We start from the raw sequence: 230686 nt of genomic DNA on the forward strand, positions 1-230686 counted from the left end.
CGGCCGGTTCGGGGGTGGGGTCGACCGTGAACGCGGGGTAGGGCCATCGGGGCGGGATCGTGGCCCGCCAGGGCACCGGCCCGTCCCACAGGCTGGCAGCCTCGGGCACGCCCTGCGGGGTGGCGCCGACGAACACGGTAGAGCCCTGCCCGGCGACCAGGACCTGTCCACCCGGTGGTGCCCCCAGGGCCTGCACCGTGTGCCAGATCTGCTGGGCCAGGAACCGGTACCCGCTGGTCGCCTCGGCGTGCGCGTGCGCGGTGATCGCCAGCCGGTCCGCCTCGACCAGGCGCGCCTCCCGCCGGCCACTCATCGCGCACCCCCATTGTTGCCGGGCGCCGGGCTGAGCTGGCTCATTCCTCGCCCGCGGCCTGGGGCACGGTCGGAGCCGATCGAGGACCGGTCGACGGTCATGACACCCTCCCTGGACTGGTGCACGCTGTGGACCTGGTCGTCGCCGCCGGTAGGCGGTGAAGGTCCGTGCTTGACGTCCAGGTGCACCGCGGGGACCGGGGCGTCGACGGGGACCGGGCGTCAGGACCGGGACTGCGGGCCGCGAGGTGAAGAGCGGCGTCCGGAAAAGCGCTGCCTGGCCGATGGTGGGCCTCTCGTCGGCCGGTCGGCGGCGCACCAGGATCACGCCAGGATTGGGTCGGTGAGTTGTCGCAGCCGGCCACGTGTGTTGCGCCCGGCCGGGAGCCGAACAGGTCCCCTGGCACCTCGCCCCGGTGATCGCCTCCCGCGCCCCCCGGGGCAGTGCCCGCCAGGGCCCGCTGGGGGTCGGGGTCGCTACAGGTGCGGGGCCTGGCCTTCTTGGGTGGATCCCGCGTCGGGCAACGGCCCTGGTCGCGGGCCGGGGCTCCGGGTGGCCGGGCGGGCGGTGAGAACGTCGATGGTGGTGCCGGCGATCTGGTCGAACGCGACCTGCAGCAGGTGGCCCAGCGGCTCGCGCCCGGGCAGGGCCGTGAACGAGCCGGGCACCGAGGGCACCAGCCGGCCGAGCACATGGTCGGGACGATCGAGCCAGTACTGGCTGAGGTGGCCGCGTTCGTTGTTGATGGTCACCTCGCGTGCCCGGGGGATGCCCGGGCCGGGCTGGCCCGGCAGGCGGTGGTGCAGGAAAAGGATGTCGGTTGGGCCCTCGGCATGGCTGTCGGGCCGCATCGCGCCGGACGGAAGCCGTACCGCGCCGACCAGGTCCGCCTGTTGGTGGACCTGCGCGCGCAGGTGCGGGTCGGGGTGGTCCAGGAACACCGGCGAGGCGATAGCGACGGTGAGCTCGCCCGGCCTGGTCCGTTCCAGTGCGCTGGCCAGCACTTCCCGGTGGTAGATCCCCAGACGGGTGCGGCGGGCCGGGTCCAGCAGGTCCGCGTCGTGGAACGGCAGGTTGGTCAGCACCAGGTCGTGCCGGCCCGGACCCCCGGTTGTGCCCAGGTCCGGGGCAGGTCGCGGGCCGGGCAGCGGCGACAGGTCGTGCCGTGGTGATAGTTCGTGGTGGGGCCACTGCTCGGTGGGCGGGATCGCTGCGTGGACGGTGAGGTGCCGGCCCGGGTCGTGCGGGTAGTGCGGGTGCGGACCGACGCCGGCCAGCAGGTCGGCGTCGACTCCGCTGACCAGCAAGGTCCCGGTCAGGTGCCCGGTGGCACGGGCGACGGTCTTCAGTGCGGGCCACAGGTGGGTCGCGATCTGCCAGTACCGGTCGGCGGCCGAGACGCCTGTGTGCGCGTCCAGCGCCAGGCGGTCCATCACCTGGGCTGCCTGCCCCGCCAGGTCCAGGCCCGGTCTGGTCCGACCCATGATCAGTTCAGCGGCGAGCGCGGCACCGCCGTCCGGCCTCTCGTCGTGCGCGTCTTCCGGCTTGTCCGTTCCGGCTTTGTCCATGATGTTCCCTCCGTGTCGGCCTCGCGGTCGTCCTCTGGGCCCTTGTCGTGCCCCCTTCGCGTGGTTGTCGTGTCGATCGGTCCCTTCGGAGAGGGCAGGGTCGGTCACAGGGCCGGGCTGGGGCGGTCCGGCTCGGCATCTGGTGGCCGGGGTAGTCGCCGTCCCGGCCGGACCGGTGCGTGGCGCCCGTGCTGCGTTCCGGGGTTGGCGGGTGTGCTGCCGGGCCCGCGCCCTGGGTCGTGCGGTGATCCGCCCGGCGGTGCGTCATCGCGCGCACCGAGGTCCGGAGCGGGACCTGGACCGGTCCCGGTGCTGCGCCCCGTGCTGTGTCCGGTGGGGTGTGTGGCGGTCAGGCCGCGGGCGGTGGCGGTGCGCACGATCTGGTCCAGGGTGGTGCGCAAGTCCCGGCGCAGGTTCTGGGAGACCCGGTCGGGCTCGACTGTCAACCGTGGTGGCCCGTGGGGCATGCGCCGCAGGACCGGGCGGCCCAACACGTCCCCGATCCGAGTGTGGAAGTACTCGTTCAGGTGGACCGGCACACCGTCCAACCGGAGGCGGACGCTCGTCTCGAAGCGGGCACCCCGTGCGGGCTGGTCACCGGGGCGGCGGCGTAGGAGCAGGAGGTCGACCGGGTTGTCGCACCCGGGAAGGTGCCGCAGCGCCCCGCCGGGCAGGCGTGCGGCGCCGAGCAGGTCGCCCAGGACGGCCATACCCCGGCGTAGGGCCGGGTCGATGGCGTCCAGGACGTCCGCGCTGACCAGGGCAGCGACCAGGCCGCCCGGGGTCGTGTAGGCCAGACAGCTGAGGATGGCCTGGTTGTGCTCGCGCCACCGTTCCAGGCGGAAACGCCCGTCGTGGTGGACGACGTCGGCGTACGGGGCGTTCAGGAGCACGACGTCGAACACCCCGGGCGTGTACCCGGGCTCGAACTCGGTCAGCACCGGTCCCCAGTGGTTGTGCCCTGGGTGGGGTACCTCGCCCTGTAGCTGCCCGTACTGGCCCGACGGCAGCGTGTGCTCGTGGTCGGGCACCCCGGCCAGGAGCTCCGGGTCGAGCCCGCGCACCAGCATCCGCCCGCCGGTCGCACCCAGGCCCCGCAGCGCGGACCAGACCTGTTCGGCCAGCATGCCGTGGGCCGCGGTGGCGGTGGTCCGGGCGTGGTCACGCAGGGCCAGGACGTCGGCCTGGACCGCAGGATGATCCAGCGAGAACGACACGTCGTCGGGGAATGCTGTACTCACCGGTGGCTCCCTTCCGCACGGGTGATGCGGTAGGACAGGTGCACGATCAGCACCACGAAGCAGGGGAAGCTGTGGGGAAGCGGCAGTGACCTTCGGCGGCGGGCGCTGCCCTACGGCCCGGTGACCGGTGGGTCGGCCCCCGGTGGGCCGTCGTCACTCTGGCCTGCCAGTTCCTGTGTCCCGGTGCCGTGCAGCCCGGTGGTGTTCGTGGTGCTGGGGCTGGTGACCGTCGGCAGGCCGCGGATGGCGGCGTCACCGGCGATGTCGTCCAGCACGTCCTGCAGGTCCCGGGTGAGGGGCCCGTGGTGCTGGGGCAGGACGGTCAGCAGCCGGTGGCCGGTCGTATGGTCCAGGGCAGGCAGACCGATCACGTGGTGCGGGTTGTCGCCGAAGTACTCGCCCGCCAGCACGGCACCGTCCTGGACGGGATGGGCGCGGGAGGTGATGAACGGTGCGGACCGGTCCGGCTCGCCCATCGGGCGGCGGCGCAGCACGAGCAGGTCTGCCGGGGCGAGCCAGGAGGGCGGCCAGGGGCCGTCGGGCAGGAAGCCGTCGGGGTGCCAGGCGGTGGCCGGCAGCCGCGCAGCCCCGAGGAAGTCGGCCCGGGCGGCCAGGGCACGCCGGTCGTGGTCGGCCGGGTCGTCCAACACCTGGTGCCCGGCCACCGCGACCAGGATCCCGCCCGGGCTGAGGTGGTCGAGCGCGTCCAGCACGGTCCGGGCATGCAGATCACCGAGCTGGCGCCGCAGCTCCGGGTCGGGAAACCGCAGATCGGCGTAGCGCAGGACGGCCAGGGCGACGTCGAACGAGACCGGGTCCCCGGGCCCGTACTCGTGCAGGGCCCCGCCGGGCGCAACCATCGATGGATCGTGGGCGTGGGGCTGCCCGGGTGGTGGGATGGGCGCCACCCAGAACGTGTCGGTATCGGGCCGGTAGTAGGCGGCCGGGTCGGTGACGCCGGTCAGGGCCACGGCTTCGGGCCACAGGGCGATCATCTGCCCGCCGTCGACGCCCAACCGGCGTAGCAGCCGCCACACGGGTCCGGCCAGCTCCTGCAGATGGCGTATGCCGTCGGTGCGTGGGTCCGGGCGACCGAACCGGCGATCGCGCATCCGGTCGTGGTAGCGCGTGGTGTTCCACAGCGCAGCGTGCGACACCCCGACCCCCGGGTCCCCAGCCCCAGGGTCCCCGACCTCGGCGGCGGTGGCGTGCAGGGCGGCGGGGGAGTCCTCTCCGGTGGCGTTTTCTGCAGTGTTCAGGATGGTGGGGTCCACGATCGCGGCCTCGAGGCGCCCCACGTCGGACGGCGTCTCGTCGATGGTGAGGTCCGGACCGGATACCAGGGAGAGCGGGGCGCTCAAGGGCGGCTCGTACGATCGCAGCAGGTGCAGGGTCGGGCCCAGGGGATTGGTGACCAGGGCGTGGTCGCCGACTGTGCTGACCTGGTCGAAAGGGCCGGTGGGCAGCGCCGGGTAGATGTGCCCGGCGCTGCGGGCCCGAGAAAGTGCTACCTCCTGGTCCAGGCTGTCCAGCAATGCCTGGACCACGGCCGCCGGTCCCTGTGCCTGCAGCGTGGCCAGGGCGTGGTCGGCCTCCGTGCCGGACAGGAAGGCGACCGTGTACCACCGGGTCGTGCCCGCGGCCAGGCCGTGCCCCGCGTGGGGTGCTCCCGTCGGGCTGGCGTTCGGGGAGTCGCTGGTGTCCACCGGGTGCTCCGTGCAGGGTCGTCGGGTGGGGTCACAGGTCGATCTCGGGCCCGCGCGCAGGCCCCGGCCGGTGGGGTCGGTGCGGTGGTTCTCGTGGGGGCCGTGGGGTTGCCGCCTGGCGCGGGCCGGGTCGAGCCGCGAGGTCTCGGGCCTGTGCGGAGCGCACGATTCGTCGCAGGGCCTGGCTCAGCTGGTCCGCGAGGGGCCGGTCGTGGGGCCTGATCGCCAGGCGCGGGAGTCCCCCGGGCGTGAGCCGGGCATCGACTTCTCCCAGGACCCGCCAGGGTTGTTCGACGTAGTGCCGGTGCAGGTGCTCGTGCTCGTGGTCGCGGGGGTTGTCGTCCGGGGGTAGCAGGTGGGCGACGTCGAGGAACGTGGCCTGGTCGGTGGGTTTCTCGTGGTCGGGGCGGCGGCGGACCAGGATCAGGTCGGTGGGGTTGTCGCAGCCGGCGACGTTGCGCAGTGCACCGCTGGGCAGCCGCACGGTGCCCAGTACGTCGCCCAGGAGGGTGATCGCCTCGCGCACACTGGGGCTGGGGTCGTCCAGGACGTCGCGGGGCATCAGCGTGGCGAAGAACCCGCCGGGCCTGGTGCGGATCAGGGCTGTCAGCAGGGACACGTGGTGGTTCTGCAGGAGATGGTCACGCAGGCCGGGGTGGTGGATCGTGACGTCCGCGAGGTGCGCGTTGTGGATCACGACGTCGTACACGCTGCCCAGCCTGTCCACCAACGCCACCGGCGCCTCCCGCGCCTCGGCGTGGTCGTCCGGGTTGCCGCGGTCGATGGGGTTGTCGAAGGCGCTGGCTGGCTCGGGTGGGATGTCAGCGACCAGGACGCCGAACCCGTCCTGGTGGACCTGGACCCGGTCGCGGGGCAGCTGGGCGAAGGCGTGGGCGTCGATGCCGGTGACCAGCATCCGCCCACCGGCCGCGCCCAGGTCCCGCAACGCCTGCCACAGCCGGTCGCCGACCATGGCGTGCACGGCGGAGGCATCACGGGTGTTGTGGTCGGCGATCGCGTACTCGTCGGCCTGGTGCCACGCCGACTCGATCTCGTCGTCGGTGTACGGGTCCTCGTCCATCACGAGTACTCCTTCGCGTCGGTCTGCGGGTGGTCCTGTCCGTACGGGGGTTCTCCCGGGGCGCCGGGATCGACCGGTCCGGCCGGTGACGGGTCAGGGCCCGCGGCCGCGAGGTGGTTGGCGGGCTGGTCGACCGGTGCCGGCCGGGCGGCCGGGTCCTTCGGGTCGCCGCCACCTGCGCTGTCGCGGTCCGGGAGGTGCCTGGTGCGGGCGGTGGCCTGCAGCAGGGTCTCGACCTGGGTGCGGTCTTGGGTGAGCTGGTCGGCGTCGGGGCGGGTGGTCCAGGTGCGCAAGTTCGCGATGATCGGCGGCGCCGCGCGCAGCAGGATGAGGCTGATGCCGAACGGGAGCATGCGGATGGCCTGGGGTGGCATGATCGGCACCCTGCGCACGGACCGTTGGATGGAGCGGGAGCCGTGGTCGCCGCGGGTGTGGGTGTCGGTGAACTCGTCGCGTTCCCCGATCAGGGTGGAGAAGTCCTGCAGATCCTTCGGCGAGGAGGACCCGCCCAGGACGACTTTGACGATCGCGGCGTCCCAGATCGCGTTGGCCGCGTTCTCACCCCACCGGTCCCGCGCCTGCGACAAGGACTGCAGGACCGGCATGGTGGTCAGGCCGGTGCCGCCGCCCTCGGCCATCAGGGTGGGCAGCGAGGGCAGAGGGGCGAGGTTGCCGATCTCGTCCAACGCGAGCAGCAGGGGCGGGTCCAGCCGGGCACCGGGGGAGGCGGCCGCGAGGTGGCGGGCGGTCTCGACGAGGTCCTCGATGAACGCAGCCACCAGCGGGCCCGACGTCACCGACCCGGCACCCGTGGCCAGGAGGTACAGGGTGCCGTTGTTGCGCAGGAACGCTTCAGGGTCGAACGACTCGTCCGGGCCGGGCGAGACGGCGTCCAGGACCCTCGGGTCGGCCAGGCACGACAGCGCCTGTTTGACGCCCATCCAGGCGGAGTCGCGGGTGCGGGGGTCGGCCTGGATGATCGACTCCAGCGACTGCCCCCACCCGGTCGCCGCCTGAGGGTGGGAGGCCAGGATCGCGGCGGCGTCCTCGGCCGCCGACGGGGAGTTGGACCAGGCGAACAGGTCCCGGGCGGTCCTCCTGTCGAGGGCTGCGGCGTGCAGCATGGCCTGCAGGGCGGTGCGGGTCATGCCCTCCCAGAACCCGCCGTTCTCCGTCCCGCCCCCACCCAGCCCCGTCGCCGAGGCCAGGCCGGTGGCCCGGATCATCGCGGTCAGGGGGTCCTGGCAGCCGCGCACGATCGACCAGCGCAGCCCGGCGGGCACCCCTTTGGCCAGGTGCTGCGGGTCGAACACGGCCACCGGCCCCACCCGCTCGCGTGCCTTCAGCGTCACGGTCAGGGCATCGTTGCGGGTCGAGGTGGTGACCACGGGGCCGGGGGCGTCGAGGATGGCGTTGACCACCAAGTGCAAACCCTTACCGGATCGGGGTGGTCCCAGCACGAGGAGGGAGTCTTCGACCGAGGCCCAGACCCCGTGCCCGTGCGCGGTCCCCAGCTGGTACCCGACCTGGGCCGGCGACGGCCGGCGCACCGACGGGCGCAGCGTCCTGGAGCGTTTGAGGAGGGTGCGGGCGGAGGCCGCGTGCGTGACGTCGCGACGCGTGGCGGTGCCCGGGGTGTGGTGCGGGGTGCGGGCCTGCCGGTGCGCCGTCCCGGCCACAGCCCGGGCCACCAGCCAGGCCAGCACGCTGACCACGGTCAGCAGCAGGGTCGTGGCGGCCCAGTACGCGACCGGGTGCAGACCCTCGGCCCCCAACACAGTGGCTGGCTCGGTGGGACGGGCCAGGACCCCGAGGCCGGTCAGGGCGCCCGCGGTCGGCAGGCTGGTCCCGGTGGCCCAGGCCGCGAGGCTGCCCGCAGCGCGCAGCACCGCCGACAGCCCGACCAGGACCCCCAGCCCGGTCAGGGCCAGATCGGTCAGGTCGTCACCCATCACCCGCGCCGGGGCTCTCATAGCGCCCCCCACCCGGCATCCGGACCACCCGGGGTCGTGGGCGTGGACCGGTCCGGTCCGGGCGCGGGGAGGGGACCCGGCCCGTGGTGGTCGTCGTGCGTGCGGCCCGGCAGCGGTGCCCGCGCATGGTCGGGGACGGGCGCGCTGCGGGGCGTCCGGGCGGTGTCGAGGGGACCGGGGTGCTGGTCGGGCTGGGGTAGCTGGTCGAACCGGATCGTGGTGCCGGAGGTCTGCCCGTGGACCAGGAGCTCCCGGTTGCTCAGGACGGCGGCGGGCAGCCGGTAGCGCAACCGCCCGTGCTCGTCGGCCCGGGTGCGGTCCACGACCGCGGTGATCACCACCGGCTCACCCGGCGCATACGGGCCCTGACCAGCCTGCGTGCGGGACCGGGTGCCGAGCTCGGGACCGGGCGCGGTCTGGGCGGCCGCGGAGGCGCCCGGGTCGCCCGGGTCGGGGTGCTGGTAGCTGTCGGGGACGACGAAGTAGGGCTGGTAGGCCTGCCCGTCATCCACCAGCTCGACGAGGATCGGGGTGTTCAGCTGGTTGGCGATCTGGTGCTGGACCGGCAGCACATCGCCGCGCCCCAACGACACCGTGCGCGACTGGTCGCCAGCGATCGGGTCGGCAGCGGCTGGATGCCAGGGCTGGTCGTCGACCGTGATCGTCAGGTGTCCGTCGGGGTCGACGACGAAGTGGGCGCGCGGCAGAGTCACCGGCACCGGACGCCGGTTCACAGCCTCGGCCCTTCCATCGGGAACGGGCTCGGCCCGGCTCGGCCGGTCAGCTTTGTCTGGAGGGCGTCGAGCTTGGCGTTGCGGTCGGCGATCTTCTCGTCGAGGGTGCGGCTGTCGGCGCGCATCTGCGTCTCCCATCGGTCTGGGAGACAGGTGCGCGAAGACCCCCGCGGCCGTTGGAGATCACTTCGACTCTTTAGTCATGTGACAGATGCCCGGCCTGGGCGGCGCGGTGGAGCGTGGTGGTGGCGCACATCGCGCCGAATGACCGAGAGTTCGGAGAGAACGATGAATCACACGCCCCGTCGTTCACCGTGGCGCAGGGCCGCGTTGGCGGCACTGACTGTGGTGACCCTGCTCATCGGCGGTAGCACCCTCGCCAGTGCCGAGCCGCAGACCCTGCGTGGCGGGTCCGCGAAGCCGACCGTGGTGCTGGTGCACGGTGCGTGGGCCGATGCGAGCGGTTTCGCTGGTGTCGCGACGGCCCTGCACACGGCGGGCTACCCGGTGCTGGAGTTCGCCAACCCGCTGCGCTCACTCACCTCGGACTCCGCAGCCCTGGGCGCCTACCTCAGGCAGCGCACCGAGGGCCCGGTGATCCTGGTCGGCCACTCCTACGGCGGCGCCGTGATCACCGACGCGGCATTGTCCGGCCCGGATGTCAGGGCACTGGTCTACATCGACGCGTTCGTTCCCGACGAGGGTGAGAGCCTCAATGATCTGCTGGGCCGGCAGGATCCGATCGACCCGGCCCAGGTGTTCGACGTGGTGGCCAACCCGGGCGCACCGGAGGGTGTCGTGGACCTGTATCTGAAGGACGCCGTGTTCCCGGTGGTGTTCGCGAACGGGCTGCCTCGTGTGAAGCAGGCGCAGCTCCTGGCCTCGCAGCGGCCTCTGGCGACACCTGCCCTCGGCGAGCCGGCCGGTGAGCCCGGATGGAAGACGTTGCCGTCCTGGTACGTGCTGGGCACGGAGGACCACATCATCTCCCCGGAGCTGCAGCAGTTCATGGCGCAGCGTGCCGGCGCCAGGATCACGTCCGTCAGTGCCGGTCACCTCGCGATGATCGCCCGGCCCGACGTCGTGACGGCGACGATCCTGCGGGCGGACCGCGCTACCCGATGACGCAGGTCTGGGGCGGCTCCGCGATGCGGGGCCGCCCCAGATGGGGATGCGGGATCAGCCTTCGCGCAGGAGGTTGAGGGTGGGCAGCGGACCGCCGGGGAACTGTTGCAGCCGTCCGCCCTGGGTGAGGGGTCCCAGGTCGATGGGTGCCCATCCGGCACGCTGGGCCAGGCGTGCGATCTCGGTGTTGGCGGTGTGGTGGTCGCCGGAGAGGAACACCACGCGGCGCTTGCCGTCGGGTCGGGGGTCGGCGCCCAGGACGGGCGGGGTGAGCGTGTTGAACGCCTTGACCAGTCGTGCGCCCGGGACCAGGTCGGCGACGACCTCGCTGGAGGTGCGGCCGCCGAGGTCGGCGACCTTGAAGTCGGGCGGGCCGAGCGGGTTGGTCGTGTCGATGACGATGCGTCCCGCCCAGTCGGTGATGCCGGTGGAGGCGACAGCTTCCTTCAGCCGGTGCCACGGGACGGCGAGGATCACGACGTCCGCGGCGGCGGACTCCTGGACGGTGGCGGGCATGAGGCCTTGGCCGAGCCGTGTGGCGGTCGCGTGGAGGGTCTCTGGGTCGCGACTGTTGCTGAGTAGTACGGTCTGGCCGCTCGCGGTAAAACGTCGGGCGAGCGCTGTACCGATCGCGCCCGCGCCGATGATGCCGATGGTCACGTTCTTTCTCCTTGCTCGGTTCGTGGTGAGTCGTGCTGTGGTTCGGGGTGTGGTGGGGGTCAGACGGCGAAGCCGCCGTCGACGTCCCAGGTGGCGCCGGTGACGAACCGGGCCTCGGGCCGGGCGAGGTAGGCGACGGCACTGGCGATGTCGGCGGGCTGCCCGTAGTGGCCCAGGGCCATGAGCTGCTTCATGGAGTCGGCGAACGGGCCGGCGTCGGGGTTCATGTCGGTGGCCGTCGGGCCGGGCTGCACCGTGTTGACGGTGATCCCGCGAGGGCCGAGCTCCCGTGCCAGTCCGCGGGTCAGGCCCGCGACGGCGGCCTTGGTCAGGGAGTAGGCGCCGGTGCCGGGTGCGGGGACGCGGTCGGCGTTGATGGAGCCGATGGTGATGATCCGCCCGCCGGTGCCCAGGTGGGGTGCGGTGGCCTGGACGGCGGTGAACACGCCGCGGACGTTGACGGCGAGCATGCGGTCGAACTCCGCCAGGGGGAAGTCCTCGAGCGCGGCGACGTGCGCGACGCCGGCGTTGTTGACCAGGATGTCCAGCCCGCCGAGCTGGGAGACGGTCGTGGCCACGGCCTGCTGGACCGCGTCGGCGTCGCCGCTGTCGGCCCGGACCGCGACCGCCGTGCCGCCATGGGTGGTGATCTCCTCCACGAGGGCGTCGGCGGGCTCCTTGGCGCTGGTCCAGGTGAAGGCGACGCTCGCCCCGTCGGCGGCGAGGCGGCGCACGATCGCCGCGCCGATGCCGCGTGATCCGCCGGTCACCAGGGCCCGCTTGCCGGCGAGCGGGCGGTCCCGGACATGTGCCGTGGCGCCGCTGGGTGTCGTCGCGGTGGTGGTGGTCGACTGCTGGGTCATCTGGGTTCTCCGTTCGTTTCAGCCATAGTTCCGAACCGCTCGGTTACTATGTTGGTGTCGACAACCGGACCTGCTGCGGATTAATTCCGAACTGTTTGGTTCAAAACTGGAGGGTGTGATGACGAAGACAGGTAGGCCGCTCTCGTTCGACGCGGACGAGGCGCTGGAGGCCGCGATGCGCGTGTTCTGGGCCGAGGGGTTCGAGGGCGCCTCTCTGAACGAGCTGACCGAGGCGATGGGCATCAACCGGCGCAGCATCTACGCGACCTACGGCAACAAGGACGCGCTGTTCCGGAAGGCGGTCGACCGTTACCTGCACGGGCCGGGGGCGTTCGTGGCGCTGGCCCTGGAGCAGCCGACCGCCCGGCAGGTCGCCGAGACGATGCTGCACGGCGCGGCCGACGCCTACACGACACCGGGCAGCCCGCGTGGGTGCCTGTTGGTGCAGGGGGCGCTGGCCTGCGGCCCGGACGGCGAGGCGGCGTGCAAGGAACTCGCCACCCGCCGCGAGGACGGCGTCACCGCCCTGACGGAACGCCTCCAGCGTGCGGTGACCGAGAAGGACCTGCCTCCCGGTGCTGATCCGGAGGGCCTGGCCCGCTATCTCACAGCCGTGGGCCAGGGCATCTCGGTCCAGGCCGCGGGCGGTGCCCGCCGTGAGGATCTCCACCTGATCGCGCAGCAGGCCCTGGCGGGCTGGCCCGCCTGAGCCCGCCGCGCGGCCGGGTCACATGCCCCGCTCCTTGATCCAGGACAGGGCCGTGTCGGCGACCTCGGCCCAGCCGTGGTCGATCGTCAGGGAGTGTCCCCGGTCGGGGAACTCGACGAGGTCCGTCACCACGTCCTCGTTGCGCGAGTACAGCTTGTGCGCGGTGCGGGTCAGCGACGCCGGGGACGTGTGGTCCATCCCGCCGGCGATCAGCAGCAGCGGTCCGCGGGCGGCGTCGAAGTCGATCGCGGCGGGCGAGCCGGGCAGGAGGTTGGCCGCGGCGTCCTCGAACAGGGGCCGGCCCGGTGACGGGATGGTCCACCGCTCGTACAGCTCGGCGCACTCCTGCTGCGACAGCTCGTTGCCGAACCCGTAGCCGAACTCTTCCGGCGTCAGCGTGACGGAGCCACGGAAGTTGGCCGGGTTGCGCAGCGCGACCGAGGCCACCCGGAGGGTGGATGGGGGTAGCAGGATGTTGCCGCGGATCGGCGCGGAGTCGATCGCCACCGCGGCCGCCACGTGACCGGCGGCGAGCAGCCGCTGCACGACCAGCCCACCGAAGGAGTGGCCGACGGCGATCACGGGGCCGTCGAGCCGGGCGACTAGGTCCGCGTAGTGGCGCACCACGTCGTTGATGCCGAACCCGCCCGCCCGGTCGGGGTTGGCGCGCGCTTCGGCCACCGTGGGGGAGTCGCCGGGCCAGCCCGGCGATTGGGCGGTGTAGCCGGCGAAGGTGAAGTGTTCTACCCAGGGGTCCCAGGATGTGGCGTGCAGCCACAGCCCGTGGACGAAGACGACTGTGCTCATGGTTCCTCCGAAGTCGTTGTGCTCGTGCACATCAGCCTCGGCCCGGAGGCGACAGGAGGGCTTCTGTCAGGTGACTACACCTGGCCGTCACGGCTCGTGACGGGCTGGCGGGTCGACGATGTCCCGCAGCTGCGTGCGGCTGGTCACGCCCAGCTGCGGGAACACTCGGTACAGGTGCATCCCGACCGTTCGCGGCGACAGGAACAGCCGCTCGCCGATCTCCCGGTTGGTCAGCCCCTGCGCGGCCAGCAGCACGATCTGACGTTGTTGCGGCGTAAGCGCGGCAAGTGTCGGCACGTCCTGGCGGGATCCAGGCACGGGAGCCGGCGTGTCGGGGCGGACTCCAGCGGCTCGCAGCTCTGTGGCCGCGCGCTGCGCGAAGGGCGCGGCGCCGAGGCGCTCGAACGTGCTCTGGGCGTCCACCAGGTGCGGGCGTGCCTCGATCACGCGGCGCTGCCGCCGAAGCCAGGCCCCGAAGTCCAGCTGGATGCGGGCACGCTCGAACGGCCACGTCGCGCCCTCGGGGTCGGACAACGCGGCCGTGAAATGGCTGCCGGCCCGTTCCTGGCTCTCAGGCGTGTCGCCGGCGGCGGCCACCAGCGCTGCCGCGTGCTCCACCAGCGCCCGTAGGCGCGCGGAGCCGTGCCCGGCCGCCTGGCGGAACACGACCGCGGCCTCCTGCCCTTCGGCGTAACGCCCCGTGCGCACGCGGGCGGTCACCAGATCGACCATCCCGTACAACGAGAGGTGGGGATGGACCGGGTGCCCGGCGTCGTCCACGATCAGCCGCAGCACATCATGCGCGCGCTCGTGGTCGCCGTCAGCCAGAGCGGCAAGGCCCAGCGCCCGCCGGGTGGCCACCGCTACCGCACGGGTCGCGTCCGGGTCGAGCCCCGCCAGGGCTTGGGCGGCCAGAGTCCGCGCCTGGTCCGGGTCGCCACGCATCGCCGCCAGCAGCGCCAGGTCCGCCTCGGTCGTGCGCCGGATCATCTCCATGCCGGTGTCCGCCGCCACCCGCAAGGCGTCGCGGTACGTGGTGGCCGCCGTGTCCCATGCACCGCTGTCGCGCAGCACGGTGCCCAGCGTGTTCGAGACTAGGGCGTTCACGCCGCCGAGCGCCGTGTGCTCCTGACGCTCCAGGAAGGTCCGCAGGGCTGTCACGGCGTACGCGGTCTGGTCGACGGCCCACGCCGCCCCGCCGAGCTGGTTGAGCGTCACCTGATCCAGACCGGACGGGTGCCCCCGGGCGGCCAGCACCGCCTCCACCTGCTTCACAGATCCCACCGGATCCAGAGCCGCGATCAGCCACGTGGCGTGCGGCGGGCCGAACTGCTCATCCAGAAGGGTCAGACCGTGCTCGGGCGCGAACACCCGGGGTGCAGTCATCGCAGGCGCCAGAACCGGCACGTCCGTGTCACCCGCGCCGGACTGCGGCGGACTGCTGGCGAGCTGCCGATCGATCACCTCCAGGGCCGCGACTATCTGGTCGCGGTGTTCCGGGTGGCCGGAGTAGAACGCGGCCACGGCGGCAGGCGCCAGAGCCGACCACGCCAGATCCGTGCTACCGGCATCGGCCGCACGTACCGCCACCGTGGTCAGCATCGTGATGGCCTCGGCGTGCCGGTCGGTGCGGGCCAGTGCCCAGCCCGCGGCCAGCGCGGCTTCCAGGGCATGGGCGGGATCGTCGGTCAGGTCACCCGCCTTGGCGCCGAGCCGCCCCACCCAGGGGCCGTCACCCGCGTAGATCGCGGCCCGCATCGCCAAGAGGTAGCGCCGCGCCGCGACACCCGGATCGGCCGTCAGCTCCGCGGCGCGCTCCAGCATCCGCCCTGCGGCCGCCCACCCCGAATGCGTGCGCGCGGCATCGGCCCCTTCCTCGAGCGCGGCGGCAACCTGCTCGTCCGGCCCGAGCGTGGCAGCCGCGAGATGCCACGCACGCCGATCCGCGCGCGCCGTGAGCACGTCCGCGAGACGCAGGTGGGCGCGCTGACGATCCACAAACCGCGCAGCCTCATACAGAGCCTGCGGCATGGCGGGGTCGGACCACAGCAACGGCTCAGGGCCGGCGCCGTCCAGCCGAACTAGCCCCGCATCCTCGGCCGGACCCCACCCGGCCAACGCCTCCCGCGGAATCGAGCCAAGGAACAACGGCACGTCCTCGGGCGCCGCGGCAGCGGCGGCGAGAAGCAAGTGCTGTGTCACCTCAGGCAGACCAGCCATGACGACACGCGGATCGAACGACACCACAAGGCCATCCCACCGCCCACGGACCAGGACTGTCATTCCGCAGCCCGTAGTTCACCCGCCCGGTGCGGTGGTCACTGCTCACCCGGATGCTGTTGTGGTGTCGACCTGCCAGTCAGCCTGGCAGCCCTGTCAGTACGGCGAGCTCTCGGCTCAGGCCGGTCGGCCAGCCCGGTTTGGTCAGAGTTGGCGGGCCAGGACCGCTCGTTCCATGACATCGACGATGTCGTCGGGCCCGTCAGCGGTGGTAGCGGCGGCGTGCAAGCGGGTGAACAGGACCACCGCGGCACCCGGGTCCGTGGTCACCTGCGCGGCCAGCAACGCCCGTGTGACCACCTCGTCCGCCACCGCTGCATCCACTGCTGCTCGGTCGACCGCCGCCTGGTCGACTGCAGCGTGGTTGACGGCCTCGTCAGGGACGGCCTGCCGGGGAATCTGGGAGGCGATCACGTCGATGCCCTGTCCCTGGATCACGCGCGCGTCCAGGAGCAGCCGGTCGACCAGGGCACGCACACGGTCCATGTCCACTCCCTGACCGTAGACGTCTCGACATCAGACCGCCCCCGGTGAACAGGCGCTGGCTGCGGCAGCAGCGGAGCCTTGGGCGGGCTCACGAGGAAGGAGCCGGGAGCAGCTCCAGCGGTCGCCGCACACTGCCCCACCAGGGCAACGTGGGGCGGCCGGGGTCGGGTGGCTCACAGGTCGATCTGAGGCTCGGTGCCGAGACCGGCGTCGGGTGGGCGAGGCGCGGGCGCGCTGCCCGTGGTGGCGGGTGCCGACTGTCTGACGACCGCGCCCACCCCGGTGGTGGGCGGACCGGACCGTGCGCGAGCGGGTGCGGAGGTCACCCTCAGGCCTCTGTTGTCCGCCTCGTGCGTGATCCCGTCCAGCACGGTCCCGAGACGGTCGTGCAGGGGCTCGCCCTGGAAGGTGACCTGCAACTCGGCGCCCCCGGAGGGTGCGGGGTGTGCGGTGGGGTGTCCGATGATGTGGTCGGGGTGGCTGGTCCAGTACTCGTTGCCCAGCAGGGTGTGACCGTCCAGCTTGGTCGGGACGGCGGCGTGGAACGGGGTCGACCGGTCCGTGGTCTGCCCACGGGTGCGGCGGCGCAACAGCAGCAGGTCGGCGACCTGGTCGGTGTGGTCGGTGTCGCGCAGGCTGGCCGACGGCAGGCGCACCGCCCCGACCAGGTCGGCATCCTGGGCGATGCGGTCACGGGCATCGGCCGCTTCGTTGTCCAGGACGTCGTGGGTGGTCACGACGGCGGTGATCCCGCCCGGAAGGGTCGCGGCCACCGAGGACAGGATGAGGGTCTCGTGCAGGCGTAGGACGCGGGCACGGTTGCCCGGGTCGGTGAACCGGACGTCGCTGTAGGGCAGGTTGCCGATCACGACGTCGTACTGGCCCATGTACCGCCCGGAATAGGGGCGGACCACCAGGCCCTGGTGCGGCCAGCTGGGCGTGGAGGGGATCTGGGCGATCAGCTCAGTCACGTCCTGGGTGCGGGAGCCGGGATCGGCCAGCGGGGCGCCGGTGAACGCGTCGGCGTCCAAGCCGTGCACCAGCATCTGCCCGCTACTGACGCCGAGACGACGCAGCGTGGCCCAGATCTGTTCGGCCAGGCTTGCGTGCGCGTCGATGGCACTGACCTGGTAGTGCGCCCGAACCGCCGTCCCATCGGGGCCGTCGAGGTCCTCCAGTGCGTCCATCACGGCCTCCTGACCGTCGCCGGCGGCCCTGGTCGACCGCCTTCGGTGGACAGGTGCACGCGTGTCACCCGTTGGCATCGACGGGGGTGACCCGCCGTGGGGGGAGGATCAACGCTCAGGAAGCCGATTGGTGATCGGATTCGGCCTGGCTGGGGTCGCCGCGGCGGGCTCCACGGTCACCGGCCCACGCCGTCTCTGGTGTCGGCGCCCGGTACGGCGGGCCGGTCGCCGGGCGTCCATGGCCTCGGCCCGGTATCCGGTGCGAAGGGGGCCCGGTGCGCCGTCGTGCGGTGTGGTGGATGGTTGGCCTGGTTGTAGATCCGCAGGGACTCGGTCAGCCCGGTCTTCAGGAGGGTGAGCGCCCGGTCAGCGCTGGCCAGCGGCACGTGCAGCAGGTCGGCGACACCGCTGGCCGTCAACTGTCGCCGGTCGCGGTCCCGCACCTCGTACGTGGTGCCTCGGACAGCGAACTTCACCGTGAACCGCGCGCTCGCGATGGGCTGGTAGGCATAGATCGTCGCCGAATCCATCGGACCGTGCAGGCCCACACCAGGTAAGCGGAACTGGTCGAACTCGACGAGGTCGGGATCCAGCCCGGGCAGGAACTCGATCGCGTCCAAGGCCCGCACCACGGGCAGGTCCCACGGCTCGGGCGGCGTCAGCTCGTCGGTCATCGCAGACGCCACATCGACAGTTCAGCGAGGGCTTCGGGATGCTCTGCGGTCAGAGCGGGATCAAGGCCGGTGGGGTCGGCGGACCGTCCTTCCCCAGTCGTGACGCCGAGGACTCATACCCGCGGGTGCGGCCCCCCGCTGACTTGGGCGGGGGCGCGGTGATCAGGTTCATCGCGTCGGCCGCGTCGGTGACCACACGCGCCACCTGCTGACGCAGCAACTCGTTGGACCCGCTGCTGGCACCGCCGGTGACCGGTCCTGGAACGGCCCCGACGGGGGTACCCGTTCGCTTGGCCTGCCCCGCGATCCGGATCGCGGGGTCCCGGTCGGCGGATTCGGTGACCACGACGGCATCGGCCAGGGTGGCCAGGAGCCGGTCGCTCACCCGGGAGCGGTTCAGGCCCGCGGTCTGTCCGGGCGGGGACGCGCTGACCAGGACGCCGCCGGTGGCGGCGATCGCCCGATACAGGTCGGCGTTGCTGGTGGGGTGGAGGCGGTCCATTCCGCCGGGCAGGACCGCGATGGCCCGACCGCCGGCGGCCAGCGCACCCCTGGCGGCTTCGGCGCCCACGCCGAGCGAGCCCGCCACCAGGACGGTGGCTTGGTGGTCGGCCAGCCCGGTGGCGATGGTGCGGGTGATGCGCATGCCGTACTCGGTCGGCATGCGCGACCCGACCACCGCGACCCGCACCGGGCGACCGGCCAATGGTGACACGTCCCCACGCGTCCACAGCACCAGAGGATGGGCCGCAGTGTCTCCGGCCAAAGCAGGCCAGCCGGGGTCGCCAGGGATCAAGGTGCCCATCCCGCGCCGCTGCGTCTGCAGCAGGACCCGGCTGACCTCCGCCAGGTCCAGGCGGTCGGCGACCCCCAACCGCCACTGCGCTAGTTCCGGAGTCTCGTTCTGCAGGGCGCCGTCGGCGATCTGCCGCACCAGGCCGGGCGCCCCGTGCTCGGCGACCAGCCGGGTCACGACCGTGTCGCCCGGCTGGCAGCCCAGGGCCAGGACCATCCGTGCGGTGCGCTCGTCGGTGGCCAGGTCCGCGACCTCGGACAGGTCGCGCCTCACCTTCCCCGGCACGCCGCGAGGGCCGTGGGTGTCCTGGTCTGTGTCGTCGTGCGTCGAGCCCTCGTCCAAGCTGTCCATGTCGCGCTCCCCGGGATGTGGTCCTGTGGTGACGACCAGGTGCACCCGCGTCGCCACGCCCGCCGACGACGAGGGCGGGCCTGGACCCAGGGGGTCGAGGGACCAGAGTTCGACCGGCGGCGGACCGGTGTCACAGGCCGGGCAGGTCGGGCTCGGGTCCCTGCGCCGCGGGGCTAGGCGGTGCGGGCGGGGTCGGCGCCCGGTGCGGGTACGGGGCGCCGGGCGCGGGGAGTGCTCTGTACGCAGCCGGCACCTGCGGCCTGTCGGTCGGTGTGGCAGCCGATCGCAGCACCGCAGCGAGCTCGCCGCGCAGGCTCTCCACGTCGGCGAGGGTGGCCTGCAGTTCCTCGGCGTCGGCCAGGGCCTCGTGCGCGGCCTCGAGCCGGTAGCTGATCCGGCGTCGTTCACGAGCGGTGTCCAGATCCCGGGCCAGTTCCCTGCTGAACCGGAGATACGTGACCACGCCGTGCACGAACCGGGGCGCCATGGCCAGCAGCCGCACCAAGCTGCCGGAGGGTGGGGTGGCGCTGTTGGACGGTGGCGTGACCAGCTTGAGCCAGCCGGCGAACCCGCCGGCGGCGAGCTCGTCGCGCTGCTCGGTCAGCATCGCGACGTCCAGGTCCAGGCCGTAGGTGTCATCCAGCCCTGATGCGGTCACCCCGCTGAGGCCGTGCTGGGCCGCGAACCGGTCCCGTTGCGCCTCCAGCTCGCGGATGCGTGCCTGCTGGGCCTGCGGATCCTTCAACCACGTGGGGTCGTGACCGTGGGTCCTGGCGGAGCGATCCAGTTCCCGTTGCCGGAACTGAGCTGATCCGATGGCGTGGTGCAGCTCGTCCGTCACGCGGTAGGCGTCGCGTGCGTAGGACAGGGCCTCGACTGTGACGTGGAGCACCGCGCGGACCTCGGGGGCCAGCAGCCGCAGCGCGCGTGACGCCGCGGCCAGGTCGAGTGTCTCCCCGGTCGCCGGGTCCGACAGCCGGACCTGCTCACCGTGCCAGACGACGTCCACTACTGACTCTCCTGGGGCGTCGTGGCGGGACAGCCCGATCGACACCACGCCGGCGGTCGCATGTGGGTCACACAGCTGGATGGTGTCCCGTCCGGCGATGTCCCACCGGGCGTGAAAGGCGTTCTGGGCCTCTATGAACGGTGATCCGACGCTGTCGGCTGGTTCGGTTCTGCTGGGGGTGTCCATGACCGACAGGTGTCCGGGCCCCCACCCGCCGTGCGGGCCTGGCTATGAACGTGAGAACGAGGCGTGAATGTACGGATGTTCGACGAGTGGTTGGGGCAGTAGACGGCTGGATGTACGTGAGTTTCACGAGTGGTTTGCAGGGTCCGGGATTCCGCTGTGGTGGGTCGATGATGGTTCCGTCCCGGACGGCGTCAAGGCCCTTCGGCCTCTACGGGCGGTCGGCGGCCAGCACCGGGCGTAGGTGAGTTTCAGCGGCGACTCAGGGAGGGCCTGGCTTACGATCGGGCGATGGCTGTGCACTGGACGATTGGGGCGGATGCCGGCGACCCACAACGGCTTGCCCGGTTCTGGGCGCTGGCGCTGGGGTATGTCCCAGAGCCCGGCTATGACGATCCCGACGGCGCCTCGCTGATCGATCCGGATGGAGTTGGCCCGGCGATCGGCTTCTTGCGAGTTCCGGAGCCGAAGACGTCCAAGAACCGTTTTCACATCGATATCCGTGTTGCAGGCGAACCGCCGTGGGACTGGCTTCAGCGGGCTGACCTTATCCGTGCGAAGGTCGCCGAGCTCGAGGGCGCGGGAGCGACCACGGTGCGCGAGGAGGAGTACACCGACGAACAGGGTTCAGTTCTGGGCCACGTCGTCATGCTTGACCCGGAGGGCAACGAGTTCTGCGTCGCCTGAGCAGGTACGGCCTTTCCCGAGATCCACGATGGGGAGCGTTTGGAGCCCTGTGTGCGGAACGGTGAGCGGTCCTGGCGGCCGATCGTGGAGCCGAGTTCCAGGGGCGGTCTTGGGGTCCGGGATTCCGCCGTGGTGGGTCGATGATGGTTCCGCCCCGTACGGCGTCAAGGCCCTCCGGCCCTGCGGGTGGCCTGGACTCCGCCCGTGCCGTCACGGTCGGGCAGGGAGCGGCGCAATCCCTCGCCGTGAGGTGTCCTATGGTTCGCGTGGAGGGGAACCCGCGGATCAAGCAGCGTGAGTGCGAGTGCGTCACATCGTGCGGGCGGCGGCGAGCTCCTTGCGGTACTTCCAACGCATCGACCACGGGAGTCGAGTCTTCAGGAGGAGGCCAGCCGCCCGTCGCCGGATGGCGGTGTCTTCATCGTCCAGCAGGGCGATACATGTCGCCACGAACTTGAACGACGGCTTGCTCTCACTGAGCGGTTCGAGGAGATCAAGTATGTAGATCCTGATGTCAGCCGGGTGTGTGTGCTGCACCGTTTCCAGCAGGTATCCGGCGCCGTCGTCCGATTGTGCGAGCTGTGCGAGCCGCTTGGCGATCTTCTGAGCGGGCGCATCGTCGCCGCGCTGGGAGATGCGAAGAACGGTTGAGAACACCTCGGGAGACAGGGAAACCCGGTCAGTCTCGAAGCGATCCCACTGTCCGAACGCACAGATCTCGTGGAGCGCTTCGACGGCCCGCCATGTGACCCCGTTCCTCATGAACCTGGCGCCCAGGTCGTCGTCGAGTGCGAGAAATGCCAGCGCATCGATCCATGTTTGCGGCGGTTCTCCGCCCGACCGCCGCCACACCGAGACGATCCCCTTGATCGCAGCCCACTTGATCTGCTTGTCCGTGTCGCCTGCAGCCTCAAGGAACACCTCGACCGGCGCGTCCGGGTGCCTGGCGATCGCCCCCAGCAGGTTTCGTCGGCCGACCGCGGTCGGCTCGTGCCGGTACCGGCCCATCAACTTGTTGACTGGGGGCGAATACACCAGCAGAGACGTGATCATGTCGTCGACGAAGGTGCCGTTCGGCTCAGTTCGTGAGATGAGGTCCAACAGCGGCTTGACCGCCCGGGCGCTATGCACGTCAGCAAGGCCCCGGGCTGCGGCAACAGAGATCGAGCCGTCATATCCGAGGGGCACGGACTAGGACGTCACCAGCGCGGTCGTCCCCGATCTCACCCAGCACCTCGACCAGGCCCCAGGCGCGGCCCGCCGCAGAGTCCCATGCGTGGCTGCGAAGAGGCAGCCTGTCCAGATCGTCAAGGTGCCGTCGGAGGTTCTCGACAAGCTCGACGACGACCGTGCTCCCACGGCGCACCAGTTTGTCCACCGCACGCGTGTGTGGCGACTCCTCGTACATGCCGTCGGAAGTGCTTTGGTTTCCGAGGTCTGAGATGAGACGTGCCACATCGGAGGACATGTCCCCATCCAAGCAGGCTGGCCCGGGAGCGGTCCCGGGCAGGCCATTGAGACTGAACGCTGTCGACGCTGTCATCGTGTCGAAGCTGGCGGACTTCTCTGCGCACCGAGCGCATACTGACCGAGATCCATGCCGCCGGCGGTGACGTCCGCCAGCTCTGCGACTTGTTCGGCATCAGCATCGAGGCCGCGATGCGCTACGCGGCCACACCTTCCGTTCGCGAGGAGACGCCAGTTCCGCGAACCCGCACCCTCGACTAGCCTGAGAGCGGACGTCAGCACTCAGGTTCCCGAGATTTCCGGACGAGAAGCGCGGAACTCGTTACCTTCCTTGGTCAGCTTGGCACTGGTCTCGAAGAGGCGGGCCTCGTTGGGGTGGAGCTGGGACTGGACCAGGAAGGACCGGGTGCGGATGCGCCACAGGCCCTGGCCCAGGCCCAAGGTGGGCAGAAGGCTCGTCTCGGTGCCGGTCAGACCGAGAGTTTGTGCGGTGGCGCCGAGCTGGTCGGTCTCTTGTCGCATGATGACGCGGGTTTCGGCGTTGGCCAACAGGGCGGCGGCCAGCGAGCGTTGCGCGGTGCCGGCGTCGCCGACGGTGTCCAGGTCGGACAGGCGGTGGAAGACGAGCATGTTCGCGATCCCGTAGTAGCGGGCCAGCCGCCAGTAACTGTCCATGCGGCGCAGCAGCGCCGGGTGGGACATCAATCGCCATGCCTCGTCGTAGACCACCCAGCGTTGCCCGCCGTCGGGGTCGGCCAGGACGCCTTCCATCCAGGCCGAGGCGCAGGTCATCAGCACGCTCAGGGCCGAGTTGTTCTCCGCGACCCGGGACAGGTCCAGGGACAGCATCGGCAACGTCGGGTCGAATGCGATGGTGGAGGGGCCGTCGAACATGCCGGCGAGGTCGCCGCGGACCAGGCGGCGCAGGGCGTGGGCGACGTGCCGCCCGTCCTCAGCCAGCCGCCCGTCGGTGTCGTCGTCCGAGTCTGGGGTCAGGAGGTGGTCGACGAGGGTGGGCAGCACCGGGACCGTGCTGGTGCGGACGGTCGCGGTCAGGGCGATGTCGATCGCGGTGTGCTCCACCGGGTGCAGGGGCCGGCCGAGCATTGTCTCGGCCAGTGCACCGACCAGGGTCCGCCGCCGGGTGGCGACCTGCTCGGACCATGCCGTGTCGTCGGTGCCGGTCGGGCGGTGCCCCTCGTCGAGCGGGTTCAGCCGCGCGGCCATCCCCGGCCCGAGAGTGATCGCTCGGCCGCCGACGGCGCGGGCGATGGGGGTGTGTTCGCCTTTGGGGTCGCAGGGGATGTAGACCTTGCGGCCGAACGGGATCGAGCGCAGGTACAGGGCTTTGGCCAGGGCGCTCTTGCCGGCGCCGACGATCCCGGCCACGACCATGTTGGGTGCGGTGACCAGTCCCCGCTGGTACAGCACCCACGGGTCGTACACGAAGCTGCTTCCGGAGTGCAGGTCACGCCCGACGAACACGCCGTTGGCCCCGAGGCCGCCCTCGGCCAGGAACGGGTAGGCCCCGGCCCAGACCGCGGACGTGTCCTGGTGGGCGGGTATCCGGAACCGGATCGGGGTGCGCAAGGTCGCGGGCCCGTGCTCGCCGGCACGGGGCAGGTACCGCACGGTTCGGGCCTGGGCGCGTTCGGCTGCCTGGCGGTCGTGGGTCGCGTTGAGGCGGTCCAGGCGTGCCCTGGCCAGGACCTGTCCGGCCGCGCGCCGGCGGGCGCGGCGCACGCTGGCCGGTTCACGGCCGGTGGTCAAGGTGGCTGTGTGCACCCGGTCGGCGGGGTTCATAGTCCGGCCTCCGGACCGGTCCTGGCCGGTGGGCTCGGTGGCACCGGAGCGCACGGCGGCGGGGTGAGTCGTGGGTCCCGGGTCATCGCGGCCGCTGCCCGTTCTGGACGGCCGGTCTCGGCCCGGGGGCGTCAGGGGGAGTGTCGTCAGGGGCGGGGGTGCTGGTGTCGGGGGTGCTGGGGGTGGTCGGGTACCAGGCGATCTCGCCGGCGTGGGTGGTGGCCAGGTCCAGGGCGAGGTGTGCCTGGCCGAGCAGGGTCGCGGTCTGGCGCAGGTGTGCGGCCACGGTGTTCGCTTCGGTGTGCCCGTGCGCGGACCGGCCGTGGTGGTCGTGCGCCAGGTGGACCAGCTCGCGGTGGGTGGTAGCGATCTGGGTCGCGACCTGCTGCAGGCGGGGCATGGCCGCGGCCAGGTCGTTCAGCACCCAGTACAGGTCGGACGGCTCGGTCACCTGGTGGGTCGAGCGGGCCAGGCGCCGCGCGGCTTCGGCGACGTCCTCGGCGTCGTGCTGCGGGCTGGTCGCGGGCGGCTGGGTCAGCATGGTGTTCTCCGAACGCAGGGCGGGGACCGGGACGCCCCACAGGTGCGCGCCGGTCACCGCGCCGCGTGCCGGCCCAGCACCGGGCAGCCGTCGGACAGGGCGGGGCCCGGGTGGGTCACAGGGCCGGGCCGTCGTCGAACCCGGCCCGCGGCGGTGTCGGGAGCCGGGCCGGCCGGTCCGCGTGCGCGGTCCGCGGCGGTGGTGCCGGGGGCTCGGTGGTGGGTGTGGGGATGCCGGTGTACCGGTGGGGCCACCCGGGCGGAGCCTGCAGGTCGGTGGACAGCTCGCGTAGCAGGTGCACGTTCCCGCTGTCCGGGTGGTAGGTCAGGACGTACGGGCCGTACCCGGCTACCAGGCTGCCGGGCCGGGTCGGTACCTGGTCGTAGACCTCGTCGTTGAACAGGGCGGCGTCCAAGGTCGCGGCTCCGCGGTCACCCCGGGCCAGGCGCTCGATCGCCGCGCCGGTGCCGTACCGGTCGACGAGGCTGGCCACGGCGTGGCCGGCCTGGCCGGGCAGCGTGGTTACGGTGTAGTACCGGCCCGGCGGCCAGCCAAGCCCGTCCGGAACCTGCCCCGTGGTGGCGGCCGACCGCGTTCCCGTGGTCGGCGTTGTGGGCGGCTCGGTACGGTCGGTGTGCACACCGTGCGGGGGCCGTTCGAGCTCCAGGGCCAGCAGCCTCAGCTCGCCGGACCACTGGCCGGCCGCCTCGGTGACCCACGCCGGGAACAGGTCCCGGTTCTCCGGATCGCTACCGGGATGGTTAGTGTGGTACTGGTGGGCGTCGGCCGCCGCCGTCAGGAACGAGACCAGGTCCCCCATCCCCGCCGTGGTGTCGACGGGGTCGCCGACGCCGGAGTGGATGTCACGCCCGATGTGCGGCGAGGTGCGCGGGCGTGTGGCGTCGGCGATCCGGTAGGCGTACCGGTGCCGGAACCCGCCGTGCTCGTCGGGCACGACGCCGTCGTGCCACAGGGCCAGATCCAGCGAACCGGCCCGGACGGTGACCCGCGTCCGGGTGCCGCGTGTCTCGTGCGTGCTGGGAGAGGCGCCGGTGTCCATGCCCGGCAGGTGCGACCCCGACCACAGCGCGGCTCAAGCTGCTCTCCGCGGTGGTGCGCCACCGGCCCGGTCCGCGCGCGTGGTCGTCCCACGGTGTCAGACACCCCAGCTAGCGTGCGCGAGTCGGCGACCGTCGTCGAGCATCGAGGTGGGGGAGTCGAGCGGGTATGCGCACAGCGCGAGTCAGCCCAGGGCGGCAGCGCCGCGACGTCAGACAGCTGCGCAAGCTCGGGTTCACCGAGGCCGACCTCGCCGGCCTCCTTGTTTCCGAGCAGCGGCGGCTGGCGGCGTGGACCGTGCACACCTATGAGCTCGGCTTCGCGGTGTTCGGGCTCATCTACGGGGTGCTGCTCGGAACCTGGGTGTTCCTGATCCGATGGTCCACGACCGCCGAGCTACCCGAAGCGATCCTGGCGTTCCTGCTGTGCGTGGGACTGGCGGTCGGCGTGGGTGGGTTCGGCGGTGCCCGGGCGGTCTACTGGGTGATGTGCTTGCTCGACCGTTACCAGTCCTTCGGGGACGCTGGGGCACGGATCCTGCGCTGGGTCCGTCCCCTGGTCATCGCGCGGCTGGCCGTCAAGGAGCGGTGCCTGCGGCTGACCCGCCGCTGGTCGGCTCAGGGGCGCCGCAACGGCCTGGATCTGGCGGGGCGGGAGCAGCGGATCGTGGACATCCTCGCCGGGGAGCTCACACCGGCCGCGATCGAGGAGATCCACGACATCGTTCGGGGTTCGCTGCTCGAGCCGGCTCGCGGCGACTTCGACCCGAACACGTACGAGACCGGGCAACCTCGAACCCTGGGGCGCACCCTGCAGCTCCTGGGCGAGACTGCTGGTGTCATCGTCGTCGTCTCGACACTGGTCGGGCCACTCGTGGTCGCCTTCATTCAGCTCCTGCGCGGAGGTAGCTGATCAGCCCGCGAGCCGCGCGCGAAGGCCAGGCTCTGTCGGGAGGTCCTTCGATCCATACCTCGTGGACACCGCGGTGAGTGTCATGCCTGTGCCGATGGCCTGGGAACGGCTGGACCGTCTGGGATCCGAGGTCGCGGGCCAGGCCTGTGACGGCCCAGCCACGCGCGGAGCAGTGAACGGCTCGGTGCCCGTCTCGCCCGACGCGGGATCGCCATCCGGGCCATCACCGCTTCTCGTGCGAGGACGGCCTACCAGTTCGCCGCATTTGACCGAACCGGCCACGGGGCAAGGTCCCTCATCGCGCGGTGCGGGCAGTCAGAGGGCCGGTTGGTGGGTGGCCTCGTCCTGGGACGGGCCAGCAGGTCGTGGCCCGGTTCGCCCGGCGTGGGCGGTGCCGTGGCCGGGTTGGCCCGGCGGCGGCTGAGCGGGCCCGGGTGCTTGCTGGTCGACCAGCCTGGCGACGGCGTCACTGGCGCGCGCCAGGTGCTTGCGGGCTTCGTGGACCTCGCGCGAGGCCACGTCGAAACCGTCGACCGCCTGGGCCCGGGTCCGCATGTCCCCGGCGTCTGGGCCGCTGCCGGTGGGCGGGGCGGCGGTGTTGTGGTGGAAGGCCAGGCGGGACAGCTCGGTGGTGACGTTGGCGATCTCGTTCAGTGCGTCCAGGAGCTCGGTTGCGATCTGCGGTGCCTGGTCCAGGCCGGTCAGCGTGCTGGTCTCGGCCGTCAGGCGGTGCATCGTGGCAGCCACGGCCGCTGCGGTCTCGACCGGATCCGGGTCCAGGACCAGCGGTGAGCGCGGGCGCGAGGCGGTGATCCAGGGAATCTCGTGGGGCGTGTTCATGGGTGGCTCCATCTCCTGTGAGGTCCGGGTACGGGTGAGGTGGCGTGGTGCCTAGGTGTGGGGGTCGTCGAAGTCGAAGGTGAGGTCGGTGGGCCCGGCCTGGAGCTCTTCGTGCGCCTCCAGGCATTGCCTGAGGTCCTCGAGGTGGCCGGTGGTGGTCTGGGGGAGCCATGCGGGCAGGTGGTTCATCGAGCTGTCGCCGGGGTCGGTGTGGTAGTCGCGCACGGTCCGCCCGATCGCGTGCAGGTAGCCGATCAGCGCGCACATCGCGGCGTTCGTGTTCACGGCGCCCCGGTTGTGCAGGTCGGTGGCCTGGTATCGCTGGCTGGTGGACTGCTGGTTGGTCACCGTGTACTCGTACCGGTGCCGGGTGGTGCCGTCGGGGTCCTGGTCGTCACCGGTGTGGTGCAGGGACAGGTGCAACGGCCCGGCCTGGCAGGCCACCGGCCCGGTGCCCGTCCGGGGTGTGCTGGATGTGCTCATGCCCACCAGGTGCACCGCCCCCACCAGGCCCGCCGACCACGCCTGTTGACCGCGCCCCGCGAGCACGCCCGTCGACGACGCGCAGCGACGCCCTGGGGGAGAGCTGGGGGTGGGTGTGGGTGGTTCAGGTGGGCAGGATGGTGCGGGCGAAGGCTTGGGCTTGTTGTCCCCACAGGCGGCGGGTTTCCAGGCCGGCTTGGATCGCGGCTTGTTCGACGGCGGCGATGTCGTGGGCAAGCTGGTCGGGGTCGGGGGCGCTGATGGTGATCAGCCCGGTGGCGGTCAGCAGGCTGTGCCCGGCGGCGAGGTCGGCTTCCTGCTGCAGCACGTCGGACAGTTCGGCCTGGTCGGTCGCGTCGGTGGTCTGCCCGATCCGGGCCCGCTGGGCGGCGTCGGACAGGTGCCCCGTCCGGCGCCGGCGCAGCTCCCGCAGAGCGACGTCGGTCCGGATGGGCCGGTAGGTGACCGCCAGCGTGCGCTGCACCCCCGAGGACAGGAGCACTGGGGCCAGGAAGCCGGGGTAGGTGGGTGACTGGGGCCATTGGGAGATCCATAGGACGCAGTGGTAGGTGCCGTCGGCGCGCAGGTCGCCCCAGGTCTCGGTCACGGCGATCGGGCCGGCGGCGGCCAGCTCCCGTCCCAGGGTGGGGTGGCGTTCCAGCGCCGGCCCCAACGATGGGTCGTACGCGGTGCGCAGGTGCACCGCGAGCTGCCCCGGGTCGTAGGGGGTCCCGGGGGTGAGGTCGGCGGCGCGCAGCGCGGTGGTCAGCGTCTCGACCTCCTGCGCCAGTACGACGGCGGCGCCACGCAGCCCACCACCGGCCGCCCGGATCGAGCGTGCCGCGATGGTCATGTCCAGGGTGAGGGCGATGGTGGTGGCGTGCTGTTCTCCGGCGGGGCCGGCGCGGTCGATCAGGTCGGCGTAGGTCCGGGCCGCGAAGGAGTCGTCGTGGATCCCGTGGGCTTGCCACCAGTCGGCCAGGCTCGCGCCGGAGCCGGGCAGGGTGCGTTCGGCCAGGTGCAGGGCTGTGATGTGCCCGGACCGGGACACGGTGGCCAGCACCCGCCCCCACGCGGTGACGCGGCGTTGCTGCTCGGCGGGGTCCAGCAGCACGAACGCCGGATGCGTCACCGGCAGGACCGCGGTCAGCGTGGCCGTGTGCGGGTCGTGCACCAGGACGGTGCCGGTGACAGGGTCGGTGTACTGGCGCAGCCTGGCGGTGTAGCCGGGCAGGGCCAGGGTCCCGGCCGGCCGGGGCCGGGCCGGGCCGGTGATGCGGGCGCGGTACTCGAGCTGTCCGGTGGCGGTGCGCCAGGCCCAGGACGCCGCGATCGGGACCCAGCCGACCACGTGCCGCCCACCCACCGGCACCAGCGCGGCCGCCGTCGCGGCGACCAGGACCGGAACCGCGTACACGGCACCCCTACCGGCGTACAGGGCGATGACCAGGGGCAGGGCACCCAGGCCGATGGTGACCAGCTGGGTCGCGGTCAGGCCCAGTATCAGGGCCCGCTTGGACAGCCGGGAAAACTTCACCGCCCCCAGCCGCCCGGCCGCCGGGGCGGTCATGACTCGGTCCCATCACGAAACAGGATCCCCGGCTGCTCCCGCACGGGGCCGGGCGGCGGTCCCGCGTCGACCTCGGGGTCGGGCTCTGGCGAGCCCGCCGCCGGCACACCAGCTGACGTCCCTGCCGCCCCACGGCCCGCGGCGCCGGACCCAGTGCCGGGTTGGGCCGCGCCGGGTTGGGTCGTGCCCTCGGCGTTCTGGGCGGCGTAGCCGCCGACCGTCTGGCCGGTCCTGCCCCCGGCGTCGAAGGCGCCCTTGGCCACCACGGCCCCGGCCAGCGCGGGCGCCGCCGCACCAGCAGCACCGCTGGCGACACCCGTGGCACCGCTGCCCACGCTGGTACTCGCCGAGCTCGTGGCTCCTGCCCGAGCGCCGCTGGCACCCGCACCACTGGCACTGTCGGTGGCCGGGCCGCCGACGCTCGTGCCGACCGATGGGCTTGCGGTGCGGGTCGTACCCGAGCCCCCGGGTTCGGGTCCACCGTCGTCGCCGCCACCTCGCGGGCTGTCGTTGCCGAGGATCTTGGCGGGGTTGGGGCGGGGCCATCCGCCGGGCAGGTAGGGGATGGGCCGGCTGAGGGATTCCTTGGCGTCGGACTCGGTGGTCATCGTGGCCCACAGGTCCAGGCCGATGAACCCGACGAGCTTGTAGGTCAGGTAGGGGGCGAACGCGGCCACCACGAGCAGCACGATCCCGGTCAAGGGCTCGGACACCGAGGCGATGTCGGCCTGGACGGGTGCGGACAGCTGGGCGGTCGCGATCAGGAAGATCACCACCAGGACCAGCTTCGAGACGATGAGCGCGACCACGAAGGTGGCCCACCTGCTCACCCACCCGCGGGTGGCGTCCCAGGTTGCCCCGGCCAACGCCAGGGGGGCGAGCGCGATCGTGACCAGGATCAGCGCGGAGCGCACCAGCAGGCTGATCCACACAGCGAACGCCGCGGTGAACGCCATCCCGGCCAGGAACAGGCCCAGCAGCGGGCCCACACCGATCACGCTGACCGAGATGCTGATGCCGGTGACCATCGCGACCAGCCGGTGCCCGACCTGTTCCATCGTGGTCCCGGCCGCCTGGACCAGGCCGAGACAGAGCTGGTCGGTGATCTCCAGCAGCAGCGCGGTCAGCGTGACGACCAGGAAGCTGCCCAGGATGGACTTGCCCAGCCCCAGGACGCCGCGGCCGAGGGCGGCGGGGTCGCGGTGGATCATGCCGGTGATGACCTGCAGCAGGAAGAACAGCAGCATCACCGTGGCGCCGATCCCGAACACCAGCGCGTACACCCGGGTGTAGGAGCCGGCGGTGAGGTCGACCATGGTGGTGGTCGTCATCAACGCCCACATGCCCTCCAGCGCCCACGCGGCCGCCTGCCCGGCCCAGTCGGCCAGGCCCTGGATCGGGGACGCGGGTGTGCCTGCGGCGACGTCGCCGGATCCGGCGCAGACCTGCGCGATGACCGGCAGGGAGCATGTAGGAAGCGCCTCGAGTTGTCCCTTGGGCGGTGTAGTTGTCACCCAGGAGTTGACCGAAAGGCCACTGGTGGCCCAGCCGTGGTAGGCCTGCTGCAGCAGAGCGTGCATCGAAGTTGTCCGTTCCCTCGATCATGGCCGGTTCGTCTCACGTGGTCGGGAGGATCCTTGAGATCCCGAGGTGTTCCTGAGCTTGGTGGCGCAGGTCCTGTCCGAGAGGTGTGGGCGGTCCGACGGGGCGGGCTCCGGCGTGCCTGCGGATGGGCGGAGCCTCGACGGCGTGTTCGAGGGTGGTCAGGCTGGGCGTGCAGGTTTCCTGGGTTGCAGCCGAGGGTGTGAGCGGCCTGGTTGATGCTGGGGCTGCCGTTATGGGCGCGGTTTGGGAGCCGCTCAGCGTGAGGCAGGTCCGTGCTGGTCGTCGCGGTGCATGGCTGCTGGCGCGTTGTCGGTGCTTGCGCTGGCCGCCCAGCTCAGGAGGAGGGCGAGCTTCTCTGCTGAGGGTGATCCGCGGTCGGGGGTGTAGGCGCACAGGATTTGGCCGCCGGAGTTGGGGATGTCGAGGGTGTCGTAGTTGAGGGTGAACTCGCCGACGGTTTCATGGAAGAACTTCTTGGTGCCGTGCGTGTGTTTGAAGAGGCGATAGTCGGCCCAGTAGGTCGCGAACTCGGGGGAGGCGACCGAGAGTTCGCCGACGAGGCGTTCCAGGGCCTCGTCCGGGGTCCGCGGGTCGTGGCTTGCGCGTAGCGCAGCGACTGTCGTAGCGGCGACCGCCTCCCACTCGACATACCGCGTGCGTGCCTCTGGAGCGAGGAACAACCAGCGGGCGATGTTGCGCTCGTTGCGGGGCATGGCGTCCCAGTCGGTCAAGACCGTGCGCATGGCCTGGTTGCTGGCGAGGATCTCCATGCGAGGGCCCTGGACCATCGCAGGACTCGGGATGGTGTCGACGAGCGCGTGCAGGCTCGGGCGCGCCAGCAGACGCCTCGGTCGGGACGACGCCGTAGGGCGCCGGGATGTCGGCGTGAGGAGGGCGCGCAGGTGCTGGCGTTCGAGCTCGTCGAGCCGTAGGGCGTCGGAGATCGCGTCGAGGACCTGGTCGGAGACATTGCCGATGCGGCCCTGCTCGAGCTTGGCGACGTAATCCACGCTGACCCCGGCGAGGGCCGCGACCTCTTCACGTCGTAGCCCGGGCGTGCGGCGTGGCGCCGCCGAGGGCGGCAGCCCGACTGACGCGGGGTCGATCGCGGCGCGGCGCGAGGTGAGGAACTCGCGCAACCCGGTCGGCATCGTCATACATCCAGTGTGCGCCGTTCCGGCCGCAGTAGCGGAACGCCGACAGGTACTCCGGGTACCAGGGACAGCGGTACGCGCTAAACCCTGCTGTCCGCCAGCGTTTCGGGCTGAAGTGGAGACGCGACCGAATCGTTGTCGCTCAGACCTGTGAACCGAAAGGACGCCATTCTCATGGCTCTCACCCTCGATCTCTCCGGCCGTGTCGCGGTCGTCACGGGCGCATCCTCCGGGATGGGCGAGGCGACCGCCCGCCTGCTCGCGGCGCGCGGAGCACCCGTTGCGCTCCTGGCGCGCCGGGCAGACCGGCTCGAATCCCTCGCCGCCGATATCCGCGCCGCTGGCGGTACCGCAGTCGCGATCCCAGTCGATGTCACCGACTCCGATGCGGTGAAGGCCGCGGCCGCCCGGGTGAAGGACGAGCTCGGCGTAGCGAGCATCGTGTTCAACAACGCCGGGATCATGCTGCCCAACCCGATCCTCGAGCACCGCGAGGACGAGTGGGCGACGCAGATCGACGTGAACGTCCGCGGTGCCGTGGCGACCATCGGCGCGTTCGTGGACCAGCTCGTCGCGACCGCTCAGGCAGGTCCGCCGGCCGACCTGGTCAACACCTCCTCGATCGCCGCGCAGAACCTGTTCCCGGAGTTCGCCGTGTACTCCGCCTCGAAGGCGTTCGTCGCCCATCTGAGCCGGCACCTCCGGATGGAACTGGGCGCGAAGGGCGTGCGGGTCGCCGACGTCGCACCCGGCGGCGTGGACACCGAGCTGATCGACCACGTCACTCATGACGGCGTCCGTGCCCACATGGCCGCGTCGAACGAGGCCCGCACCGTACTGACGGGGGAGGACATCGCCGAGGTGGTCGCCTTCCTGGTCGCTCGCCCGGCGCACGTGAACCTGCAGGAGGTCGTCGTGATGCCGACTACTCAGGCCAGTTGAACGGCCAGGTGAGCGGCCGGTTCACGCCGGCATGATCGCCAGTGTCGCCTCGCGCACGCGGGGGCCCGCCGCGAAGGACGCGAGTGATCCGTACTTGGTGCGATAGGCCGCGTCGATCCGGTCCGCCAGCGACGTGCCAGCGGGCGCGATCCGAACCTCGATCTCGGCGTCCGCGGCCCGGATGGCGCCGCGTCCGCCCTGCACGGCGGCGCGATACCACTGGGAGGCGGTACCGCGCTGGGCGCGTACGAAGCACACCTCGTCCACGACCACCATGCCGATCTCGACGTTCGGCCCGTCGAACCCGTCCGCGCCCACCGCCAGACGCAGCGAGAACTCCGCCGCGAGGGCCTGCAGCTGTGCGCTGCCCCATCCGCTCATGCGGATGCCTCGGAGCCGGCGGCGGGCACGGAGTCGGAACCGTCCGGAGAGCCGGAGTCGGGTGCGGTCCAGGACGACAGGATCCGCAGCGCGTGGTCCGAGGGGCTGCCTGGCTCGGCGGTGAGGACCATCAGTCGCTGACCGGACCCGTCCGGGCTCGTCCAGGTGTCGCAGTCGAGGGTGAGGTCGCCGACGACCGCATGGTGGTAGTGCTTGGTGCCGTAGCTGGCGCTGTTGACGCGGCGCTCGGCCCACCAAGTGCGGAAGTCCTCGTCCTGCACGGCGAGCTCCCCGACGAGGCGGGCGAGCTCGGGATCGTCGGGGTCTCCCGCCGCCTCCATGCGCAGCGCCGCCACGGCATCGCGGGCGTCGTGTTCCCACTCCCGATGCAGCGCGCGCAGTACCGGGTTTGTGAAGACGAGGCGCACGTAGTTGCGCTGCGCCGAGGGCACCTGACCGAAGTCGAGGTAGAGCGCGGCGGCTGCGGCGTTCCAGGCGATCACGTCCATGCGTCTGCCGAGCACGATCGCGGGCGTGCCCGTGAGCTGGGCGAGCAGGCGCCGCATGGCCGGCCGAGGCTGCTGCGCCCGACGCCGGCGTCGAGGCCGCGCGTCGCTCTTGCCGGCGATCGCGTAGAGATAGGCCTGCTGGTCGTCGTCCAGGCGCAGCGCGCGGGCGAGCGTGGAGAGCACCGCCGCGGATGCCTGGACGCGTCCCTGCTCGAGCCGGACGTAGTAGTCGACGCTGATCGCCGCGAGCCGCGCGACCTCTTCCCGGCGCAGCCCGGGGACCTTGCGCCGCGACCCGTCGTCGAAGCCGAACTCGTGCGGGTCGAGGTCCGCGCGCCGGGCCCGGAGGAACGCGCCCAGCTCGCCGGGGTCACGGGATGTTGCCATGCCCACCATTCTGCGCATGGGCCGTCACCGTGTGGGAGGGCAGGTTCCTTCCCAGGCAGGAACCCGCCGCTGTTGGGCGAGCACCGCAGCGCGGAACCTGGAGGCATGACCAGAACAGACGTCACGTTCGACAGCGCCGGCATCACGATCGCCGGCCACCTCTACCTCCCCGACTCGCTCGTCGATATGGATGCCACCGGGCCGCTGCCGGCCGTCGTGGTCGGCCACCCCGCCAGCGGCGTCAAGGAGCAGGCCGCCGGTCTGTACGCGCAGAAGCTCGCCGACCGCGGCTTCGCGGCCCTCGCCTTCGACGCCGCCTACCAGGGCGAGAGCGGCGGGACGCCGCGCGGCCTGGAGGACCCGGCGCAGCGCGTCGAGGACCTCAAGTCCGCGGTGTCGTTCCTTACCACCCGCACCGAGGTCGACGCGGACCGCATCGGCATCCTCGGCATCTGTGCCTCGGGCGGTTACGCGGTCCCCGCCGTCGCCGGTGACCACCGTGTCAAGGCCCTGGCGACCGTCAGCGGCGCCGACATCAGCCGACAGTTCCGCGAGGGCGCCGACGGCACGCAGGCCCCGTCCGTCATCCAGGCCATGCTCGACGCCGCCGGCGCGGCCCGCACCGCGGAGGCACATGGTGAGGGCGTCGGGACCTTCCCGATCTTCCCCGACACGGCCGAGGAAGCCCGGGCGATGGGCGGCCAGCACGGCTTCGAGGGCTTCGAGTACTACTGCACCGACCGTGCGCAGCACCCGCGCTCGGCCAAGGAGTTCACCTGGTCAAGCATCGACCGCATCGCGACCTTCGACCCGTTCCGCTTCATCCACCTGATCGCCCCGCGGCCGCTCCTGATCATCCTCGGCACCGAGGCAGTCACCAAGCACATGGGAACCGAGGCCTTCGCGGGCGCGCGAGAGCCCAAGGAGTTGCACTGGATTGAGGGTGCCAGCCACGTCTCCCTCTACGACAAGCCGGAACACGTCGGCCCAGCCATAGACAAGCTGACCGGCTTCTTCGAAGCTCACCTCGCCCCGGCGGCACCGGTCTCGGCCTGACCGGACGGGGCCTTCGTCGCCGCGACGCTGCCCAGCAGCGCGAGCGCGTCCGCGGACGCCGTCCCCGGCTCGGCGTGGTAGAGCACCAGCACCTGCCCGTCAGTGCCGGCGACGGCGAGCTTCTCGCGATGCAGGGCCAGCTCACCGACCTCGGGATGGCGCAGCCGTGCCAGGCCACCGGCGGGACGCACGACCTCCTGGCGCGCCCACATCCGCCGGAACAGCTCACTCTTCATCGACAGCTCACCGACGAGCTCGACCATGCGAGGGTCGTCGGACTCCGCCCCCATCGTCGCCCGCAGCTGACCGATGGCCGCGGCAGTGGCGTTCTCCCAGTCCACGTGCAGATCCGCCTCGCTCGGGTCGAGAAGCGCAGCACGAAGACGATTCACGCCAGGACGCATGCCGGGCGAGAGCGCCCGCGCCATCGCATTCGCGGCGAGCACATCGAGATAGCGGCTCTGCACGAACGCAGGCATGGGCAGGCCGTCGAGGAGCAGCAGGGCTCCGGTCGGCACCTTCTCGGCACGAGCCGACCGGGGGCGCCGCCGCGGCTTGGGGCGAGTGAGAGCAAGGAGGTAGGCGGTCTGATCCTCGTCGAGCTGCAGGACACGTGCGAGAGACTCGAGCACCTGGACCGACGGGGTGCGGTCACGCCCCTGCTCCAGGCGCAGGTAGTAGTCGGTGCTGATCCCCGCCAGCATCGCGACCTCTTCGCGCCGAAGGCCCGGCGTGCGGCGGTGACCGACGCTGGTGATCCCGACATCCTCGGGCCGCAACCGATCACGGTGAGCCCGCAGAAACTCGCCCAAGGCGTTGGGGCGACGCGGAGTCTCGGAAGGCATGTCTCCACGGTAGACCGCGCACGGAGGCCGGTGGCTGTCCCTGATTCTCCTAGGAAGATCTCGGCACTGCCTGCCCGGTTCCGCGCGGGGCATCGTCGTAGTCGTCGTCATCACGACGTCGAATGAACGGGAACGAGAGGAACAGCATCATGAAGCAGGTACGGCTGGGTGACCTGACCGTCTCCGCGGAGGGCCTGGGCTGCATGGGCATGAGCTCCGTGTACGGCGCGGCGGACTGGGACGAGTCGGTGGCCACCGTCCAGCGGGCGATCGAGCTGGGCGTGACCCACATCGACACTGCCAACGCCTATGGCAGCGGGCACAACGAGGTCCTCGTCGGGCGTGCCGTCGCCGGCAGCAGCACCGGGCGCGACGGCGTCACGATCGCCACCAAGGCCGGCATGGACTTCACGACCGGCCGGGGCAAGGTCGTGGTCAGGAACGACCCGGACTACATCAAGGCCGCCGCGGACGCCTCGCTGCTGCGGCTCGGCACCGATGTCATCGACCTGTACTACCTGCACCGGGTGAGCCCCGAGGTGCCGCTGGAGGACTCGGTCGGCGCGATGGCCGAGCTCGTGACCGAGGGCAAGATCCGCGCGATCGGCCTCTCCGAGGTCACCGGCGAGCAGCTCCGGGCCGCATACGCGATCCACCCGATCGCGGCGGTGCAGAGCGAGTACTCGTTGTGGACCCGCGACCCGGAGTCCACCGTCGCCGAAGCGGCAAGGGAACTCGGCGTCGGACTGGTCGCCTACAGCCCGCTCGGCCGCGGCTTCCTGACCGGAACCGTCGACACCGCCGCACTGGCGGCCAATGACGGTCGGCGCCGACTGGCCCGGTTCAGCGACGACAACGCCGCCGCCAACCAGGCGATCGCCGACGCGGTCACGCGGATCGCAGAGGCCAAGGGGGCCACCGCCGGCCAGGTCGCCATCGCCTGGGTCGCCGCACAGGGCGCCAGGCTCGGCACCCCGGTCGTCCCGATCCCCGGCACCAAGCGAGTGAAGTGGATCGAGCAGAACGCGGCTGCCCTCGACCTCGAGCTCACCCCGGACGACCTCGCCGCACTCGACGGTCTCGCCGCTCAGGTCTCCGGCGCCCGGTACTGACCGCTCCCGCGTCGCGACGTTCCGGACCGAGCGGCGGCGGGGCTCAGCTCTCGGTCGTCAGCGGGACGTCTCGGGTGCTGTGATGCCGTCGAAGACCATCGCCGTCAGCCGGCGTCCCTGAGCCACGCCGCCGTCGTCGGGCGCGACGCGCCACAGGAAGCCCATCAGGAGCAGGACGTCGCCGGGGTCGAGGCCCGGTCGGACCGTGCCCTCGGCGACACAGGCCTCGAGCAGCTTGCCGACGGCGGCGGTGACCGGGGCGTAGGTCTCGTTGATCGCGTCCTGGATCGCGGCATTGTGCAGCGCCTCGCCTAGGCCGTGCTTGACGCGGATGTAGGCGGCGAGGGTCTCGAACCACTCGACAAAGGCGTCCCTGGCGGAGCGTTCCGCCAGCAGGCCGTCCACCGCCGCGACCAGCTTCTCGACGTCGTGCCGGTACACCGCGAGGATCAGCGCCTCCCGCGTGGGGAAGTGGCGGTAGAGCGTGCCCGCGCCGACGCCGGCCCGCTTGGCCACCTCGTTCATCGACGTCGCCGGGTTCTCGGCGAACAGTTCGTGGGCGACCTCGAGGATCTGCGCGCGGTTGTGCGCGGCGGCCTTGCGCTGGGTCCCGTACGTCGCGGCCGACTTGTCAGGCACGGACGATCTCCTCCCGTTGACTCCCGGAGAGTTCTCCGCTAGTTTCGATCTAGCCGCGGAGAACTCTCCGCGAGTTCCACCCTAGCAGGAGGCAAGTACCGTGCGTTACACAAAGCTGGGCACCACCGGCCTGGACGTGTCCCCGGTCGCGATCGGAGCCATGACCTACGGCGAACCCGACCGGGGACACCCCGTCTGGTCGCTCGGTGAGGAGCGGGCGCGCCCGCTGATCAAGCACGCGCTCGAGGCCGGCATCAACTTCTTCGACACCGCCAACATGTACTCCAACGGTTCGAGCGAGGAGATCCTCGGCAGGGCGCTGGCCGACTTCGCGGACCGCGACGACGTCGTCATCGCGACCAAGCTGCGCCACCCCATGCGGCCCGGACCGAACGGCAGGGGACTGTCGCGCAAGGCGATCATGACCGAGGTCGACCACTCGCTACGGCGCCTGGGTACCGACTACATCGACCTGTACCAGGTCCACCGCAACGACCCCGCCACCCCGCTGGAGGAGACGCTCGAAGCGCTGAGCGACCTCGTCAAGGCCGGCAAGGTGCGCTACCTGGGTGCCTCCTCGATGCACGCCTGGGAGCTGGCCAAGGCGCTGCACCTGCAGAAGGCCAACGGCTGGGCCAGCTTCGTCTCGATGCAGGACCACTACAACCTCCTGGCCCGCGAGGAGGAGCGCGAGATGATCCCGCTGTGCTTCGACGAGGGTGTCGGCACCGTCGTCTGGAGCCCCCTGGCTCGCGGTCGTCTCGCACGCCCGTGGGACCAGGCCAACGCCACCTACCGCGCCGAGACAGACGGCGCGTTCGCCGACCAGCTCTACACGCCCGCACAGGAGGCCTCCAACCGCGCGATCATCGACGCGGTGGGATCCGTCGCCCAGGCCCGCGGGGTGAGCCGCGCACAGGTTGCCCTGGCCTGGCTGCATCGCCAGCCCGTCGTCACCGCACCCCTGGTGGGCGCCGGCACGGTGGGGCAAATCGACGACGCCGTGGCATCTCTCGACCTCGACCTCACCGACGACGAGGTCCGCGCACTCGAAGGGCCGTACACGCCCCGGTACGACTTCCAGGGCATCTCCGACGAGGCCGAGCTGGACGCCATCCGCGCCCGCATTCCCGGCATGGCACTGAAAGCGTGAGCACCATGACCATCGTGCGTACCGGGCCTGTGGCCGCTCGAATCGGCGCCCTTCTGCTGCTGCTCGGCCCGCTGGTGAGCTGGGCCGCCGAGCTCGTCACCGCCGCCGCGTGGACCAACCCCCGCTACGCGCCCCTGTACAACTGGGTCAGCCACCTCGGCCTTCCCGAACGCGAGACCGCGTTCGGGCAGACCGCCGACTCCCCGCTGGCCTGGGTCATGAACACCGGGTGGGTGGTCTACGGCGTCGTCCTGATCGCTGGCACCGCCCTCCTGTTCGATCAGCGCAAGGGCTGGCACCCCCTGGCGTTGACGCTGCTCGCGGTGCTCTCCGGTGTCGGGGTGGCACTCGTGGGCCTGGTCCACGGCTCCAACGAGAACGCCGCCAACGGGCTCGCCGTGTTCCACTTCCTCGGCGCGCAGACCGTCATCGTCAGTGGCAACGTCTTCGCGCTGCTCGTCGGCCTGTCTGCTCGGCACCTCGGGCTCGACCGCACTCGCGGCAGGGCTCTGACGACTCTCGGCATCATCGGCCTGATCGGCTTCGTCCTGTTCATGGTGGACGTCCGCGCCGGCATCGAATGGAACATCGGACTGTTCGAACGCTGGGCGATCTACCCCATCATGGCTGGCCACACCGTACTCGGCGCCTCCATGCTGCTGCGGCAATCAGCACGACTGCTCGGCAAGCGGGAAGGTGCGGCCGTCGCACGCTGAAATGAGGGTCGGCAGGTCCACGACGTGCGGGCCGTGGCCGGTGCAGCAGCGAGCTGGCCCGACCGCTGACCTGGGTGGTTCCCGCCGTCATCCACGTCGCGTCTCAAACGTAACTTCCCCCGGACCCCGCGGTCGCGCAATCACCACCGACTTCACGCGCAGGGAGCAGGCGTCCCCCGCATCCAGTACCAGGGGTCGTCCCGAAGGCTGCCTGCTCCCTGCGGCTGAGCGCCGGGCGCCGGGCGCCGGGCGCCGGGCCGCATTGTTCTACGGTCGGCCGAACCTGACCGGGCCGAGTGTCAGACGGTCGCGAAGGAATCCACGTTCCGCGGAGCCAGGGCTCGCCGGTCGACGCACTGTGCTCCTGCACCCCGCGGACGGTGCCTGCCCGACGGCATCCAAGCGACAAAGCTCGACTCAACCCGGCACGCCGCCCCACGTGACGAACTGGCTGGCGAGGACGCCGAGGATCGCCAGCCCACCAAGTGCCCACACCGCCACGAAGAGCCGGCGTCGGCCGGCAGTCAGCAGGAGGAACGTCACTACGCTATAGCCCAGCGAGACGACGACCGCGGAAACGAACGCTGGTGTGAAGCGGCCCTGTGGCCAGCACCCAGGCGGCGCTGGGTAGATCAGTGGGCAGACCGTCCCTTGACCGGACGGGTGGGCGAGCCTCCAGATGTCCACGAGCGTCCAGGCCGCGATTGCTCCAGCAAGAACGAGCCCGATTACGAGCACGACCGCACGAAGGGTGCCCCCGGTGTCCTGGCCGTTCGCGTCAGACTCTCCCACGACCTGGGAGCATATCGATCGTGTACGCGAACTTTAAGGCCTGGTTGCGGCCGTCTTGAATCTCGCGTACAGCATTCGCGGAACTGCGCCCGCTCGCCGATCTCGCGTACATTCGCGTGTTGATCAGACGTTCATAACCATGACAAGTGCAGCGCTCGAGGGACAACTAGGTGACAAGTACACCGCGCTGAGTGACACCTTCGATGGATCCCTACAGAGCAGACGTCCATCAGATCTGCTGCCCCAGGCCCCAGCCCCACTCGACCAGGGCGACCGCGGCCCCGCACACCACCCCGGCACCGGCCGCGACCAGGATCCCGGTCTTGCCCCGGGAGGCCAGGTGCGGGTTGGAGCTGTTGGCACCAAAAGCCCAGATCACCGCCGCGATGATCAGGGCCACCACGGCCAGGACCAGGCCGATGGTCATCACCGCGCCGACGATGCGCTCCAGCTGCGGGATGCCCGGGAGGCCTCTGCGGTTCGGGCTGATGTCGATATCGGCACCCAACCCGCTGGTGAGCGAGGTCGTGAGCGAGGTGGTGAGGCTGGTGGCCAGGACGGCGGCGTACTCGACCGCGGCGTGCGTGATGTGAGTTGCGGTGTGCAGGCCGTTGGACAGGTGGTGCAACATGGCGGTTCTCCCTGTGCGCGGTGGGCTTGAGCGCGCGACAGGTGCACCACCAACCCCATGGCCCGAACCCGAAGACCCGAAAGCCCGAAGACGTGGTGCCGCCGTGGGGGTCACACGGGGGTGAGCCCGTGGGGCTCGAAGGTGCGGGGCTAGAGCGTGCGGGGTTAGAGGGTGTGGCCGAGGTCGATGAGCCAGTTCATCCAGGCCACCCCGGCACCGGCCAGCACGGCGCCGGCCAGCCCGGCCAGGACTCCGATGCGGGCCTTGGCGGTGACCTGCCAGCTGCCCACGGCCGAGCCGAGCGCCCACACGAACCCGCAGATCACGACCATCGCCACCGCGACCACCAGCACGATCGTCAGGAAGGCGCCCAGGACCGGGAACAGGCCAGAGCCGGCCACCGCCCCGAAGTCCGGCCCCACCCCACCCACCACCCCCGTGCGGGCGGCGGCTGCCAGGGGTGCCGTGCCCGGGGTCATGAGCCCGCCCCCGCGGGGCCGGTCGGGCAGTCACCGGTGGCGGGCACAATGGAGGCGCCGTCGAGCGTGGTGGGGGAGTGGCGGTCCAGCCAGGGTTCTGGGTTTTCCGGGGTGCCCTCGGGGCCGCCGGCCCGGATCTCCAGGTGCAAGTGCGGCCCGGTCGAGCGCCCGGTGGAGCCGACCTGGGCGATCTGGGTCCCGGCGACTACGGTGTCGCCGAGGGTGACGGCGATGGTGCCGTCGGCCAGGTGCAGGTACGCCGACCCCACCCGGTGCACACCATCGGGGCCGGTGATGGTGTGGTCCAGGACGATCATGTTGCCCCCGGACAGGCTGGTCTGGACGGAAGCGACCACGCCGTCGGCCAGAGCGAGCACCGGGGTACCGGCCGGGGCCGCGTAGTCGACCCCCGCATGCAAGGTCCGTAGGCCGGTGACCGGGTTGGTGCGCATGCCGAAGCCGGAGGTGCGGGTCCAGGTGCCGGCCGGGAGCGGGAACACCACCCGCGACGACACCACCGGCACCCGCCCCCCACCCGCGTTCCCACCCGGCGTCGACCCGGCACCCGTGCCCGTGCGTGTGGTAGTGAGCCGTTCGAGGATGGTGCGGGCGACGGGCTCGTACGTGGCGTACCGGTCGGGGAAGGCCGAGACCTCCACCGCCTGCGCCGCGGCCCCTGGGGGCAGGTGCTGCCAGTCGGGGATGTCGAGCAGCCCGGCCGGTGAGCCCTGGTTGGGTCCGGTCGGCCCGCCGTAGAACGCGGCGGCTTGGTAGGCCGGGTCCATGAGCTGGGCGACGGTGCCCCACCCGGCCGCCGGGCGCATCTGGAACAACCCGAGTGAGTCGTGGTCCGACCCGGTCCCGTCGTGCGGGTAGCCGGTCGAGTCGGGGTAGGCGCCCGGGTTGGCCAGCATCCGCAGCCCTGACTCGGTCAGCGCCGCCATCAGTGCGACCAGGATCCCGTCCCGCCCCACACCCGCCGTGCGGGTCCCGGTGGTGATGATCGTGGCGGCGTGCCCCAGCTGGACCCGGTCCAGCCGCACCACCACCCCGTCGCTCGTCCTGGTCACGAGCTCGTCCGGCACCGGCCCGACCGGCCCCACACCCGTACCTGCACTCTCTGGCCCGCACCCGGTGGTGGGGGTGAGCAGGGCGTAGGCGGTCAGGGCGGTGGCCGGTCCGAACAGCACCACCAGCACGACGGCGATCATCAGCACGCGCATCACGGCACCCGGCCTCTCACCGCTCGGCTCTCATCGCTGGGCTCACAGCAGGGCCAGCCCTGGTGTGGACAGCCGCAGCAGCCGGCAGGTCTGGTGGGTGGGGGCGCAGACCAGGAACACCGTGAACCGCACCGGCGAGGCCGCGGTGACCTCCTGGCCGTCCCAGGTCCCGGCGCGGTGCCGCACCCCGGTCACCGTGCGCGCCGTCGTCCCCGCCGCGACCGACCCGGGTGGCGCCTGCGCGAGCGCGTCCTCCCACGCGGCCGGCTGGCGCAGGTCGGTGATCTGGATCCACTGCCGAGTCTGGTACTGGCCCAGGTGCGACCAGGCGTCCGTGGTGGGCAGGTAGGTGCGCAGGTCGGCCAGCAGCCCCGGCGTCTGCTCCCCCGTGGGGTCAGCCACCTGAAGGAGCTGCTCGGTCAGGTCGGGCAGGCTGGTCCGGGTGGTGTCCCAGGTGAACACCGCCAGGGCCACCGACCGGGTGAACGCGTCCGGGTCCGACGACTCCACGACCCCGCCACCCGAGGGCGCCATGGTCGGGTCCGGTGTGGCCCCTGGCCCGACCGACGGTGCGAGCGTGCCGGCCGCGGGCGGGCTCGACGGCGACGGTTCGGTGCCGGTAGGACCGGCACCAGTACCCCCAGACACGAGCCGGAGGGTCGTGGCCAGGACGACGGCGACCAGGAGCACGATCGCCCCGGTCCAGATCCGGTGCCGGGCGACCCAGAACAGCACCCGCGGCACCACCCCCCGCAAGGAGAGTTGCAGTGGTGTCGGGCCCGTTGGCCTCTGGCTGGTCGGTGTGGGCATGTCAGGCCTCCGTCCGGTCGCGGCGTGCCGCCTGGGCCTGGTCCCGTGCGGCCCGTGCGGCCGCGGCGAACCGTGAGGTCTGGTCCAGGACGTTCTCGAAGACGACCCAGTCGGCCTCGTCGGCACCGGCACCGACGTCCAGGGGGTCGTAGTGCTCCCACCACCGGTCCAGGCCCTGCCACAGCAGCGCCCACGCCCGCAACGAATGCCGCCGCTTCAGCACCGCCCCGCCGCTCCCACGGGCCTCGGGTCCGCCGTCGCCGCCGGTGCCGGTGGCGGGGCTGGCATCGGGGCCGGCCTGGGCGGGCTGGGTGACGCGTTGGACGGCGGCGGCCACGACCTGGTCGACCTCGTCCTGCCCGACCGGCTCCACCGCCTGCGCCGTCGGGTCGATCGCGGCGAGCTCGGCCTTGACCCGGTCGTACAGCGGGAACACCGACGCCCCGCCCCGGACCTGCTCCAGGGCATCGGCAGCCATGGCCCGGATCCGGTCGGGGCGCGTGGGGTCGTTGGCGATGTCCGACAGGGCCGCGATGCGGTCCAGGCGCTTGTAGGACGCCTTCCCGGTCACCATGCGCGCTGCCTGGGCCCTGGAGCGTTCTCGCAGGTCGTGCGGTGGTGGCAATTTGCCACCACCGTCGATGTCCACTTTGTCCCCGCCGTTGTGAACCGTCGCGACTCTGTTCGTCGCTACGCTGTCCCCGGGTGCGGTGGCCTGGTCGGCGCCGAACCGGGCGGCGGCCTGCCGGCGGGCGGCGTCCTCGGCCAGGAGCTGCTTGATCTCCCGGTACAGGCGCGCCGCCTCCACATCATCGAGTGGCTTGCGTAGTTGTTCCTCGTCGCGTTCGGCCAGCAGTTCCTGCAGCCGGTCGGAGATCCCGCGCCGCACCCACGGGCGGGTGGTGGCCCAGCCCAGGCGCTGGATCGCGACCAGGCGCCGGTACCCGCACACCAGGACCATGTCCGGGGTCACGGTGATCGGCTGCAGCAGCCCGAGCTGGTCGATCGATGCGGCCAGCGCGTCGATGTCGCCGAGGTCTTGGCGGTGCCGGTCCCCGACGACGATCGAGTCGACGGCCACATCCAGGCGCAGCAGTCCCTCGGCCGCATCCTGCTGAGGCGACTCAGGCATCGCGCACCACCCGCAGCACAGGCCGACCCAGACCGGCCGAAGTAGGCGACCGGTCAGGGCCCGCCCGGTGGGTGGGGCTGGCGGCCAGCAGCGCGCGCACCAGGCGGTCGTCGGCCAGGAGCTCGGTGGTGCGCTGCCCGCGCATCAACCGGGCCAGCAGCCCGTCCCGGACGGCCAGAGCGGGATGGTGCGGGTGGCCGAGCACGACCGCGCACAGCGCGGTCCACTGCCGCAGCTGCAGATCGAACCGGCCCAACGGGGTCTTGTCCCGCCGCAGGTACTCGAACGCCCGGGCCGTGTCCCCGGAGATGGCCAGCCGTTCGGTGATGTACTCCAGGCACGCGCGCGCCTCGCCCGGGTCCCAGCCGAAACCGGCCAGGACCTTGGCCGCGATGTCCAGGGCGGTGGCTGCCTCGACCGGCGCGACCTGCGACGGCCGCGACGTGGTGACCTCGGTGGCCTCCAGGTGGTCCAGCACGGCCGGGTCGACCGTGACCGTCTCGACGGCGTCGGCGACGGGCAGTGTGTCGATGGAGCGGGCGCCGTCCAGCTCGTAGTCGCTGAACCGGGTCGCGTCGTGCTGGTCGGAGGTCAGCAGCCGGCGGGCACGGGACTGGTCACACAGCAGCCCGTTGGCCCGGTCCTCGGCCATCAGCGACAGCTGCACCGCCCGCGTCACCACACCCCACGGATCCTCGGCCTCCACAGCGGCCGCGGTGCGCAGCACCTCGAACGCCGCGTAGGCGGCGTCCTGCGGCGTCTGCCGGTACTTGACCGCCATCCCCGCGTACTTGCTCATGCAGTACTCGAGCAACCGGGTCGCCTCCGGGTCGGTGGACCAGGCGGCCTTGCCGTTCTTGCCGTCGATGTGCAGGCGGATCAGCAGAACCCGCAACCCCTCACCCGTGGCGAACCACGGCTCCCCGGACTCGTCGACATCGCCCACCCCCACCACCGGGTCGGCGGAGGACGACGTCGTGGGGCCGGTTGGGCTCTGGGTCGGTAGCGTGGTGGTGCTCATCAGAAGCCCATCCCTTCGGTGCCGTGCTGTGGCCTTCTACCTCGCTCCCGTCCCGGGTCCCGGGTCCCAGACCGGGCCTGGGGGTGCTGGGCAGAGTCTGGGGTGGCTGGCCGCGGTGCGCGGGTGGGGGTGACCAGTCGCCTGGCGGTGCCGACCGCCTTCCTGGTCGCGGTCGCTGCGGCTTTCTTGGCTGCGGCGGTGGGGCGGTCCAGGACCCGGCGCACCAGCGCGGCGTGCAGATCCACCCCGCGCACCAGCAGCCGACCGGTCAACAGGGAAGGCAGGTCCCCGGCCCGGACCCACACGACCTGCCGGTCCTGCGGCTTGGCGGCCGGTGCCTTGCGCTGTGCGGCCTTGGCGCGGGACTGGTCGGAGTACGCGCCCGGGCTCGTGGTCGGCGACGGAGCCGGGGCCTTGTGCGGAGCCGGCCCGGAACGCGGCCCAGGACCACGGTGCGGACCACGGTGCCCGTCGCGCTGTGGGTAAGGCGATTGCGGGTTCACAGGCTCACCACCTCAGAAGGCCGACGGTCCACGCCGCCGGGGTCGGGACGAGACATGGGCCGCGCACCGCCAGGGCTGGTGGCAGCGGAGTGCGAGACCGCGGTGCGGCCAGAGTCGACGGCCGCGCCAGACGCGCGTGCTGGCTCCGGCGTGCCGGCGGGTGCTGGTGCACGGGCCGCGAGGCGCACGCGGGACGTGGCCGGGTCCAGGAAGCGGTGAAGGGCGGCGATGTCGACCGGGGCCGGTGCGGCCGGACTGGGTCCGATCGGGCGGTACCGCGCCACTGCCCCGTCGGGTCGCTGCACGAGCGAGGGCGGCAGCACGACGTACCCACCGTCGCCGTGAAACCCGATCCCGGACCCCGGCGCACTCCAGGACCTGTGGGCTGTGTCGGACGGGTGGGGGAAGAACAGGTGCAGCCCGCCGGACGGTGTGGCGACCATCAGACCAGGCGCGGGCACCAGCCCCGCGCGCATGGCCCGCCGGAGCGCACCGAAGCCCGACCTGGGGCCAGGACCAGGGTGGAGCTCGAGCACGTCCAGCCCGGAGGCCGAGCCGGTCGGGACCGCGAGGTTGGTCGACGGATAGCGCGACCACCACCACGCCACCCGGTCCGGGTCCACCGAGGCGGCACCCGGCCCGCGCTGGTTTAGCGGCCGGGTGCTGCCCTGGACGCAGGGCAGGACCGGCACGCCCGCACCCGCGAGCTCTCGTGCCGCCTCGGCGGTGCCGCCCGCGCCGACGGCGCGACGCAGGGCCGCCAGTAGCGCCAGGTCGGGTCCATGCGTGGTGTCCATGGCTCGACCATGACGATCGAACGCACCCTTTCAGGCACACCCACCGGCCTGCACACCCCGGGTGTGCAGGGCGTCTGCGCAGGTCAGGATGTGCTCACCAGCTCGTCGGCCAGCTCGTGGCCCGGGCCGCCCCGATTCGTGCTCTCCAGGCGGGAAGCGACGGGCCGCACCAGGGTGTGCGGCGGTGCGAGGCCGGTGCCCGAGGAAGTGTGCGGGTGAGAAACTTTACGATGACAAATGGTGGATGTAAGGTTTGTGTCGGTGGACCGAACCTCACAGGGAGCCACGATGGACGCTGTCACCACGGCCGCGCGCCGGATCGCTCGTACGCTCAACAGCACGCCGCCCGAGGTCACGCGGGCGTTCGACAGCGCCGGGAACGCGGTCGAGTCTTGGTCGACCGGTATGACGCACGTCGACGGCTTCGACCACACCGGCGTCGCGCTGATAGCGGCCGGTCGGAGCCGGGATCTTGTCGCCCAGCGCCAGGTGCAGGACCTGCTCGATTCCTGGGCGGCAGCGGACGCACAAGGGGAGCGCGGCTCGGCCGACTGGGCGGTTGCGCAGGGCCTGTACCTGGCGGACCTGGACGTCGTCGATGACTGATCGTCGCGTCGGACTACCACCCAGCTGTCGGAGAGCCGTGCCGGCCACTGGATCTGCTGGGGCGACGGCATGAGCGCTGACGTCCCCGACATGTACCTTGATCCGCTACGGTCGCTGGCCGGGGTCGTGCATACCAAGACCGTAGTGACCCTGCCCGACCCTCTACGGGATGTCGCTGCACGCCTGGTCGACCTCGACGACGCCGGCCAGACCGTACGGCACGCCGGGGTGTTCGGCGCGCATCTGCTGCGCCTGTGGGGCACCGACCTCCTGGACCAGGACCAGGTCCACGACGGGCAGGCCCCGGCCTGGGCCCCGGTGTTGGTCGAGGCTTCCGCGGAGCTCCCTCCGCGTAGCACCGCCACGCGATACACCCTCGCCGGGCAGCTGCGGCACATGGGAGGCGGGTCCCGTCCTCAGGACGAATACGGACCGCTGTTGGCAAAGTGGCTGGTCGCCGACCCTCACACTCGAGAAGAGGCCGCAACCGCTGCTGCGTATGCCAGGCGCCTGTTGCAGCACCCCAGGCTCCTGGACATGTACGCCGCAGGCGCGTGGTGGTCGGTGTTCGCGTGGGACCTGACCGATGCTGTCGATCTGGACAAGCCTTCACCCACCGGGGGACGACCCCGCAGCAATGACACCACCCAGCACACCCGCCGCGCTCTGGCGCTCGGCGCCTACTCGGCCCGCCGATGGACCAAGACCGCGATTGCTCGAGAGGCGGGCATCTCGCGGCCGACCCTCGACACCTGGCTTGACATGGCACCGGCGACGGTGGCGAGCCGCCACCCCGCGCACGACTGACCGGCTCGGGCGCCGTCCGACGGCGACCACGCCAAATAGCTGTCTCCTTGCCGGTGCTCCTCAGACGCGCCCTCGCCCGCCGGCGTTCGTGAGTCACCGGCGCGGGACGAACGGTTCATGCCTTCGGGCGCGGGCGGCGCGATGGGCCGGGGGTCATGCCGTGCCGGGTGGTGATCTGGCGGGTGCGGTCGGGTGGGCCGGGGGGTGGCCATTCGTCGTCGGTGCGGTCGTAGATCTCCTCGGCGAGGCGTTTGCGGGCCAGCTCGGCGTGCCCGGTCAGGTACTGGATGGTGATGTCGTCCAGGCGTGAGGTCTCGTCCTCAGGGTTGGCTTGGATGCCGACCTGGGCGGCCCACCGGGCCTGGTCGTGGTCGTCCTCGGCCAGGGCACGGGTGCAGACCAGGTGGGCGACGTCGCCGATCGCGGCGGCCATGGTGTGGTCCAGCCGGTTGCCTTCGAACAGCCAGGTCCAGCCGCGGGCGCGGGTCTTGTCGAACGGGCGGCCCTGCACGAGCCTCAGGGCGGTGACCAGGTCCTCGAATCCGTCGGCGCCGCGGGCCTTGGCGCGGGCGTGCAGGCGCTGGAACAGGTCGACGTCGACCAGCAGCCCGTCGACCTGGTAGGCGGGCTTGCCCGTGGCGGTGAATGCGGCGGTCTGTTTCGCGTCGGGCACGTACGGCCTGCCGGTGACCGGGTCGGTCCCGAGCCAGGCCCGGACCCCGGCGACCAGGCTGCGGGCGCGGCCGGGTTTGACGGCGAAGTCCTCGGCCAGCTGCGCGCCGGTGGTGCCGCCGGGGTGCAGCGCGAGGTAGGCGAGGGCTTCGACGTGCAGGGCCTTGAGCCGGGCGACCGCGGTGAACTCGCCGTACGCGGTCGCCGTGACCGGGCCCAGCAGCATCAGGCGCGCCCGGCGATGGGTCTCCGGGTCGAGCCACGCCGCCACGTCCCGGTCCAGGTCCGGGTCGACCTCGTAAGCAGCCCGGGCGGCCTCGGCAGAGGCGACGGGTGCCAGGGCCGCGACGTCCTCGGCCGTCGTGGCGGCAGCCTCGACGTAGGCGGTGGTCGGGGCGGGCAGAAGCGACCACGGGCCGGCCGGTGCCCCCGGGTCAGCGGGTCGCGGTTCGACCGGTTGCACGGCTGTCGGGTGCGGGTCGGCGGGTACCGGCTCTCCGGGCGCGGCCACGATGGAGGTGGCCTCGGTCGGGCTGGCGTCCGCCGCGTCCGACTCGTTGATGTGCGAGCTGTCCGTGTGGGGTTTCTCAGCGGCGACCTGTTCGGCTGGATCCAGCGTCGCGGCCGAGGGGGTGGTGGCGCGGGTTACCTCGACGATGGCGACCGAGGCGGCCAGCTCCTGTTCGGTGAGGCCGACGGCGGCCAGGTCCCAGCCGAGCTCGGGCGCGCGCAGCCGCCCACCATCGATCTCCAGGACGAGCCCGGCGGGCACGGGCTGTGCGGCGACCTCGGGTGCGCCGTCGGTGACGGGGACCAGGGTGATGACCGCGGCCCCGGCGCGTCCCGGTTCGGCTAGCAGGGCGGTGACCAGGCCGTGCAGGGCGGACCGGGTGGTCGGTCCGATGCCGGTGGTGGCGATGACGGCGTGGTACCAGTCCCGGCCCTGCACGGGCGTCCGGCGGGCTTCGCCGACGGCGTCGTCGACCTCGGTCACGCACGCGAGGGTGTCGTAGTCGTCGGCGCGGTCGTGGTGGTGGCGGACGTCAGACAGCCCGGCAACCTGCCACCCGGTCGCCAGGGCGTGCAGCGTGGTGTTCTCGGCCCAGGAGTGCAGCAGGAGTTCGGCGGTGACGTACCGGCCGAACGACGCGACCGCTTCGGGGTCACCGGTTACGGTCACGGCCCGGGCCTGCTCGAGGTCCAGCAGCCAGGTATGCCCGTACTGGTCCATGCCGACGCTGACCAGCAGCGGGTACGGTGCCAACCGGTCCTCGACCTCCGAGGGCGCGGCGGACAACGGGGCGGACCAGGTCGTACCGGTGCCGACCCAGGGCAGCGGCAGGTCCACCGGCGCCGCGAGGTATGCGATGGCGTGCGTGTCGGTGAGCTCGACGGCGACCAGCTGCGGCCGGGCGCCGGGCGAGTCGTCCGGGTCGTCCAGGCGTGGCCCGGCCAGGGCACGCAGCAGCCGATCGAGTGCCTCGATGTCGCCTACCCGGAACGGGCCGGTGACATGGATGGTCCGCTCGACAGGGACGGTGTCCTGGGGTGCGGGGGTGATGGGATGGCCGGGTGGCCGGTAGCGCCACTGGGTGGCGCGGTGCCGGCGCAGGGCGACCAACAGGCCCGCAGCCAGCATGGCGCCGGCCCCGGCCAGCCCAGGCAGGAGCCAGGCCGGTCCCGTGACACCGACAGCGTCCTCCTGCTCTTCTCGTGCGTCGTCGGGAGCGACGTTCTGCTGCCCGGTGGTGTGCGGCGTGGGCGCGGCGGTGGAGCTCGGGGCCCAGGGGTTGGTGTGCGGTGTGCCGGGCGAGGTGTGCGGTGGGGCGTCGGTCGCCCTGGGGCTGGGGGTGTCGTGCACACCCTGGTGTGCGGTCGGGGTGGGGTCGGCCGGTGTCGGTGCGTCGTGGCCAGGGGCAGTGGTCGGCTCGGCCTGTTCGGGTTCGGAAGGCTCGCGCGTGGGGCTCGTCGTCGGCTCGTCGCCCGTGTCGGTGCTCGGCGCGGCCGGACCGGCGTCGGCTGGGCCAGAGGCGGGTGGGCGGGTCTGCTCGGTGTCGCGGTCGTGTGGCTGGTTGGCGGTGTGCGCGGGTGTGCGCGAGCTGTCCGGCCCTGGCTCGGCGTCGGTCCCGGTCTCGGGTCGCGGCGGAGGCGGGGTGTCGCTGGGGGTTGTCGTGGCCGGGGCGGGGATGGTCAGGTGCCAGCCGGGTCGGATGTGGTCGGGATCGTCCAGCCGGTCACCGTCCGGCTGGACGGTGTCGGCCGAGGCGCGGGCGATGTCGGGGTACCGGTCGGCGTCTCCGAGCTCGTCCAGTGCGATCTGGGACAGCGTGTCACCGTCGCGGACCACGTAAACCGTGGCTTCAGGTTCGTCTCCTGGGCTCGTCTGGTGTGCGGCCGGTTCGGCGTCGGACACGGGCGCGGCGGCGCCGGGGTCGGTGGGCGCGGGCAGGCGCAGGACCGTGCCCGGGAGGAGGAGGTGGGGCCGGCCGGAAAGGACATCCTGGTTGAGGTTCCGGATCTCGGTGAACCGCAGGGGGTCACCGAGCTGTTCCTGCGCGATGGACCAGAGGCTGTCATCCTCAACCACCGTGTACTCCACCGTGTTCGCCCGGGCCGGGGAGGACGTGGTGAGAGGGTGTTCGCCCGCCCCAGCCGACTCCGGGTGTGGTGCGCCTCCACCGGGTGCGCGGGGCGCGGGCGCACTGTCGTGACTGGTCAGGGGCGTCGCCGCGGGAGCGTCGGTGTCTGGTGCGGTGGTGTGCGGTGTGGTGGTGTGCGAGGAGACGGTGACGCCGGTGGCGGGCACGTCGGCCAGTGCCGGCGGGACGGAGACGGCGAACAGGAGGGACGCGGTGGTCACCAGCCGTCGCGCCAGGCCGCGCGGGAGCCGGGACGCCCGGGGCGGGTGGATGCGGCCGGTCGCGGCGGCCAGTTCCAGGGCGACGGTGAGGGTGAGGTAGGCCCACGCGGCCCAGACCACCGCCCCGACCAGGACCCAGACCAGGGTGCCGGAGGCTGGGCTGGTCAGGACCAGCCCCAGGTCGTCCCACCCCAGGCCGACAAGCAGCTGGTGGCGGGCCAGCTCCAGGAAGACCGGGGTCCCGGCCACGAGTAGCAGGAGCAGGATCGTGGCGGCCAGGCCCCGCAGCCGGTCGCCGGCCGTGGGCCGCACACCGGGGTGTGCCCGCTGGTGTGTGCGCCGGGTGTCGGCGGGTGGGTTCGTCATGGGTGTGCTCCCTCCTGCTCGGGGCCGTGGTTACGGGGTGGGTTGTTCGGTGCCGGCCAGGGTGCGTATCAGGCGTGCGGTGGCGGTACCGGACACCTGCGTGGGCGCCCCGGAGATGGGGGACTGGTAGGTGTGGGTCACCGTGACGGTGATCTGGGCGTCGGCGACGGTGACCGTCCCGGTGACCCCGGCGGTGTCCAGGTAGGCCTGCGCGGCGGCGCGCGCGGCATAGGGGTCGACCTGCAGGGTCCGGGTCCCTGGCTGGGTGGCGGCGACCTGTTGTCCTGCGGTCCGGGCGGCTTGTGCGGCCAGGTCGTTGGCGCGCTGCTGGGCGTGCAGCGTCCCGCCGAACTCGACGACGAACGCCGCGCACGTCAGCAGCACGCCGACCAGGACGACGAGGAACGGCAGCGCGGACCCGGCCTCCGGGTCGTGCCCGGCAGTACGCGAACGGGGTCCGGCGCCCCGTTCAGGGCGGCGGGCGGCGGATGGTGGGTGGGAGCTCATTGGGACCTCCACATGTCGACGGGGGAGGACATGGACGAACTGATCGCCAGCCGGGCGGCCACGGGCAGCCCCAGGCGGATGGCGTCGAGGTGGCAGACCACGGTCGCGGTGACCGTGGCCGGTTGCCCCGCCGGGGCCTGCAGGCCGGTAGCGTCGACGGTGACGTCGGTGGCCGCGCAGCGCAGGCCCTGGTTGGCCAGGGACATGCCCGCCGCCGTCGACGCGTCGGCCTGCGCTACCCAGGCGGTGCGGGCCAGGGAGGCGGTGCGGGCGGCGTCGGATGCCGCCGACTGCACGGACAGCTGCGCCAGTACGAACAGGGCGCCGAAGATCACCGCCCAGCCCACCAGCAGGATCCCACCGATCGTGACCGCGACCTCGATCGCCACGACCCCGGCCTCCCAACCGGCGCCCGTGGACGGTCCGGCCACAGGGCGCGGGCGGGGGCCAGGCCAGTGGTGCGCTCGTCGAGCGGTTGCCTGTGACCGTTGGGCCGCCGCCGCGGCCGGTGGGGTGGTCATGGCCCCTCCAGGCCGGTGGGGGCGGTGAGGCGCTCGACGGGCATGGACGCGCTCTGCGTGACCGGCAGGCTCCCTCCCAGCAGGGAGTGGGCGCTGCCGGTGAGGGTGACCGTCGCGGTGGTGTCGGTGAGGGTGACCGTCGCACTGGGGGTGAACAGCAGGCCGCGCCCGGCGGTGTTCGCGAACTCGACGGCGGCGGCCTGCCCGGCCTGGGTGGTGCCGCCCTCGGCGGCGGCCACCCGGGCGCCCTCGCTGGCGGCGGAGATCGCGATCTCCCGGCCGACGAGCCACAACATCGCCTGGATGATGGCGATGATCAGGAGGAGCACCAGTGGGAACAGGATTGCGGTCTGGATCGCGGCCTGCCCGGTCTCCCGCCCACCGGCCCGACTATGCGCCCACGCTACCGCCCTGGGCCGGGCCTGGGTCGGGCGCCGTACCGGCGCGAGGGCGCGATCATCCCCGACCACGGCGGTGGCCGGGGCTGGTCGCGGTGCGGTGGTCGGGGTGGGCACCGGGGTCCTTTCTGGTCGGCAGGCGGGTCCTGGGTCGGTGGAGAGCCCTCGGCGGCGGGGCATTCTGGTTGGTAGGTGTGCGGGGTCAGACCGGGGTGAGCATGCGCATCACGGCGGGCGCCATGAGCAGGAGGACGAACGTGAGTGCCATGAACGCGCCCGCGACGGCCATGCGGACCGCGATCGCGTTGGCGGCGGCCAGGTCGTGGTTGCGCAGGGCGTTGCGCTGGGCGTCGGCGCTCTTGCGGAGGCTGTCGTAGATCGCGGTGTTCTCGGTGCCCGCCTGGTCCAGGGTCTCGGCCAGATCGCGCAGCTCGGGCACGGCGATCTGGTCGGCCAGGTCTTTCAGGGTCTCCCAGGGCCGCACCCCGGACCGGCGTGTCCTGGCCAGGGCCACCTCGATGCGGTTCAGGACCCATGACGGGCTGTCCTGGGCGGCGTCCTCCATGGCCTGGGCGACGCCGGTGCCGGTGATCAGCCGCTGGGCGAGCTGCGCGGTGTACAGGGACAGACCACGCCGGAATTCGGTGCGGGTCTTGGTCGCCCGGGTAGCCACGGTGTAGTGCGGGATCTGGAACATCGTGGCGGCCAGCAGCACGGTCGCGGCGACCGGCACGGTGAACGACAGGCCGGGGCTGAGCAGGCCGAGGGCGGTGACCAGCAAGGGGGCGGTGACCAGGCCGGCCAGGGCGCACAGGACCTGTTCCCCGTAGAACCGGGTGGTCGGGATGCCCAGCAGGGCCAGGTCCTTGGTGGGTGTGCGCAGCCAGAGCCGCCCGGGCAGCGTGTTTTGCGCCCACCGTCCCAACCGGTCCGTGCTGCCTTGTGTCGAGCTGTGGGTTTGTGGGGTGCGCGAGGGGTGGGTTGCCGGTGCCAGGCGGGTCAGGGCGTCGGCCAGATCGACCTGCCGGGGCCAGAACCGGGCTACCAGCATCACCAGGGCCAGCGCGAGCGACCCTCCGCCCAGGCCCGCCCAGCCCAGCGTGGTCATGGTGTGCTCCCCGGGCCGGTCGGTGCGCCGCGCAGCGCCGGGCCCGCAGGGAGCTGTGGCGCTGCGGGCGGGGTGGGTGCGCCCGCCCGGGTTGGGCGGGTGGGGGTGAACAGGCGGGCGGGGCCGGGGCCGTTGGACATCCGGTTGAACCAGACCAGGTTCAGGGCGAACAGGCTGGCCAGGATGAGGAACACCAGCTGGCCCAGCGGGGTGCGGTAGGGCTCGATGTAGATCCCGTTCAACAGCATCACGACGACCGTCCCGACCACCAGGACCGTGATCCAGGTCGCGGTAGTGCGATAGGTGGCCCGGTTGGCCTGGACCTCACGCTCGCCGCGGACCTGGGTGGCGACGTCGTCGGCCAGGTCCTGCAGCACCGTGGCCACGGGGCCGCGCAGCTCGATCGCGGTGGCCAGGGACTGCGCCACCATGTCCGCGGTCGGATCGCCCAGCTCGTCGGCGAACGCGAGCAACGCGCCACGAGCGTCCCCGCGCGATTCCAGCCGTGCCGCCAGACGGCGCACCTGGGGCGCGATCGGCGCGGGAGCGGACTTCGCGGACGAGGTCAGGGCCTCCTCCAGGCCCTTGCCGGTCACGAGCGACGCGGCCAGGGACCGGGTCCAGTCCTGGATCGCTTCCAGGCGCGCGATCCGCTCGACCTGGACCCGGTTGGACAGCAGCGCCGGGACCCCGAGCGTGGTGACCGGTCCGACAACCGCCAGCAGCGGCCACCCGGTGGTCAGCCAGCCGATCAGCCCCGCCGTGACGCCGACCGCGAGCAGGACCCGGGTCCGGCGCGGCACCCGCACCAGCGCTGCCCGCGCCCGGCGGACCAGGCCCACCCGGGGCGGCCGCGGGACCTGGGGTGCGGGTTCGGGCGCGGGCAGCAGCACGTAGACCAGGCCCACCAGGCCCCCGACGATCATCGCCCCCGCCACGGCTGCGGTGATGATCATGACCGCACCTGCGTACTCGGATGGGCGGAGGCGGGGTGGTTCAGCTGGTCGGCGAAGCCCGCCAGGTCGAACCCGTAGGCCTCCAGCCGCTGGTACTCCGGGCCGGGCATGGTCCTGGCCACGGCGGCACCGGTGGCCCCGGGGGCGAAGATCTGCGTGGCGGCGTACCCGGTCTCGCGTTCGCCCGGCGCGACCGAGATGATCTCGGCGACCTGGCGGCGCGGCGTCCGACCACCCTGCTCGTCGGAACCATCGCCCTGGTCGGAGCCGCCGTGCGTGTCGGATCCGTGGTGCTCGTAGGACAGGTCGATGTACACGATCAGGTCGATCGCGCGGGCCAGCTTGAAGGTCGCCAGCTCGGGGGTGACCTGCGGCCCGCTCTCCATCATGCAGGTGACCAGCTTCCCGATCGTGTCGATCGCGCTGGTGGCGTGCGTGGTGGACAGGCTCCCGGTGCCGGACTGCATGGCCTTGACCATGGGCTCGGCCTCCGCGCCCCGCACCTCGCCGACGATCAGCCGGGACCGGTTGTACCGGAAGGAGCGCCACAGGGCCTCGTCGATGGTCGACTCCCCGGCCGGCCGCCCGTCCAGGCCGACCTCTCCGGACCCGGGGCGGGCCTCCCACGCGATCACGTTCGGTCGCAGGTCCTGCAGCCCGAGCTCGTACTCGGTCTCGAACGTCGCGATCCGCTCGCTGTCCGGGATCTGGTCGCACAACGCGCGCATCAGGGTCGTCTTGCCCGCACTGGGCGCGCCGGAGACCACGATCGACTTGCGGGCCCGGACCGCCGCGGCCAGGAACGAGGCCGCCACCGGTGACAGCATGTCCAGGCTCACCAGGTCGTCCAGGGTGACCTGGACCAGGCGGTGCCGGCGGATCACGACCACGGGCCGGTCGGTCACCCACGCGGACGCGGCCAGGCGTGCCCCGCTGTGCGGTAGGCGCATGTCTACGTACGGGCTGCGTTCCGAGAACGGCCGGGCACCCGACTGCGACCGTGACGCGATGTCCTGCACCAGGCTGATCAGCTCCTGGTCGGACTCGGCGACCGGGTCACCGGCCACCCAGGTGCCGTCCGCGAGCTGCAGCTGGACGTCGCGGTGGCCATAGATCTCGATGTTCTCGACCTGGTCGTCGTCCAGCAGCGGCTGCAGCCGCCCCATCCGGAACTGGGCGTTGAACACCGCCTCCGTCAGCGCCTCACGCTCGGCCAGCGTGAACGGCTCCTGGTTGCTGTTGCGCCGGTCGGCCGAGGCCCGGTTCACCAGCCGGGTGATCGTGTCCAGACCCTGCTCCTCCCGCACCAAAGGGTCCGTGCCGGCGGGAAACTTCTCGGCCTGCGCGGCGGAGACCTGCTTGCGCAGGACGTCCACCAGGGACCAGTCCACCGGCACAGGCACCACGCGATCTCGCGCCCCGCCCGCCGCAGGACCGCCCGCGGGTTGCCCGAGCCTGGCCGGGGGCTGTGCCACGGCGGCCTCGTCCGGGCTGCCGCCGGCTCGGGGAGCTCCGGTGCCGACCCAGGGGTTGGCCGGGCGGCGCCGGTTGGGCGGCAGGTCGCGGGGCACCGGACGGGTGAAGTAGGGCAGGCCCGCCGGGCCGGAGGCCGGCGAGGTGTCGCTACGAGGTTCGGCTGTCATGCCCGCTCCCTTCGCTGATCAGCAGCAGCGGCGGTCCACGCCGCCGCCCGGTCCGGCACCCGACCAGACGCCTCCCCCGGCACCTCGGCCGAAGGTGGCTCCGACGTGGACGGTGGTGCGCCGGTCGTGACGCTCGCGTACAGGGCCTGGGCAGCGGCGTGCACCGACCGCGCGAACGCCCGCCTGGCGAACGGCCGCCGGAAGAACCCCGTCCGGGGCGTGGCCCCCCTGTGGTACACCGCCGCGTCGTGCGGGTCGAACGCGATCGACGCCACCAGCGGCAGGCCCAGGAGCTTGGCCGCCTCGCGCGCCGGGTACGGGCTGCGGGATCCGACCGCCAGCAGCCCCGCCTGCCGCCACGGGCGCGTGCGGGCGACCAGGTCGGCATGCGACCTGGTCGCGGCCAGCGCCGGCAGATCCGTCCGGGTCACCAGCAGCGTCGAGGCCGCCCGCTCGAGCACCAGATGCGGCGACGCGGCCATCTCCAACCGCCCCGCGTCCACGATCGCGTCCTGCCCGGACGCGTCCAGGCCGGTCAAGGCGTCCATCAGCGCGGGCCACAGGCCGTGCAGCTCACGCGCCTCGATGTGGGACCGGGCGCCGGGCACGAACCGGACCGTGTCGCTCAACCCGACCGCGACCCGTGACAGGGCCTGGTCGACCGGTTCGGCGGCGAACGCGACATCCAGCAGCCCGGCATCGTGGTCCCGGGCACCCTGGAACCACCCGGCCAGGATCGCCGACCCGCCCACCGGGTCGGCCTCCACCAGCATCACCGGGCGCGGCCACGCCAGGGCCAGACCCAGCGCCGTGGTGGTGACCCCCGGGGACCCGGACGCCGAGCACAACGCGATGACAGCCATCAGCCCTCCCCGCCTCCCGGTGTGCCCGTCGGCTCACCGGTATCGGTACCGTCGTCGAGACTGCCCGTCTCCTCCGGTGCAGTGGACTCGTCAGGGGCACTGGTCTCCTCCGACGCCGGTGTGCCGAGCTCGCGGGAGTCCAGGACGAGCGTGACCCTCCCGGCGGCCGCCTCGGCGGCCAGGGTGATCGCCTCCTCGTGGGTGACCAGGACGTCGACCACGGTCTGCCCGTCCGGTGCGGGCGGGTTGACCGACACCACCTCGGCCTCGTGGAACGTCGGCGCCTGCTCACTGGCCGGGTCGGTCGACGTCACCACCGCCCGGACCTGGTCCCCGGGCAGCAGCGCGAGCCCCGGGGAGGCCGGCGGCGGCAGCACGATCCCGAGCACCGACATGCCCGACGGCGGCACCAGCTGTTCGGCCACGACCTCCGGCGTCAGTGCCGACCCGGCCGCGACATCCCATGCGGCACGTTGCCCGACCACCTCGGCCCGCGCCCCGGCCTCGACCAGATTCAGCGCGACGTCGGCGCCGACCTGCGCCTCGGTCAGGTCCTCGGCACCGATCACCGAGCCGCGCACGATCGTGTCCCGGGCCACCAGCACCGTGCGGGTATCGGTCAGGCTGGTCACCACCATCACCCCGCTCAGCGCGCCGATCCCGAGCGCAGCGACCACCACCACCCACAGCACGGGACGGCGACGCAACCTCGGCGGCCCGGTCCTGGGTCCCGTCGGCGGGGCGCCGGGCGCCGCCGGTCCCTGCGTTGTCGTGCTCGTCATACCTGCCCCCTCGACCGCTCGTCAGTTCACAAGCACCTGTGCCTCACCGACCGAGACCTGGACACTGCGCGAGAGCCCGTCCAGATCCAGGGAGCCGGACTGCCCAGCCCCGCTCCAGTCCACGACCCACTCACTCGTCGCCGTGACCGTGTACCGCTGCCCGGGCTCATACCCGGACTCCCGGGTATAGGTGTGCCCGCAGTCCGGCGACGGCGCCCGCCCGAACCGGGCCTCGTACGGGGTGCCCGTTCCCGTGCACACCACCTGGGTCCCGTCGCCCATGTCCCACACGATCCGCTCGACCCGCGCCGTAGCGGTCACCGTCACCGACCCCGCCGTCGCCGTACGAGTGATCGGACCGAACGTCCGCTCACTCGGATCCTGGACCCACAACCACGTCGGCAACCCCACAATCCCCGCACCATCCGGCGTCGGCGACATCCCGATCTCGATCGCACGCAGATTCATCCGCTCCACCGCGATCTGCGCCACCTCACCCGGCGTCGGACCAACTTCCGCTCCGGCAGGCGGGTCCGCCAACCAGACCGGGTACGTCGGGCTGCCGGCCACGTTGTAGCAGGCGTAGATGGCTCCCTCACCGGGCGGGTGTCCCTCCCATTCAGGCGCGGTTGCCGGCGGCTGAGGGTCCAAAGGCGTGCGGCTCACATAGCAGTTCGAACCGTTCCTCCAAATGCCCTGTTCGGTAGCGCACGGCACGGGAAACGAGTTGCCTCCACCGGACAGAGACGTGCTGATCCATGTGCATGCCGAATCCCGCCCGGCGCCTTTCGTGGGTTCCGGATCGGAGGCTGGGAGCGCCGCATCGTCAGAGGGCCGCTCAGGCACCGATGGCGCGCCAGGGTCCGTCGCGGTGATCCGACACCAGCCCGTGTCGCGACCGACCTGGCAGTCCGGCTCGTCTCCAAATGCGGGAGTCGCCCAGGGCACCAGCAGAACGACCGCGAGAGCGACGATCACGAGCCGGCGCACGGCGCCTTCTCCAACGTCTCCAGGGCCGCGACTCGCCACCCGTCAACCGGATCGTCGTCATAGTCATAGTTGGCGACCTGAAGACGTTCCCACGCCCGGTCGGCCCGCTCGGGGCTGACTACGGAAGCTCCGGCCGAATCGAGGATGTCGACGTTACTCACGTCGTAGCAGACGTCCACCTGCACGGTCGGGACGAGTCCCGCCTCCGGGTCAGTGTTGTCCAGGCTCACCGACTGCACCACGACGTCAACCACCCGGGTACGCCCGGTCTTGTGCCACCCGTTTGCGCGCCACTGCTCCAGGTCTGCCCGGAGTACTTCGAGCTCGACGCTCGTGGCGACACGCTTGAGGCGGGACAGCGGTGCGTCCTGGTCGGCTCCGACCTGGTCGACGAGCGCGTAGTACTCGTGGACGAGGTCCTCGGCGTGTGTTCGCGCGAGTGCCGTTGGATCGGACGGGCTGAGCGATGGAGAGGCGGAGACCGGCGGCGACGGCGTCGTTGACCCGGTCGGCGGCGGAGTTTGTGAGGCGCTGGGGCTCGGCGTGCACCCGGCGGCCAGGGCGAGCAGCAGAGCGGCCGTGAACAGGGGGCGACGTGCAGTACGCATGCTGGGGAGCCTGCCTCCCTCCGCGCGCCGTTGGGACGACGCACGGTGGTCTCCGTCGAGGTCGAGAGTGCCACGCGGGTGAAAACTGCGGGCAACCATTACCTCCGATCGGGCAGGAATGTGCAAGGTAATTGACCGGTCTGTTACGTGCACGAAACACGGCGCCCGGCGCGCGGATGCGGATCTCGTCAATGTCGTCACGTCGCGAACACTGGCAGGCGAACGCACCATTTTCCGCACACCGCTCGGACCGCACACTATGGTGTGCGGCGGTGTTTGCGCAGGTCAGACGGCGCACACCAGTTCGTCCAGAGACCGGCTCGCGGCTCCAGGATCCGGGTTGGCGAGGCGTTGAAAGGCTCTATTGGACAATTGTCCAAGTCGCCGCACACCACGGGTGTGCGGCTGCAGGGGCACACAAGGCGGAGAATTCATAATGCGAAATCATGGGCTGTCGTGAGGGACGAAGGCAGGCCGTCCGGGTGTGCGGTCGGTGTGCGAGGCGCCCTCGGTCGGGGCGGCCGTCGTCGAGGCGATAGATGGTCCGGGGAGCAAGGGTCTCGCCCGCGCCGGTCGCCCGGACTTCGTCGGTGATCGGGCTCGGTGCTGTCCCAAGGAGGCGTCGCCGTCGCGACGCTCACCCGTAGGCCGGACATGGCGTCCGTGGTGCCCCGATAGGGCCGGGGCGGCCGCGCCTCGGTGCCGTGCCTGTGCCCGCGTTCGGGTGGGAGTGATTGCACGTGCCCGGTCTGAGTGTCGTCCGAACCGGGTAACGCCGCGCCCCTGGGCCGGATGCGGAGGCCTGCGATGGATCTACGATCGATTCTGCGACCGCCGGGCGGCCGGTCTGTGCGAGTACACCAGGAGCGAGGTTTCGATGGCGCGAATGACAGGTGGGGAGTTGTGGATCGCGCGCGACGATCTAGGCCTGGGTCGGGCTGAGCTCGCCAGCATTCTGAATGTGACCCCGGCGGCCGTGTCTGCCTGGGAGCAGGGCAAGTCGCGTGTCCCCCACCGGGTCACCGACACGATCCACGACCTCCAGAAGGTCAGAGAGGCGGCTGTCGCAGACCTGGTCGCCGAGTTGCGCGCGATGGCTGATCCCCAGGTTGCGCTTTACTGGACGCCGGATGCCGTCCCACCAGGGCGCGATGGCGCCGTGCGATACGGCTTCGATTGGTGGCGCCAGGTCGTCCGCGAGGCCAGGAGGCAGGTCCCGGAAACACGTGCCGGAAGCCCGGAAGAGATCGCGGATATTCGGCGTGAAGAACTGGACATCGAACGACAAGAGCGCGGCGAAAGAATGCCGGAAAAATAGGCTCGATATCGCTCGATTCGACGCGCTAAATGCCGCCGCTCGGGATAGAATAAAGGCAACGGCCACAGAAATCGTCTGGGCCAGGACGGCAGAAGGAGCCGACCATGTCTGTGAAGACCGAGAACAAGAACGTGCCGAAGGCGGCGGGTAACACCGTCGAGCGGGCCGAGTTGCGGTACGTCGACCCGCGTACCGTGAATCTGGGGACCAACGTCCGCAGCAACGTCGAAGAGACCATTGACCCCGACTTCGTAGACAGCATCCGCGAGCTGGGGATCCTGGAGCCGCCCAGCGTCCAGGTGGAGCCGGACGGGACGCTGTGCCTGTTCGACGGCGGCGCTCGGCGCACCCTCGGGGCGATCGCGGCGGACCTGGCAGTCTACCCGGTGGTCGTGGTGGCCAAGAGCAGCGCCAGTGCAGCAGACCGGCTGGAGAGGCAGTTCCACGAGAACGACCAGCGGCGCCCGATCACGAACGCCGACCGCACGGCCGGGTACAAGCAGATGGCGCTGTTCGGCCAGACGGCGGCGCAGATCGCCAAGCGCACCAAGACCACCACGGCCACGGTCAAGGCCGCGCTGAGGGTCGCTGACTCCCAGACGGCGCGGGCCGCCCAGGTCAAGCACAACCTAACGATCGAGCAGGCCCTGGCGATCGATGAGTTCAAGGACGACGACAAGGTCGTCGCGAAGCTGACCGAGGTCGCCACTACCGACCCTGGCCAGTTCGAGCACGAGGTCGAGCGACGGCGCGACGAGCGCCAGCACGCCCAGGAGCTGCAGTGGGCTCGCAAGGCGTTGAGCGAGGCTGGTGTGCGGGAGGTCCCGAACCCTGGCTACGGGAACACGAAGGTCACGCGGCTGGGTGACCTGGCTGACGCTCAGGGCAACCGCTTGACCGAGGAGACGCACCGGAACTGCCCCGGCCACGCCGCCTACTTGGAGGGCGGGTACGGCGGTCCCTTCGTCCCGAAGTACGTGTGCACCGACCCGAGGGCGAACAAGCACGCGAAGGACGGCCGCGTCCTGGGGACGCCGCTGAGCCCGAAGGAGAAGGCCGAGCGCGCCGCAGTGCGCAAGTACAGGGACCGGTGGGCGACGCCCACCAAGGTTCGCCGCAGGTGGCTGGCCGACTTCGCCACGAAGCACACCGCGCCGCCGGGTGCCGACGAGTTCATCGCGATGTCGGTGCTGGAGGACGGGGACGGCCTGGCCAAGGCGGGTAACACCGGTCACGCTCTGGCCGCCGAGTGGCTGGGCATCAAGAACGTCCAGTACGGCGGAGCTCACAAGGCCATCGCCGAGATGATCCAGAAGGCGGCCAAGGCGGGCAGGCGCGGCCGGGTGCGGCAGATCGCCTTGGTTCTGGCACTGGCGACCGTCGAGGCTCGCACGAGCAAGGACACTTGGCGCAGCACCCGCGAGGCCCGGTACTTCCTGGCCCTGCAGGCGTTCGGGTACAACCTGGACGAGGTCGAGGAGATCGCGGCAGGCCTCCGGACGGCCGTGCCGGACGACCCGACCCTGCAGGCGGCAGAAGCGAGCACCGCACCCGCGCCGCTCGTGCCGGTCAAGGACACCGCCTCGACCGGCGGTACGACCAACACCACCGGCCAGGGCACGCGAAACGGCCCGGCCAAGGACACCAACGCCGACCCGACCCCGGGCAAGGCCGCGAAGGCAGACAAGGCTCAGCCCGCGCGCAACCCGCGCAAGGCCACGACCCGGACCACGACCCAGACGGCCAGCACCACGAAGGACGGCAAGCCGGAGTCCGCGACGCGGCAGCCGTTGAAGCCGCAGACCAACGCGACGCCCGCGCCAGAACCTGCCACGGCCGGATCCCGGTAGCAGCAGCCGGGTAGCGCCTGGAGCCGAAGAGGCCGTCACCCCGCCCCGGGGGTGACGGCCTCTTCGCATGCCCGGCGAGGGAGGTGTGGGAGTGGGCGCGCCGAGCGTGGGGGTCCCATCTCCGCCCCTCCTCCCGCCGCCAGGCCACCGAGCCCGCGCGCCGCACAGCACCGCCCGAGCACGCGACGCCGACGACGCGTCCGAGCCACGAGCACGCCACGCATCCGCGTTGTGCTCGCCGTGCTGTCGTGCGCGCCCATGGCCTTGGCGTCGGGGCTCTCTGCCGGGCCGGCCCCTGTCGTGGGTCACACACCTCTTGCACAGCCGTGAGCGGAGTCCCGAATGTCAACTCTAAGTTGACACGCTCCGGCCCTGACCGGGAGGGGTGGGGGACGTGATGACGGTCCACGTGCTGAGCGCGGGCAGCGGGTACACGTACCTGACCCAGCAGGTCGCCTCCGGGGACGTCCCGCGGGAGCGGGGGTTGTCGTTGACGGCGTACTACATGCAGCACGGCAACCCGCCCGGCCAGTGGGTCGGCACGGGGCTGGACCAGCTCGGGGTGTCCGGGCACGTGTCGGAGAAGCAGATGAAGTCGTTGTTCGGGGTGGGCCGTCACCCGGACGCGGGCCGGCTGGAGATCGAGGCGCTGGCCCGTGGCGCGTCGAAGCATGACGCGGAGCGGGCGGGGTGGATCGGGCGGGCGTTCCCGAGGTTCGAGGCCCGCCCTGATGACGGGTTCCGGGCCGGGTTGGAGGCCGCGTTCGAGCGGTTCGCGACCGAGCATGACCGGCCGCCGGAGCCGGGGGTGGAGCGGGACCTGATCCGGTGGAACGTCGCCCACGCTCTGGCGCAGCAGGAAAAGAGCGACAAGGGCGGTGGCAAGGTCACCGACGCGGAGGTCGCTACCTGGTTGGCCAAGCGGGGGCAGCAGCCCCGCCGTGCGGTAGCGGGGTATGACCTGGTCTTCACACCCTCGAAGAGCATCAGCGTCCTATGGGGCCTTGCCGACCCGGCGACGAGAGAGGCCATCACCCAGGCGCACACCGACGCCTGGCAGGACACCTTGGCGTGGATCGAGGCGGAGGGGGCGTTGACCCGGGAGGGTGCGGGTGGTGTGCGGCAGATCGACACCCACGGCCTGGTCGCGGTCGCGTTCGACCATTTGGATTCTCGGGCGGGGGACCCGAACCTGCATACCCATGTCGCGGTCTCGAACAAGGTCCGTGGCGTCGACGGCGGGTGGCGGGCGTTGGACGGGCGGGTCCTGCACCACCTGGCTGTGACGGCCAGCGAGCGGTACAACACCCGGATCGAGCAGCTGCTGGTCGACCGGCTCGGGGTCGTATTCCACACCGAGACGAGGGGTCGGGGCAAGCAGGGTGTGCGGGAGATTGCCGGCATCCCGAAGCAACTGCGGGATGTGTTCTCGCGGCGGCGGGCGGCGATCGAGGAGTCCTACGAGACCCTCCGCGCGGCCTACCGGGCCAAGCACGGGCATGAGCCGGGGACGAAGACGGCGTTCGGGCTGACGCAGCAGGCCAACCTCGACACCCGCGAGGCCAAGGGCACCCCGGTGGGCTTGCGGGACCGCCTCCCGCAATGGCACGCAGTGGCTGCCCGCGTCCTGGGCGGTGCGGACGGGGTCGCACGGATGCTGAGCACCGCGCTGCACCCCCGCCCCGGGGCCGGCCGGGTCGTGGTCGACGAGCCGGAAGATCTGTGGCGTGCGGTCGCCCAGGACCTCGCCGGGCGGGGGGTCGCCCGGTGGGCTGCGCAGGACGTCACCGACGCGGTCGAGCGGCTCGCGCACCGCTGGCCCCGCGCGCGGGTGTTCCGGCCACTGCGGTGGCGCACACCGACCGCCCGCCAGGCCCTGCTCACCCATCTCGCGGGCGGGGTCCTGGCCGGTGGTGACCTGGTCGACGCATGCCTGCGGAACGTGGCCGACCGGCACGCGACCTGGACGGCGTACACCCTGCAGGCCGAAGCCACCCGCCTGGCGCGCGAGCATGCCCCCACCGGCACCGACCTGCTCGCCCTCGCTGCGACGATCACCGGGCACGCCGTCGCGGGCAGCCTGCAAGTCACTGCGCCGGAGGTGAACGAGCCGCCAGATGTGATGCGCCGCAAGGACGGCGAGAGCGTGTACTTCGTGCACGGCTCGAACCGGTACACGTCGCTGGCGGTCCTGGAAGCCGAGGATCAGCTCCTGACCGCCGCCCGCACCCCCGGCGGCCTGATCATCGACCCGGCGGTGGTGGACCACGCGATCGAACGGGTGCGGGTAGAGACCGGCCGGGTCCTGAACCCGGGGCAGCGGGACCTGGTCGCGTCGTTCGCGGCCAGCATGAGCCTGGTGGCGGGGATCGGCCCGGCCGGCACCGGCAAGACCACCGCCATGCGCGCCCTCGCGACCGCCGTCCAGGAATCGGGTGGCAAGCTCATCGCCCTGGCGCCGTCCGCGGCGGCTGCGGAGGTCCTCGGCGCCGACCTCGGGGAGGACATCACCGCCGAGACCCTGGACATGTTCCTCCTCGCCGCTCAGGGCGCCGGCGGGGAGCGGCTGCGTGAACGGCTGCGTGTGGAGGAGGGGACGGTGGTGCTTGTGGACGAGGCCAGCCTGGCCGGCACCCTCGCCCTCGCCCAGGTCCTGACCATCACCCAGGCCGCTGGCGGGAGTGTGCGGCTGCTCGGGGACCCGGCCCAACTCGGCGCCGTCGCCGCCGGGGGCGCCCTGCGGCTGATCGCGCAGCAGGCCGGGGCGGTCGAGCTCACCCAGATCCACCGGTTCCACACCCCGGGTGAGGCCGAGGCCTCCCTGCAGATCCGCGAGGGGGATCACCGGGGCCTGGACTTCTACATCACCGGCCACCGCACGCAGGGTGGGTCGGCGGCGCAGATGGCGGAGGAGATGTTCGCGAACTGGCAGACCGACTCCGACCACGGGCTATCCACGATCATGATCGCCGCGACCAACGACCTGGTCACCAGCCTGTCCGCTCGTGCCCGGCTGCACCGGGTTGCCCGGGGTGAGGTCGAACAAGATGGCGTGACCCTGCATGACGACACCCGCGCCGGTGTTGGGGACGTGATCGTGACCCGGCTGAACAACCGGCACCTGCACGCCGAGCAGGACGACGGGCACATCGACTGGGGGCGGGGCTGGGTCCGTAACGGTGACCTGTGGCGCGTGATCGCCCGCGGTCGCGACGGTGCGTTGCAGGCCCGGCACCTGGACACCGGCGCCACCGTCGCACTCCCGGCGGACTACGTCGCCGAACATGTGGAGCTCGGGTACGCGGCCACGATCCACCGGGTGCAGGGCATGACCGTGGACACCAGCCACGCGATGGTCGGGGTCGGCATGACCCGCAACGAGCTCTACACCGCCATCACCCGCGGACGGGACTCCAACCGGGTCTACGTCGAGGTCGAGGACGTCCTGGACCTGGACCCGCACCGCCAACCCGACACCGAGCGGGCGGTCCTGAACGCGCTCAAAGGCGTCTTGGACCGCGACGGCGAGGAGAAGCCCGCCCACCGGGTCATCGAGGACGACTGGGACTACGCGCACTCCCTGGCCCGCCTGGTGCCGGAGTACGAGGACGCCTACATGGCGTTCCTGGAACCCGACCGCACCGGCCGCCTGGCAGAGGCGGTCCGCGCCGTGCTGCCCGAGCGGATGGCGACCGTCGTGTTGGCGGACGAGGCGTGGCCGGCCCTGGCCAAGCGCCTGTCCCAGCACGACGCCGCCGGCACCGACCCCGAAACCGTCCTCCGGCGTGCCTCAGGGGAGGGCTTCAGGGGCGCGAAGTCGATCGCGAAGGTCCTGCACCACCGCATCGGTTTGCCCCAACCCCACACCCGGGACGCGCGCGGGTTGCCGGTCTGGATCACCACCGCCCCCGACACGACCCAGAACCTCCTCTGGGAACGCGCCACCGCCGCGAGTATCCGCGAGCCCGGCACGACCCGGACGCAGGGACGGGAGCACACCGGCCTGGCCACGACCGCGGTGGACGGTCCGGCGGCCCGCGCGACGCCCGTGGATGTGGGGGAGCGGGCGCTGGTGGTGGAGATCACCGCGCACGCGTGGGCCTGGTGGACCGGGCAGAATCCCAGTAAGGCGTGGGCCACCCGGTACATGACCAGCCGCGGACTGGCCGACGCCGAGTGGGGTGTCGCCCCGGCATCCTGGACCGGCCTGACCGAGCACCTGCAGACCCTGGGGTACACGCCCGACCAGCTCGTGACCGCCGGGGTCGCCACCCGCACCCGGGGCGGGCGGCTGGTCGACAAGTTCCGGGACCGGATCGTGTTCCCCTACCGCGACCACACCGGGGCCGTCGTCGGCGTCACCGCCCGCATCAACCCCAACCACGACGACACGGGTGCGGGTGGTGGACGTACTCCGAAGTACCTGAACAGTCCCGAGACGGCCGCCTACCGCAAGGGTGAGCTCCTGTACGGGCTGGACCCCCACGCGGCAGCCCGCCTGGCGGCCGGGGCGCGGCCGGTGCTGGTGGAGGGACCCACCGACCACGCCGCCCTCCACCTGGCCGCCACCCGGCTCGCCCAGCAGACGGGGATCGAGATCGTGCCGGTCGCGGCCGGCGGCACCGGCATCACCCCACACCACCTCCAAGCCCTACGCGAAGCGACGGGGCGGGACCTGACCGACCTGATCGTCGCCCTGGACCCGGACACCGCCGGGCGGACCGCCGCCGCTCGCCTCTGGCAAGCCCTCACCCCGACCGAAGCCGCTCACGCCCAAGCACTGGACCTGCCCGCGGACCCGGCGCAGGTCGCCGTCGACGACCCCGACGTCCTCGCCGCGTCCCTGGCCGAGCCCTTGCCGCTGGCCTGGTTCGCGATGGAACCCAACCTCCAGCGCATCCGATCCTTCGACCACTTCGACCGGCAGATCATCGTCCTGCGGGCCCTGGTCGACCACCTCTACGACCGCGTCGAACCACTGCAGTGGCCGACCCTGGTCGACCACATCGCGCGTACCGTCGGCGACACCCCCGGCGCCACCACGCACGCACAGCTGGACGTCGGCTCGGTGCGGCAGGTCCTGACCGACCACCTCTCCGACAAGATCCTCGCCGGCGCGCTCGCCGACCTCGGCCACGACATCAACCCCACCCATGACGTAGCGGGGGCTGGGCGGCCACCCCTGGTGACCGACCCGCTCGTGCAGGCCTGGTTGGCCCGGCACGCCGACCTGGTCGCCACCCGCCTGAACACCCTGGTCAACCGGGCACTCACCGACCCGGAACTGTGGATGGAGTCGATCACCCCACCACCCCCACCCGGGCCCGCCCGCGACGCCTGGACCGCGGCGATGCGACAGGTGCTGGCCTACCGTGACCGGTACCAGATCACCGACCCGGTCGACCCGCTCGGGCCGCGCGTCGGGGAGGGCGAACGCGGCGACGCGTACGCCATCGCGGCCCGCGCCCTGGGGGCCATCACCACCACCGGCGACACCGAACTGCGACCTGTAGCCAGGTCCGGGCCGCGGCCGATGGAACGCGCCCCGGCAGTCCTGGCCGACGCCCGAGCCCGCACCGAGCGGATGCGGCGCGAGGCCGACGAACGCGCCCGCCGCGACCATGCCGAGCGGGAACGCGAGCGCGAAACCAGTCGGACTTGGTAGTCAGGAGCGCCCACGTGTCGCATCGCTGGCGGCCCCGTGACCACCAGTAGCGGTCTACCAGTGCGGCGGCGACCTGGTGCGGGTCGCCGGTGGCGATCAGGCGCTCGGCAACCAGGACCTGGCGGCAGGATAGACCCGTAACGGTGACGGAACGCGGCGCCGCAGGCACGGCCGGCCGGATCGTGGCACGCTGGCGGCGCCGGGCGGCCACGAGGCAAAGGAGACGGGCATGACTGAGACGGGCGTGACATCGGCCTTCGAGCAGCCGAGCTCCGGTATACCGAGCCCGGAGCGGATCCGTGACCTGAGCGATGCGCAGATCGAGGCCGCGTTCTCGACTTGGCTGACCTACCACAACACCCCGGAGTACCTGACCGGCCGCGAAGCGGTGATCCGGGCGGCCGGTGGCAGCCTGGACAGACTGTCCGAACCGACCGAGGCGGACGCGACGCTGAGCGCCCTGACCGTCGCCGTGCGAGAGCGTGTCGGTACCCGCGTGAATCTCCTCTCGCCGGTGCGATGGGCCTACCTCGCCCGCACTCACCCTGATGCCGTCACACCCGAACAGGCACACGCCCTGACCGCAGGCTGGTCGGCAGCGACTGCACCCGACCCCGGACCATGGTGGGCACGGTTGTGGCGCGCACTCAGCCAGCGACGCCCCACCAGGTGACCCACGGCGGACCCGCGCACACGCGATAACGCCACTGGCGTCGCCGGGCGACCCTCACCGCACATGCATGGGCGCACCACGAGCGTGGCGACAACGGCGCAGAACAGGCCTCCCGGGGAGCACGCCGGCGGCGGTCGCCGCGCCTTGGCGCCGAATGCGAGCGTCGAACCGTGCTCGATACGTCACCGGCGCCAGGCCCCAGGCCCGCCGTGGTCTACGTGGCCTTGAGGAACTTCTCGATACCGCGCAGGTGATCGTCGGTCAGCCCAGGAGAGGACGTCGGCGTGACCAGGAGAACACGCTCCGGCTCGTACCGGTCCAGCAACGCCGACCGCGTGGTCCGGCTCAGGTCGTCATCGGTGAACACCAGCCGGTCACCCGGCGCGCTGCGGTCCTTGATCGTGCGGACCTTCCACCAGCCCTCCGACTCCGGCGACGGTTCACCCGGACTCGGGGTGGCGACGTCGAACTCGTCCAGGCCGATCCGCGGCGCCAGGACCGTGCTCGCCTGAGCTCCCCAGGTGGTCAGCCACACGATCCGTGCCAGGCCCGCCCGAGACACAGCGTTGATGGCGTCCACGACGGCCGGGCGCCACCAGACCGGAAGCTCCGTGACCACCGAACCCTCGTGGACGGTCACGGTGGTGTGCTCGAACTGGTCACGCTGGCGGCGCGATGGCTGCGGGACGGCGTTGATGACGCCGTCCACGTCCAGGTACCAGGTCGGCGTGGTCATCCGTCCTCCTCAGCGCGCATCAGCCGATCGTCCGGCTACGACCAGGAGTCTGCCCGGTTGCCGCTCCCACGGTGTGGTCGCCTGGAGTGAGTATGCCGGGTCGCATCCTCGGGCTGGGGCGTGGCCGGCGGCGGGTCACCGGTCGGTCGCCACAGCGCCGGAGAGCTCGCAGCCGTTGTGGCTCAGGTGCGATGGCTGCCGTCGGCGCGGCTCGGTAGGGCGGCGATCATCGCGTCGGCGTCGTCCACCCCCACGAGCACCGACGTGGCCTCGGCACGCTTGAAGAGCTGGACCCGTGCGGGGACCGGACGCGACAGGCCGAGCAGCACCAGAGGGGAGGCCGCTGAGCGCACCAGGGACACCCGCCCGGTGGCGGCGTCGAAGCCGGCGCCCAACTCGGCCGGCCGGGTCGCGGTCGGCAGGTACTGGCCGGCCGACTTCACGTCGTCCAGGGGGACGTCGACAGTGGTGACCCACCCGAGCCGCAGCCGGAGCACGTCCGCCGTGAGGCGGTGGCGCGACCACAGCGCAGAGGCGAACGCCAGGAGCAGCGCGAGCGTGAGCCCGCCGACGACCACGTCGACGACGAGCGCCGCCGGCCACGGAAGGAAGGCCGCGGCGATCCAATGCAGGACCGCCGCCTCGAGCACGCCGAGAACCGTGATCCCTGCGAGCAGCGCCCACCACTGACCACGACCACCTGATCCGAACGACACGGGCACAGCCCAGAGGCTACGCCCGCCCCGCTCACGGCCCGTCGGTAGGTCGATGCTCAGGGGTTTCGTCCAGGTCCAATACGCCCTGGGACAGGCGCCTGGCGGTGGTCTCGCACTGCTCCTCGCGGGCCTCGATCAGGACCGCGGACCGCCCGGTGTGCCGGGCGGCGACGCCGGTGGAGCCGGAGCCGGCGAACGGGTCCAGGATTCTGCCGCCGGGTGGGCAGGCGTAGCTGATCAGGAGCTCCAGGACGCCCACGGGTTTCTCGGTCGGGTTGATGGTCCCGGTGCGGTTCTTCGGTGCGTACAGGACGGACTCGACCAGGCGGGTACCGGTCTCCACCCAGGTGGAGGGCCCGTACCCGCTGTGAGTGGTGGGCCCGGTGTGTCGGGTGGTGGCGTGGGCCTGACGCCCGGGCCGGTGCTGCCGAACCCGGGGTGCCTGGTGGTACAGGTCGCGCCACGCGCCCTGGTAGAAGTGCAGGATGTGCTCGTGCACGCGCCGGAACCGGTCGACCGCGGGGCTGGTGGCCCGGCCCTTGTCCCAGACGACGTCGTGGGACAGGCGCCAGTCGGTGAAGTCGGCCCAGTGGTCCAGGAACATCCGCATCGACCCGAACGACCACATGCTCCTGGTGTGCCCGGCGACCAGGTGGGGCCATCCGGTGGGGTAGACGTCCCAGCCCAGGTTCGTCTCGCCGTAGGGCGGGTCGGTCACCACCAGGTCGAACGACCCGAGCTGGGGCAGGACCTCGAACGCGTCACCCAGGTACAGCGTCACGTCCTGATCACTGAAGTACGGTTCCATCCGGCTCACGACCCCGCCCCTGGTACGGCGCGACGAGGACGGGGTGCGGTCGGCGGCACGGGCCGGGCACGAGAAGCTGTCATACCCGCAAGGTGACCCGCCACCCCCACGGAGGCGTCCGCGCCGCACCCAGAGGTGCGCCGGTCACTGGGGGTCGCGATCTACGCCTTCCAGGCTGTGGCAGAGGGCTCGTCATCATCGACGGCTCAGCCCGGTGCCGCTACGCGGCGTCGCCGACACGACGACGATGGCCACGATCCTGCGAGCCGCCGGCGTCGACGAGGAGGCCGACCAGAAAGACGGCAGCGAAGCGGCAGAATGACCTCACACCTCGTACGGCGGATGAGAGAGAGTGGGCCGATGGCACGGAAGTGGATCGGGCGGCGTTTCGTCACCAGGACGAAGCACCCGCAAGAGGCTGGACGGACGATCCAGATCATCGGCCGGGCCGACGGCGTTGCCGGGATGTCGTTCCGCGTGAGGAACATCGCCCACCCGGGCAACCCCGCAGCGGTCGGACGCGAGAGCACGATCAGCGCGGTGACGCTGGAGAAGGCATGGACACCGGTCGATGCCGACACCGGACCGGACAGCGCAACCGGTCCCGGCTCGCCGGCCGGGCGGCTGCGCACCCTCAGGGCGCGCGTCGATGCGTCGCCCGACGACGTCGACCTCGCCTGGCTGTGGAGCATCGCGAACCAGCACCTGAGGTTCGTCGCCGACGTCAAAGCGTCCGTGGACGGACTCGACACTGACGCCGAACACGGCAGCCCAGAACCATGGGCCGACATATTGCTCCGTCGTCTGGACGCCGCGCTCGCACGCTTGCAGTACTGACGGCGAGGAGACGTCCACACAGGACCACCGCTCATGTCGTGAGAGAGACCTCGCGATGTGTGACGTATCGCGAGGGCTGTCTCTCGTAAGAACCGGCGATGGTCACGGGCTGCCGTGAGGTCGCGGGAGGCCGCCACCGTGGCCGAGGCACCCCGGCTGCCCGAACCGGTGCTGCTGGCCATGAGGTCCGATGCGAACGAACGGCAGTAGATCACCAAGGCCATCGGCAAGGTCTCGACCCACCCCGGGGCCTCGCACCGTCGCATCGTTGCAGCGTCCGAGACCTGGCGACCGGGTGCGCTGCGTTCGGTAGTGTCCTGTCGTGCAGGCCAGCGGCGAGTCGCGACGTGGAGCCGGCCCTGCCCACGGTGTCGTCGGTCCTGCGGAGCGTGCATGAGCAACCTTCCCGAGCCGCTGCCGGCGCAGAGCCCGTGCGGTTCCTGCCCCTACCGGCGCGATGTCCCGTCCGGGGTCTGGGACGCCTCGGAGTACGAGAAGCTGCCCCGGTACGACACGGCCACGCGAGACCAGCCGGGCCAGTTGTTCCTGTGTCACCAGGTTATGTACTGCTCTCCGCAGGGGGTCGCAGACGTAGGCACATGGGTCGGGTTTGGCTTCTGCGACAACGGTCCTCGGCGTGCCGCACACGTTGACGCTGCGAGCCTTCTACGTTCGGAACGTGGCAGGCCGCGGGGGCGCGCTGGTGTACTCGGCCCAGTTCGCCCGTGCTCTGGGCGTCGATGGCTCGGTTCTCACGCGGCGCGCTCTGGACCGGCCGCTGGAGCGTGCCGCGCCGATGGGTTCGCCGCATACGCTGCTGGTACTGGCGGATTCTCGGGCCACTAGCCGCCGGTGACGAAACGTCATCCGACTCGCAGGACGCCAGGTCTGACCAGGCGAGTCCTGCGTACGATCGCTTCTGACCAGCCTGACGAGCATCGACGAGAGGCGGTTCATGGCAAACACCGAACTGTGGGGTGTACTCGTCGAGGGCCCCGTTATCCAGACCCACGCCACCGAGCATATGATGAACCGGTGGGCCGACCAGTTGCAGTCGTTCTGGGGCTCATGGCCCCTGCGTGTCCGGCGCGACAGCCCGGACGATGACTGGCGGTTGACTGCCGACAACAGGCTCAGTGCCGACGAGCGTGCACAGGTCGACGAACTCCTATACCGCCTCAACGAGGCCCGGCGACGGCACAGTGACGGCTGAGACGCTCGTTGGAGTATGCGTGAACGATCGACCCGCGCCGCTCATGGCCAAGAATCTGTGCAAGTCGCGCCTGTATCGGCGTGAAGCGCCCCATGGGTTGTGGCGTCGCGACGAGTACGCCTCCTACCTGGCTTGCGACGCCAAGACACCAGATCGGCCGGGCTCCCTGTTCCCCACTTGGCTACGGAGGTGAGGACGGACAGTATTTGGAGCCCTGTTTGGGCCCGTTCTCGTCCCACTAGTGGGGGTTGCACACGTAGGCGAAGGGGCGCAAGGTCGGGAGTCTGCGACGAGAACCTTCGGCGTGTCGCACACGTGGGTGAGTCGCGCGTTCTACGTTCAGAATGTGGCAGGCCGTGAGGGCGCGCTGGTGTACTCGGCCCGGTTCGACCGGGCGCCGGGTGCCGACGCCTATCTTCTCGTCCGGCGTGCTCCTGATCGGCTTGAGCGCGTCCATGATCCGAGCGACTGGTTGCTGGAGCGCGCGGTGGCGACGGACTCGCCGAACACGCTGCGAGCGTTGGCGGACTCCCTGGCCTGGTGGTGGGACTGGTGCACGGTCAAGGGCGTGGACCCGTCGTCGTGCGATGCCCGTCAGCTCGCGCAGTTCGTCACCGACCTGCAGTCGGTGCCCAAGGGGCTGGGCCTGGCGAGCGTGGTGCGGGCACTCCCGGGTGACCCGCGGCGCCGTGCCGCCTCGACGATCGCGCTGCGGTGCGTGCACATCAAGCAGTACTACGGGTGGGCGCTGGCGAACGGGCGGGTGAGCCTGGCGACGGGCAGGTCGATCCTGGCCTTCAGACCGCCGCGCAGGACGCAGAAGCGGACCGCGGACCGGCTCAGCCCTGACCAGGCCCAGATCCTTCTGGCGCAGTCGTTCCACCCACGCGACCGCCTAGTGCTGGAGCTGCTGTATGGCGCGGGCTTGCGCCGCGGCGAGGCGGTCGGGCTGCGGGTCGAGGACATGTGCACCAGCCCCGAGGTAGCGGCCGTGTTCGGGTGCTCGGTGCCATCGGGCGGTCCGCATCTACATGTCCGTCAGCGCGTCAACCCGAACGGTGCGCGGACCAAGTCCCGGTACGAGCGGGTGGTGCCTCTGACCGGGCGGGTCATGACCGCGTATCGCGATTGGGCGGCGTGGTGTTACGACAACGAGCCGGGCTTCATCGAGTGCGCTTACGTGCTGGTGTCGCTCGCGGGGCCCACCCGTGGTCGCCCGCTGACGGTGAACGGCCTCGGGTCCCGCTGGACCGAGCGGATGAAGACGGTCGAGGGCTTGGGGTTCGTCACGCCGCACCTGCTGCGGCACACCTTCGCGTCCGAGCTCGCCGACGCCGGCGTGCCCACGGTGGCCATCCAGCACCTGCTGGGCCACCGGTCACCGCAGTCCACCCAGGTCTACACGCACTCGCTGATGTCCACCCTCGGGGAGGCCGTGACCCGTCTGGGACAGTGGCGCCAGCAGAAGATCGGCGGTGCCTGGTGATCCGTCGACCGATCCGGCTGGTCGAGGTGCGCGACGACGCACCGGATGTGGTCCCGCACGAGGGCTCGCTCACGCAGTGGGCTGGTGATCTGGCTGGCGAGCGCTGGTTTCGCGCGCTGGTCACCGACCGGCTCGAGGCGTTCGTGCAGGAGCGTTGGAACGCGGTCGACCAGTCGTTCACGTGGTTGGCCGAGGATCCCACCTCGTGGGGCAAGCAGATGCTCGACCGGTCGGTCGACCTGGCCGGCCTGACCTACCGGGCCCGGGTCGAGATGCTGGTCGGCATCGGCACCGACGAAAGCGCGGGTAACAGCGCGAACCCGAGTGTGGCCCGATCGATCGCCCGCCGCGCCGTGCAGCTCGCCGTCGGGTCGCTCACCGAGATCGACACGACGTCGATGCCGCGTCTTGCCGGCCCGGTGCTGCGGCGCTGGGTGAACCGGCTGGAGCTGGCGGGCGCGGATCCGGCCACCGAGTGGTTGCGGGACGAGGTCCGGTTCGCCGTCGTCAAGCCCGGCTCGTTGACTAACAGCGCAATGCGCCTGGGTGACATCACCCAGCCGTGGCTGCGGGACCTGGCCACGGAGGTGCTGCGGGTCCGGGTGGGAAGCTCGACCGAGCAGGCAGTCCAGCGATGGTGCGGCGCCGTCATCGTGCTCAGCCGCTACCTGAACACCCGAACCGACCGGGGAATGGCACCGGGCAGGCTGTCGGCAGCGACGATGATGTCCTACGCGACCACCCTGTACGGGATGCCCGCCTACTCCGACCAGCGAGTCACGCAGCTGCTGAGGGACCTGGGCAGCGTCCTGAACGGGGCACGTGAGCTCGGGCTGCTGGAACGACACCGCCTGTCCTGGCAGTTCCAGGTCCGGCCCAAGGAGCACCTGCGGACCGGGCCGGTCCGCATGGACGGGGACAGGTCCATCCCGATGGCGACGCTGCGCACGCTGCTGGGCACCGACGACGTCCTGGGCGAGCGGGCGCTGCGCCTGGCCGAGTCGGTCGCCACGAACGAGTTCCACGGAAAGCTCTTCCGGTCCTACGTCTGCCTGGCCAGCCAGTTCGGCCGACGGCCCGAAGAACTCGCCCGACTTCCCGCCGACCGGCTACGCGCAGGCGACGAAGGCTCCGCCGAGCTGCTCTACGACAACTTCAAGTCCGGACGCACGCACGTCTGGCTCCCCGTGGACGCACACGCCGCGCGGCAGACAAGGGACTGGCTGGTGGTGCTGCGCGAGCACTACCCGAACACCCCGGTGAGCGAGCTGGCGTTGTTCCCCGCGCGACAGCTCAACCGGCACGGCACCAAGCCGATCGACCCCATGACGCTGGGCGCGATGTTCCGCCGGTGGCTGACCCTGCTGGAGCAGGCGATCGTGATCGCCCACCTGCACCGCGCCACCGGGCGCAGCATCGAGGACCTGATCCTGGTCACGGCCGGCGATGTCCGAGACCGGAGCGTGCGCGTGGGCGGGGTGTCCTACCCGCTCGAGCCACAGGCGGCCGACGGCCTGGTCGACTATGTCGGCGCGTGCCGAGCCCGGGCTGTTAGCTCGAAGTACTGCCCGAGCGACCTGGACGCGGTGCTGCTGTTCCGCGACCCGGGGTCGCGCCCATTGAAGGACGAGCAGAGTGGTGACCCGTGGCGTCCGACGCTGCCATCCCGGTTCGACGCGCTGGGGCCCGGATGGCCCGAGCTCGCCGGCCGGTACCCGTGTGTCGGCATCCCCGGCACCGACCTCGGAGAGCGTCGGATCAACGCCGACCTGGTCCAGATGCGCCTGTTTCGCCACACCTACCTGCAACACCTGGTCAACCTCGGCGTGGACATCTTCATCGTCCAGGAGCTCGCCGACCACGCGAACGTCCAGACCACCATCGACTCCTATGTCCGCGTCAACGCACAACGGCTCCGCGAGGCGGTGGACCTGCTGGCACGGCACCGCATCGGCTGGTTCGGGCAGACCGGCGAGCCGCACAAGCTGCCGGTCCCCAGCCAGCCCACGCGCGACATGGGAACCAACGACTGCGACAACCCAGCGGTCCTGGACCTCGGCAACGCCGGATGCGAGTACGACCGCATGTGCTTCGACTGCGCTCACTACGTGGCTGATCCCAGCAACATGCCGGACATGAAGAGCGAGATCCACACCATCAACATGACGCTCGCTCGCCTTCGCGCGGCACCTGAGTCGGACCTGAGGCCGCATCACGAGGCGGTGCTTGTCGCGCGCCGCGAAGGCTGGCGCAGGAAGCTCCACGAGCTCCAGAGGCATCTGGACACGCTCCCCGCGGACGAGCGCGGGAAGGTCCTGGCCGCGGCTCAGATCGTCCGCGAGTTCCGCGACCGGGCTCGCAACGGTGGCATCAACCTCGGTGGGACCGAGCCGCCATGACGGGTGCCGCTGTCACGCCGGCGTGGGGCGCCATGGTCACCAGTCAGAAGGCCCGGGCTGCTGCCAATCGTCGCCGCATCGCACAAGCCCTGCTGACCATGCAGCGCGAAGGGGCGAGGATCACCCTCAGGTCACTCGCCCGGGAAGCCCGCGTCCACCCCGACACCATCCGTCGCAACCCGGACCTGCTCGAAGAGTTCCGACACGTCCGCGACGAGAACTGGCGGCCGACCGGCCACGCGGTCGCTGCTCACGCGCAGCATCGAGCCAACGAAGCGGCCCTGAAGGCGCGGCTGCTAGACACGCAGGCGCAGGTCGCCGAACTGCGTAGCCAGCTTGCCCGGGCGCTTCGCTCTGCGCACAACCACCTCGGGCAGGCTGGCGCCATGGTCAGCGCGGCCGAGGCTGAGCAGCTTCGTCAAGAGCTCACCGAACTGCGGGTCCAGCTCATGACCGCCCAGGAGCAGCTCACGCGCGAGCGCGAACTTCACGAGAGCATCGCCGGCGAGCTCACCGCCGCCAACGAGGTCAACCGCCAGCTCGTGCGCGACCTCACCGCCACGAAGGAGAACGAGGTGCTGTTGCGCCAGCAACTCTTCAACGACCGCAAGAAGTAGTCGAGCGTGCTCGTCTATCTGGTACCTATCTATCCCAAGATGGCTTCCGACCGTGCAGGATTCTCGGGTAGATCGCCAAGGCGGCGCAGGTACTGTCGGCACACGTATACGCGGGAGAACCGTGCCCGCATCTGCGCTTCGAGGGAGATGTCCGCGTGCATGAACGCGGACATCGGTGCGGACAGTCCGTCTGGCGATGTGAACTCGTCAGCGGGCTCGTCGGCGTTCTTGTAGACGTGCAGATAGCGGAAGTTCTCTGCGAACCCGGAGCGCTGGTACCAGGCATTGGCTGCCGTGTCCTCGCGAGTCCAGGCGTCGATCGATGTCGCTCCCAATTCCCATGCGTGCGGAACGGCTGCTGTGAGAAGGGCAGTCGCGATGCCGTTGCGCGTGTGGTCCGGATGCACGGCGACGGTATCGATCGTCGCCGCGTCGCCATCGACCTCTATATCCAGCAGCCCGATGATCGTCCCGTCGTCTGAAGTAGCCACAAGGCAGGCGGCGGGCAGGTCGAATCTGGTCCGACGTGGTTTGACGTCGTCGTAGTACTGGGTATCGAGGAAGGCCAGAGCGCGGCACCGCAACCAGCCGGGCTCGTCCGAATCTGCGTAGCGGCGCACCGTGAAGGTCATCAGGATTCCGATCGTCGACACGCGCGAAGGGCGTGTAAGAGGGATGCTGCTCAGTTCGGCGACATGAAGCCGAGCCTGCATGACTTCGCCGGGTTGGTCGAGTGATTTCCGGGCTCTCCAGAAGAAGTTCGCGGAACCAGGCGAGCAGAGTTCTCGAGGTGCGTCGGTGGGCGAGAGCTCGCCGTACCGCGGACCGGCTTGAGCGCGTGGATGGCCCGAGCGACGGGCTATTGGAGCGCGCCGTGGCGAGGGATACGCCGCGGGCGGAGGCGGAGCCATGGCATCGTTGCGATGTCCCAGATCACTGTCCGAGCGGAATGTCGATTTTCACGGCGGTGGTCAGTTCGCTGGGATCGGAACTGACCCAAGGATTGCTGCGAGCTTCTCGGTACGGGGTTTGCTTCGGCGCTAGGCTTGGCAGGGCGAGCCACCGCCGCGCGTCCAGATGTCGCGCCGGCCGGTCGATCTCACGAGGAGTTGTGATGGCAGCCAGTTCCGAGGACGAGACGCGCCGCAACCAGTGGACGGCGCAGTACACCTCGATCGTGCTCGATCTGCCCGACCGGTTTGCTGAGTTCCTAGAGGCGCTGCAGAGCAGTGATCCGGATGCGGCACTCATGGCTCTGTTCGATTGCGATGCCGCGATGGCGCTGCAGCTGCGCCGCACCCAGTTCGATTTCCTCACGCCGCAACGGCGGGCTCAGATGCATCGCGATCTGGAACTGCTTCGACAAGCGAACGCCTGAACCGGATACAGGGCAGTCGACTGCTCCACGACGCTCTCCACGACACCGCTGTGCCTCCTGGCGTATCAGGAGCAGGGAGACGGACTCGCAAAAGCACGGGCTTCGGGTGGCGTATACCCACCCGAAGCCCGTGCACCATGACTCGTCCTGTGGATCAGTCGGCGGCGCGCTCAGCTGGCGCGCTCAAGGCGCGTCGGGTTGTGTGCTGCGTCGTCAGGCAGGATCCAGGTGGGTCGGACCCCTGGCGGGTTCTCGATCCGGTAGGAGTGCGCCTGCAGGATCAGCCCGAACAACGGAGCACCGGTAATCTGCGGTCGCCAGTTGATCTCGTACTCCGGGTGGTATGTCTCTCCCGGTGTGCCGCCGCTCCAGTTCTCGGTCGGGACGCTCGCTGGGAAGGTGGTGTAGTAGTCCCTTTGTGCGTAGTTGCGGCAGTTGGGCCAGTCCCACACCGTGACCTCGGGGAAGGGCCAGATCTCTTCGTGAACGGTGCGGCACTCGAACACCGGGAAAGCGACGCCCGGCCCGCTGACGATGCTGATGTCACCTTGGATGGAGTACTCCAGGGCACCTTCAAGGTTGTAGTAGAGCAGGACCTGAAGCTGCCCGACGGTGACCAGCTCACCGTCGGTGTTGTAGTACCCGTAGGTGGCCGGCTCGTTGATGATGTGCAGGAAGCCCGACACCTCGCCGACTGGCGGATCCCACGGGCCCGCCGCGAGGGACGACTGGGTCGGGACCTCGGATTCGGCAGAGCTGAGGATCGACTCCAGCTGTTCTTGCTTGGCGTCGCTGACGACGCTTGCTCGCTTCTCGACGAAGGCGTGAGCGGCCTCGGCCTGTCCGCGCTCGAGAGCTTGGGTCACAGCTGCCACGTCCGCCTCCTGGGGCGTCGGGGCGACCCACAGCAGACAGTCGCCCGCCTCGACGTCGGCGGCCGTGCAGTCGGAGAAATCAGTGACGGTCGAGGCAGTCGTGTCAGGCGTCGCGGCGGCTACTGTGCTCGGCAGTCCCAGCGCCAGCACCAGCGTGGCAAGGACCGCGCTCAGATATCGATCTCTTCGCATTGAAACTCCAGACATCCATGTGATAACCGGAATTTCACACTATCCGCCGCCGTCAGGAGAAAGCCCGGAATGTCACTGCTGCTTCACCCGCTGTTTTCTTACCGGACGCACAAAAGAATGCACTCGCATATATCAGGTAGGCCGAGGGTGAAATGTCGGTGCGTTGGTGCGGGCGTGATGTGACACCAGCCCAGCTCGATCTTGACTCTGCGCCGAAGGCGCTGGCAGACCACTTCGTCGATCCGTTCGTGGTCCGATTCGCTCGCCAGCCGACATTGATCGCCAACCGACAACGTGTGCGGTCCGTCGCACACGTTCCGAGCAGCGAAGTCCTGATAGCACCGGTGATTTACCAGCGGGACGGGCGCATCTGCGCGGGCTGGGCGGCCTGCCATGACATGGGCGAGAACCTCGCCGCCCGGATCGCCGTCCTGACTGGTGAGCTGAGCTTCGACCAGCACGGGGAGCTGGTGGCGTACACGACGAACGTGCCCCTGTTCGCCACCGGGCAGGAAGCCGCCGCGCACGGCATGGCCGACGCCGGCGACCCGGGCCCGGAGGCACGACGCCTGGCCCGCAAGCTCGCCGCCCGCCAGCGCCAAGCCACCACCCCATAGCAGCGCACGACGGCGCCACCTGGCCCGAGGGCAGGGGCGCTCTCACCGACTGGACGCGGCCGCCCTTTGCGAACCGACTGTGACACGGCGCGTGCCGACTCCCGTTCCGGCGCTGCCCCTGTCCCGGGGCGGCAGCGTGTCGTGGCGACGTCGCAGACGCGGCGGGCGATGTCTCCGCCGGTGATCTCCCGGACGCCGCCTCGGGCGTGGTTTCCGGGCGGAGGAAGCGGGCCAGGCCAGTCGCCGTGTCGTGCTCGGGCATCGACCGATCCGAGCACGCGGAGTCGTTGCGTGCGACAGATGTTCGATCCGGTCGTATCGTCGAAGCGGACTCCGACGGCACAGAACCCCGACAATGCCGTCCCCACCACCAATGTGGTCGAGATCGGAGGTGAACGGGGATGGAGACACCCGACGGTGTGAAGTACCTGCTCTGGAGCCAGGACCAGGGTCCCATCGGGCGCAGCCTGGGCGTGCCGCGGCGTGAGCCGGCGCGCGAGCTGCCGGACGTCGGGCCTTCGCCCCGAAAAGTGGACACGTCATCGTGTGGTCATGCGGCGGACTGCAGCGTAGCTGCCAGGACGTTCCTTTCGTACTCGGCCGGGCTCTGGTTGCCCAGGCGGGAGTGGGGTCGTCGGGTGTTGTAGCGGGTGGCCCACCGGAACACGGCCAGCCGTGCTGCGCGGGGGCCGTCGAACGACGGCTTGCCGGCCAGCAGCTCGCGTTTGAGGGTCGCGTTGAACGACTCCGCGGCGGCGTTGTCCGCGCTCGTGCCGACCGCACCCATCGACTGCGTGACCTGCAGCGTCGCGCAGAAGTCGGCGTAGTCCCGGGAACCGTACTGGGCCCCGTGATCGGAGTGGAACACGGCTCCGGCGAGGCTGCCGCGCTCGGCCGCGGCAGCCTCCAGCGCGTCGGCGACCAGCTCGGTGCGCATGTGGTCGGCGATCGACCAGCCCGCCAGGCGGCGGGAGAACAGATCGATCACCGTGGCCAGGTACAAGAACTTGCCCCCACCGACGGGCAGGTAGGTGATGTCGCCGACATACCTGCAGTTCGGCGCTGGAGCAGTGAAGTCCCGCTTGATCAGGTCAGGAACCTTCACCCCGGACGGGTCCGGGACCGTGGTCCGCACCTTCTTGCGTAGGACGATCCCGGTAATCGAATGCTCACGCATCACCCGGGCGACCCGCTTGTGGTTGACCGGGTCGGCCTGCGGGTCGGCCTTGCGCAGCTCGGACGTCACCCGAGGAGACCCCAACGCAGGATCCTCCTGGTGCAGCACGCGGATCCGGGCGGCCAGCGCGGCGTCCTGGGCCGCCCTGGCCGCCCGGGCGGCCGCACCGGCCTGCCACTTGTAGTAGCTGGACCGGTTCAGGCCCAGGACCAGGCACAACCGCTTCACCGAGTAGGCGCTGTGGTGCTCGGCGACGAACTGGAAGCGGCTCAGGAGCCGTCAACGAACAACTGCCGGATTTGGACCGTTCTCGTAGTCGGCGATCGCGGCCTGCAGGACCTCGGTCGTGCGGGGTGGGTGGGTCCTGCGCGGCTGGGCGAGGATCGCGGCGACGTCGTCGGTCGCGAACGCCAGCAGCGGCGCGGTTCGGTGGGCGTGGTAGCTCAGCGTGTTGCGGTCTCTGCCGAGCAGCTTGGCCGCCAGGGTCAGGGTGACCGTGTTACGGCGGCTGAGCACGGCTGCCAGGACGCGGTGGCGATGGTCGAGGAAGCCGAAGCCTGGGTTGTATCCGCGCCGGTTGACGCCCTGTCGCTTCTCTCGTTCGGCCTCGGCCAGGGCCCGGCGGTACGGTTCAAGTTCGGTCACGAGGCGGTCGAACTGGTCGCGTGACATGCCCGTCAGTGCCGGATGCGTGAGCAGTCGGGTCGCCTCGGCCGGGATCGGGGGTGTCCTCGTCTGTTCTGGCTCGTCCGGCGATGCGTGCTGCGGGTCGTGAGGCGCGATGGTGTAGTTCCACTCTCCGTGGAAGTCATCCCGCTGGACTCGGCGCAGGACCGCCGTCCGTTCGTCCCTGGTGAGCGTGCGTCCGGTGGGGTAGTCATTCTCGTCCAGGACGGCCGCGACCGTCAGTCCCGCGGCGGTGCGGGTGGCGGCGATGCTCTGGAGCAGGACCTCGTAGCTGGTCAGCGGCCGTCCGCGCAGCGCGTGGGTGATCCGGGAGAACAGGCGGTGCTCGACCTTGTTCCACTTCGAGGTCCCGGGCGGGAAGTGCAGGACGGTGATCGTCAGCCCCGACTCGTCGGCGAACGCGGCCAGGTCGTTCTTGAACAGGTGGGAGTCGGCAGAGTTCGCTCCACCGGAGTCGGCCGTAATCAGCAGGCGCGTGGCCTCGGGGTACTCACAGCGGCCTTTCTGGCACCACCAGCGGCGGATCGACTCCACCGCGAACGCGGCGGTGTTGCGATCGGTGCCCACGTTCACCCAGCCGACGTCTCGACCCAGGTCGTAGATGCCATACGGGATCGCGATCGGGGTGTCGGGCCCGACGAAGTCGTGGTCGGGTGCGGTGATCGGCTGCCCCTTGGGACGGTAGGTGCGCCCCGCGCGGGCGAAGTCGCCGATGGGCTCCTTCTTCTTCGCGTCCACGCTCACCACCGGCAGACCCTGCTCCAGGAAGCGTCCGACCGTGGCATTGATGTGCCGGAACTGGGCGTCGCGGTCAGGGATCTGAGCGCCGGCGCGGACCTTCGCCATGCCCTGGAGGCTAAAACCCATCGAACGCAGCAATCTGCCCACGACCGGGGCGCTGACCGGATGGCCCGCAGCGGTCAGCTCCCGAGCCAGGTCCCGCAACGACGCCGTCGTCCACCGCAGCGGTGAGACCGGGTCACCGATCTCACGGGGCTCGATCAGCGCCTCGAGCGCCGGCAGCAGTCCGGGGTCACGCTCGACGGCTGATCTGCGCCCGCCGCCGCGACGGCGAACCCTGCCCAGCACCGGCGCACCGGCAGAGAGCTCATCGCGCCCGCGCACGACTGTCGAGGACGAGACCTGCGCGAGCCCGGCCACCGCCGTGATCCCGCCATGCCCAAGCGCGCGGGCCTCCGACGCCAGATACAGACGCCGCTGCCGCTCATCCAGGTGAGGCAGCATCGCCGCGAACTTCACACCGAGCACCGCCAGAACCGACTCCGCAATCCGCACAGCGCTGCATCTATCACGCCTGTGACCAGCGGAAATACCGCAGTTGATTCTTGACGGCTCCTCACCAGGTCGTCTCTCCCGCGAAATACTTCGCGGCCTTACGCAGGATCTCCCGCTCGGTCGTCAGGGTGCGCTTGTCGGCCTCCAGCCGCCGGTTGGCGGCCTCCAGCTCGGCCACCCGCGCCTCCAGCTGCCCCACCCTGCCGCCCGAACGCACCGGCGACTCGCCCGGCTCGGTCGTGCCCGGACCCGCCGTACCGGTGACAGCGGCCTGGCCGCGTTCCTCCGCAGCCCGGCGCACCCACAGCCGCAGCGTCTCGCGCGCCACACCCAGGTCCCGGGCGATGCCCTTGATCGTGGCCCCAGGAGTCGACTCGTACAAGGCCACAGCATCAGCCTTGAACTCCTCGGGATAGTTCTTCATTGCCATCAGTTACAGAACTCGCTTCTCTGGATCAGGCATCCAGTATCAGCGTGTCCACCAAACGGGGTGAGGTCCCGTCAGCGGTGGCACGGGGTGGGAGTTCCGGACGCCGACCACACGCGTGGTGGTATGGATGTTCCGTCGTCCCAACCGGGTCTGGGCACTGCCCATCACCCTGGTCCTGGTCCCCGGTTACCTGGTCGCGGCAGGCCTCCTGCAGAGCTACCTGGTCCCCGCGGACGGCATCTACCTGCTGTTCGTGTGGTTGTGCGTGTACAACGCGGTCAAGTTCCTGGTGACCGGGCCGATCGCGTTCCTGCTCTACCTGGTCGACTACCTCGTCGACCGCGCCCGCCGGCGACGCCGCCGGGCGAGCGACCCGGTGGCCGAGCCGTTGCCGGGCCTGGTGGCGGTCGACGGCCGGGGGCGTGTTTCCCCGGCCGGGACCAGCACGGTCGGAAAGCCGGGGATAGCGCTCAGCCCGCTGCACCAGCGGGAACGTGTGTTCTAAGATTGGGTGCATACTGGTGCCATGACCGGGCCGCACCTTGACGAGTTGCTCGCGCCCCTGCGGGCGAATCGGGAGCTGTGGCAGGCGGTCGTCAACGAACGGTTCCGCCCGGAGCGGGCGGTCGAGCAGCCGTGGCACGGCTCGGACTCGGTGACCGTGCTGGTGGTGTGGGAGGGCGACGGCCGGGAGGAGATCGAGACCGTGGCCCTGGCTCACACCGGCGATCTGGTTCTGGTGGAGCTGGACGATCCCCGCCGGTTTCCCCGGCACCTGTGGCTGCACCGCGACCATGTCAAGGAGACGTAGGTAGGTCACTCCACGCGATGGGCTGGTGCCTGGACTACTGCCGGCCGAGCCTTGCGGGCACGCTCGAGATGCGGGGCACCGTCGAGTCCTCGGCCAGCTGATTGCCACCGTGCCGCCCGTCGTCGCTGGTGGCCGGGTTGCTCCGAATGTGTTGAAGAAAGGGCGACTGGTCGGTCAGAGTTCGTACAGTTGGTCGAGGGCCTCGATCTGCCTTTTCCTCTCTTGGCGGTAGGTGCGTTCGTACCAGTCGCGGGCGGTGGCCCAGCCGTCCAGGGCGCAGGCGGCACCTACACTTGTCAACCCGCCGTCGCTCGCGCCGACGAGTTCGGCCACGGCATCGGCCCGAGAGATCGTGCCGTTCTGGACCGCGCGCCCGAGCCGCTCAAGCTCGTCGATCAACGCCATCCGCCGATCCTGCTCTCTTGCCGCCGATCCTGTCGACCTGGGTGCACCCGGCCGAGGCTGCCCGATCCTGGCGTCCTGCCTGCCTCCTCGTGCTGGGCCGCGGGGAACGAGGCGTGCCTGATGGCTCCCGTCAGGTCCGTGCGGCCCAGGACCGGCAGGAGGCCGTGGGTCGGAAGCAGAGTCAGCTGTTCCAGACGTTGACGCGGTCTTTGAGGACCAGGTCGGTGTTCTGGGGGCCTTTGATGTGGGGTGCGATCCAGGTCAGGCGTCGTTGGCTGCGGTTCTTGCCGACGGCCTGGCGTCGCCAGTGCCCGCCGACGACCCATTGGTGGGAGTAGCGGCGCTCGTGCGTCCCGGCCTCGTCGTCCGGGCGGGGTGGGGAGGCGGGCTGGCGGAGGTAGACGACGGTCACGTCTTGGGGCTGGGGTGCGCGTGGCGTGCCGTGCCCGGGCGCGGGGGCTGGGGCGGTCTCGTGGTGGCGTTCGCCGATGCCGGGCTGGAGTGCCAGGGCGTGGGTGGCGCGCAGGAGAGCGTTGACCTGCTGGACCTCGTCCGGGCGGGCTTCCTCGCTGATCTTGATCTCCACGATCCCGGTACGCGGCGCGGGCCCGCCCGAGCTGTGGGCGGCGCGGGGGTCGTCGGTCAGCGCGGCCAGCCGCAATCCCGAGCCGGCCCTGCGCCACGCCATGGCCACGACGCGCAGCCGCGGGGCGGTGGGCGGGCCGAACGCGGAGATGGTGCGGTGCTGGGCCGGGCTGTTGGCCCAGGGCAGGCTGGCACCGGTCGGGCCGTCCCAGTAGATCAGGCCGGACGGGTCGGCGTCCTCGTCCAGCAGGCCCATCTCGTCGACGGGAACGGTCTGGGCGGCGGTGGTGGCGACCTCGGTCATCTCCCGTGACACCCACCACAGTGCTCCGGTGTGCAGGGCGTCCTGCCATGCGGCGGCCTCGGTCCGCAGCTGTCGGGCCTGCTTGACGATGGTGTTCGGGAACCGGGACTGGCCGACGTCGAGGATCTGCTTGTCCCATCGGGCGACCGTGGCGGCGAACGCGCCGACCAGATCCGCGCGCAGCCGGGGCATGTCCCGCGGCCTGAGCCGCCCGTCTCGCGGTTCCTTCGTGCGGGCCACTACCCGTGCCCCCTCCGTCGTCACCGTCCAGCCTCGTTATGCCCGACGCTGCCGCGACGAGGCGACGAGGCGCGATCTCGGTGCAGCGCAGCCACTCGCGCAGACTACCGCCTGACGGCCAGGTCATAGCGGGTGGAGCCTAAGGAGCAACCATGCCGACCGCGACATTGTGATGGCCACGGTGCGGCGACACCGCGCGCCGCCCCAGGGGGCGGTACAGCCAGGGCGGGCCGAGGGCAGCACACCTGAGAGCTGGGCGCCGCGGGGTGTCGGCGTCATGTTGACACCCTGCTCATGTCATGCAATGGTGCATGACATGAGCGGGGGCTCTTCACGCGAGGGCGTGACGCCATGACGGCGGCAGCGGCGACGGTGGTCGCCCGCCGGGTCGCGCGGTCGGTGGGTGCGGACTGCTACCGCAACGACAACGACGGCGTGCTGGTCATCACTCGTGCCGATGGTGCACAGCTGGGCATCGTCGATGACGGGGCCGGCCAGGGCGAGGACCAGGATGAGGATCGTGCCGGGGGCTGGACCGCGGCGGTGTGGCACGACGGGTCCTGGGAGGCGGTCGATGGGGAGGACCGGGTGGTCGTGGACCGGGTGGAGCGGTGTGTGCGTGACTGGGCGGCGCGGGCCGACGTGGCCGGGCATGCCCTGACCGCGACCGTCACCGGCCGCGACGCGTGGGGTCAGCAGCGCCGGGTCACCGTGGCGTGGCTCCCGCGGGATGCCACCGATGAGGTCAACGACGTGACCGGGTGGCCGCGGGTCGTGGTGGGCGCCGACCCCGAACGGCCGCCGATCGGTATCGGGCGCTCGAACCTCACCGGGCAGACGTACATCGCCTCCCGGCCGGTGCCGTTGTCCGGGCAGAGCCCGTACGTCCACGAGTGGACCCACGCCCCCGAGGAGGCCGACCGCGGCCCGGGCACCTACTGGATCCTCACCGACACCGACACCGACAACACCGACGTTGAGGCGGTCGCGGATGGTGGTGGCGGGGGTGTCGATGACTGAGAACGAGCCCGTACCGGGCCGGCAGCCGGCCGGGAGCTCGCGCGGGCCGGGTGTGGCCGGGCCGGGTGTGGCCGGGCCGGGTGTGGCCGGGCCGGGTGTGGCCGGGCAGAGTGTGGCTGGGCAGAGTGTGGCTGGGCAGAGTGTGGCTGGGCAGATCGTTGAGGATCTGGACACGCATGCCCTGTGGCCGCTGCAACCACTGCTCGGTGCGGACATGCACGATCTGATGCTGGAGCGGGCGGCCGGTCGTGCCGAGTTCCTGGCTGCGCAGCTGCAGGACTCGGATGCCCGGGTGCGGGCCGAGGTCGTGGTCGATCTCATGGTCGCCCTGTGGGGCGGGCAGCACACCGACGATCCGCCTGCCCACTGGTGGACCACGCCCCTGGGCCGGGCGTGCGCCGCCGCCCTGGCACCGCAGGTCGACCTGGCCGTCACCCACCAGCAGGCGGCACGGATGCTCGGTATCACGCGCGGCTCGATCGCCCAGATGGTCGCCCGTGGAACCCTGGCCCGCCACCGTGACGGTGGTGTGGACAAGGCCGCCGTCCTGCGCCGCTTGGGTGGGCGCGGATGACCGGGACCATCCCGCAGCAGGGGCGCCTGCGGCCGCGGGACATGCCCACGCTGCGCGCCGACCTGGTCGCAGCGTTCGACCACACGGCCGCTCGGATGGACCGGGTGCTGGCCGGCGCACTGGAGCGCGGCGTGTCCGGTGCGCCCGCAGTGCGGACCCGCCGGGTCCGCGAGAACGCCGCCGCGTGGTCCCAGGCGGTTGCCGTCGGCGCGCTGTGGTGGGTGGCGCCGGAGATGACCGACGTGGCCGCCACCGCCGCCCGGACGGTCCCGGACGGAGAGATCAGCCTGCTGCACGAGCACGCCGACCCCTCCGGCGTGATCTTCTGGGCCGGGTCGACCGGCCTGACCCTGCCGTGGACAGACGCGCCCGCCGAGCACCAGACCACCACGGCGTTCGGTACCCGTGTGCTGCCGGACCTGCCCGTCGTCGCGATGGCGTGGCGCACCGTCGGCACACAGGTCTGGGTCAGCCCGCTGACCGACGACGCCCGCGCCCTGCGCGCGTCCAGCGGGCCGGTGGCCCGTACCGGGATCGTGGAGATCGAGGTCGAGCCGGAAGCGATCCAGAGCCACCATTCCCGTCAGGCCGACATGCTGCTGCGCGCGACCCACGCCCTGGCCCTACAGCCAGGTCTCGGGGAACGCCGCCTGGAAACCACCCCAGGCACCGGGCGGGGCACCACCCGCCGCCGGGAGCCGCAACAGGTCACTGTCGTGTCCCTGCGACGCCCCGCGCCACCCCCTGGCCAAGACAGTGTCATCGCGGCTTCTGCCCGCCAGTACACCCACCAGTGGGTCGTGGGCGGCCACTGGCGACGCCAGGCCGTCGGCACCAAGCACTCCGAACGACGCCTGACCTGGATCGCCCCCCACATCAAGGGCCCCGACGACAAACCCCTGATCCTCAAGGACCACGTCAAAGTCTGGAAACGCTGACCAGCAGTCGCGGGCGCTCCGGTGGGGTCAGGCTCTGACGGGGGTGAGTTCGGCCCAGTGGGTGGTGGCACGGGGCGTGAGCATGGGGCGTTTCATCTGCCAGGACGGGCCGGGTCGCAGGCCCGCGTACCCGAGGCCGATCGCGTGCCGGCCGGTCTTCTTCTGGATGCGGTCGATGAGGGTGGCGATCCCGGCGTCCTCGTGCGGCGAACGGAACATCTCGAACGGCCGCTGAACCCCCGCCGGGGTCAGATCGGTCAGCAGCAGCCCGGCTCGGGCGTACCGGGCGCCGGGGATGATCCGGGGCAGCAGCCGGTGCGCGGCCCGGGTCAGCTCGACCGGGTCAGCGGTCGGGAACGGCAACCGGACTCCCACGCTCGGGTGGTGCCTGTCCGTGGCGTAGTGGCTGGTGCCGGCGAACGCGGTCAGCGTGTGGGCGACCTGGTGGTGCTTGACCAGCCGGGTCGCGGCCTGCTGAGCGTAGATGCTCAGCGCCTGACGCATGCCCGCCGTGGTCGTGACTTTCTGCGCGAACGAACGGGACACGATCAGCTGCTGCTTCTTCCCGCTGTGGTCTTCCTCTGGCCCGATGCACGCCACGCCGCGCAGCTCCAGCGCGGTGCGCATCACCACCACGTTGAACAGCGCCCGGAGGTGGGCCGGGTTCGCGGTGGCCAGGTCCCACACGGTCAGGACGCCGTGCCCGGCCAGACGCGCCTGCAGGCGACCGGCGATGCCCCAGACCTCGCTGGTCGGCAACGCCCGCATCAGCCGTTCGCGCCAGCCCGGGTCGGTCGCCGGCCACACGCACACCCCACCGAACGCGTCGAGCTTCTTCGCCGCCCGGTTGGCCAGCTTCGCCAACGTGCGGGTCGGCGCGATGCCGACGCTGACCGGTAGGCCGAGCAGGCGGCGCATCGAGGCCCGGACCTCCCGCCCCAGCCGCACCATCGCCACCGGGTCCGCCGCGGTGCGCCGGTCGACGGCCAGGAAGGCCTCGTCGATCGAGTAGACCTCCAAGTCATGGGTGAACCGCTCCAGCACCTCCATGGCGCGGCGGGACATGTCCCCGTACAACTCGTAGTTGCTGGACACCGCCACCACACCCAACTGATGGGCCAGCGGACGCAGCTCGAACCACGGCCGCCCGAGGTCCAGACCCAGGGACTTCGCCTCGCGCGACGCGGCGACGACCATGCCGTCGTTGTTGGACAGCACGATCAGCGGCACCCCGTCCAGGCCAGGGTTGAACACGCGCTCGAAGGACGCGTAGGCGCTGTTGACGTCCACGTGCGCGATCATCGCCGGCCCGGCCGGTGCAGGTGGTGGATGCAGTAGGTGACCACGCCCCACACCTGCAGCTCGCTCAGCTCCGACACGACGATGTCCGGGTGGGCGGCGTTCTCGGCGCGCAGCACCACACCGTGCGGGCCGATCTCCAGACGCTTGGCCGTCAGCTCACCGTCCAGGACCGCCACGATCACGTCGCCGTTACGGGGCTTCATCGACCGGTCCACCAGGAGCTCGTCGCCGTCGCTGATCCCGGCATCGGTCATCGAATCCCCGGAAGCACGAACGATGAACGTCGCGGCGTGATCGGTCACCAGCATCTCGGTCAGGTCGATCTCGCCGTCGTAGTAGTCCTGTGCCGGAGACGGAAACCCGCATGCCACGGCCACGGGCGCGATCCGCAACGCTGTGCTGTCGGTGGCGTGCAGGGTGGTGACTCGGCGTGGCGGCGACAGGGCGAGCATCACGCCTCCCAGACAACACAAAGGTAGTACATGCGTTCGAGTCTATGTCGGGGAGAACATCCCGCGACAACCGGGCAGGTCAGCCGCTCGCAAGCCGAGCGCGGGTTGTGACCGGGGCGTCGGTGTCGGTGGCGGCTGCATCCTGGTCTTAGGCAGACCCGTCCGTGAAGCGAAGGCCTTTGATCATGGCGCGGGGCCGAAACATTCGACCAGGGCTGGTCCGACTCGAAGTAGGGGTGTGCTGGACATGGAAGGCGGGAGTGCGATCAGAAGCGGAGGAGGGGCGCGTCGTACAGATTCGGGTCACGCATGCGGTTGAACTGCGGTGACTTCACCTCAATGACGTGCATCTCGGTTAGGAACTGCACCGTGGCGGAGAGCAGGTGGCTGGTGTAGCCGGTGGCGCTATGCGTTTTGAGTCCGGCTGAGACGTGGATGTGTGGGGCGACCTTGCCGGCCGCCTCATCCCAGGCCAGGTCTCCGCTGCCGTGAGCCTCGGCATTTTCCAGGTGCACCTTGGACCAGACTGGCGCGTCGGGGTTCTCGAGCCTGTCGCAGGTACCGACGAGGTCGACTTCTCGGAAGCCCGCGATGAATCGGATGAAGCCTTGCCGGACTTCGTTCTGCTCGCAGAAATCGTTGAGGGCGGTGAAGAAGTCGTCGCCGTGGTCGAAGGCGACAACGAACTGTCGGCCGAGGGTTAGTTGTGCGCTGCGCATGCGCGCAATCTACCGACCTGTTGGTGCAAGCGTTCCGACAAACTGGCAGGCGCGATCGATACCGGCGGCGGACAGAAGTCGGCTGCGGGGGGAGATGAGCCCGGCAGCGCCGTAGTCGCCGAGCTGCGCGCAGCGGGTGGCGAGCCAGGTCCAGTCCAGGTCCAGGTAGCTGGCTAGTGCACGCAGGCGTCTCTCTGCGGTCGTTCCCGCGTTGACCGACCAGGCCTGTGCGAAGGCGAGCGCGTCGGAGAACTCTCGTAGTTGAGGGCGCTGGTCGGGTATGTCGACGTGCCACAGGCTCTCGGTCCCCACCCAGGTGGCGATGATCGCTCGTTGACTGTGGTCGGTCACGAAACCAGGCAGCGTCGCGTACTCGGGCTCGGTCACGACGTTGACTGTGATCGCGAAGGATTCCATCAGTGCCACGGCGAGAAGCAGCAGTATCCGCTCGGTCCGCGGCGAGATGATTGCGACACTGGGTGGGATGCAGAACGTGCGTTGTGGCGAGGCGGCGTTATTGCCGGCATAGACGCGCAGGTAGTTCAGCTTGTGCTTGAACAGGAGCCAAGCGCTGGCTTCCTCGCCGCGTTGCTCCCGAGTCCAGAAGTCCGGCTGCTCGGTCAGCCGGTGTGAGTGACGCTGGATGTGGTCGGCACAGAACTGCGAACCCAGCCACATCTGGGACACCGGCGAGAGGTCGTCGACGACGGCGCCGGTGACCGTCGAGCTTGGCGACTGTTCGTACACACTCAAGTTGCGAAGGGTCCGCTCCAACGCGGCGTCGTCGTCCAGGAGGGAGTCGTCGAAGTTGGCCGCCGCCCACATCACGCCGAGGGTGAGATCGTCGAGTTCGTACGCTCGCGGAACGGGCACATGGTTTTCTCCCGATGGGTTGGTGATCCAACGGCGGGCTTGACGTGCGTCCATCCCGTAGAAGGCCGGAGCAGCGCCGTCGGAAGACTGGACCGCAGCTACCACGAGGGCGCGTCCCCTGCTCCTGAGAGGTTCACGACCGGGCGTGGGCTTGGGAAGGGTGGCCACAATCCGGCCGTCGTCGACGGCCGCGACGGCTTGCGCTGGCAGGGTGGTGCCCGTGAAGTAGCGGCCAGCTGGCGCCTCAAAGAGGGCGTCGCCACCCGTACCGGGGACGGGAAACGTGAGCCGGGGGACCGATCCGCTGGCGGCCGTGGCGAACGCTCCCGCGGGCTCCAATTCTGGTCGGCCTCTGACCATCTCGGGTTTCGAACTCCTGGCACCGCCCGGAGTTCGAGACGACTTCGCCGCCAGGGCGGCGTAACGGCGATCAGATGCGGGCAGGTGGGCGATGTCGACGGCATCGATAAGGTCGGCGACGGTGTGTTCAGGCCCGAATGTAGTTGCTGTGTCGAGTGACGAAGACACCATGGCTAGCCAGTCCTGGTCGGCAGGGTCAAGGTTTGCGCGATCGGCATCGTCGACGAGTTGGGTGACCGCGCAGCCGAAAAGATGGGCAAGGCGATTCAAGTACTTCAGTGGCGGCTGGGTTCCGCCGATGGGCCAGACCTCATACTCCGATACCCGGGACACCGAAAGGTGAGCACCGGGGTTAAGGGTCTTGTACTGCTCGACGAGCTCCGCCTGTGACCAGCCCATGGCGCGGCGCCAGGCGAACCGGGGGCGCTCATTGAGCCGTGTGCCGATCTCCCCAGCGATGTCCTGGACGCTGTAGCCCTTCGCGAGCAGCTCAGTACGAAGACGCCGTGTCGCGTTCGTCCTGTTCACCATCTCTGCCTTTCGTCGCGTGCGGGCCGTTGGCGGGGTCCGGAGGGAGGTTTCGTCACCAGCTGAGCTGGTGGTCGTTGTGGAAAAGCCGCCCTGTCGGGCCGTCGTCGGGCAGGGTGGCGAGGTGGACGAAGTCACCAACCGCGTCGGCAGGAGACCGGTCTGTCTTGCCGTACGCGAGCCGTGTGTCGACCCGGCCGGGGGCGATGGCGTTGACGAGAATGCCGGTGTCGCGCAGCTCGTCGGCCAGGATCTGAGTCAGCGCGTTCAGGCCGGCCTTAGATGCTCGGTAGGCAGGGCTTCCCTGGGCAAGCCGGCTTGTGGTGGCCATGTGGCTGGTGACGTTGATGATTCGTCCGTGGTGATGGCGCAGCATCTCCGGTATTGCTGCCGTGCAGCAGCGCCAGGCACCGGTGAGGTTCGTGTCTAGCGTGGCGGTAACGAGCTCCATGTCCGCGTTGGCGGCCGGTCGGCGGCGGTCGATCGCGATCGCCGCGTTGTTCACCAGGACGTCGAGCCTGTTGTGCTCATGCCCGATCGTGGCGAAGGCTCTGGCGACGCTGGCCGGGTCGGTGACGTCGAGCTGGTGGGCTGAAACGGAGAGCCCGGATGCCGCGAGCTCCTGTGCCGCGTTGCCGGCGGAGTGTGCGTCCCTGGCTGTGATCACGACGTGCATCCCGCGCTCGGCGAGGGCTCTGGCTACCTCTCGGCCGAGCCCGCGGTTGGCGCCCGTGACGACGGCGACCCGGGCTGCTGGGGCCGTCATGCGGCGGCCTTCAGCAGGTCGGCGAGTCGAGTGTCCAAGTCGCGGACGGCGTTGTTGTGGGCGTGCGGGCGCAGCTGCCTGTGCAGTTTCGCCAGCCGCGTGCGGTTCCTGGGGGAGACGGCACCCTTCAGGTCTGGGATCGCGCTGGTGACGTGCGTGCATGCTCCTTCGACGTCGCCCATGTTCACGGCGCCTTCGGCCCGCCAGATGGCGTAGGTGGCTCGGTCGCGGCTGCGTTCATCCGGCTGCCGGGCCAGGGCCCTCTCGAGCAGCGCGTCGCTCGTGCGGTACTTGCCCAACAAGAGATAGCTGGCTCCCGCCTGGGCGTGGAACTCTGCTTCGTCGAAGTAGGCCGCCCAGGACGGCCCATCGCCGTTGATGCGTTCCATGTGGCTCTCCGCCTGGGCCAGCATGCGTCCGGTCTCGGAGATGTCTCCGCGCGAGGCGTGGGTTCGTGCCTGTCGCATGGTCAGCATCGCTAGGACGCGATCGTCGGTACCGCGAGCGCCTTCTCGGGCAGCCTCGGCGAGCGCGATCGCCTGAGCGTGCTGGCCGGCCTCCGCGCGCTGGAGGCTCATGGACTTGAGGATGTTGGCTCCGATGCCGCGGTCGTTGGCGAGGTGTGCGGCTCGGATGCCTGCGGTCCAGTACCGTTCGGCCGTTTCGTGCTGGCCTGCGTCGCAGGAAGCCCAGCCGGCGATCCGGCACAGCTCGGCGGCTACGGCGAACAGTCGCCGCCCGACGGGGTCGCTGTAGGTGCTGTTAGCCAGGATGTCATTGACGAGCCTGAGCTCGGCGTCGACCAATGGGCGGGCGCGCAGACCGCCGAGCGTGTGGTCGATCAGCCGCAGGTCAGGTAGGCGCTGTTCGAGGCAGGCTGCGAGCCCGCCGTCGATGCGGCCACCGTCTGCAGCTGAGGCGACCTTCGGCGCTTCGATGGTAAGCCAGTCGTGAGCGATGCCGACGGCGGCTCCTGCGCTCAGTGTGAGGAACTCGCGCCGGCCGACGTGCGCCTCTTGAGGTGCGGAGCTCAGCAGGGATATGCCTCCCGCGGCAGTCCATGGCACAGGGCGGGTCTGGATCGTTGAGCTGGTCTTGGGCTTTGGGACGGTGGGAGTCAGGTCCGCTTGGCCGCGTACCGCTGTCAGGTGGTCCTGCTCAGCCGGTGAGAAGTGGGCCAGGTCGGCATCGTCGAGCAGGTCGGCGACGGTGCAGCCCAGGGTGTGCGCGAGGCCGATGAGGTACTTGAGCGAGGGCTGTTTCCCGCCGATGGGCCAGACCTCGTACTCCGACACCCGGGACACCGAGAGGCGGGAGCCAGGGTTGAGGGTCTTGTATTGCTCGACGAGCTCGGTCTGTGACCAGCCCATGGCGAGGCGCCAGGCGGCCAGGGGGCGCTCGTTGAGCCGTTTGCCGATCTCGCCCGCGATGTCCAGGACGCTGTACCCGCTCGCGAGCAGCTCAGTACGAAGACGCCGTGCCGCGGTCGCTCTGTTCGCCATCACTACCCCTAGTCGTGTTCGGCGGGTCCTATGCCTGGTCGGTGGTGCAGGCGTGCTCGGTGGCTCTGCGTTGGAAGAGGGTGCCGCTGCCGCGGTGCGGCAGCTCGACCGTCCGTACGTGCTCGAAGCCGTGCTGCATGTAGTAGTCGTGCAGCGCTTGGTTGGTTCGCCAGGCGTCCAGACGTAGCCAGGTGCGCCCCAGCTTTCTGGTGCGGTCCAGCGCCCAGGTGATCATGCGGCCGCCGACGTCCTGGCCGCTGGCGCGGCGGGCGACGACCATCCGGTGGATGTACAGCGCGTCGTCGGGGTCGTCCTCCGGGGTCCAGAACTCCGGGTCGGCGTAGTCGTCGACGGTCAGCGTGCCGATGATCCGGATCCCGTCGCGCACGAGGTAGACCTCACCGCGGCTGATCGCGTCGGCGAGGCTGCGGCCTGTGCCGTGGCGGGCGGGGCGCAGGTTCTGCCACTGGTCGCTGCCGCGCGACCTCAGCCAGGCGATGGCCTCGTCCTGCAGGGCCCGGATCTCTATCTCGTCGACGGGCCGGGCTGCGGCGACGGTCGTCATCGCTGCTCCGAGGCGGGCAGGCCAGGACGGTCAAGGACTATGACGTGCCGGTCGCCGGGCAGCACAGTGATCGCCACGCGCAACGCGTTCCCGTCCTTGTCGTACCCGGTGGTGACCTGGTGGGCGACGGGGACACCAGGTGTGAGTGCCAGGCGCTGCTGCTCCTCGCGAGTCGGCATCCGCACGGTGATCTCGTCGCGGGCGTAGTCCTGCACGTAGCCCTTCTCGGCCAGCACCACGTTCGCACCGCGAGCGATGTCGCTGGGGGACATGATCTCAGTGCCCTCGACCATCGAATGTCGGAAGTAGCTGTCGTTGGTCAGGAACGGCTCGTCCTCGAGGTACCGGATGCGCCGGCGCACCACGACCAGTTCGCTGTCGTCCAAAGAGAGCCGCGAAGCAACCTCCGCCGACGGTTGAACGACCGCGACCTCAATCGTCTGCGTCGGACGCCGCCCGTCGATCTCCTGCTCGGTCAGGAACATGTCCTTGGCGACGTCGTCTGGACGCCGGACCAAGTCGGACTGTGGCCGATAGGTCATCCGGCGCAGCTCGCGAACGACGGTTCCACTGCGCCCGCGCGAGACCACGAGGCCCTCGTTCTTGAGGATCCCGACAGCCTCCCTGGCCGTCATGCGTGCGACCCCGTACTCCGCCATCAGGTCGGCGACCGTGGGCAGCTGGTCACCGGGTGCCAGGTCTCCGTCAGCGATCCGTCGCCGCAACACGTCGGCGATTCGGGCCTTCATCGAGGTGGCCTGCGTGCCAGGTCCGGCCACGGCCGATCACTCCCTCCCATGATTGGTCTAGCCAGACTAGCCCTATCCGTTGACGGCCCCAACCCCACCGTGCTCTACTTCACAAATAAAAGGGCTAGACCGTCTAGCCCTAATGGAATCGGAGGGTCGAATGGCTACCGCCATCCAGGTAGAGCACGCCCGACAGGGCTTCGACGACATCGCCAGCATCTACGGCCTCTCTTGCGCCATCACCGAGGCCCGCGCCGAACTCACCGACTACCACGACAGACACGGTCGCCCCCTGACCGTCGTCGTCATCGAGGCGCTCGCGGACACGTTCGCGGACGCCGAACGCCTCGCGAACAAGCTCAGGCTGCGGCGGGCGGACACCACACTGACGTCGCAGGCGGGGTTGGTGTGCTGGATGGGCTGGCTGCATCAGGCGTCCCAGTACAACCCGGTCGCGGTCTGCCTCTACGCGCCGGCCATCGACAACGGCGCAATCCCGGGTCAGGGAGGCGCGTCGTGACCGCCTTGGAGTTCCTCAGGCCGTTCGGAGTTTCCAACTGGCGGAAACTTCTGCCCACCTGGGTGTGTCTTCGCAGGTCAGGAGGCATTCCAGGCGGGCGCGAAAAGTTTCCATCCAGCACTGTTTCGCTCGCCGGTGCGGCGTCGAAGACTGTCGGGGCCCGGCCGAACGCCTCAGGAAGGGACCCAACCATGGACGCCGCGCTACCGAACACCAGGGTCAGGAAGGACCTGACCGACCTGCCATTGGCGGTGCTCGTCATGACGGACCTGTTCGAGGTGATCGGTCCCGACCACGTCGCCGGATTCGTGGTCCACTCCGGCAACATCCGCATCCAACCGTCGGAACTGCGCGACGGCGAGGAGATCGCGGCGATGCTCGGACTGCCCTTCACCCTGGACCAGCAGACCACCGCGCCTGAGACCACGGACTTCTATGGCTCGGTCAGAGGTGTCGAGGTCCACGTGCGCGGAGCGCTGCGCCGGAGAGCCGCGTGATGGTCTCCATGGGGCAGGTCGGTATCGCGTTCAACCTCATCGCGCTCGCGTGCGCGACCGTGGACGTAAACGACGTGCGGCTGACTGTCGACATCGGTCGCGGCAACGACGGAGAGCTGGGCCCGGCTGTTGAGGTCAGCGTCGTCGCCTCTGACCAGAAGGGCGCGATTGCCGTGGCCAGTCTTCTGGACCTGGACTCCACCCTGCCCGACACCTGGTCGGGGACCGTGACCCACGGCAACGCAATCCTGCCTGCCCGATGCACGGTCACCTCGTGGAGCGCCGCGCGCCCCGCGTCCTGCACCGAACACGAGCCCCCGCGTCAAGCCGGAGATCGGGTTGCGTCATGACCGGAGTTCGTCCGACAGCGGTCGCCTACGTCAGTGGACCGACGAAAAGGTCGCTCGCCCGCCAGCGTCGCCTCGTCACGGAGCACGCGGCGGCCGAAGGCCTGGCGCTGGAGCACATCCTCGACGACCAGGCCAACGTCGTCACCATCAGCCAGCTCGTCGCCGACGTCCGCACCTGCGGCGCGCGTGTCGTCCTCATCCCTGCCGGCGCACGCATGGCCGAGGCTCAAGCCCGCGTAACGCACGATCTCGAACCCCACGGCGCAACGTGCGTCGTCATCGGCCCAGGTCGTCCTGCTGCCTCCCAGCGCACCGGACGGCTCGCCACCGACCCTCCCCGCCAGCGCCAGGAGGGCGCTGGTGCGACCACGAGGCAACTCCCATGATCTCGAACCTCAATCCGAATCGTCCTCCGCGACCCAGCACGACCGGTCTGGCGGGCTTTCCCAGCATGCTGCTCTCGGCGGCGGCAGAGGCGGCCGCTCGGCTCGCCGCCGTCGAGCCGCGCCTCGCGGTCAGTGGGGTACGGCTCGCCGCCGTGCCCGCCCGCGTCCCGCTGACCCGCGTGAGTATCAGCACCAGCGACAAGCCCGCCGCGCAGCGCCTCGCCACCGTCCTGCGCCTGGATGACAACCGCGCCAGCAAGCACGGCGGGCACGACTGGACGGGCTACCCCGACAGCCACGACCCCACCGCTCGCGCCCTCCGTGTCGACTTGGCGCTCGACGGCGCGGCGTCCGGGCCGACCACCACGCTGGGCGAGGCTTCCGACCTGCTCGACCTGCTCGACGGCGCCGTCCCAACCGAGGTCACCGTCGCCCGGGTCCTCCTGCGGCCCAGCGACGACGCGGACGACGAGGCCGAGATTCAGACCATCCACGAACGGGACGCCCGGGCCCTGCGGGCAGAACTGGTCGGCCTGACCCTGCCGCTGCGCACCGTCGTGCGCGCCCTGACCCCCTGAACGCACGCTTCCAGAACACCCCCTGCTCTAAGGACTTTCGCCATGACACCGACGACAGCACCGACGCGGACCAGCCCGCCGCCACCGACCGCGCTTGCGGACCAGGTGAGCTCGCGGCCCTGCCTGGTCGCCCTCGACATCGACGGCACCCTCACCGAGGAGGGCCGGGTGGATGTTCCCGCGCTGACCACCGAGGCCGTCTCCGCCGCGCGCAGCGCCGGGCACCACATTGTGCTGTCCTCCGGCCGGTCCCTGGCCGGCGTCCTGCCCATCGCGCGAGCGCTCGGCCTGGATGGATGGCTGGTGGCCTCCAACGGTGCCGTCATCGCCCACCTTGATAGTACGGCGGAGCCGGATGGGTACACCTACACCATTGCCGACGGCGACGCCCTGTGGGTCGACGTGAGAGCCGTGACGGACGCCGTGTTCAGCCTCCATCGTCCTGGGATGACGTCGATCGCGCTGGAGAACCTCGGTGCGGGCTACTTCGTCACCGGCGAGTTCCCCGCCGGCAGGCTGCGCGGGACCCAGACATGGGCGCCGGTGACCGTGTTGGAGACACTGAACACTCCGCGCATCGCGCTGTACGGGCCCAGGGTGCACGACCTCATGGATCCGCTGCGCGCCGCTGGGCTGACCGCGACCCCGACCAGACCCGACTGGCTCGACGTCACGCCTGGTGGCGTCTCGAAGGCGACGGCGCTGGCGACGGTGCGGGAGCGCCTGGGCGTCCACCCTGCACGCACGGTCGCGGTCGGCGACGGCATCAACGATATCGAGGCGCTGACCTGGGCAGCACGCGGCGTGGCCATGGGGCAGGCCCCGGCCCAGGTGCGTGAGGCCGCCGACGAGATCACCGGGCCCCTTGGCCAGCACGGAGCGGCCATGGTGCTGCGCTCACTCCCGCACGTGAAGGGGAGCGGATCGTGATCGCTACGCACCACCGCCCGGAGCGCCTTGGTCCCAGGCCTCACGCGCTGGGCCGCCGACCTGGAGAGGCGGTGCAGTCGCTGGCTGACGGTGATATCGGCCGGTTGCTGGTGGAGGTCGAACGAGCCCTGATCGGTCGGGGTTCCTGGGACGAAGTCACCGACCTGCTCCTAAGGGTGACGGCGCAGCGGGCAGACCGGTCGGCGAGCGCTGGCTTGTTCTATGGTGCGCCGGCGCTGGCTCTTGCCCTGGACAGCACAGGGATGCCGGGTCGTGTGCGGTGGGCGCATGAGCTGGCTGGTCTCGACCAGGATCTGGTGAAGCTGACTGGCGACAGGCTGGACGCGGTGGACGCGCGGGCCGAGGCGGGTGCCCCGTTGCGGGGTAGCGAGTTCGACCTGGTGACCGGGCTGGCCGGCCTAGGAGTGGTGCTCTTGCGCCGGACCGCGCATGGCGCCGCCGAGCAGACCGAGCACCGTCACGAGCTGGCGGATGCGCTCTCTCGGGTGCTGACCTACTTGGTGGGCTGCGCCCACAACCGGAGGGTGGGGGACGTGGTGGTCCCGGGGTGGTGGAGCGCCGAGGCGCCAGGCCCGGGGACGCCCGGTGGTCAGCCGTCTGGTGGGCATGTGGACCTAGGGATGGCGCGCGGTGGTGCGGGCGTGCTCGCACTGCTGGCCGCTGCCTACCGCGCCGGGTACAGGGCGCCCGGCCACAAGGCCGCCATCGGGCAGATCACGGCCTGGTATACGGCGTGGCGGCAGCAGACCTCGGACCGGGTGGTGTGGTGGCCCGCCTGGCTGACGCTGGAGGAGGTCCGGGCCCGGCGAATGTTCCAGACGGAACCAGGGGAGCCGACCTGGGCGCATGGCACGGTCGGGATCGCCCGGGCGTTGCAGATGGCCGCCATCGCCGTGGGCGATGCGGATGCGCAGCTTGCGGCCGAGGACGCGATCTTGTCGTGCCTGACCGAGCGGCAGATGGGCCGGATGAAGCAGCCGGACCTGTATGCCGGGACCGGGGGCATGTACCTGACCGTGCTGCGCGCTGCACAGGACGCCGAGCACCTGCGACCGCGGGACAAGCCGGGAGTGTCGATGCTGTTCGACCGGCTGGGAATGCCGACCGAGGTCGTGTCCCGCACCAGCCGTGTCCTGCCCGACCCGCAGGACACGGAGTTCCTGTTCGGGCGGTTCGGCACACGCCTGGTGTTCGAGTCCCTGCAGCGCCGCGCATCCCCGGTCAGCGGGGCCGATGGCGTCCTAGGTATCGGGTGGGCCGAACCATGACCACCACGACCCGTCGCCGCGACACAAGCCAGGGACCCGGTGGCTGCCCCACCGGCAACCGACCCGACATCAGCTCCGGCAGAGTCGGCGGGCACGTCGTTGGATACGCCGCCCCCTCCGGGGCCGACGTGCCAGCACCGACCCGGCACCACCGGCCGCGTCGCGCAGGCCGGCGGCCCAGGAAGGCAGGGGGCTCGCGGCTGTGACCAAGGCTCTCAACGAGGCATTCCTGCGGCGGCGCGCAAAACTCCGGTCGCCGGCCACCGGAAAGGTGCTATCCCGGTCCGAGCTGGCCGCCGCCGTCACCGAGTACGCGGTACGCACGGGGCGGGGCACGCCGGTGGATGCCAAGACGATCGCCCGGTATGAGAACGGGGCGATCCACTGGCCTCGTGAGGCCAGGCGTGAGGCGCTGCGCGAAGTGATGCTGGCTGAGACGGATGCCGAGCTCGGGTTCTATCCGCCGTGGCCGGAAAAGTATCCGCCGCGGCCGGAGAAGTGGACTGGTACCGGGTCGTCCTCCGAGGGGTCCAACGCCGGGCAGGGTCAGCGACCGGACCCTCGGCAGGCCGCCGACGACCCAATCGCCGGGACGGCTGGCGATGTGGTCGTCGGAGACATCGTGATCGCTCTCGACCCTTGCAGCGCCGATGGAGCATCGCCTGGTCCGGAGCACCGTCCCGTGGTCCGCGCCCGTGTCGTCGAGCCCGCCGACCACGAAGCTCGCCTCTCAGCGGGCGGTGAACTGCTGACCATCCGGCTCGAAGTCATCATGCCGAACTGCGTCGGGCCCGACCAGATCGGGCCGGGCGCGCCCACCCACGTCTGACGGGTAGCAGGCGCACCACAGTCTCGGTGTCGGCGATCGGCGCGATAAGCAAGTGCGACGATGCCGCGAGCAGGGCGCGAGAGCGCGAGTGGTCGTGGGTCGTCCGCGAGCGTCAGACGGTGTTAGCGGCCTGGACCGTCGGGCGAGCGGTTCGCACCGTCCTGAGTCTGAGCGAGAGGGGTTGACTCGGGGGTGAGGAGTGCCGCTGTGGGAGCCATGCGGGCCGATGGTGAAGGGATAGCGGCCAGCACGGCGGCGTGCACCTGGGGTGAGTCGGGCAGGTGGGTGGCGAGGTGGTCGGCCAGCGTCCGGGCTGCTTCCTGCTGGGCGTCGTTGCGGGCGGGGTCCGTTGCCGCCCGGGACAGCACGCTCATCGCGTGGATGGCCTGGGTGGTGGTCAGGCCTTCCAGGAGGGCGTCGAGGAGACGATTCGCGTGCGGGCCTTGAGTCAGGACTTTGACGACGAGGTGTTCGGCGACCCGGTCCGGGGTGAGTGGTTCGACCCACCACTGTGACGTCTCGGCCGGGGTGTAGGTCTTGCGGAGCCAGTAGGCGGCCGCCACGGGATCGGGTTGTACGTCCTCGGTGAAGGTGCCCAGCACCCGCCTGGCCAGGGCGACGGTGGAGGGTTTGTCCTGGGCGCCGACCAGCGCGACGACCGCGACCAGCGCGCGCTGCATCGCGACGGTGAGCCCGTCGGCGACACCTCGGGCGGTCATGCGCCAGTACGCGGCCTCGTGCCGGAGCAGCTCATCGAACACGTCACTCGGTGCGACGTGCTCGACGTCCATGGACTGCCCGGCCGCGGGGCGCGCGGGGTCATGGGAGCTGGTGAGGACGGTGACCAGGGCGGCGGTGACCAGGTCCAGCACCCGTGTCCGTGGGGCTGCGTTGGTGGGCTGTACGCTCGGGGTGGCGATGCCGCTGGCCTGTGCGTAGGCGGTGGTGGCGGCGTCCAGGATGTCCTGGGGGTCGGCGTCGAGGTCAGGCAGGTCGGCCTCGTCGTACCCGGCGCGCAGCGCGGCACCGAGGTCTCCGGGGATGCCGGTGAGGGTGTCCCACCAGTTGCCTGCCGTGCGGGCCAGCATCAGGACCCGGATGGTGCCCCGGTCGGTGTGGGCCGCGGTGAGGAGCTCGCGCAGGCCTGGTCGATTCTCGGCGTAGTCGACCACGATCAGCACCGGCCGGTCCCTGGCGTGCTGCCGCAGGATCGTCGCGACATTCACCGCGACGTCTGCCTTCGGGTCGTGCTTGGCTGCGAGGAGGACGCACACCCACCCGGTGTCGAGTGTCTGGAGGCGGCGTTGCAGCTCGACGGCCAGCCGTGTCTTGCCCACACCGCCGGGACCGGTGATCAGTCGAAACGGCCCGGAGTCCGGGTCGTCCGCGGTGCACCAGTCCAGCAGAGTGTCCAGGGTGTCCTTGCGGCCCAGGAACGGAACGGCCTGGGCATGGTGCGGTGATAGCAGGCCGGTGTGCCAGGTCGGCACCCGGACCCGCAGATCATCCACCGCCTGGGCTATGGCCTGTCTTTCGGCGCGGTGTCGCTCGAACGTCTTCACGACCAGCAGTCCGACCGCGCCGAGTGCGACTCCGACCAGCACCGCGACCAGCAGGACCGGCAGTGACACGGTCGCCTCGGCAGCCGACACCACGGCGGCGGAGCGCTCCGCCGCGATCACCCGCCCGCCCCTCGTGGTGCTCCCAGGACGAGTGCTCCAGGGCCGTGGGTGTGGTGGATGGACATGGCTGGCTCCTGGGTCAGACCGGCGCGACCGCGCGGTCGATCGTGTGCTGGAAGCGGACGGGCAGGCGGTCGGCGTTGCTGGCCCACAGGGAAAGCCCGGCGTCCAGGTCGCCCTTCGGGACGGTGAGCCGCATCCCGGGCAGCCTGTTCACGGCCCGGTCGACGGCGGCTTCCACCACGATCCGGGAGAACCTGGTGGCCGGGCAGCGGTGCGGTCCGGCGCCGAACGCGAGGGAGGCGCGGGACGTGCTGGACCAGATCGGGTCGATGCCCTCACCCTTGTCTTCGTCGAACGGGCCGGTGTGCATGTCGAGGGTGGCGTGGGCCACCGCGGTCACGACCGCGTCGCCCTTGCGCAGCTGCCGGCCGCCCAGGACGACGTCGGCGGTGACGTACCGCGGCGGTGTGAACCGCACCGGTGACTTGCGCACCAGCACCCAGTCCAAGGTCTCGGGGATGTCCAGGCGCCCGCGGCGTACGCGCTGGGCCAGTTTGGTGTCGCTGAGCAGCTTTTCCAGGGCGGTGGTGGTGTAGGCGACGGCCATCTCGAACCCGGCGGTCAGGATCATCTGCGCGGTGTCGCGCAGTTCGTCGCGGTCCAGGTAGGTGTAGTCGTGGTCCTTGTAGGTGCCGGGTCCGCGGCCGGGGACGGGGTCTTGCCAGTGCATCAGGCCGGTGAGCATGTCCTGGTCGGCGGGGGCGTTCCGGCGGGCGTCGATGTGGAAGTCGAGCATGGCGTACACGGCCTCGAACGCCGGTCCCGCGGCCTTGGTGTAGGAGAAGACGGCCTTGGCCAGGTCGCCCAGCCGCAACGCGTCCTGGTCGTCGAACGCGTACATGTAGGCCACGGCCAGGGCCGGGACGAACGCGGTGTAGTTGGCGACCAGGTCGGTCTCGGTGCCGTGCTCGATGATGCGGTCGAGCATGCGGTCACACATTTGCCGGACGTAGGCGCCAAGCGCGGCCTCGTCGACCTGGGCGAACACGTGGTCGACCGCCGCGCGCAGCCGCTCGTGGTGCCACCCGTCGGTGTAGTAGGCGTTGGTGCGGGGGGAGCAGAACGCGGCCAACCCTGAGAGGGGCGGTACGCGCCCGTCGAAGAACGCGGGCCAGTTCGGCTCATCCGGGGTGCCGACGTCACGGGTGAACGCGGCTGGGTTGCGCAGGATGTGCATGGCGTGGTCCCAGTCCATCGCGAGCCAGGCGGGCACGCCGGGGATCAGGTCGACCGGGGCGACCGGACCCCATTCGGCGCGCAGCTGGGGGTAGATGTCCTGCTTGTTGGTGATGGCCGTGACCAGGTCGGTCAGGCCGGTCAGGTCGTCCAGACGCGCGTGCGGGTGGAGGACGGGTGTCTCGGTAGGCATCGACGGTTTCTCTCGTGACGTTCTCTCGTGGAGAAGGTGGCCGCCCCTCGGATTCCACGAGGGGCGGCTCAGGGGGTGGAGGAGAGCGGTCGGCGGTTTGGCGCGCGGTGGGCTCAGTTCTTCGGGGTGAGCGAGACCAGTACCCGCTTGTAGCCGTTGGTGATGAAGCCGTCGTTCTGCGGGATGTCCGCCCGGCTCTCCTCCAGCTCCATGCCGTACCGGTCGAACAGCATCGGCAGCACGATCTCGGCCTCGAGCATCGCCAAAGCGGCTCCGGGGCACCGGTGCGGTCCGAACCCGAACCCGAGATGCTCCTTGGCGTTGGACCGGCGCGGGTCGAACTCGCCGGGCCGGTCGAACACGGACGGGTCGCGGCCGGCTCCGGCGAACGACACCAAGATCGCCTCGCCCTGCTTGATGGGCTGGCCGGCGATCACGATGTCCTGGCTCGCGAACCGCAACGGCACGTTGGCCGCCGGGGAGGAGTGGCGCATGACCTCCTCCACCACGGCGCGCCAGGTGATCCTTCCGGCCAGGACCTCGGCCAGGACCGGGCAGTGGCTCAGCAGGAGAACGATGGCCTGGTCCAGCAGGTTCACCGTGGTCTCGAAGCCCGCCACGATCGTGATCCGTACCGTCTGGGCCACCTCGGCCGCGGTGTAGGTGTCGCCGTCGACGTTCGCGTGCACCAGGTCACTGATCAGGCGCCCGTCCGGGTTGGCCCGCTTGCGCTCGATGAGCGTATCGATCGCGACCACCAGTCCCGCGAACAACCGGCCGAGCTCGTCGGGGTCGATGGCAGTGTCGAACAGGGCATCCGCGCCGGCCTTGATCGTCGGGAACAGGTCATTGTCGACGCCGAGCAGTTCCGCGATCACGGCGATCGGGATCGGCAGGGAGAACAGCTCGTGCAGGTCCACGTTCCGAAGCCCGCGCCGCCCGAGTGCGCGCCGCAGCAGCCGCCTGAACCAGTGGCGCGAGTGCTTGTCGATGGAGCGGCCGTGCGACACATCCTCTAGGGCGTCGGCGGCGATCTTCTCGATCCCGGGTGCGAGTGCCGCGATGCGGCGTGATGTGAATCCGGGGGCCATCAGCTTGCGCAGCCGCTTGTGCTCGTCCCCGTACGCGCTGAACATCGCCGCGTCGACCACCCACGGCAGCACCGGCGAGTCCGGCGGCACGATCCCCGCGCGCAGGTCGCCCCAGTGCGCGGCGCCGTCCCGGGACACGTGCTTGTGCACGCCGACTTCCTTGATCGCGGCATGACCCGTGACCATCCAGGCCAGCGAGCCACCCGGTAACCGCACCCGGGTCACCGGGCCCCTGGCCCGCACGACCTCCAGGTCGGCATAGATGTTCGAACCCAGCTCGTCGGCCTCTGGCTCGATCGTGTCGGTCGGTGTCGCCATCTCCCAGCACCCCTCGGTCGCCCAATACACGCTCGCGAACGCGAATCTGTCGCATATGAAATCCGAAGTAACTCGACGGCGAAAGGGCATATTTGGAAATGCCCCGGGGCGTAATCGAATATGCCCCAGCGCCCTCCACGAGGCGCGTCGATGACCAGGTAGGACGGACAGTGGGTGCCGGGCTGTGAGGCTGGTCGAGGGCCGGAGCCCGAGGCCGGACAACCACTGGGAGCCATGCCATGGGGGAAGCCGAAACGGCACCACCATGCGCCTGAAGCCGCTCGCGGCGGCGGTGTCGAGAAAATGCCCCCGAAAATTCCTCTGAAATGCCCGCGAATATGCCCTGTTCAAAGGGCCTTAGATCGGGTGAGATAGAGCCCGCGTCCCTGACGTGGCCCGCGAAGGCGGTTCGCTGCAGGAGTTGGCCAGGAGCCCTGGGCGCTGGCATCTAGGCACGTGCATGGTCCGCCTCACTACCTGGAAGGCCCGAATGACGACGATTCGCCTCACCGACACCAGCCGGGCCGACGCCGCCCGCGCGGCGTCCAGCCATGACCGTGCGGGCAGCTTGCGTCAGGCTCTGGTCGATGAACTCCGCGCGAAGTACCCGCGCCACGTGTCACCGACCATCCAGCAGGCCATGTTGACGGTGCCGCGGCACGTGTTCTGCCCGCCGGGCACCACCCTGGAGGAGGCTTACGCCGACGACGTCGTACGCACCCGGTTCGATGAGGCCACCGGCCGGACGACGTCCTCGGTCAGCGCCCCCTGGTTGCAGGCCCGGATGCTGGACCAGGCTCGGATCGAGCCCGGGATGCGGGTCCTGGAGGTCGGAGCCGGTGGGTACAACGCCAGCCTGATCGCGGAGCTCGTCGGCCGCACAGGCCGTGTCGTCACCGTGGACATCGACGCCCAGGTCGTCGAGGCGACCCGGTCCGCGCTGGCGGCCACGGGCTATGACGACCGCGTCACCGTCGTGCACGCCGATGCGGCCGAAGTACTCGGCCTGGGGAACTTCGACCGGATCGTGGTCACGGCCGGAGTCTGGGACATCGCCCCGGCCTGGGTCGAACAACTCGCTGGCGACGGTGTGCTGGTCGTCCCGCTGCGGGCACGCCACAGCGCGGAGTGCTGGTCGATCGCCTTCCATCGCGACGGCGACCTGCTGGTTGGAGAGTCCTCCGTGGTCTGTGGGTTCGTCGATGTCCAGGGCGTGCTGGCCCGCACGCCTCGCCACAGGCGCATGACCGGCCCGCACGGTGGAGTGGTCACCGCTCGCTGCTGGGACGGCTCCACCGACTTGTCGGGCCTGCCACCGGCCCTGGAGGACTCCAGCGTCCTGATCCCGACAGGCGTGGTCCTGCCACCACCGGGCATGTTCGTCGGCCTGCGCACGCATCTGGCCTACAGCCTGCCGGGCCTGGTCGACCTTGTCCTGGAGGACAGTGACCGCCTGGGGCACGAGGGTGACAAGTGGCTCCCCTTCGGGCACGTGGATGGCGACTCCTTCGCCGTGGTGTGCTTCCGGCCTGACGGCGCCGGGCACCGGCTCGGCGTCGTCGGCTTCGGCTCCCACGCCGACCAGGTGGCAGACCTGCTGGCCGAGCATGTGACGGCCTGGGGCAGGAACGGGATGCCGCAACGGGCCTCCCACGTCTACCGGCCCGCCGGAGGCACCACTGCGCTGGAGGGGTCCGTCCTGCCGCTGCCGAACGGTGACCTCGCGGTCACGCTGCATCACGACGGCGCCGACGACATCTGACCCGACGCGCCACAACGAGCAGGTCTGGACGATCCCACGGGCCGTCCCCGCGTTGCGGGCCCTTCCCGTGAAACCAGCGGTCATCTCCGTCGACCGCGAACCGACACCCCCGGGACCGGCGGTCCTCAGCCCGACCCGACTCTGCCTGGGCCCGACGGAACGGCCGGGCCGCGGTGCCGCACCCGCAAGAGGTAAGACGGCGGTCCGCCGGGTGACCGGTGCGAAGACTGACGACCGGTCGTGCACCGGCCCGATCCCGACTGGTTCGATATCAAGGAGGTCAGTTCCATGACGATGCCAAGCAATCCGCGTCGCCGCGCTGGAGAGCGCAGCGTCGAGCACGTGCGTCGTGTTCGGACGCCGGTGGTCGATCAGCACGCGACCTGGATCGCGGTGAACCCGATCCAGGGATGCCCGAAGTCGTGCGCCTACTGCTTCCTGAATGAGCGCGGGCAGACCGCGGTCCGGCCGGAGCACCTTGCCGACCCGGCCGAGACGGTGCGGCTGTTCAAGGCCTCGACCTACTACGCGCCCGACCGGGCCGTGGCGCTGTACACCTGGACCGATGTGATGGCGCTGCCCGCGTCGCGCGCGCACCTTGCCGAACTGCTCGGGGTGCTGGTCGAGCAGCAGGTGCCCAACCCGGTCGTCCTGATCACCAAGTGCCGGATCCCCGATGACACGCTCGAGGCGATCACTGCAGCGCGTCGTGCCGGGCTGCGGATCATCGTGTACTTGAGCTACTCCGGTCTGGACCGGGACATCGAGCGCGGCATCCGGCACCACGAGCTGAAGGAGAACTTCCCTCGGCTCGCCGCCGCGGGCGTGCCGATCGTGCACTACTGGCGGCCCGCGTTCCCGGAGTCGGCCACGACCAGCACCATGGAGGCGGTCTTCGACTGGGCGGCCACCTACGCCCGCTGCTCGGTCGCGGCAGGGCTGAAGGTCGAGCCTGCCGCGCAGCACCGTCTGGCCGGCCTGTGGCCCGAGCTGGCCACGACCGACGGCGTCACCAGCGCCGAGGGCGTCTACCCGCAACCGTTCTGGGATTTCATCCACCAGACCGGGCAGACCCGCGACGACTACCCGCTGTTCCACACCAACTCGTGCGCCCTGGCCTACGTGCTGGACGAGGTGGACCGGTTCGGGGTCTTCGGCACGCCGGTGTGCACGTCACGCAACCACTGCCCGCCCGGGCAGCGCGCCCGGTGCGCGGCCGATATCCGGCTGCGCCCTGCCCTGACCGAGGACAAGGTCCGCACAGCTCTGGCCGTCCGTGGCTACCCCGAGGTGGCGTTCACCCTGGACCGGGCCCGCCGGGAAATAGCGATCAGCGTGAGCTTGCCGACCAACGTCACTGCCGCGCTGACGCACGACCTGTCCGCCCAGGTGCACGTGGCCCGGCAGGAGAACGATCCCTACTGGAGCAGCGGTACCGCCGGCGCGCTCCCGCTGGTCATCGGCGGTGACCGATGACCCCCACCGAGCTGCACATGACCCTGGTGCAGGTACGCCGGCTGCGGACCGGCTTCGCGCACACTGCACCCCAGCCCTGGACCGCCAGTACTGCCGCGGCCGAGCTCAGTGTCCAGATGGGGCATCTTGCGCACTGCCTGCTGCACCGTTCGGGCACCGATACCACGGACCTGGACGACCCCGACCGGCCGATCACCGACCCGGGCGACGAGCTGGCCGACGTTCTGCTCGCAGCACTGAGCGTGCCCGTCCTGGCAGGCACCGAGCCCACGGCCCTGGACCCCGTGCGCCCCACTGGCGACGAGGCCGAGTTGTTCCTGCGGCTGCTGGTCGCGGCGGGCCGCCTGGCCGAAGCCGCGATGGTGCACGACGGCCTGAGACACCACCCGACCGGGGAGCCACCCTCGATCGCCGTCGCGAGCGCGGCCGCGACCATGGCTTGCGGCGCGCTGGCCGACCAGCTCGGCCTGGACCTGATGGACGCGTTCGGTGCCATGGTCCAGGACGCCGACACGTTCCTCAATGCCCAGGGAGCCGGCTCGTGAGCGGCCCCGTGCAGCGCGTCGGGCAGGACGTGATCAAGCGGATGAGCGGGCAGCACCCGGCCGGGCCCCGGTTCATCGCGGCCGCGCAGAGCATTGGTGCCACCGGCCTGAACAGGTACATAGCCACGCTGCAGGCGGCCGATGTGACCCTGCCCCCGGGCCTTGTCGTGGTGGCCGAGGATCCGTTGACAGTCCGGCACCGGTGGGTCGAGGGTCCCGTGCTGTCCGACCGGACCGTCGTGCTCGACGTACCGAGGTTCATCGACGCGGTCCTGGAGATCGCCAGGATCGTGCGGGCCCTGGAGCCCACCGACGCCCGCCTCGATACCAACCTGGCCAACTTCTGCCTGACGGGCGACCAGGTCGTGCTCCTCGACGTGCTCCCGCCCCTGGTGGCCGGCGCACGGCTCGAACCGTCTGACCTGTTCGAGGTGCTGTTCGACGCCCTGTGCTTCGAGACATCGGTGACGCTCGACGCGCTGATCGGGTACGCCGGGCGTGCCCTGCTTGACGCGGGTGCCGTCGTCACCCCCAGCGAGCACGACCGACTCTCACGGGCACTGCCACCCCCGCCCCCAGGTGGCACAGCGGATTTCCGGTTCCCCGTTTCGTGGTTCCGCACGCGGGCAGTGCTTGCCCTGGGCGCCGTGGCCGGGCAGGTCGAGCTCGGCGTGGCCCTGGACTACTTCGCCTGGACCTCGGTCCTGCAGTTCGCGCACCTGTCGGAGGCCCAACGAGTCGGCCGGGTCACGCACGTCCAGCGCGTCATGAAGGAGCTGGACCTGCCATGAAACCCTCAGTCAGCGCCTCCACCAGGACCGGCCCCTCCACCGTGGTGGTTCATGCGGGCGACGTGCCGTTCACCATCACGGCACCACAGACATGGCTGACCGGCCAACACGAATTCCTGGCCCAGTACCTCACACCGCCGCCAGGGGACCACGACCTGCCGGGCTTCAGCCTGCGCGTGCATATCGACATGGCCTCGTTGCGGCAGGTCGTCGACCTCGTCGGACGATCGCGGCCCACCAGTACCGTGGAGCCCGTGCCGGGGCTGGTACTGAACCAGGCGCTTCTTCCCGACGGGCGCCGCTGCTACACGATCGCAACCGACCAGGTGGAGCAGCGGCCGGGCGGCTACGCCGTGGCCGTCCGGGACCGCGAGATCGACCTGTTCCTCGACAGCGACGGTCCACACGCTCACCGGTACCCGATCCGGCTGGTCCGGGAGGCCATGCTGCGCACCTATGAGGACGCCGGCGGGGTGGTCTTCCACGCCGCCGGGATCGAGGCCGCCGGGAGGGGGGTGATGATCTGCGGCCCCCGCGCCGCCGGTAAGACCACCACGACCGCTGCCCTGCTGAGCCGGCCCGGCGCCGGCCTGCTGTCCAACGACCGGCTGGTGGCCGACCACGACGGGCGCATCGTCGCGGTGCCGCTCCCGGTGCCCACCGGGCGAGGCACGATCGAGGCGTTCCCCCAGCTGCGGCGCGCCGTCGGCGCCGACCTGGCCGGGCTACCGGCCGGGTTCGCCGCGACCACCAAGTACGCCTTCACGGCCCGGCAGTTCGCCACCGCGTTCGGCGCCCCGCTGCTCGCACGCTCACACGTCGACCTGATCCTGGTCCCCCGCCTGCGCGACGGCGACCAGCCATGCCGCATCCGCGAGCTGTCCACGCAGGAAGCTCGGACCGTTCTGGCCGCCAGCTGCTTCACGCCACGCGACGAGTTCTGGGTCCAGCCCTGGGTCGTGCCCCGCTCCCGCACCGACGACACCTTGAGGCAGCAGGCGAACCAGGTCACCGACCACCTGGCCACGGTCGCGCCGTGCCTCGAGGTCAGCTTCGGCGTACGCAACCCGATCGACCAGCTCACGCAGGTCCTCGGCGACGTCGTGAACGGGAGCTGGTGATGGGCACCGACTGGACCGCGGTGGTCACCGCAGCAGGGCATGCCACCCGGTTTCGCCCGTTCAGCACGATCGTGCCCAAGGAGATGCTGCCCATCGGGCACATCCCCGCGATCGAGCACGTCATCACCGAATGCCTTCGGGCCGGGGCGACGAAAATCGTCGTCGCCACCCGACCCGACGACGTCGTCGTCCCCGCCTACCTGGACATCCTGCGCGGTGACGGGATACCGGTCCGGGCGGTACCGGAAGACCCCGACCACGGATACGGCAACGGCGCGGGCTTGCTGACCCTGCGAGACACCCTGACCGGCACCGCCGCATCGTTCGGTGTCGCCTTCGGTGACGACGTCCTGCTGGGCGGTACCGACCTGGCCGCCATGCGCGCTCTGGCCGACGACGGCGCCGACGCCGTGATCGCCGCCCAGGTCATCGACCGGGCCGACATCGCCTCGTTCGGCGTCGTGGACACCGACCCGCACCACCCCGACCAGGTCACCGGGATCCGGCAACGACCCGACCCGGCCACCGTGACCGAGCCGCTCGCGGTGATCTCCCGCCTCGTCCTGCGGCCCTCCATTTTTGATCTGCTGGTACCCAGCGACCGGGCCCGCGGTGAAGTCGACCTCGGGATCGCCGTCGGCCGACTCGCGCGGACCGCAGACGTACGGGTGCACCGCATCACCGGCCAGTGGGTCACCGTGGGCGACCCGCACCGATACTTCGAAGCGCTCCAGACCTACTGGCGCGCGCCCCAGCCTTCCCGCACGAGTGAGGACACCAGCACACCATGGCTCTGATCGACATCTTCAACGACCGCTACGAACACACCGGGGTGCTGGACAAGAAGGCCGCCCATGCGCAGGGCCACTGGCATCGCACGTTCTCCGCCCTGGCCATCACGCCGGCCACCCGGCGTGTGATCCTGCAGAAGAAGACACCCGGCCGGTACAGCTTCGACCGGCCCGACTACGCCGACATCACCACCGGCGGCCACTACCACGCCGGAGAGACCATCCCCGACGGCGTGCGCGAGATCCACGAAGAGCTCGGCCTACCCGTCACGTACGGCGACCTGCACCCCATCGGCCTGCGGCAGACCGCCGTCACCCTGGCACCCGACTACCTCGAGCGCGAGTTCCAGCACTGGCACCTGCTGCCCCTGGACCTGTCGTTCGACCAGATCCCGCTTTCCGACGCCGAAGTATCAGGCCTGGTCGACCTCACCCTGGCCGACGCGATCGCCCTGGCCGAAGGCAGCATCGACGACGCACCCGCACGGTACGCGACCCGGACCGAGGACGGCCTGGTCTACAGCGAGGGGACCCTGGCCCGCAGCGACCTGGTCCCCAACTACCTCCGGCTCGACCAGCTCTACCTGCGCCTGTTTGTCACCGCCGACCGGTACTGCGCCGGCGGGCGCACCCACCTGTTCTGGTAGGCGCTCGCATGCAGATCGCCGTCGTGGTGGGCACACGCCCCGAAGCCATCAAGCTCGCCCCGGTGACCGAACGCCTCGGCCATCAGGCCCTGGTCGTACACACCGGGCAGCACTTCAGCACCGGCATGAGCGGCCCGATCAACCCCGACATCAACCTCACCTCCACGAACGGCACCAGCCGCGGTCACCAGCTCGGCGAGATGGTCAGCGCCCTGGACAAGGTCTTCGACCAGCACCACCCCGACGCCGTCCTGGTCCAGGGCGACACCACTTCAGCCCTGGCCGGCGCCCTGGCTGCAAACTGCACCAGCACCCCACTGGTGCACCTCGAAGCCGGTCTGCGTAGCTTCGACCGCCAGATGCCCGAAGAGCACCACCGGGTCCTGATCGACCATCTCGCCGACCTGTGCTGCGCCCCGACCGAACTCGCCCTCAAGAACCTCCTGGCCGAACGCATCCCGCTCGAGCGGATCGACGTCACCGGCAACACCGTCGTCGAAGCAGCGACCGCGGCACTGCCAGCCCCCCTTGCACAAGCCGAGATCCTGGCCCGGTTCGGCCTGGTGCCCGGCCGTTTCGTCCTGGCGACCATCCACCGGCCCGAGAACACCGACAACCCCGTCCACCTCACCACGATCCTGCGACAGCTCACCGAATCGCCCATCCCCGTCGTCTTCCCACTGCACCCACGGACCCGACGACAGGTCACGAGCAACGGGCTCGGCACCCTGGCTGCGCACCTGGTCCAGACCCCTCCGCTGGACTACCCAACCCTGCTGACGCTGATCGCCAACGCCGCCGGCCTGGTCACCGACTCCGGAGGGATACAGGAAGAAGCGACCATCCTGAAACGGCCGATTCTCGTCGTGCGACGCAGCAACGAACGACCCGAAGCCGAGGCATTCGGAAGCAGGACAACCCCTGACACCGGACGAATCCCCGACGTCATCACGACCTGGATCCACGACGCGGACACCATCGCCGCCGACCTGTCGAACCGCCCCACACCCTTCGGAGACGGCACCGCCAGCGACCGCGTCATACAGATCATCCGCACCCGATTCAGCCCATGACACCCGACCGCCCAGCCCACGACCGCCCAGCATTCCCCGCACCGCGCCAGCCACACCGCCCTGGACGGCACGCCGACCTCGACGTTCGCCACGCGTCCAGGAGACGGGGCAGGCTCGTGGCCAGTGCCACGACACCGAGGTCATTACCCGTCCGACCCCGGGCGGCGCGTTGGTCTGGTGGCCGAGTCCGTCGACGGCCTGGGCGGTGTGTGGGAGCCTTGGGCCGGTCGGATCGTGTGTCGTCTCGGGCGGGGGCTGGTTCGTATGAGTGACCGGGCGGAAGCCGTGTCGGGGGATGTGGTGGAGTCGCCGCGACGGGTCGAGGAGCGGATGCGGGCCCTGGCCGGTGCGGCGCGTCGTCTGGTGGTGGATGCCCGGTCGGTGGCCGCCGGTGAGGAGTCCGCGGCGGTGGCGCGGCTGGCGGCAGCACAGCGGACCCACGACCCTGACGCCGGCTCGCCCGTCCAGCGGGAGGCGGACGCGCTGGCCGCCAGGCTGGGTCCTGGCCTGGTCGACCAGTCCAGCGTGCTCGCCCCGGGCGCGGCCGGCCTGGCCCCAGACGACGACGGTTGGCGCCACGGCGACCTGGCCGCCGGCACGCGGTGGACGGGGCTGGTGCGCGTCGGCACCGTCGCTGGCACGGAGATTCCGGTGGTGCTGCCTCTCCTAGGTACCGACGGCTGGGCCCTCCTGCCGTCCGCCGCGGTCCCGAACGACGACCCGACCGACATCCCGGACCTCGAGTCCGCGGCGGCGTCCAACAACGCACCGGCGGGATCGGTCCCGAGTGGTGGCGAGGCACCAGGGGCCGCGCCGGGAGACCTGGCCGGGGAGCTGGCGGGGGACTGGTTGGTGTGTTTGCGGGTGGTGCAGCAGGCGGTGCTGCGGGTGGTGGCAGCGTCGGAGCCGTTCGGGGTGCAGGTGGACACGTTCGACCCGCAAGTCACCGGGGTGATGGGCGTGCTGGGGGCGGTCACGGCCCGGTTCGGGCAGGTGGTGTCCCGCCCGGTGCACGACACGGCAGGGTTGCGGCCGGTGTTGGCGGGTCTGGGGGAGGTGTCCTCGATGCGGGCGCACCGGATGGCGCAGGCCGGGCTGACCTCGTTCGACGCCCTGCGGTCACGGTCGCGTTCAGCCGACGCGCACCGGGTGCTGGTGGTGCTGGACTACCCGCGCGGGATCGACACGGCCACGCAGGCGGACCTGGTCCGGTTGGCCCGGTCGGGCCGGGAGCGGGGGATCAGCCTGTTGGTCACGTTCGACCCGACCGCGCCGCCCGCTCCGGGGGTGGACCCGGACGAGCTGCTGGGCCTGTTGTCCACGGTGGTCGCCGGCGAGGACGGGTTGTGGGCCGAGGACCTGCCCGAGGTGGCGGTGGAGCCCGACGCCCAGGTGGTCGAGACGGAGGCGGTGTGCCGTGACGTCGTGGACCGCACCAGTAGGGCTGAGCTGCCCACGATCGACGTCACCGAGACCCTGCCACCACGTGAGGAGTGGTGGGTGCCGATCGAGCAGGGCGGTGGCCTGGAGGCGACGATCGGGTTCGCCGACGCTGACCCCGCGGTGGTGCGGTTGCGGTCGCAGAATCCGCCGTTGCCGCACCTGCTGGTGGCGGGTGCGGTCGGGCAGGGCAAGTCCAACCTGCTGCTCACCCTGATCCAGAACCTGGCCGTGCGGTACTCGCCCCAGGATCTGGAGATGTATCTGGTCGACATGAAGCACGGGGTCGAGTTCTCCCGGCTGGGCCCGGGACCGGGCCGTGAGGTGTTCCTGCCGCATGCGAAGGTGCTGGGGATCCACGCCGACCGTACGTTCGGGGTCGCGGTGCTGCGGCACCTGAACCAGGAGCTGGTGGCCCGCTCACAGGTCTTCAAGCAGATGGACGTCACCGACATCGCGCAGATCCCGCCGGAGGGTCTGGCCGGATTGCCCCGGCCGCCGCGGATCTTGTTCGTGCTGGACGAGTTCCAGGTCCTGCTGGACGGTGAGGATGACCTGGCCGCCGAGGCCCTGGCGCTGCTGGAGCGCCAGGCGCGGATTGCGCGCAGCTATGGCGTGCACGTGGTGTTGTCGAGCCAGACGTTGGACGGGGTGCCGAGGCTGGCTGCCAAGCGGGAGGCGATCTTCGGGCAGGTGCCGGTGCGTGTCGCGTTGAAGACCACCAGCAGCGACTCCCAGGTCGTGCTCGCCCCCGGCAACACCGCCGCGGCCGGTCTGCCGTTTCGGGGGCAGGCGATCCTGAACGACAACTACGGCACCCTGGCCGACAACCGGCAGGTCCAGGTCGCTTACGCCGACCCGGACACCCTGGCCGACCTGCGCCGCGAGCTGTGGGAGCGTGCCGGCGGCCACAGCCTGCCAGCGCCGAGGGTGTTTCATCTGGCCGAGCCGGCGAACCTACCCACGACCCTGAACGCCCTGCCACCCGGGCGTGATGGCACGGGGGCCCCGTTGGCGTGGGCGGGCCTGCCGGTCGCGGTGACCGAGCAGCCCGCGACGATCCCGGTGCGGAACGAGCCCGGTGCCGGGGTGTTCATCGTCGGCGACGGGCCCCTGGACGCCCTCGGGGTGATGACCGGCCTGACCGTCTCCACCGTCCTGGCCCACACCGCCCAAGCGACCGGGACGACCGCGAGCCCGGGCCCGGCGTCACGGGTGCTGCTGCTGGACGCCACCGCGACCGACCCGGCCACGGTGGAGGGCAAACGGGCCCTGACGGAGGTGCTGTTCGCGGCGGGCTGCTCGGTGGACCACGTGACCTCGCACGACTCCATCACTGCGCGGATCTTCGCCCTGCGGGACCAGATCCGCGACCGCCAGGTCCAGGCGGACGGCCGGGGCCCGTTGTTGGTGCTGGGGTTCGGGCTGCATGCCGTGGCCGGGATGACGCAGAACCCCGAGGGCCTGATGGAGAGCCCGGCCAGCGCGCTGGACGACGTCCTCAAGCACGGCCCCGGCCAGGGGGTGGTGACCTTCGCGTGGTGGAACCGGCTGCACGTGATCACCGAGCAGCTGGGCTTCAAACGCTCCAGCATCAGCGCGTACGTGTTCCTCAAGCATCCCCAGGACGGTGTCCGGTCCGCCCTGGGGCAGCCGCTGCTGCGCTGGGCGTCCGACCCGGCCCGGTGCCTGGTCTGGGACGGTCTCGGCGTCGAACCGGTGCTCGCCGTCCCGTTCGCACCACTGACCGCGCCGGAGGCCGAGCAACTGGTCCGCTACCTCCGCCCGGCTGGCGGGCAGACGGGAGTGTCCCGGTGACCACGAACCAGAACCCGTGGGCGACACCCGGGCGTGACCAGGACGCCGGCGGCCCGGCCAACCAGGTCCGAACTACCGCGCCCGCGGCCGGCGCTGGCCAGGGGGAGGTGTCGCGGTTGTGGGATGCCTACCGGGAGGCGGTGACCGAGCTGGCCCGCGCCCAGGCTGCCGCCCTCCAGGAGACCGCCACCGCGGCGCACGAAGCTCAGGCGGCCATGGCCCAGGCCAGGTCCGAGGTCGACCAGGCCCGGGCCGACCGTGCCCTGGTCGAGGAACGGACCGGGCCGTTCGAGGCCGAGGTCGCCCAGATCCTGTCCGACGCTCGTGTCTCGCCCGACGGCGCCGGCTCCGGCAGCGACCAACTGCCGGTGCAGACCGCCCGCGAGGCACTGACCGTGATGGACAGCCTGACCCACCAGCTGCGCGAAGCACGCCTCGAGCTCGACCAAGCCCGCCACCGCCGCGCCGCCGCCACGGCCCGATGGATCGCCACCACGGTCGTCCTGGCAGGTGCGGTGGTCGCCGCCGGGGCGCTGGCGCTGCTGGGTGCGGCCTGGTACGTCCAGGCCGCTGGCGGGGTGATCGCGTTCTGTACGGCGTGGCCGGCCCGGGCCCGCGGCTGGCCGGCCACCGCGCTGGCCGGCGGCATCACCGTCGGTGTCCTGGTCGGGATCGCGGCGCTGACCGGGCCGGTGATGTCCACGATCGTCCTACTCGCCGGTGCCCTGGTGGCCGTGATCCTGACCGCCAGGACCGGCATGGTCCGCGCCACCCGGGTCACACCGACTACGAGCGGACCCACCGGACCGCGGCAGTGAACGACCAGACCGAGCACAGCAAGATCCACGCAGGTGCGAGCAGGCCCGATCCTGTCGGGCCATGACGAGGGGGTAGGGGAATGTCGAAGGTTGAGGACCTGAAGACCGCGGTGTCGCAGGTCGTGAGCAACGCGCAGAACACCGCCAACAGCCTGACCGGGTACCAGGCCAAGCTCACCGAGCAGATCGACCAGATCCAGGAACTGATCGGCGGGACCGCGACACAGGCGGACCGCGAGGTCATCGCGTCCCTGTCCGCGGCCGTGAAGTCCACCGAGCAGACCGTCACCTCCCTGCTGGAGGCTGCCCGCACGGGCGACCAGTACGTCAACCAGATCTGACTGACCACCAACGCACGCCGCTCGAGGGGGCGGACGTCAGGGGAACAGGAGGGGTGAGGGTTCGTGGTGATGTCCCGGCTGCAACGCATCGCCACCGACCTCCTGGAGTTCTACCAGCAGACCGACACCGACCTGCAACTGCTCGCCGAGCTGGCCCAGGCCACGCAGGACGATGCGAACCTACTCGGATCCGTCGCGGCCTCCGAAGCCGCGGTCAAGGCCGAACTGCTCGAACAAGGCGGTCAGGTGATCGAGTCCTCCCTGGACCACCTGACCGCGCTCCTGCAGGGCGCCGTGGTCAGCCTGACCACCACCTACGACCAGGTGCGGGTCTCCGGCGCCTACGCCCGCGCGTGGGCCGAGCAGACCGTGACCGACACCGCCACCGGCGCGCGGATCGTCGACCCCGGGCTGCGGGACAAGATTCTGGCTGCGCACCCCGACCGGCTCCCGCCCGCACAGGTCTCCGCCCTGCTGGACGAGGTGATCCAGGAACAGATCGACCATGCCAAAGCCGAGGAGAAGGAGTCCTGGAGGCGCCTGTTCGCGACCTACCCGCGCGGCACCGACCACCTGACCAAAGCCCGCTGGTTCGCGGCCAACGCCACCCGCGACGACATCGCCGCCTACCAGCGAGCCTTCCTGCGCGGGATGTGGTTCAACCACGCCACCGCCCACCACTTCCGCACCACCGAGCTCTACATCAACAAGACCAACACCAGCGGCACCACCGAGCGCCAGTACCGGCTCGACGCGCTCGGCGACGACGACGTCGTCTCCCTCAAGCACGTCCAGCTCGCCGAGGTCACCTTCGAGACCGCGAAACGGTACATCGACGAGATCCTGACCAAGTACAACCCGAACCAGGTGAACCTCAGGATCGCCGATACGAAGGGCACCAGGTCGCGGGTCGGGGCGGGCGAGATGCGGCGGCGCGAGATCGGACGCCCGCTCGAAGGACGGATGGTCCTCGGCGTCCCGCTACAGAACAAGCCGATTCCGGACAATGTTGCCAGGTACGCTGAGGATCGGTTCGTGTTCATCCAGCCGTACGAGACACACCCAGACGCAGGAGACCTGCCATGACCCAGGACGTGCTGTACACAACCCGGTGGAACGGGATCACACGGCGCCCGGTGGCGGACCACGAGTGGCTCGACGACGCGACGGCCCGGGAGTACTACGGTGTACAAGACCTCGAAGTCGTCGACGCGGTCGAGCGTGACGATGACGGAACACCCAGGCCACGGTGGGTGATTGGTGTAGGTCAATCGGGTGTTCGCGTCCAGTTCTTCGACGAACAGATGAACGTATGGCACATGGTCGACTGGGATCAGGTCGACGGAAGGCTTTGGCGTTGGCTCACCTACGACTGGAAATACACGGATACGACTCAGCGCTGGGCACAGAAGGACGCCGCAATCCGCGCGGAAGCAATGATCCGGCCCGACGGCAGCGGCGACATCGAAATCCGGGACCGGCTCACCTCGCAGACCCTGGAGTCGGAGTTCAGCGGGAAGGCGTCGAAAGCGTACTGGCTCGACTACCCCGAGTTCGGGGACTGGGTTGCGCTGGCCGATCCAGGCCCCTCGGCATACGAGGTCGCCGGGCACCACGCCCCGGCCCACATCTCCTGACCCATAGAGGCTCCAATCTCGTACTGCCGCTCCGTGGACGAGCTGCCGGAACTGCAACGGGGGTATGTCTGGTCGGTCGCGTGGTCACCCAGCCAAGAGTGTCAGTGACCCCTGCGGTGCTGTGGGTATGACCTTTACATGGAGGTGCCGCGTCACCAGGGCGATGACTGAGCGCCGAACGCATCGATGACGGTGAGCCGGTCGCCATGCGGTCTGCGACCGGCCCACGGTTGGGAAAAAATGCGCGGGATATTAACTGATCACGTCCATCACTCGCCGAGTTTCTCCATTATCTTGGCGGCTATGCGACACAGTCCCAGAATGACATTCGGTCGTTGTTAGCATTGCCGACGTACGAATCCTTTTCGTTCTCGTGTTCGGCCCACAGCAGAGGCCCTCCCTTGGAGTCGTACGCGCGAATCGACTTGTCGATGTCGGTGGTTACCCACGAAGTGGTCTGGTTGCCGAATCTCCAGTCCTCGGCACGATCCGAGCACGTTTCGAAGAACTGAAGTCGACGCCCCCCAAAATCGCGGTCCGTATAGAAGCAGTAAGCATCCTTGATGCCCTCGCCGGACGGACAACCTTCCACATCGTTGACGCCCACCTCGGCGGCCAGCCACTCGGCACCGACGGCGCGTAGCTGGTCGTGCTGCACATTGCGACCGAGCCCGGCGGGCGCACGTTCCTCCCCAGGATCGGGGAAAACCATCACGACATCTCCCCCCTGCCACGCGATCGCGTTGTCGCTGACCTGCACGCCGCCGGGGACGAGCTCCAGCTGGGCCGCGATCTCTGCTGCGAGCGGCCCGGTGGCCGGTGAAGGCGCTGACGCGGCCTGAGCCAATCCGGCAGTCACTGGTGTGGCGATCATAGCGAGCGTCATGGCTACGACACCGGCACGCCGAGTAATTGCATGGAACATTCTGTCGAATCCCCTCTCGTGTCAATTGACATGTTGGCAGCGGCATTCAAGTTCCATGGAATTCCAGGCCGGAATTCCAAGCCAGAGCGCACGTGTTCGCAAAGGTGGCCGTTGGCCGTTGGCCGCTGCCTCTGCCGACGGTATCGGTCCGCTGTCCGGAATTCCTTGACGGAGAGTCCACAGCTTTTTGACGATCCGTCTACTGCTACGGCCGTAGATCGGGTCGGTGGCTGCGGTGCTGGTGCCTTCGCGTGTTGGTGGTGGGCTCGTTGGGCGCGGTGCTGGTTGCGTCGTCGCCACCGCGACCAGGCCAGGATCTGCTCGATCGTCCTGGAGGTCGTCGTGGTCGGGGTGGCGAACAGCCGCCTGGCTTCGCCCAGGGTGCTCGTGATCAGGCCAGCGCGTCGTGGTGCGGCTCGGTGTCGTTCATGACGATGGCAGGGCTGGAAGCCGCTGTGAGAGGCGTGTTCGCGGCGATCGTCGTGCTGTGAACGCGCCTTTCACGGCGGCCACAGCGCGATCCACGGACCAGCCCTGTAATACGAGTGGCGTTCGTCTGGGCTTCTTCCCACACAGGGCGTGCGGGGGTAGGAGTGTGCGCCTACTGCGTGACGTGTGCGTGGTCTTGTGCACGGCAGTCGCGGGGTGCGATGCCGAACGCAGTGCGGAAGGCGCGGGTGAAGGCCGCGTGCTCAGTGAAACCCCAGCGGGTGGCGATGTCGTGGATCGGCGTTGTGCGCTGCGCGGGATCGGTCAGGTCGCGGCGCGCCAGGTCCAGGCGCTGCTGGCGGATCCATGCCGAGACTGTGACACCGTCGTCGTCCTGGAAGAGACGGTGCAGATAGCTGGTGGAGATGTGATGCGCGCCGGCGATGACTGGCGGGCTGAGGTGCGGGTCGTGCAGATGCTGCCGGATGAACGCCCGAATCTGCATCCTCAGGGTGTCCTGACGCGTCTGGGTCGGCAGGGCGCGTTCGGCGTCGAGGGTGTGCGCGAACAGCGCCGCCACCAACTCGGACAGGACCACCCCGAGCCTGGGGCGGTCCGCGGGCTGGTAGGAGCCGGTGTCCGTGACCAGGCGGATGAGGAATCCACTCAACAACGCGCCAATCCCCTCCCGACCTGACACCGGCCGGCCGAGCGCCCGCGCGACGTGCCGGCGCGGCAACGGCACCAGCGCCTTGGGCACCTCGACGCCGACGGTCCTGATGGTCTCCTCGTCCGACCCCGTCCGGATCGTGCGCGGCCGTTCGGGATCGTTGGTGTGCAGGTCGTACGTGCCATACACGACCTCACGACCCCCCAGATCGACCGCCACACTCCCATTGAGCAGGAAAGACACCTGGTAGGCCGCCGGGACCGACGGGCAGTCCAGGTTCGGGACCTGCCGCAAGGTCTCGGTGGGCAGCGTCGCCTGCCACACCGAGACCTCTCCCAACAACACCGAATGCTTGAACACAAAGGCCTCCCTAGCCTCTTCTCGAGCCCGCGACAGGCGCTTGATGGTCCGCTGGTCGATAGAGTCCAGAGTCCGCCACAGCGTCGAGTCGGACCCGCACGAGCCGGACGTGTCGGCACGCCCGGCGAGCATCCGCTCGACCTGGGACAGGTTCCTGGCCCTCGCAGCGAGCAGCACACCCGCCGTCACCGCTGCGACCTTGCCACCTCGCCCCCCGGTGTGAACCGAGCTCCCAGCCATCGCCACCACACCTTCATGTCGGAAACCTGGGAGGAGCCTGGACGACAATCAGGCTAGACACGGACATTTCACCTCGTCACGCAAAGTCCTTCGACTGAAACGAATCAGGCGGACCGGCCCGCCAGACACGCTCAGCGTGACGGGCGACGCGGGATCGACTGACAGCCCGCCATGGTTCGACGCATCTTCTTCATCGGCGGGTTGGCTTCGTCGTCGGACGGCGCGGCCGACCCGCCGGCAACCTGGTCGACGACGAGGGGCGACCGGACGATGACCTGCCGTCTGCCACATGAACGAGCCGCTCCCATCGCCCAGCCCATGAGCCAGCGCACCCCAGTGTGTGGTCGTCGAGCGTCAGTCTGCTCGCAGAAGCGCATGCAGGGCCGTGGCTTCCGCCCTGAGGTCGTCCGCTGTGCCTGGCTGACCGGTGGCTTGCATGACGTCGGCCGCGGTGAACAGGATGCCCACGACGGCCCGTGCGGTGGGTAGCAGGCCCTCGGGCTCGGGTGCCGTCTCGGTGGTGCGCCAGTCGATCACCCGTATCGCTTCCTGGACGAGCCGGAGCGCGTCGTGAGGCCGGTCTTGGGAGAGGCGGAGGGCGGCCAGGCCGGTGAGGGATTCGGCCAGGGCGGTGGATCTGGCGTGGCTCGGGTGTTCGGCGTGCAGGTCGCGTTCGATGGTGATCGCTTCCTGGTAGGCCGCGGTGGCGTCGGTGGTGTTGCCGCTGTCGCGGTGGGCGTGCGCGGTCTGGCGTAGGGAGCGGGCCAGGTCGGCGGTGTGGCGTTCGGGGTTGGCCTCGGCCAGCCGGCGGCGCAGCTCGACCGACTCCTGGCCGGGTTCGATGGCCTGTTCGGGCTGGTGGTTGTTGACCAGGCAGGAGCTGAGCTCGGTCAGCGCCCGGGCCAGGAAGGCCAGGTCGCCGTCGGGGTTGTCCCGGGCCAGGACGCGGCGGATCTGGACGGCTTGCCGGATGGAGGGCAGGGCCTGGTCGGGGTGGCCGAGCATGTTCTGGGCGATGGCGAGGTTCATCAGCGAGCGGGCCAGGTGCGCGCTGGTGCGTTCGGGCTCGATCGTGACCAGGTGCTCGTTGATCTGCACCGACTCGCGCAAGGGTGCGATGGCCTGGTGGGGCAGGCCTGCTTCGTGGTAGCGGGTGCCCAGGTCGCACAGGGTGCGGGCCAGGTAGCGCAGGTGGTTCGGGCGGTCGGTGGCGGCCAGGTGCTGCTGGATCTGCACGGCTTCCAGCGTCGGCGGAAGGGCGTCGTGCGCGCGGCCAAGCTCGGACAGCACGACGCCCAAGTAGCGCAGGGACGCAGCCAGCTGAGTCTCGTGCCGCCCGGGCTCGGCCCGAGCCAAAGCGCGGCGGGCCTCGATGGCCTCGGTCAGCGGCTCGATGGCCTGGGCGAGCCGTCCCATGCGGTACAGGCGCATCGCGATGTCGTGCAGCACCCACGAGCGCGCGGCGGTGTCGGTGGGGTCGGTCAGGTCCAGGATGCGGTGCAGCACGGTCAGGTCGGACGGGGTCAGGACTTCCGAGGGGTAGGGGATGACCGCGGACACCGACCGCAGCAGGTCCAGGTCGTCGGGTAGGGCGGTGATGGCCTGGTCGAGCAACCGGAGAGCGCGGGCGCGGACGTCCTGGTCGGCGAAGTGGTCGGCCACCGCCCGGGCCAGGACCGCGACCGCGTGCCTCGCGCTGCGCCCGTCCAGGTCGCCCAGTAGCGCGGTGGCCAGAGTGGGGGAGGCGGTCAGCTCGGCCACCAGGTGGAGCTCGGCCATGCGGTCCGGTTGCAGGGTCCCGACCCACTGCTCACTGCGCGCCGGGTACAAGTCCCGCAACCACCGCAACACCTTCGTCGTGGCGGCCGTCGGGTCCACGCGGGCCAGCAGGGCGCGAGCCTCGTTTTCGTCGGCGGGTGGTGACAGGTAGACCGCGGCGACCACCTGACGCAGCAGCTCCACGGTGAGCCCGTCCGGGCCGTGCAGCAGGCCGGCGTGCTCGGCGGTGCCGATCCAGTGCCGCTGCTCATGCCGCAGCAGATCGGTCAGCACATCGATCGCATCCACCGCCACCGGCCCGCCCGACCCACTCACCGTGCCCCTGGTGGCCGTGGTGGTGCGTTGCGCGCGTAGGACCGCGACCAGGCTGGCGGCGTGCAGGTCCAGGATCCGGCCCCGGCCCCGCTCACTGAGCCGGACCTCGGGGGCGGGGATGCCGAGCTGGCGGGCGAACGCGGCCGCGGCGTCGGCCACGATCTGCTGGTCGGAGACCTCGGCGTCGACGCGTAGGGGTAGGTCGGTGCCGTCGTAGGCGGCCTGGAGGATCTCGCGGACCTGTGGGCCACCGGCCTTGAGTCGCTGCCACCACTCCCCGGCGCTGCGCGCCAGCAGCAGCACCCGCACCCCGTCCGGGTCGGCGGCCACCTGCCGGACCAGGTCGTCCAGCTCGTGCCGGGTATCGGCATAGTCCACGATCAACAACACCGGCCCCTCGGTGGCCTCGCGGGCCTTGCCCAGGACGGTGGCCTCCTGCTCCTCACCGACCGCGACGCACTCCCACCCCTGCCGGGCCATGCGGTCCTTGAGCTCGGCGGCCAGACGGCTCTTGCCGATCCCGCCTGGCCCGGTCACCAAACGCACCGGTGACCCCTCGCCGTGGCACCAGCGGATCAGGGCGTCCAGCTCGCCGGTCCGGCCCTGGAACGGGACCACCTGGCGATCCGGCGCCAGCAGGCTGGACGGCCCTCCCTCCTGGCGCAGCACGACCGAGGACTCGACCACCAGTAACCGGGCGACCCGCCGGGCTTCACGCTCCTGCCACCACCGCGCGACATACGGAAACCCCGGGGCCAGCAGGGCGGCCACCGAGCCGAGCACGACGATCCACGGGCTGCCATCCGCCACCGCGACCACCGCGGCACCGACGATGGCTACACCGCCGGCGACCAGCCACCACCACGGCCGGACTCGCAAATCCCCCATACAACATGGGTACGCCAAACCGGCACAGAAGGCAACGAAAGCGACACGACTCCGTCACGGAATCTTCTTGAAAATTCATAGACTCGCCCTGTCTTCTCGACGGCTTTGGCGGCGGAGTGGGTACCCGGGCAGAGGATCGGGCGACGGGGTGGACCAGATCCGGGCTGTCGTTTTGGACGTTGCCCACCGCGACGCCGACCTTGACCGGGGCCAGGTGGGGCTCGGGCATCGACCCGAGCAGGCCGTCGACCCGATCGCCGTCGGTCAGGTCCGGTCAAGCTAGCCACCCACATGTCCTCGGGGGGCAGGAGGGGTGACCCCAGGTCAGTTGCGGCCTGGGGGCAAGCGCACGTTCCTTGTGGCTCCCCTCAGTCTGTGTCGTCGCGCGCAGGCCCGGGATCAGCACCGCCCGCAGCTGCGCCATCGGAGAAGTAGGACGCTTGAGTTTGAGCTAGGGCGGGGTGTTCTGGGAGATCGACGCCAGCCCAAGGGCGCGGGTTCAGGAGCTGGTGGTCTGTCACCTCGTCGTCGAATCCGAGTGGCGCAATGCGCCATCCGTGTCTGATTGAGGGCTCGAGCGTGATCTTTTCACCATCTACCTGCCCGCGTTCCAGTAGTGCAAGCAGGCGGTCGGCATCGCGAACGCTTACCTCGGGCCCGTACACGATTACTGGCCCCAGGCTGATGTCGACCCCGCAGATCCTGACGCCCACAGGGTCGCGGCGGATAACCACTGTGCGTGGCTGCTCAAGCTGGTCGCGCAGCTGGCTCAGGTGCGTCGGGTCGTCTCCGGTCTCGACGGTGCCGCTGAACGTTGCTTGTGGAGGAAGCAGCGCACAGGAACCGTCGAGCACGATCCGCGCCATGCGAGCGAGCGCTCGATCGAGGGCAGGGATCTCCGCGGGCATCAACCGACGCTTTCCCATGTGGCTCAGCAGCGCGTCGAAGTCATCAGCAAATTGCTCAAGCACAAGCATCGACGGGTCTGGATGCGAGGCCGCACCAGCATCAGGTCGGGCAATGAACGAGGCGTCATTAAGCGTGACCCGGATGTCGTACGCGGCCGACAAGAGCAGCCTGTACATGCGCAGGCTGTCACGGGCATCCGCGGGGCTGAGCCTGTGGATGTCCACCGTGGCGTGCATCTTCCCGGGAGTTTGGCGATTCCGCGGCATCAGAATCTGCAAGTTGACGCCTCCAAGGAAATCGGCGGTCAGACTGGTCCCGAGTATCTGTGCGCCGAGGTGTTTGACTCGGCCCTCGAAACTTTCGACAGTTCCGCTTTCCGTGAGGAGATCGAGCGTGAGTACCGCATCCGGCGTGGGTTGATCCGCCGGCACGAGCAGGAGATCTCCGAGTTCATCTTGCGGCTTCCACCAGCTCGGCCCTCCTACCGGTTCAAGCGATGCGATGGCGCCCTGAGGGATCGATACCGTTTCACCTGATCCGTAACCGAGCGAGCGTTCGATGGCAGCAGCCTGATCGGTCGTCAGGTCGGTCCCGGACAAAGTGATATTGAGCCCGATCGAGGTTCCAGGGCGTGCGCTCGGTTTCAGACGGGGGATGGGGTGTGCCTTCCCGTTGAGAGTGAAGATGTCCATCGCCCAGTCTGAATCTAGGTCCGAGCCCTGCGAGACAATGATCTCGGTACGGGCTCTCACGTCCTCCGCATCTCGTGGCAGAACTGACTGCAAGTGCTGATACTTATCGAGCGCTTCCATCACCGCGTCGCGTTCGAGGTACCGCTCGACCTCAGGGTTTCGGGCGGTCAAGTGCTTCAGACTGTTCAGGTCCACAACCGTGATCCGGGGGACCTTCGCTCCTGCTGCTCGTGCCCGCTCAGCCAGATCTTGCACAAACTCGTAGTCGCCAGGCGTCAGTTTCGCTGGAACAACGAGCGACCAGAGGTCCGGCTCGTGCTCAAGGGCCCGATCGAACGACTCGCTCACCTTCCGACGGCGGGACTGTCGGCTGGTGCGGAACCCATCGCGGTAAAACTTGAGTTGGAAGATCCTCAAAGGTTCCGGGGCGTCGGGCGCTAACTCAACGACGAAGTCACGCCCGCCGTCGCCTCCGCGTCCGTCTGGTGCCCATGCTCGCTGTGCCCGGTCGGACCACTCAGCGGTCAGGAGCAGCTCGACGGCGGCATCGAAGTCGGACTGGTTCTCGATCCGATCCCATCTGAAACTCACGGCGATGCTCCTAGATCTCCACAAGCGTTCTATTGCCTGACCACGGGACGATGGTCTCCTCGGCCGACTGCCACGCGGTCGTGGGCATCAGTATGGCGACAGCGCTCGACTAGTGACTGCTTCTGACGGCGACCGTTTGTGACCGCTGCGAGGATGACTGGGGACGCTACCCGTGCCTGGCGCCGTGGGGCTCGCCCACGAGAAGCCGCAGATGGTGAAAGGCGCCGGCGAGTCGTCGAGGTCGAGATTCGTCGGCTTCAGGGTCACGAACCGGTCGTCGATGTCGATCTGCTCGGCGAGCGAGCTCGTCGTGCAGTTAGGTGGTGAGAGCCTTGTCGACCGCTTCGGGAAGTTTGACGGCGCCGCGGAGGAATGCGGCGATCTGGCGGCGCATCCGGGCGAACTCCTCAGGGTCACGGCTGCTGACCGCCGCGAGTGCGTCCCTCGCCACGTGGCGGCGGCGAACGAGACGCTCCGTGATGACCAGGTCGGTCTGCCGGGGGAGCTCGGCTAGGCCGGTGAACGCTTCGAGCCGCGTGACGAGTTCGATGAACCCCTCAGCCCACTCCGGTGGGGTCGGGTAGAACGCACCCATGGTTTCGACGCTCATGGTGGGTGGTGCTTTGAGTTCTCCGAGGATGTGGGCAAGGTACTTGTCGAACGCTTCGGCGAGGGCCCGTTGGTTGTTGGTCGGGATCGTGCCCTCGGCCAGATGGTCGGTGGCGAGCGTCTGCCAGCCGCGGTGGTCGGAAGCTTGGTAACGGCCGACAATTACAACAAGTTGAAGGCTCAAGATTGAGAGCGCTTCGGCGTACATCCAGCGCAGAGCGGCAGCCTGGTCATCTTCGATCTCGGGGGTCCAGTGAGGACGCAGCTCGGCCAAGGCGCCGATCAGGCGCTTGGTGGCCTGCCAGGCGTCGAGGAACCAGACCTCCGACCTGAGGAACCAGTAGATGCGCTCAAGGAGCGGTTCGTCCTTCACCGCTTTGCGGGTGCGAGCATCGGCGATGAACGCACCAAGGCCTTGGGCGCCCACATCTGCGAGCTCAGCAGCGAGATGCGCCTTCTCCCACCGGTCGAGTTCGTCCACGCTAAAGGCGGTGACACCGAGGCTGCGAACCGTGTCACGCACGCGGGCGGAAGGGCGAAGCGCTGTGACGACGATGGCGCCGTCGGCATCGACAAGTTGCTTGAGACCCGCGATCCAGATGGCTCGATCAAGGGGCTTGGGCGCGTTCCTTCCGGTGCCGCTCTTCGCCTCCCCGATGGTCTTGGACAAGGTAAGGCGCGCCGTGACGTCGAACGACAGCAGATCGAGGTCCGTGACGAGGAGCGGCTCGGGATGAAAATGCCGCTCAAGGTTAATGCCACGCCGAGTGTAGGCACCCTTGAAGAACTGCATCCGTGCAAGCCGTATCTCGAGTTCGTCACCAGGATCGACGGCGCGTTCAGCTGAGCTGGCTCTCCTGATCGTCGGCGCGCTGGGCGCGGTCGCCTCCCGAGGGCGCTGACCCGAACGGCTTGGAGTTGTCGTCTTCTTCGACACGACGGACGAGGTGTCCTCGAAGAGGACTCCGTCGTCGCTTGGATCAGGGGTTGTCGCGTCGGGCTGCACTCGCCGCCTCCTTCCGGGCTTCGCGGAGCCTCAGGATCGCGGACTCTGCAATCTCCATAGCTGCGCCGTAGTCTGGCAGATGGACTCGATCTGCCTCTGGGGACGTCCAGTGGGTCGGAGGCTTGAGCACGTTGAGGTCTGCGCCAGTGCCGTTCCCGTTGCTATAAGAGGCTTCGATCCAGCCGAGGCCGCCTTCGACGATCTCCTTCTTCACCAGGTCAAGATAGGCCCGGCCGGGCGCTTCATCGGAGTGCCGCACCGCAACGATGCCGTTGGCCTCTAGAAGGTAATAGTCCGATGAAATGTTCGAGGCCGGCCCCACGCTGCCCCTGCGCAGAAGCGCCCGCACGAGGACCCGCGGATCGAGAATGCGACCTCGGCCAAGGACGGCCTTCTCATGCCCGTAGAGAATGTGAGCGACAAACATCTTTCGGTGGTGGAGGACCTCAGTGGTCTGGAGCTTGTCGTCCTCCGATTCCAGCAGCGGTGAGAACACGTACGTCTGCTTGCCGCTGGCGACGCCACTCTTCACACTGGCGGCCTGGAGGAGTCCGACCTTGCGCGCCGACGACAACATCGCGGGCTGAAAGTCGCTATACGAGTTCAGAACCAGGCCAGGACTATTCGCGGCCTGCTCGCACAACCCGAGTAGAGAGTCTCGCTCGGCCGGTGGCAGGCCTTTGAGGAATGCGGCGATTGATATGTGGTGGGCTGACCAGACGTTTGGGTTGTAGATGACGTACTCGCCGAGGTCTGCTGACCTCACACGCTGATTGACTCCGGCGGCGATAGTGAGTGTCATCGCCTCGTCAATCACCTGGTCGATGAACCCGCGCTCGTGAAGTTGCTCCGCGTGCTGGCCCATGGTCAGCGGTGCCCAACTCGCCAGCTCGGTGCAGTGCAGGACCGCCAACTCGATGTCCGTGGGCATGTACTTCTCGGTGACCTTCATCGCTTGGTCGATGATGCGCCCCGAGAGGCCGACGAACTCTTCGACCGTGGAGATTGTGGCGGTAGCCACGTCCAGCGTGTAGGTGACGAGATCGGCCTCTTTCAGTTTGGGGAGCACCTCAGTCATGAGCCGCTGCTGACCGATGCCTGACTGGGCGGCGAACTCGAGCGCCATCGCACCAGTGAGGACCTTGTGGTCCTTGAGGGTGACGGCATAGCCCATCGCTTCGCCAGCCGCAATGAGTTGGGCGAGCTTCGCCTTTATTATCGGGTCAGCGATGACTCGTGCCTGTTGGTGGACGTGGAACAGGGCACGCCCAAGTCGTGGACTACTCGCCAGCGTCGACGCCGACGTGGCGGGGCTATTAGTCATAACTCCCCAATCCAGGGCAGCACGGAGGTTCATCCACCCGAAGGCCGGGGGCGCTAACAGAGCGGAACCCGAGTCCGACCCAGGAGAGACCTGCATCGCGGAGACAAACTCGATCCAGCGCTCGCCGCAACGAGACGTCGCTTGCCTAGTTTACGTCGGCGTCCGGTACTGGAGGATGGGTCTTCCGGTTGAGGCCGGACTCGCCGACTGGCTCGCCCAGGTGACGGCGGTCCACATGCGGGAACTGCCGATTTGGTCGGGCCGGGGTACCCGCTGGCGCAGATACTCACGACCGGTCGGTACTCGACCACACCTCCAGCTTCTTGGACAACCGTCGCACCCAGGGGGCCAGACTTGATGGGAGAGCTTCGCATGTGGCGCTGCAGACGACGATCCGGCTGCCGGCCTACCGTCTCCGAGTGCGTCGTGCTATGGCGCGGGCGACGCTATGCACGCCTATCATGGTCTCGATCGGTCCGGTCCCGGGGGCAGAACGGACCGGACTTCAGCGAGAGTGGCACGTAGATGGCACAGCGCCAGACGGTACTCCGCCGGATCCGCGGGTTCACGGGCATCGAAGGGTCGTTGGGCGAGAACTGGGACTTCTCATCGCCCACACACAGCCCATGCTGAGATACGGGAGGCGTGCGCGCCGTCGGGGCCGATTGTACCGATGTCATGAACACGTCCGTGACACGCTCGGCCGGGCGAGTTGCGTGGAAGCGGGACGGGTGCCGGGTGGGTGATGGCGCGTGGCGGTGATGGCGCGTGGCACAGTGGCCACATGCCCGCACCGCGCATCGTGATCACCTACTGCACCCAGTGCCGCTGGCAGTTGCGTGCGCAATGGTTCGCCGGGGAGCTGCTGCAGACCTTCTCCGACGAGATCGGTGAGGTAGCTCTGGTTCCATCGACTGGCGGGGTGTTCCGCATCGACGTCGACGACGAGAAGGTCTGGAACCGTAAGCGTGACGGCGGCTTCCCCGAGATCACCGAGCTCAAGCGCCGTGTGCGCGACATCATCGCCCCGGGCCGGTCGTTGGGCCACACCGAGAACGTGGACTGACCGGCAGGACTTCGAGGACAGCCGGACCGGCGAATTCCTCGGTCAGGCAGCCTTTCCTGTTTCCGGGTGCCTTACCGCAAACCGATGAGCTCCTGTTTCCATCGCCATCCGGCCATGGCCGGCCGTGAGGTGACCTTCGGTTGGATGGAGTGGTACGTCGCCGTCCACTTCGACGGCGGCTTTTCCAGGAGTGCCAGTACGTCCGCCGCGACGACGTCCGGTGTCTTGCCGGTGCTGTTCACTCGGAGGAAGACCTGGAACGTGGTGTCGGTGGTCATGAGCGACACCACGAATCTTGACGAGTCCCGGTAGTCCGCTGCAGCCCAGGAGATGCTCAGGCCGTGCGCGGCCAGCGTCTCTCGGTCCGCTTGCTCGAGGACGAGTCGCGCGGTCGTGTCTTGTGGACGCTCCCAGCTGTGGTCCGATCCGATGCGGGCGACCTCCGCGTCGTACTGGTCGGCCTTGAACGTCACGCCGTGGCGCATCGGGACATCGATGAGCCAGTCCCAGTGCACGACATCGCCGTCCCGGACGATGTTCACGTCGGTGGAGCCACACCCGTACACACCGCACTCACAGCGCGCGATCGGAACCTGCCGCGCATCTTGGGTAGCGATCAGCCGGTTGTGGGGAACCAGCACGTCGAAGGGATCCATGCCCATGCCGGCGCCCTTGGACGTCATCTCGACTTCGTCGACGAAGACGAGCAGCTGGTGACCGGTGACCGCGGCACCCGCGGATGTCACCTCGAAGCGGATCGTCTCCTTCGGCAGCCGCGAGAAGATTCGGCCGCCGCTCATGATCCGCTTCCACGGGTCCGCACCGCCCGGTCGCGGGATGTTGAGCTCGTCGAGGGTGGCGTCCAGAAGTGCTTGGATCTCGTCGGTCCGCTCCCATGGTGACGCTCCGGCGAGCTCGCGCAGTGCAGGAGAGTCGAGGTCATCCACCAGTGCCTGGACCGCACCGCCGATCAGGTCCCTCGGATCATGCCCCGAGGTAGAAGACCAGCGCGAGGCAGCATCGTAGAACCGCTGCTCAGGGGAAGCCTCCTCGTCGGTCACCCAGCCATTGTCCCGGAACGCTCCCATGCCACGAACCTCGCTTCCGACCGAGAACACTGGTCCTTGCCACGCAGCCAGAGCCGATTTCGTGCAGTGCACGCTTTGACCACGCGCTGGAGCGCCCCCGCTGCACGTCTTCTGCACGAATTGATACGCCGAGGTACGTCCAGCGACGTCTCCGAGGCAACTCCGCCTCCGGTGCTGAACAGCCAGAATGCGGTCAGCCAGGCCGGGCACGGAACACCCCGGAAGTCACACGGAGAAGTACCTGCTGGGCGTGATGCGGTGGTCCAGGCTGCAGGGGGCACGATGGACGAGCTACACGAACTGGTTCGCTCGGACGTGAAGCTGAGTGCGCTCGCCCTCGTAGGCGTCTCCCGGGGACCTGAACCTCGTGTTCCCCTCAGAGCGGGGCGGGCTGCGCGAGGTGACGACCGTTGACCGGCAGTGGCGCACTTCCGCGAGCGGCACCCTGAGTGGACGTGGATCACTCCAAAAACGTTCCGCACGAGCGTCGGCACAGCCGTCGAGCGCGGGGCCGACATCGAGGCGGCGGCAGCGCAGCTCGGGCACTCACACTCGGCGGTGACGGCAAAGCACTACATCGTGAGGCCAGCCGTTGGCCCCGATCGCCGATCGATCCTGGAGCAGTTCGGGACCTAGCGGTGAAGCACGGCGGGGTCCGATGGAACGGCCATCCTGGACCCCGCCGGCACCTCTCAGTCGAGTGCCGGTGGGTCCGACTCAGGCTCGGGCGCCGGCGAGAAGAAACTGATCTCGCCTCGTACCCAGCGATACAGAAGAGCGAGATCCCCATTTTCCGCGGCCCAAGGAACCGGATCCTTCGCTGCCTCGCTGCCGCGTCGCTCTAGCCAGGTGTGCATCTGCCGCAAATTACCCCAGCCAGCCCGCAACAATGTGCGACTATCCGGCGCTTCGGTCGCGCAGGCCAAAAGGATACCCGCACCAAGTAACTGGCGTTCTGTCAGTTTGAAGTCAGTTCCTGCCGAGCCCTCTGCTTGGTCCGACAGGAGCAGATCAGCCTTCACACCACAAAGCGAGAGGCCGTTCCGAACACGCATCCCCCCATAATCGGCAACTTCACCGAGTTCCCAGAGAACGTGATCCAGCGACCGTTCCGGCCCTTGATCTGACGCGGCACCTAGAATAGTGCTCTCGATCAGGAAATTTACATATGGAACATATTGCGCTGAAGGCCGGCACCTAATCGGTATACTCATCAGTATGGGATCCAGACCTCGATCAAAAGCGTCAAGATACTCCGAAAGGCTGAACCAGCCACGCTGAAAGCAATGTGCAGAAAGTTCTAGATCCTTTCCGAACTCGTCAACATATGCACCCTTGTAGCTGCTCGCCAGTTCCTCAAACATCGCGTGCCACCGCGCCACGTTGCCATCAGGCATGCGCCGGAATTCAAGAACAATCCCAGGTGAACTGATAAAAGAAAGCGCTACCAGTCGCCGCCCCACGTCCGCCCCGCGAACATGCTTATCCAAGGCGTCGCGCAGCTCGCTCTCTACGACATCCTCGTCGACAAAGTGAGCATTCATGAAGAGAATTGAAATCGGGTCCTGGTAGAAGAAACCTGTATTCAAATCGCTCGCCGGCAGAACAGCGAGGCAATCTCTAACCAGTTGACGAAGCACGGATGGTGACAGATGCACGAACGAGAGGCATCGAGTAAGGAACGCCAGAACGTTCACCCGCTCGTGGTGATCCTTGTCAACCGTCTCTTTCAAGAGCACATCGAAGATCCTAATCGCGCCGCGATCGCTCTGCTTATCCGCGATCTGAACCGCAAGTTGCGCAACGACGTCCCACTCTGCCTGGGCCACCTTCTCGCTGATAGTACGAGCAAGTTCCTCAGGCGTATCGATGGTTCGGTAGAGATGGTAGGCGGCGAAGTATTCCAGAAATGTCCGGTGAGTGAACTTGTATAAGGCTTCACCCTCTGCTGTTGAGCCAACATCGGAGAAGACCCATGCGCGACCACGGCAAAACTCGACGAATTCACGTGCGGCAGCCTCGGCGTCAGCTTCTAGTTCGAACGATCTCCCGTGTAGGTAGGATCTTGTCTCACGCACCAGGGCTGACTCCGTGACACCGTCGCCCTCGTCTGTGGAGAATATCCAGTACGCGAGGTGTTTCATTGCCGGATCCACAAGTGGGCCCGCCCGCAGCTCCAAACTTATGCCGCGGCTTCTATCCCACTTCTCGAAGAGCATCGTGGCACATCGCTCGTAGACAGCTGGCCTATTCCGCGGTAGCGAACGCTCTCCACGGTAGATAATGCACATTAACGCCAGCAAGAGCGGTGTGCGAGTTAGATCCGTTACGGGTTCGCTCTCTCTCATGAAGGCTCTGGTCCATGCGGCAACTTCATCGGCAGTGAGGACCTCCTGGGTGAACCATTTCGCGACGTACTCCTCGACTTGCGAACGATCGAAGCCGCTAAGTTCGAGAACGCGGAACTGATTCCTATCCATGGGCGCTTGGTAATATCCGACTTTTCTCGAAGTGACAAGAGTCCGGACCAGTGGGTACCTGTTGCAGAACAGGGCCACCGTGTCGGTGACGTCGCGTCTGTGAGAGGTGTCTAGAAGCTCATCGAGACCGTCGAAGACGACGAATGCTTGACCAGTGTCGAGGACGTGTTCGACATAACCTGCTGGGGGCGCGCATTGATAGACCTTCGATAAGCGATTTTCAAGGTATTCCACCACCGAGTTTTCAAGGCCTGCCCCCGCAAAATCGCGAAGGACAACCAGGAATGGCAGGGGTGCGTCCGAACGTTGAGCCGCTTGGTAGATTAAGACTTGGCTCGCGGTTGACTTTCCGTGCCCCGGGTCGCCGAGAAGGACGGTCCGGTCGATTTCCTGAAATAGGTCGGCGACCTGGCGACCCTCTTCGTCTGAGGACCCGTCGACCTTTATCGTCGGACTTACGTACAGCTCTTCCACCGCAACAGTCTTCCGGCTCTCGAAATCAGGCGGTGTGATGTACTTGTGGCCTTGACGGACCTGGCTTCGATACAACTTTGAGAAGCGATCGACTTCGTCAGGCGATATCGTTCGTTCTGACCGCTCTAAGCTCCGATGGATCGCTTCCAGAACGCAGCTGATTCTGCGGTGATGCGATTCTTCGCGCAGACGGAAGTAGGCGCGCGGGTAGCCATCGCGGACTATCCTGGCGGCGATCTCGTAGTGGAGGATTAGTCTTTCAAGGAGTTCGTCAGCGATCTTGGCTGCCGCAGGTTGAAGTCTGGCGATCATGTCAGCCCATCGTTCAGCGATGCGAGCCCTCGCTGGGCCGAGAGATTCAGTCAACACAAGCGCAAGAACCTCAAAGGATATTGCCTCTGCCTCAGGGGTAGATAGGGTCTTGCTGATGCTGGCATCAGTGACGTCTTTTGGCAGGTGTACGCTGAGACGAAGAGTGGATTTCTCGAAGTTCATCGAACTGAGGGCCTCGCAGGCCGCCAAGTCTTCTGCGGCGTCCGGATCTCGACGCGACTTCGCTGCGGTCTCAATCTGCCGCCCCATGCGCAGTAGAGCGGCAACGGCAAGGTCGGCGACCACAGATTCCAGCACGCTTCAGGCTCCCTCGATTGTGGTATCCGGCACGCTACTACGGCAGGACATGTCGCACCCCTGAATGTTGTGCTGTCAGCGGGTGATTTGGCTATGCGGACGCCGACAGGACACCCAGGGAGATCCGCCGCGTGCACGTGGGCACGTGCAAGTGAGTGCCCCTGGCGGGGTAAGCCTCGCGTCGCACTTGAGCTCCCCTGCACATGCGGTCGTCCTCGAACGGTCCGGTCAGTCGGCCGGATCCCGTAGACCTGGTCAGGTCCTTCAGCGTGATGGAACAGGATCGCGTCAACCGAGATTGTGGTCTGGTGGGCGCGGTCAGTGCGAGCGCCGCGGGGACGGGAGCGACCAGCCCCACCACGATTCGACCCCCGCAACAAGAAGGCAACAGATTGAACCAAGGCAGATCCATCCGACCCCAGGCAGCTCCACCGAGGGTGCGTTAGCATCGTGGCTGTCAGTTGGGACATCTCCCGAGAAACCAAGGTAGATCCCGCCGACTCCAGACCTTTCCGTAGTGGGACATCTCGGGCACGGCAAGTTCCAGAGGTCGCGGGTTCAAATCCCGCCCCCGCTACGAAATCAGGCCCGGAGATCTGCGGATCTCCGGGCCTGAAGGGTTTGTAGAACTTGAGCCCCGCAACAAGAGCGCAGGGCGCGCTGCGGCCAGGGCGTCGAACGCGACCACTGCTGTCGTGCCGGCTGGGCTTCCCGGCGGAACTGTGGTGCTTTCCATGGCAGGACCTCCGAATGGGATCGGGCCGTGGCCGCTGCGACGTCGATGGCGCCGCGGCGGCCCTACCGGGCCCGGCCGGTTTCTCTAAACCGTGGTCGCGAGAGCTGTGGTCTTCAGGTGGATGAATTCCTCGGCGCTGATCGTCCCGTCATCGCGGAGGTCTCTAGCGATGCTGATCTGTTGGGCCGCGCCTGTGCCCGCGACCGTGCGGATGTACTCCTGGGTCTGGAACTCGGTGTCTCGGACGACGGCCCGCCGCCTGTGCGCCATGCGAGGCCCGCGGGCGATGAGGTACACGAGGAGTCCGCCCAGCGGGACGAGCAGTAGGAAGAAGACCCAGAGCGCCTGGGCGAGGCCGCCGATGTGACGGTCGCGGAGCACGTCGAGGAGCACCTGGGACAGGACGAGGAGGTAGGCGACGAGGAAGAAGATCTCGAGCGTGAGCCAGTAGGCCGTGACGGGGAGCATGAGGCTTCCTTTCTTGGAGTTGTGCTGTGTCGTGTCAAACAGCGTCGTGGGCGATAGGGCTGGCCATGCAGTGCCTGCCGCCTCGACGGTGGAGGGTCGGGGTCAGTTGGTTCATCGGGGACTTCTCGCCTTCTCGGGGACTTCTCGCGGGTGGGCGTCTCGGTGGCGGGTCGCGATGCGTGCCGCCCGTCAACGCTTCAATACTCTGGGCCGCCGGTTCTTCGTTCGTCGAACTGCCGTGGTTCTCACCCCGCATCTCGCCCCCACGTCACCGGTGGACGGCGGTTCGCGGACCGGCGGACTGCCCAGGGGACAATGCTGCCCAGGGGTTCGGTCACGGGTCGGGCCCAATGCTCGGCTCATGACAGGTGTCGCCTCGGGATTCAGCCTGAAGGGCGATCTACGGGGCTAATTCCGCCCGGAGAACTGCTCGGCTGCCGTCCTGGCGATGAGGGTGGGGCTGGCCCGAAGCCGGCCGCGGGCCTGTTCTGCGCGATCACGCTCGAACGACGATCAGAGATGCCAGGTAGAAGACATATGCCGTGACGAAGAGTGTGCCCTCGCGCCGGCGAATGCGGGCGCCGGTCACGAAGATCGGGATACACGCGAGCGCGGCCAACGCCATGACTGGAAGATCGACGGCGAGTAGCTGACGGTCGACCTCGACAGCGGGCGGGCCGAAGAGCAGTGCGGAGGGTTTGCGGGCCGAGGGCGAGGGGTCGCAGCATCGCCGACAACCCGAGGATCAGCAGCAGGTTGAGCGTGTTGGTGCCGGCGATGTTGCCCAGTGCGAGCGACCCGGCGTCGTGCAGCATGGCGTCGATCCCGACTGCCAGCTCCGGGGCGCTGGTCCCGATCGAGACGATCGTCAGGCCGACAATGATCGGGGGTACACCGAGCTGTCGGGCGAGCCGGGAACCATACCGGACAACGAGCTCCGCACCTGCCGTGAGAGCGACAAGACCGAGAGCGATCCAGATCGCCGGATGCATGCAGCGAGATTACCAATGCCGCGAAGGGCAGCCCGTTGCAGTGTTATGCCACCCATTGCGCCCTTTCTGACCGGTGATTGTCTGCTCAGGCAGAGGCGATGATGACCGCTCAGCGTTAGCGTATCCAGTGGGGCCTCACGAACGTTGTGTGCAGGCCACGCTGATGACCAGCACATGCAGCTTTCCGAGCAGAACATCATCGTCGCCGAGGAATCCGTGGTGGCATTCGGCATCAGCGCGCTCGCGATCGGACTGGGAGTTCTGTACGGCCTGCTCGGTGGGGCACTGCGTGCTTTGGCTAGACCCGCTCGGAGCGACTGAGCTCGGCAGAGTCCCCGCCGTGGCGACTCGTCAGGACCGCTGCGGCGGGATCGACGGACGCCCGAAGAGGAGGTAGAGGTACGAGTCATGCCGAAGGATCTTGTCGGCGTCCCACGAGTGCCGCCCCAGATCGTTGCCCGGGAGCGGCTCGTGCGCCGGCTGGAGGAGGGCACGCCGCTGTGTGTCCTGCGCAGTGCGGGCGGTACGGGCAAGACGACACTTCTCGCCCAGTGGGTCGCCGGGAGGCAGGACACGGATGTCGCGGCCGTCTGGATCACGCTTGACGCCCAGACGCAGTCGCGCGCCGGGTTCTGGGTGCGCGTGCTGACCCATCTGCATCGTGCTGGGCTGCTCGACGACGCCAGCCTGTACCGTGAGCTGGCCACGGTCGCGGACTCCGCAGATCTCGTCCGTGGCGCACTCGAACGGGTCTTGTCGACAACGCGCCCGGTGGTGCTGGTACTCGACGACTTCGCAGCCTCCGGTGACTTCTGGGACGACGTGTGCCTCGACCTGGTGGCGCTCCTGCAGCGCGTATCGACCCTGCGCTGTATCGTCGCCGGCCGCTTCCAGACGCTCCTCGAAGGCCCGACGACGCGCGCCACCATTGGGATGCAGATCCTCGATACCGACGAAATGGCCCTGACCGACGACGAGATCCGCTCCATCGTCGAGATGAGCGGACTCTCGATCGATGCACCCACGCTCGGGTCGCTCGTGGCAGAACCGTCCTACCGTTCCGTCATGGAGCTGCGGTACGTACTCGACCTGCTCCAGCGCTCGCGCGCGAGCCGGAGACCGAGGACAGAAGAGGCGTCAGGCCACCCCGACGTCGCCTCCACACTCGCCGCCGGGATCCGGAACGACCTTGCCGCACGTGTCACCGACAGCCGTCTGCTCGACCTCCTTGGCGCGCTGGCGCTTGCCCCCTACGCCGACGTGGCACTGGCAGACGTCCTCGCGGACACCCCGGCCGGGCCTGGTGCCATCGCAGGGGCGGACCTGCTGGCAGCGCTCGAACGCGCTGGCGTCGGATACTGGTCAGAGCTCCCCGACGGATGCGCGGCGTTCCGGCTGAGCGACCACGTGCGCGCCGTAGCAGCCGCTCAGTATGCCGATGCCCACTCGTCCTACGTGCCCAACGTGCTTGCCGCCGTGGCGCGTTGGCTCGTGCGCCACCACAACGATCCCTCCCACGCGATCGAGTACGCGCTCCGGGCCGGAGACCTCGACTACGCCGACCAGCTGATGGTGCGGGCGTTCCCACTGGCGCGCGAGGACTCGGCCCGCATCGCCCGAAGGCTCGGCGCGCTCCCCGCCGTCCAGGTCCGGGACCATCCATTCCTCGCCATGTTCTATGGGCTCGCTCTGAACGCTCGAGCCACAACTCGACCGCGCGCCGTTGAGTTCCTGGCTGCAGCCGCCCTCATATCGCGTCGACGAACGGCGTCGACCCCGCGCTCTGAGAGGGTGGTGATGTACGGCCTCGAAACGGCCGCCTGGCGGTTTCTGGGCCAGCGCGTCCGAATGCTCGACACAGCACGACGGACCCTGCGCGAACTCACCGCAGTCCGGGAGGATGACGGATCAAGCGACCGAACACTCGACGGGGCGACCGCGCTCGCTGTCTCCCAAGCCGCCACCAGCCTCTTTTACGGTGATGACCTCGCCGGGGCACGTCACGCCTACAACGTGCTGTCGGCACTGGCCGCCGAACGCAATTGGGCGCACTACTCGAACGTCGCAGCCTGCGGGCGCGCCATGACTTACGTTCTGGACGGCCGCTATACGGCGGTGCGTGCGGAACTTGCCACCGTCCGCCCTGAGGCCTGGCCCGAGAGCTGGATCGACGCCTACCAGGGCGCGTTCCGCAACATCGCCCAGGCCTGGGTGCACATCGACGACGGCAGAGCGCGGGCAGCGCTGCAAGAGCTTGAGCCGCTCCTGCCGCACCTGGACACGATCGAGCACTGGGAGTTCCTGGGCGGGGCGAGCGCAATAGCGCAGGCGATGTGCGGTCATGTCGACGAAGCCGAGCGGTCACTCGATCAGCTTCGCCGCGATCGCCTGCGAGAATCGACACTATCAAGCGTCAAGGGGCGTCTGGGTGCGATGCGCAGCATGCTACGACTGGCTACCGGCGCGGCGCGTGAGGACGCTCGGCAGCGACTTCGGGGTCGTGCGCGCGCTGCCGACAGCGCCCTGCGTGCGATCATCGCCGCCGCTCGCAATGCCGACCAAGAGGCTGTCGCCCTGCTCGCGCAGGGCCAGGCCACGACCGGTACACCGCTGCAGGAGGCGCTCGTCGCTGTCGCGGGGGTCACGGTGGCGCAGCGAACTCGCTCCGGGCTGAACGTGTCGCCGTTCGGGACGACCCTTGCCGCGCTGATGGTGCACCAAGGGCTCCACTGGCCAGTCACCCTGCTGTCCGAGGAGGACCGGGCTGCGCTGCTGGAAGGACTCGAACGCGATGCTGCGGAGGAAGCACGCTCGACCGTGGCGGCGGCCTGCGCGGCTGTTCCTCCGATCATCGGTCAGCGACTGTGGAACGAGGTCCAGGTGCCTGCTTTGACGCCTCGTGAGGTTGAGGTCCTGCACATCCTGGCTACGACCGCGTCGCGCGCCGAGATCGCCAGCCGACTCTATGTGTCGATCAACACGGTCAAGGCTCAGCTACGCGCGCTGTATACCAAACTCGGCGTGCGGGCCCGTGAAGACGCTCTGGCTCGTGCCGTAAACCTCGGTCTGCTCGTGGAGGACGAGCCACGACACGAAGCGCGTCCGACACCCGAGGAGATATGACGGTGTCGAGCAATATCATGGTCTGCCCGTCGTCTACCCGTTAAGTTCCCGTCGAATCGTCCTTTCGGGCTGCGGTTATTGACAGCGCGTGCTAACCGTAGAAACACGGAGTGGCGTGATGCCGAGCGGGACGTGAACTCCCACCTCGCGGGTGCGGCGCCAGTCGGGGACGCGAGGGGCACGATGACTTCTACGACCGAAGAGACCGGCACCGCGAAACTCAGCTTTCCAGCCCTGACCGCGATGGTGGTCGGCTCGATGGTCGGGGCCGGAGTATTCCAGCTACCGGCGCGGTTCGCGAGCGAGACGGGTGTCTACGGTGCCCTGATTGCGTGGACGATAGCGGGCCTCGGCATGCTCATGCTTGCCTTCGTGTTCCAGTCCCTTGCGGTCCGTAAGCCTACCCTCGACAACGGTGTGTACGTGTACGCCCGCGAGGGGTTCGGTGTCTATCCCGGCTTCCTGTCGGCTTTCGGGTTCTGGGCCTCGGCGTGTGCTGGCAACGCCTTCTACTGGGTGCTCATCATGACCACCCTGTCGCAGCTCTTCCCGGACCTGGAACCTGTCCTCGGGGAGGGAGATACGTGGACGGCCTTTCTCATCTCGGCTGCCGCTGTGTGGGGCTTCTACCTCCTGATCCGCCGAGGTGTCGGGGAGGCGGCCGCGATCAACGCCATCGTCACGGTCGCCAAGCTCGTGCCGCTCGCGCTATTCCTTGTCCTGGTCATCGTCTTCTTCGACTGGGACGTCTTCGTCGGGAATCTCACCGGCGGCTACGACGTGCCCGGGGGCGAATCGTTGTTCCTGCAGGTGCAGGGCACCATGCTGATCACGGTCTTCGTGTTCCTGGGCATCGAGGGCGCAAGTGTCTACTCCCGCTACGCCAAGAAGCGAAAGGATGTCGGGCGTGCCACGGTGCTCGGCTTCCTCTCGGTGCTGGCGCTGTTCGCGAGCATCTCGATCCTGTCCTACGGGATCCTGCCCAAGGCTGAGATCGCCGCTCTCCAGCAACCGTCGGTAGGAGGCGTGCTCGAGGAGGCAGTCGGGCCGTGGGGCGGGGTACTCATCAGGGTCGGCCTCATCGTCTCCGTGTTGGGCGCCTATCTCGCCTGGCAGCTGCTTGCCGCCGACGTCGCCTATGCGGCCGCCAGGGACGAAGATCTTCCGCGGTACTTCGCACGGTTGAACCCACGCGAGGTACCGCAGAACGCGGTGCTGTGGACCTCGATCTTCGTCACGCTCATCCTGTTCGCCGTGCAGTTCGTCAGCAATGCCCTCGACTTCACGCTCGACCTGACCGCAGCCCTCGCCCTGGCCCCGTTCGCCCTTGCCAGTGCCTACGCTGTCAAGATCGCACTGCGCAGCGACGGGTACGAGGAGGTCCGCGCCGGCCTTCGCACCCGTGAGCTGGTGATCGCGGTCGTCTCGACGATCTACACCCTCTTCCTAATCTGGGCTGCCGGGTACGTGTTCCTCTTTCTTGCGTGCCTCCTGCTTGCCCCCGCCACAGTGCTCTACTACGTCGCACGCCGGGAACAGCGCGCGACGGTGTTCACCACACCCGGCTTGGTGACCTTCGTCGTGGTCACCGCCTTCGCCGTGGTCGGCCTCGTGCTTCTGGCCACAGGTTCCGTGCAGATCTGATTGCTGTACCCGTAGGGAGGCATCCATGCCGAACGCTTCGTACGGCGTCCACTCGGAGGTCGGCAGGCTCAACAAGGTGCTCGTGTGCCGACCGGGCTTGGGGCACGAGCGGCTCACACCGAGCAACAAGGACGCGCTTCTCTTCGACGAGTTGCTGTGGGTGCAGAACGCCAAGCGCGACCATCACGACTTCGTCGTCAAGCTACGAGATCGCGGGGTCGAGGTCGTCGAGCTGCACGATCTGCTGGCCCAGACCCTCGCGGTACCCGGAGCGAAGGAATGGTTGCTGAACCGGAAGGTCGTCGCGAACGAGGTCGGCCTGGGGCTGGTGGAGGACACCCGCACCTACCTTGAATCACTCGACGACGCGAACCTGACCGACTACCTGATCGGCGGCCTGTCCACGCGCGACCTGCCCGACGACCTCCGTCCCGGGTATACCGCCTTGGCCCGCGAGTCCACCGGCGTCAACGAGTACCTCATGCCGCCCTTGCCCAACACCATCTACACCCGTGACACGACCTGCTGGATCTATGGCGGCGTCACCTTCAACCCCCTCTTCTGGCCCGCCCGCCACGACGAGACCCTGCTCATGAAGGCGATCTACGAATTCCACCCCGACTTCACCGGCAACACGGTTTGGTGGGGTGACCCCGAGCAGCCCTGGGGACAGGCCACGCTCGAGGGCGGTGACGTCATGCCGATCGGTAACGGCGCCGTGCTCATCGGCATGAGCGAACGCACATCGCGCCAGGCCATCACCCAGGTCGCGGCGAGCCTTTTCACGGCCGGCGCCGCTACACGTGTCGTCGCCGCCGGCATGCCCAAGCTCCGCTCGGCCATGCATCTCGACACGGTGTTCACGTTCGCCGACCGCGACCTGGTCACCTACTACCCCGACATCGTTGACGGCATCCACCCGTTCTCACTCCGCCCCGCCGACGACGGTGGCGTCGAGGTCACAGAGGAGACTGTGCCGTTCGTCGAGGTCGTCGCCGACGCACTGGGTCTGGCCCGGTTGCGCACGATCGAGCCCGGCGGCGGCTGGTACGCCGGCGAGCGCCAGCAGTGGGACAGCGGTAACAACGTCGTGGCCGTCGAGCCTGGTGTCGTCTTCGCTTACGACCGCAACACCCACACCAACACCCTGCTGCGCAAGGCCGGTGTGGAGGTCGTCACGATCGTCGGCGCCGAGCTCGGCCGGGGCCGCGGCGGTGGCCACTGCATGACGTGCCCGATCTCGCGGGATCCCGTGGAGCTCTAGGAGTTCCACGGAGTCCTGGTTCCCCGCTGTCAGAGCGCGTACGAGGTCACCTTGTTCGAGCGGCCTCGTACGTGACTGCACCCGCGTCAGCCGGACCGCACTCCTCCAGCACACGCGGCGGGCCGGCCGTGACGAGCTCGGGCTCGGGCTCGCGCACCCCGCCAGGGCGCGGCACGGCGGCCGACACGGAACGACCGAGCCGCAGGACGACCGCGCCGCCGAGCACCAGGAGCAAGGCCCCGGTCGGGACCATGAACGGGCCGTGCGGTCCCTGGTCGGCCGACGCGAGCCAGAACATGCCCAGGATCGCGGCGGCATAAGCACCGGTGACCACTGGAATCGAGGACGGCACCGCGGACAGCGTCGAGGTCAGCGCGCCGCGCCGCGGCGAGCGCCCGATCGCGCCGCCGGCACCCGGTTCGGACGTCTTACGGGCCGCAGAGGTGTCCAGCTTGCGTACCAGTGTGCGCGTCTCGATCCGTCCGAACACGGCCACGAACGCGACCAGCATGACTGCCAGCGCTGCGATCCATGGCACACGCCCCAGCCACCACGCACTGGAGTAGACGGCGGACGACGGGAGCAGGCCGACGGCGTCCAGCAGCAGAGCGCCGGCGAGTGCCGCGACCATGTGCCACAGGTAGACCGTCAGTACGACGGCGTTGGTCCCGATCACCGCGGCCCACGGCCGCCGACGTCGGAGCCACCGCTCGGCCGGACCCGCGACCAGGGCGGCGAGGCCGATCTGTGCCGCGGCCAGGGCCATGAGGGCGACCGTCGGCGGCGACGGGTTCTGGATCGCGGCCCCCGGCACCGAGACCATGCTCACCGGGTACGGACCGGGACCCGTGAGCAGGACCAGTACGGCCAGCGCGCCGGCGAACAGCACCGCGGCACGACGTCGGGTCAGCCTCAGGCTGCCGTCCTGCCAGGCAAAACCGGCCTGGTGGACGGCGATCCATGCGAACACGAAGTTGCCGAACGCCCAGGCTTTGCTCCCGGTGGTCAGGCGCAGCACGTCACCGATCACGACGGCTGCGAGCAGCACGGCGGGCACGGCGAGGCCGAACCGCTCGTGGAGTCGGTGCATCGGCGGGGTCAGCACGATCACGCCGAGGTAGACGACGAGGAACCACAGCGGCAGCGTCACGAGCGCGACGGCCTGGGCGATGTCCGCGGGCGGGACACCCGCCCAGCCGGCGACGACGGCGCCGACCGCGGTCGTGAGCAGGAGTGCGGTCACCGGCGGGAACAGCCGGCCGCTGCGGTCAAGGAGCCACTGGCCCGCCGTTCCCCCGCGGTCCCGGTGCCGGGTCCAGGAGATCGCGTTCGCCACGCCCCCGACCAGGAAGAAGAGGGGCATGACCTGGAACACCCAGGTCATCGGGTGTAGTGCGGCCAGCTCCGGTAGGGCAGTGAAGCCAGTAAGGCGCCCGGACGGGTCGCGCTCGACCGTCATGATCATCCAGTGCCCCACCACAACCGCGGCCATGGCCACGGCCCGGAACAGGTCGACGTGACGCCGCCGCGTCGACGGGGTACGAGTGGCTAGCTCGTGGATCTTCGGCATGGGTCTTCCTTCCTTCGCGCACAGTGAGTGCGCGGGGTCATGTGTCGTTCTCGGTCGTCGTGCTGTTCTTGTCGCGGTGGGACCGGGCTCTGCCGACCACCGCCAGAATCCCGGCGAGCAGCAGGCCGGGGCCTATGACCCAGACCGGGCGAGTGAGCCACCAGGCCGCGGTCGCCTCGGCGGCCGGGGTGAACCCGGCCAGTCCGTAAAGCCACAGGAAGACCACCAGGGCTGTCATGTGCCAGACGAACACCGGCATGGCCACCGAGCTGGCGGCCACCACGGCGCGCCACGGCCGGCGCCGCTGCAGCCATGCCTGCAGCCGGGGACGGATCAGGAGCAGCAGGCCGAGCTGGAACGTGGCGAGGGCCGCGATGGCCACGGTGGTTGGGAACATGTTGCCCATGGCATCGCCCTGCACCGCCACCATGGAGCGCGGATAGGGGCCGATCGTGGTCAGCAGGACCAGCGCGGCCAGGCCTGCAGCCGCGACGACGGCGGCTCGGCGGCGTCCCCCGGCAAGGAGGGTCCCGTCCCGCCAGAAGTAGCCGAGCTGGTGACAAAAGAGCCACACAGCGGCGGAGCCGACCATCCAGATGGCGGGAGTGTCTTGCCCAGCGCCCAGGCGCAGCACGTCCGCGCCGAGTGCGACGCCGGCCAGGACCACGGGCACCCGCCAACCCCACCGTGCGTGCAGGCGCGCGGTGATCGGTACGGCGGCGATCACACCGGCGTAGACCCCGAGGAACCACAGCGGAACGAAGATGACCATGCCCCACTGCAGGACGCTGGGCATCCCGGCGGCCTGCATCGCCAGGTCGAACACCGCCCACAGCGCGAGCAACGGCAGGACCGGCACGAGGAGGCCGCGCAACCGCGTTCGCACGAACCCGGTGGCACCGCGGCCGTCGCGCAGGTCCGCCTGATAGCGGGCGAGGTTCGCGAAGCCGCCGACGAGGAAGAACACGGGCATCACTTGCAGTACCCACGTCGCGGCCCAGCCGCCGGGCACCTGGTGGATGGGGTTCGGCATAGTCAACGCACCGCTCGTGGTCCAGTGGGTGATGGAGAACGTCCAGTGCCACAGGACCACCACGCAGATGCTTGCCGCCCGGACGAGGTCAACCACCCGGTCCCGGGACGCGGGCGTGGCGTCGACCAGGGCGTCAAGCTTTCGGGCCTGAACGCTTCGTACCGGCGGCCCCTGATGGGCGCCCGCCGTCACCGGCACGCTCACCGTGCTGACGCCGTCGCGTGCGCGTCGCCGTAGAGACGCTCGATCTCGGCAGCGAACCCCTTGACGACCGCCGCGCGACGCACGCTCTGCTTCGGCGTGAGATAGCCGTTCTCGACGGTCAGGTCGCCGGCCAGAAGGGTGAACTTGCGGATCGACTCGGCCGCGGACACGGCCTCGTTCGCACGCGTCACTGCCTTGTCGACGGCGGCCAGGACATCCGGATCGGTCAGCGCTTGCTCAACCGTCAGATCGGGCTTGTCGTGCATGGACAGCCAGCCGGGCAGACCCTCGGAGTCGAGCGTGATCAGCGCGCCGACGAAGGGCCGGTTGTCACCGACCACAACGCATTGGCTCACCAGCGCATGCGCACGGACGCGGTCCTCGAGTACGGCCGGGGCCACGTTCTTGCCACCTGCGGTGACGATGATCTCCTTCTTGCGCCCCGTAATCGTCAGGAATCCGTCGGCGTCCAACGCGCCCAGGTCGCCGGTGCGGAACCACCCGTCATCGAACGCCTCCGCCGTGGCCTCGGGGTTCTTGTGATAGCCGCGGAAGATGTGGTGACCACGCAACAGAATTTCCCCATCGGCCGCGATCACGACAGCGCAGCCCGGGAGCTGCACGCCCACCGAGCCGATCTTGGTGCGCCCTGGGAGGTTCACGCTGGTCGGGGCGGTGGACTCGGTCAGGCCGTAGCCCTCAAGGACCTGCAGCCCCAGACCGCGGTAGAAGTGACCGAGGCGCTCGCCCAGTGGCCCCCCACCCGAGACGGCATACCTGGCTCGGCCGCCGAGCACCGCGCGCAGCTTGGCGAACACCAACCGGTCGGCGATCTTGTGCTGGAGCTTGAGCCAGAACGAGGGCCCTCGCCCGGTGTCCAGCGCGCGCGACCAGGAGATTCCGGTACGGGTGGCCCACTGGAAGATGCGAAGCTTGCCGCCCTGCGCGGCCTTCTGCTCCGCCGAGTTGTAGACCTTCTCGAACACTCGTGGCACGGCGAGCAGGAACGTGGGCCGGAACTCACCCAGGTCATCGGAAAGCGTCCGGACGTCCGGCACGTGGCCGAGGACCACACCGCCAGCTACGGCCAGCACCTGGATGAACCGGGCGAAAACGTGCGCCAGGGGCAGGAACAGCAGCGTGCGACCACCATCCTCGAACACCTCCGGCGCGTGTCGGACGGTATTCACGGCGAGCGAGGCGAAGTTGCCGTGGGTCAGCTCGACACCCTTGGGGCGGCCAGTCGTGCCCGAGGTGTAGACGATCGTCGCGAGATCGTCCAGCGACGCCAACGAGCGCCGTCGCACGATCTCCGCGTCGGGCACTTCGGCGCCGAGGGTCGTGAGCGCGTCGATCGCGCCGGCGTCGAGGATGAGCACCTCGCGCAGGGTCGGGGTTTCAGCGCGTATCTGCTCGACTGTCGCGGCGTGCTCGGTGGTCTCAACGACGAGCAGGTCGACCGCGGCGTCCGACAAGATCCACTGGACTTGCTCGGCGCTGGACGTCTCGTAGATTGGCACCGGGATCGCGCCCGCTGCCCAGATCGCGAAGTCGAGCACTGTCCACTCGTACCGGGTGCGGGACATGATCCCCACATGGTCGCCCGGCGCGATGCCCCGGGCGACGAGCCCTTTGGCCACGGCGACCACGTCGGCTTCGAACTCGCCGACCGTCACCGCTCGCCAGGGTTCGCCCTGCGCTTCCTTGACCTCGCTGAAAACGTGGTCGGCGCTGGACGCCAAGCGGCTCGCGAGCAGGTCATTGAGATTCGACGTGACGGGCAGATCCGTCAGCATGGGCGTCGCGGCTTCGTGGATTCCGGTTGGGCTGGCGAGGGGGTCGGTGGCCGTGCCGACCGGAGCGGTCGTGAGACGGTGGGCCGTCATTGTCATGGGTGGGTCCTCTCAGTGGGTTCCAAGTCGCCTGGAGCCGGTTCGCTCCGGACAACTCCAACTTCGAGGAAGGTGGGCCGCCCATCTGACGGTTGCGGGAGTCTTCACCCCGGCCTTCACCCCAGTCGCGGCAACAAGTCAGGTGTCACCCATCCGTGCAGCAGTCCCCTAGGGCGTGTCTCCCATATGGCGTGCCCAGATGGTGCAGGCGGATAGGACGACGGCGGCGCGGTAGGTGATGGCGAGCTTGTCGTAGCGGGTCGCCAGGGCGCGCCATTGCTTGGTCAGGGCGAAGGAGCGTTCCACGACGTTGCGTCGCTTGTAGGTCCGGGCGTCCAGGGCTGGTGGTCGTCCTCCGGCTGAGCCTTTGTGTTTGCGGGCAGCGATCTCGTCCTTCTTCTGCGGGATCACGGTCTGGATGTGCCGGGCCGCGAGCATCCTGCGGTTGACGCCGCTGGTGTAGGCGCGGTCGGCGATCACCGCATCAGGGGTGGTGCGCGGGCGGCCCGGTCCCTGGCGCGGGACGCGGATGTCGGCTAGGACCTCGGCCAGCATGGCCCCGTCGTTACGCTGCCCGCCCGTGACGATCGCGGCCAGCGGGCGTCCATGACCGTCCACCGCGTGATGGATCTTGCTGGTCAGGCCGCCACGTGACTTACCGATGCCATGACCTGCCGGTTCACGTTCCCCGCCGAGCGGGCTGGGGACGAACCCCTCAGGGAGTTTCGTGTGATTCGCTCTCGCCCCCTGTGTCCCGCTCGGGACGCGTGGTGTTCGTGCCGTGCTGATGAGCACGGTTGATCGTGGCGTCCACGCTCACGTTCCAGTCGATCTTCCCGTCCGCGTCCGCCGCGGCCAGCAGCCCGGCCAGGACCTTGTCCCAGGTGCCGTCGTCGGCGTAGCGGCGGTGCCGCTTCCAGACCGTCCTCCACGACCCGAAGTGCTCACGAGGCAGGTCCCGCCACGGGATCCCGGCCCGGTAGCGGTAGATGATCCCTTCCACTACCCGCCGGTTGTCCCAGAACGGATGCCCGCGCCGGCCCGCGTTCGAGGGCAGCAACGGCTCGATCCGCCCCCACTGCTCATCCGACAACACCCGATACCGCGAAGAAGTCACCCGACCAGGCTGCCGCACACCTCAGCCCACATATGGGAGACACGCCCTAGCTGTTCTCGGGTGGGGTGGGTTGGTGGCGTGCGAGTTGTTGGCGCATCGCGGCCGCGACCATCCGGTCGTGTTCGGTTTCCGGGGGCATCGCCTCGAGCAGTGCGGTGGTTCGGGTCGCGATGGCGTCGGCCATGATTCGGTCGGTGTGGAGGTAGAGCTGGTTGGCGCGGATCGCGGCGAGCACCATGTCGCCGACCTCATCCGGGTCAAGGCCGAGGTTGCCCAGTAGTGCCTCTCGGACGGCCCAGGCTTGGTCCACTGCGGCTTGCTCGTCAGCGCTGCGTTGGTGCGGGGTGTCGGGTTCGTGTGTCCGGCTGGTGGCGGCGATGTTGGTTGCCACCAGGCCGGGGCACAGGACAGTGAGCCCGATGTCGTGCGGGTCGAGTAGCCGCCGAAGCGCTTCGGACATGCCGACCACCGCGTACTTGGCTGTGTGGTACATGAACTCGGTGCCGGCCATGACGGCCAGACCGGCCCCGGACGAGGTGTTCACGACGTGGCCTGGTCCGCCGCGGTCGACCATCCGCGGCAGAAACGTCTGAATACCGTTGACGACACCGCCGAGGTTGACCCCGATGACGAGATCCCATTGGGCGTAGGTCATCTCGGCTAGGCCGAGGCCACTGCCCACGCCGGCGTTGTTGCACAGCACTGAGACCGGCCCGAGCCGGGTCTCCACCTCGTCGGCCACGCGCTCGAACGCCGTCCTGTCCCGTACGTCCAGCTCGAAGGCCGCGACCGTGGTGAGTTCGGCGAGTTCGTCCCGCGCGCGGTCGAGCGCCGCGGTGTCGAGATCGGCGAGGGCCAGGTTCGCGCCCTCGCGTGCGAAGGCACGCGCCATGCCGAGTCCGATGCCTTGTGCCCCTCCAGTGATGAACGCCGTCGTGCCGTCGAACGTCTCCATGCTTCGCCCTCCTCGTTGCATACAATGCATTGTTGCATCTGATGCAATCATGCATGGTGTGCGGCTATGCTGTCCACATGACTGGACCTGGTCTGCGCGAGCGCAAGAAGCAACGCACCCGTCAAGCGCTGGTCGACGCCGCGATGCAGCTGTTTGATCAGCAGGGGTACGACGAGACCTCGGTAGCGGAAATCGCGGCCGCCGCCGACGTGTCGATCAGGACCTTCTTCACGCACTTCCCGAACAAGGACGACGTCTTCTTCGCCGCGAGCGACGAGGGCACTGAGACTGCGCTTGCCGTGGTGGCCGGCCGCGCGGCCGGTGATGAGCCACTCGATGTGCTTGTCCGGGCCGTCGAGCGAATGTCCGTGGCCCACCCCGCCGCGCTGGCCCAAGCCACCGACCTCGGCCCGCTACGGCTGCGGCTGCTCAACTCGGTGCCCGCACTGCGCGCCCGCGCCCTGCACCGGCTCGCCGACGCGCAGCTGAGACTTGCCGACGCGCTGCACGATGCCTACCCCGACCGGATCGACCGAGTGACCGCCTCCGCCGCGGTGGGCGCGCTCCTCGGCGCACTGGTCAGCACCACCATGAGCAGCCTCGCCGCCCACGAGCAGGATCTGCCGGCCGCACTGCGCCGCGCAGTCGACGTCGCCGTCCAGGGCGTCGCCACCACGTTCGGCTGACCCAGCACGCACGGAACGTGGGCTTGCGTCACCCATCCGGTCCTGGTGGGTGGCGGGACGCCTCGGTCGTGCCCGTCCGTCCAGGTGTCACGACCGCGATCGGGTGCTGGGGGCGGTGGGTGCCTCTGCTGCCGGTGGGGTCGGTGCGGAGGTCGGTGCCGGGATCGGTGTCGCCGGCTGTTCGCGGAGTCCGAATCGGCGGAAGACGGGTGTGAGGAAGGCGGGGGCCCACCAGTTGGCGGAGCCGGCGAGGCGCATGAAGGCGGGCACCAGGACGCCGCGGATGATGGTGGCGTCGATGAGGATCGCCACGGCGACGCCGATGCCGATCATCTGGAGGTACATGACCGAGCCCGTGGCGTAGACCGCGAAGGACACCGCGAGGGTGAGGGCAGCGGCGGTGATGAGCGGGGCGCTGCGCTGTAGCCCGGCGAGCACGGCGCGGTCGTTGTCACCGGTGCGTTCGTACTCCTCGCGGATGCGGGAGACCATGAAGACCTCGTAGTCCATTGACAGTCCGTAGACGACACAGAACATGAGGATCGGGAACGCCGGGTCGAGGGTGCCGACCGGGGTGAAGCCGATCGCGTCGGCGAGAAACCCGTTCTGGAACACCACGGTCAGCACGCCGAACATGACGCCGACGCTGAGCAGGTTCAGCACGGTGGCCTTGAGCGGCATGAGGACGCTGCCGGTGAGGAGGAACAGCAGCACGAAGGTCACGAGCAGGATGAGTCCCGTGATCAGCGGCAGCCGCTCCAGGAGGGCTGCACGGAAGTCCGCGAGCTGCGCGGGGTAGCCGCCCACGAGAGTGCCGTCGAACGGGCTGTCGAGGGCGCGGATCTCAGTGACGAGTCGGTCGCCTCCGATGCCGTCGACGGCCTCACGGGTGGGAACGGCGTCGAGCCGCAGCGTGTCTCCGGAGTCGAGCCTCTCGTCGCCGTCGGCCGTCCGGGCGCCGTCGACGAAGACGCCGACGGACGAGTTGACCTGCGCGATCCCGTCGATCCGGGACATGTCCGCCGCATAGGCGGCCACGCGGGTGTTGGTGGGGGAGGCGTGACCGGTCTCGATGACCTGGAGGGCGTCGTTGGCCTCGGTCGGGAAGTCCTCGCGGAGCTGGTCGTAGGTGTCGCGCACGGAGGAGCCCTGGGCGAGCACCCGGTCGTCGGGTACCCCGATCTGCAGTCCGAGAGCGGGGGAAGCCAGGGCCAGGAGTGCCACGAGTGCGGCCCCGCCCCACAGGACCGGTCGCCGCATGACACGCTGCCCGATCCGGTACCAGCGGCCGGCCTCCACGGGCTTCGGTGCCGGGATCGTCACGGCACGCCGCGACATGCGTTCGCCGAGGACGGCGAGAGCAGCGGGCAGGACGATCAGTGCGCCGACGGCGGCCGTGACGACGGCCAGGACGCCGGCGTAGGCGAAGGAACGCAGGAACGGGAAGGGCAGGGCGAGCAGCACGGCCACCGAAGCGGCCACGGTCAGGCCGCTGAACACCACCGTGCGGCCGGCCGTGTCCAGTGTCTCGCGCAGGGCGAGGCGCACCGTGGCGCCGCGGGCCAGTGCCTCCCGGAAGCGTGAGATGACGAACAGGCTGTAGTCGACCCCGAGTCCGATCCCCATGACGAGCACGATGTTGGCGGCGAAGCTGGCGATCTCCACGACGGAGGTGAGCGCGCGGAGCCCGGCAAGGGTGGCGATGACGGAGAACAGCCCGACGCCCAGAGTCAGGAGGGCAGAGCTCACGCGCCGGTAGATGACGACCAGCAGGACGAGCATGAGCGGGATGATGATCAGCTCGGCCCGGACGAAGTCCTGGGTGGCTTGAGCGCTGATCTGTGTGGAAGCCGCCTCCGAACCGGCGACCTGCACGCTGATCGCGTCGTCCTCGCGGGTATAGGCGGGGATGTACTCGGCGATGGCGGCGCGGGCCGCGGTGGCATCGCCGGTCACGTGGGCGAGAACCATGGCCGAGGCGCCGTCCTCGCTGCGCAGCGTCGGATCGCCCTCCAGGGACCAGTAGGACCACACCTCGCCCACCGCGTCCTCCCCGGCGAGCTCGTCGGCGACGGCGCTCGCTGACGCGGCCACCGCCGGGTCGTCGACGTCGCCGCCCTCGGCGGTGACGAGCAGGATCAGGTTGGCGTTGCCGGTGGCGAACTCGTCCCGCATCACCCGCTGTGCCGCCACCGACTCGCTTCCCGCCGCTTCCCACCGGTTCAGCACGAAGGACGACAGCGCACCGGCGGCGATCGCGGCCAGTCCGGCGAGCACGACGAGCGACGTGACCAGCACCAGCCACCGCCGACGGTGGGTGGCGTCGCCGAGGCGTTCGAGAGCGGTGGACGGAGGCGGGACGTCGGTCACGGGCTTCTCCAAGGGGCTGCGGGAGGGGCGCGCCGTCCGGCACGACGCAGCGCGACCTCTGCTAACGTGATGCGAGCAGGTGCTCGTGTTCGAACAATACGAGTAAAAGCTCGCATCGTCTAGGTCCGCATCGTCTACGTCGTGGAGAAGAGGGGTCGTGGCAGGCAAGGACGAGGTCGTGGAGGCCACCCCCGCGCAGCCGCGTCGGCAGGCCCGTGGCCAGCGGCGGATCGAGGAGATCCTGCACGCCGCTGCCGCCGTCTTCGCCGAACAGGGCTACGACGCGTCCACGACCAATGCGATCGCCGCCCAGGCCGGCATCTCGCCGGGCTCGCTCTACCAGTACTTCAGGAACAAGGACGCCATCGCCCGCGCACTGGCTGACCACTACGCCGCCCAGCTCACCGTCCTGCGTGGGGAAGCGTTCGCGATCGACAGCCTCGGGAGCGTCGACGGCGCCCGCCTCGAGGATCTCGTCGACGCGCTGCTCGGCCCTCTCGTGGCCTTCAACCTGGCCCATCCCGGATTCAAGGCGCTCTTCGCCAGAACGGACATGCCCGCCGGCCTCCGCGAGGCCGTCGCGCCGGTTCACGCCGCCATCCACCAGCGCGTGGCCGAGCTCGTCGGCCTTCTCCTGGCGGACCGTTCACCCGAGGATGTCGCTCGTATCGCGACCGTTGCCATCCAGATCGTTCGCGGCATGACGCCGCTGATCACCGACGCCCGGCCGGCGGAGCGAGACGCGCTGACCGCCGAGCTCCGCGCGGTACTGGTCGGCTACCTTCGCGGCCATCAGGCCTCGTGACCGGGAGTTGAACAACCTCGATCTCGGGAGTCAGACGCGTGCCCCGGTGAGCTTCTCGCTGTCGGTCCAGAGCTGCTCGGCGCGCGCGATCTCGTACGACTCGTCCGACGAACGAGCCTGGTTGCGGCCGAAGAAGTACTGGCCCGTGGTCTCCGCCAGCTCCGGGGCGGTTGCCAGCCAGGCGAGGGAGCCGCCCGACTCGGCGGGAGTGAGGACGTGCGGCGTGATCGTCCGGCGCACCAGCCAGGTCGCGCGCGGGAGGACGTGGTCGGACAGGAACCTCACCGGGGCGGGCAGCGAGCGGCCCAGGCCGGTCCCGAGCACCATGCCGGGATCGAAGGCGTTGGCCGTGACTCCCTCGGGCAGCCGACGGGCCAGGGCGTAGGTGAAGTAGAGGTTCGCGAGCTTGGACGTGCTGTAACGCCGCTGACCCGTCACGAGCGCGTTGTCCGACTCGGCCGATGCCGCCAGCTCGCCCCGCGACAGGGCTTCCGCGCCGCTCCAGGCGGGTGAGGGCCCCGGATTGCGTGGGTCGTGGGTGCCGCTGGAGGTCACGACCACCCGCCCCGGGGCCTTGAGTACCGGCAGCAGGGCGTTGACCAGGACGAAGTGGCCCAGGTGGTTGATGCCGAAGGTGGACTCGAAACCGTCGACGGTGTGGGTGAGGGTGGTGCCCATCTGCACGCCCGCGTTGCAGACGACCGCGTGCACCGGCGGGATGGTCCCCGCGGCGAGGCGGCCGGACACCTCCGCGGCGAACGTCCGGACGGAGGCGAGCGAGGCGAGGTCCATCGCCATCGCCTCGACCGTGTTGCCGCTCGCCGCGGCGGTGGCGAGCGACTCCGTCGTCTCCTGTCCGCGGGTCACGTCACGGACGGGCAGCACCAGGTGCCAGGGTCCGTGCTCGTCGTCCTGGAGGATGGCGGTGGCCGCGCCGCGTCCGATACCGCTGGTGCCGCCGGTGAGAATGATCGTGCGGGCCCCGCCCGCGCCTTGACGTGCCATGGTCGTGCCTCTCTTCGGTCGTCGCCGCGACGACGACCGTCGCGACGACTTTCAGCCTGACCGTCGCGAGTGGCACTTTGAATACTTGTCGGTGCTGATTTCTTGTGCGTGAGTCCCAACCCTGGAAGACCAGTTGTCCGAGCGGTGCGCCACGGTCCACCTCGACGTGCCTCAGGGCTCGACCGGCTCAGGCGTCAGGGCACCGGGCCAGAGGTACTTGTCCGAGGGGATCCCCGCGCTGCGGAACCAGGCCTGGTAGAAGCCGGTGAGGTCGCCTCCACGAACCGCTCGACCAGCCGGTTCGTCGAGCCCTTCGGCCAGGCCACGACCAGCCGGCTGGGCGCCATGTCGAGCACCGGGACCCAGGCCAGTCCGTCGGGGAGCGCGCCGTCGTGTGCGGGTCCGAGGCCGATAGAGCCGCTCCAGAGCACGGCGTGCAGGCACTCCTGCACGGTTCGGACGACGGGGCCGTCCGGCCCGGCACGGCGCGCGGCCGCGCCGTCCGGCCCGGCACGGCGCGCGGCCGCGCCCGTGGAAGCTGCAGCGGCACCGGTCCAGTACTCGGCCCACGCCGCGTCGGTGCCGTCGGGAAACCGGAACCACCGCCGCCCGGCCAGGTCGCGCAGCGCGAGGTCGGATCGTGCGGCCAGCGGGTCGTCCGCCAGCAGGATCGCGCCGACGGCGTCCGCGCGGAGCTGTCGTACGGCGATGCCGTGCGTGTCGAACGGGAGCCGGGTGATCGCGACGTCGACGAGACCCGCGCGCAGCCCGGCGCTGGGGTCGTCGAGCCCGGACTCGCGGATCCGGACCTGCACGTCCGGGGACGACGCGCGGAATGTCCGCGACCCGGATCACGCCGTGGCTCGCCCCGGTCGCGGCGGGCGGGCTCGTCGTGCCGCAGGCGAGCGCCGTCGTGTTCCACGTCGTCCGGGGCGAGGCGGCGGACACGCCTTTCAACGTCGTCCTGCTGCTCCTCGCCCTGGTCCTGGTCTGGGGCGCGGCTGGAAGGTGCCGATCGCGTCGCGGAGGTGACGGCTGCTCGTCGCCCGCGGGCCTCCTTCTGCCGGGAGACATCCGGGAGGTATCGTCTTGATCGCGCCGTGAGCGATCCTGCTTGTTCTCGCCGTATTCGAGCAGGGCCAATCACGGCGTGCGACGGTCTCCGTGCGAGGATGTGTGGCGTGGACGGGAGGGTAGGGCGATGACGCAGCAGCAGCGGCTCAACCTCGTGCTCGAGCTCGTGAGCGAGCGGGGGAGCGTGTCGATCACCGAGGTCAGTGAGGCGCTCGGGGTGTCGACGGCGACGGTGCGTCGCGATCTCAACACTCTCGCCGAGCAGCGCCTGGTGACGCGGACGCACGGCGGCGCGACGGCGCTCGGGTCCGGGTACGAGCTGCCGCTGCAGTACAAGATCCCGCGCCAGGCGGAGGCCAAGATGGCCATCGCCCGCGCGGTCGCGGAGCTCATCGGCCCGGGCGAGTCGGTGGGGCTCAACGGCGGCACGACCACGAGCGAGGTCGCCCGCGAGCTGGGGCGCAGCGAGCGGCTTCGCGCCGCGGGCGCACCGGGCGTCACGATCGTGACCAACGCGCTGAACATCGCCTACGAGCTCTCCGTGCGGGAGCACGTGAAGATCGTGGTGACAGGGGGTGTGCCGCGACGCCAGTCCTACGAGCTCGTCGGACCGCTGGTCGGAGCCGCCCTGCGTGAGTTCAGCCTGGACACCGCCGTGCTCGGCGTCGACGGGCTCAGCGCCGCCTTCGGCGCCACCACGGTGCACGAGGGTGAGGCGGAGGCCAGCCGCCAGCTCGCCGAGGTCTCCCGCCGGGTCGTGGTCGCCGCCGACGCGACAAAGCTCGGCCGCTCGACCTTCGCGCGGATCTGCCCGCTCGCCGTCGTCGACGTGCTGGTGACCGACCAGCCGGTGGCTGCGGAGATCGCCGCCGAGTTCGCGACGGCCGGCGTGCAGATCGTGGTCGCCGCCTCCGCCTGAGAGGCCGTGGTGCCGCCGGGCCGGGTCCGGCGGGTGTTACGACAACGTAAAAGGTCTCGCTGCCCCTATCTGCGCGCGCCTTGAGCCTCTAGTGTCTGAACATGCTCATTTCAGAGTCAATGTTGACAACTTCGAGCACCGCCGCCGTGGCCGCTGGAAGGACCACCCGATGAAACCGCCATCGCGACCGACGTCCCGCCCCTCACCCACCACACGCCGGACGGCGCAGGCCGCCGTCGTCGTCGCCCTCACGACGGCGCTGGCAGCCTGCGGCTCCAGCCCCCAGGGCGGCGGCGCCGGCGAGTACACGGCGCCCGACGCCGACCTCGCCGCCTCCATCACCTACGGCGTCTGGGACCAGAACCAGGTCCCCGCTATCGAGGAGAACATCGCGGCGTTCAACGAGATCTACCCGAACATCGACGTGACCGTGAACGTGACGCCGTTCGCCGAGTACTGGACCAAGCTGCAGACCCAGGCCTCCAGCGACACCCTGCCCGACCTGTTCTGGATGAACGGGCCGAACATCGGCCTGTACGCGTCCAACGGCATGCTCGAACCGATCACCGGCGCGGTCGAGGCCGGCGACATCGACCCCGCGAACTACCCCGAGGCGCTCGTCGACCTCTACACGATCGACGACGTGGCCTACGGGGTGCCCAAGGACTTCGACACGATCGGCATCTGGGTCAACACCGCGCTGGTCGAGCAGGCCGGCGTCGAGCTGCCCACCGACGGCTGGACCTGGGACGAGTTCCAGGAGACCGCCGTGGAGATCTCCGACGCGCTCGCCGACGACGGCGTCTACGGCGCGGCCGGCGGTATGGACGGCCAGACCACGTACTACAACACGATCTTCCAGGCCGGCGGCACGGTCATAGAGGACGGCGCCTCCGGCTACGCGTCCCCCGAGGCGCAGGCCGGCCTCCAGTTCTGGACGGACCTCATCGCCTCCGGCGCCTCACCGTCGATCGAGCAGCTCACCGACACCACTGCCGACCAGTGGTTCACCTCGGGCAGGCTCGCGATGTACTGGGGCGGTAGCTGGTTCCGCTCCGCGCTCACCGACAGCGAGCTGGCCGAGGACATCACCGTGCTGCCCCTGCCGTCCGGGCAGGAGCAGGCGACCGTCATCCACGGGGTTGCCAACGTCGTGTCGGCGACCTCGCAGGAGAAGCAGGCGGCGCAGGCGCTCCAGGTGTTCCTCGCCGGCGAGGAGGCACAGCAGCAGCAGGGCGACGCCGGTGCGGTCGTGCCCGCCTTCGAGGGCACGCAGAGCTCCTTCACCGCGTCGATGCCCGACGCCGACCTCCAGGTCTTCCTCGACGCCGTCGACTACTCCCGTCCGCTGCCGGTGAGCCTCAACTCGGCGGAGTGGAACGCACTGGAGACCGAGTTGCTGCCCCAGGCGTTCTCCGGCCAGCGGCCGGTCGCCGACGTCGCGACGGACCTGGCCGACCAGATGGACGCGGCGCTGGCCGAGGAGTGATCCCATGACCACCTCCCAGCAGGCCCCACCCGGGCCGTCCCTCCTGGGGCAGCCCGGGCGGGGCGGCCCGCCTCCGCCGCATGGGCCGCGTCCCGAGGGCACGCTGTGGCCCTGGCTGTTCGTCGCGCCGCTCGCGGGCGGTATCGCCGTGTTCTACCTGTGGCCGATCGTCCAGACCGCGTGGTACTCGCTGACCGAGACCGGCCCCTTCGGCGGATCGACCTTCGCCGGCCTGGCCAACTACGCCGCGCTGCTCGGTGACCCCGAGCTGTACCTGTCGCTCGGCAACACCCTGCTCTACACGGTCGTGGTGCTGCTCGGTATCCCGGTCGCCGTGGGCCTGGCCAGCCTGCTCAACCTGCCCGGGCTGCGTCTCGCCGCACTCTACCGGGTGCTGTTCTTCCTGCCCTACGTGGCGATGCCGACCGCTATCGCCATGGTGTGGCGCGTCATCTTCAACGGTGACTTCGGGATCCTCAACCGGGCGCTGGCCGTGGTCGGGATCGAGGGACCGTACTGGATCTCCACCCCTGGGGCCGCGACCGTCGCCGTCGCCGTCGTCGGCCTGTGGTCGTCGCTGGGCTTCAACATGATCGTGCTGGCCGCGGGGCTCAAGAACATCCCGCCGGAGCTCTACGAGGCCGCGGAGCTCGACGGCGCCTCGCGCTGGCGCCAGTTCCGGTCGGTCACCGTTCCGCTGCTGACGCCGAGCATCTTCTTCGTCCTGATCATCACGGTCATCGCGAGCTTCCAGGTCTTCGACCTGCTCTACGCGATCCTCGGCAGCAGCAACCCGGTGCTGCCGCGCAGCATGTCGCTGGTCTACTTCTTCTACCGCGAGGGGTTCGTGGCCAACGACAAGGGCTACGCGGCCGCCATCGCGATGGTGATCTTCCTGATCATCGGCCTGCTGACCGCGCTGCAGTTCCGGCTCCAGAGGCGGTGGGTGCACAGTGGCTGACGCCGCCACCCTGCGCAGCCCGCTGCGCCGCCGTCCGCAGCGCCGCGGGGGCTCCCACTTCGTCGCGCACGTCGTGCTCGGGCTGGGCAGTGTCGTCATGGCCTTCCCGTTCGTCTGGCAGCTCGTCATGTCGCTGTCGACGAACGCAGAGGTGCAGAGCGTCACGCCCGTGTTCTGGCCGGCCGAGGTCCAGTGGGACAACTACGCGCAGGTCTTCGACCGCATGCCGTTCCTGCAGCAGCTCGGCAACTCGGTGCTCGTCACCGTGCTGCGCACGCTCGCCCAGATCCTGTTCTGCACGCTCGCGGGCTACGCGTTCGCGCGGATGCGGTTCCGCGGGCGTGGCGTGCTGCTGGCCCTGGTGCTGTCCATCCTCATGGTGCCGTCGCAGGTCTACCTGCTGTCGCAGTACCAGATCATCCAGGGCCTCGGCCTGCTCGACAGCGTCGGCGGCCTCGTGCTGCCCGGCCTGTTCAGCGCGTTCGGCACCTTCCTGATGCGGACGGCGTTCCTGGCGATGCCGAACGAGCTGGAGGAGGCGGCACGGCTGGACGGCGCCAACCCGTTCCAGATCTTCTGGAAGATCATGCTCCCGCTCGCGCGCCCGACCGTCGGCGTGCTGGCGATCACCACCGTGCTGTGGTCGTGGAACGAGCTGCTCTGGCCCCTGGTCGTCACCACCTACAGCGAGCGGATGCCGCTCTCGGCGGGGCTCGCCACCCTCATCGGCGACCGCACCACCGACTATCCGGTCGTCATGGCGGCGAGCCTGCTCGCCATGGCTCCCGTGCTCGTCCTGTTCGTGCTGCTGCAGCGCCGGGTCATCGACGGCCTGGCCTCCAGCGGCCTCAAGTGAGACCCGGCGCGCCGCCCGGCGCGCCGGCGCGACATCACGAGGAGGAACACGCACCATGCGCACTGTTCACGGCACCAGACACCGCTCCAAGAGGGGCACCCACCCGTCCGGCGTCCGTCGTGTCGCCGGCATCGTCGCCGCACTCGCGGCCCTGCTCGGGACCGCCGCCCTCCCCGCCGCGTACGCCCACAACCCCGGGCACGGACGGCACCACCCTGGACCGCACACGCCGGCCGTGAAGGTCCTGAGCACGGCGTCCTACACACCGAGCGACGAGAACATCCCCAACCCGCAGCGCGGCTTCTACCACCACACCGAGACGCACTACCGCGCCGACGGGTCCGGCTACACCCCGCTGAACGGGGCCACGCTGGCCGGCTACCGCGCGGAGGGCATCACCCAGATCCTGCGCGTCTTCTACCTGGAGAGGTTCGTGGGCACGCCGCAGCTCGACCAGGCGTTCCTCGACCTCGTGCAGGCCGACTACGACACCGCCCGGGCGGCCGGTGTCTCGGTCATCACCCGGTTCGCCTACGCGCAGGGCGGGGAGTGGCCCTACGAGCCCCCGTACGGTGACGCACCGCTGAGCATCGTCCTGGCGCACATCGAGCAGCTCGGCCCCGTGCTGCGCGCCAACGCCGACGTCATCCCCGTGGTGCAGAACGGCTTCATCGGGCTCTGGGGCGAGGCCTACTACACCGACCACTTCGTCGCGGACCCGGCCAACCCCGGCGTCGTCACCGACGCCGACTGGGCCAACCGCTCGGCCGTGACGCAGGCCCTGCTCGACGAGCTGCCCCAGGACCGCTCGGTCCAGGTGCGGACGATGCTCTCCAAGCAGCGGCTGCTCGGCGTGCCCTCGGGAGCGGGTAGCGCGGTGAGCCCGGGCCAGGCGTGGACGGGGCAGACCATCGCGCGCGTGGGCCACCACAACGACTGCCTCCTGGCCTCACCCGACGACTTCGGCACGTTCCTCTCCGACCCCATCACCCTCGACCAGGAGTACCTCGCGGCCGAGAGCCGGTACGTGCCCGTCGGCGGCGAGACCTGCGCCGTCAACCCGCCCCGGTCGGAGTGGGCCAGCGCGTCGGCCGAGCTGGCGCGCTACCACTACAGCTACCTCAACCGCGACTACAACCAGGACGTGCTCAACTCCTGGGGGGAGGCAGGGATCGCCGAGACCGCACGCCGGCTCGGCTACCGGTTCGTGCTGGAGTCGAGCTCTGTCGGCGTGCGCGGCAACGGCACCCCCACCGTGTCGGTGACCGTCCGCAACGACGGCTGGGCCGCGCCCTACACCCCACGCCAGGCCAGGCTCGTGCTGACCCGCACCGACGGCACGCAGGTCACCGTGCCCTTCGGCTCGGACGTGCGGTCGTGGCTGCCCGGCACGACGACGACCCTGACCGCGGCGCTCGCGAACGTCCCGGCCGGGACGTACACGCTCGCGCTCGGGCTGCCGTCCGCCGACGCCGGGACGAGCGGCGACCCGCGCTTCGCCGTCCGGACGGCGAACGTGGGCACCTGGGACGCGGCACGTGGGCTCAACCTGCTCGAGGGGACGGTGACCGTCGGGTAGCTCGTTCGGCCGGACCGGGGACCTATGGGCTCGGACCAGACGGGTCGCCGAAGTCGCTGCGGCGAGATCAGGCCCGGAGATCTGCGGATCTCCGGGCCTGCTCTCTCGCGCGGTCCGAACGACCGCGCCGTACGGTCAGTTCGCGGGCACGGACGCGGGCCGCGGCCGGATCCCGTCGATCGCGAGCGAGACGAGCCGGACCGCCTCGTCGGCGGCGTCGGCAGCTCCCTCCGTGGCCAGCGAGACGGCGGTGACGAGGGTGAGCAGGTCGGTCATGGACGTCCCGGACCGCACCTCGCCGGCGGCCTCGGCGCGCCGCAGGAGCTCGCCCCCGGCGTCGCGCAGCATGGTCCCGCACGCCGTGGCCGACGGCGGTTGGGGCGGCCCCATCATGAGCGACGCCGCCAGGCCGCGCGTGGTCGCGCCGTAGACCGCCACCGCGCGCAGCCACGTCACCAGCGCCGCACCCGGATCGTCGCTCGTCCCCAGCTCGTGGGCCTGGGCGCACAGTGCTTCGACGCGGTCGTGGAACACCTCTTCGAGCAGCGCTTGCCGGGACGGGAAGTGCCGGTGCAGCGTCGCGGAGCCGACGCCGGCCTGCCGGGCGATCTCCTCGAGCGACGCGTTCGCCCCGGACCGGGCCACCTCGGCCTCGGCGGCCGCGAGGATCCGGTCGTAGTTGCGCCGGGCGTCCGCCCGCAGCGGCCGTCCTGGCGCGGTCGAGGGGGCCGCGGTGTGTGCCACACGAACTCCAACCAGTGCTCGATCGGGGCGTCCCTCCACATCGTAGCCGGGGGCCCAGCCGGGCCGTCGAGGCCGCCGGCCGTGCCGCGGACGCCGCCGCCCATGCCGTGGGCCGCGACATGGACGGTGCCGCATTCCTGACCGCCGGCGTCAGGCCGCCCCGCTGAGCGCGTCGAGGTCGAGCGGTCGCGGCGGGCCGGACAGGGCGGCCTTCGCGTCCACCGCGAACCCGTGCACCACCTCGAGCTCGCCGGCCTCCAGCCCGTCCAGGCCGAGCGCGACGACGTGCGCCGGGTCGTCCAGCACGCCGTCGGGCACCTGATAGCCGTGCGCCTCGGCGAACGCGCGCATCGGCTCTGTGTCGATCATCCCGGGAACGAGGCCGGTCACGAGCGTGCCCTGGCCGGCGAGCTCCAGCCGCACGCCGTTGGTCAGGCCCCACTGCGCGGACTTCGCCGCGGCGTACGCGGTGTTGCCGTCCACCGTCTGCCAGGCCGCGCCGGACAGCACGTTGAGCACGGCGCCGCCGCCGTTGCGGGCGAGCACCGGGGCGAACGCCCGGACCATCGCGAGCGTGCCGAAGTAGCTCGACTCCATCGCGAGGCGGATCGCCGTGAGGTCTCCGGTCACGAGGTTGCCGCCCGTCATAAACGCGGCATTGTTGACCAGCACGTTCACGTCCCCGGCCGCGGTGGCGGCCGCGTCGACCGACGCCGGGTCGGTGATGTCCAGGCGGAGCACCTCCGCCCCGGGCACGTCGACCAGCTCCGGACGGCGGGCCGTGGCGTACACCTTCGCGCCGCGCCTGAGCAGCTCGACCGCGAAGTGATGTCCCAGGCCCCGGTTGCTCCCGGTGACCAGCGCTGTGGCGCCCTGCAGCTCCATGTTTCCTCCTCGTAAGATGACCGCATGGTCATGTTGGCGGTCCAGGGGACCCTATGCACAACATGACCGCCCGGTCAACTTGCTAGGATGGCAGTCATGACCCCAGCCGTCGCCCACGCTGTCTCCGAGGCCGACGCCGTCCTCACCGACGCTCCCCGCCCCCTGCGCGCCGACGCGGCGCGTAACCGCGAGGCGCTGCTGACCGCGGCAGAGGAGGAGTTCGCCGCACGGGGCCTCGACGCCTCGATCGCGGACATCGCCCGGCGGGCCGGCGTGGCGAAGGGCACGGTGTTCCGCCACTTCGCGACCAAGGAGGAGCTCGCCACGGCGATCGCCGCGCGCCACGCGGAGGAGCTGACGGCGCTCGCCCGGCGGCTGCGCGGGTCGGCGGACCCCGAGGCCGCGGTCCTGGAGTTCCTCACCGAGGCGGCAGCCCGGCTGCAGCGTCGCCGCGCGGCCGTGCTGATGACAGTCCCTGCCCCTGGCTCCGAGCTGGCGCGGCTCCAGCGCGAGGTGCACGACGAGGTCGTGCTGCTGGTCGACGAGGCGCGCGAGGCGGGAGCCATCCGGCCCGACATCACCGGCACGGACGTCTTCCTGCTGATGTGCGCCCCCGTGCACACCGTCGACTACCTCGCCGACCCGCCTCCGGACCTCTGGCGGCGCTACGTGGGCGTCGTCTTCGACGGCCTGCGGCCCGAAGGTGCCCACCCCCTGAACCACCCGGCCCCGACCTGGCAGACGCGCTGAGTCGGTGAGCTCGTCAGGACGACTTGACGCGCCCAGGCCGGCCGGCCGTGCGCGGTGGCGCGGTCGAGTCCCGGACGGTGAGGCTGGTGGCGAGCTGGACGTGGGGTGAGGCGGGCTGGACGCCGTCCGCCATGGCGAGCACCGTCTCGACAGCCATGCGCCCCATCCCGGCGAGCGGCTGGTGCACCGACGTGAGCTGTGGTGTGGTCCAGCCGGCCTGTGGCGTGTCGTCGAACCCGACCACACTGAGCTGCTCGGGCACCGCGACTTCGAACTCGCGGGCCGCGGCGATCACGCCGACGGCGATCTCGTCGTCGCCGGTGACGATCCCGGTCGGCGGATCGGGTAGCGAGAGCAGTTCGCGGCCGTGCACGAGGCCCGTCTCGATCGAGAAGGGATCGCTCCGCACCAGGGCACGGTCCAGGCTGATGCCCGCGGAGTCGAGCGCCGCCCGGTAGCCGTGAAAGCGCTCGCGGGCGGCAGCCGAGGCGGCCGGGCCGCCGATCCACCCGATGCGGCGGTGGCCGAGCTCCAGGAGGTGCTCCGTGGCGGTGCGCGCGCCGGCCCAGTTGGCCGAACCGACGCTGACGGTCCGGGGGTCATCCAGGTCGACCGGGTCGATCATGACGAACGGCATGCCGACCTCCTTCGCTGCCTGGAGCACCGCGTTGGGCTCACCGAGCGTGATGCCGACGATGCCGACGACCCCGGACTCCTTCTGCTCGGCCACCCAGGCCCGGGCGGCCGCCTTGGTGGCGCGCACCGCGCGGTCGGGCGCCAGGCGCACGAGGACGTCGGTCCGGGCGCTGGTGGCAGCGGCGAGGAGGCCCTGCAGCACGTTCGAGACGTAGGGCGAGTCCACCACGTCGGTCACTGCGGCGATGGTGCGGGTACGCGGCGGTTCCCACTGCGCGGTGGTGGGTCGGTAACCGAGCGCCGCCACGGCCGCCAGCACGCGCTCGCGGGTGTCGTCGGCGATGTCGCGGCGGCCGTTGAGCGCCTTGGAGGCGGTGCCGGCCGACACACCGGCCTGCCGTGCCACGTCGGCGAGTGTCGCGCGCTCGGTTGCTGGTCGGCCGGCCATGTAGATCCCTCCCGTCGAAACTATTTCGAAGACTAGTCAGAGCCTGGCCCGCAGTCAATTCGCGGACAGAACGAAAGAATCTCACCGTTGACGTGGCGCGTGGCTGGTCGCTAGAGTCCCAACTTGATCGATAAAGTTGCGAAACTGTTTCGCACACTCTCAATGAGGAGGGACACGAGATGAGGCTCTTGACCAAGGCGTGGACGATCGGCCTCGCGCTCGCGACGGCCGGAGCGCTTGCCGCATGCTCGGGTGCGGGAGGCACGACAGGAAGCACCGACGGCGGCGGTGGCACCGCCGACAACCCGGTGAAGCTGACGGTGTGGAGCTGGGACGGCACGGTCGAGCTCGCCGTCCCGGGTTTCGAGGAGGCCAACCCCGGCATCGAGGTCGAGGTCGTGAACGCCGGCTCGTCCTCCGACGAGTACCAGGCGCTCGACAACGCGATCCAGGCTGGGTCGGGCGTCCCGGACCTGGTGATGTTCGAGTACTTCGCCGTCCCGTACTTCGCCATCCCCGGCAAGCTGGCCGACCTCGGCCCGCTGGGCGCCACCGAGCTCGAGGACGACTACGTCCCCTCGGCCTGGAACAACGTCACGATCGACGACGGCGTCTACGCCCTGCCCTCTGACTACGGCCCCGCCGTCATGTTCTGGAACGAGGCGACCTTCGCCAAGGCCGGGATCAAGGAGGCGCCCGCCACCTGGGACGACTACTACGAGGCCGCCAAGAAGATCCGCGCCCTGGGCGACGACTACTACATCACCCAGGACACGAACGACCTCTTCTTCCTGCTGTCGCTGATCTGGCAGGCCGGCGGGCGGCCGTTCCAGGTCGACGGAACGACCGTGCACATCGACTTCACCGACGATGGCACGCAGAAGGCCGTGGCCTTCTGGCAGAAGATGATCGACGAGGGCCTGGTCAACACCAAGATCAGCGCCTGGTCCGACGACTGGAACCGTGCGCTCAACGACGGCACCCTCGCCTCGCAGAACATGGGCGGCTGGCTGACCTCGACCCTGCCCGAGCGGGCTCCGGACGCCAAGGGCGACTTCCGGGTCTCGCTCATGCCCCAGTGGGAGGAGGGCGAGAAGGTGGGCGCCGAGAACGGCGGCTCGGCGTTCGGCATCCCGGAGGCGGCGGCCAACAAGGAGGCGGCCTACAAGTTCCTCGAGTACTTCACCCACGGAGAGGGCCTGCAGCCCCGGGTCGACGCGGGGGCGTTCGTGCCGAACACGTCGGTGCTGGACAGCGCTGAGTTCCAGGACGTGAAGAACCCCTACTTCGGTGACCAGAAGACGGGCGAGGTGCTCGCGGAGGCGTCGAACATCGCCGGGGCGGACTGGCAGTACCCGCCGTTCTTCGAGTGGGCGCGCAGTGTCTACGGCGACATCGCCACGCCGTTCTACACCTCGGGCGAGGGTTCGCTCGCCGAAGTGCTGCAGGCGTGGGAGCAGCGCTCCGTCGAGTACGGCAACGAGCAGGGGTTCACCGTTGACTAGTCCACGCAGGCGGCAGGTCGGCTGGGCGTTCGTCGCGCCGTTCGGCGTCCTGTTCGCCCTGGTCTTCATCGTGCCCATCGCCTACGCCGCGTACCTCAGCCTCTTCCAGGAACGGATGGTGGGCGGCTCGTCCTTCGTGGGCCTGGCGAACTACACCAAGCTGTTCGCCGACCCCCAGTTCTGGGACGGCGTCTCCCGCGTCGTCTGGTTCACGCTGATCCAGGTGCCGATCATGCTCGTGCTGGCCCTGCTGCTGGCGCTGGCGATGGACTCGATGCGGCTGCGCGGCATGCGGTTCATGCGGGTGGCGATCTTCCTGCCCTACGCGGTGCCCGCCATCGTCTCGACGCTGATGTGGGGCTTCATGCTCGGTGTCCGCTACGGGCTCTTCGGCAGCATCAACGACTGGCTCGGCACCGACCTCGACCCGTTCCGGCCGAGCACCACGCTCATCGCCATCGGGATCATGGTGACCTGGGCCTTCACCGGGTACAACATGCTGATCTTCGACAGCGTGCTCAAGGCGGTGCCGCACGAGCTGTACGAGGCGGCGGCGATCGACGGCGCGGGGGAGTGGCGCGTGGTCCGCGCGATCAAGCTGCCCGCGCTGCGCGGTTCGCTCGTGATCACCATCATCTTCTCGATCATCGGCACGTTCCAGATCTTCAACGAGCCGCAGATCCTCCCGTCGATGGTGGCCAACAGCGGGATCACCACCTACTACACGCCCAACCTCTACGCGTTCAACCTCGCGTTCACGGGCTCGCAGCAGGGCTACGCCGCCGCCCTCGCCCTCGTGATGGCCGCGTTCACCATCGCCATCGCCTACGCGGTCCAGATCCGAGGCATGAGAAATGCCCTCGACCAGTAGCCGGAGACCTTCATGACGATCACCGAAGTCCGGCGTCCCGCACCCACGGCGCGCCGACGCCTGTACACGCTCACCAACCCCCGCAAGAGCGGCACGCTGACGTTCCTGACGGGGCTGTTCACCCTCTACTGCCTCGTGCCGCTGATCTGGCTGACCATCAACTCCACGAAGTCCCAGGCGGACTTCGTCTCGAGCTTCGGCTTCTCGTTCGGCACGCGGTTCGCCCTGTTCGACAACATCGCCCAGACCTTCACCTACGACGGCGGCATCTTCGCGCGCTGGCTGCTGAACACCCTCCTGTACGTGGTCGCGGGGGCTGTCGTCTCGACGTTCCTCGCCGCGCTCGGCGGCTACGCGCTCGCGAAGCTGGAGTTCACGGGCAAGCGGGTGTTCCTGTTCGTGGTGCTGGGCGCCATCTCGGTGCCCGGCATCGCGCTGGCCATCCCGCAGTTCCTGCTCTTCGCGCAGCTCGGCCTGACGAACACGCCGTGGGCGGTGCTGATCCCCTCGTTCCTCAACCCGTTCGGGCTGTACCTCATGTGGGTGTTCGCCGCGGAGGCCGTGCCCACCGGCCTGCTGGAGGCGGCGAAGATCGACGGCGCCGGCGAGTTCCGGACGTTCTGGCAGATCGCGCTGCCCATGCTCGTCCCGGCGACGGTGACCGTGCTGCTGTTCTCGTTCGTCTCGATCTGGAACAACTACTTCCTGCCCCTGATCATGCTCAAGGACCCGGCCTGGTACCCGCTCACCGTCGGCATCAACCAGTGGAACAAGCTGGCCTCGACGGCCGGCAACGGCGAACTGCTCCAGAACCTCGTCCTGACGTCGTCGCTGCTCACGATCATCCCGCTGATCGTGGCGTTCGTCTCGCTGCAGCGCTTCTGGCAGTCGGGCCTGAGCCTCGGCGCCGTCAAGGGCTGACCGAACCCCCGCACCACGTCGTCCGTCGAGACAGGCCGCCTTCGGCGCGCCCGTGGGTTCGACGCGCCCGTCCGACATCCGCGAGAGAGACAGAGAGACCATGGTGGACAACAAGATGACCCTGCCGGAACTCACGATCGACGGCGCGCCGCGCACCGAGACACCGCTGCGGCACATCTGGAACGAGTGCGTCGGCGCGGGCCGGGCGAACGAGGCGCTGCGGGCCGACTGGCAACGGCACTTCACCGAGGCGGTCACGGTCCTGGGAGCGCGCTACGTACGGTTCCACGGCCTGTTCCACGACGACATGTTCGTCTACCGGGCGAGCGACGGAGGCGGGTTCGGCCCGCAGACGCCGCTCGACGAGCCGGTGCTCACCTTCGCCTACGTCGACAAGGTCTTCGACTTCATCCTGGAGTCGGGCGCGCGCCCCTTCGTCGAGCTCGGGTTCATGCCGCGCGAGCTGGCGACCGAGACCGAGACGCTGTTCTGGTGGAAGGCCCACTGCAGCCCGCCCAAGGACATGGCGCGCTGGACCTGGCTGGTCACCGCGACCACGGAGCACTGGATCGAGCGCTACGGCCTGGAGGAGGTGCGGCAGTGGCGGTTCGAGGTATGGAACGAGCCGAACCTGGTGCCGTACTTCTGGACCGGGACGAGGACGCAGTACTTCGAGCTGTACGAGGCCACGGCCCACGCGATCAAGGCGGTCGACCAGGAGCTGAAGGTGGGCGGCCCGTCCACGAGCGTCTTCGTCCCCGACGAGCGCTACAAGGGGGAGTGGGAGGACCGTTCGGTCGAGCACGCGACGGCGGAGGCCGACGACGTCGACGCGCTCGACTGGCGTCCCGTGTGGATCGAGGAGTTCATCGACTGGTGCGCGCGCCGGGACGTCCCGCTGGACTTCCTGTCCACGCACCTGTACCCGACCGACGTCGCGTTCGGGGCCTCCGGGCAGGCCCGGCACATCCGGCGCCAGGTGGACGCCACGTACGACGACCTGGTCGCGCTCCGGAAGATCATCGCCGGCAGCCCGTTCCCGGACGCCGAGCTGCACATCACCGAATGGTCGAGCTCACCGTCGAGCCGCGACACGATCCACGACACCGTGTTCGCCGCCACGTACATCACCCGGGCCTACCTGCGGTCGGCGGCGCTGGCCGACTCGATCTCCTACTGGACCTTCACCGACGTGTTCGAGGAGGGCGGCGCCGGCATCGGCCCGTTCCACGGGGGGTTCGGCCTGGTCAACGAGCAGGGCCTGCACAAGCCGACGTTCCACGCCTTCGCGATGCTCTCCCGGCTCGGCGACACCGTGCTGGCGTCCACCCCGCACGGGACGATCACCCGGGACTCGGCGACGGGGGAGCTGTCCGCCGTCTTCTTCAACTACCCCGACGACATGGGTACCAGAGCGGTGGGGTCGGAGACGACCTACGAGGCCACGCGCAAGCTGTCCGCCGTCGGGCCGAACCGCAGGATCCGCCACACCGTCGCGGGCCTCGCCCCTGGCACGGTCTTCCGGGTCGATGCGCTCGACTGGGAGCACGGCAACGTCGCGGAGGCCTGGTACCGGATGGGCGAGCCGCTCAACCTGACCCCCGCCCAGACGGCCGAGCTGCGCGACGTCGCCGACGCGCTGCGCACGACGACCCTCACCGTCTCGGCGGCCGGCGTGCTCGACCTCGACCTCGACCTGCCGCCCTGGACGGTCCTGTCGCTCACCCAGGCGGCGTAGCGCCGTCCGACAGGACGCCGAGGCGCCGTGGCCCGGACCGTCTCGGTCCGGGCCACGGCGCCTCTGGGTTACCGGCCGGCCGTGGTCGGGTTGCCGGCCGCCGCCCGGTCCGACGGCGGACGACGTCGGACCGAGCGGGCGGGTCTACGACCGGGCGGGACTGCCGGGCTCGGCGGGGTCGAGGCCGCTGAACACGTTGATCGCCGCCGTGGTCGCGTCGTGCGACGTCGAGAAGATGCCGCCGTCCTGGACCGCCGCCACGCCGGGGAGCGTCACCGCGGACCCGACCTGCCGGTAGTTGACGCCGTCGTACGAGTAGGACGCCGTCACCTGGTCGCCCGTGCGGTCCAGCCTGACCCACACCGCGCGGTGCGTGTCGACCCGCGCCTGCGCCCCGGTGTCCAGGTAGCCGTCCGCGTCGGCGTCCCACTGGAAGACGACGCCGTTGCGCGGGGTCACCGCCGCGATCGCGTACCCGGCCGAGGCGCCGGGCGCGGTGAGGTCGTTGCGCACCATGACCCCGCTCTTGGCCCAGGCGTTAGTGTCGTTGACCGTGTCGACCCGGACGGACACGCTCGACCCCGAGGTGACGGAGCCCGCCCGGTAGAGCGCACCGAACGCGTCGTCCCGCTGGCCGCCCGCGCCCCACACGTCCGCGCCAGCCGCCGCGACGCCGAACGCGGTGCCCTGCTGCCCGGACTGCTGCCCGAAGTAGCTGGCGCCCGCGGAAGCCGCCGTCGTCTCGTACCAGTCGCTGACCGGTGCCTGGACCGGGCACTGCGCGAGGCCGAACAGGTTGGCGTTCAGCGTGGTGCGATACTCCGGCGCGACGCCGGCCTCGCACATGACGTCAAGGGCCCCCTGCGGCCAGCTCGTGCCCGAGACCGAGACGTTGTCGATGACCTGGTTGTTCCGCTCCTCCGCGTTCGGGATCTGCGCCCCGCCGGAGTTGTACCAGTTCTCGCGGATCATGTTGTCGCTGGTGTTGTTGCCGTCGCTGTAGGCGTTGGTGAACACCCACGGGTTGGTGCCCTGGAGCACGTTCTGCCGGTAGGTGGTGTAGCGCGTCCCCTCGTCCAGGTAGAGGCCCACGCCGGAGACGTTGAACAGGTAGTTGCGCTCCACCACGGTGCCCGGGCTGGCCGAGAGGTTGTACAGCGACCCGCCGTCCGCGAACCGCGCCTTGGTGTGGTGCACGAGGTTGCCCGCGACGAGGTTGTCCTTGAGCGTCGTCGGGGTCGTGTAGAGGGTGTGCCAGTTGTAGTAGCCGCGGCGGACGTACTCCGCGGAGCCGCCCGCGTCGTTGGTGCCCCAGCCGTAGCCGGTGTCGATCCCGTCGTAGGCGACGTTGGCGACCTCGTTGTGCACGATCTGGACGTTCGTCGCGTACGTGCTGAGGATGCCCGAGTTGTCCTTGTAGTCGACAGCTACCCGGTTGACCGTGTTGTTCTCGATACGGATGTCCTTGTTGGTCATCCGCGGATCGCTCGGGTGGTGGGCATCCTCCCGCACCCCGCCGACGGCGATCCCGTGGCCGCCGACCTCGTGGAAGACGTTCCCCAGCACCTCGATGCCGCTGGCGCCCAGGCCCACCCCGGACAGCGTCGCGTTGTCGTCGTTGCCGATGCCGAGCGCGGTCTGCCCCAGGTTCGTGAAGCGGTTGCCGGTCAGCGAGATGTCGCGGGCCGCGGAGACCTGTACCGCGGCCGGCTCCTGGTACCAGGAGTCGAAGCGGGCCCGCTCGAACATCTCGCAGCCCCGCGAGCAGCTCGTGAAGGCGTCGTCCGGCCGGTAGTCGTACTCGTCCTTGATGAACGCGCCGTTCTGCTGGATCGCGTAGCCGTAGGCGGACGGGCCGAGCCACGACGTTCCGGTGAACTCGATGCCGTCGAACGCCAGGCCGGTCACCGGCTGGTCGTACGTGCCGCTGATGCTCACCAGCGACTCCACCCGCGGCAGCTCGACGTCCAGGTCGTCCGGGTCGACGCCGGGACCCGGCTTGTAGTACACCTTCCCCGCGGACGGGTCGAGGTACCACTCGCCCACCTGGTCGAGGAAAGCGAGCGAGTTCTCCAGGTACCACGTGGGCCCGGCCAGGAACGAGTTCTGGACGGTGTCCCAGCCCCAGGTGTTGTTGTCCCAGGCGGGCTGCGCCATGGTGATCGTGGAGCCGTCGATCGACTCGACGGGGGAGTAGCGGTTGGTGAAGTCGCCGAGCGACTGGAACTCGATCCGGCCCTGGTCGGGCAGGTCGGCGAGGTAGCCGAGCTGCTGGTTGTTGATGGTGAGCCCGGTCGGGGTGGGCGTGACGTCGGAGTTGGCCAGCGGCAGGGAAGCGCGCTGCGCGATGACCCCGTTCACGTAGAGCTGGCGGCTGTCGAGCCCGCGCGGCGTGTCCGCGACGTAGATGCCGGCGTCCTCGTCGTGCACCGACCACCCGGAGACCTCGGTGGCACCGGAGATCACGGGCTCGGCGCCGGGGGCCGCCGTCCACCGCACGGTGTGACCCGAGCGGCCGCCGTCCCGCGAACCGAACTCGAGCGGCTCGGAGACCCGATAGGTCCCGTCCCCCAGCAGGACGGTGACGTCCCTGCCCTTGCGGGCCTCGTGCCGGACCACCTGCTGGGCACGCTCGAGCGAGCAGGGCAGCAGCGCCTGGCACTGACCGACGTCCAGGCCGTCCGGGGCGGCGAAGTAGGTGCGGCCCTGGCCCTGCGATGCGGCCTGGGATGCGGCCTGGGTTGCGGTGTCGGGGGCCGCGTGTGCGGCCTGGAGCGGAACCAGTGTCGAGACCAGCACGGCCGTGACGCTCAGGGCCGCCACCACGCCGGCTCTCCTCGTTCGGTCGTGAGGGGCTCGGCCTCGAGAGGCTCTGTCTCGGTACCTCGGAGCTCGTGTTCGTGACTTCGGTGTCATCGTTCCATCGCTTTCTGCTGAGGCGACTGGGCTGCCTTGCCCGCGGCGAGACTAATCACACATATGATGTGTGCGCAATGGTCGAACGAGGCCCGAGAGTTACGATGGGCGCCCGTGCGGCCCTTCGCGATCCCGCGTCGGAAGAGGAGAGACACGTGGTTCAGCAGGCACCGATCACCCAGGTGACCCGCAACAGGCCGGCGCTCGCGGAGGCGGTCATCCGGGCACTGGTGCAGGACGTCGTCACCGAGAAGTACGCACCGGGTACCGCGCTGCCCACGGCCGCCGCGCTGTGCGAGACGTTCACGGTGAGCCGCACGGTGATCCGCGAGGCGCTCACAGCGCTGGCGGAGAAAGGGCTGGTCGCCGCACGTCAGGGGTGGGGCACCGTCGTGCTGGACCGCGAGTCCTGGCGGCTGCTCGACCCCATGGTCCTCGAGGCGATCTTCCAGCGCGAGGACAGCCTGCTCTTCATGGACCAGCTCATCGGGATCCGGACCGTGCTGGAGGGCCTGATGGCGTCGTCGGCCGCCCGGCAGATCGACGACGACGCCCGCGCGGCGCTGTCCCGCCAGTTCGCGGCGCTCGAAGCCGCGCTCGACGACCCCGACAGGTACGCCGACGAGGACATCGCCTTCCACTCGCTGGTCCACCGGATCTCCGGCAACGAGTTCGCGCGGGCGATCATCTTCAGCATCCAGGGCAAGGCCCGCCTGGTGTCCCAGTACACCGGCGCGCCGCCGCAGGGGCACAACGAGCTGACGCACGAGGAGCACCGCCACATCTTCGAGGCCGTCATGAGCGGCGACACGGAGGCGTCCGCGGACCTGATGCGCGCGCACATCTCCCGGAGCTGGGCCCGCCGCCGCCCCAAGGCCTAGATGTCATTCGTATGATAAGTTACCACCCATGCGGATCACGGGGTACCGGAGCCTGCTCACCGTGCACCGGTGGGGGCGGCCGGTCGGCGACGTCAACGGCGTGGTGCACAGCGGCGTCACCGAGGTGCCGATCGTCCTGGTCGAGACCGACGGCGGTCTGACGGGCGTCGGCCTCGGGGCGCACGATGCGATCGACCGGGTGTTCCCGGCGATCGAGGGGGAGGACCCCCGCGCGGTCTCCGCGCTGTACGACCGGATGCTCTCCTGGGTCTTCAAGGCCGGGCACGCCGGCTCGACCTTCGCCACGATCGGCGCGCTGGACATGGCGCTGTGGGACCTCAAGGCGAAGCTGGCCGGGGAGCCGCTGTGGCGCCTGCTGGGCGCGCGCGACCGGTTCGTGGCCGGGTACGCGTCGGGTCTCGAGTACGGCCTGGACGAGGACGGCCTCGTCGAGCTGTACTCGCGGTTCGCCGAGCGTGGGTACACCGGCGCCAAGGTCAAGGGCGGTCTCGACCTGCGTCGTGACGTGGCCCGGCTCAGCACGGTGCGCGGGGTGATGAGCCGGAACAGCGACAACCCGGCGCTGATGTACGACGTGAACGAGAGCTGGGGCAGGCACCAGGCGCGCCGGCTGCTGGCACAGATCGAGGCGCAGGTCGACCTGACCTGGATCGAGGAGCCGGTGCGCCGCTGGGACGTCGAGGGACACCTCGCGGTGGCGCGGTCGACGTCGACCGCCCTCGCCACCGGCGAGAACCTCACCGGGCTCGAGCAGTTCCGGCCGCTCGTCGAGGCCGGTGCGGTCGACGTGGTGCAGACCGGGAGTGTCTGGGGCCCCACGCACTTCCTGCGGGTGGCGGCCTTCGCCCACGCGCACGACCTGCCGGTCAGCCCGGTCGCGTACAACTGCAACCCGCTGGCGCACGCGGCAGCGGCGGTGCCCAACCACCTCGTGAGCGAGGTGCAGGACCTGTCGTTCCCGGTGGGCCTGACGGTCGACCAGTCCTTCGAGGACGGCGGGATCGTGCTGGGCGACCAGCCGGGTCTCGGCATCGACGTGGACGAGGCGCAGATCGCGGCGAGCACCGGGACGGGGTCGTGGGCGACGCCGGCCGGCCCGCACGTCCGTCCGCGCGAGGCCGGCCTGCGGCTGGCGCCGCGCCGTGACCCGGCCGCTCCACTGAAGGTGGCGTCGGTCGGCTGACGCCGCACCGCAGGCCGCGAGGGCCGTCCGGCAATCGTCGGGCGGCCCTCGCGGCGTCTCGTCGTCGCGCGTGGTGGTTGCCGTCAGCGGGCCAGCCAGCCGCCGTCCACGGCCAGTACGTGCCCGTGGACGTAGTCGGCGGCCGCGGAGGCGAGGAACACCACCGCTCCGCCGACGTCGGCGGGCCGGCCCCACCGGCCCGCCGGGATGCGGTCCCCGATCTGGCGGGACCGGACGGGGTCGGCCAGGAGCGCGGTGTTCATGTCCGTGTCCATGTAGCCGGGCGCCACCGCGTTGACGTTCACGCCGCGCGCCGCCCACTCGTTGCACAGTGCCTTGGTGAGCTGCGCGACCGCGCCCTTGCTCGCCGCGTACGCCGGGACCGTGAGGCCGCCCTGGAAGCTGAGCAGGGACGCCAGGTTCACGATCTTGCCGTCGCGGCGCTCCAGCATGGGGCGGCCGAACGCCTGGCACAGCTGCAGCACGGCCCGCAGGTTGACCTGGAGCACCGCGTCCCACTCGTCGAGCGGGAACTCGGCCGCCGGGCGCCGGACCTGCGTGCCCGCGTTGTTCACCAGGATGTCCACGGTGCCCTGGGCGAGCACCCGTCGCGCGGCCTCGTCGATCGATCCGGGATCCGCGAGGTCCACGCGCACGCCGGAGACCGTGCGGCCGTGGTCACGTGCGTACGCGACGAGCTCGTCGGGCACCTCGCCGCGCGCCAGGACGATCACGTCGGCCCCGGCGGCGATCAAGGAGCGGCTGATCCCCAGCCCGAGCCCTCGGGCGCCGCCGGTCACGACGGCGGTCCGTCCGGTCAGGTCGAACGGGTTCACGAGCCCGCACCCTCCTCGTGGGGCGCGTCTTCCTCGTGCGACTGCGACGCGTCTTCCTCGTGGGACGCGCCCTCCTCGCGGGACGCGACCATGACCTTGAGGTACTCCGCCGCCGCACCGGCGGCCGAGACCGCCGCCGCGGCCTCGGCGAGCGGGAACACCCGGGTCGGCAGCCGGTCCAGGCCCAGGCTGCCGTCGGCGACCAGCTCGATCGCCCGCCGCACGTCGTCCGTCGTGTAGACGCGGACCCCGCGGACGACGAGCTCCTTGAAGCAGACCTCGCGCAGGTCCACCGGCGTCGGCTCCTTGTGCACGGCGACGACCACCACCGTGCCGCCGACCCGCGTGGCCGCGGTCAGGTCCGGCGCGACGGCGGGATGCCCCGCCGCGTCGAACGTGACGTCCGCGCCCTCGCCATCGGTGAGCTCACGGGCCGTGTCCGTGAGCGTTCCTTCCGCGGGGACGACGGTCAGGCCGAGCCGTTCGGCGAGCGTACGCCGCGCGGGGGAGGTCTCGCTGACGATCACGCGCTCCGCCCCGGCGTGCCGCGCGGTCAGGGCCGTCAGGATCCCGATCGGTCCGGCGCCCGCGACGGCAACCGTGTCGCCTGGCCGTAGCCCGGACAGCGACACGGCGTGCACGGCGACCGCGAGCGGTTCGACCAGGGTCGCGAGCTGCAGGTTGACGTCGGCGGGCACCTCGTGCAGCACCTCGGGCGGGAGCGCGACGTACCGGGCGAGGCTGCCGGGCACGTCGATGCCGTAGAGGCCCAGCTCGCGGCACACGTGCGTGTCGCCACGGCGGCACGCACGGCAGCGGCCGCACGAGATCAAGGGCTCCACCACGACCGGCGTCCCCGCCCGCGGCCCGGTCGGCGCCTCCCGGACGACGCGGCCGGAGATCTCGTGCCCGAGGATGAGCCCGTGGCGCGCGCGGGGATGCCTGCCGTGCACGATGGCGAGGTCCGTGCCGCAGATCCCCGTGTAGGCCACCTCGACCAGCGCCCAGCCCGGGGGCGGCTGCGGGACGTCGACGTCGCGCAGCTCCAGCGTGTCGGTGCCGGTCCAGACGACCGCGGGCATGGTCGTCACCGGACACCTCCGGCGGTGTCGTGCCGGAGGGCGTGTGTCAGGGCCGTCCGGCCGGTGCCCAGCGCCTCCGGGTTCACGATGTCGCGCGGCGGCCGCCCGGCCAGGACCTCGACGACGTTCTCGATGGTGCGGCGCTTGAGCTCGCCGTAGGACTCCTCCGTGTACCAGGCGAGGTGCGGGGTCAGGACGACGTTGTCGAACCGGGTGAGGGGGTGGTCCACCGGGAGGGGCTCGTCCTCGTGGGTGTCGATCCCGGCCCCGCCGAGGCGGCCCGCGCCCAGCGCGTCGACCAGGGCCGGCACGTCGACCACGCCGCCGCGCGCGGTGTTGACGACGATCGTCGTGTCCCGCATCAGCGCGAGCTGGTCGCCGCCGATCAGGCCGCGGGTCTCGGGTGTGAGCGGGACGTGCAGCGACACGACGTCCGCGCGGGCGCACAGCTCGTCGAGCGTGACCGCCGGCACGCCGAGGTAGGTGGTGCCCGGCTCGGCGAGGCTGTCGTGCCCGATGACCTCGTACCCGAGGCCGGCCGCCTTGCGGGCCGTGGCCGCGCCGATCCGCCCGAGGCCGATCACCCCGAACGTGCGTCCCCGGGTCTGGAAGAGGGGCCGGACGGCGGGCAGGTCCACCCGGCCTTCCCGCAGGCCCCGGTCCGTGCGCGGGATGCCGCGGGCCACGGCGAGCGTGAGCCCGATCGCGTGGTCCGAGACGGCCTCGGTGCCGTAGTCGGGGACGTTGCAGACGGCGATGCCGCGTGCGGTCGCGGCCTCGATGTCTACCGAGTCCACGCCGACGCCGTAGCGTCCGATCGCCCGGAGGCGGGGCAGAGCGTCCATGACGTCGCCGTCGATCCGCGCGTACTGCACCAGGATCCCGTCGGCGTCCCGGCAGGCGTCGACCAGCTCGTCGCGGGTGCGGCTCTGCCGGATCAGCAGGTCGACGCCGCTCTCGCGGGCCACCGCTTCCTCCTCGAGGAACGCGTCGTGGTCGCACTCGGTCACCGCGATGGTGGCCGGCGGCGTGGGGGGCAGCGTGGGTGGCATGGATGGGCTCTCCTTCGTCGGAATGCCTGTCAGGGCCTGGATGATCCGGCAGTCAGCAGACACCTCCGGAGCAACACGTAGTATATGTGATGACCAATGACACTTGGCATACATGTGATCTCTGGTAGAGTCGGCCGCGAAGCGAGGGGGCCACGGTCCAGGGCCTCCAGACACGCATTCCAGTTACGCACTGTTGCTGATGGATAGGAACAACGATGTCCTTGCGTACTCGTTCGGCCGGCCGTACGCGGTTCCGGCGGCTCACTCTTGCGGCGGCCCTCGTCGCGCCCGCGCTGGCGCTCTCGGCATGCGGCGGTGGCTCCGGCGCCGGCGCCGACTCGCCCTACGGCTTCGACGCCGAGGAGCAGGACGCCGACAGCCCGATCACGGTCTGGGTCGACGCCTCGCGCGAGCCCGCCGTGGAGGCGTTCACCAAGGCTCATCCGGACGTCCCCGTCAATGTCGAGACCTACGACGGCGGCGCGAACGGGTCGGGCAGCTTCCAGACCAAGATCACCGCGTTCGACTCGGCCGGCTCCGGCTGGCCCGACGTCGTCTTCTCGACGCAGAACAACGACGCCGCGTGGGCGGCGGTCGGGCAGACGCCGTTCGCCGCCCCGCTCGACCAGGGGTACTTCGACCAGGAGTTCCTGGACGGGTTCACCCCCGGTGCCCTCGACCCTACGACCATCGACGGCACCGTGTACGGGCTGCGCAACGACCTCGCGTCGGTCGTGACCTGGTACGACCAGAGCCTGTTCGACAAGTTCGGGTACGAGGTCCCCACCACGTGGGAGGAGTACGAGGAGCTCGGGGAACGGGTCGCCGAGGAGCACCCCGGCTACATCGTGGGCTCCGTCGGCGACGCCTGGACACCCGAGGTGTACTTCTGGGGAGCTGAGGCGCCGATCAACACGGTCACCGGGACGGACGGCTTCAGCGCCGACATGTCCGATCCCAAGACCGTGCGGATGGCCGAGATCCTCGACAACCTGATCGACGCGGGATCGGTGGTGCAGGACAGCGTCTTCGACGCCGAGTTCGTGCAGGAGTACACCGGGAAGGTGCTCATGCTGCCCGGCCCGGTCTGGTTCAGCGGTGCGCTCTTCCAGAACAAGGACTCGCTCGACGCCCCTGAGGGCACGATCGCGGCGGGGCTGCCGCTGGCCTGGGAGGGGGCGGAGCCCGTCACCGGGAACGTCGGCGGCGGCACCTGGTTCATCTCGCAGCACTCCACGAACCTCGAGGCGGCCAAGACCTTCCTGGAGTTCGTGACGAGCTCCGACGAGTACCAGGTGGACCTCGCGCCCGGCCTCCCCGCCTACGCCTCGGCGGCGGACAAGTGGCTCGAGAACCAGGCCAAGTCCGGGTACTACGCGGGAGACTTCGCCGAGAACGTCACCACGGCGTCCGGCCAGGTCTGGGACGGGTGGGGCTACCCCCGCTTCAGCCAGGAGGCCGTCTTCGCCAAGACCGTGACGCCCGAGCTCGCCGCGGGCAGGAAGCTCGTCGACCTGCTGCCCGACTGGCAGACGGCCCTGGAGAACGAGGCCCAGGTGAACGGGTACACGGTCGAGTGATGGCGACGGCACAGCAGTCCGGCGCCGCTCCCGCTCCGGGGGCGGCGCCGCCGCGGGCCCCCGGGGTCCGGACGGCGCGGCACGGGAGCATCGCCCGGAGCCGCAGCCGGATGTCGTACCTCTTCGTGTCCGGCTACACGGTGCTCCTGCTCATGTTCGGCCTGGCGCCCACGCTCTACGCGGCCTACCTGTCCGTGACCGAGGACGGGCAGTTCGTCGGTCTCGACAACTTCATCCGGGTGACCCAGGACTTCCGGTTCGGGCCGGCGGTGCTGCACGTGGCATTGTTCGTCCTGTTCTGGCTGGCCGGGCTCGTTCTCTTCGTCGTCGTGCTGGCGCTGCTGGTCCACGGGCTGGCCAGGCGTGGGCTGAGTACCGGGCTCCGGTTCGTCTACTACATCCCCGGTGCGCTGGCGGGTGCGTCCAGCGTGATGCTCTGGCTCTTCGTCCTCGACCCGACCGTCAGCCCGGTCTCCTGGGTGCTGCACGCGCTGGGCATGGAGACGTTCGTGCAGACGGTCTCGCCCGGGAACCTGCCGGTGATCTTCGCGATCATCGCGTTCTGGACGGGGGCCGGCGGCTGGATCGTGGTGCTCTACGGGGCGCTGAACAACGTGCCCGGCGAGGTCATGGAGGCGGCGAAGATCGACGGCGCGGGCCGGCTGCGGACCGCGCTCAGCATCCAGCTCCCGATGATGCGCAAGTGGATCTCGTACATGGCGGTCATGTCGCTGGCCGCCGGCACCCAGCTCTTCGTCGAGCCCCGCATCCTGTCCCAGGCCAGCAAGGGGGTGGTCCCCGTGGACTACTCGCTCAACCAGCTCGCCTACCTCTACGCGTTCAAGCAGACCGACCACAACGGGTCGGCCGCGATCGCGATCCTCCTGCTCGTGGTCTCCCTCGGCCTGAGCATGTTCTTCGTCATCAGGGGAGGCCTCTTTGAGCGCGACTGACCTGGGCGCCGCCGCGGCCTCGACAGCTGGCCCCGGCTCCCGCGGCGCGCGCCGCGCCGAGACCACCCCCGCCACGTGGCTGGGGCGTGCTTTTGTCGCGGTGGTGCTGACCTTCTTCGCCCTGTTCTTCGCCGTGCCGATCCTCTGGCTCCTGAACGCCACGGGAAAGTCGCCCCGCGATCTCCTCACCACGGGGCCTTTCGCGCCCGGCACGTTCGGCGACCTGGCCGCGAACTGGGACGCGCTCGTGGGCTTCCAGAACGGCATCGTGTTCCAGTGGCTGGGCAACGCGGGCCTGTACTCGGGCGTCGCGCTGGTCGTGACGCTCCTGACCAGCATCCCGGCCGGCTACGCGATGGCGCTCGGCACGTTCCGGGGCCGCAAGGCGCTCCTGACCACCACCCTCGTGGTCATGCTCATCCCGAACACGGCGCTGGTGCTGCCGATCTTCCTGGAGCTCTCGGCGCTGCAGCTCGTGGGCTCGGCGGCCTCGGTGATCCTGCCGTTCTCGTTCTTCCCGTTCGGCGTCTACCTGACCTACATCTACTTCTCGTCCAGCATCCCGGCGGACCTCCTGGCCGCCGCCCGGATCGACGGCTGCGGGGAGCTGGCGGTGTTCACCCGCATCGCGCTCCCGCTCGCCAAACCCGTGGTGGCGCTCGTCGGGTTCTTCAGCTTCGTGGCGAACTGGAACAACTACTTCCTGCCGTTCCTCGTGGTGCCCGGGCCGAAGGCGCCCATCCAGGTCGGTCTGGCCGAGATGCTGGCGAACGTCCCGCAGTTCAACCCGACGGCCGCCGGGGTGACGACGATCGAGCTGCCCGCGCTGGCCCTGGCTACCGTGCTGTCGGTGGCACCGGTGCTGCTGATCTTCCTCTTCTCACAACGATTCCTGGTGGCGGGCATGACCGCCGGCGGGACGAAGGAGTGAACCTGACGATGGCTGTCGAGCGACACGGGCTGGTTGTCGACGTCGTCCCGGAGAAGCGCGAGGAGTACCTGCGCCTGCACGCCGCCGTCTGGCCGCAGGTCGAGGCGACCCTTCGGGCGTGCAACGTGCACAACTACACGATCTTCGTGCTGGAGAACACGCTGTTCGCCTACTACGAGTACACGGGCGCGGACCACGAGGCCGACATGGCCCCGATCGCGCAGGACCCGGTCACCCAGGAGTGGTGGACGCACACCGACCCGTGCCAGACGCCCTTCGGCCGGGACGCGAAGCCCGGCGAGCGGTGGCGGGACATGCAGGAGGTCTGGCACCTGTCATGACGCGCCACCTCGTCGATGCCCACCTGCACCTGGTCGCCGTCCTGGCCCGGGCCCGGCGTCCCCCGGCCGGCCGGGGGGATGTCCCTACCGCGACTGACCAGCAGGCCCCGTATCAGGTGAACCGCGCCTCTTCATAACGTCGTACCCGGTGCGCACGCAACACGGCGTGGCATGGGGGAACGGTGCGATGGGAATGTTCACAGACACAGGTGGCGCCGGCGATGCGGTCCGGCTGACGTCCGTCCGCAAGGTCTACGGCAAGCGCGGCAACCAGGTGGTGGCGCTCGACGACGTGACGACGCAGTTCGGCCGGGGTACGTTCACGGCGATCATGGGTCCGTCCGGCTCCGGCAAGAGCACGCTGCTGCAGGCTGCGGCCGGGCTCGACCAGCCGACAGCGGGTTCGGTGGTTCTTGAGGACCGCGAGCTCAGCACGATGAGCGAGACCGAGCTGACGGAACTGCGGCGCGACCGGGTCGGCTTCATCTTCCAGGCGTTCAACCTGCTCCCGGTGCTGACCGTGGAGCAGAACGTGACGCTGCCGCTGCGGCTCGCCGGCCGGAGCCCGGCCAAGGGCCGGGTGACCAGCGTGCTCGCACAGGTGGGCCTGGCCGAACGGCGCAAGCACCGTCCGGCGGAGCTGTCCGGTGGGCAGCAGCAGCGGGTCGCCATCGCGCGGGCACTGATCACCGAGCCAGCGGTCATCTTCGCCGACGAGCCGACCGGCGCGCTCGACACGCGGACCGCGCGGGACGTGCTCGGCCTGCTCCAGCACTCCGTGCGGCAGGCCGGCCAGACCATCGTGATGGTGACGCACGACCCGGTCGCGGCGTCCTACGCCGACCGGGTCCTGTTCCTCGCCGACGGGCGTGTGGTGGGCGAGCTGTACTCGCCGACGGCGGACGCCGTGGCCGAGCGGATGACCCACCTGGGTGCGTACGCGGACGAGGCGCCTGCGCCGTCTGCTGCGGACTTCGGGACGGGCCTCGGGACGACCGTCGGAGGGCCGCGCCGATGATGCAGCTCGCACTCCGCACCCTGCGGTTCCGCACGGGCACGTTCGTTGCGGCCTTCCTCGCGATGTTCTTCGCCGCGGTCATCCTGATGGCCACCGGCGGCCTGATCGAGACGGGCATCCGCGCGGCCGCCCCGCCGCAGCAGCTCGCCTCGGCCGACGTCGTCGTCGCAGGCGACCAGACGCACCTCGCGCCCGGCGCCGACGAGGACGAGCCGGCGGTCCTGCCCGAGCGGGTCCGCATCGACGCCGGGCTGGAGGGCGCCATCGCGGCGCTGCCGGGCGTGGCGGACACCGAGACCTATGTCTTCGAAGGGACGCCCTCGGCAGGGACCGTCGATGCGATCGGCGTCGTCGCCGACCCCGGGACCGACGTGGCCGAGCTGCGCGAGCGGATCGATGCCGCGCTGAGCAGCGCTCACCCGGGCAGCGCTCAGGCAAGCAGCGAGACCGTGACGCTGGTCGGTGACGAGCGAGGCCGGGCCGAGCTGCGCGGGGCCACGGCGACCAGCGTGAACGTGGTGTCCCTCGCCGGCGTCTTCAGCGCCTTCGCGCTGCTGGTGTCGGTCTTCGGGGTGGCCTCGATGCTCGGGCTGTCGATCTCGCAGCGCCAGAAGGAGCTCGCGCTGCTGCGCGCCATCGGGGCGACGCCCCGCCAGGTGCGCCGGATGGTCCTCCGCGAGACGCTGGTGCTGTCCCTGGTCGCCACCGCGGCCGCGATCGCTCCGGGCCAGTTCCTGGGCAAGCTCGTGTTCGGCTTCCTCGCCGACCAGGGCATCGCCACGGCGGGTGTCGCCTTCCACCAGGGCTGGATCCCGTCGGTGGCCGCGATGGCGGTCGCGATCCTCGCGGCCGTTGGCGGCGCCATGGGTGCCGGCCGGAGGGCGGCGCGCACCAAGCCGAGCCAGGCGCTCGCCGAGGCGTCCCTCGACGGCGGCAAGCTGATCGGCGGGTGGCGCGTGCTCGGCGGGCTGCTCTTCGTCGCCGCAGGGATCGCGCTGACCATGGTGACCGTCGCGGTGCTGAGCGGTCCGCTCGCGCCGGCCACGGCCGCGCCGGCGGTCATCGTGTTCACCATCGGGCTCGCCCTGCTGGCGCCGGTCCTGGCGAAGCTCATGATCTTCCTGCTCCAGACGCCGGTGCGCGCGCTGGGCGGGCTGACAGGCGACCTCGCCGTGCTCAACGCCCGCGGCCGGACCGGTCGGCTCGCGGCCGTGCTGGGGCCGGTCATCCTGCTGACCGGGGTGTCCACCGGGATGCTCTACCTGCAGACGACCAACGACACCGCCGACCGGCAGGCCTTCGCCGACGGCGTCGTCGCCGATGCCGTGGTGACCGGGCAGGACCGGCTCGACCCGGAGCTGGTCGAGCAGATCAACCAGCTCCCGGGCGTCGCCGGCGCGTCGGAGTACGTCAGCAGCGTGGGCTTCGTCGAGAGCCCGGACGACGTGTCGCCGATGGGTGAGGGCTGGAACCTCCAGGGAGTCACGGCCGAGAGCGCGGGGACCAGCACGCCCGTCGACGTGACCGCCGGTGCGCTCACCGACCTGCACGGCGCGACGGTGGCGATCGAGGACGAGCATGCCAGCAGCCTCGGCGTCGGCCTCGGCGATACGATCACGCTCCGGATGGGGGACAACACCCTCCAGGACGTGCGGGTGGCCGCGCTGTTCTCCGCGGCGGACGACTACGACACGCTGCTGCTCCCGGCCGACACCCTGGCCGCGCACACCACCGAGGGGGTCGCGACGCGCATCCTGGTCACCGCCCAGGAGGGCACCGCGCCCGAGCAACTGGTGGTGGACCTGACCGCGCTGACAGCGGGCCGGGACGGGCTGACGGTGGACGATCGCGACGTCCTGTTCGCCGAGTACGAGGAAGGGAAGAAGACGGCCTCGTACGCGATCTACATCATGGTGCTCATGCTCGTCGGGTACGCGGCGATCACGATGATCAACACCCTGGTGTCGAGCACGGCGGCACGGCAGCGAGAGTTCGGGCTGCAGCGGCTCGTGGGCTCGACGCGCCGTCAGGTGCTGCGGATGGTCGGGATCGAGGCCGCGATCGTGGCCGTCACCGGTATCGCACTGGGCACCGTGGCGGCGATGGGAATCCTGGTCCCGGTCAGCCTCAAGCGGCTCGGCTCGCTGATTCCCGCCGGGCCCCCGCTGGTCTACGTGGGTATCGTCGGCCTGGTCGTCCTGATCACCCTCGGCGCCACGCTGCTGCCCGCCTGGCGGGCGACGCGTGGCCGGCCGGCCGAGTCGGCCGTCTCCGTCGAGTAGCCGAACCTGAGAACATGACAGCCATGGTGCACCTCCTGAACGCGCCCCTCGCACGTCGTACCTGGGGCGAGTACGGGTTCCTCTGGATCGCGCTGCTGCTCGCACCGTTCGCCCTCGCCTACGGGATCCTCACCGTCGTCTCCACGGCCACGGTCGCGGTGACCGTCGTGGGCCTGTTCGTGGCCGGCGCCGTCGTGCTCGGCGGGCGTGGCTGGGGCGCGCTCTACCGCGGCCTGATGCGCGGCCTGCTCGGCGTCGACATCGCCGCACCCGCGCCGTACGTTCGCCCCCGGGGCTTCTGGCGCACCCTCGGCGCCATGGTGGGCGATGCCGTGGGCTGGCGTGCCGTGCTCTTCATGATCGCCTCCGTGCCGGCCACGCTGGTGGGGTTCGTCGTGAGCACGACGTTCCTGCTCACCGGCCTGGCCGGGCTCACCTACTGGACCTGGTTCCGGCTCCTGCCGCTGCAGCAGGCCCCCGACGGCACGTGGAACCATGGCGGCGCGTTCGTGGACACACTCCTCGGCCAGCTCCTCGTCGCGCTCGGCGGTCTGGTCCTGCTGTTCCTGTGGCCGTGGGCCCAGCACCTGCTCGTCGCGCTGGTCCGCGTCCTCGCCGTCGCGCTGCTCGGCCCGACCCGCGCGAGCCTGCGCGTCGCGGAGCTGGAGGCCTCGCGCGCGGACACGGTGGACGACGCCGACGCGCGCCTGCGCCGCATCGAGCGCGACCTGCACGACGGCACGCAGGCCCGCCTCGTCGCCATCGCGATGCAGCTCGGCGAGGCGAGGGAGCAGCTCACCGGCCAGGACGACCCCGCGCAGACCGCCGAGCTGCTCGACACCGCGCACGCCTCGGCCAAGGAGGCGCTCGTGGAACTCCGCGAGCTCGCCCGCGGCATCCACCCGCCCGCGCTCGACGACGGTCTCGGGGTCGCGCTCGCCACGCTGGCCGGCCGCGCGCCGCTGCCGGTCACGGTCGACGTGCGCCCGGAGGTCGAGGCGGGCGGCCGGCTGGCCCCGGCCATCGAGTCGATCGCCTACTTCACGATCGCGGAGCTGGTCACCAACGCGGCCAAGCACGCCAGCGCGTCGGCCATGGACGTGCGGGTCGAGCGCCACGAGAGGGGCGGCGCGGACGTCGTCCGCGTCCGGGTGCGCGACGACGGCCGCGGCGGCGCACGCGTCGTGCCGGCGGACGGTTCCGGCCTCCGGTCCGGCCTCGCGGGCCTCGCCGAGCGCGCCCGCTCCGTCGACGGCACGTTCGAGCTGTCCAGCCCGGTCGGCGGGCCGACCGTGGTGACCGTGACGCTGCCGACGGCCGCGCCCGGCCGCGGGTGACCTACCGGTCGGCCGGTGCCTGTTCCAGCCGGACCATCGACCAGGACACCGGCGGCAGCTCGACGTGGGCGTGGTCGTCGGCCACCTTCGCCGTCGCGTTGGCCTGCGGCAGCACGGAGGTGGCGTCGTCGGCCGTCGCGGACCACGTGTGGTCGGGGTTGGACAGCGTGAGCGCCTCGGCCACCCGCAGCCCGGGGAAGCCCCGCAGGTCGACCTCGAGCGCCACGTCCTGCGTGAGCGACCGGTTCACCGCGAGCAGCACCACGCCGCCCGACTCGGGGTCGTGGGTCGCGACGGCGTCGAGCACCGGGACGGGGCCGAACTTGGCCGTCTCCTGCACGGGCGCGTCCACGGCCAGGCGCAGCACGTCGCCCGCGGCGTGCCGCGCGGTGAGCGCGAAGGGGTGGAACGTCGTCTGCCGCCAGGACCGGCCGCCCGGCTCGGTCATGATCGGCGCGATGACGTTGACGAGCTGCGCGAGCGACGCCGCGTGCACGCGGTCCGTGTGCCGCAGCAGCGAGATGAGCAGGTTGCCGACCACCACGGCGTCGGCCACGTTGTAGCGGTCCTCCAGCAGCACGGGCGCCACCGGCCAGTCGTCGCCCGACGGCGGGCGCGACTCCGCCCGCTTCTGGTACCAGACGTTCCACTCGTCGAACGAGACGTTGATCCGCTTGGTGTGCTTGCCCGCCGCGCGGACGGCGTCGGCCGTCGCGGCCACTGAGTCGACGAAGTGGTCCATGTCCACCGCGGAGGCCAGGAAGGACGCGAGGTCGCCGTCCTCCTCCCAGTAGTACGCGTGCGCCGAGACGTGGTCCACGTGCTCGTACGCCTCGGTGAGCACCGTGTGCTCCCACTCGCCGAACGTGGGCATCTGCGACCCGGACGAGCCGCACACCACGAGCTCGAGGTCCGGGTCGACCATCCGCATCGCCCGCGCGGTCTCGGCCGCAAGGCGCCCGTACTCCTGCGCGGTCTTGTGGCCGATCTGCCACGGCCCGTCCATCTCGTTGCCCAGGCACCACATCGTGATCCGGTACGGGTCCTCTGCCCCGTTGGCCCGGCGCAGGTCGCTCCAGGTGGTGCCGCCCGGCACGTTGCAGTACTCGAGCAGGTCCAGGGCCTCCTGCACGCCCCGCGTGCCGAGGTTGACCGCCATCATCGGCTCGACGCCGGTGCGGGCGCACCACCGCATGAACTCGTCGATCCCCACGAGGTTGGGTTCGGTCGAGTGCCACGCGAGGTCGAGGCGCCGCGGGCGCTGCCCGACCGGCCCGATCCCGTCCTCCCAGCGGTAGCCCGAGACGAAGTTGCCGCCGGGGTAGCGCACCGTCGTGACCCCCAGCTCGCGGGTGAGCTCGACGACGTCGCCGCGGAACCCGTCGGCGTCGGCGGTCGGGTGGCCGGGCTCGTGCAGGCCCGTGTACACGCTGCGGCCCAGGTGCTCGACGAACGAGCCGAACGTGCGGGGGCGCACCGGTCCGACGACGAACGCCGGGTCGATGGTGACGGATGCGGACAGCATGGGTGGTGTACTCCTCGGTGGTTGGTGCGTGCGGCATGCGTCGGGCGGGGCGGCTGCCGTGGTGAGCCGCCCCGCCCGCGCTCAGAGGGTCAGGGCCTTACTGCCCCAGCTGGTTCTGCAGGTCGGCCTGCGTCTGGTCCAGGGCCTCCTGGACCGGCGTGCCGTTCTCGTAGATCTCGTTGAGCGTGATCGTGCGGAACGTGTCGTCGACGGTGGGCCAGTTCGGGTCGCTGAACGACTCGAAGTGCCCGATGCCGTCCTTGACCTCGTTGAGCACGTCGAACAGGTTGGTCTGGAAGTACTTGTTGAACTTGTTCTCCGGGTCCTTGGTGACGTCCTCGTCCTCCCAGACGGCCATGTTCACCGGGTCGAAGCCCAGTACCTCCCACACGGCGACGTTGGCCTCGGGGGACAGCTTGGCGAACGCCAGCCACTCGGCGGCGAGGTCCTTGTTCGGCGAGACCACGGGCACCGCGGCCCCGGTGCCGCCGCCACCGATGGTCTGCACGACGGCGTCGTCGGGCACCGGCGCCGGCGCGATGGCCACCTTGCCGGCGAGGTCGGGCATGTAGTCGACGAACCGGGACGTGTACCACGCCGGGTAGACGATCGCGGCGTAGTCGCCGTCGTTGATGGCGCCGTACGCCTCCTCGGAGTCGGGGCTGCCGCCGGGGATCGTGGAGACGGCGCCCGCGTCCTGCATGTCCTTGATCATCGAGAGGCTCTCGACCACCTCGGGGCTGTTCACCTGCACGTTGCCCTCTGCGTCGATGTACTGCCCGCCGAGCTGCGCCGTGATGAGCGGTTCGAGGAACATGACGCTGGTGCTGGCCACGCCGAACGCCTTGCCGGTCTCCTCGTGGTACCTGACCCCGGCCTCCTTGAAGTCGTCCCAGGTCTTGATGGTCGTGTAGTCGATGCCCGCGCCCTCCAGCGCCTCCGTGTTGTAGAAGGTGGTGAAGGCACCCACGTGCGTCGGGAACCCGTAGATCGTCCCGTCCTTGCTGTACAGGTCGAGGCGGGCCTGGACGACGTCGTCCTTGTACGGCGCCGCTGCCTCGGTCAGGTCCATGAGCGGCGGGTTCTCGCCCTTGACGAAGTTGGCGAACTTGTTCACCTCGATGTCGACCACGTCCGGCAGGCCCTCACCGGAGTTCACCGCGAGCTGCAGCTTGTTGTGCATGTCGTCGTAGGGGTAGACGGTGACCTCGAGCTTGATCTCCTGGTCGGGGTTGGCCTCGTTCCACCGCTCGGCCATCTCCTCGTAGTACGTGGCGTGCACGTCGGCGAACGTCCACATGTTCAGCGTGGTCGAGCCGTCGGCGTTCTTGGTCGGTGCTTCGGGCTGGCCGCCGCCGCAGGCGGTCAGCGCCGTCACCGCGAGCGCGGCGATCAGCGTGGACACCGTCGTCCGTAGCCTGGTCATGAGTTTTCTCCGTTCGGTATGGGGAGGGGTCAGCCTTTGACCGCTCCCGCGGTGATTCCCTCGATGAAGAACCGCTGGAAGGCGAGGAAGAGGATGAGGATCGGGATCAGCGAGAAGAAGGCCCCGATGATGAGCAGCTCGTAGTTGTTGCCGTACGGCGTGAGCAGCGTGTTGAGGCCGATGGGGAGCGTGAACTTCTCGGGGCTGCGCAAGACCAGCAGCGGCCAGAGGAAGTTGTTCCAGCAGATCATTCCGTTGAGGATCGCCATGGCGGCCATGGCCGGCCTGGTGATCGGCAGCACCAGGCGGAAGAAGATCCCGAACTCACTGACTCCGTCGACCCGCCCGGCCTCGAGGATCTCCTTCGGTATCCCCAGGAAGTACTGGCGGAAGAAGAAGATCGTCACTGCCGACGCCAGGAAGGGCAGCACGATCACCGTGTAGGTGTCGGCCAGCCCCATGTCGTTCACCTGGACGTACAGGGGGAGCATGAGCATCTCGAACGGCACGGTCATGACGAGGAGCACCATGATGAACCACAGCGTCTTGGTCCTGAACTCGTACATCGCGAAGCCGTAGGCGACGAACGAGCTCACCAGCAGCGTGCCCGCCACCTGCGCGACCGTCAGCAGCAGCGTGTTGGCGAACCACCGGAAGTACGGCCCTGAGTCGGTGAACAGCAGCACGTAGTTGTCCAGGCTGAGCGTGCCGAGGTCGACGTCGAACGTCATGCCCCGCCGGATCACCTCGTTGCCGTCCTGGAACGTGCCCACGAAGATCGCCAGGATGGGGACCAGCGCGATCAGGGCCATCACGACGAGGAACGCACTCTGGATCCACGCCGCCGTGGAGGGCCCCGTGCGCCGGCGGGCAGCGGCGGGACGAGCGGTCGTCGCGTGGTCTTCCTGGCGCAGGGTGGTCATGACTCGGCCTCCTTCTTGAAGGTCCCGCTGGCGACGAGGTAGGAGATGTTGATCGTCATGATGATCACGAGCAGCACCACACCGACGGCCGAGGCGAAGCCGAGGTCGTTCTCCTCGATGCCCTTGCGGTAGAGGTAGCCGACGACCGTGAGGCCCTGGTTGTTGGGGGAGTTGTTGCCGGCGTAGAGCACGAAGCTCTCGAGGAACATCGACAGGCCGCCGTAGACGCTGATCGTGACGACGTAGACGATGGTCGGCCGCAGGTTCGGGATCGTGATGTGGATGAACTGGCGGAACTTGCTCGCCCCGTCGATCGATGCCGCCTCGTAGTACTCGGTGGGGATCGCCTGCATGCCGGCCAGGAAGTACATCATGTTCACCCCTGTCCACCGCCAGAGCGCGATGGCCAGCAGGGCCACGAGCCCGGTGAGGTCGCTGCGCAGCCAGCGGACGGGGCCGAAGCCGAGGAACTCGGCGACCTGGTTCATCATCGCGGAGTCGGACTCCGCGAAGATGAGGCGGAAGACGATCCCGGCGACCACGACGGAGGTCAGCGCGGGCACGAACAGCGAGGCCTTGAAGAACCCCTTGATCCGCGCGCTGCCGATGTTCGAGTTGACCAGCGCGGCCAGCGCCAGCGGGATCGGGATGAGGAGCACCAGGGTGAGCACCATGTAGCGGACGCTGTTGAACAGGGCCTGCCAGAAGATGCGGTCGCCCCACAGGCGCTCGTAGTTGTCGAGCCCGATGAACGTCGCCTGGCCGTAGAGCACCTCCTGGGTGCTCATCAGGAACGACCGGCCCAGCGGGATGACCCAGAAGACGGCGAGCGTGGCGAGGAACGGCAGGATGAACAGGTAGGGCGCGAGCCTCTTGGAGTACAGGAGCTGCTTCACGGCGGTCTGGTCCTCCTTGATCAGAGCCATGGGCTGACGCCGGCGCGACGGGGGCAGGCCGTCGAGCGCGGGGTGTCATGATGGTCGGCGTGGTGAAGATGAGCGACGTGGCACTCGAAGCCGGTGTCTCGACGATGACGGTCTCGAATGTCATCAACGGGCGACCGGGGGCTAGCGAGGACACCCGTGCTCGCGTGCTCGAGGCGGTGGCCCGGCTCGGCTACCGGGTGAACGCCACCGCGCGGCAGCTCCGGGCCGGCCGCAGCGGGGCGATCGGGCTGCTGGTGCCGCACCTGGACGGGCCCTACTACGCGCACCTCGCGGCTCGCCTGGACACCCTGGCCCAGTCGCAGGGGTACCACGTCATCATCGAGCGCACCGGCGCGAGCCGGGAGGGCGAGCTCGCCGCCATCTCCCCCGAGCGGGTGCGGCCCTACGACGGCCTGGTGTTCAGCCCGGTGCAGATCGACACCGCCGACGTGCGCCGCGCCGGCATCGAGGTCCCCGTCGTCCTGCTCGGCGAGCGGCGGCTGGCCGGCGAGTTCGACCACGTGATGATGGACAACGTCGGGGGCGCCGAGCTCGCGACGTCGTACATGCTCGAACGCGGTGCCCGGCGCATCGCGCTGCTCGGCGGCCGCCCGGACCAGGGTGTCGACAGCATGGCGACGCTGCGCAGCCGCGGCTACCGCAACGCGTACGCCAAGGCGGGCCTGCCGGTCGACGAGCGGCTGGTGGTCGACGCGGTGTCCTTCACCACGAAGGACGGGTACGAGGCCGTCATGCGGCTGCACCGCGACGGCGTCCCGTTCGACGGCGCCTTCGCCCTGACCGACGCGGCCGCGATGGGTGCGCTGCGCGCGCTGGCCGACGTCGGCCTGCGGGTTCCCGACGACGTCCAGGTGGTCGGCTTCGACAACGACGCGGAGGGTGAGTACCTCATCCCGCGGCTGACCACCATGGACCCCGACAACGACTCGATGGCCGAGCGCATCATGGACCTGCTCCTGCGACGCGTCGACGCCGGCGACACGGCCCCCGGCGACGTGGTGGAGTCGGTGATGTCGGCCCGGATCGTCGTGCGCGAGTCGACGCTCGCCCACGTACCCGGTCGGTAGTCGGTGGGTCACGGCTTTCTCTTCCTCGAGTGCCCATCGCGGCTGGCGATGTTTATCGATAAAGTAGGTCGCGCCGCCGTGCATGTCAACGGGCGACCCGTGCCTCGGCCTGCTTGGCCCGACACCCCCAGCGGCCGGGCTACCGTCGTCGAAAGTTTTCGGTGCCTGCCGGAAAACTGATGCGGAGAAACTGCCTGTTCTTCTGCGGAAGGCTCCGCCAAGGACGGCGATGGCGGACCGGTCGGCGCCCGGCCGACCCTTGTGATTTTCGGACGTTCGAGATACAAACGGTCGGAACGAGGAGGCAGGCTTGACGAAGAAGACCGGGCCGGCGCGCCCCAACCTCTCCGCCGTGGCCGCGCACGCGGGCGTGTCCACCGCCACGGTGTCCAAGGTCGTGCACGGGCGGCCCGACGTCGCGGAGGGCACCAGGGAGCGGGTCGAGACGGCGATCACCGAGCTCGGCTACCGGGGGCCCTCCCGGGTCCGCACTGCGCACACCGTCGAGCTCATGGTCGACGCCCTGAACACCACCTATGCGACGCAGATCCTGCGTGGTGTGGTGCTCGCCGCCGAGGAGCTGGACCTGGAGGTCGTCGTCGGGCGGGTGCGCCGCAGGTCCGCGCGCGGGGTGCCGGAGTCGAGCGCGGCGTGGGCCCAGCGGCTCGCCGCCGCCGAGCGCGTGGGTGCGATCGTGCTGACGTCCGGGCTCGGCCCGGACGTCTACGCGAGCCTGGCGCGCGCCCGTGTCCCGCTCGTGGTGATCGACCCGCTCGAGGTTACAGAGGAGGGCGTGGTGTCGGTCGGGTCCACGAACTGGCTCGGTGGGCGGAGCGCCGCGGAGCACCTGGTCGGGCTCGGGCACCGGCACATCGGGGTCGTGGCGGGACCGTCGGAGTCGCTCAGCGCCGTGGCGCGCCTCGACGGCTTCCTCACCTACTGCCGGCAGCAGGGCGTGCCGGTCGAACCCGACCTGGTCCGCCCGATCCGCTTCGACCACGACCAGGCCGTCGAGGTCGCGGAGCAGTGGTTCCGTCGTCCCGACCCGCCCACGGCGGTCTTCGCCGGCAGCGACGCCCAGGCGATGGGCGTGCTGGAGGCGGCCCGGCGCACCGGCCTGCGGGTCCCGGAGGACGTCAGCCTCGTGGCCTACGACGACACGCCGCTCGCGTCGTGGGCCAACCCGCCGCTCACCGCCGTCCGGCAGCCGCTGGAGGAGATCGGCCGGCGGGCGCTGCTCACCGTACAACAGCTGCACGAGGGCAAGCCCGTCGACTCGCACCACATCGAGATCGCCACCACGTTCGTCGTCCGGGACTCGACCGCCGCGCCCCGGGCCGAGCTGCTCCGGGACAAGCGGGGCTGAGTGACCGCCGGGCCTGGAACCGGCGGAGCAAGGACCACCCCGTCGGGCGAGCCGCCCGGCGAACGACAGAGATGCCTTGCGGCATCGCGGATCGACGGAGATCGCACATGCGCACAGCCGACACCTGGCCCATCGCGGCCAACATGCTGTCCTTCGGGTCGACGACGGCGGACGGCACCCCCAACGTCGACGCGCCGGCCGAGTCCTGGCGCGCGCAGCTCCAGCAGGTGGCCGACCTGGGTTTCGCACACGTTGACCCGACCGACGCCTGGCTGTCGATCGGCGAGCTGAGCGATGCGCGGTTCGCCGAGCTGCTCGCCGTGCTGAAGGAGACCGGCCTGTCGGTCCCGTCCGTGTCGACCACCCGACGGAGCGTCGTCGACGCCCAGCGCGGCGCGGACTACCTGCGCTTCGGCCACCGGATCATCGACCGCGCCCCCGAGCTCGGGGCGGAGGTCGTCAACTTCGGCTTCATGCAGGCCCTGACCCCCGCCCAGGAGCGCGCCCTGTGGTTCTGGCTGGCCGAGGGGCACCACGACGACCTCGACGACAAGGACACCTACGACCTCGCCGTGGCCCGCATCCGCGAGCTCGCCGACCATGCGCGCGACCTCGGCGTGCAGGTCAGCCTCGAGATGTACGAGGACACGTACGTCGGCACCCCCGACCTCGCGGTGCGGTTCGTGCAGGACGTCGACCGCGACAACGTCGGCATCAACCCCGACCTCGGCAACCTGGTGCGCCTGCACCGGCCGATCGAGGACATCCCGACGATGTTCGAGAAGGTCCTGCCCCTGACCAACTTCTGGCACATCAAGAACTACACGCGGGACGAGGACCCGGCCACGGGCTCCTACGCCACGCACCCGACGCCGCTCGTCCAGGGCGTCGTGAACTATCGCGCCGTGATCCGCAGGGCCCTCGAGCTGGGGTTCGACGGGGTCTTCGTGTGCGAGCACTACGGGTCGGACAGCCTCGGCGTCGCCGCCATCAACCGGGAGTACATCCGTGACGTGCTCCGGGGCGCCGGGCGGTAGCCACTCGCCGTCAGCAGAGTCAGCAGCAACCAGGTCCCCGAGCAAAGGTGCAGGTGAGATGACCTACGTCCACAACAGACCGGAAGACTTCGTCCCCGAGGCCCTGCGCGGCCTCGTCAAGGCCCACCCCGGCCGGCTCCGCCAGGTCCCCGGCGGCATCGCCCGCGCGGACGGCACCCGCCCCGGCAAGGTCGCCGTCGTCGTCGGCGGGGGATCCGGCCACTACCCCGCCTTCGCGGGCCTGGTCGGCGACGGCCTCGCCGACGCCGCCGTGTGCGGCGACATCTTCACCTCGCCGTCCACCCGCCAGGTGCTCGACGTGTGCCGCGCCGCCGACGCGGGCGCCGGCGTGTTCGTCACCTTCGGGAACTACGCGGGCGACGTGCTCAACTTCGGCGCGGCGGCCAGCCGCCTGCGCGCCCAGGGCACCGAGGTCACCATCCTCCTGGTGACCGACGACGTCGCATCTGCTCCCGCCGACCGTGCCGAGGAGCGCCGCGGCGTCGCCGGCGACCTCGTTGTCTTCAAGCTCGCCGGTGCCGCCGCCGAGGAGGGTGCGGACCTGGCGGAGGTGAACCGGCTCGCTGCCCGCGGCAACCAGCGCACGCAGTCCTTCGGGGTCGCCTTCGACGGCTGCACCCTGCCGGGCCACGACCACCCGCTGTTCAGCCTGGAGCCGGGGGTGGCCGGCTGGGGGCTCGGCATCCACGGCGAGCCCGGCGTCGGCGAAGAGGCCCGGCCGACGGCGGCGGGTCTCGCCGCCGAGCTCGTCGACCGCGTGCTCGCGGAGCGCCCGGCCGATGCCGACGGCCGGGCCGCCGTGCTGCTCAACGGCCTCGGCAACGTCAAGTACGAGGAGCTGTTCGTCCTGTGGGACAGCGTGCACGACCTGCTCGTGGAGCGCGGCGTACGGATCGTCGCGCCGCTGGTGGGTGAGTACGTGACGAGCCTGGACATGGCCGGCTGCTCGCTCACGGTCACCTGGCTGGACGACGAGCTCGAGCGCCTGTGGCTCGCCCCCGCCGACACGCCAGGGTTCCGCCACGGCGGGTGGCGTCCGGCGCCCGCCTCGGCGCCTGCCGCGCTGCCCACCGAACCGGAGACCGAGCTGTTGCCGGCCACCACACCGGAGGCGATCGCCGCGGCGGGTACGGTCGTGGCCATCCTGCGCCGGGCACAGGTCGCGCTGCACGACGCCGAGCAGATGCTCGGCGACCTCGACGCGGTGGCGGCGGATGGTGACCACGGCCGGGGCATGTGCCGCGGGATCGACGCCGCCGTCCGCGCGGCCGAGGCCGCCTTCGCGGCCGGGGGAGATGCCCCGTCCGTGCTGCGGCGCGCGGCCGACGCCTGGGCGGACAAGGCGGGCGGGACGTCGGGGGCGTTGTGGGGCGTCGGCCTGCTCGCGCTCGCCGGCGAGCTACCGGCGGACGCGGCCGTCACCTTCGACCGCCTCGTGGCCGGGATCGCCGCGGCCCGGGACCAGGTGGCGGCGGTGGGCGGCGCGCGCGTCGGGGACAAGACGCTGGTGGACGCGCTGCACCCGGCCGTCGACGCGCTCGTCGCGGCCGCCGGCGCGGGGGCTGCACCCGCGGACGCCTGGCGGGCCACGGTCGCGGCCGCGCGCGACGGCGCGGCCGCGACCACGAACATCGCGGCCCGCCGGGGCCGCGCGCGGGTGCTCGGGGACAAGAGCCTCGGCACCCCGGACCCCGGGGCGACCTCGCTCGCCCTCCTGCTGAGCGAGGCGGGTGCCGAGGTCGGCATCCCCACGCCCACGAGCTCGAAGGTGGAATCATGACGCTGGACGGACTGCGACTGGTGATCGGCTCCGACGACGCCGGGTACGAGTACAAGGAGATCCTGAAGCGGGACCTGGAGGCGGACGAGCGGGTCGCCTCGGTGGTCGACGTCGGCGTGGGGAGCGACGAGCACACCGCCTACCCGTACGTCGGTGCCGCCGCGGGCCGGCTGGTCGTCGCCGGAGAGGCGGACCGGGCGCTGCTCGTGTGCGGCACGGGGCTCGGCGTGGCGATCGCGGCCAACAAGGTGCCCGGCGTGCGCGCGGTGACCGCCCACGACTCCTTCTCGGTCGAGCGCGCCGTGCTCTCGAACAACGCCCAGGTCCTCTGCTTCGGGCAGCGCGTCGTCGGGATCGAGCTGGCCCGCCGGCTGACCCGCGAGTGGCTCGGCTACCGGTTCGACCCGGGTTCGCCGTCGGCGCCCAAGGTGGCCGCGATCGGGGAGATCGAGGACGGCGCCGCCGAGAGCGACCCGGCGCCGAACGCGGCGTCCTGCGGTTGAGCCTGTTCGTAAACGTTTCAGTAGCCCGTCAGGAAGGACATCATGGTCACGAGCATCAGTTCGGTCGCCGTCGTGGGGGCCGGGTACATGGGTGGGGGCATCGCGCAGTCGTTCGCGCTCGCCGGGCTCCCGGTCACCATCGCCGACGTCTCGGCGTCCGCCACGCAGGCCGCGCACGAGCGGCTGCTCGCGGAGGCCCGCGAGTTCGAGGACGAGGGTCTGTACGACGCCGGTGCCACCGAGACGATCCGCGCCAACCTGAGCACCGCTGCGTCGATCGAGGAGGCCGTCGCGCACGCCGACTTCGTCGAGGAGGCGGTGTTCGAGTCGGTCGAGGTCAAGCACGACGTGCTCGGCCGCGTCTCGGCGGCCGCACGGGCCGACGCGATCATCGGCAGCAACACCTCGACGATCCCCGCGCGGGTGCTTGCCACCGCCGTGACGCACCCCGAGCGGTTCCTCACCGTGCACTTCTCCAACCCCGCGCCGTTCATCCCCGGCGTCGAGCTGGTCCTGAGCGACCGCACGGACCCCGAGGTCGTACCGGTGGTGCGCGAGCTGCTGGCGCGGGCGGAGCGGCAGGGCGCCCTCGTGGCCGACGTGCCGGGTTTTGTCCTCAACCGCCTGCAGTACGTGCTGCTCAAGGAGGCCATGTCGATCGCGGAGGAGGGCATCGCCTCGCCGGAGGACATCGACACCGTGGTGCGCACGACGTTCGGCTTCCGGCTCGGGTTCTTCGGGCCGTTCGCCATCGCCGACCAGGCGGGGCTCGACGTCTACGCGGGCGGGTTCCGCACGTTCGAGGAGAACTTCGGCGAGCGCCTCGCGACGCCGGGTCTGATCAAGGACGCCGTGGCAGGCGACCGCAAGGGCGTGAAGAACGGCAGGGGGCTGACGCGGGACTACACGCCGGAGCAGGTCAGGGCGCTGGTCGCCTACCGGAACAAGGCCTACGGGGAGATGGGCAGGCTCGTGCGGTCCCTCGGCCCGGCACCGGCCTGACCGGGACGGCCGTCCTGGTCAGGCGTTCCGGTGCGGCCCCGGGAGCTCGCCGGACCCCCGCGGGATCAGGACGGTCGGCAGGTGCGCGCCCTCGACCGGGGTTCCCCGGTCGGCGAGCTGGGTGAGCAGGAGCTGGGCCGCGGTCCGCCCGACGGCGACGGCGTCCTGCGCGATGACCGTCAGGCCGGGGTCGATCAGGTCGGCGAGCTCGACGTCGTCGAAGCCGACCATCGCCACCCGGTGCTGCGCACCCGCGGCGTGCAGGCCGCGTGCCACCCCGACGGTGGTCCCGTCCCGGCCGGTGACCAGGGCCGTCGGCGGGTCCTCCAGCGCCAGCAGCTCGCGGACGACGGCGGTGGCGGCCTCCGGCGTCTCGATGTCGGTGCGGATCACCGCCTGGTCGGGCGCGATGCGGTGCTCCGCCAGCCCGTCGAGGAACCCGGCGTGCCGCTCGCGCATGGTGGCCGAGCGCAGGTCGGTGACGTACGCGATGCGCCGGTGCCCGTGCGCGACGAGGTGGCGGACGGCCTCGCGGGTGCCGCCCCGGCCGTCGGACAGCGCGGCCGGGGCGGCGATGCCGACCGCCGGCCGGTCCACCAGGACGATCGGGATGCCCTGGCGCTGCACGGCCGCCAGGTAGGACTGGTCGCCGGGCGGTGGGGCGACCACGAGGCCGTCGACCTGCCGGGACCGGAACTCGCGGATGAGGTCGGTCATGCGGTCGCGGTCCTCGTCGGTGCTCGCGGACAGCACCAGGGAGCCGCGCCCGCGGACGGCGTCCTCGATCTCGCGGTGCAGCCGGGCCTGGAACGGGTTGGCGACGTTCTCCAGGATGAGGCCGACCGTCCAGGTCGGCCCGCCCCGGCGGCGCAGCGCCGAGGCGGCGTGGTTCGGGGCGTACCCGAGCGCCTCGACGGCGGCCTCCACCTTGGTCCGCGACTCCGGGCGCACGTTGCCCGTCCCGTTGACCACGCGCGACGCGGTCATCGGGCTGACGCCGGCCAGCCGCGCCACGTCGTTGATCGTCACCATCCGCACTCTCCCTCGTTCAGAGGTGACGTTACCAGAACGTGACCGATAGTCGCCCCTATGCCTGCTGGACGGCCGCAAGCGACACGAGGTAGCGTTACCACCGATGGCGACCGGGTCACGGCGGGAGCCAGCGTCCGACAGTCATCGACGACGTGGGAGAAGCAATGAAGCACATCGATCGGCGCAGGGGCGCGGCAGGCGTCCTCGCGCTCGCGCTCACCGTGACCGGGCTCGCCGCCTGCTCGGGGTCCGGGTCGCAGGACGACACGTTCACGATCCTGCAGTACGAGACCACCTCGACCGCCCAGTACAAGGGCTGGCAGCGCGCGCTGGAGATCTTCCAGGAGGAGCACCCGGACGTCGAGGTGGAGTTCGCCAGCACGAGCTTCGACTCGATCCGCTCGAACGCCAAGATCCTGCTGACGGGCAACGACGTGCCCGACGTCATGCAGTTCAACACCGGCAACGCCGACGGCGGGCAGCTCGCGGCGCAGGGCCTGCTGGACCCGCTGACCGACGTGGTGGAGGAGCGCGGCTGGGACGAGAAGATCACCGGCTCGGTCCGCTCGCTCGCCGTCTACGACGAGAACGGCAACGCCGGCTCGGGGGACTGGTACGGCGTGCCGAACATCGCGTCGTTCTTCACGATCTACTACAACGCCGACCTGCTGGCCGAGCACGGCTTCACCGAGCCGCCGCAGACCATGGCCGAGCTGGAGGCCATGTTCGACGCGTTCCTCGCCGACGGGATCACGCCGGTGTCGAGCAACGCGGGCGAGCACGCGGTGCTGCAGACCTGGTGGCAGCTCATCTCCTCGGCGGCGGACCGGCAGGACGTCGACGACTTCATCTTTCTGCAGGGCGAGCCGGACGTGACGTCCGGGCCGTTCCGCGCGGGGACGGAGCGGCTCGCCGAGTGGATCGACAAGGGCTACCTCGGGTCGCAGCTCGCCGGCATCAAGGCCGACGAGATGGAGCGCGCCTTCATCGCCGGCGAGTTCCCGTTCATGGCGAACGGCACCTGGTCCTTCAGCCGCGTCCACGAGGAGGCCGACTTCGAGTGGGGCACCTTCACGTTCCCCGAGGCGCAGCTCAACGCCGGCGCGTCCGGGCACCTGTGGGGGGTACCGGCCAACGCCGAGCACAAGGACCTGGCGTACGACTGGATCGAGACCACGCTGTCGCCGGAGGTGCAGAACGAGATCGCCGCGCAGGGCGGCATCCCGGTGGCCGGTGACACCGCGTCGATCGAGGACGACCGGATGCGGGACCTGAACGAGCAGTTCGACGAGATCAAGTCGCGCGACGCCCTGTCGTTCTACCCGGACTACCCCGTGCCCGGCCTGCTCGACTTCCAGATGAGCGAGCTGCAGGCCCTGTCGAACGGCTCGACCGACACCGACGAGTTCCTGGCGGCGCTGCAGGAGTTCTACGACGCCGGCAAGCCATGACGGCGGCAGCCACGCCGTCGGCGGCGCCGCCGACCACCGTCCGGACGGCGGCGGCCGGGAAGCGCCCCCGGCCGCCGGTGACCTACTGGGTGTACCTCGCGCCGATCCTGCTCGGGTTCGCGGCCATCGTGCTCGTGCCGTTCGGCGCCAACCTGTACTACAGCTTCTTCGAGTGGCAGGGCGGCGCCGCCCCGCGCACCTGGGTGGGCCTGGCCAACTACCGCGAGCTGGCGCAGGACGACGTCTTCTGGCAGTCGTTCGGCAACACCGTCTACCTCATCGGGGCGGTCGCCGTCGTGCCGACGGTCATCGGCCTGGTGCTGGCGGCCCTGCTGTTCGACTACCTGGGCCGGGCCTTCGGCAGCCGGGTGGCGTCCGCGCTGCGGGCCAGCTACTACCTCCCGCAGATCCTGCCCATCGCCGTCGCCGGCGTGCTGTGGAGCTGGATCCTGGAGACGCGGGACGGCGCGCTCAACGCGGTGCTGCGCGGCATGGGCGTCGCCGACGTCCCGGACTGGCTCGGCGATCCGGACATCGCGCTGCGGGCCATCATGCTGATGCTCGTCTGGCTGCAGATCGGTTACCCCGTGGTGATCTTCATGTCGGCCCTGCAGCGCATCGACCCGGAGCTGCACGAGGCCGCCGAGATCGACGGAGCGGGCTGGTGGCGCAGGTTCTGGGCCATCACCGTCCCGCACATCCGGACCGACCTGTACGTCGTGGTCCTCACCGCGACCATCGGCGCGATGAAGCTGTTCGCCCCGATCCTCATCCTCACCAAGGGCGGGCCCGAGAGCTCGACGTACGTGCCGTCGTTCTTCTCCTACCGCAACTTCTTCGAGCTCTCCCGCGTCGGCTACGGCGCGGCGTCGGCCACGACGCTGGCCCTCATCACCGGCCTCGTCGCCGCCGGGCTGATCTTCTGGCAGGCGCGATCCATGGAGGACCGATGAGCGTGGCGCAGACGACCCGCCCGCGGCGGGCGACGACCACGGCGAGCCGACGGCGCCGCCGGGACCGGAACGTCGTCGTGCGGCTGACCGCGCAGCGGTGGACGCTGCTCGGCGTCGCGGTGCTGGTCGCCGCCGTCGTGCTGGTGCCCTTCTACCTGCTGGTGGTCAACGCCTTCAAGACCGGGGCCGACTACTCCCGGCGCGGCCCGCTGGCCCTGCCCGAGACCTGGACCGCCGACGCGTTCGCGCGCTACCTCGGCAGCGTCGACTACCTCCAGCTCCTGGGCAACTCGGTGCTCATCGCCGGGACGGTGGCCGTGCTCGGCGTCGCGCTGTCGATGCTCAGCGCCTACGCCATCGGGATCGGCCGGGTCCGCGGCCGCACCTGGGTGGTGTTCGTGCTGCTCATGGCCACGATCCTGCCGCAGGAGGCGCTGATATACCCCCTGTTCACGGGCGCGCAGGCCCTCGGCCTGCAGAACTCCGTGTGGGCGGTGGTGTTCATCTTCGTGGTGCTGCAGGCGGCGTTCGGCACCTACCTGCTCAGCTCGGTGCTCGGCACCTTTCCGACCGAGCTCATCGAGGCGGCCCGGGTGGACGGCGCCAACCGCTGGACCATCCTCACCCGCATCGTGGTCCCGGTGATGCGCCCGACGATGTCCGTGCTGCTCGTCTTCTTCTTCGTCTGGACCTGGAACGAGTTCTTCATCCCGATGATCATGCTGATCACGCCCGACGCCCAGACGATCCCCGTCGCGCTCGCCGCGCTCAAGGGGCAGAACACGCTCGACGTCACGCAGCTCGCCGCCGCCTCGCTGCTGTCGCTGCTGCCGACCCTGGTGTTCTTCTTCCTCTTCCAGCGCACGCTCACCCGAGGCGTGACCGCCGGAGCCGTCAAATGACCCGAACCATCTCTCCCCGAACCCCCTGGAGCTCGTCCGTGCCTCTGCCTGCCTACACCCGACTGGACGGCACGCGCAGCCGTTCCCTCAGCGCCGAGAACCCGACCGGGGCCGTGGGGGCCGGCGGTACCGCCGCCTCCCGCCTCGGCCCCGGCCGCAAGGGGCGGCCGTGCATCACGATCGGGGCCGGGCAGAGCGCGACCATCGCGGACCTCACGGGGCCCGGCGTGATCCGCCACCTCTGGTTCACCCTGCCCCGCACCACCGACGCCGGCCCGTACGTGCTGCGCGACCTCGTGCTCCGCATCACCTGGGACGGCGCGGCCCGGCCCGCCGTCGAGGTGCCGTTCGGCGACTTCTTCCTCAGCGGGTTCGCCACGGCGTCCCCCGTGCACTCCGCCGGGGTGGTCGTCGCGCCGAACGGCGGCTTCAACTGGTACCTGCCCATGCCGTTCCGCACGTCCGCCCGCATCGAGCTGGTGAACGAGCACGCCAGGGACCTGGAAGGGGTGTTCTACCAGGTCGACTACTCGCTGGACGACGATCTCGGCGACGACCTCGGCTACCTCCACGCCCGGTGGAGCCGGTCCGACCCCGCGGCCCCGCGCGGCACGGACCACGTGGTGCTGGACGACGTCCGCGGGCGCGGCGCGTACGTGGGCACCTACATCGGGGTGACGGCGCTGGAGCGCTTCTGGTGGGGCGAGGGCGAGATGAAGTTCTTCCTCGACGGCGACGACGAGCTGCCGACCATCTGCGGCACCGGCCTGGAGGACTACGTGGGGGGAGCCTGGGCGTTCCAGGACCACCTCGGCGCCGTGCCGACCCCGCGCAGCCAGACCTTCAGCTCGGCCTACCTCGGCTACCACCAGCGGCTGGTCGAGGACCGGACCGGCGCCTCGCCGTACGACGTCACGATGCCGCCGGGCCACGGCATGTACCGCTGGCACCTGCCCGACCCCATCAGGTTCGACACCGCCTTGCGCGTCACCCTGCAGCAGATCGGGGACCGCGGCGGGATGCTGTTCGAGCGCGCCGACGACGTCTGCACCACCGCCTACTGGTACCAGGACAGCCCGGCAGGCTCCGGCGCGCCGCTGCCACCAGCCCCTCGGCGCGAACCGCGCTGAGGAACGCCGGCCGTCACCGGCCGGCGGCGTGCCCGGGCCCGCCCGTGACAGGGCCCGGGCACGCCACGGCGCGGGTCACGGCGGCAGGACGTTGCGGGCCGGGCCGGTGCTCGCGAACGCCCGCTCGCGCGCGTAGGTGTGGAACCGGTCGAGCAGCGCGAGCTGCCGCTCGGCCCGACCCACGAGCTCGTCGAGCTGCGCCGGGTCGAGCCCGACCTCGTCGGCGTGCTCGCGCAGCGTCTGCCAGCCGCCGATCTTGCCCAGCACCGCCGACCGCATCAGCTCCGCCTCGAGGACCGCCGTCATGGGCGACTGGCTGGTGATCCGGCCGTTCAGCTTGAGCCGCCCCACCTTCTCGCCGAGCCACGCCGCCACCTGCCGGTGCCGACGGCGCCTTACCCCGAGCGCCGCCAGCAGGTCGCGGTACAGCTCCCGCTCGCCCCGGAGCTGCTCGGTGGCCTCGGCCAGCTCCGGGTAGAAGGGGGTGTCCCGGTAGGCGCGGGTCATGAGCTCCATGCGTTCGAGGCCCACCGTCGCGCCGGTGAAGTGGTCGGAGAGGTAGAGGCCGAAGAGGTAGGGGTCCATCGAGGCGGGGACCTGGACCTTCCCGCGGAGGCGCAGCGGCGTGACCGAGTCCCCGGCGGGCCGGGGCGTGGCGGGACGCAGGGGAGCCGAGGCCACCCCCTGCCCGACCGCCATCCCGTGGAGCAGCTCCTCGACCGCCTCCGCCGCGGTGCGGCGCGGCGCCCACCCCAGCTCGTCCCGGATCCGGGTCGTGTCGAGCACGGGCACGGACAGCCCCAGGTCGAGCCAGCCGGGATCGGCCCGGACCACGCGGCCGTCGTACGCGGCGCCGAGCGCGGCCCGGACGGCGGACGGCGGCAGCTCGACCAGCCGGCCGTGGCCCAGCAGCCGCGCGAGGGCCCGGCCGTCGAGCAGGCCGTCGGCTGCCACGTTGAAGGCGCCGCGGGCCTGCTTCACGAGCACGCGCCGGTAGGCGTCCGCGACGTCGTCGGCGTGCGCCGCCTGCAGCCGCAGCCCGGCGGGCAGCGGCAGCGCGGGAAGGCGGCCGTACCGCAGGAGCTGCACCGGCACGAGCGGGCCCAGGAAGTACCGCACTATCGACTGGGCGGCGTCGGCCTGGAAGGTCAGGGCCGGGCGCAGCCGCGCCACCGCGACGTCGGGACGGGCGGCCTCCAGCTCGTCCAGCACGCGCTCCTGCGCCGCCTTGTCCACGCTGTAGTGCGACGTCGGGATGCCCTCCGTGGGCCAGTCCTCGCGCCGCGGCGCGTCGTCGCCCGCGGGGGAGTACGCCCCCACCGACGACGCGACGACCAGGTGCGGCACCCCCGCGCGGACCACCGCATCGGCCACCCGCCGGGTGCCCTCCACGTTGGTGCGGCGCAGCAGGTCGCGCTCGCGGTTGGGCTGGACGAGCCAGGTCAGGTGGACGACGGCGTCGGCGCCGCGAAAGTGCTCGGCGAGGGCGGCGACCGTCTCGGCGGTGTCCTCTGCCGCGATGTCGACCGGCGCCCACTCGGCATGCCGGTAGGGCGCGGCGTTCCGGTCCGGCAGCCGGCGGGCGATCCCGAGCACCGACGTGACGCCCGGCTCCTCGTGCAGGGCGCGCAGCAGCGCGGTCCCGACGTTTCCCGTAGCTCCGACGACGACTGTCCGCATGCCAGCACCGTGACACCGACCCGGCGGACTCGCATGCGCGGCTGACGGGGTCTTGCGCAACGATATATCGTTGATCTATCTTTAGAGTGTCGGTCGAGTGCCCAGCGCTCCCGGCCGGCGGGAGAACTGACGAGACGCCGTAGTGCGCGACAGCGCACCGCCTCGCCCCGCCGCACACCACGAGACATCACGAGGAGACACACCATGCGTACCCACCGAAACTTCCCCCACATCCCCGAGCGCGGGGACTTCGACCCGCGCGGCTACGGTCGCGAGGACTTCGGCCGCGGCGACTTCGACCCCCGCGGCTTCGGCCGCGGCGAGGGGCGCGGCGGCCGCGGCCACCGTGGCCCGCGCGGCGACTACCGCGACGGCGGCCGCCGTGGCCCCCGCGGCCCGCGGCGCGCCGGGCGCGGCGAGATCCGCGCCGCGATCCTGCTGCTCCTGTCGGAGCGGCCCATGCACGGCTACCAGATCATCGGGGAGCTGGCCGACCGCACCGACGGCCGCTGGCGCCCGAGCGCCGGCGCGGTCTACCCCGCGCTGTCCCTGCTCGCCGACGAGGGCCTCGTGGCGCTCACCGAGGACGGCGGCCGCAAGCTCGCCACGCTCACCGACGACGGCGCCGCCTACGTCGAGGAGCACAAGGACGAGCTGGGCACCCCGTGGGAGCAGGTCGGGCGCGGCCACGGCCGCCAGCTCCGGCACGAGCTCCACGCCCTGGCCGACGCCGTCGAGCAGGTCTCGCGGACGGGGACGGCCGAGCAGGCCGCCGCCGTCACCACGATCCTCGACAAGGCGCGCCGCGAGGTCTACCTGGTCCTCGCCGGGCAGGCGCCGGCGTCGGAGGACTGAGCCGGACGGCCGGGCGCGCGGGCGCTCGGCCATCCGCGATTTCAGCCGCTCGGCGGCGCCGTTCTCAGGGTGCTCACAGGAGAACCCCGGCACAATGGACGGGTGCTCGATCTAGCGGCCCTGTCCGGCCCCTGGCTGTATCTGGGCCTCTTCTCGCTGGCCGTGCTCGACGCGTTCGTCTTCCTCACGCCCAGCGAGATCCTGGTGCTGAGCGCCGGCTCCTTCGCGGCGGCCGGGCAGGCGCACCCCGTCCTGGTCGTCCTCAGCGCGGCGGCCGGGGCCATGGTGGGCGACCACCTGTCCTACCAGATCGGCCGGACCGGTGGGTCGCGGCTGGGCCGCTTCCTGCCCAAGGCCCTGCGGTCGAACACGTTCTTCGTGGGGGCCGGCGACCTGCTGGCGCGGCGCGGCGGCGTCGTCCTGCTCGGGGCGCGCTACGTGCCAGGGGGGCGGACCGCCGTCACCTTTGCCGCGGGCGCCAACGGCTACCCGCGGCGGCGGTTCTTCCTGTTCGACCTCGCCGCGGCGGTCCTGTGGGCCACCTACTACTGCGTGCTGGGGTACGTGGGCGCCGCGGCGTTCGGCGGCAACCCGTGGCTGGGGATCGCCGTGGGACTCGCCATGGCGGCGGTCGCCGCCGGCGCGATCCGGCTGAGCAGCCTGCTGCGGCGCCGGCGCGTCTAGCCGGCCGGCTCCGGCCCCGCCGGGACCGGCTCCTCGAACACCAGCAGGGTGTGCGTGTTGAGGATGCCGTTCATGCCCTGGAGCTGGTCCAGGATCAGGTGCCGCAGGTCCGCGTTGTCGCGGGCGCGGACGAGCAGGATGAGGTCGAACTCCCCGCCCACCAGCCCGATGTGGTCCACGCCCCGCAGGGTCCTGAGCTGCTCGCGGACCGAGCGCCACTCCGCCTGCTTGAGGTTGACCGTGACGTAGGCCGACGTGCCCAGGCCGGCCAGCACCGGGTCGATGTCCGCGCGGTAGCCGCGGATCACCCCGCTGGACTCGAGCCGCTGCACGCGCGCATAGGCGTTGGCCCGCGAGATGTGCAGCTTCTCGGCCAGGGACCGCATGGACATCCGGCCGTCCTGGCGCAGCTCGTCGACGATGCGCTGGTCGACCTCGTCGAGGCCCGGTGCCACTTGTCTCGCGGCCATGCCCTCAGCCCCTTCGCCGTTGGACATTTGGATCGCATTACCTCGCGATTGCTGGACAGTCTCTCGGATCCTCGCCGTTGATGGAATCCGAATGAAAGTTTGACCAGTATATCTATATGACGAGTGACGATGATGTCATGCTGCCGTCGCGGGAGCCGGTCATGCTCCTTGATCCGGACGGCCGTCCGACGGCCGCCGGCACCGGCTCGCTGCCCGCCGCCGAGGACCTCCTGCGAGGGCTGGCGGGCATGGTCGCCGCCCGCCGGTTCAACGAGCAGGCCTACGCGCTCGTCCGGCAGGGCCGCCTGGCCGTCTACCCCTCGTCCTCCGGGCAGGAGGCCTGCCAGGTCGCGGCGGCGCAGGTGCTCGACGGCGACGACTGGCTCTTCCCGACCTACCGCGACACCGCTGCCGCCGTCACGCGCGGCGTCGACCCGGTCGACGTCCTCGGGCTGCTCAAGGGGGACTGGCACTCGGGGTACGACCCGTACGAGCACCGGGTCGCGCCGCTGGCGACCCCGCTCGCCACACAGCTCCCGCACGCCGTCGGCGTGGCGCACGCGGCGCGGCTGCGCGGCGAGCGCACCGTGGTGCTCGCCATGTGCGGCGACGGCGCCACCAGCGAGGGCGACTTCCACGAGGCGCTGAACTTCGCCGCCGTCTTCCGGGCGCCGGTCGTGTTCTTCGTGCAGAACAACCAGTATGCGATCTCGGTGCCGCTGGCCCGGCAGTCGGCCGCGCCGTCGCTCGCGCACAAGGGCGTGGGCTACGGCATCCCGGGGGAGCAGGTGGACGGCAACGACCTCGCGGCGCTCCTCGACGTGCTGTCCCGGGCGGTCGGGCGCGCGCGGGCCGGCGAGGGGCCGCAGCTCGTCGAGGGCCGCACCTACCGCATGCAGGCTCACACCAACGCCGACGACGCGACCCGCTACCGCGCCGACGCCGAGGTCACCGAGTGGGCGGCCAAGGACCCGCTGGTGCGGCTGGAGACCTACCTGCGCGCCACGGGAGCCCTGGACGACGCCCGCGCCGCTGCCTTCGCCGACGCCGCCGAGCAGGTGGCCCGCCGCACGCGCGACGGCATCAACCGGGACGTGGAGCCGAACCCCGACGACCTGTTCGGCTTCGTCTACTCCCGGCCGACGCCGCAGCTCGTGGAGCAGCTCGCGCTGGTGCACGACGAGCTGAGCCGGGACGGACTGGGCCGAGCAGGGCTGGGCCCAGACGGGCTGAACAGAGAGGCGGCGCGCCGATGACCGCCACAGCGGTGGAGCACAAGACGCTCACCCACGAGACCCTCAGCACGGCGCAGGCGATCAACCACGCCCTGCGCGACGCGATGGCCGAGGACCCCACGGTGCTCGTGCTCGGCGAGGACGTCGGGCCGCTCGGCGGCGTCTTCCGGGTCACCGACGGCCTCACCGACCAGTTCGGCGAGGACCGCTGCTTCGACACCCCGCTCGCCGAGGCGGGCATCGCCGGCTTCGCCGTCGGCCTCGCCATGAACGGCATGCGGCCCGTGATCGAGATGCAGTTCGACGCCTTCGCGTACCCCGCGTTCGAGCAGGTCGTCAGCCACATCGCCAAGATGCGGAACCGGACGCGCGGCCGCGTCGAGCTGCCCATGGTCATCCGGGTGCCGTACGCGGGCGGCATCGGCGGCGTCGAGCACCACTGCGACTCGTCGGAGTCCTACTACGCGCACACGCCCGGCCTGCACGTCGTCGCGCCGTCGAACCCCGCCGACGCCTACGCGCTGCTGCGGGAGGCCATCGCCTCGCCCGACCCGGTGGTCTTCCTCGAACCGAAGAAGCTCTACTGGGCGAAGGACGACGTCCCGCTGACGCACGGCGGCGAGCCGGGTATCGGCACGGCCGTCGTACGCCGCCAGGGCACCGATGCCACCCTCATCGCCTACGGGCCGTCCGTGCCGGTCGCGCTGGAGGCGGCGGAGGCCGCCGCGCGCGACGGCCGCAGCCTCCAGGTCGTGGACCTGCGCTCCATCGTCCCGTTCGACGACGCGACGGTCTGTGCGGCCGTGGAGTCGACGGGCCGCGCGGTGGTCATCGCCGAGGCGGCCGGCTTCGCCAGCGTCGCGTCCGAGATCGCGGCCCGGGTGGGCGAGCGCTGCTTCCACTCGCTGTCCGCGCCGGTGCGGCGGGTCACCGGCTTCGACATCCCGTTCCCGCCGCCCAAGCTCGAGCACGTGCAGCTCCCGTCGGTGGACCGGATCCTCGACGCCGTCGACGACCTCCAGTGGGAGGATGCATGACCACCACCGCGACCGAGCAGACCTTCCTCCTGCCCGACCTCGGCGAGGGGCTGACCGAGGCGGAGGTGGTGCACTGGCTGGTCGCGGAGGGCGACGTGGTCGCCGTCGACCAGCCGGTGGTGGAGGTCGAGACGGCCAAGTCGGTGGTCGAGGTGCCGTGCCCGTACGCCGGGCGGGTGGGGGCGCTGCACGCCGCGGAGGGGGAGACCGTGGAGGTGGGCAGGCCGCTGATCACCGTTGCCGCCGACGGCGTGGGGGCGGCTGGTTCGGAGCCGCAGCTGGAGCCCGCGGTTACGTCCAAGCCTGAGCCCGAGCTGGCCGGAGACCGGGCCGCCGAGGCCTACCGCGAGGAGGAGCAGGCCGGCTCCGGGAACGTGCTCATCGGGTACGGGACCTCGGCGTCGTCGGGCTCGGGGCGGGGCCGTCGGTCGCGTGAGCCTCGGCCGCGCGGTGTCCAGCCGGGGCACGTGCCGCCGGGCGGCGCTGAGAAGACGGCGTCCGTGGTCGCCGCGGCCATCAAGAACCGGCCGGTGAAGGTGATCTCGCCGATCGTCCGGCGGCTCGCTCGTGACGCGGGCCTGGACCTGCACACGATCCGGCCCACCGGGTCCGGCGGCGTCGTCACCAGGTCTGATGTGCGGGCCGCCGTCGAGCAGGCTCGGCGGGTCCCGGTTGCCGCCGCCGCTCCGGCTGCCGCAGTCGCCGGGGCCGCCTCCGCCGTCGCCTCCGCCTCCGCCTCCGGCGAGCGCCGCATCCCCCTGACCGGCTTCCAGAAGACCGCGGCCAAGATCCTGTCGCGGAGCCGCGCGGAGATCCCGGAGGCCAGCGTCTGGGTCGACGTCGACGCCACCGCGCTCTGGGAGCTGCGCGAGGCCGCCCGCACGCCCGCCGACCCGGGGCCGGGGCTGCTCGCCTACCTCGCCCGGTTCGTCGTCGCCGGGCTCAAGGAGTACCCGGTGCTGAACGCGCGGCTCGACGTCGAGCGCGACGAGATCGTCGTCCCGGAGGCCGTCAACCTGGGCATCGCCGTGCAGGGTGAGCTCGGGCTGGTCGCGCCGGCGGTGCTCGGGGCCGACGCGATGACCACGGTCCAGCTCGACGCCGCCCTCCGGGACCTCACGGCCCGCGCCCGCGTCGGGAAGGTGACGCCGGAGGAGCTCACCGCGGGGACGTTCACGCTGAACAACTACGGCAGCTTCCGGGTGGACGGCAGCGCGGCGATCATCAACCACCCGCAGGTCGCGATCCTGGGCTTCGGCCGCATCATCGACCGGCCGTGGGTGGTGGACGGCCAGATCGTGCCGCGCAAGATCACCCAGATGTCCTTCGTCTTCGACCACCGGGTCTGCGACGGCGGCACGGCGGCGGCCTTCATGCGGTCCGTCGCCGACGCCGTCGAGCACCCGATCCCGGCGATCGTGCGGCTCTGACGGCGGCTCAGGTCGTGAGGGACCACCCCGTGAGGGTCCCTGTGTCGCCGGTGGCGGTGTCCTGGACGCGCAGGTGCCAGGTGCCGTCAACGGGTTCGGCGGCCAGGTTGACGGTGAACGTCTGGTGCACGTCGTCGGCGCCACCGCCGCTCTTGTCGAGGAGGGTGTAGGCCGTGCCGTCGGGGGCGATGAGGCGGACGACGAGGTCGCCGCGGTAGCTGTGCGTGATGTCGACACGCACCTGGGCCGACGCCGAGGCGTTGCGCGGGCAGTTCGACAGCGTGATCGGGCTGTTGACCGTGCTGTTGTCCGGGATCGGGACGTCGGTGGTGTTCTCGCCGTCGCAGACCGCCGGCGGGCTGGCCGGCGGGTCGAGGCGCAGGGTCCACGAGTCGATGTACCCGGTGTCGCCGGCCTGCGTGTCGCGGACGCGCAGCCGCCAGGCGCCGTCGGCGGTCTCGCGCGAGAGGTCCACGGTGTAGGTGGTGTCGAGGTTGTCGGCGCCGCCGCCCGTGCCGCTGTGCAGCCGGTAGCTCGTGCCGTCCGGGGCGACCAGGTCGACGTAGAGGTCGCCGACGTAGCTGTGGACTATCGCGACGTCGACAAGGGCCGCCGCGCTGGGGGTGGCGGCGCAGCCACTGACGGAGACCACCGACTCGGTGGTCCCGTTGTCCTTGACGGGTACGTCGCTGCCGTTGGTCTGGGTGCAGCCCGGCGGGCCGGCCACGGTCAGGCGGTAGGTGGTGGCGTGCCACGTGGCGCCGCGGGCCCGCACCTGGAGCGCGTAGGTGCCCGGCGGCGCCGACGGCGTCGTGGTCACCGTGAGCGTGGACGTCTGGCCCGAGGTGAGGGTGGCCGGGTCGAACGCCGCCGTCACGCCGGTAGGCAGGCCGCGCACGGAGAGGGTGACCTGCTGCGGGTCGCCGAGCGTGGTACTGGTCGAGACCGTGGCCGTGGTCGACGAACCCGCCTGGACGATCCTTTCGGCCGGGTCGAGCGAGATCGCGAAGTCCCGCGTGGGCGGCGGCACGGTCCCCGTGTACAGCAGGCGGTTCGGCGAGCCCGCACCCGGGTCCGTGACGACGCCGGGGGTCGCGCCGTCGAGCAGGGCGGCCGAGACCTGGGCCGGGGTGAGCGTCGGGTCGGCGGCCAGGTGGAGCGCCGCGGCGCCGGCCACGTGGGGTGCGGCCATCGAGGTGCCGTTGATGGTGTTGGTGGCGGTGTCGCTGCTGTACCAGGCGGACGTGATCGACGAGCCGGGTGCGAACAGGTCGAGGCAGGTGCCGAGGTTCGAGTAGGGGGCCCGGGCGTCGGAGCTGGTGGTGGCTCCGACGGTGAGCGCGGCGGGGGTCGAGGCGGGGGACCGGGTGCAGGCGTCGGTGCCGTTCTCGTTGCCTGCCGCCACCACGTAGGTGACCCCGTCGGCGACCGAGGCGGACACGGCGTCGTTCAGCGCCTGGGAGAAGCCGCCGCCGAGCGACATGTTGGCCACCGCCGGCTCGCCCGGCTGGTGCTGGGCCGTGACCCACTCGATGCCCGCGATCACGTCCTGGGTGGTGCCGTCGCCGTTGCAGTCCAGCACGCGGACGCCGACCAGGGTGACGTCCTTGGCGATGCCGTGGTCCTCCCCGCCGATCGTGCCGGCCACGTGGGTGCCGTGGCCGTCGCAGTCGGCGGCGTCGGCGTCGCCGTCCACGAGGTCGGTGCCCGAGACGGCGCGGTCCTCGAAGTCCTGGTGGCTCACCCGGATGCCGGTGTCCAGGACGTAGGCGGTCACCCCGGCGCCGGTGTTCGCGTAGGTGTAGGAGGCGTCGAGGGGGACGGTGCGCTGGTCGGCCCGGTCGAGGCCCCAGCTCGGGGTGGGCGACTGGACGTCCGCGGCGCTCATCCGCTGGTTGGCCTCGACGTAGGCGACCGAGGGGTCACGGCTGAGCCGGCGGGCGTCGTCGGGGGACATGGCCACGCTGAAGCCGCGGACGGTGTGCCGGAACGTGCCGCGCAGCGTGCCGGAGAACTCCTTGGCGAGTCCCCTGGCCACGACGTCCGGCCTGGTTCGTTCGGCGTCGGCGAGCACAACGATGTACTCGCCCGGGATGGCGGCGGGGCTTCGTTCGCCGCGGACGGCGCCGCCGTCCGCGGGCGGTGTGGGCGCCGTGTCCCGCGGGGACACGGCAGCCTGCGCCGATGCAGCGGCCAGTGCCGGTGCGCCGCCAGGCCCCGCCTCCGCGGGCACCGCGACGGAGGCCAGGCAGGCGGCGACGGCGACCACCCATGCCGCCCGGCGCCGAAGCCACGCGGCCCGGCGCCGGGGCAGGACCCGCTGTGCGACCGGCTCATTCATCGTTGCCTCCCCAGACCTGGCCGGGCCGCGCAGCACCCGGCACCACGAGATGGACCGACCCCGCGCCGGCGTGCGGCTGCGGGGTCGCGGATCACCGTAGGCCGCAGGAGGCCAGGTCAGGAGGGGTGCGGCCGCGGCGGGCGCGGGTGATTCGGGCCTGGGCGAAGTGAGAGCGATGTGTTAGCCGCGCCGCGGATGCTCGCCGGTGAAGGTCTGGCTCGGGCGCCAGACGGCAACGAAGGGTGGAGCGATGCGTCCAGGTGCGGGTTCCGAGTCGGGCACGAGACGGGCAGGCCGGCCGACGGCTGCGCTGCGGCGCACCCCGGCGAGCCGGGTGCTGGCTGCGGCGGTCTCGTTGGCGGTCGCCGTGCCGCTTGGGGTCGGTGCGTTCGTCGCTCCGGCCCAGGCGGACGGGCTGGCGAACGGCACGGCAGCCGGGCTGGCGGCCGAGACGGCCGCCGCCCAGCAGCCCGCGGCCGAGGCGGCAGCCGGGCAGGCGGTGCCGGACGTCGCACAGGCGGCGCCCGACACGCCGTCGGCGCCCGACCTGGCCGGGCCGACCCGGGAGCAGCGCGCGGAGCAGAAGGCCATGGCCGCCGCGCGGGCCGCCGGACGCCGGGTTGAGGCCCTAGAGCTGCGGACCGAGACCCGGACGGTCTACGCGGAGCCCGACGGCCAGATGGTCGTGGAGTTCAACTCGTCGCCGATCCGCGCCAGGGCCGAGGACGGGACCTGGCGCACGATCGACACCGACCTGCGGGCCGGCGAGGACGGCGTGCTGCGGCCGGTCGCCTCGCCCGTCGACCTCGCGTTCTCGGCGGGCGGTCCGGACACCGAGCTCGCCCGGATGGCCCAGGGCGGCGCGGCGCTCAGCCTCGCGTCGTCCGAGGACCTGCCGGAGCCCTCGCTCGACGGCGCCACCGCCACCTACGAGGAAGTCCGGCCGGGGGTGGACCTCGAGGTCGTCGCCCACGCCGCCGGCTTCTCGACGCGGCTCGTGGTGCGGAACCGCAACGCGGCGGAGGCGCTGACCGCGGACCCGTTCCGCCTCGGCGTCACCGGCGGCGACGGCGACGCCGTCCGGCAGCGCGACGGCGGGTTCACGATCAAGGCGGGCAAGAACGAGAAGGGCGGCGACGGGGCGATCTCCGCGCCGCCGCCGCTGGCCGTCGACGCCGACGGCCGGCCCGTCGCGCTGGATGCGGCCGCGGAGCCCGGCTCGGCGGACCTGGCGCTCGCGGACGACGCCGTCGACGGCGACACCGAGTTCCCGATCACGATCATGAGCGATCACACCGCGGACAAGTACGGCTGGGCGACGGTGCTGTCGGGTCTCCCGAACTTCGACGGGTGGAACACGAGCGGCGAGCCGCCGCTCGCGCAGGTCGGCCGGTGCTGGTCCGGCTGGGGTGCCTGCGGCCTCCGCAACATCGGCGTCGCGTGGACCTACTGGCGGTTCGACACGAGCTTCCTCGCGGGCAAGGTGGTCGTCAACGCGGACCTCAACGCCGTCGTCGAGCACAGCCCCGACTGCAACGCGACCGCCCGGTACCACCACGTGCACAAGGCGACGTCGGACCCGGGGCCGGGCACGACGTGGAACACCAAGCCCGGCTGGGAGCCCTCGTACGTCGACATGCTCGTGCCGAAGGTGAACGCGAACTACGGGTGCGGCGGGGCCAAGACGGCGGCGGCCGACGTCACGTCGCGCGTGAACCGCGGCGGGCACACGTCGTTCCTGGTGTCCCCGGCGAACGACGCCGACGTCGAGCACTCGCCGTGGTGGCGCAAGTACAACAACAACGCCAAGCTGATCACCCGCTACAACACGGTGCCGAACGCGCCGTCGGGCCTGATCACGGACCCGCCGCTGAAGACGCCCTGCACCTGGTGCGCCGGCGTGCCCTACATCAGCGACTCCAGCGTGAGCATCAAGGCCACGCTGACCGACCCGGACGGCGACGCGCTCAAGGGCGTCTGGCGGTACACCAGCAACGGGCAGACCACCGACTACGTCAGCCCGAACTTCGCCGCGTCGGGGACCACGCACTCGCGGCCCATCACGACCGCCGAGAACGCCGTCAACTCCGTGACGTGGCAGGTGGGCGCGCGCGACTGGAACAACGACGGCCCGGTCGTGGCGGGGCCGAGGTTCGTGGTCGACCGCAAGGCGCCGACCGCACCCGTGCTGGACACCTACCTGTACACCGAGGACAACCGGTGGCACGGCGGCGAGGGCGTAGCAGGCCGGTTCGACGTCAAGGCGTGCACCCCGGCGCTCCAGACGGCGGGGCGGTGCACGGACATCACCGGCGACGACGACGTCGACCACTACCTGTGGGGCTGGAGCGACCCGCCCACGAACAAGATCAACGCCGACGCGCTGGGCGGGAAGGCCACCATCTGGACGACGCCGCCCGGCGACGGCCCGCGGTCGTTCTTCGTGCAGGCCGTCGACCGCGCGGGGAACAAGAGCCCGCTCGTGACCAGGCACCTGCGGGTGCGTCCGGGTAACGGCGCGTACGCCGACTGGTCGCTGGACGGCACGGGCAAGGACCGCGCCTACCTGGGCGACCGCGACGTGACGGTGCACGACGGCGCGTCGTACGCGGACGGCGCGGTCAACCAGGGCCTGCTGCTGGACGGGAGCAGGGGGCACGCAAGCGCGCCGAACGCCGTCCGGACCGACGCGAGCTTCTCGGTGTCGGCCTGGGTGCGGCTGGACGACGCGACCGGCGCCCGGGCCGCCGTGAGCCAGGACGGCACCAACTTCTCGGGCTTCGTGCTGTGGCAGCGGCCCGACGAGGACGGTGACGGCGTCGAGGAGGGCGGCCGCTGGGCGTTCGGCATGGCGTGCTCGGACGCGGAGTACAAGGGCACGTCCATCGCCGCCTCGACCGAGCCGTCCGAGACCGGCGCACTGACCCACCTCGCGGGCACCTACGACGCGCAGACGCGGAAGCTGACGCTCTACGTGGACGGCGAGAAGGCCGGCGAGGTGACCCGCGGCGCGGCATGCCCGGACTGGAACGCGCGGGGTGACGTCCAGATCGGCCGGACGATGTGGAACGGCGCCGCGGCGGTGGACCACTGGGAAGGCCTGGTGGACGAGGTCAGGCTGTACGAGCGCACGCTGACCGGCGCAGAGGTCAAGGCGGCGGTGGCCGGCTCGAACGTGCAGGTGGCGCAGTGGAAGTTCGAGGACAAGCCCGGGAGCAGCACGGCCCTGAACAGCGTGCCGGGCGGGCAGGCCGGCGTGCTGCACCCCGACGCCTACCTCTGCGGCGACTGCGACGCGGACGGCGAACAGGACCCGAGCGTCGCCGAGGGCGCCGTGGGGCAGGCGGTGCACGTGGGCGGGGCCGACGGCGAGGTGGTCTCGTCCGACGGGCCGGTCGTGACCACCAACCGCAGCTACTCGGTGGGCGGCCACGTGCGGCTGGACCCGGCGGCGGTCGCGAACCTGGCGGTGGGCGACCGGGTGGTCGCGCTGTCGCAGGATGGCACCAACCGCAGCGGGTTCACCGTCTCGTACCTGAAGACCGGCGCGGCCACGGGGCAGTGGGAGTACGCCACGTACGGCCAGGACGCCCAGGACGCGGTGGCCGACGCCGTCGTCCGCGCCGACGCCGCCGACCCCACCGCGTGGACGCACCTGTTCGCCGTGCACGACGGCGCGAACCGGGCGGTCCGGCTGTACGTGAACGGGCTCCCGGTGGGCACCCCGGCCAGCCGGGCGCCCACCGAGTTCGCGGCGAGCGGCCCGTTCGTGATCGGCCGCAGCCTGAACGGCACGCCGGCGGGGCGCTGGAACGGGGCCGTCGACGAGGTCAGGGCCTACACCAGGGCACTGAGCGCCGACGAGGTCCAGGCGATCGTGGTGCGCGACGACGTCGCCGTCGGACGCTGGCCGCTGGACGGGGACGCGACCAGCGCGACCGGTGCTGCGCTCAACGGGACCGTGCACTGCAACGGCACGACGTCGGTGACCGACTGCCTGTGGGAGCCCGGGCAGACGGACCTGCCGTCGGACGACAACGACCGGGCGCTGACCGGGAACGGGAACGACTGGATCTCCGCGCCGCACGCGGTCGACACGACCAAGAGCTTCGCGGTGACGGCCTGGGCCCGCATCAGCGACCTGAACGGCACGTCGACGATCGTGTCCCAGGACGGGCGGAGCATGAGCGCGTTCCAGCTCGTCAAGCTGTCGAACGGCCGGTGGGGCTTCCAGAAGCCGTCCGTCGACGGCGCCGGCACGGCCTACGTCGTGGAAGGTCCGCTCGCGCAGGAGGGCGCGTGGACGCACCTGGCCGGGGTCTACGACGCCACGGCCAAGACCATCGCGCTCTACGTCAACGGCGAGGCGGCGGGCACCGTCGCCGCCCCGACGGTGTGGGACCACCCGACGGGCGGGCTGCAGATCGGCGCGTCCCTGAACTCCGGCAACCGGCAGAACCGCGTGCTCGGCTCCGTCGACGACGTCACCGCGTACAGCAGGGTGCTCTTCCCGGACGAGGTGCGCGACCTGGCCGGCCGGGACCTGACCCTGCGGCACAACTGGCGCTTCGACGAGGGCCAGGGCAGCAGCGCGGCCGACGCCGTCGGCGGCAGTGCGGCGGCGGCGCCCGCCACGGCGCAGGTCGGCTGGACCGACGGCGTGGTGGGGAACGCGCTCGAGCTGGACGGCACCGACGACTACCTCACGGCCAAGGACCTCGACGTGCGGACGGACGGGTCGTTCACCGTCTCCACGGTCGTCCAGCTCGACCGCGACAAGGCGTGCACCTGGGACGACTGGGCGAACGGCGGGGAGGAGCCCGCCCTGGGCGAGTGCGTCCACACGGCGCTGAGCCTGGACGGCCCGCCGGGCACCGACAGCCGCTTCCGGCTCGGCTACCAGGTCAACCCATTGGTCGGGTCCGAGAACGGCGACTGGGTGTTCGAGATGTCCAACCAGGACGGGCGCAAGGTCGTCACGGTCGAGCTGTTCCGGTGCGACCCGTACAACCCCGCCCCCGACGCCCCGTGCGACTTCGACCGGCCGGTGCACCTGACGGGCGTCTTCCACGCTCCGACGGGCCGGATCTGGCTCTTCGTCGACGCGGTGCGCAGTGGCGGGGCGGAGGGCGTCGAGGCCTGGCACACGACGGGGGACCTCCAGATCGGCCGCGGCCGCGACGATGCGGGCAGCCCGGCGGAGTACTTCCCCGGCGTGATCGACGACGTGCGCGCCTACACGGGAGCGCTCAACGACACGCGCATCAGGGAGCTGTACGGGTTCTACGCCTCGGGCGGGCTGCTGGACCCGATCCCCCCGGCGCCCCCCGCACCCACCCACCAGTGGAAGCTCGACGAGGCGGACGGTACCGCCGTGGCGGTGGACGCCGTCGGGGAGCTGGACGCGACCATGCACAACGGGGCCGCCACGGACGTCATCGGCGGCAGGCAGGGCCGGTCGCGGACCTTCGACGGCGTGGACAACTACGCCGTCACGGACGGCCCGGCCATCAACACCGGCGGAGAGTTCGCGGTGTCGGCCTGGGTCTACCCACGGACGGCGGGCGACAGCACCAACTGGGAGGTCGTCCTGGGCAACGGGGGCAGCTTCGTGCTCACGAGGACGGGCAACCGGTGGGGCGGCGTCGCCGCGTGGGCGGACGGGTCCGGCCAGACGGTCACCCGGGGCGTCTACTCCGACGAGACCGTGCGGGTGGGCCACTGGACGCACCTCGCGCTCGTGTACGTGCCGAACCTCGAGCAGATGCGGCTGTACGTGAACGGGCGCATGTCCGAGCTCGTGTCCGGGGTCCCCGCTGTCGCAGCCCCCGACGTGCTGCGGATCGGCGCGCACCACGACCTCAGCCTGCCGTTCAACGGCCACGTCGACGACGTGCGCACCTTCGACGAGAGCCTGTCCGACGGCGAGGTGGCCGCCGTGTACAACGACGTCTGGGACCCGTCGATGGGGGTGTGGACGTTCGACGACGACACGGTCGCCGACACCTCCTGGCGCAACAACACGACCACCGCACACGGCGCCGTCGGGTACGTGGACGGCCGGTTCGGCCGCGCGCTCTCCCTGAACCGCGCGACCCCCGGGTTCGCGCAGGGCACGTACTCCGGCGCCCCGACCTACGGCAGCATCACGGTCGCCGCCCGGGTGCGGGTCGCCGACAGCGCGGGCGTACAGACGGTCGCCTCGCAGGACGGGACCCGGATGAGCGACTTCTCGCTGCAGTACGACGGCAACATCGGGCGCTGGTCGTTCGGCGGCTGGACCACGGACGCCGACAACGCGACGTTCGCCCGCGCCTACTCGGGGCCACCGGCCGCCATCGGCAAGTGGACGCACCTGGTGGGGGTCTACGACCACCCGGCCAAGCAGCTTCGGCTGTACCAGGACGGCGCGCTCGTGGGCGTGCAGGACGGCGTGACCCTGTCCGCGGCGCAGCGCCGCATGGCGATCGGCCGCGGACAGGTCCGCGCGGCGAACGCCGAGTACTTCAGCGGAGACATCGATCAGGTCGACACCTGGATGGGCGCCCTGTCGGCGCAGGAGATCGCGGACCTGGCGGCACAGGCCGGGCCCGGGGCACAGACCGAGCCCGCTGCACAGACCGAAGGAGACGAGTCATGACCTGGCGCACGAGCTCTGACCGGCGGACCGTCCGCCGCCGGTGGACGGCGACGATCCCGGTGACCGCACTGGTCGCCTCCCTCCTCGTGGTGGCACAGGTGCCGCAGGAGGCGGCGGCCGACACCCCCGGCGGCCTCGCGGGCATGCCGTCGGTGCCGGTCGTGCCGGACGGCGCGATGGACGCCCCGGTGACCGACGACACCACGAGCGACGCGCTCAGCGGGCCGCAGAACCCGGGCAGCGAGGTGTCCGACGGCGGCGGGAGGCCGACGGCTACGCCACTGTCGCCGTCGGCCACCTGGGACGTGTCCGAGCAGACCGGCGACTTCACGTGGTCCTACCCGCTGCGGGTGCCGCCGGTCCCCGGCGGCCTCGGCCCGAACCTGGCGCTGAGCTACGCGTCGTCGGCCGTGGACGGCCGCACGAGCGCGACGAACAACCAGCCGTCCTGGGTGGGCGACGGCTGGGGCCTGGGGGAGGCCTTCGTCGAGCGCACGTACGGCGGGTGCATGCAGGACAAGGAGGGCAGCCGCGGGCCCAAGAACGGGTTCGACAACGTGGGCGACCTCTGCTGGCGCAGCGACAACGCGACGTCCGTGTTCGACGGCGGTGGCGGCCTGATGATCCGGGCCGGCGGCGACCGGTGGACGCTCAAGAACGACGACTACACCCGCGTGCAGCAGCTCGGTTCCGCCGACGGCGGCCAGCAGGACGGCGAGGGGTGGAAGATCACCACCACCGACGGCACCCAGTACTTCTTCGGGTCGCGGCCGGCGTCGAACTCCGTGTGGAAGGTGCGGGTGTACGGCGACGACAGCGGTGAGCCCTGCTACAGCGCGGCGTCGTTCAAGGCGTCCCACTGCGAGCAGGCGTGGCGCTGGAACCTGGACAAGGTGGTGGACCGCAACGGCAACACGATGCTGTACGACTACACCAAGGAGACCAACCGGTACGGCGACTTCAACGACGGCGACAAGGCGATCACCTACGACCGCGGCGGGTGGCTGAACCGGATCCAGTACGGGCTGCACGAGACGGCGTCGAGCACGCCGGCGGCGACGGTGGAGTTCGGCACGGCCAACCGGTGCATCCCGGGGATCGCGGCGGCGGAGTGCGTCACGACCCCTGGCAAGCACCAGAACTGGCCGGACACGCCGCTGGACCAGCTCTGCGAGGCCGCGACCTGCGCGGAGAAGTGGTCGCCCACGTTCTGGACCGGGCAGCGCCTGGACACCGTGACCACCAAGGTCCGCAAGGGCGGCGAGCTGGTCCCGGTCGACCAGTGGCGGCTCGAACAGTCGTACCCCAGCCCGGGCGACGGGACGTCGGGAGCCGCGCTCTGGCTCAAGTCGATCGAGCACACGGGCCTGATCGGCGGTGGCACGGGCCTCAAGCTGCCCAAGGTCACGTTCGAGGGCGCCCAGATGGCCAACCGCGTGGTGACCGACAACCAGACGCCGCTCAACCGGTACCGGATCACGAGCATCGTGTCCGAGGCCGGCGGCGTGATCAGCGTGAGCTATGCCCCCGCCAACTGCGTCGACGACGCAGGCCGCCTGCCCACCCCGCACACCAACGACCGCCGGTGCTACCCAGCGCCCTGGGGCGACGAGACGCACGAGGAGCAGACCGCCTGGTTCAACAAGTACGTGGTCTCCGGCCTGGTGATCAGTGACCTGATCAGCTCCAGCATCGAGCAGCAGGTCCAGTACCGGTACGACGGCGCCGCGTGGCACTACGACACCAGCGAGTTCACGCCGCCGGACAAGAAGAACTGGAACGAGTTCCGCGGGTTCTCCCACGTCACCACGATCATGGGCGACCCGGAGGACGAGGCGGGGCCGCAGACCCGCACCGACACGTACTACTACCGGGGCATGGACCAGGACCGGCTGAACCCCCAGGGCGGCCAGCGCCTGGTCGAGTTCGAGGACTCCGAGCGTGTCAAGCACAAGGACCACGACTGGCTGCAGGGGTTCGAGCGCGAGTCGGTCACGCGCAACGGCATCGCGGACACCTCGCCGATCGTGACCAAGACGCTCACCGACCCGGTCTGGCGCGGGCCCACCGCGGCGCGCGGCGACCTCAAGGCCTACTTCGTGGCCCCGGGTACGGAGCGCACGTTCACGCCCAAGGACTCCGGCGGGCGGGTCGAGACCCGCAAGGTCACGACGTACGGACCGCACGGGCAGCCGGCCACGGTCGACGACCAGGGAGACGTGACGACCCCGAGCGACGACCTGTGCACCACCACGACGTACGGCGCCAACGAGAGCGCCTGGCTCGTGTCGTTCCCCGTACGCGTCCAGACGGTAGCGGTGAACTGCGACACGGCGCCGTCGTACCCCGAGCACGCCGTCTCGGACCTGAAGACCCGGTACGACGGGCTCGGTGACGGGGCGGCGCCGTCGAAGGGGAACGCGACCCTCGTGGAGAAGGCGGTCCGGTACCAGGGTGGCACCCCGGTCTACGAGACCCAGACGACGTCCGCGTACGACGTGCACGGGCGCGTGACGCGGACGGCGGACGCGCTGGACCGGGCCACCACCACCGCCTACACGCCGGCGACCGGCGGGCCGACGACGGCGACGGTGGTGACCGACCCGAAGGGGTTCGCCACCACGACCGACCTGGAGGTCAGCGATGGGCAGGCGGTCAAGGTGACCGACCCGAACGGCCTGGTCACCGAGAACGTCTACGACCCGCTCGGGCGCCTGGTCAAGGTGTGGAGCACCGACCGCCCGCGGAGCAGGTACCCGGACGCGCCGTCGGCCACGTTCGACTACGCGATCAGCCGGGACGCGCCGAACGTGGTGACCGCACGCCACCTGGGGCCGAACACCAGCGATGCGCGGCCCAAGTACATCGAGGCGCGCACCATCTACGACGGCAACTACCGGGTGCGGCAGGAGCAGGCCGCCGCGGCCGGCGGCGGGCGCCTGTTGACGGACCACCGGTACGACAGCCAGGGCCGCGAGTACATCGTGACCAACCCGTTCTTCAACGAGGACCCGGTGGACTCGCGCCTGTGGCGCGCGACGGACTCGGAGGCGCTGGGGCAGAACGTCACCAAGTACGACGCGGCCAACCGGCCGGTCGAGGCGGAGTTCCAGGCCAACACCGAGACCGAGTGGGAGACCCTGACCCGCTACGGCGGCGACCGGACGTACGTCACGCCGCCCGAGGGCGGTACGCCCACCATGACGGTCACCGACGCACGTGGCCGGGTCACGGAGTTGCACCAGTTCGAGGGCGCGACGCCCACCGGTGACGCCGACATCACCCGGTACGAGTACACGCCGGTGGGGAAGCTGAAGACGGTGACCGACCCGGCCGGGAACGAGTGGGACTACGACTACAACCTGGCGGGGCAGAAGGTGCGCAGCGACGACCCGTCCGCCGGCGTCACCGAGTCGGTGTTCGACGCGGCGGGCCAGCTCGTGCGGACCACCGACTCCCGCGGCCAGGTACTCACCTACGAGTACGACGCGCTGGGCCGCAAGACCTACGTGCGCGACGGCAGCAACGCCGACGCGGTGCTCGCCCGGTGGACCTACGACGCTTCGCGCATCGTGCGGCCGGACGGCACGGTGACGGTCGCCAAGGGCAAGCCGACGTCGTCCCTCCGGCTCGACGCCGCTGGCAACACGATCACCTCGAAGGTCAACTCCTACACCACGACCTACCAGACCAAGCAGACCCTGCTGACCATCCCGCAGTCGGAGGGCATCCTCGGCAGCGGCAACGGCGGCCCGCGCACGTACGCCACGGAGTACACCTACAACCCGGACGGCAGCCTCAAGAGCGAGATCCTGCCCGCCATCGGGGACCTGCAGCAGGAGCAGATCTTCCACACCTACGACGACGCCGGCCGCCCCGCGCTGACCTACGGCGGAGCCGACGGCGCCGGGGAGACCACCTACTACGCGTCCTGCTCCACGTACACGCGGCTGGGCGAGATGCAGCGCGTCCAGCTCGGCGGCGTGCCCGACCTGTACGACCAGGAGAACGACTGCGCCACCGAGTACGACGAGACCAAGCACCGCGCCTGGATCACCACCTACTACGACCAGTACACGCGTCGCGTGGACCGCACGGTGGTGGACGGCGAGGTGCCCCGCCCCGAGCAGGCCGACCTGGCCTACGAGTACGACGACGCGGGCAACGTGCTCTCGATCACCGACACCCCGGGTGACCTGGCGACCGACCGGCAGTGCTTCGAGTACGACCACCTGCGGCGGCTCACCGAGGCGTGGACCCCCAGCGGGTCCTGCGAGGACGAGCGCTCCGTGGGGGCTCTCTCCGGCCCGGCGTCGTACTGGCAGTCGTTCACCTACGACAAGTCCGGCAACCGCCTGACGAAGGTGGATCACGAGCTGAAGGGCAACGTCACCGAGCGGTACGAGTACCCGGACGCGGGGGCCGAGCAGGCCAACGTGGTCGAGTCGGCCGAGACCCTCTCGGCCGACGGGACGCAGATCGCGGCGGAGGCGTACGACTACGACGACGCCGGCAACACCATCCAGCGTGGTGACCAGCGGCTCACGTGGGACCAGCTCGGCAAGGTCAAGTCCGTCACCGAGGGCGACGAGGTCACCTCGTTCGTCTACGGCGCCGACGGCGACCGGCTGATCCGGCACGACTCCGAGGCCTCGACGCTGTACCTGCCGGGGCAGGAGCTACGGGCCGACAAGGCGACGGGGGAGCTCACGGCGACGCGGTACTACACGCACGCGGGCCAGCCGGTGGCCGTGCGCACCGACGGTGCGCTCACGTGGACGGCGAGCGACCACCACGGGACGGCGCAGGTGGCGATCAACTCGGTGACCATGCAGACGTCGGTGCGGCGGATGGACCCGTTCGGGGTGGCGCGGGGGGAGCAGCCGACGGGGTGGCCGAGCGAGAAGGGGTTCGTGGGCGGGACCATTGACGCTGCTGTCGGGCTGGTTCATCTGGGGGCCCGCGAGTATGACGCCGAACTGGGGCGGTTCATCTCGGTGGATCCGCTTCTTGATAACAAGGACGCCCAGCAGATGAACGGGTATGCCTACTCGAACAACAACCCGACCTCCGCGTCTGACCCGGACGGAATGTTCTTCGGCTGGCTCTTCAAGGCGATCCAGAATATCGTGAAGAAGATCAAGTCCTACAAGCCGAAGTCATCCTGGAAGGCGCCACGTGGCGGCCCGGGATTCGAGGGGAAAAACGGCTCGAAGGAGCGGAAGGTCCCGCACGTTGTGCGCGGGGTCGAGCCCGAGCGGCTTATTCCCGACAAATGCCCTGCCCTCAATCCAGTGATATTTGGATCCACATGCTACGCGCACCAACCAGCTCGGTCGTACACCGACGTGTCCCAAGGGGATACCCGACTGGAATACGAGAAGCTCGGGCTGGGCGTCATCCTGTGGGACGAGCAAGAGAGTAAGTGGACTGTCTCGGAAGGAATAAGCCGGTCCACCACTGTTTCCGCAGGCGTCTCGGGTGAAGTACTCGGAACCAACTTCGAGACTTCGGTCTCTGCAACCAAGGAGCTCTCGTGGAACAGCAGCGACGAGATTCCTACCCAACCATGTCCCGGGGAATGTAAAGGTCGACAGGAATACATGCACGTTGTTGAGTACAAGGTGCGGACCTATAAGCGATACTATTCGGACGGAAAGGTTGTGACGTACGACATTCGGGTGCCCAACGCCTTGGCCTATGTTCACGAGTCCACATACAAGAACAGCCCTCTTGGGGGAAAATAGGTTCCACTCACCGGCTTGATCGCCGGCAGGTCGAAGTGCGGCGCCATCCTCGACACCAACGGTTCGGGCCGGCCCAGCGACCTTGCGATTCGGAGGTTGCTGGGCCGGCTGCTGGCGGGATCCGCGAGCGTTGCACCCCGCCGTGCTCCATCAAGGGAGCGTGCTGACGGCCGACGCGTCAGGTTCGCATCGCGCAATAGGCGTTCAGCGCGGCTTCGGCGCCTGAGCCCAACCAGTCTGGACTCGTTGCCCACGTGGGTGAGCGCAGGTCGTCAGCGACCTCTTCGCTCTTGTAAGTGTTCGATGGCGAGTGTGGTCATACCTCGGTGACGTTGCCGACCCAGGTCGAGAACCGCGCCAGCGGCTCGTTCGAGTGACGATGGGCTCTGACGAGCATCCGGGTGACCTCGCGGGTTGTCGGGTGATGGCGCGTCTGCTGGGGTGCGAGGTCGCGGGCCTTCCGGAGGCTGGAGAGAGCCTTCTCGTGGAGGCCCTGCCACAGGAACGCGCGGGAGAGGTCCATGTGGTGGTGGGCCTGGCGGGACTTCGAGAAGGTGGCTGGGAGCATCAGTCCACGGGCACGGTCGAGCGCGCGGGGTCCGTCGCCGAGTTCGACAGCGGCGGCAACGTCGTGCACGGCGACGTTCGTCGGGCCGAAGGCGAGGCTGCGCCAGAAGCCGTCGGACTCGGTGCCGAGGTCGTCAGCGAGGACGCGAGCCTCGGTGATGTGGCCATTGACGTCGTCGGTCCTGCCCGCGCGGCCAGCCAGGACAGCGGAGCGCAGGTGCAGGGAGCCGAGCATCCGAGCGTCGGTTCCGGAGCTGCGGACGAGCGCAGCGGCTGAGTCCATGAGCGCGAGGCCGGGCT

Annotated in this window: 196 protein-coding genes and 1 pseudogene (2 of these 197 cut by a window edge); 93 read left to right on the forward strand and 104 right to left on the reverse strand. The window is 70.4% G+C overall.

All coding sequences use genetic code 11. The features are described 5' to 3' along the window. The 8 genes from AC0QU1_RS04960 to AC0QU1_RS04995 all read right to left on the reverse strand — a co-directional run. A protein-coding gene (locus tag AC0QU1_RS04960; protein WP_483574820.1) for a hypothetical protein crosses the window boundary here: on the reverse strand, positions 1–313 show its start. 803 nt of this gene lie to the left of the window's left edge; the window shows 313 of its 1116 coding nt (coding positions 1–313); the start codon lies at positions 311–313; the stop codon falls past the left edge of the window. A 476-nt stretch (positions 314–789) separates the two neighbouring features. After that, the gene (locus tag AC0QU1_RS04965; RefSeq protein WP_483574822.1) at positions 790–1881 is read right to left on the reverse strand and encodes a hypothetical protein; all 1092 of its coding nucleotides are present in this window, start codon (positions 1879–1881) and stop codon (positions 790–792) included. A 104-nt stretch (positions 1882–1985) separates the two neighbouring features. Continuing rightward, entirely contained in the window at positions 1986–3122 is a 1137-nt protein-coding gene (locus AC0QU1_RS04970) for a hypothetical protein (protein WP_483574824.1), read from the reverse strand. Positions 3123–3232: 110 nt separating this feature from the next. Beyond that, positions 3233–4828 (reverse strand): hypothetical protein, encoded by a 1596-nt coding sequence (locus AC0QU1_RS04975; protein ID WP_483574826.1) that lies wholly within the window; start codon positions 4826–4828, stop codon positions 3233–3235. Between the two features lie 31 nt (positions 4829–4859). Further along, positions 4860–5912: a hypothetical protein gene (locus AC0QU1_RS04980; protein ID WP_483616390.1), complete on the reverse strand. Its 1053-nt coding sequence runs from the start codon at positions 5910–5912 to the stop codon at positions 4860–4862. Next, a complete protein-coding gene (locus AC0QU1_RS04985) occupies positions 5909–7882 on the reverse strand; it encodes a type IV secretory system conjugative DNA transfer family protein (protein ID WP_483574830.1) in 1974 nt (657 codons plus the stop codon). Before AC0QU1_RS04985 ends, AC0QU1_RS04980 begins: the two co-directional genes overlap by 4 nt. After that, a complete protein-coding gene (locus tag AC0QU1_RS04990; protein WP_483574832.1) occupies positions 7879–8616 on the reverse strand; it encodes a hypothetical protein in 738 nt (245 codons plus the stop codon). The genes AC0QU1_RS04985 and AC0QU1_RS04990 overlap by 4 nt, the downstream gene beginning before the upstream one ends. Continuing rightward, complete coding sequence (locus tag AC0QU1_RS04995) at positions 8613–8741, reverse strand: hypothetical protein (RefSeq protein ID WP_483574834.1); 129 nt, start codon at positions 8739–8741, stop codon at positions 8613–8615. The genes AC0QU1_RS04990 and AC0QU1_RS04995 overlap by 4 nt, the downstream gene beginning before the upstream one ends. 223 nt (positions 8742–8964) lie before the next feature. Between AC0QU1_RS04995 and AC0QU1_RS05000 the strand changes: the two genes are divergently transcribed. Beyond that, positions 8965–9741, forward strand: a complete 777-nt coding sequence (locus AC0QU1_RS05000; RefSeq protein ID WP_483574836.1) for an alpha/beta fold hydrolase — start codon at positions 8965–8967, stop codon at positions 9739–9741. Positions 9742–9795: 54 nt separating this feature from the next. Here AC0QU1_RS05000 and AC0QU1_RS05005 read toward each other — a convergent pair whose 3' ends face one another. Next, positions 9796–10401, reverse strand: coding sequence for an NADPH-dependent F420 reductase (locus AC0QU1_RS05005; protein ID WP_483616392.1), 606 nt, complete (start codon positions 10399–10401; stop codon positions 9796–9798). 59 nt (positions 10402–10460) lie between these two features. After that, positions 10461–11264: a 3-oxoacyl-ACP reductase family protein gene (locus tag AC0QU1_RS05010; RefSeq protein ID WP_483574838.1), complete on the reverse strand. Its 804-nt coding sequence runs from the start codon at positions 11262–11264 to the stop codon at positions 10461–10463. Between the two features lie 118 nt (positions 11265–11382). Between AC0QU1_RS05010 and AC0QU1_RS05015 the strand changes: the two genes are divergently transcribed. After that, positions 11383–11973 carry a TetR/AcrR family transcriptional regulator gene (locus AC0QU1_RS05015; RefSeq protein ID WP_483574840.1) on the forward strand — a complete coding sequence of 197 codons (591 nt, stop codon included), beginning with the start codon at positions 11383–11385 and terminating at the stop codon, positions 11971–11973. 18 nt (positions 11974–11991) lie between these two features. Here AC0QU1_RS05015 and AC0QU1_RS05020 read toward each other — a convergent pair whose 3' ends face one another. The 7 genes from AC0QU1_RS05020 to AC0QU1_RS05050 all read right to left on the reverse strand — a co-directional run bounded on the left by AC0QU1_RS05020 (position 11992) and on the right by AC0QU1_RS05050 (position 19563). After that, complete coding sequence (locus tag AC0QU1_RS05020; protein ID WP_483574842.1) at positions 11992–12780, reverse strand: alpha/beta hydrolase; 789 nt, start codon at positions 12778–12780, stop codon at positions 11992–11994. An 87-nt stretch (positions 12781–12867) separates the two neighbouring features. Next, entirely contained in the window at positions 12868–15063 is a 2196-nt protein-coding gene (locus AC0QU1_RS05025; protein ID WP_483574844.1) for a LuxR C-terminal-related transcriptional regulator, read from the reverse strand. 141 nt (positions 15064–15204) lie between these two features. Beyond that, the gene (locus AC0QU1_RS05030; protein WP_483574846.1) at positions 15205–15546 is read right to left on the reverse strand and encodes a hypothetical protein; all 342 of its coding nucleotides are present in this window, start codon (positions 15544–15546) and stop codon (positions 15205–15207) included. Between the two features lie 173 nt (positions 15547–15719). Further along, entirely contained in the window at positions 15720–16733 is a 1014-nt protein-coding gene (locus AC0QU1_RS05035) for a hypothetical protein (protein WP_483574848.1), read from the reverse strand. A 176-nt stretch (positions 16734–16909) separates the two neighbouring features. Continuing rightward, the gene (locus tag AC0QU1_RS05040) at positions 16910–17407 is read right to left on the reverse strand and encodes a hypothetical protein (protein WP_483574849.1); all 498 of its coding nucleotides are present in this window, start codon (positions 17405–17407) and stop codon (positions 16910–16912) included. 49 nt (positions 17408–17456) lie between these two features. Beyond that, positions 17457–18554 carry a DNA-processing protein DprA gene (locus AC0QU1_RS05045; protein WP_483574851.1) on the reverse strand — a complete coding sequence of 366 codons (1098 nt, stop codon included), beginning with the start codon at positions 18552–18554 and terminating at the stop codon, positions 17457–17459. 130 nt (positions 18555–18684) lie between these two features. Further along, entirely contained in the window at positions 18685–19563 is an 879-nt protein-coding gene (locus AC0QU1_RS05050; RefSeq protein ID WP_483574853.1) for a hypothetical protein, read from the reverse strand. 474 nt (positions 19564–20037) lie between these two features. Between AC0QU1_RS05050 and AC0QU1_RS05055 the strand changes: the two genes are divergently transcribed. Then, a complete protein-coding gene (locus AC0QU1_RS05055) occupies positions 20038–20433 on the forward strand; it encodes a VOC family protein (RefSeq protein WP_483574855.1) in 396 nt (131 codons plus the stop codon). A gap of 309 nt (positions 20434–20742) precedes the next feature. Here AC0QU1_RS05055 and AC0QU1_RS05060 read toward each other — a convergent pair whose 3' ends face one another. The 4 genes from AC0QU1_RS05060 to AC0QU1_RS05075 form a co-directional block, all read right to left on the reverse strand. After that, entirely contained in the window at positions 20743–21621 is an 879-nt protein-coding gene (locus AC0QU1_RS05060; RefSeq protein WP_483574856.1) for a hypothetical protein, read from the reverse strand. Positions 21622–22182: 561 nt separating this feature from the next. Then, positions 22183–23703, reverse strand: coding sequence for an ATP-binding protein (locus AC0QU1_RS05065; protein WP_483574858.1), 1521 nt, complete (start codon positions 23701–23703; stop codon positions 22183–22185). A gap of 82 nt (positions 23704–23785) precedes the next feature. After that, positions 23786–24301: a hypothetical protein gene (locus AC0QU1_RS05070; protein ID WP_483574860.1), complete on the reverse strand. Its 516-nt coding sequence runs from the start codon at positions 24299–24301 to the stop codon at positions 23786–23788. Between the two features lie 58 nt (positions 24302–24359). Continuing rightward, a complete protein-coding gene (locus AC0QU1_RS05075; protein ID WP_483574861.1) occupies positions 24360–25304 on the reverse strand; it encodes a hypothetical protein in 945 nt (314 codons plus the stop codon). Between the two features lie 167 nt (positions 25305–25471). On the opposite strand from AC0QU1_RS05075, the gene AC0QU1_RS05080 reads away from it, so the two are divergent. After that, positions 25472–26215 carry a hypothetical protein gene (locus tag AC0QU1_RS05080; RefSeq protein ID WP_483574862.1) on the forward strand — a complete coding sequence of 248 codons (744 nt, stop codon included), beginning with the start codon at positions 25472–25474 and terminating at the stop codon, positions 26213–26215. Between the two features lie 315 nt (positions 26216–26530). On the opposite strand, the gene AC0QU1_RS05085 is transcribed toward AC0QU1_RS05080, so the two are convergent. The 5 genes from AC0QU1_RS05085 to AC0QU1_RS05105 all read right to left on the reverse strand — a co-directional run bounded on the left by AC0QU1_RS05085 (position 26531) and on the right by AC0QU1_RS05105 (position 31870). Beyond that, the gene (locus AC0QU1_RS05085) at positions 26531–27055 is read right to left on the reverse strand and encodes a hypothetical protein (protein ID WP_483574864.1); all 525 of its coding nucleotides are present in this window, start codon (positions 27053–27055) and stop codon (positions 26531–26533) included. Between the two features lie 51 nt (positions 27056–27106). Next, a complete protein-coding gene (locus tag AC0QU1_RS05090) occupies positions 27107–27538 on the reverse strand; it encodes a hypothetical protein (RefSeq protein WP_483574866.1) in 432 nt (143 codons plus the stop codon). A gap of 124 nt (positions 27539–27662) precedes the next feature. Continuing rightward, entirely contained in the window at positions 27663–29108 is a 1446-nt protein-coding gene (locus AC0QU1_RS05095; protein ID WP_483574867.1) for an SCO6880 family protein, read from the reverse strand. Then, positions 29105–30688, reverse strand: coding sequence for a TrbL/VirB6 family protein (locus tag AC0QU1_RS05100; protein WP_483574869.1), 1584 nt, complete (start codon positions 30686–30688; stop codon positions 29105–29107). The genes AC0QU1_RS05095 and AC0QU1_RS05100 overlap by 4 nt, the downstream gene beginning before the upstream one ends. 279 nt (positions 30689–30967) lie before the next feature. Beyond that, entirely contained in the window at positions 30968–31870 is a 903-nt protein-coding gene (locus tag AC0QU1_RS05105; protein WP_483574871.1) for a helix-turn-helix transcriptional regulator, read from the reverse strand. Between the two features lie 171 nt (positions 31871–32041). On the opposite strand from AC0QU1_RS05105, the gene AC0QU1_RS05110 reads away from it, so the two are divergent. Continuing rightward, the gene (locus AC0QU1_RS05110) at positions 32042–32809 is read left to right on the forward strand and encodes an SDR family oxidoreductase (RefSeq protein ID WP_483574872.1); all 768 of its coding nucleotides are present in this window, start codon (positions 32042–32044) and stop codon (positions 32807–32809) included. Positions 32810–32830: 21 nt separating this feature from the next. Here the strand turns inward: AC0QU1_RS05110 and AC0QU1_RS05115 are convergent, their stop codons facing one another. Then, positions 32831–33190, reverse strand: coding sequence for a DUF2255 family protein (locus AC0QU1_RS05115; protein WP_483574874.1), 360 nt, complete (start codon positions 33188–33190; stop codon positions 32831–32833). Next, positions 33187–34086 carry a helix-turn-helix domain-containing protein gene (locus tag AC0QU1_RS05120; RefSeq protein WP_483574876.1) on the reverse strand — a complete coding sequence of 300 codons (900 nt, stop codon included), beginning with the start codon at positions 34084–34086 and terminating at the stop codon, positions 33187–33189. The genes AC0QU1_RS05115 and AC0QU1_RS05120 overlap by 4 nt, the downstream gene beginning before the upstream one ends. A gap of 105 nt (positions 34087–34191) precedes the next feature. Between AC0QU1_RS05120 and AC0QU1_RS05125 the strand changes: the two genes are divergently transcribed. Then, positions 34192–35142 carry an alpha/beta hydrolase gene (locus AC0QU1_RS05125; protein ID WP_483574878.1) on the forward strand — a complete coding sequence of 317 codons (951 nt, stop codon included), beginning with the start codon at positions 34192–34194 and terminating at the stop codon, positions 35140–35142. Here AC0QU1_RS05125 and AC0QU1_RS05130 read toward each other — a convergent pair. After that, complete coding sequence (locus tag AC0QU1_RS05130; RefSeq protein ID WP_483574879.1) at positions 35109–35987, reverse strand: helix-turn-helix transcriptional regulator; 879 nt, start codon at positions 35985–35987, stop codon at positions 35109–35111. The two genes, AC0QU1_RS05125 and AC0QU1_RS05130, sit on opposite strands and share 34 nt — an antisense overlap. Before the next feature lie 149 nt (positions 35988–36136). On the opposite strand from AC0QU1_RS05130, the gene AC0QU1_RS05135 reads away from it, so the two are divergent. Then, positions 36137–37099 carry an aldo/keto reductase gene (locus tag AC0QU1_RS05135; protein ID WP_483574881.1) on the forward strand — a complete coding sequence of 321 codons (963 nt, stop codon included), beginning with the start codon at positions 36137–36139 and terminating at the stop codon, positions 37097–37099. A gap of 57 nt (positions 37100–37156) precedes the next feature. On the opposite strand, the gene AC0QU1_RS05140 is transcribed toward AC0QU1_RS05135, so the two are convergent. Beyond that, entirely contained in the window at positions 37157–37738 is a 582-nt protein-coding gene (locus AC0QU1_RS05140; RefSeq protein ID WP_483574883.1) for a TetR/AcrR family transcriptional regulator, read from the reverse strand. A 100-nt stretch (positions 37739–37838) separates the two neighbouring features. On the opposite strand from AC0QU1_RS05140, the gene AC0QU1_RS05145 reads away from it, so the two are divergent. Beyond that, entirely contained in the window at positions 37839–38891 is a 1053-nt protein-coding gene (locus AC0QU1_RS05145; protein WP_483574885.1) for an aldo/keto reductase, read from the forward strand. Between the two features lie 5 nt (positions 38892–38896). Continuing rightward, positions 38897–39607, forward strand: coding sequence for a DUF998 domain-containing protein (locus AC0QU1_RS05150; protein ID WP_483574887.1), 711 nt, complete (start codon positions 38897–38899; stop codon positions 39605–39607). 417 nt (positions 39608–40024) lie between these two features. Here AC0QU1_RS05150 and AC0QU1_RS05155 read toward each other — a convergent pair whose 3' ends face one another. From AC0QU1_RS05155 to AC0QU1_RS05190, 8 genes are all read right to left on the reverse strand, one after another. Further along, positions 40025–40399, reverse strand: coding sequence for a hypothetical protein (locus AC0QU1_RS05155; protein ID WP_483574889.1), 375 nt, complete (start codon positions 40397–40399; stop codon positions 40025–40027). 229 nt (positions 40400–40628) lie between these two features. Beyond that, entirely contained in the window at positions 40629–40955 is a 327-nt protein-coding gene (locus tag AC0QU1_RS05160) for a DUF6112 family protein (protein ID WP_483576631.1), read from the reverse strand. Between the two features lie 239 nt (positions 40956–41194). Next, positions 41195–41509: a DUF6112 family protein gene (locus AC0QU1_RS05165; RefSeq protein WP_483574891.1), complete on the reverse strand. Its 315-nt coding sequence runs from the start codon at positions 41507–41509 to the stop codon at positions 41195–41197. Then, a complete protein-coding gene (locus AC0QU1_RS05170; protein ID WP_483574893.1) occupies positions 41506–42732 on the reverse strand; it encodes a M23 family metallopeptidase in 1227 nt (408 codons plus the stop codon). Before AC0QU1_RS05170 ends, AC0QU1_RS05165 begins: the two co-directional genes overlap by 4 nt. 42 nt (positions 42733–42774) lie before the next feature. Beyond that, positions 42775–43467 (reverse strand): hypothetical protein, encoded by a 693-nt coding sequence (locus AC0QU1_RS05175; RefSeq protein WP_483574895.1) that lies wholly within the window; start codon positions 43465–43467, stop codon positions 42775–42777. Positions 43468–43543: 76 nt separating this feature from the next. Further along, positions 43544–44674 (reverse strand): ParB N-terminal domain-containing protein, encoded by a 1131-nt coding sequence (locus AC0QU1_RS05180; protein ID WP_483574897.1) that lies wholly within the window; start codon positions 44672–44674, stop codon positions 43544–43546. After that, entirely contained in the window at positions 44667–45695 is a 1029-nt protein-coding gene (locus tag AC0QU1_RS05185) for a hypothetical protein (RefSeq protein ID WP_483574898.1), read from the reverse strand. Before AC0QU1_RS05185 ends, AC0QU1_RS05180 begins: the two co-directional genes overlap by 8 nt. Before the next feature lie 499 nt (positions 45696–46194). Then, positions 46195–46995 carry a bifunctional DNA primase/polymerase gene (locus tag AC0QU1_RS05190; protein ID WP_483574900.1) on the reverse strand — a complete coding sequence of 267 codons (801 nt, stop codon included), beginning with the start codon at positions 46993–46995 and terminating at the stop codon, positions 46195–46197. A 288-nt stretch (positions 46996–47283) separates the two neighbouring features. Between AC0QU1_RS05190 and AC0QU1_RS05195 the strand changes: the two genes are divergently transcribed. Further along, positions 47284–47601, forward strand: a complete 318-nt coding sequence (locus AC0QU1_RS05195) for a hypothetical protein (RefSeq protein WP_483574902.1) — start codon at positions 47284–47286, stop codon at positions 47599–47601. A 69-nt stretch (positions 47602–47670) separates the two neighbouring features. Next, positions 47671–48408, forward strand: coding sequence for a hypothetical protein (locus tag AC0QU1_RS05200; RefSeq protein WP_483574903.1), 738 nt, complete (start codon positions 47671–47673; stop codon positions 48406–48408). A 115-nt stretch (positions 48409–48523) separates the two neighbouring features. Here AC0QU1_RS05200 and AC0QU1_RS05205 read toward each other — a convergent pair whose 3' ends face one another. The 11 genes from AC0QU1_RS05205 to AC0QU1_RS05255 form a co-directional block, all read right to left on the reverse strand. Continuing rightward, complete coding sequence (locus AC0QU1_RS05205; protein ID WP_483574905.1) at positions 48524–52306, reverse strand: LysM peptidoglycan-binding domain-containing protein; 3783 nt, start codon at positions 52304–52306, stop codon at positions 48524–48526. Between the two features lie 30 nt (positions 52307–52336). Continuing rightward, complete coding sequence (locus AC0QU1_RS05210) at positions 52337–52813, reverse strand: TadE/TadG family type IV pilus assembly protein (RefSeq protein WP_483574906.1); 477 nt, start codon at positions 52811–52813, stop codon at positions 52337–52339. Next, positions 52810–53202 carry a pilus assembly protein gene (locus tag AC0QU1_RS05215; protein WP_483574908.1) on the reverse strand — a complete coding sequence of 131 codons (393 nt, stop codon included), beginning with the start codon at positions 53200–53202 and terminating at the stop codon, positions 52810–52812. Before AC0QU1_RS05215 ends, AC0QU1_RS05210 begins: the two co-directional genes overlap by 4 nt. 128 nt (positions 53203–53330) lie before the next feature. Beyond that, positions 53331–53663, reverse strand: coding sequence for a pilus assembly protein (locus AC0QU1_RS05220; protein WP_483616394.1), 333 nt, complete (start codon positions 53661–53663; stop codon positions 53331–53333). Positions 53664–53934: 271 nt separating this feature from the next. After that, positions 53935–54840, reverse strand: a complete 906-nt coding sequence (locus tag AC0QU1_RS05225) for a type II secretion system F family protein (protein ID WP_483574912.1) — start codon at positions 54838–54840, stop codon at positions 53935–53937. Continuing rightward, positions 54837–55796 carry a type II secretion system F family protein gene (locus AC0QU1_RS05230; protein WP_483574913.1) on the reverse strand — a complete coding sequence of 320 codons (960 nt, stop codon included), beginning with the start codon at positions 55794–55796 and terminating at the stop codon, positions 54837–54839. Before AC0QU1_RS05230 ends, AC0QU1_RS05225 begins: the two co-directional genes overlap by 4 nt. Then, a complete protein-coding gene (locus AC0QU1_RS05235) occupies positions 55793–57439 on the reverse strand; it encodes a TadA family conjugal transfer-associated ATPase (RefSeq protein ID WP_483574914.1) in 1647 nt (548 codons plus the stop codon). The genes AC0QU1_RS05230 and AC0QU1_RS05235 overlap by 4 nt, the downstream gene beginning before the upstream one ends. Then, a complete protein-coding gene (locus tag AC0QU1_RS05240) occupies positions 57436–58302 on the reverse strand; it encodes a CpaE/TadZ family protein (protein ID WP_483574916.1) in 867 nt (288 codons plus the stop codon). The genes AC0QU1_RS05235 and AC0QU1_RS05240 overlap by 4 nt, the downstream gene beginning before the upstream one ends. Continuing rightward, positions 58302–59084, reverse strand: coding sequence for an SAF domain-containing protein (locus AC0QU1_RS05245; RefSeq protein ID WP_483574917.1), 783 nt, complete (start codon positions 59082–59084; stop codon positions 58302–58304). The genes AC0QU1_RS05240 and AC0QU1_RS05245 overlap by 1 nt, the downstream gene beginning before the upstream one ends. Positions 59085–59105: 21 nt before the next feature. After that, positions 59106–59411, reverse strand: a complete 306-nt coding sequence (locus AC0QU1_RS05250) for a hypothetical protein (RefSeq protein WP_483574918.1) — start codon at positions 59409–59411, stop codon at positions 59106–59108. Between the two features lie 647 nt (positions 59412–60058). Further along, a complete protein-coding gene (locus AC0QU1_RS05255; RefSeq protein WP_483574919.1) occupies positions 60059–60682 on the reverse strand; it encodes a hypothetical protein in 624 nt (207 codons plus the stop codon). An 877-nt stretch (positions 60683–61559) separates the two neighbouring features. Between AC0QU1_RS05255 and AC0QU1_RS05260 the strand changes: the two genes are divergently transcribed. The 4 genes from AC0QU1_RS05260 (at position 61560) to AC0QU1_RS05275 (ending at position 70188) form a co-directional block, all read left to right on the forward strand. After that, on the forward strand, positions 61560–62000 hold the full coding sequence (locus tag AC0QU1_RS05260; protein ID WP_483574921.1) for a hypothetical protein: 441 nt from the start codon (positions 61560–61562) through the stop codon (positions 61998–62000). 104 nt (positions 62001–62104) lie between these two features. Continuing rightward, positions 62105–63850 (forward strand): ParB/RepB/Spo0J family partition protein, encoded by a 1746-nt coding sequence (locus tag AC0QU1_RS05265; protein WP_483574922.1) that lies wholly within the window; start codon positions 62105–62107, stop codon positions 63848–63850. A gap of 397 nt (positions 63851–64247) precedes the next feature. After that, positions 64248–69515 carry a MobF family relaxase gene (mobF, locus tag AC0QU1_RS05270; protein ID WP_483576632.1) on the forward strand — a complete coding sequence of 1756 codons (5268 nt, stop codon included), beginning with the start codon at positions 64248–64250 and terminating at the stop codon, positions 69513–69515. Positions 69516–69744: 229 nt separating this feature from the next. Further along, complete coding sequence (locus AC0QU1_RS05275; RefSeq protein ID WP_483574923.1) at positions 69745–70188, forward strand: hypothetical protein; 444 nt, start codon at positions 69745–69747, stop codon at positions 70186–70188. Positions 70189–70402: 214 nt separating this feature from the next. Here AC0QU1_RS05275 and AC0QU1_RS05280 read toward each other — a convergent pair whose 3' ends face one another. The 3 genes from AC0QU1_RS05280 to AC0QU1_RS05290 all read right to left on the reverse strand — a co-directional run bounded on the left by AC0QU1_RS05280 (position 70403) and on the right by AC0QU1_RS05290 (position 72448). Further along, positions 70403–70924: an HAD domain-containing protein gene (locus AC0QU1_RS05280; protein WP_483574924.1), complete on the reverse strand. Its 522-nt coding sequence runs from the start codon at positions 70922–70924 to the stop codon at positions 70403–70405. A 182-nt stretch (positions 70925–71106) separates the two neighbouring features. Beyond that, on the reverse strand, positions 71107–71640 hold the full coding sequence (locus AC0QU1_RS05285; RefSeq protein WP_483574926.1) for a hypothetical protein: 534 nt from the start codon (positions 71638–71640) through the stop codon (positions 71107–71109). Between the two features lie 31 nt (positions 71641–71671). Further along, the gene (locus AC0QU1_RS05290) at positions 71672–72448 is read right to left on the reverse strand and encodes a DNA-methyltransferase (protein ID WP_483576633.1); all 777 of its coding nucleotides are present in this window, start codon (positions 72446–72448) and stop codon (positions 71672–71674) included. 360 nt (positions 72449–72808) lie between these two features. Between AC0QU1_RS05290 and AC0QU1_RS05295 the strand changes: the two genes are divergently transcribed. The 6 genes from AC0QU1_RS05295 to AC0QU1_RS05320 all read left to right on the forward strand — a co-directional run bounded on the left by AC0QU1_RS05295 (position 72809) and on the right by AC0QU1_RS05320 (position 79000). Continuing rightward, complete coding sequence (locus AC0QU1_RS05295) at positions 72809–73285, forward strand: hypothetical protein (RefSeq protein ID WP_483616396.1); 477 nt, start codon at positions 72809–72811, stop codon at positions 73283–73285. 393 nt (positions 73286–73678) lie between these two features. After that, positions 73679–74131: a DUF6283 family protein gene (locus tag AC0QU1_RS05300; RefSeq protein WP_483574930.1), complete on the forward strand. Its 453-nt coding sequence runs from the start codon at positions 73679–73681 to the stop codon at positions 74129–74131. A gap of 109 nt (positions 74132–74240) precedes the next feature. After that, positions 74241–74498: a hypothetical protein gene (locus AC0QU1_RS05305; protein ID WP_483574932.1), complete on the forward strand. Its 258-nt coding sequence runs from the start codon at positions 74241–74243 to the stop codon at positions 74496–74498. Positions 74499–74844: 346 nt separating this feature from the next. Beyond that, the gene (locus AC0QU1_RS05310) at positions 74845–75984 is read left to right on the forward strand and encodes a tyrosine-type recombinase/integrase (RefSeq protein WP_483574933.1); all 1140 of its coding nucleotides are present in this window, start codon (positions 74845–74847) and stop codon (positions 75982–75984) included. Continuing rightward, a complete protein-coding gene (locus AC0QU1_RS05315; protein WP_483574934.1) occupies positions 75981–78383 on the forward strand; it encodes a hypothetical protein in 2403 nt (800 codons plus the stop codon). Before AC0QU1_RS05310 ends, AC0QU1_RS05315 begins: the two co-directional genes overlap by 4 nt. Beyond that, a complete protein-coding gene (locus AC0QU1_RS05320) occupies positions 78380–79000 on the forward strand; it encodes a hypothetical protein (RefSeq protein ID WP_483574936.1) in 621 nt (206 codons plus the stop codon). The genes AC0QU1_RS05315 and AC0QU1_RS05320 overlap by 4 nt, the downstream gene beginning before the upstream one ends. Before the next feature lie 29 nt (positions 79001–79029). On the opposite strand, the gene AC0QU1_RS05325 is transcribed toward AC0QU1_RS05320, so the two are convergent. After that, complete coding sequence (locus AC0QU1_RS05325) at positions 79030–79653, reverse strand: GNAT family N-acetyltransferase (RefSeq protein WP_483574938.1); 624 nt, start codon at positions 79651–79653, stop codon at positions 79030–79032. A 461-nt stretch (positions 79654–80114) separates the two neighbouring features. Between AC0QU1_RS05325 and AC0QU1_RS05330 the strand changes: the two genes are divergently transcribed. Then, positions 80115–80378: a hypothetical protein gene (locus tag AC0QU1_RS05330; RefSeq protein WP_483574939.1), complete on the forward strand. Its 264-nt coding sequence runs from the start codon at positions 80115–80117 to the stop codon at positions 80376–80378. A gap of 170 nt (positions 80379–80548) precedes the next feature. Here the strand turns inward: AC0QU1_RS05330 and AC0QU1_RS05335 are convergent, their stop codons facing one another. Next, complete coding sequence (locus AC0QU1_RS05335) at positions 80549–81403, reverse strand: hypothetical protein (protein WP_483574940.1); 855 nt, start codon at positions 81401–81403, stop codon at positions 80549–80551. 386 nt (positions 81404–81789) lie between these two features. Between AC0QU1_RS05335 and AC0QU1_RS05340 the strand changes: the two genes are divergently transcribed. Continuing rightward, the gene (locus AC0QU1_RS05340) at positions 81790–82062 is read left to right on the forward strand and encodes a DUF6283 family protein (protein ID WP_483574941.1); all 273 of its coding nucleotides are present in this window, start codon (positions 81790–81792) and stop codon (positions 82060–82062) included. Between the two features lie 550 nt (positions 82063–82612). On the opposite strand, the pseudogene AC0QU1_RS05345 reads toward AC0QU1_RS05340, so the two are convergent. The 3 genes and pseudogenes from AC0QU1_RS05345 to AC0QU1_RS05355 form a co-directional block, all read right to left on the reverse strand. Continuing rightward, a pseudogene (locus tag AC0QU1_RS05345) lies at positions 82613–83515 on the reverse strand (IS3 family transposase); the annotation flags it as partial. 3 nt (positions 83516–83518) lie between these two features. Then, positions 83519–85171: an ISAzo13 family transposase gene (locus AC0QU1_RS05350; RefSeq protein WP_483576634.1), complete on the reverse strand. Its 1653-nt coding sequence runs from the start codon at positions 85169–85171 to the stop codon at positions 83519–83521. A 112-nt stretch (positions 85172–85283) separates the two neighbouring features. Continuing rightward, positions 85284–85652: a transposase gene (locus tag AC0QU1_RS05355; protein ID WP_483574942.1), complete on the reverse strand. Its 369-nt coding sequence runs from the start codon at positions 85650–85652 to the stop codon at positions 85284–85286. Positions 85653–85779: 127 nt separating this feature from the next. Here AC0QU1_RS05355 and AC0QU1_RS05360 point away from each other — a divergent pair, with 127 nt between their 5' ends. Together AC0QU1_RS05360 and AC0QU1_RS05365 are read left to right on the forward strand one after the other, a co-directional pair. Continuing rightward, the gene (locus AC0QU1_RS05360; protein ID WP_483574943.1) at positions 85780–86157 is read left to right on the forward strand and encodes a hypothetical protein; all 378 of its coding nucleotides are present in this window, start codon (positions 85780–85782) and stop codon (positions 86155–86157) included. A gap of 21 nt (positions 86158–86178) precedes the next feature. Next, positions 86179–86463, forward strand: coding sequence for a hypothetical protein (locus AC0QU1_RS05365; RefSeq protein WP_483574944.1), 285 nt, complete (start codon positions 86179–86181; stop codon positions 86461–86463). Positions 86464–86637: 174 nt separating this feature from the next. On the opposite strand, the gene AC0QU1_RS05370 is transcribed toward AC0QU1_RS05365, so the two are convergent. Next, positions 86638–86868, reverse strand: a complete 231-nt coding sequence (locus AC0QU1_RS05370; RefSeq protein ID WP_483574945.1) for a hypothetical protein — start codon at positions 86866–86868, stop codon at positions 86638–86640. A 181-nt stretch (positions 86869–87049) separates the two neighbouring features. Continuing rightward, positions 87050–87949, reverse strand: coding sequence for a hypothetical protein (locus tag AC0QU1_RS05375; RefSeq protein ID WP_483574946.1), 900 nt, complete (start codon positions 87947–87949; stop codon positions 87050–87052). Positions 87950–88348: 399 nt separating this feature from the next. Here AC0QU1_RS05375 and AC0QU1_RS05380 point away from each other — a divergent pair, with 399 nt between their 5' ends. The 3 genes from AC0QU1_RS05380 (at position 88349) to AC0QU1_RS05390 (ending at position 90529) form a co-directional block, all read left to right on the forward strand. Then, the gene (locus AC0QU1_RS05380) at positions 88349–89017 is read left to right on the forward strand and encodes a hypothetical protein (RefSeq protein ID WP_483574947.1); all 669 of its coding nucleotides are present in this window, start codon (positions 88349–88351) and stop codon (positions 89015–89017) included. Between the two features lie 142 nt (positions 89018–89159). Beyond that, complete coding sequence (locus AC0QU1_RS05385) at positions 89160–89591, forward strand: hypothetical protein (RefSeq protein ID WP_483616398.1); 432 nt, start codon at positions 89160–89162, stop codon at positions 89589–89591. Continuing rightward, a complete protein-coding gene (locus AC0QU1_RS05390; RefSeq protein WP_483574950.1) occupies positions 89588–90529 on the forward strand; it encodes a serine/threonine-protein kinase in 942 nt (313 codons plus the stop codon). Before AC0QU1_RS05385 ends, AC0QU1_RS05390 begins: the two co-directional genes overlap by 4 nt. Before the next feature lie 27 nt (positions 90530–90556). On the opposite strand, the gene AC0QU1_RS05395 is transcribed toward AC0QU1_RS05390, so the two are convergent. The 8 genes from AC0QU1_RS05395 to AC0QU1_RS05430 all read right to left on the reverse strand — a co-directional run bounded on the left by AC0QU1_RS05395 (position 90557) and on the right by AC0QU1_RS05430 (position 98345). Further along, positions 90557–91831 (reverse strand): Y-family DNA polymerase, encoded by a 1275-nt coding sequence (locus AC0QU1_RS05395; protein WP_483574952.1) that lies wholly within the window; start codon positions 91829–91831, stop codon positions 90557–90559. Beyond that, positions 91828–92283, reverse strand: coding sequence for a LexA family protein (locus AC0QU1_RS05400; RefSeq protein ID WP_483574953.1), 456 nt, complete (start codon positions 92281–92283; stop codon positions 91828–91830). Before AC0QU1_RS05400 ends, AC0QU1_RS05395 begins: the two co-directional genes overlap by 4 nt. Positions 92284–92549: 266 nt before the next feature. Continuing rightward, positions 92550–93002 carry a PPC domain-containing DNA-binding protein gene (locus tag AC0QU1_RS05405; RefSeq protein WP_483574954.1) on the reverse strand — a complete coding sequence of 151 codons (453 nt, stop codon included), beginning with the start codon at positions 93000–93002 and terminating at the stop codon, positions 92550–92552. 9 nt (positions 93003–93011) lie between these two features. Continuing rightward, positions 93012–94763, reverse strand: coding sequence for a helix-turn-helix domain-containing protein (locus AC0QU1_RS05410; protein WP_483574955.1), 1752 nt, complete (start codon positions 94761–94763; stop codon positions 93012–93014). A gap of 55 nt (positions 94764–94818) precedes the next feature. Beyond that, on the reverse strand, positions 94819–95529 hold the full coding sequence (locus AC0QU1_RS05415) for an SDR family NAD(P)-dependent oxidoreductase (RefSeq protein WP_483574956.1): 711 nt from the start codon (positions 95527–95529) through the stop codon (positions 94819–94821). Further along, positions 95526–97031 carry a helix-turn-helix domain-containing protein gene (locus AC0QU1_RS05420; protein ID WP_483574958.1) on the reverse strand — a complete coding sequence of 502 codons (1506 nt, stop codon included), beginning with the start codon at positions 97029–97031 and terminating at the stop codon, positions 95526–95528. The genes AC0QU1_RS05415 and AC0QU1_RS05420 overlap by 4 nt, the downstream gene beginning before the upstream one ends. A 28-nt stretch (positions 97032–97059) precedes the next feature. Next, complete coding sequence (locus AC0QU1_RS05425) at positions 97060–97596, reverse strand: GNAT family N-acetyltransferase (RefSeq protein WP_483574959.1); 537 nt, start codon at positions 97594–97596, stop codon at positions 97060–97062. Beyond that, positions 97593–98345 (reverse strand): GntR family transcriptional regulator, encoded by a 753-nt coding sequence (locus AC0QU1_RS05430; protein WP_483574961.1) that lies wholly within the window; start codon positions 98343–98345, stop codon positions 97593–97595. Before AC0QU1_RS05430 ends, AC0QU1_RS05425 begins: the two co-directional genes overlap by 4 nt. A gap of 160 nt (positions 98346–98505) precedes the next feature. Between AC0QU1_RS05430 and AC0QU1_RS05435 the strand changes: the two genes are divergently transcribed. From AC0QU1_RS05435 to AC0QU1_RS05470, 8 genes are all read left to right on the forward strand, one after another. Next, complete coding sequence (locus AC0QU1_RS05435) at positions 98506–98865, forward strand: hypothetical protein (RefSeq protein ID WP_483574962.1); 360 nt, start codon at positions 98506–98508, stop codon at positions 98863–98865. Further along, positions 98862–99362, forward strand: coding sequence for a hypothetical protein (locus AC0QU1_RS05440; RefSeq protein ID WP_483574963.1), 501 nt, complete (start codon positions 98862–98864; stop codon positions 99360–99362). Before AC0QU1_RS05435 ends, AC0QU1_RS05440 begins: the two co-directional genes overlap by 4 nt. Next, a complete protein-coding gene (locus tag AC0QU1_RS05445) occupies positions 99359–99712 on the forward strand; it encodes a hypothetical protein (protein WP_483574965.1) in 354 nt (117 codons plus the stop codon). Before AC0QU1_RS05440 ends, AC0QU1_RS05445 begins: the two co-directional genes overlap by 4 nt. After that, positions 99709–100098 (forward strand): hypothetical protein, encoded by a 390-nt coding sequence (locus tag AC0QU1_RS05450; RefSeq protein ID WP_483574967.1) that lies wholly within the window; start codon positions 99709–99711, stop codon positions 100096–100098. Before AC0QU1_RS05445 ends, AC0QU1_RS05450 begins: the two co-directional genes overlap by 4 nt. Before the next feature lie 65 nt (positions 100099–100163). Then, complete coding sequence (locus tag AC0QU1_RS05455; protein ID WP_483616400.1) at positions 100164–100676, forward strand: hypothetical protein; 513 nt, start codon at positions 100164–100166, stop codon at positions 100674–100676. Positions 100677–100718: 42 nt separating this feature from the next. Beyond that, positions 100719–101606 carry an HAD family hydrolase gene (locus AC0QU1_RS05460; protein ID WP_483574970.1) on the forward strand — a complete coding sequence of 296 codons (888 nt, stop codon included), beginning with the start codon at positions 100719–100721 and terminating at the stop codon, positions 101604–101606. A 71-nt stretch (positions 101607–101677) separates the two neighbouring features. Continuing rightward, on the forward strand, positions 101678–102895 hold the full coding sequence (locus AC0QU1_RS05465) for a lanthionine synthetase LanC family protein (protein ID WP_483574972.1): 1218 nt from the start codon (positions 101678–101680) through the stop codon (positions 102893–102895). Between the two features lie 202 nt (positions 102896–103097). Continuing rightward, positions 103098–103724, forward strand: a complete 627-nt coding sequence (locus tag AC0QU1_RS05470; RefSeq protein WP_483574973.1) for a hypothetical protein — start codon at positions 103098–103100, stop codon at positions 103722–103724. 122 nt (positions 103725–103846) lie between these two features. On the opposite strand, the gene AC0QU1_RS05475 is transcribed toward AC0QU1_RS05470, so the two are convergent. The 3 genes from AC0QU1_RS05475 to AC0QU1_RS05485 form a co-directional block, all read right to left on the reverse strand. Next, on the reverse strand, positions 103847–105406 hold the full coding sequence (locus tag AC0QU1_RS05475; protein WP_483574975.1) for an ATP-binding protein: 1560 nt from the start codon (positions 105404–105406) through the stop codon (positions 103847–103849). A 79-nt stretch (positions 105407–105485) separates the two neighbouring features. Further along, positions 105486–106838, reverse strand: coding sequence for a cytochrome P450 family protein (locus tag AC0QU1_RS05480; RefSeq protein ID WP_483574977.1), 1353 nt, complete (start codon positions 106836–106838; stop codon positions 105486–105488). A gap of 113 nt (positions 106839–106951) precedes the next feature. Beyond that, complete coding sequence (locus AC0QU1_RS05485; RefSeq protein WP_483574979.1) at positions 106952–108247, reverse strand: cytochrome P450; 1296 nt, start codon at positions 108245–108247, stop codon at positions 106952–106954. 490 nt (positions 108248–108737) lie between these two features. Between AC0QU1_RS05485 and AC0QU1_RS05490 the strand changes: the two genes are divergently transcribed. The 13 genes from AC0QU1_RS05490 to AC0QU1_RS05550 all read left to right on the forward strand — a co-directional run bounded on the left by AC0QU1_RS05490 (position 108738) and on the right by AC0QU1_RS05550 (position 122507). Beyond that, on the forward strand, positions 108738–110009 hold the full coding sequence (locus AC0QU1_RS05490) for a methyltransferase domain-containing protein (protein ID WP_483574981.1): 1272 nt from the start codon (positions 108738–108740) through the stop codon (positions 110007–110009). Between the two features lie 288 nt (positions 110010–110297). Next, positions 110298–111485, forward strand: a complete 1188-nt coding sequence (locus AC0QU1_RS05495; RefSeq protein WP_483574982.1) for a radical SAM family protein — start codon at positions 110298–110300, stop codon at positions 111483–111485. Further along, on the forward strand, positions 111482–112030 hold the full coding sequence (locus tag AC0QU1_RS05500) for a hypothetical protein (RefSeq protein WP_483574984.1): 549 nt from the start codon (positions 111482–111484) through the stop codon (positions 112028–112030). The genes AC0QU1_RS05495 and AC0QU1_RS05500 overlap by 4 nt, the downstream gene beginning before the upstream one ends. Beyond that, positions 112027–112821, forward strand: coding sequence for a hypothetical protein (locus tag AC0QU1_RS05505; protein WP_483574986.1), 795 nt, complete (start codon positions 112027–112029; stop codon positions 112819–112821). The genes AC0QU1_RS05500 and AC0QU1_RS05505 overlap by 4 nt, the downstream gene beginning before the upstream one ends. Continuing rightward, on the forward strand, positions 112818–113942 hold the full coding sequence (locus tag AC0QU1_RS05510) for a hypothetical protein (protein ID WP_483574988.1): 1125 nt from the start codon (positions 112818–112820) through the stop codon (positions 113940–113942). Before AC0QU1_RS05505 ends, AC0QU1_RS05510 begins: the two co-directional genes overlap by 4 nt. Then, positions 113942–114739 carry a sugar phosphate nucleotidyltransferase gene (locus AC0QU1_RS05515; RefSeq protein WP_483574990.1) on the forward strand — a complete coding sequence of 266 codons (798 nt, stop codon included), beginning with the start codon at positions 113942–113944 and terminating at the stop codon, positions 114737–114739. Before AC0QU1_RS05510 ends, AC0QU1_RS05515 begins: the two co-directional genes overlap by 1 nt. Next, complete coding sequence (locus AC0QU1_RS05520; protein WP_483574991.1) at positions 114730–115380, forward strand: NUDIX hydrolase; 651 nt, start codon at positions 114730–114732, stop codon at positions 115378–115380. The genes AC0QU1_RS05515 and AC0QU1_RS05520 overlap by 10 nt, the downstream gene beginning before the upstream one ends. Positions 115381–115388: 8 nt before the next feature. Further along, positions 115389–116453 (forward strand): non-hydrolyzing UDP-N-acetylglucosamine 2-epimerase, encoded by a 1065-nt coding sequence (gene wecB / locus AC0QU1_RS05525; protein ID WP_483574993.1) that lies wholly within the window; start codon positions 115389–115391, stop codon positions 116451–116453. Positions 116454–116717: 264 nt separating this feature from the next. Further along, positions 116718–119711, forward strand: coding sequence for an FtsK/SpoIIIE domain-containing protein (locus tag AC0QU1_RS05530; protein WP_483574994.1), 2994 nt, complete (start codon positions 116718–116720; stop codon positions 119709–119711). Beyond that, positions 119708–120529, forward strand: a complete 822-nt coding sequence (locus AC0QU1_RS05535; protein WP_483574996.1) for a hypothetical protein — start codon at positions 119708–119710, stop codon at positions 120527–120529. The genes AC0QU1_RS05530 and AC0QU1_RS05535 overlap by 4 nt, the downstream gene beginning before the upstream one ends. A gap of 80 nt (positions 120530–120609) precedes the next feature. After that, positions 120610–120870: a hypothetical protein gene (locus AC0QU1_RS05540; protein ID WP_483574998.1), complete on the forward strand. Its 261-nt coding sequence runs from the start codon at positions 120610–120612 to the stop codon at positions 120868–120870. Positions 120871–120939: 69 nt separating this feature from the next. After that, complete coding sequence (locus AC0QU1_RS05545) at positions 120940–121956, forward strand: hypothetical protein (RefSeq protein WP_483574999.1); 1017 nt, start codon at positions 120940–120942, stop codon at positions 121954–121956. Next, a complete protein-coding gene (locus tag AC0QU1_RS05550; protein ID WP_483575001.1) occupies positions 121953–122507 on the forward strand; it encodes a hypothetical protein in 555 nt (184 codons plus the stop codon). The genes AC0QU1_RS05545 and AC0QU1_RS05550 overlap by 4 nt, the downstream gene beginning before the upstream one ends. 301 nt (positions 122508–122808) lie before the next feature. Here AC0QU1_RS05550 and AC0QU1_RS05555 read toward each other — a convergent pair whose 3' ends face one another. The 6 genes from AC0QU1_RS05555 to AC0QU1_RS05580 all read right to left on the reverse strand — a co-directional run bounded on the left by AC0QU1_RS05555 (position 122809) and on the right by AC0QU1_RS05580 (position 133277). After that, positions 122809–123393 (reverse strand): hypothetical protein, encoded by a 585-nt coding sequence (locus tag AC0QU1_RS05555; protein WP_483616402.1) that lies wholly within the window; start codon positions 123391–123393, stop codon positions 122809–122811. 640 nt (positions 123394–124033) lie between these two features. Beyond that, positions 124034–125080 carry a helix-turn-helix domain-containing protein gene (locus tag AC0QU1_RS05560; protein WP_483575005.1) on the reverse strand — a complete coding sequence of 349 codons (1047 nt, stop codon included), beginning with the start codon at positions 125078–125080 and terminating at the stop codon, positions 124034–124036. A gap of 405 nt (positions 125081–125485) precedes the next feature. After that, a complete protein-coding gene (locus AC0QU1_RS05565; RefSeq protein WP_483575007.1) occupies positions 125486–128113 on the reverse strand; it encodes a tetratricopeptide repeat protein in 2628 nt (875 codons plus the stop codon). A 368-nt stretch (positions 128114–128481) separates the two neighbouring features. After that, positions 128482–130305: a hypothetical protein gene (locus tag AC0QU1_RS05570; protein ID WP_483575009.1), complete on the reverse strand. Its 1824-nt coding sequence runs from the start codon at positions 130303–130305 to the stop codon at positions 128482–128484. 316 nt (positions 130306–130621) lie between these two features. Next, positions 130622–131920: a DNA-binding response regulator gene (locus AC0QU1_RS05575; protein WP_483575011.1), complete on the reverse strand. Its 1299-nt coding sequence runs from the start codon at positions 131918–131920 to the stop codon at positions 130622–130624. After that, a complete protein-coding gene (locus AC0QU1_RS05580; RefSeq protein WP_483575013.1) occupies positions 131895–133277 on the reverse strand; it encodes a hypothetical protein in 1383 nt (460 codons plus the stop codon). The genes AC0QU1_RS05575 and AC0QU1_RS05580 overlap by 26 nt, the downstream gene beginning before the upstream one ends. 751 nt (positions 133278–134028) lie before the next feature. On the opposite strand from AC0QU1_RS05580, the gene AC0QU1_RS05585 reads away from it, so the two are divergent. After that, entirely contained in the window at positions 134029–134310 is a 282-nt protein-coding gene (locus AC0QU1_RS05585; RefSeq protein WP_483575015.1) for an Rdx family protein, read from the forward strand. Between the two features lie 71 nt (positions 134311–134381). On the opposite strand, the gene AC0QU1_RS05590 is transcribed toward AC0QU1_RS05585, so the two are convergent. The 4 genes from AC0QU1_RS05590 to AC0QU1_RS05605 all read right to left on the reverse strand — a co-directional run bounded on the left by AC0QU1_RS05590 (position 134382) and on the right by AC0QU1_RS05605 (position 141178). Next, positions 134382–135371, reverse strand: a complete 990-nt coding sequence (locus tag AC0QU1_RS05590; RefSeq protein WP_483575017.1) for a hypothetical protein — start codon at positions 135369–135371, stop codon at positions 134382–134384. 719 nt (positions 135372–136090) lie between these two features. Further along, the gene (locus AC0QU1_RS05595) at positions 136091–138982 is read right to left on the reverse strand and encodes an NACHT domain-containing protein (RefSeq protein WP_483575019.1); all 2892 of its coding nucleotides are present in this window, start codon (positions 138980–138982) and stop codon (positions 136091–136093) included. A gap of 820 nt (positions 138983–139802) precedes the next feature. Continuing rightward, positions 139803–140186, reverse strand: a complete 384-nt coding sequence (locus AC0QU1_RS05600) for a PLDc N-terminal domain-containing protein (RefSeq protein WP_483575021.1) — start codon at positions 140184–140186, stop codon at positions 139803–139805. 383 nt (positions 140187–140569) lie between these two features. Beyond that, entirely contained in the window at positions 140570–141178 is a 609-nt protein-coding gene (locus AC0QU1_RS05605) for a sodium:calcium antiporter (protein ID WP_483616404.1), read from the reverse strand. A gap of 174 nt (positions 141179–141352) precedes the next feature. Here AC0QU1_RS05605 and AC0QU1_RS05610 point away from each other — a divergent pair, with 174 nt between their 5' ends. From AC0QU1_RS05610 to AC0QU1_RS05625, 4 genes are all read left to right on the forward strand, one after another. Further along, positions 141353–141499, forward strand: coding sequence for a hypothetical protein (locus AC0QU1_RS05610; protein WP_483575023.1), 147 nt, complete (start codon positions 141353–141355; stop codon positions 141497–141499). Positions 141500–141586: 87 nt separating this feature from the next. Next, a complete protein-coding gene (locus tag AC0QU1_RS05615) occupies positions 141587–144301 on the forward strand; it encodes a helix-turn-helix transcriptional regulator (protein ID WP_483575025.1) in 2715 nt (904 codons plus the stop codon). A gap of 183 nt (positions 144302–144484) precedes the next feature. Next, entirely contained in the window at positions 144485–145945 is a 1461-nt protein-coding gene (locus AC0QU1_RS05620) for a basic amino acid/polyamine antiporter (RefSeq protein WP_483575027.1), read from the forward strand. Positions 145946–145970: 25 nt separating this feature from the next. Further along, positions 145971–147209 (forward strand): arginine deiminase, encoded by a 1239-nt coding sequence (locus AC0QU1_RS05625; RefSeq protein ID WP_483575029.1) that lies wholly within the window; start codon positions 145971–145973, stop codon positions 147207–147209. Positions 147210–147255: 46 nt separating this feature from the next. Here the strand turns inward: AC0QU1_RS05625 and AC0QU1_RS05630 are convergent, their stop codons facing one another. The 5 genes from AC0QU1_RS05630 to AC0QU1_RS05650 form a co-directional block, all read right to left on the reverse strand. Further along, positions 147256–148779, reverse strand: coding sequence for an acyltransferase family protein (locus tag AC0QU1_RS05630; protein WP_483575031.1), 1524 nt, complete (start codon positions 148777–148779; stop codon positions 147256–147258). Positions 148780–148816: 37 nt separating this feature from the next. Beyond that, the gene (locus AC0QU1_RS05635; protein ID WP_483575033.1) at positions 148817–149908 is read right to left on the reverse strand and encodes an acyltransferase family protein; all 1092 of its coding nucleotides are present in this window, start codon (positions 149906–149908) and stop codon (positions 148817–148819) included. A 104-nt stretch (positions 149909–150012) separates the two neighbouring features. Continuing rightward, positions 150013–151812, reverse strand: coding sequence for an AMP-dependent synthetase/ligase (locus AC0QU1_RS05640; RefSeq protein ID WP_483576635.1), 1800 nt, complete (start codon positions 151810–151812; stop codon positions 150013–150015). Positions 151813–152076: 264 nt separating this feature from the next. Then, positions 152077–153025, reverse strand: a protein-coding gene (locus AC0QU1_RS05645; protein WP_483572811.1) for an IS5 family transposase whose coding sequence is annotated in 2 segments (ribosomal slippage) — positions 152077–152655 and positions 152657–153025 — 948 coding nt in all. Because the reading frame shifts where the segments join, the coding sequence is not laid out codon by codon here. Between the two features lie 46 nt (positions 153026–153071). Next, the gene (locus AC0QU1_RS05650) at positions 153072–153980 is read right to left on the reverse strand and encodes an SDR family NAD(P)-dependent oxidoreductase (protein ID WP_483575035.1); all 909 of its coding nucleotides are present in this window, start codon (positions 153978–153980) and stop codon (positions 153072–153074) included. A gap of 41 nt (positions 153981–154021) precedes the next feature. Between AC0QU1_RS05650 and AC0QU1_RS05655 the strand changes: the two genes are divergently transcribed. Continuing rightward, the gene (locus AC0QU1_RS05655; RefSeq protein ID WP_483576636.1) at positions 154022–154666 is read left to right on the forward strand and encodes a TetR/AcrR family transcriptional regulator; all 645 of its coding nucleotides are present in this window, start codon (positions 154022–154024) and stop codon (positions 154664–154666) included. 87 nt (positions 154667–154753) lie between these two features. Here AC0QU1_RS05655 and AC0QU1_RS05660 read toward each other — a convergent pair whose 3' ends face one another. Then, on the reverse strand, positions 154754–157036 hold the full coding sequence (locus AC0QU1_RS05660) for an MMPL family transporter (protein WP_483575037.1): 2283 nt from the start codon (positions 157034–157036) through the stop codon (positions 154754–154756). A 157-nt stretch (positions 157037–157193) separates the two neighbouring features. On the opposite strand from AC0QU1_RS05660, the gene AC0QU1_RS05665 reads away from it, so the two are divergent. Beyond that, positions 157194–157841, forward strand: a complete 648-nt coding sequence (locus AC0QU1_RS05665) for a TetR/AcrR family transcriptional regulator (protein ID WP_483575039.1) — start codon at positions 157194–157196, stop codon at positions 157839–157841. A 30-nt stretch (positions 157842–157871) separates the two neighbouring features. Here the strand turns inward: AC0QU1_RS05665 and AC0QU1_RS05670 are convergent, their stop codons facing one another. Continuing rightward, positions 157872–158846: an SDR family NAD(P)-dependent oxidoreductase gene (locus AC0QU1_RS05670; protein ID WP_483575041.1), complete on the reverse strand. Its 975-nt coding sequence runs from the start codon at positions 158844–158846 to the stop codon at positions 157872–157874. Between the two features lie 194 nt (positions 158847–159040). Next, positions 159041–159661, reverse strand: coding sequence for a LysR substrate-binding domain-containing protein (locus tag AC0QU1_RS05675; RefSeq protein WP_483575043.1), 621 nt, complete (start codon positions 159659–159661; stop codon positions 159041–159043). 20 nt (positions 159662–159681) lie between these two features. On the opposite strand from AC0QU1_RS05675, the gene AC0QU1_RS05680 reads away from it, so the two are divergent. The 6 genes from AC0QU1_RS05680 (at position 159682) to AC0QU1_RS05705 (ending at position 165724) form a co-directional block, all read left to right on the forward strand. Next, a complete protein-coding gene (locus AC0QU1_RS05680; RefSeq protein WP_483575045.1) occupies positions 159682–159939 on the forward strand; it encodes a DoxX family protein in 258 nt (85 codons plus the stop codon). 108 nt (positions 159940–160047) lie between these two features. Continuing rightward, a complete protein-coding gene (locus tag AC0QU1_RS05685) occupies positions 160048–160839 on the forward strand; it encodes a DeoR/GlpR family DNA-binding transcription regulator (RefSeq protein ID WP_483575047.1) in 792 nt (263 codons plus the stop codon). Positions 160840–161008: 169 nt separating this feature from the next. Further along, entirely contained in the window at positions 161009–162328 is a 1320-nt protein-coding gene (locus AC0QU1_RS05690; protein WP_483575049.1) for an ABC transporter substrate-binding protein, read from the forward strand. A gap of 4 nt (positions 162329–162332) precedes the next feature. Continuing rightward, positions 162333–163289, forward strand: coding sequence for a carbohydrate ABC transporter permease (locus AC0QU1_RS05695; RefSeq protein ID WP_483575051.1), 957 nt, complete (start codon positions 162333–162335; stop codon positions 163287–163289). Further along, positions 163282–164145, forward strand: coding sequence for a carbohydrate ABC transporter permease (locus AC0QU1_RS05700; RefSeq protein ID WP_483575053.1), 864 nt, complete (start codon positions 163282–163284; stop codon positions 164143–164145). Before AC0QU1_RS05695 ends, AC0QU1_RS05700 begins: the two co-directional genes overlap by 8 nt. Positions 164146–164200: 55 nt before the next feature. Beyond that, positions 164201–165724 (forward strand): DUF4832 domain-containing protein, encoded by a 1524-nt coding sequence (locus AC0QU1_RS05705; protein ID WP_483575055.1) that lies wholly within the window; start codon positions 164201–164203, stop codon positions 165722–165724. A gap of 135 nt (positions 165725–165859) precedes the next feature. Here the strand turns inward: AC0QU1_RS05705 and AC0QU1_RS05710 are convergent, their stop codons facing one another. Beyond that, positions 165860–166468, reverse strand: coding sequence for a TetR/AcrR family transcriptional regulator (locus tag AC0QU1_RS05710; protein WP_483575057.1), 609 nt, complete (start codon positions 166466–166468; stop codon positions 165860–165862). 150 nt (positions 166469–166618) lie between these two features. Beyond that, positions 166619–167353 (reverse strand): SDR family NAD(P)-dependent oxidoreductase, encoded by a 735-nt coding sequence (locus AC0QU1_RS05715; RefSeq protein ID WP_483575059.1) that lies wholly within the window; start codon positions 167351–167353, stop codon positions 166619–166621. Between the two features lie 96 nt (positions 167354–167449). Between AC0QU1_RS05715 and AC0QU1_RS05720 the strand changes: the two genes are divergently transcribed. Then, the gene (locus AC0QU1_RS05720) at positions 167450–168103 is read left to right on the forward strand and encodes a TetR/AcrR family transcriptional regulator (RefSeq protein WP_483575061.1); all 654 of its coding nucleotides are present in this window, start codon (positions 167450–167452) and stop codon (positions 168101–168103) included. A gap of 13 nt (positions 168104–168116) precedes the next feature. Here the strand turns inward: AC0QU1_RS05720 and AC0QU1_RS05725 are convergent, their stop codons facing one another. After that, complete coding sequence (locus AC0QU1_RS05725) at positions 168117–169145, reverse strand: LacI family DNA-binding transcriptional regulator (RefSeq protein ID WP_483575062.1); 1029 nt, start codon at positions 169143–169145, stop codon at positions 168117–168119. 221 nt (positions 169146–169366) lie between these two features. Here AC0QU1_RS05725 and AC0QU1_RS05730 point away from each other — a divergent pair, with 221 nt between their 5' ends. The 4 genes from AC0QU1_RS05730 to AC0QU1_RS05745 all read left to right on the forward strand — a co-directional run bounded on the left by AC0QU1_RS05730 (position 169367) and on the right by AC0QU1_RS05745 (position 174222). After that, positions 169367–170692 (forward strand): ABC transporter substrate-binding protein, encoded by a 1326-nt coding sequence (locus AC0QU1_RS05730; protein ID WP_483575063.1) that lies wholly within the window; start codon positions 169367–169369, stop codon positions 170690–170692. Next, positions 170685–171563, forward strand: a complete 879-nt coding sequence (locus AC0QU1_RS05735) for a carbohydrate ABC transporter permease (protein WP_483575065.1) — start codon at positions 170685–170687, stop codon at positions 171561–171563. Before AC0QU1_RS05730 ends, AC0QU1_RS05735 begins: the two co-directional genes overlap by 8 nt. Positions 171564–171575: 12 nt before the next feature. Further along, positions 171576–172484 (forward strand): carbohydrate ABC transporter permease, encoded by a 909-nt coding sequence (locus AC0QU1_RS05740; protein WP_483575067.1) that lies wholly within the window; start codon positions 171576–171578, stop codon positions 172482–172484. Between the two features lie 100 nt (positions 172485–172584). Then, the gene (locus AC0QU1_RS05745) at positions 172585–174222 is read left to right on the forward strand and encodes a GH39 family glycosyl hydrolase (protein ID WP_483575068.1); all 1638 of its coding nucleotides are present in this window, start codon (positions 172585–172587) and stop codon (positions 174220–174222) included. Between the two features lie 144 nt (positions 174223–174366). Here the strand turns inward: AC0QU1_RS05745 and AC0QU1_RS05750 are convergent, their stop codons facing one another. Continuing rightward, positions 174367–177048: a right-handed parallel beta-helix repeat-containing protein gene (locus AC0QU1_RS05750; RefSeq protein WP_483575070.1), complete on the reverse strand. Its 2682-nt coding sequence runs from the start codon at positions 177046–177048 to the stop codon at positions 174367–174369. Between the two features lie 245 nt (positions 177049–177293). Between AC0QU1_RS05750 and AC0QU1_RS05755 the strand changes: the two genes are divergently transcribed. Both AC0QU1_RS05755 and AC0QU1_RS05760 read left to right on the forward strand, forming a co-directional pair. Next, entirely contained in the window at positions 177294–178019 is a 726-nt protein-coding gene (locus tag AC0QU1_RS05755; protein WP_483575072.1) for a FadR/GntR family transcriptional regulator, read from the forward strand. A gap of 28 nt (positions 178020–178047) precedes the next feature. Further along, the gene (locus AC0QU1_RS05760) at positions 178048–179223 is read left to right on the forward strand and encodes a mandelate racemase/muconate lactonizing enzyme family protein (RefSeq protein ID WP_483575073.1); all 1176 of its coding nucleotides are present in this window, start codon (positions 178048–178050) and stop codon (positions 179221–179223) included. 83 nt (positions 179224–179306) lie between these two features. Here the strand turns inward: AC0QU1_RS05760 and AC0QU1_RS05765 are convergent, their stop codons facing one another. The 3 genes from AC0QU1_RS05765 to AC0QU1_RS05775 are packed head-to-tail and all read right to left on the reverse strand — an operon-like array spanning position 179307 to position 182193. Then, a complete protein-coding gene (locus AC0QU1_RS05765; RefSeq protein WP_483575075.1) occupies positions 179307–180059 on the reverse strand; it encodes an SDR family oxidoreductase in 753 nt (250 codons plus the stop codon). Beyond that, positions 180056–181141, reverse strand: a complete 1086-nt coding sequence (locus AC0QU1_RS05770; protein WP_483576637.1) for a zinc-dependent alcohol dehydrogenase — start codon at positions 181139–181141, stop codon at positions 180056–180058. Before AC0QU1_RS05770 ends, AC0QU1_RS05765 begins: the two co-directional genes overlap by 4 nt. 5 nt (positions 181142–181146) lie before the next feature. Continuing rightward, positions 181147–182193, reverse strand: coding sequence for a C-terminal binding protein (locus AC0QU1_RS05775; RefSeq protein ID WP_483575076.1), 1047 nt, complete (start codon positions 182191–182193; stop codon positions 181147–181149). Positions 182194–182408: 215 nt separating this feature from the next. On the opposite strand from AC0QU1_RS05775, the gene AC0QU1_RS05780 reads away from it, so the two are divergent. The 7 genes from AC0QU1_RS05780 to AC0QU1_RS05810 all read left to right on the forward strand — a co-directional run bounded on the left by AC0QU1_RS05780 (position 182409) and on the right by AC0QU1_RS05810 (position 190635). Then, positions 182409–183773, forward strand: coding sequence for an ABC transporter substrate-binding protein (locus AC0QU1_RS05780; protein WP_483575078.1), 1365 nt, complete (start codon positions 182409–182411; stop codon positions 183771–183773). After that, positions 183773–184726 carry a carbohydrate ABC transporter permease gene (locus tag AC0QU1_RS05785; RefSeq protein ID WP_483575079.1) on the forward strand — a complete coding sequence of 318 codons (954 nt, stop codon included), beginning with the start codon at positions 183773–183775 and terminating at the stop codon, positions 184724–184726. The genes AC0QU1_RS05780 and AC0QU1_RS05785 overlap by 1 nt, the downstream gene beginning before the upstream one ends. Further along, the gene (locus AC0QU1_RS05790) at positions 184713–185657 is read left to right on the forward strand and encodes a carbohydrate ABC transporter permease (protein ID WP_483575081.1); all 945 of its coding nucleotides are present in this window, start codon (positions 184713–184715) and stop codon (positions 185655–185657) included. Before AC0QU1_RS05785 ends, AC0QU1_RS05790 begins: the two co-directional genes overlap by 14 nt. An 8-nt stretch (positions 185658–185665) precedes the next feature. After that, on the forward strand, positions 185666–185998 hold the full coding sequence (locus AC0QU1_RS05795) for an L-rhamnose mutarotase (RefSeq protein WP_483575082.1): 333 nt from the start codon (positions 185666–185668) through the stop codon (positions 185996–185998). A 193-nt stretch (positions 185999–186191) separates the two neighbouring features. Then, positions 186192–187016, forward strand: coding sequence for an ABC transporter ATP-binding protein (locus tag AC0QU1_RS05800; RefSeq protein ID WP_483575084.1), 825 nt, complete (start codon positions 186192–186194; stop codon positions 187014–187016). Then, the gene (locus AC0QU1_RS05805) at positions 187013–189298 is read left to right on the forward strand and encodes an FtsX-like permease family protein (protein WP_483575086.1); all 2286 of its coding nucleotides are present in this window, start codon (positions 187013–187015) and stop codon (positions 189296–189298) included. Before AC0QU1_RS05800 ends, AC0QU1_RS05805 begins: the two co-directional genes overlap by 4 nt. 14 nt (positions 189299–189312) lie before the next feature. Next, a complete protein-coding gene (locus AC0QU1_RS05810) occupies positions 189313–190635 on the forward strand; it encodes a sensor histidine kinase (protein WP_483575087.1) in 1323 nt (440 codons plus the stop codon). A gap of 1 nt (position 190636) precedes the next feature. On the opposite strand, the gene arfA is transcribed toward AC0QU1_RS05810, so the two are convergent. From arfA to AC0QU1_RS05830, 4 genes are all read right to left on the reverse strand, one after another. Beyond that, positions 190637–192160 carry an arabinosylfuranosidase ArfA gene (gene arfA, locus AC0QU1_RS05815; RefSeq protein WP_483575089.1) on the reverse strand — a complete coding sequence of 508 codons (1524 nt, stop codon included), beginning with the start codon at positions 192158–192160 and terminating at the stop codon, positions 190637–190639. Between the two features lie 97 nt (positions 192161–192257). After that, on the reverse strand, positions 192258–193586 hold the full coding sequence (locus AC0QU1_RS05820; RefSeq protein ID WP_483575090.1) for an ABC transporter substrate-binding protein: 1329 nt from the start codon (positions 193584–193586) through the stop codon (positions 192258–192260). Positions 193587–193615: 29 nt separating this feature from the next. Then, positions 193616–194509: a carbohydrate ABC transporter permease gene (locus AC0QU1_RS05825; protein ID WP_483575092.1), complete on the reverse strand. Its 894-nt coding sequence runs from the start codon at positions 194507–194509 to the stop codon at positions 193616–193618. Beyond that, the gene (locus tag AC0QU1_RS05830; protein ID WP_483575093.1) at positions 194506–195435 is read right to left on the reverse strand and encodes a carbohydrate ABC transporter permease; all 930 of its coding nucleotides are present in this window, start codon (positions 195433–195435) and stop codon (positions 194506–194508) included. Before AC0QU1_RS05830 ends, AC0QU1_RS05825 begins: the two co-directional genes overlap by 4 nt. 77 nt (positions 195436–195512) lie before the next feature. Between AC0QU1_RS05830 and AC0QU1_RS05835 the strand changes: the two genes are divergently transcribed. The 6 genes from AC0QU1_RS05835 (at position 195513) to AC0QU1_RS05860 (ending at position 202232) form a co-directional block, all read left to right on the forward strand. Continuing rightward, positions 195513–196523, forward strand: a complete 1011-nt coding sequence (locus AC0QU1_RS05835) for a LacI family DNA-binding transcriptional regulator (RefSeq protein ID WP_483616407.1) — start codon at positions 195513–195515, stop codon at positions 196521–196523. Positions 196524–196833: 310 nt separating this feature from the next. Next, positions 196834–197889: a LacI family DNA-binding transcriptional regulator gene (locus tag AC0QU1_RS05840; protein WP_483575094.1), complete on the forward strand. Its 1056-nt coding sequence runs from the start codon at positions 196834–196836 to the stop codon at positions 197887–197889. A 107-nt stretch (positions 197890–197996) separates the two neighbouring features. Then, complete coding sequence (locus tag AC0QU1_RS05845; RefSeq protein WP_483575096.1) at positions 197997–198926, forward strand: sugar phosphate isomerase/epimerase family protein; 930 nt, start codon at positions 197997–197999, stop codon at positions 198924–198926. 58 nt (positions 198927–198984) lie between these two features. Next, positions 198985–200727 carry a dihydroxyacetone kinase family protein gene (locus AC0QU1_RS05850; protein WP_483575098.1) on the forward strand — a complete coding sequence of 581 codons (1743 nt, stop codon included), beginning with the start codon at positions 198985–198987 and terminating at the stop codon, positions 200725–200727. Then, positions 200724–201230, forward strand: coding sequence for a ribose-5-phosphate isomerase (locus AC0QU1_RS05855; protein WP_483575100.1), 507 nt, complete (start codon positions 200724–200726; stop codon positions 201228–201230). Before AC0QU1_RS05850 ends, AC0QU1_RS05855 begins: the two co-directional genes overlap by 4 nt. A 42-nt stretch (positions 201231–201272) precedes the next feature. Continuing rightward, positions 201273–202232, forward strand: a complete 960-nt coding sequence (locus AC0QU1_RS05860) for a 3-hydroxyacyl-CoA dehydrogenase family protein (protein ID WP_483575102.1) — start codon at positions 201273–201275, stop codon at positions 202230–202232. 18 nt (positions 202233–202250) lie between these two features. Here AC0QU1_RS05860 and AC0QU1_RS05865 read toward each other — a convergent pair whose 3' ends face one another. Continuing rightward, a complete protein-coding gene (locus tag AC0QU1_RS05865) occupies positions 202251–203264 on the reverse strand; it encodes a LacI family DNA-binding transcriptional regulator (protein ID WP_483575104.1) in 1014 nt (337 codons plus the stop codon). A gap of 164 nt (positions 203265–203428) precedes the next feature. On the opposite strand from AC0QU1_RS05865, the gene AC0QU1_RS05870 reads away from it, so the two are divergent. Genes AC0QU1_RS05870 through AC0QU1_RS05885 form a run of 4 tightly spaced genes read left to right on the forward strand, consistent with a single transcriptional unit; the run spans position 203429 to position 207700 of the window. Beyond that, entirely contained in the window at positions 203429–204715 is a 1287-nt protein-coding gene (locus tag AC0QU1_RS05870; protein ID WP_483575105.1) for an ABC transporter substrate-binding protein, read from the forward strand. Beyond that, the gene (locus AC0QU1_RS05875; RefSeq protein WP_483575106.1) at positions 204712–205668 is read left to right on the forward strand and encodes a carbohydrate ABC transporter permease; all 957 of its coding nucleotides are present in this window, start codon (positions 204712–204714) and stop codon (positions 205666–205668) included. Before AC0QU1_RS05870 ends, AC0QU1_RS05875 begins: the two co-directional genes overlap by 4 nt. After that, the gene (locus tag AC0QU1_RS05880; protein WP_483575108.1) at positions 205665–206570 is read left to right on the forward strand and encodes a carbohydrate ABC transporter permease; all 906 of its coding nucleotides are present in this window, start codon (positions 205665–205667) and stop codon (positions 206568–206570) included. The genes AC0QU1_RS05875 and AC0QU1_RS05880 overlap by 4 nt, the downstream gene beginning before the upstream one ends. 38 nt (positions 206571–206608) lie before the next feature. After that, positions 206609–207700, forward strand: a complete 1092-nt coding sequence (locus AC0QU1_RS05885; RefSeq protein WP_483575109.1) for a glycoside hydrolase family 172 protein — start codon at positions 206609–206611, stop codon at positions 207698–207700. Positions 207701–207775: 75 nt separating this feature from the next. Here the strand turns inward: AC0QU1_RS05885 and AC0QU1_RS05890 are convergent, their stop codons facing one another. Further along, positions 207776–209380 carry an NAD-dependent epimerase/dehydratase family protein gene (locus tag AC0QU1_RS05890; protein ID WP_483575111.1) on the reverse strand — a complete coding sequence of 535 codons (1605 nt, stop codon included), beginning with the start codon at positions 209378–209380 and terminating at the stop codon, positions 207776–207778. A 204-nt stretch (positions 209381–209584) separates the two neighbouring features. On the opposite strand from AC0QU1_RS05890, the gene AC0QU1_RS05895 reads away from it, so the two are divergent. Together AC0QU1_RS05895 and AC0QU1_RS05900 are read left to right on the forward strand one after the other, a co-directional pair. Beyond that, a complete protein-coding gene (locus AC0QU1_RS05895; protein WP_483575112.1) occupies positions 209585–210235 on the forward strand; it encodes a PadR family transcriptional regulator in 651 nt (216 codons plus the stop codon). Between the two features lie 102 nt (positions 210236–210337). Next, entirely contained in the window at positions 210338–210919 is a 582-nt protein-coding gene (locus tag AC0QU1_RS05900; protein WP_483575113.1) for a DedA family protein, read from the forward strand. Here the strand turns inward: AC0QU1_RS05900 and AC0QU1_RS05905 are convergent. Continuing rightward, positions 210916–211389 (reverse strand): Lrp/AsnC family transcriptional regulator, encoded by a 474-nt coding sequence (locus AC0QU1_RS05905; RefSeq protein WP_483575115.1) that lies wholly within the window; start codon positions 211387–211389, stop codon positions 210916–210918. The two genes, AC0QU1_RS05900 and AC0QU1_RS05905, sit on opposite strands and share 4 nt — an antisense overlap. Before the next feature lie 116 nt (positions 211390–211505). On the opposite strand from AC0QU1_RS05905, the gene pdhA reads away from it, so the two are divergent. Genes pdhA through AC0QU1_RS05920 form a run of 3 tightly spaced genes read left to right on the forward strand, consistent with a single transcriptional unit; the run spans position 211506 to position 215091 of the window. Then, complete coding sequence (pdhA, locus tag AC0QU1_RS05910; RefSeq protein WP_483575117.1) at positions 211506–212645, forward strand: pyruvate dehydrogenase (acetyl-transferring) E1 component subunit alpha; 1140 nt, start codon at positions 211506–211508, stop codon at positions 212643–212645. Continuing rightward, positions 212642–213661: an alpha-ketoacid dehydrogenase subunit beta gene (locus AC0QU1_RS05915; RefSeq protein ID WP_483575119.1), complete on the forward strand. Its 1020-nt coding sequence runs from the start codon at positions 212642–212644 to the stop codon at positions 213659–213661. The genes pdhA and AC0QU1_RS05915 overlap by 4 nt, the downstream gene beginning before the upstream one ends. Further along, a complete protein-coding gene (locus AC0QU1_RS05920) occupies positions 213658–215091 on the forward strand; it encodes a dihydrolipoamide acetyltransferase family protein (RefSeq protein WP_483575120.1) in 1434 nt (477 codons plus the stop codon). The genes AC0QU1_RS05915 and AC0QU1_RS05920 overlap by 4 nt, the downstream gene beginning before the upstream one ends. Positions 215092–215098: 7 nt before the next feature. Here the strand turns inward: AC0QU1_RS05920 and AC0QU1_RS05925 are convergent, their stop codons facing one another. Next, positions 215099–217432 carry a S8 family serine peptidase gene (locus AC0QU1_RS05925; protein WP_483575122.1) on the reverse strand — a complete coding sequence of 778 codons (2334 nt, stop codon included), beginning with the start codon at positions 217430–217432 and terminating at the stop codon, positions 215099–215101. 250 nt (positions 217433–217682) lie between these two features. On the opposite strand from AC0QU1_RS05925, the gene AC0QU1_RS05930 reads away from it, so the two are divergent. Both AC0QU1_RS05930 and AC0QU1_RS05935 read left to right on the forward strand, forming a co-directional pair. Then, on the forward strand, positions 217683–224072 hold the full coding sequence (locus AC0QU1_RS05930; RefSeq protein ID WP_483575123.1) for a LamG domain-containing protein: 6390 nt from the start codon (positions 217683–217685) through the stop codon (positions 224070–224072). Continuing rightward, positions 224069–229819: an RHS repeat-associated core domain-containing protein gene (locus AC0QU1_RS05935; protein WP_483575124.1), complete on the forward strand. Its 5751-nt coding sequence runs from the start codon at positions 224069–224071 to the stop codon at positions 229817–229819. Before AC0QU1_RS05930 ends, AC0QU1_RS05935 begins: the two co-directional genes overlap by 4 nt. Before the next feature lie 316 nt (positions 229820–230135). On the opposite strand, the gene AC0QU1_RS05940 is transcribed toward AC0QU1_RS05935, so the two are convergent. Next, on the reverse strand, positions 230136–230686 hold the end of the coding sequence (locus AC0QU1_RS05940; RefSeq protein WP_483575126.1) for a helix-turn-helix domain-containing protein. It continues 655 nt past the right edge of the window; the window shows 551 of its 1206 coding nt (coding positions 656–1206); its start codon lies off the right edge, out of view — the gene reads right to left on this strand; its stop codon occupies positions 230136–230138.

This window comes from Promicromonospora noduliphila, from assembly GCF_056951025.1.

Bases quoted from the DNA above. Each gene is read 5' to 3' on its own strand.
- AC0QU1_RS04965 (WP_483574822.1), bottom strand. From the start codon at position 1,881: ATGGACAAAGCCGGAACGGACAAGCCGGAAGACGCGCACGACGAGAGG.
- AC0QU1_RS04985 (WP_483574830.1), bottom strand. From the start codon at position 7,882: ATGAGAGCCCCGGCGCGGGTGATGGGTGACGACCTGACCGATCTGGCC.
- AC0QU1_RS04995 (WP_483574834.1), bottom strand. From the start codon at position 8,741: ATGCGCGCCGACAGCCGCACCCTCGACGAGAAGATCGCCGACCGCAAC.
- AC0QU1_RS05010 (WP_483574838.1), bottom strand. From the start codon at position 11,264: ATGACCCAGCAGTCGACCACCACCACCGCGACGACACCCAGCGGCGCC.
- AC0QU1_RS05015 (WP_483574840.1), top strand. From the start codon at position 11,383: ATGACGAAGACAGGTAGGCCGCTCTCGTTCGACGCGGACGAGGCGCTG.
- AC0QU1_RS05020 (WP_483574842.1), bottom strand. From the start codon at position 12,780: ATGAGCACAGTCGTCTTCGTCCACGGGCTGTGGCTGCACGCCACATCC.
- AC0QU1_RS05025 (WP_483574844.1), bottom strand. From the start codon at position 15,063: ATGACAGTCCTGGTCCGTGGGCGGTGGGATGGCCTTGTGGTGTCGTTC.
- AC0QU1_RS05030 (WP_483574846.1), bottom strand. From the start codon at position 15,546: ATGGACCGTGTGCGTGCCCTGGTCGACCGGCTGCTCCTGGACGCGCGC.
- AC0QU1_RS05035 (WP_483574848.1), bottom strand. From the start codon at position 16,733: ATGGACGCACTGGAGGACCTCGACGGCCCCGATGGGACGGCGGTTCGG.
- AC0QU1_RS05040 (WP_483574849.1), bottom strand. From the start codon at position 17,407: ATGACCGACGAGCTGACGCCGCCCGAGCCGTGGGACCTGCCCGTGGTG.
- AC0QU1_RS05045 (WP_483574851.1), bottom strand. From the start codon at position 18,554: ATGGACAGCTTGGACGAGGGCTCGACGCACGACGACACAGACCAGGAC.
- AC0QU1_RS05055 (WP_483574855.1), top strand. From the start codon at position 20,038: ATGGCTGTGCACTGGACGATTGGGGCGGATGCCGGCGACCCACAACGG.
- AC0QU1_RS05065 (WP_483574858.1), bottom strand. From the start codon at position 23,703: ATGAACCCCGCCGACCGGGTGCACACAGCCACCTTGACCACCGGCCGT.
- AC0QU1_RS05075 (WP_483574861.1), bottom strand. From the start codon at position 25,304: ATGGACACCGGCGCCTCTCCCAGCACGCACGAGACACGCGGCACCCGG.
- AC0QU1_RS05080 (WP_483574862.1), top strand. From the start codon at position 25,472: ATGCGCACAGCGCGAGTCAGCCCAGGGCGGCAGCGCCGCGACGTCAGA.
- AC0QU1_RS05085 (WP_483574864.1), bottom strand. From the start codon at position 27,055: ATGAACACGCCCCACGAGATTCCCTGGATCACCGCCTCGCGCCCGCGC.
- AC0QU1_RS05090 (WP_483574866.1), bottom strand. From the start codon at position 27,538: ATGAGCACATCCAGCACACCCCGGACGGGCACCGGGCCGGTGGCCTGC.
- AC0QU1_RS05095 (WP_483574867.1), bottom strand. From the start codon at position 29,108: ATGACCGCCCCGGCGGCCGGGCGGCTGGGGGCGGTGAAGTTTTCCCGG.
- AC0QU1_RS05100 (WP_483574869.1), bottom strand. From the start codon at position 30,688: ATGCACGCTCTGCTGCAGCAGGCCTACCACGGCTGGGCCACCAGTGGC.
- AC0QU1_RS05105 (WP_483574871.1), bottom strand. From the start codon at position 31,870: ATGACGATGCCGACCGGGTTGCGCGAGTTCCTCACCTCGCGCCGCGCC.
- AC0QU1_RS05110 (WP_483574872.1), top strand. From the start codon at position 32,042: ATGGCTCTCACCCTCGATCTCTCCGGCCGTGTCGCGGTCGTCACGGGC.
- AC0QU1_RS05115 (WP_483574874.1), bottom strand. From the start codon at position 33,190: ATGAGCGGATGGGGCAGCGCACAGCTGCAGGCCCTCGCGGCGGAGTTC.
- AC0QU1_RS05120 (WP_483574876.1), bottom strand. From the start codon at position 34,086: ATGGCAACATCCCGTGACCCCGGCGAGCTGGGCGCGTTCCTCCGGGCC.
- AC0QU1_RS05125 (WP_483574878.1), top strand. From the start codon at position 34,192: ATGACCAGAACAGACGTCACGTTCGACAGCGCCGGCATCACGATCGCC.
- AC0QU1_RS05130 (WP_483574879.1), bottom strand. From the start codon at position 35,987: ATGCCTTCCGAGACTCCGCGTCGCCCCAACGCCTTGGGCGAGTTTCTG.
- AC0QU1_RS05135 (WP_483574881.1), top strand. From the start codon at position 36,137: ATGAAGCAGGTACGGCTGGGTGACCTGACCGTCTCCGCGGAGGGCCTG.
- AC0QU1_RS05150 (WP_483574887.1), top strand. From the start codon at position 38,897: ATGACCATCGTGCGTACCGGGCCTGTGGCCGCTCGAATCGGCGCCCTT.
- AC0QU1_RS05165 (WP_483574891.1), bottom strand. From the start codon at position 41,509: ATGACCCCGGGCACGGCACCCCTGGCAGCCGCCGCCCGCACGGGGGTG.
- AC0QU1_RS05170 (WP_483574893.1), bottom strand. From the start codon at position 42,732: ATGCGCGTGCTGATGATCGCCGTCGTGCTGGTGGTGCTGTTCGGACCG.
- AC0QU1_RS05180 (WP_483574897.1), bottom strand. From the start codon at position 44,674: ATGCCTGAGTCGCCTCAGCAGGATGCGGCCGAGGGACTGCTGCGCCTG.
- AC0QU1_RS05185 (WP_483574898.1), bottom strand. From the start codon at position 45,695: ATGAGCACCACCACGCTACCGACCCAGAGCCCAACCGGCCCCACGACG.
- AC0QU1_RS05190 (WP_483574900.1), bottom strand. From the start codon at position 46,995: ATGGACACCACGCATGGACCCGACCTGGCGCTACTGGCGGCCCTGCGT.
- AC0QU1_RS05195 (WP_483574902.1), top strand. From the start codon at position 47,284: ATGGACGCTGTCACCACGGCCGCGCGCCGGATCGCTCGTACGCTCAAC.
- AC0QU1_RS05200 (WP_483574903.1), top strand. From the start codon at position 47,671: ATGAGCGCTGACGTCCCCGACATGTACCTTGATCCGCTACGGTCGCTG.
- AC0QU1_RS05205 (WP_483574905.1), bottom strand. From the start codon at position 52,306: ATGACGAACCCACCCGCCGACACCCGGCGCACACACCAGCGGGCACAC.
- AC0QU1_RS05210 (WP_483574906.1), bottom strand. From the start codon at position 52,813: ATGAGCTCCCACCCACCATCCGCCGCCCGCCGCCCTGAACGGGGCGCC.
- AC0QU1_RS05225 (WP_483574912.1), bottom strand. From the start codon at position 54,840: ATGACCACGCTGGGCTGGGCGGGCCTGGGCGGAGGGTCGCTCGCGCTG.
- AC0QU1_RS05230 (WP_483574913.1), bottom strand. From the start codon at position 55,796: ATGATCATCACCGCAGCCGTGGCGGGGGCGATGATCGTCGGGGGCCTG.
- AC0QU1_RS05235 (WP_483574914.1), bottom strand. From the start codon at position 57,439: ATGACAGCCGAACCTCGTAGCGACACCTCGCCGGCCTCCGGCCCGGCG.
- AC0QU1_RS05240 (WP_483574916.1), bottom strand. From the start codon at position 58,302: ATGGCTGTCATCGCGTTGTGCTCGGCGTCCGGGTCCCCGGGGGTCACC.
- AC0QU1_RS05245 (WP_483574917.1), bottom strand. From the start codon at position 59,084: ATGACGAGCACGACAACGCAGGGACCGGCGGCGCCCGGCGCCCCGCCG.
- AC0QU1_RS05255 (WP_483574919.1), bottom strand. From the start codon at position 60,682: ATGCGTACTGCACGTCGCCCCCTGTTCACGGCCGCTCTGCTGCTCGCC.
- AC0QU1_RS05260 (WP_483574921.1), top strand. From the start codon at position 61,560: ATGGCGCGAATGACAGGTGGGGAGTTGTGGATCGCGCGCGACGATCTA.
- AC0QU1_RS05265 (WP_483574922.1), top strand. From the start codon at position 62,105: ATGTCTGTGAAGACCGAGAACAAGAACGTGCCGAAGGCGGCGGGTAAC.
- mobF (WP_483576632.1), top strand. From the start codon at position 64,248: ATGACGGTCCACGTGCTGAGCGCGGGCAGCGGGTACACGTACCTGACC.
- AC0QU1_RS05275 (WP_483574923.1), top strand. From the start codon at position 69,745: ATGACTGAGACGGGCGTGACATCGGCCTTCGAGCAGCCGAGCTCCGGT.
- AC0QU1_RS05280 (WP_483574924.1), bottom strand. From the start codon at position 70,924: ATGACCACGCCGACCTGGTACCTGGACGTGGACGGCGTCATCAACGCC.
- AC0QU1_RS05290 (WP_483576633.1), bottom strand. From the start codon at position 72,448: ATGGAACCGTACTTCAGTGATCAGGACGTGACGCTGTACCTGGGTGAC.
- AC0QU1_RS05295 (WP_483616396.1), top strand. From the start codon at position 72,809: ATGGCACGGAAGTGGATCGGGCGGCGTTTCGTCACCAGGACGAAGCAC.
- AC0QU1_RS05300 (WP_483574930.1), top strand. From the start codon at position 73,679: ATGAGCAACCTTCCCGAGCCGCTGCCGGCGCAGAGCCCGTGCGGTTCC.
- AC0QU1_RS05305 (WP_483574932.1), top strand. From the start codon at position 74,241: ATGGCAAACACCGAACTGTGGGGTGTACTCGTCGAGGGCCCCGTTATC.
- AC0QU1_RS05320 (WP_483574936.1), top strand. From the start codon at position 78,380: ATGACGGGTGCCGCTGTCACGCCGGCGTGGGGCGCCATGGTCACCAGT.
- AC0QU1_RS05330 (WP_483574939.1), top strand. From the start codon at position 80,115: ATGGCAGCCAGTTCCGAGGACGAGACGCGCCGCAACCAGTGGACGGCG.
- AC0QU1_RS05350 (WP_483576634.1), bottom strand. From the start codon at position 85,171: ATGCTGCCTCACCTGGATGAGCGGCAGCGGCGTCTGTATCTGGCGTCG.
- AC0QU1_RS05355 (WP_483574942.1), bottom strand. From the start codon at position 85,652: ATGGCAATGAAGAACTATCCCGAGGAGTTCAAGGCTGATGCTGTGGCC.
- AC0QU1_RS05360 (WP_483574943.1), top strand. From the start codon at position 85,780: ATGTTCCGTCGTCCCAACCGGGTCTGGGCACTGCCCATCACCCTGGTC.
- AC0QU1_RS05365 (WP_483574944.1), top strand. From the start codon at position 86,179: ATGACCGGGCCGCACCTTGACGAGTTGCTCGCGCCCCTGCGGGCGAAT.
- AC0QU1_RS05370 (WP_483574945.1), bottom strand. From the start codon at position 86,868: ATGGCGTTGATCGACGAGCTTGAGCGGCTCGGGCGCGCGGTCCAGAAC.
- AC0QU1_RS05375 (WP_483574946.1), bottom strand. From the start codon at position 87,949: ATGCCCCGGCTGCGCGCGGATCTGGTCGGCGCGTTCGCCGCCACGGTC.
- AC0QU1_RS05380 (WP_483574947.1), top strand. From the start codon at position 88,349: ATGACGGCGGCAGCGGCGACGGTGGTCGCCCGCCGGGTCGCGCGGTCG.
- AC0QU1_RS05390 (WP_483574950.1), top strand. From the start codon at position 89,588: ATGACCGGGACCATCCCGCAGCAGGGGCGCCTGCGGCCGCGGGACATG.
- AC0QU1_RS05395 (WP_483574952.1), bottom strand. From the start codon at position 91,831: ATGATCGCGCACGTGGACGTCAACAGCGCCTACGCGTCCTTCGAGCGC.
- AC0QU1_RS05400 (WP_483574953.1), bottom strand. From the start codon at position 92,283: ATGCTCGCCCTGTCGCCGCCACGCCGAGTCACCACCCTGCACGCCACC.
- AC0QU1_RS05405 (WP_483574954.1), bottom strand. From the start codon at position 93,002: ATGCGCAGCGCACAACTAACCCTCGGCCGACAGTTCGTTGTCGCCTTC.
- AC0QU1_RS05415 (WP_483574956.1), bottom strand. From the start codon at position 95,529: ATGACGGCCCCAGCAGCCCGGGTCGCCGTCGTCACGGGCGCCAACCGC.
- AC0QU1_RS05420 (WP_483574958.1), bottom strand. From the start codon at position 97,031: ATGGCGAACAGAGCGACCGCGGCACGGCGTCTTCGTACTGAGCTGCTC.
- AC0QU1_RS05425 (WP_483574959.1), bottom strand. From the start codon at position 97,596: ATGACGACCGTCGCCGCAGCCCGGCCCGTCGACGAGATAGAGATCCGG.
- AC0QU1_RS05430 (WP_483574961.1), bottom strand. From the start codon at position 98,345: ATGAAGGCCCGAATCGCCGACGTGTTGCGGCGACGGATCGCTGACGGA.
- AC0QU1_RS05435 (WP_483574962.1), top strand. From the start codon at position 98,506: ATGGCTACCGCCATCCAGGTAGAGCACGCCCGACAGGGCTTCGACGAC.
- AC0QU1_RS05450 (WP_483574967.1), top strand. From the start codon at position 99,709: ATGACCGGAGTTCGTCCGACAGCGGTCGCCTACGTCAGTGGACCGACG.
- AC0QU1_RS05455 (WP_483616400.1), top strand. From the start codon at position 100,164: ATGCTGCTCTCGGCGGCGGCAGAGGCGGCCGCTCGGCTCGCCGCCGTC.
- AC0QU1_RS05460 (WP_483574970.1), top strand. From the start codon at position 100,719: ATGACACCGACGACAGCACCGACGCGGACCAGCCCGCCGCCACCGACC.
- AC0QU1_RS05480 (WP_483574977.1), bottom strand. From the start codon at position 106,838: ATGCCTACCGAGACACCCGTCCTCCACCCGCACGCGCGTCTGGACGAC.
- AC0QU1_RS05485 (WP_483574979.1), bottom strand. From the start codon at position 108,247: ATGGCGACACCGACCGACACGATCGAGCCAGAGGCCGACGAGCTGGGT.
- AC0QU1_RS05490 (WP_483574981.1), top strand. From the start codon at position 108,738: ATGACGACGATTCGCCTCACCGACACCAGCCGGGCCGACGCCGCCCGC.
- AC0QU1_RS05495 (WP_483574982.1), top strand. From the start codon at position 110,298: ATGACGATGCCAAGCAATCCGCGTCGCCGCGCTGGAGAGCGCAGCGTC.
- AC0QU1_RS05500 (WP_483574984.1), top strand. From the start codon at position 111,482: ATGACCCCCACCGAGCTGCACATGACCCTGGTGCAGGTACGCCGGCTG.
- AC0QU1_RS05510 (WP_483574988.1), top strand. From the start codon at position 112,818: ATGAAACCCTCAGTCAGCGCCTCCACCAGGACCGGCCCCTCCACCGTG.
- AC0QU1_RS05515 (WP_483574990.1), top strand. From the start codon at position 113,942: ATGGGCACCGACTGGACCGCGGTGGTCACCGCAGCAGGGCATGCCACC.
- AC0QU1_RS05520 (WP_483574991.1), top strand. From the start codon at position 114,730: ATGGCTCTGATCGACATCTTCAACGACCGCTACGAACACACCGGGGTG.
- wecB (WP_483574993.1), top strand. From the start codon at position 115,389: ATGCAGATCGCCGTCGTGGTGGGCACACGCCCCGAAGCCATCAAGCTC.
- AC0QU1_RS05530 (WP_483574994.1), top strand. From the start codon at position 116,718: ATGAGTGACCGGGCGGAAGCCGTGTCGGGGGATGTGGTGGAGTCGCCG.
- AC0QU1_RS05540 (WP_483574998.1), top strand. From the start codon at position 120,610: ATGTCGAAGGTTGAGGACCTGAAGACCGCGGTGTCGCAGGTCGTGAGC.
- AC0QU1_RS05545 (WP_483574999.1), top strand. From the start codon at position 120,940: ATGTCCCGGCTGCAACGCATCGCCACCGACCTCCTGGAGTTCTACCAG.
- AC0QU1_RS05550 (WP_483575001.1), top strand. From the start codon at position 121,953: ATGACCCAGGACGTGCTGTACACAACCCGGTGGAACGGGATCACACGG.
- AC0QU1_RS05555 (WP_483616402.1), bottom strand. From the start codon at position 123,393: ATGACGCTCGCTATGATCGCCACACCAGTGACTGCCGGATTGGCTCAG.
- AC0QU1_RS05565 (WP_483575007.1), bottom strand. From the start codon at position 128,113: ATGGGGGATTTGCGAGTCCGGCCGTGGTGGTGGCTGGTCGCCGGCGGT.
- AC0QU1_RS05580 (WP_483575013.1), bottom strand. From the start codon at position 133,277: ATGAACCTCCGTGCTGCCCTGGATTGGGGAGTTATGACTAATAGCCCC.
- AC0QU1_RS05585 (WP_483575015.1), top strand. From the start codon at position 134,029: ATGCCCGCACCGCGCATCGTGATCACCTACTGCACCCAGTGCCGCTGG.
- AC0QU1_RS05600 (WP_483575021.1), bottom strand. From the start codon at position 140,186: ATGCTCCCCGTCACGGCCTACTGGCTCACGCTCGAGATCTTCTTCCTC.
- AC0QU1_RS05605 (WP_483616404.1), bottom strand. From the start codon at position 141,178: ATGCATCCGGCGATCTGGATCGCTCTCGGTCTTGTCGCTCTCACGGCA.
- AC0QU1_RS05610 (WP_483575023.1), top strand. From the start codon at position 141,353: ATGCAGCTTTCCGAGCAGAACATCATCGTCGCCGAGGAATCCGTGGTG.
- AC0QU1_RS05615 (WP_483575025.1), top strand. From the start codon at position 141,587: ATGCCGAAGGATCTTGTCGGCGTCCCACGAGTGCCGCCCCAGATCGTT.
- AC0QU1_RS05620 (WP_483575027.1), top strand. From the start codon at position 144,485: ATGACTTCTACGACCGAAGAGACCGGCACCGCGAAACTCAGCTTTCCA.
- AC0QU1_RS05625 (WP_483575029.1), top strand. From the start codon at position 145,971: ATGCCGAACGCTTCGTACGGCGTCCACTCGGAGGTCGGCAGGCTCAAC.
- AC0QU1_RS05630 (WP_483575031.1), bottom strand. From the start codon at position 148,779: ATGCCGAAGATCCACGAGCTAGCCACTCGTACCCCGTCGACGCGGCGG.
- AC0QU1_RS05640 (WP_483576635.1), bottom strand. From the start codon at position 151,812: ATGCTGACGGATCTGCCCGTCACGTCGAATCTCAATGACCTGCTCGCG.
- AC0QU1_RS05650 (WP_483575035.1), bottom strand. From the start codon at position 153,980: ATGGAGACGTTCGACGGCACGACGGCGTTCATCACTGGAGGGGCACAA.
- AC0QU1_RS05655 (WP_483576636.1), top strand. From the start codon at position 154,022: ATGCAATCATGCATGGTGTGCGGCTATGCTGTCCACATGACTGGACCT.
- AC0QU1_RS05670 (WP_483575041.1), bottom strand. From the start codon at position 158,846: ATGGCACGTCAAGGCGCGGGCGGGGCCCGCACGATCATTCTCACCGGC.
- AC0QU1_RS05680 (WP_483575045.1), top strand. From the start codon at position 159,682: ATGTCCGCGACCCGGATCACGCCGTGGCTCGCCCCGGTCGCGGCGGGC.
- AC0QU1_RS05685 (WP_483575047.1), top strand. From the start codon at position 160,048: ATGACGCAGCAGCAGCGGCTCAACCTCGTGCTCGAGCTCGTGAGCGAG.
- AC0QU1_RS05690 (WP_483575049.1), top strand. From the start codon at position 161,009: ATGAAACCGCCATCGCGACCGACGTCCCGCCCCTCACCCACCACACGC.
- AC0QU1_RS05695 (WP_483575051.1), top strand. From the start codon at position 162,333: ATGACCACCTCCCAGCAGGCCCCACCCGGGCCGTCCCTCCTGGGGCAG.
- AC0QU1_RS05705 (WP_483575055.1), top strand. From the start codon at position 164,201: ATGCGCACTGTTCACGGCACCAGACACCGCTCCAAGAGGGGCACCCAC.
- AC0QU1_RS05715 (WP_483575059.1), bottom strand. From the start codon at position 167,353: ATGGAGCTGCAGGGCGCCACAGCGCTGGTCACCGGGAGCAACCGGGGC.
- AC0QU1_RS05720 (WP_483575061.1), top strand. From the start codon at position 167,450: ATGACCCCAGCCGTCGCCCACGCTGTCTCCGAGGCCGACGCCGTCCTC.
- AC0QU1_RS05730 (WP_483575063.1), top strand. From the start codon at position 169,367: ATGAGGCTCTTGACCAAGGCGTGGACGATCGGCCTCGCGCTCGCGACG.
- AC0QU1_RS05740 (WP_483575067.1), top strand. From the start codon at position 171,576: ATGACGATCACCGAAGTCCGGCGTCCCGCACCCACGGCGCGCCGACGC.
- AC0QU1_RS05745 (WP_483575068.1), top strand. From the start codon at position 172,585: ATGGTGGACAACAAGATGACCCTGCCGGAACTCACGATCGACGGCGCG.
- AC0QU1_RS05760 (WP_483575073.1), top strand. From the start codon at position 178,048: ATGCGGATCACGGGGTACCGGAGCCTGCTCACCGTGCACCGGTGGGGG.
- AC0QU1_RS05770 (WP_483576637.1), bottom strand. From the start codon at position 181,141: ATGCCCGCGGTCGTCTGGACCGGCACCGACACGCTGGAGCTGCGCGAC.
- AC0QU1_RS05775 (WP_483575076.1), bottom strand. From the start codon at position 182,193: ATGCCACCCACGCTGCCCCCCACGCCGCCGGCCACCATCGCGGTGACC.
- AC0QU1_RS05780 (WP_483575078.1), top strand. From the start codon at position 182,409: ATGTCCTTGCGTACTCGTTCGGCCGGCCGTACGCGGTTCCGGCGGCTC.
- AC0QU1_RS05785 (WP_483575079.1), top strand. From the start codon at position 183,773: ATGGCGACGGCACAGCAGTCCGGCGCCGCTCCCGCTCCGGGGGCGGCG.
- AC0QU1_RS05795 (WP_483575082.1), top strand. From the start codon at position 185,666: ATGGCTGTCGAGCGACACGGGCTGGTTGTCGACGTCGTCCCGGAGAAG.
- AC0QU1_RS05800 (WP_483575084.1), top strand. From the start codon at position 186,192: ATGTTCACAGACACAGGTGGCGCCGGCGATGCGGTCCGGCTGACGTCC.
- AC0QU1_RS05805 (WP_483575086.1), top strand. From the start codon at position 187,013: ATGATGCAGCTCGCACTCCGCACCCTGCGGTTCCGCACGGGCACGTTC.
- AC0QU1_RS05810 (WP_483575087.1), top strand. From the start codon at position 189,313: ATGACAGCCATGGTGCACCTCCTGAACGCGCCCCTCGCACGTCGTACC.
- arfA (WP_483575089.1), bottom strand. From the start codon at position 192,160: ATGCTGTCCGCATCCGTCACCATCGACCCGGCGTTCGTCGTCGGACCG.
- AC0QU1_RS05820 (WP_483575090.1), bottom strand. From the start codon at position 193,586: ATGACCAGGCTACGGACGACGGTGTCCACGCTGATCGCCGCGCTCGCG.
- AC0QU1_RS05825 (WP_483575092.1), bottom strand. From the start codon at position 194,509: ATGACCACCCTGCGCCAGGAAGACCACGCGACGACCGCTCGTCCCGCC.
- AC0QU1_RS05830 (WP_483575093.1), bottom strand. From the start codon at position 195,435: ATGGCTCTGATCAAGGAGGACCAGACCGCCGTGAAGCAGCTCCTGTAC.
- AC0QU1_RS05845 (WP_483575096.1), top strand. From the start codon at position 197,997: ATGCGCACAGCCGACACCTGGCCCATCGCGGCCAACATGCTGTCCTTC.
- AC0QU1_RS05850 (WP_483575098.1), top strand. From the start codon at position 198,985: ATGACCTACGTCCACAACAGACCGGAAGACTTCGTCCCCGAGGCCCTG.
- AC0QU1_RS05855 (WP_483575100.1), top strand. From the start codon at position 200,724: ATGACGCTGGACGGACTGCGACTGGTGATCGGCTCCGACGACGCCGGG.
- AC0QU1_RS05860 (WP_483575102.1), top strand. From the start codon at position 201,273: ATGGTCACGAGCATCAGTTCGGTCGCCGTCGTGGGGGCCGGGTACATG.
- AC0QU1_RS05865 (WP_483575104.1), bottom strand. From the start codon at position 203,264: ATGGTGACGATCAACGACGTGGCGCGGCTGGCCGGCGTCAGCCCGATG.
- AC0QU1_RS05870 (WP_483575105.1), top strand. From the start codon at position 203,429: ATGAAGCACATCGATCGGCGCAGGGGCGCGGCAGGCGTCCTCGCGCTC.
- AC0QU1_RS05875 (WP_483575106.1), top strand. From the start codon at position 204,712: ATGACGGCGGCAGCCACGCCGTCGGCGGCGCCGCCGACCACCGTCCGG.
- AC0QU1_RS05880 (WP_483575108.1), top strand. From the start codon at position 205,665: ATGAGCGTGGCGCAGACGACCCGCCCGCGGCGGGCGACGACCACGGCG.
- AC0QU1_RS05890 (WP_483575111.1), bottom strand. From the start codon at position 209,380: ATGCGGACAGTCGTCGTCGGAGCTACGGGAAACGTCGGGACCGCGCTG.
- AC0QU1_RS05895 (WP_483575112.1), top strand. From the start codon at position 209,585: ATGCGTACCCACCGAAACTTCCCCCACATCCCCGAGCGCGGGGACTTC.
- AC0QU1_RS05905 (WP_483575115.1), bottom strand. From the start codon at position 211,389: ATGGCCGCGAGACAAGTGGCACCGGGCCTCGACGAGGTCGACCAGCGC.
- pdhA (WP_483575117.1), top strand. From the start codon at position 211,506: ATGACGAGTGACGATGATGTCATGCTGCCGTCGCGGGAGCCGGTCATG.
- AC0QU1_RS05915 (WP_483575119.1), top strand. From the start codon at position 212,642: ATGACCGCCACAGCGGTGGAGCACAAGACGCTCACCCACGAGACCCTC.
- AC0QU1_RS05920 (WP_483575120.1), top strand. From the start codon at position 213,658: ATGACCACCACCGCGACCGAGCAGACCTTCCTCCTGCCCGACCTCGGC.
- AC0QU1_RS05925 (WP_483575122.1), bottom strand. From the start codon at position 217,432: ATGAATGAGCCGGTCGCACAGCGGGTCCTGCCCCGGCGCCGGGCCGCG.
- AC0QU1_RS05930 (WP_483575123.1), top strand. From the start codon at position 217,683: ATGCGTCCAGGTGCGGGTTCCGAGTCGGGCACGAGACGGGCAGGCCGG.
- AC0QU1_RS05935 (WP_483575124.1), top strand. From the start codon at position 224,069: ATGACCTGGCGCACGAGCTCTGACCGGCGGACCGTCCGCCGCCGGTGG.